Annotated in this window: 192 protein-coding genes, 2 tRNA genes, 1 other RNA gene, 2 pseudogenes and 1 other annotated feature (2 of these 198 only partly in view); of the genes and pseudogenes, 95 read left to right on the forward strand and 102 right to left on the reverse strand. The window is 56.9% G+C overall.

The window, feature by feature from the left end; all coding sequences use genetic code 11:
- From SANT_RS09945 to SANT_RS24080, 3 genes are all read right to left on the reverse strand, one after another.
- Positions 1-414, reverse strand: partial view of an insecticidal delta-endotoxin Cry8Ea1 family protein gene (locus SANT_RS09945; RefSeq protein ID WP_025422146.1) — the 5' end (the start) only. 936 nt of this gene lie to the left of the window's left edge; only the first 414 of its 1,350 coding nucleotides appear in the window; the start codon lies at positions 412-414; its stop codon lies off the left edge, out of view.
- Positions 415-806: 392 nt separating this feature from the next.
- The gene (locus SANT_RS09950) at positions 807-1,715 is read right to left on the reverse strand and encodes a chitinase (protein ID WP_025422147.1); all 909 of its coding nucleotides are present in this window, start codon (positions 1,713-1,715) and stop codon (positions 807-809) included.
- Between the two features lie 212 nt (positions 1,716-1,927).
- Positions 1,928-2,128: a hypothetical protein gene (locus SANT_RS24080; protein ID WP_148296266.1), complete on the reverse strand. Its 201-nt coding sequence runs from the start codon at positions 2,126-2,128 to the stop codon at positions 1,928-1,930.
- A gap of 93 nt (positions 2,129-2,221) precedes the next feature.
- Between SANT_RS24080 and SANT_RS09955 the strand changes: the two genes are divergently transcribed.
- Positions 2,222-2,572 carry a hypothetical protein gene (locus tag SANT_RS09955; protein ID WP_025422148.1) on the forward strand — a complete coding sequence of 117 codons (351 nt, stop codon included), beginning with the start codon at positions 2,222-2,224 and terminating at the stop codon, positions 2,570-2,572.
- Between the two features lie 263 nt (positions 2,573-2,835).
- Here the strand turns inward: SANT_RS09955 and SANT_RS09960 are convergent, their stop codons facing one another.
- Positions 2,836-3,474, reverse strand: coding sequence for an NAD(P)H-dependent oxidoreductase (locus SANT_RS09960; protein WP_025422149.1), 639 nt, complete (start codon positions 3,472-3,474; stop codon positions 2,836-2,838).
- Between the two features lie 111 nt (positions 3,475-3,585).
- Here SANT_RS09960 and SANT_RS09965 point away from each other — a divergent pair, with 111 nt between their 5' ends.
- The 3 genes from SANT_RS09965 to SANT_RS09970 all read left to right on the forward strand — a co-directional run bounded on the left by SANT_RS09965 (position 3,586) and on the right by SANT_RS09970 (position 7,535).
- Complete coding sequence (locus SANT_RS09965) at positions 3,586-3,978, forward strand: MerR family transcriptional regulator (protein WP_025422150.1); 393 nt, start codon at positions 3,586-3,588, stop codon at positions 3,976-3,978.
- A gap of 350 nt (positions 3,979-4,328) precedes the next feature.
- Complete coding sequence (locus tag SANT_RS24085) at positions 4,329-4,580, forward strand: hypothetical protein (RefSeq protein ID WP_148296267.1); 252 nt, start codon at positions 4,329-4,331, stop codon at positions 4,578-4,580.
- Positions 4,581-6,239: 1,659 nt separating this feature from the next.
- Positions 6,240-7,535, forward strand: a complete 1,296-nt coding sequence (locus SANT_RS09970) for a cytosine permease (RefSeq protein WP_081730447.1) — start codon at positions 6,240-6,242, stop codon at positions 7,533-7,535.
- 153 nt (positions 7,536-7,688) lie between these two features.
- Here the strand turns inward: SANT_RS09970 and SANT_RS09975 are convergent, their stop codons facing one another.
- Positions 7,689-8,792: an alpha/beta fold hydrolase gene (locus SANT_RS09975; RefSeq protein WP_025422152.1), complete on the reverse strand. Its 1,104-nt coding sequence runs from the start codon at positions 8,790-8,792 to the stop codon at positions 7,689-7,691.
- Between the two features lie 136 nt (positions 8,793-8,928).
- Between SANT_RS09975 and SANT_RS09980 the strand changes: the two genes are divergently transcribed.
- Complete coding sequence (locus SANT_RS09980; protein ID WP_025422153.1) at positions 8,929-9,552, forward strand: TetR/AcrR family transcriptional regulator; 624 nt, start codon at positions 8,929-8,931, stop codon at positions 9,550-9,552.
- Between the two features lie 65 nt (positions 9,553-9,617).
- Here the strand turns inward: SANT_RS09980 and SANT_RS09985 are convergent, their stop codons facing one another.
- Positions 9,618-10,547: an alpha/beta hydrolase gene (locus SANT_RS09985; RefSeq protein ID WP_200867285.1), complete on the reverse strand. Its 930-nt coding sequence runs from the start codon at positions 10,545-10,547 to the stop codon at positions 9,618-9,620.
- A gap of 214 nt (positions 10,548-10,761) precedes the next feature.
- The gene (locus SANT_RS09990; RefSeq protein WP_025422155.1) at positions 10,762-11,664 is read right to left on the reverse strand and encodes a DMT family transporter; all 903 of its coding nucleotides are present in this window, start codon (positions 11,662-11,664) and stop codon (positions 10,762-10,764) included.
- Positions 11,665-11,926: 262 nt separating this feature from the next.
- Between SANT_RS09990 and SANT_RS09995 the strand changes: the two genes are divergently transcribed.
- Positions 11,927-12,775, forward strand: a complete 849-nt coding sequence (locus tag SANT_RS09995) for a LysR family transcriptional regulator (protein WP_051440149.1) — start codon at positions 11,927-11,929, stop codon at positions 12,773-12,775.
- A 326-nt stretch (positions 12,776-13,101) separates the two neighbouring features.
- Positions 13,102-14,304, forward strand: coding sequence for a hypothetical protein (locus SANT_RS24090; protein WP_148296268.1), 1,203 nt, complete (start codon positions 13,102-13,104; stop codon positions 14,302-14,304).
- 1,392 nt (positions 14,305-15,696) lie between these two features.
- On the opposite strand, the gene SANT_RS10010 is transcribed toward SANT_RS24090, so the two are convergent.
- Positions 15,697-16,608, reverse strand: coding sequence for an AraC family transcriptional regulator (locus SANT_RS10010; protein ID WP_025422158.1), 912 nt, complete (start codon positions 16,606-16,608; stop codon positions 15,697-15,699).
- Positions 16,609-16,770: 162 nt separating this feature from the next.
- On the opposite strand from SANT_RS10010, the gene SANT_RS10015 reads away from it, so the two are divergent.
- Positions 16,771-17,604 carry an oxidoreductase gene (locus SANT_RS10015; protein ID WP_025422159.1) on the forward strand — a complete coding sequence of 278 codons (834 nt, stop codon included), beginning with the start codon at positions 16,771-16,773 and terminating at the stop codon, positions 17,602-17,604.
- A 71-nt stretch (positions 17,605-17,675) separates the two neighbouring features.
- Here SANT_RS10015 and SANT_RS10020 read toward each other — a convergent pair whose 3' ends face one another.
- Together SANT_RS10020 and SANT_RS10025 are read right to left on the reverse strand one after the other, a co-directional pair.
- Positions 17,676-19,460: a hypothetical protein gene (locus SANT_RS10020; RefSeq protein ID WP_025422160.1), complete on the reverse strand. Its 1,785-nt coding sequence runs from the start codon at positions 19,458-19,460 to the stop codon at positions 17,676-17,678.
- Positions 19,457-19,912, reverse strand: coding sequence for a type III secretion system chaperone (locus SANT_RS10025; RefSeq protein ID WP_071882014.1), 456 nt, complete (start codon positions 19,910-19,912; stop codon positions 19,457-19,459). Before SANT_RS10025 ends, SANT_RS10020 begins: the two co-directional genes overlap by 4 nt.
- Positions 19,913-20,641: 729 nt before the next feature.
- Here SANT_RS10025 and SANT_RS10030 point away from each other — a divergent pair.
- From SANT_RS10030 to SANT_RS10055, 6 genes are all read left to right on the forward strand, one after another.
- Positions 20,642-21,982 carry an MFS transporter gene (locus SANT_RS10030; RefSeq protein WP_051440230.1) on the forward strand — a complete coding sequence of 447 codons (1,341 nt, stop codon included), beginning with the start codon at positions 20,642-20,644 and terminating at the stop codon, positions 21,980-21,982.
- Positions 21,963-22,475: an MOSC domain-containing protein gene (locus SANT_RS10035; protein WP_025422163.1), complete on the forward strand. Its 513-nt coding sequence runs from the start codon at positions 21,963-21,965 to the stop codon at positions 22,473-22,475. Before SANT_RS10030 ends, SANT_RS10035 begins: the two co-directional genes overlap by 20 nt.
- Positions 22,476-23,426, forward strand: a complete 951-nt coding sequence (locus tag SANT_RS10040; RefSeq protein WP_025422164.1) for a PDR/VanB family oxidoreductase — start codon at positions 22,476-22,478, stop codon at positions 23,424-23,426.
- A 103-nt stretch (positions 23,427-23,529) separates the two neighbouring features.
- On the forward strand, positions 23,530-24,108 hold the full coding sequence (locus SANT_RS10045) for a helix-turn-helix domain-containing protein (protein ID WP_025422165.1): 579 nt from the start codon (positions 23,530-23,532) through the stop codon (positions 24,106-24,108).
- A 338-nt stretch (positions 24,109-24,446) separates the two neighbouring features.
- On the forward strand, positions 24,447-25,127 hold the full coding sequence (locus SANT_RS10050; RefSeq protein ID WP_148296269.1) for a hypothetical protein: 681 nt from the start codon (positions 24,447-24,449) through the stop codon (positions 25,125-25,127).
- Positions 25,128-25,624: 497 nt separating this feature from the next.
- The gene (locus tag SANT_RS10055) at positions 25,625-27,754 is read left to right on the forward strand and encodes a glycosyl hydrolase family 18 protein (RefSeq protein WP_025422167.1); all 2,130 of its coding nucleotides are present in this window, start codon (positions 25,625-25,627) and stop codon (positions 27,752-27,754) included.
- Positions 27,755-27,954: 200 nt separating this feature from the next.
- Here the strand turns inward: SANT_RS10055 and SANT_RS10060 are convergent, their stop codons facing one another.
- The 3 genes from SANT_RS10060 to SANT_RS10070 form a co-directional block, all read right to left on the reverse strand.
- On the reverse strand, positions 27,955-28,500 hold the full coding sequence (locus SANT_RS10060) for a cysteine hydrolase family protein (protein WP_025422168.1): 546 nt from the start codon (positions 28,498-28,500) through the stop codon (positions 27,955-27,957).
- A gap of 151 nt (positions 28,501-28,651) precedes the next feature.
- Positions 28,652-29,107, reverse strand: coding sequence for a hypothetical protein (locus tag SANT_RS10065; protein WP_025422169.1), 456 nt, complete (start codon positions 29,105-29,107; stop codon positions 28,652-28,654).
- A 208-nt stretch (positions 29,108-29,315) separates the two neighbouring features.
- Positions 29,316-29,930 carry a TetR/AcrR family transcriptional regulator gene (locus SANT_RS10070; RefSeq protein WP_237234671.1) on the reverse strand — a complete coding sequence of 205 codons (615 nt, stop codon included), beginning with the start codon at positions 29,928-29,930 and terminating at the stop codon, positions 29,316-29,318.
- 164 nt (positions 29,931-30,094) lie between these two features.
- On the opposite strand from SANT_RS10070, the gene SANT_RS10075 reads away from it, so the two are divergent.
- A complete protein-coding gene (locus tag SANT_RS10075; RefSeq protein ID WP_025422171.1) occupies positions 30,095-31,273 on the forward strand; it encodes an MFS transporter in 1,179 nt (392 codons plus the stop codon).
- 14 nt (positions 31,274-31,287) lie between these two features.
- On the opposite strand, the gene SANT_RS10080 is transcribed toward SANT_RS10075, so the two are convergent.
- The gene (locus SANT_RS10080; RefSeq protein WP_051440151.1) at positions 31,288-31,950 is read right to left on the reverse strand and encodes a hypothetical protein; all 663 of its coding nucleotides are present in this window, start codon (positions 31,948-31,950) and stop codon (positions 31,288-31,290) included.
- Positions 31,951-32,044: 94 nt separating this feature from the next.
- On the opposite strand from SANT_RS10080, the gene SANT_RS10085 reads away from it, so the two are divergent.
- Positions 32,045-32,317, forward strand: a complete 273-nt coding sequence (locus tag SANT_RS10085) for a DUF3811 domain-containing protein (protein ID WP_025422173.1) — start codon at positions 32,045-32,047, stop codon at positions 32,315-32,317.
- A gap of 5 nt (positions 32,318-32,322) precedes the next feature.
- On the opposite strand, the gene dcp is transcribed toward SANT_RS10085, so the two are convergent.
- A complete protein-coding gene (gene dcp, locus SANT_RS10090; RefSeq protein ID WP_025422174.1) occupies positions 32,323-34,386 on the reverse strand; it encodes a peptidyl-dipeptidase Dcp in 2,064 nt (687 codons plus the stop codon).
- A 1,158-nt stretch (positions 34,387-35,544) separates the two neighbouring features.
- On the opposite strand from dcp, the gene SANT_RS10095 reads away from it, so the two are divergent.
- Positions 35,545-38,265 (forward strand): autotransporter outer membrane beta-barrel domain-containing protein, encoded by a 2,721-nt coding sequence (locus SANT_RS10095; RefSeq protein WP_158500156.1) that lies wholly within the window; start codon positions 35,545-35,547, stop codon positions 38,263-38,265.
- Positions 38,266-38,389: 124 nt separating this feature from the next.
- Positions 38,390-39,037, forward strand: a complete 648-nt coding sequence (locus tag SANT_RS10100; protein WP_025422176.1) for a hypothetical protein — start codon at positions 38,390-38,392, stop codon at positions 39,035-39,037.
- A 463-nt stretch (positions 39,038-39,500) separates the two neighbouring features.
- Here SANT_RS10100 and guaD read toward each other — a convergent pair whose 3' ends face one another.
- Positions 39,501-40,814 (reverse strand): guanine deaminase, encoded by a 1,314-nt coding sequence (gene guaD / locus SANT_RS10105; protein ID WP_025422177.1) that lies wholly within the window; start codon positions 40,812-40,814, stop codon positions 39,501-39,503.
- A gap of 611 nt (positions 40,815-41,425) precedes the next feature.
- Here guaD and SANT_RS10115 point away from each other — a divergent pair.
- The gene (locus SANT_RS10115; RefSeq protein ID WP_025422179.1) at positions 41,426-42,484 is read left to right on the forward strand and encodes an aldo/keto reductase; all 1,059 of its coding nucleotides are present in this window, start codon (positions 41,426-41,428) and stop codon (positions 42,482-42,484) included.
- A gap of 59 nt (positions 42,485-42,543) precedes the next feature.
- Positions 42,544-43,293, forward strand: a complete 750-nt coding sequence (gene ydfG / locus SANT_RS10120; RefSeq protein ID WP_025422180.1) for a bifunctional NADP-dependent 3-hydroxy acid dehydrogenase/3-hydroxypropionate dehydrogenase YdfG — start codon at positions 42,544-42,546, stop codon at positions 43,291-43,293.
- Between the two features lie 305 nt (positions 43,294-43,598).
- On the opposite strand, the gene SANT_RS10125 is transcribed toward ydfG, so the two are convergent.
- Positions 43,599-43,931, reverse strand: a complete 333-nt coding sequence (locus SANT_RS10125; protein ID WP_025422181.1) for a YnfA family protein — start codon at positions 43,929-43,931, stop codon at positions 43,599-43,601.
- Positions 43,932-44,057: 126 nt separating this feature from the next.
- Here SANT_RS10125 and SANT_RS10130 point away from each other — a divergent pair, with 126 nt between their 5' ends.
- A complete protein-coding gene (locus SANT_RS10130) occupies positions 44,058-44,408 on the forward strand; it encodes a DUF1283 family protein (RefSeq protein ID WP_025422182.1) in 351 nt (116 codons plus the stop codon).
- A 76-nt stretch (positions 44,409-44,484) separates the two neighbouring features.
- A complete protein-coding gene (locus SANT_RS10135) occupies positions 44,485-44,739 on the forward strand; it encodes a DUF1161 domain-containing protein (RefSeq protein ID WP_025422183.1) in 255 nt (84 codons plus the stop codon).
- Positions 44,740-44,839: 100 nt separating this feature from the next.
- On the opposite strand, the gene SANT_RS10140 is transcribed toward SANT_RS10135, so the two are convergent.
- The 4 genes from SANT_RS10140 to SANT_RS10155 form a co-directional block, all read right to left on the reverse strand.
- Positions 44,840-46,306 (reverse strand): MDR family MFS transporter, encoded by a 1,467-nt coding sequence (locus SANT_RS10140; RefSeq protein WP_025422184.1) that lies wholly within the window; start codon positions 46,304-46,306, stop codon positions 44,840-44,842.
- A gap of 107 nt (positions 46,307-46,413) precedes the next feature.
- Entirely contained in the window at positions 46,414-47,100 is a 687-nt protein-coding gene (gene bioD / locus SANT_RS10145; protein WP_025422185.1) for a dethiobiotin synthase, read from the reverse strand.
- 117 nt (positions 47,101-47,217) lie between these two features.
- A complete protein-coding gene (mlc, locus tag SANT_RS10150) occupies positions 47,218-48,435 on the reverse strand; it encodes an ROK family transcriptional regulator (protein ID WP_025422186.1) in 1,218 nt (405 codons plus the stop codon).
- Between the two features lie 167 nt (positions 48,436-48,602).
- Positions 48,603-49,499 (reverse strand): LysR family transcriptional regulator, encoded by an 897-nt coding sequence (locus SANT_RS10155; protein ID WP_025422187.1) that lies wholly within the window; start codon positions 49,497-49,499, stop codon positions 48,603-48,605.
- Between the two features lie 139 nt (positions 49,500-49,638).
- Here SANT_RS10155 and SANT_RS10160 point away from each other — a divergent pair, with 139 nt between their 5' ends.
- Both SANT_RS10160 and tus read left to right on the forward strand, forming a co-directional pair.
- On the forward strand, positions 49,639-50,916 hold the full coding sequence (locus tag SANT_RS10160; RefSeq protein ID WP_025422188.1) for an MFS transporter: 1,278 nt from the start codon (positions 49,639-49,641) through the stop codon (positions 50,914-50,916).
- Positions 50,917-51,263: 347 nt separating this feature from the next.
- A complete protein-coding gene (gene tus / locus SANT_RS10165; RefSeq protein ID WP_025422189.1) occupies positions 51,264-52,193 on the forward strand; it encodes a DNA replication terminus site-binding protein in 930 nt (309 codons plus the stop codon).
- A 52-nt stretch (positions 52,194-52,245) separates the two neighbouring features.
- Here the strand turns inward: tus and fumC are convergent, their stop codons facing one another.
- On the reverse strand, positions 52,246-53,643 hold the full coding sequence (fumC, locus tag SANT_RS10170; protein WP_025422190.1) for a class II fumarate hydratase: 1,398 nt from the start codon (positions 53,641-53,643) through the stop codon (positions 52,246-52,248).
- Between the two features lie 161 nt (positions 53,644-53,804).
- On the opposite strand from fumC, the gene manA reads away from it, so the two are divergent.
- From manA to add, 3 genes are all read left to right on the forward strand, one after another.
- The gene (manA, locus tag SANT_RS10175) at positions 53,805-54,983 is read left to right on the forward strand and encodes a mannose-6-phosphate isomerase (RefSeq protein WP_025422191.1); all 1,179 of its coding nucleotides are present in this window, start codon (positions 53,805-53,807) and stop codon (positions 54,981-54,983) included.
- Between the two features lie 142 nt (positions 54,984-55,125).
- Positions 55,126-56,655 carry a YdgA family protein gene (locus SANT_RS10180; protein WP_025422192.1) on the forward strand — a complete coding sequence of 510 codons (1,530 nt, stop codon included), beginning with the start codon at positions 55,126-55,128 and terminating at the stop codon, positions 56,653-56,655.
- A gap of 128 nt (positions 56,656-56,783) precedes the next feature.
- Complete coding sequence (gene add / locus SANT_RS10185; protein ID WP_025422193.1) at positions 56,784-57,791, forward strand: adenosine deaminase; 1,008 nt, start codon at positions 56,784-56,786, stop codon at positions 57,789-57,791.
- A gap of 68 nt (positions 57,792-57,859) precedes the next feature.
- On the opposite strand, the gene SANT_RS22935 is transcribed toward add, so the two are convergent.
- The 4 genes from SANT_RS22935 to SANT_RS10205 form a co-directional block, all read right to left on the reverse strand.
- Complete coding sequence (locus SANT_RS22935; RefSeq protein WP_051440152.1) at positions 57,860-60,826, reverse strand: hypothetical protein; 2,967 nt, start codon at positions 60,824-60,826, stop codon at positions 57,860-57,862.
- Positions 60,827-61,088: 262 nt separating this feature from the next.
- On the reverse strand, positions 61,089-62,516 hold the full coding sequence (locus SANT_RS10195) for a TolC family protein (protein WP_051440153.1): 1,428 nt from the start codon (positions 62,514-62,516) through the stop codon (positions 61,089-61,091).
- On the reverse strand, positions 62,509-64,470 hold the full coding sequence (locus SANT_RS10200) for a MacB family efflux pump subunit (protein WP_025422196.1): 1,962 nt from the start codon (positions 64,468-64,470) through the stop codon (positions 62,509-62,511). The genes SANT_RS10195 and SANT_RS10200 overlap by 8 nt, the downstream gene beginning before the upstream one ends.
- Positions 64,470-65,633 (reverse strand): efflux RND transporter periplasmic adaptor subunit, encoded by a 1,164-nt coding sequence (locus SANT_RS10205; protein ID WP_025422197.1) that lies wholly within the window; start codon positions 65,631-65,633, stop codon positions 64,470-64,472. Before SANT_RS10205 ends, SANT_RS10200 begins: the two co-directional genes overlap by 1 nt.
- A 910-nt stretch (positions 65,634-66,543) precedes the next feature.
- Here SANT_RS10205 and SANT_RS10210 point away from each other — a divergent pair.
- On the forward strand, positions 66,544-67,359 hold the full coding sequence (locus SANT_RS10210; RefSeq protein ID WP_025422198.1) for a CPBP family intramembrane glutamic endopeptidase: 816 nt from the start codon (positions 66,544-66,546) through the stop codon (positions 67,357-67,359).
- 184 nt (positions 67,360-67,543) lie between these two features.
- Here SANT_RS10210 and SANT_RS10215 read toward each other — a convergent pair whose 3' ends face one another.
- The 6 genes from SANT_RS10215 to SANT_RS10240 form a co-directional block, all read right to left on the reverse strand.
- Entirely contained in the window at positions 67,544-68,563 is a 1,020-nt protein-coding gene (locus SANT_RS10215) for a bile acid:sodium symporter family protein (RefSeq protein WP_025422199.1), read from the reverse strand.
- Between the two features lie 69 nt (positions 68,564-68,632).
- Entirely contained in the window at positions 68,633-69,679 is a 1,047-nt protein-coding gene (locus SANT_RS10220; RefSeq protein ID WP_025422200.1) for an oxidoreductase, read from the reverse strand.
- A gap of 83 nt (positions 69,680-69,762) precedes the next feature.
- On the reverse strand, positions 69,763-70,701 hold the full coding sequence (araC, locus tag SANT_RS10225) for an arabinose operon transcriptional regulator AraC (protein ID WP_025422201.1): 939 nt from the start codon (positions 70,699-70,701) through the stop codon (positions 69,763-69,765).
- 28 nt (positions 70,702-70,729) lie between these two features.
- The gene (araH, locus tag SANT_RS10230; protein ID WP_025422202.1) at positions 70,730-71,713 is read right to left on the reverse strand and encodes an L-arabinose ABC transporter permease AraH; all 984 of its coding nucleotides are present in this window, start codon (positions 71,711-71,713) and stop codon (positions 70,730-70,732) included.
- Positions 71,714-71,730: 17 nt separating this feature from the next.
- On the reverse strand, positions 71,731-73,260 hold the full coding sequence (araG, locus tag SANT_RS10235) for an L-arabinose ABC transporter ATP-binding protein AraG (RefSeq protein ID WP_025422203.1): 1,530 nt from the start codon (positions 73,258-73,260) through the stop codon (positions 71,731-71,733).
- Between the two features lie 114 nt (positions 73,261-73,374).
- Positions 73,375-74,355 (reverse strand): arabinose ABC transporter substrate-binding protein, encoded by a 981-nt coding sequence (locus SANT_RS10240; RefSeq protein ID WP_025422204.1) that lies wholly within the window; start codon positions 74,353-74,355, stop codon positions 73,375-73,377.
- Between the two features lie 374 nt (positions 74,356-74,729).
- On the opposite strand from SANT_RS10240, the gene SANT_RS10245 reads away from it, so the two are divergent.
- The 12 genes from SANT_RS10245 (at position 74,730) to dtpA (ending at position 87,884) form a co-directional block, all read left to right on the forward strand.
- Positions 74,730-76,415: a ribulokinase gene (locus tag SANT_RS10245; RefSeq protein WP_025422205.1), complete on the forward strand. Its 1,686-nt coding sequence runs from the start codon at positions 74,730-74,732 to the stop codon at positions 76,413-76,415.
- Between the two features lie 65 nt (positions 76,416-76,480).
- On the forward strand, positions 76,481-77,986 hold the full coding sequence (gene araA / locus SANT_RS10250; RefSeq protein ID WP_025422206.1) for an L-arabinose isomerase: 1,506 nt from the start codon (positions 76,481-76,483) through the stop codon (positions 77,984-77,986).
- Positions 77,987-78,236: 250 nt separating this feature from the next.
- Entirely contained in the window at positions 78,237-78,452 is a 216-nt protein-coding gene (gene ydgT / locus SANT_RS10255) for a transcription modulator YdgT (RefSeq protein ID WP_011411276.1), read from the forward strand.
- A gap of 2 nt (positions 78,453-78,454) precedes the next feature.
- Entirely contained in the window at positions 78,455-78,874 is a 420-nt protein-coding gene (locus SANT_RS10260; protein WP_025422207.1) for a DUF2569 family protein, read from the forward strand.
- Between the two features lie 204 nt (positions 78,875-79,078).
- Positions 79,079-79,660 carry an electron transport complex subunit RsxA gene (gene rsxA / locus SANT_RS10265; RefSeq protein WP_025422208.1) on the forward strand — a complete coding sequence of 194 codons (582 nt, stop codon included), beginning with the start codon at positions 79,079-79,081 and terminating at the stop codon, positions 79,658-79,660.
- Positions 79,660-80,232: an electron transport complex subunit RsxB gene (rsxB, locus tag SANT_RS10270; RefSeq protein WP_025422209.1), complete on the forward strand. Its 573-nt coding sequence runs from the start codon at positions 79,660-79,662 to the stop codon at positions 80,230-80,232. Before rsxA ends, rsxB begins: the two co-directional genes overlap by 1 nt.
- On the forward strand, positions 80,225-82,735 hold the full coding sequence (gene rsxC / locus SANT_RS10275) for an electron transport complex subunit RsxC (RefSeq protein WP_025422210.1): 2,511 nt from the start codon (positions 80,225-80,227) through the stop codon (positions 82,733-82,735). The genes rsxB and rsxC overlap by 8 nt, the downstream gene beginning before the upstream one ends.
- Positions 82,736-83,776 (forward strand): electron transport complex subunit RsxD, encoded by a 1,041-nt coding sequence (rsxD, locus tag SANT_RS10280; RefSeq protein WP_025422211.1) that lies wholly within the window; start codon positions 82,736-82,738, stop codon positions 83,774-83,776.
- A 10-nt stretch (positions 83,777-83,786) separates the two neighbouring features.
- Positions 83,787-84,422 (forward strand): electron transport complex subunit RsxG, encoded by a 636-nt coding sequence (gene rsxG, locus SANT_RS10285; RefSeq protein WP_025422212.1) that lies wholly within the window; start codon positions 83,787-83,789, stop codon positions 84,420-84,422.
- A complete protein-coding gene (locus tag SANT_RS10290) occupies positions 84,415-85,113 on the forward strand; it encodes an electron transport complex subunit E (RefSeq protein WP_025422213.1) in 699 nt (232 codons plus the stop codon). The genes rsxG and SANT_RS10290 overlap by 8 nt, the downstream gene beginning before the upstream one ends.
- Complete coding sequence (gene nth / locus SANT_RS10295) at positions 85,106-85,744, forward strand: endonuclease III (protein WP_025422214.1); 639 nt, start codon at positions 85,106-85,108, stop codon at positions 85,742-85,744. The genes SANT_RS10290 and nth overlap by 8 nt, the downstream gene beginning before the upstream one ends.
- Before the next feature lie 616 nt (positions 85,745-86,360).
- Entirely contained in the window at positions 86,361-87,884 is a 1,524-nt protein-coding gene (gene dtpA, locus SANT_RS10300; RefSeq protein ID WP_025422215.1) for a dipeptide/tripeptide permease DtpA, read from the forward strand.
- 141 nt (positions 87,885-88,025) lie between these two features.
- Here the strand turns inward: dtpA and pdxY are convergent, their stop codons facing one another.
- From pdxY to anmK, 5 genes are all read right to left on the reverse strand, one after another.
- Positions 88,026-88,889, reverse strand: a complete 864-nt coding sequence (gene pdxY, locus SANT_RS10305; protein WP_025422216.1) for a pyridoxal kinase PdxY — start codon at positions 88,887-88,889, stop codon at positions 88,026-88,028.
- Between the two features lie 81 nt (positions 88,890-88,970).
- Positions 88,971-90,245 (reverse strand): tyrosine--tRNA ligase, encoded by a 1,275-nt coding sequence (gene tyrS / locus SANT_RS10310; protein ID WP_025422217.1) that lies wholly within the window; start codon positions 90,243-90,245, stop codon positions 88,971-88,973.
- A 159-nt stretch (positions 90,246-90,404) separates the two neighbouring features.
- Positions 90,405-91,055 carry a pyridoxamine 5'-phosphate oxidase gene (gene pdxH / locus SANT_RS10315; protein ID WP_025422218.1) on the reverse strand — a complete coding sequence of 217 codons (651 nt, stop codon included), beginning with the start codon at positions 91,053-91,055 and terminating at the stop codon, positions 90,405-90,407.
- Positions 91,056-91,116: 61 nt separating this feature from the next.
- Entirely contained in the window at positions 91,117-91,443 is a 327-nt protein-coding gene (locus tag SANT_RS10320; protein WP_025422219.1) for an MliC family protein, read from the reverse strand.
- Positions 91,444-91,519: 76 nt separating this feature from the next.
- Complete coding sequence (gene anmK / locus SANT_RS10325) at positions 91,520-92,644, reverse strand: anhydro-N-acetylmuramic acid kinase (protein WP_025422220.1); 1,125 nt, start codon at positions 92,642-92,644, stop codon at positions 91,520-91,522.
- A gap of 326 nt (positions 92,645-92,970) precedes the next feature.
- Here anmK and slyB point away from each other — a divergent pair, with 326 nt between their 5' ends.
- Positions 92,971-93,438, forward strand: a complete 468-nt coding sequence (gene slyB, locus SANT_RS10330) for an outer membrane lipoprotein SlyB (RefSeq protein ID WP_025422221.1) — start codon at positions 92,971-92,973, stop codon at positions 93,436-93,438.
- 77 nt (positions 93,439-93,515) lie between these two features.
- On the opposite strand, the gene slyA is transcribed toward slyB, so the two are convergent.
- Together slyA and SANT_RS10340 are read right to left on the reverse strand one after the other, a co-directional pair.
- Entirely contained in the window at positions 93,516-93,950 is a 435-nt protein-coding gene (gene slyA, locus SANT_RS10335; RefSeq protein WP_025245623.1) for a transcriptional regulator SlyA, read from the reverse strand.
- Between the two features lie 944 nt (positions 93,951-94,894).
- Complete coding sequence (locus tag SANT_RS10340) at positions 94,895-95,143, reverse strand: DUF1289 domain-containing protein (protein ID WP_025422222.1); 249 nt, start codon at positions 95,141-95,143, stop codon at positions 94,895-94,897.
- Positions 95,144-95,323: 180 nt separating this feature from the next.
- On the opposite strand from SANT_RS10340, the gene gloA reads away from it, so the two are divergent.
- Both gloA and rnt read left to right on the forward strand, forming a co-directional pair.
- Positions 95,324-95,731 (forward strand): lactoylglutathione lyase, encoded by a 408-nt coding sequence (gene gloA / locus SANT_RS10345; protein WP_025422223.1) that lies wholly within the window; start codon positions 95,324-95,326, stop codon positions 95,729-95,731.
- Between the two features lie 130 nt (positions 95,732-95,861).
- Complete coding sequence (gene rnt, locus SANT_RS10350; protein ID WP_025422224.1) at positions 95,862-96,566, forward strand: ribonuclease T; 705 nt, start codon at positions 95,862-95,864, stop codon at positions 96,564-96,566.
- A 323-nt stretch (positions 96,567-96,889) separates the two neighbouring features.
- Here the strand turns inward: rnt and SANT_RS10355 are convergent, their stop codons facing one another.
- Positions 96,890-97,237: a Grx4 family monothiol glutaredoxin gene (locus SANT_RS10355; protein WP_025422225.1), complete on the reverse strand. Its 348-nt coding sequence runs from the start codon at positions 97,235-97,237 to the stop codon at positions 96,890-96,892.
- Between the two features lie 391 nt (positions 97,238-97,628).
- Between SANT_RS10355 and SANT_RS10360 the strand changes: the two genes are divergently transcribed.
- A complete protein-coding gene (locus SANT_RS10360; protein ID WP_025422226.1) occupies positions 97,629-98,591 on the forward strand; it encodes a C40 family peptidase in 963 nt (320 codons plus the stop codon).
- A 210-nt stretch (positions 98,592-98,801) separates the two neighbouring features.
- On the opposite strand, the gene SANT_RS24095 is transcribed toward SANT_RS10360, so the two are convergent.
- Positions 98,802-98,891, reverse strand: coding sequence for a YnhF family membrane protein (locus SANT_RS24095; protein WP_148296270.1), 90 nt, complete (start codon positions 98,889-98,891; stop codon positions 98,802-98,804).
- 220 nt (positions 98,892-99,111) lie between these two features.
- On the opposite strand from SANT_RS24095, the gene purR reads away from it, so the two are divergent.
- Positions 99,112-100,131: an HTH-type transcriptional repressor PurR gene (gene purR, locus SANT_RS10365; RefSeq protein ID WP_025422227.1), complete on the forward strand. Its 1,020-nt coding sequence runs from the start codon at positions 99,112-99,114 to the stop codon at positions 100,129-100,131.
- 473 nt (positions 100,132-100,604) lie between these two features.
- Positions 100,605-101,756, forward strand: a complete 1,152-nt coding sequence (gene cfa / locus SANT_RS10370) for a cyclopropane fatty acyl phospholipid synthase (RefSeq protein ID WP_025422228.1) — start codon at positions 100,605-100,607, stop codon at positions 101,754-101,756.
- A 70-nt stretch (positions 101,757-101,826) separates the two neighbouring features.
- Here the strand turns inward: cfa and SANT_RS10375 are convergent, their stop codons facing one another.
- A complete protein-coding gene (locus SANT_RS10375) occupies positions 101,827-102,444 on the reverse strand; it encodes a riboflavin synthase (protein ID WP_025422229.1) in 618 nt (205 codons plus the stop codon).
- A gap of 235 nt (positions 102,445-102,679) precedes the next feature.
- Here SANT_RS10375 and SANT_RS10380 point away from each other — a divergent pair, with 235 nt between their 5' ends.
- The 5 genes from SANT_RS10380 (at position 102,680) to SANT_RS10400 (ending at position 107,119) form a co-directional block, all read left to right on the forward strand.
- Positions 102,680-104,053, forward strand: coding sequence for an MATE family efflux transporter (locus SANT_RS10380; RefSeq protein ID WP_025422230.1), 1,374 nt, complete (start codon positions 102,680-102,682; stop codon positions 104,051-104,053).
- 159 nt (positions 104,054-104,212) lie between these two features.
- Positions 104,213-104,289 (forward strand) — tRNA-Val (locus SANT_RS10385).
- Between the two features lie 8 nt (positions 104,290-104,297).
- Positions 104,298-104,374: transfer RNA gene (locus SANT_RS10390), tRNA-Val, on the forward strand.
- 538 nt (positions 104,375-104,912) lie between these two features.
- Complete coding sequence (gene pykF, locus SANT_RS10395) at positions 104,913-106,325, forward strand: pyruvate kinase PykF (RefSeq protein ID WP_025422231.1); 1,413 nt, start codon at positions 104,913-104,915, stop codon at positions 106,323-106,325.
- Between the two features lie 557 nt (positions 106,326-106,882).
- Positions 106,883-107,119, forward strand: a complete 237-nt coding sequence (locus SANT_RS10400; protein ID WP_025422232.1) for a major outer membrane lipoprotein — start codon at positions 106,883-106,885, stop codon at positions 107,117-107,119.
- 666 nt (positions 107,120-107,785) lie between these two features.
- Here SANT_RS10400 and SANT_RS10405 read toward each other — a convergent pair.
- The 7 genes from SANT_RS10405 to sufA form a co-directional block, all read right to left on the reverse strand.
- Entirely contained in the window at positions 107,786-108,793 is a 1,008-nt protein-coding gene (locus tag SANT_RS10405) for a L,D-transpeptidase family protein (RefSeq protein WP_025422233.1), read from the reverse strand.
- A gap of 447 nt (positions 108,794-109,240) precedes the next feature.
- Positions 109,241-109,657 carry a cysteine desulfuration protein SufE gene (sufE, locus tag SANT_RS10410; RefSeq protein ID WP_025422234.1) on the reverse strand — a complete coding sequence of 139 codons (417 nt, stop codon included), beginning with the start codon at positions 109,655-109,657 and terminating at the stop codon, positions 109,241-109,243.
- A gap of 24 nt (positions 109,658-109,681) precedes the next feature.
- Positions 109,682-110,905: a cysteine desulfurase SufS gene (gene sufS / locus SANT_RS10415; RefSeq protein ID WP_025422235.1), complete on the reverse strand. Its 1,224-nt coding sequence runs from the start codon at positions 110,903-110,905 to the stop codon at positions 109,682-109,684.
- Positions 110,902-112,188 carry a Fe-S cluster assembly protein SufD gene (gene sufD, locus SANT_RS10420; RefSeq protein ID WP_025422236.1) on the reverse strand — a complete coding sequence of 429 codons (1,287 nt, stop codon included), beginning with the start codon at positions 112,186-112,188 and terminating at the stop codon, positions 110,902-110,904. The genes sufS and sufD overlap by 4 nt, the downstream gene beginning before the upstream one ends.
- Positions 112,163-112,909 carry a Fe-S cluster assembly ATPase SufC gene (gene sufC / locus SANT_RS10425; RefSeq protein WP_025422237.1) on the reverse strand — a complete coding sequence of 249 codons (747 nt, stop codon included), beginning with the start codon at positions 112,907-112,909 and terminating at the stop codon, positions 112,163-112,165. Before sufC ends, sufD begins: the two co-directional genes overlap by 26 nt.
- Before the next feature lie 62 nt (positions 112,910-112,971).
- A complete protein-coding gene (gene sufB / locus SANT_RS10430) occupies positions 112,972-114,477 on the reverse strand; it encodes a Fe-S cluster assembly protein SufB (protein WP_025422238.1) in 1,506 nt (501 codons plus the stop codon).
- 13 nt (positions 114,478-114,490) lie between these two features.
- Positions 114,491-114,865, reverse strand: coding sequence for a Fe-S cluster assembly scaffold SufA (gene sufA, locus SANT_RS10435; protein WP_025422239.1), 375 nt, complete (start codon positions 114,863-114,865; stop codon positions 114,491-114,493).
- 837 nt (positions 114,866-115,702) lie between these two features.
- On the opposite strand from sufA, the gene SANT_RS10440 reads away from it, so the two are divergent.
- On the forward strand, positions 115,703-116,899 hold the full coding sequence (locus SANT_RS10440; protein WP_038668468.1) for an MFS transporter: 1,197 nt from the start codon (positions 115,703-115,705) through the stop codon (positions 116,897-116,899).
- Positions 116,900-116,918: 19 nt separating this feature from the next.
- Here the strand turns inward: SANT_RS10440 and SANT_RS10445 are convergent, their stop codons facing one another.
- A complete protein-coding gene (locus tag SANT_RS10445) occupies positions 116,919-117,344 on the reverse strand; it encodes a hotdog fold thioesterase (RefSeq protein WP_025422240.1) in 426 nt (141 codons plus the stop codon).
- Positions 117,341-120,421 carry an FAD-binding and (Fe-S)-binding domain-containing protein gene (locus SANT_RS10450; protein WP_025422241.1) on the reverse strand — a complete coding sequence of 1,027 codons (3,081 nt, stop codon included), beginning with the start codon at positions 120,419-120,421 and terminating at the stop codon, positions 117,341-117,343. The genes SANT_RS10445 and SANT_RS10450 overlap by 4 nt, the downstream gene beginning before the upstream one ends.
- A 274-nt stretch (positions 120,422-120,695) precedes the next feature.
- Here SANT_RS10450 and ydiK point away from each other — a divergent pair, with 274 nt between their 5' ends.
- Both ydiK and rprA read left to right on the forward strand, forming a co-directional pair.
- A complete protein-coding gene (ydiK, locus tag SANT_RS10455) occupies positions 120,696-121,796 on the forward strand; it encodes an AI-2E family transporter YdiK (RefSeq protein WP_025422242.1) in 1,101 nt (366 codons plus the stop codon).
- A 186-nt stretch (positions 121,797-121,982) separates the two neighbouring features.
- An RNA gene (gene rprA / locus SANT_RS23335) (antisense sRNA RprA) lies at positions 121,983-122,087 on the forward strand.
- A 108-nt stretch (positions 122,088-122,195) separates the two neighbouring features.
- On the opposite strand, the gene ppsA is transcribed toward rprA, so the two are convergent.
- Positions 122,196-124,571 carry a phosphoenolpyruvate synthase gene (ppsA, locus tag SANT_RS10460; protein WP_025422243.1) on the reverse strand — a complete coding sequence of 792 codons (2,376 nt, stop codon included), beginning with the start codon at positions 124,569-124,571 and terminating at the stop codon, positions 122,196-122,198.
- Between the two features lie 183 nt (positions 124,572-124,754).
- On the opposite strand from ppsA, the gene ppsR reads away from it, so the two are divergent.
- The 3 genes from ppsR (at position 124,755) to SANT_RS10480 (ending at position 128,187) form a co-directional block, all read left to right on the forward strand.
- The gene (ppsR, locus tag SANT_RS10465) at positions 124,755-125,576 is read left to right on the forward strand and encodes a pyruvate, water dikinase regulatory protein (RefSeq protein WP_025422244.1); all 822 of its coding nucleotides are present in this window, start codon (positions 124,755-124,757) and stop codon (positions 125,574-125,576) included.
- Between the two features lie 104 nt (positions 125,577-125,680).
- Positions 125,681-126,727: a 3-deoxy-7-phosphoheptulonate synthase gene (locus SANT_RS10470; protein WP_025422245.1), complete on the forward strand. Its 1,047-nt coding sequence runs from the start codon at positions 125,681-125,683 to the stop codon at positions 126,725-126,727.
- Between the two features lie 347 nt (positions 126,728-127,074).
- Positions 127,075-128,187, forward strand: coding sequence for a hypothetical protein (locus SANT_RS10480; protein ID WP_148296271.1), 1,113 nt, complete (start codon positions 127,075-127,077; stop codon positions 128,185-128,187).
- A 72-nt stretch (positions 128,188-128,259) separates the two neighbouring features.
- On the opposite strand, the gene SANT_RS10485 is transcribed toward SANT_RS10480, so the two are convergent.
- The 15 genes from SANT_RS10485 to thrS form a co-directional block, all read right to left on the reverse strand.
- Positions 128,260-129,711 (reverse strand): protein adenylyltransferase SelO, encoded by a 1,452-nt coding sequence (locus SANT_RS10485; protein ID WP_025422248.1) that lies wholly within the window; start codon positions 129,709-129,711, stop codon positions 128,260-128,262.
- A 96-nt stretch (positions 129,712-129,807) separates the two neighbouring features.
- A complete protein-coding gene (locus tag SANT_RS10490; RefSeq protein ID WP_025422249.1) occupies positions 129,808-130,824 on the reverse strand; it encodes a lipoate--protein ligase in 1,017 nt (338 codons plus the stop codon).
- 21 nt (positions 130,825-130,845) lie between these two features.
- On the reverse strand, positions 130,846-131,313 hold the full coding sequence (locus SANT_RS10495; RefSeq protein ID WP_257720064.1) for a C40 family peptidase: 468 nt from the start codon (positions 131,311-131,313) through the stop codon (positions 130,846-130,848).
- A gap of 7 nt (positions 131,314-131,320) precedes the next feature.
- On the reverse strand, positions 131,321-132,106 hold the full coding sequence (btuD, locus tag SANT_RS10500; RefSeq protein ID WP_038668471.1) for a vitamin B12 ABC transporter ATP-binding protein BtuD: 786 nt from the start codon (positions 132,104-132,106) through the stop codon (positions 131,321-131,323).
- Between the two features lie 3 nt (positions 132,107-132,109).
- Complete coding sequence (locus SANT_RS10505) at positions 132,110-132,661, reverse strand: glutathione peroxidase (protein WP_025422252.1); 552 nt, start codon at positions 132,659-132,661, stop codon at positions 132,110-132,112.
- A gap of 45 nt (positions 132,662-132,706) precedes the next feature.
- The gene (gene btuC, locus SANT_RS10510) at positions 132,707-133,711 is read right to left on the reverse strand and encodes a vitamin B12 ABC transporter permease BtuC (protein ID WP_025422253.1); all 1,005 of its coding nucleotides are present in this window, start codon (positions 133,709-133,711) and stop codon (positions 132,707-132,709) included.
- A 264-nt stretch (positions 133,712-133,975) separates the two neighbouring features.
- A complete protein-coding gene (locus SANT_RS10515) occupies positions 133,976-134,437 on the reverse strand; it encodes a DUF2502 domain-containing protein (RefSeq protein ID WP_025422254.1) in 462 nt (153 codons plus the stop codon).
- A gap of 666 nt (positions 134,438-135,103) precedes the next feature.
- Positions 135,104-135,400 (reverse strand): integration host factor subunit alpha, encoded by a 297-nt coding sequence (gene ihfA / locus SANT_RS10525; RefSeq protein WP_011411244.1) that lies wholly within the window; start codon positions 135,398-135,400, stop codon positions 135,104-135,106.
- Between the two features lie 4 nt (positions 135,401-135,404).
- Positions 135,405-137,792 carry a phenylalanine--tRNA ligase subunit beta gene (gene pheT, locus SANT_RS10530; RefSeq protein WP_025422256.1) on the reverse strand — a complete coding sequence of 796 codons (2,388 nt, stop codon included), beginning with the start codon at positions 137,790-137,792 and terminating at the stop codon, positions 135,405-135,407.
- Between the two features lie 15 nt (positions 137,793-137,807).
- Positions 137,808-138,791, reverse strand: a complete 984-nt coding sequence (pheS, locus tag SANT_RS10535) for a phenylalanine--tRNA ligase subunit alpha (protein WP_025422257.1) — start codon at positions 138,789-138,791, stop codon at positions 137,808-137,810.
- A 95-nt stretch (positions 138,792-138,886) separates the two neighbouring features.
- Positions 138,887-139,010, reverse strand: a sequence feature (Phe leader region).
- Complete coding sequence (gene pheM / locus SANT_RS24100; protein WP_148296353.1) at positions 138,940-139,005, reverse strand: pheST operon leader peptide PheM; 66 nt, start codon at positions 139,003-139,005, stop codon at positions 138,940-138,942. It overlaps the preceding feature by 66 nt.
- Positions 139,011-139,102: 92 nt before the next feature.
- The gene (gene rplT / locus SANT_RS10540; protein ID WP_025422258.1) at positions 139,103-139,459 is read right to left on the reverse strand and encodes a 50S ribosomal protein L20; all 357 of its coding nucleotides are present in this window, start codon (positions 139,457-139,459) and stop codon (positions 139,103-139,105) included.
- A 43-nt stretch (positions 139,460-139,502) separates the two neighbouring features.
- Positions 139,503-139,700: a 50S ribosomal protein L35 gene (gene rpmI / locus SANT_RS10545; protein WP_011411240.1), complete on the reverse strand. Its 198-nt coding sequence runs from the start codon at positions 139,698-139,700 to the stop codon at positions 139,503-139,505.
- An 82-nt stretch (positions 139,701-139,782) separates the two neighbouring features.
- Positions 139,783-140,325, reverse strand: a complete 543-nt coding sequence (gene infC, locus SANT_RS23340) for a translation initiation factor IF-3 (RefSeq protein WP_071882016.1) — start codon at positions 140,323-140,325, stop codon at positions 139,783-139,785.
- A gap of 3 nt (positions 140,326-140,328) precedes the next feature.
- Complete coding sequence (gene thrS, locus SANT_RS10555; protein ID WP_025422259.1) at positions 140,329-142,257, reverse strand: threonine--tRNA ligase; 1,929 nt, start codon at positions 142,255-142,257, stop codon at positions 140,329-140,331.
- 599 nt (positions 142,258-142,856) lie between these two features.
- Here thrS and SANT_RS10560 point away from each other — a divergent pair.
- Positions 142,857-143,651: an OBAP family protein gene (locus SANT_RS10560; RefSeq protein ID WP_025422260.1), complete on the forward strand. Its 795-nt coding sequence runs from the start codon at positions 142,857-142,859 to the stop codon at positions 143,649-143,651.
- A 220-nt stretch (positions 143,652-143,871) separates the two neighbouring features.
- Here SANT_RS10560 and SANT_RS10565 read toward each other — a convergent pair whose 3' ends face one another.
- Positions 143,872-144,750 (reverse strand): SDR family oxidoreductase, encoded by an 879-nt coding sequence (locus SANT_RS10565; protein ID WP_025422261.1) that lies wholly within the window; start codon positions 144,748-144,750, stop codon positions 143,872-143,874.
- 103 nt (positions 144,751-144,853) lie between these two features.
- On the opposite strand from SANT_RS10565, the gene SANT_RS10570 reads away from it, so the two are divergent.
- Entirely contained in the window at positions 144,854-145,693 is an 840-nt protein-coding gene (locus SANT_RS10570; RefSeq protein ID WP_025422262.1) for a helix-turn-helix transcriptional regulator, read from the forward strand.
- 34 nt (positions 145,694-145,727) lie between these two features.
- Here the strand turns inward: SANT_RS10570 and SANT_RS10575 are convergent, their stop codons facing one another.
- Both SANT_RS10575 and SANT_RS10580 read right to left on the reverse strand, forming a co-directional pair.
- On the reverse strand, positions 145,728-149,294 hold the full coding sequence (locus tag SANT_RS10575; protein WP_025422263.1) for a filamentous hemagglutinin N-terminal domain-containing protein: 3,567 nt from the start codon (positions 149,292-149,294) through the stop codon (positions 145,728-145,730).
- Positions 149,295-149,343: 49 nt separating this feature from the next.
- On the reverse strand, positions 149,344-151,074 hold the full coding sequence (locus SANT_RS10580) for a ShlB/FhaC/HecB family hemolysin secretion/activation protein (RefSeq protein WP_071882017.1): 1,731 nt from the start codon (positions 151,072-151,074) through the stop codon (positions 149,344-149,346).
- 1,376 nt (positions 151,075-152,450) lie between these two features.
- On the opposite strand from SANT_RS10580, the gene SANT_RS10590 reads away from it, so the two are divergent.
- A complete protein-coding gene (locus SANT_RS10590) occupies positions 152,451-153,323 on the forward strand; it encodes a fructosamine kinase family protein (RefSeq protein ID WP_025422266.1) in 873 nt (290 codons plus the stop codon).
- Here SANT_RS10590 and SANT_RS10595 read toward each other — a convergent pair.
- Entirely contained in the window at positions 153,320-153,868 is a 549-nt protein-coding gene (locus SANT_RS10595; protein WP_025422267.1) for a YniB family protein, read from the reverse strand. The genes SANT_RS10590 and SANT_RS10595 overlap by 4 nt on opposite strands.
- Positions 153,869-154,032: 164 nt before the next feature.
- Here SANT_RS10595 and hxpB point away from each other — a divergent pair, with 164 nt between their 5' ends.
- Entirely contained in the window at positions 154,033-154,698 is a 666-nt protein-coding gene (hxpB, locus tag SANT_RS10600; protein WP_025422268.1) for a hexitol phosphatase HxpB, read from the forward strand.
- A 1-nt stretch (position 154,699) separates the two neighbouring features.
- On the opposite strand, the gene SANT_RS10605 is transcribed toward hxpB, so the two are convergent.
- A complete protein-coding gene (locus tag SANT_RS10605; RefSeq protein WP_025422269.1) occupies positions 154,700-155,041 on the reverse strand; it encodes a cupin domain-containing protein in 342 nt (113 codons plus the stop codon).
- 275 nt (positions 155,042-155,316) lie between these two features.
- Here SANT_RS10605 and kduI point away from each other — a divergent pair, with 275 nt between their 5' ends.
- The 5 genes from kduI (at position 155,317) to SANT_RS10630 (ending at position 161,057) form a co-directional block, all read left to right on the forward strand.
- On the forward strand, positions 155,317-156,153 hold the full coding sequence (gene kduI, locus SANT_RS10610) for a 5-dehydro-4-deoxy-D-glucuronate isomerase (protein ID WP_025422270.1): 837 nt from the start codon (positions 155,317-155,319) through the stop codon (positions 156,151-156,153).
- Positions 156,154-156,229: 76 nt separating this feature from the next.
- Entirely contained in the window at positions 156,230-156,991 is a 762-nt protein-coding gene (gene kduD, locus SANT_RS10615; RefSeq protein WP_025422271.1) for a 2-dehydro-3-deoxy-D-gluconate 5-dehydrogenase KduD, read from the forward strand.
- Positions 156,992-157,084: 93 nt separating this feature from the next.
- Complete coding sequence (locus tag SANT_RS10620; RefSeq protein ID WP_025422272.1) at positions 157,085-157,675, forward strand: metal-dependent hydrolase; 591 nt, start codon at positions 157,085-157,087, stop codon at positions 157,673-157,675.
- Between the two features lie 337 nt (positions 157,676-158,012).
- A complete protein-coding gene (katE, locus tag SANT_RS10625) occupies positions 158,013-160,289 on the forward strand; it encodes a catalase HPII (protein ID WP_025422273.1) in 2,277 nt (758 codons plus the stop codon).
- A gap of 204 nt (positions 160,290-160,493) precedes the next feature.
- Entirely contained in the window at positions 160,494-161,057 is a 564-nt protein-coding gene (locus SANT_RS10630; protein WP_051440154.1) for a TetR/AcrR family transcriptional regulator, read from the forward strand.
- A 107-nt stretch (positions 161,058-161,164) separates the two neighbouring features.
- Here the strand turns inward: SANT_RS10630 and SANT_RS10635 are convergent, their stop codons facing one another.
- From SANT_RS10635 to osmE, 5 genes are all read right to left on the reverse strand, one after another.
- Positions 161,165-161,746: a TetR/AcrR family transcriptional regulator gene (locus tag SANT_RS10635; protein WP_025422275.1), complete on the reverse strand. Its 582-nt coding sequence runs from the start codon at positions 161,744-161,746 to the stop codon at positions 161,165-161,167.
- 533 nt (positions 161,747-162,279) lie between these two features.
- On the reverse strand, positions 162,280-163,707 hold the full coding sequence (locus SANT_RS10640) for an efflux transporter outer membrane subunit (protein WP_025422276.1): 1,428 nt from the start codon (positions 163,705-163,707) through the stop codon (positions 162,280-162,282).
- A 2-nt stretch (positions 163,708-163,709) separates the two neighbouring features.
- On the reverse strand, positions 163,710-166,871 hold the full coding sequence (locus SANT_RS10645; protein WP_025422277.1) for an efflux RND transporter permease subunit: 3,162 nt from the start codon (positions 166,869-166,871) through the stop codon (positions 163,710-163,712).
- Between the two features lies 1 nt (position 166,872).
- The gene (locus SANT_RS10650) at positions 166,873-168,030 is read right to left on the reverse strand and encodes an efflux RND transporter periplasmic adaptor subunit (RefSeq protein WP_025422278.1); all 1,158 of its coding nucleotides are present in this window, start codon (positions 168,028-168,030) and stop codon (positions 166,873-166,875) included.
- A gap of 599 nt (positions 168,031-168,629) precedes the next feature.
- On the reverse strand, positions 168,630-168,968 hold the full coding sequence (gene osmE / locus SANT_RS10655; RefSeq protein WP_025422279.1) for an osmotically-inducible lipoprotein OsmE: 339 nt from the start codon (positions 168,966-168,968) through the stop codon (positions 168,630-168,632).
- Between the two features lie 234 nt (positions 168,969-169,202).
- On the opposite strand from osmE, the gene nadE reads away from it, so the two are divergent.
- Positions 169,203-170,027: an ammonia-dependent NAD(+) synthetase gene (gene nadE / locus SANT_RS10660; protein WP_025422280.1), complete on the forward strand. Its 825-nt coding sequence runs from the start codon at positions 169,203-169,205 to the stop codon at positions 170,025-170,027.
- Between the two features lie 218 nt (positions 170,028-170,245).
- Here nadE and SANT_RS10665 read toward each other — a convergent pair whose 3' ends face one another.
- The 3 genes from SANT_RS10665 to SANT_RS10675 all read right to left on the reverse strand — a co-directional run bounded on the left by SANT_RS10665 (position 170,246) and on the right by SANT_RS10675 (position 173,689).
- Entirely contained in the window at positions 170,246-171,139 is an 894-nt protein-coding gene (locus tag SANT_RS10665; protein ID WP_025422281.1) for a LysR family transcriptional regulator, read from the reverse strand.
- Between the two features lie 201 nt (positions 171,140-171,340).
- Entirely contained in the window at positions 171,341-171,808 is a 468-nt protein-coding gene (gene spy, locus SANT_RS10670) for an ATP-independent periplasmic protein-refolding chaperone Spy (protein WP_025422282.1), read from the reverse strand.
- A 420-nt stretch (positions 171,809-172,228) separates the two neighbouring features.
- Complete coding sequence (locus SANT_RS10675; protein WP_025422283.1) at positions 172,229-173,689, reverse strand: YchO/YchP family invasin; 1,461 nt, start codon at positions 173,687-173,689, stop codon at positions 172,229-172,231.
- A 226-nt stretch (positions 173,690-173,915) separates the two neighbouring features.
- Between SANT_RS10675 and SANT_RS10680 the strand changes: the two genes are divergently transcribed.
- Positions 173,916-175,211: an acyltransferase family protein gene (locus SANT_RS10680; protein ID WP_025422284.1), complete on the forward strand. Its 1,296-nt coding sequence runs from the start codon at positions 173,916-173,918 to the stop codon at positions 175,209-175,211.
- 247 nt (positions 175,212-175,458) lie between these two features.
- Here SANT_RS10680 and SANT_RS10685 read toward each other — a convergent pair whose 3' ends face one another.
- Both SANT_RS10685 and chaB read right to left on the reverse strand, forming a co-directional pair.
- Positions 175,459-176,166 (reverse strand): gamma-glutamylcyclotransferase, encoded by a 708-nt coding sequence (locus SANT_RS10685; RefSeq protein WP_025422285.1) that lies wholly within the window; start codon positions 176,164-176,166, stop codon positions 175,459-175,461.
- An 841-nt stretch (positions 176,167-177,007) separates the two neighbouring features.
- Complete coding sequence (gene chaB, locus SANT_RS10690) at positions 177,008-177,238, reverse strand: putative cation transport regulator ChaB (protein WP_025422286.1); 231 nt, start codon at positions 177,236-177,238, stop codon at positions 177,008-177,010.
- A 474-nt stretch (positions 177,239-177,712) separates the two neighbouring features.
- On the opposite strand from chaB, the gene chaA reads away from it, so the two are divergent.
- On the forward strand, positions 177,713-178,807 hold the full coding sequence (gene chaA, locus SANT_RS10695; protein WP_025422287.1) for a sodium-potassium/proton antiporter ChaA: 1,095 nt from the start codon (positions 177,713-177,715) through the stop codon (positions 178,805-178,807).
- A 162-nt stretch (positions 178,808-178,969) separates the two neighbouring features.
- A complete protein-coding gene (dauA, locus tag SANT_RS10700; RefSeq protein ID WP_025422288.1) occupies positions 178,970-180,700 on the forward strand; it encodes a C4-dicarboxylic acid transporter DauA in 1,731 nt (576 codons plus the stop codon).
- Positions 180,701-180,907: 207 nt separating this feature from the next.
- On the opposite strand, the gene kdsA is transcribed toward dauA, so the two are convergent.
- From kdsA to hemA, 5 genes are all read right to left on the reverse strand, one after another.
- Positions 180,908-181,762, reverse strand: coding sequence for a 3-deoxy-8-phosphooctulonate synthase (gene kdsA, locus SANT_RS10705; RefSeq protein ID WP_025422289.1), 855 nt, complete (start codon positions 181,760-181,762; stop codon positions 180,908-180,910).
- A gap of 42 nt (positions 181,763-181,804) precedes the next feature.
- Positions 181,805-182,614, reverse strand: a complete 810-nt coding sequence (gene sirB1 / locus SANT_RS10710; protein WP_025422290.1) for an invasion regulator SirB1 — start codon at positions 182,612-182,614, stop codon at positions 181,805-181,807.
- Positions 182,615-182,817: 203 nt separating this feature from the next.
- On the reverse strand, positions 182,818-183,666 hold the full coding sequence (prmC, locus tag SANT_RS10715) for a peptide chain release factor N(5)-glutamine methyltransferase (RefSeq protein WP_025422291.1): 849 nt from the start codon (positions 183,664-183,666) through the stop codon (positions 182,818-182,820).
- A complete protein-coding gene (gene prfA / locus SANT_RS10720; protein WP_025422292.1) occupies positions 183,666-184,748 on the reverse strand; it encodes a peptide chain release factor 1 in 1,083 nt (360 codons plus the stop codon). The genes prmC and prfA overlap by 1 nt, the downstream gene beginning before the upstream one ends.
- A 25-nt stretch (positions 184,749-184,773) precedes the next feature.
- Entirely contained in the window at positions 184,774-186,036 is a 1,263-nt protein-coding gene (gene hemA, locus SANT_RS10725) for a glutamyl-tRNA reductase (RefSeq protein ID WP_025422293.1), read from the reverse strand.
- A gap of 223 nt (positions 186,037-186,259) precedes the next feature.
- On the opposite strand from hemA, the gene lolB reads away from it, so the two are divergent.
- The 3 genes from lolB to prs all read left to right on the forward strand — a co-directional run bounded on the left by lolB (position 186,260) and on the right by prs (position 188,804).
- On the forward strand, positions 186,260-186,880 hold the full coding sequence (gene lolB / locus SANT_RS10730; RefSeq protein ID WP_025422294.1) for a lipoprotein insertase outer membrane protein LolB: 621 nt from the start codon (positions 186,260-186,262) through the stop codon (positions 186,878-186,880).
- Positions 186,880-187,737: a 4-(cytidine 5'-diphospho)-2-C-methyl-D-erythritol kinase gene (ispE, locus tag SANT_RS10735; protein ID WP_025422295.1), complete on the forward strand. Its 858-nt coding sequence runs from the start codon at positions 186,880-186,882 to the stop codon at positions 187,735-187,737. The genes lolB and ispE overlap by 1 nt, the downstream gene beginning before the upstream one ends.
- 119 nt (positions 187,738-187,856) lie before the next feature.
- Positions 187,857-188,804, forward strand: coding sequence for a ribose-phosphate diphosphokinase (gene prs / locus SANT_RS10740; protein ID WP_148296354.1), 948 nt, complete (start codon positions 187,857-187,859; stop codon positions 188,802-188,804).
- A 334-nt stretch (positions 188,805-189,138) separates the two neighbouring features.
- Here the strand turns inward: prs and ychH are convergent, their stop codons facing one another.
- On the reverse strand, positions 189,139-189,417 hold the full coding sequence (gene ychH / locus SANT_RS10745) for a stress-induced protein YchH (RefSeq protein ID WP_025422297.1): 279 nt from the start codon (positions 189,415-189,417) through the stop codon (positions 189,139-189,141).
- Between the two features lie 240 nt (positions 189,418-189,657).
- On the opposite strand from ychH, the gene pth reads away from it, so the two are divergent.
- From pth to SANT_RS10830, 17 genes are all read left to right on the forward strand, one after another.
- Complete coding sequence (pth, locus tag SANT_RS10750) at positions 189,658-190,242, forward strand: aminoacyl-tRNA hydrolase (protein WP_025422298.1); 585 nt, start codon at positions 189,658-189,660, stop codon at positions 190,240-190,242.
- A 114-nt stretch (positions 190,243-190,356) separates the two neighbouring features.
- Positions 190,357-191,448, forward strand: coding sequence for a redox-regulated ATPase YchF (gene ychF, locus SANT_RS10755; RefSeq protein ID WP_025422299.1), 1,092 nt, complete (start codon positions 190,357-190,359; stop codon positions 191,446-191,448).
- A gap of 819 nt (positions 191,449-192,267) precedes the next feature.
- Positions 192,268-193,383: a 1-propanol dehydrogenase PduQ gene (locus SANT_RS10760; RefSeq protein WP_025422300.1), complete on the forward strand. Its 1,116-nt coding sequence runs from the start codon at positions 192,268-192,270 to the stop codon at positions 193,381-193,383.
- A 125-nt stretch (positions 193,384-193,508) separates the two neighbouring features.
- Positions 193,509-194,201, forward strand: coding sequence for a phosphate propanoyltransferase (locus SANT_RS10765; protein WP_025422301.1), 693 nt, complete (start codon positions 193,509-193,511; stop codon positions 194,199-194,201).
- Complete coding sequence (gene eutJ, locus SANT_RS10770; protein WP_025422302.1) at positions 194,194-195,012, forward strand: ethanolamine utilization protein EutJ; 819 nt, start codon at positions 194,194-194,196, stop codon at positions 195,010-195,012. The genes SANT_RS10765 and eutJ overlap by 8 nt, the downstream gene beginning before the upstream one ends.
- A gap of 11 nt (positions 195,013-195,023) precedes the next feature.
- Entirely contained in the window at positions 195,024-195,752 is a 729-nt protein-coding gene (locus SANT_RS10775; protein ID WP_038668478.1) for a hypothetical protein, read from the forward strand.
- Positions 195,753-195,760: 8 nt separating this feature from the next.
- Positions 195,761-196,033, forward strand: coding sequence for a EutN/CcmL family microcompartment protein (locus SANT_RS10780; protein WP_011411828.1), 273 nt, complete (start codon positions 195,761-195,763; stop codon positions 196,031-196,033).
- A gap of 20 nt (positions 196,034-196,053) precedes the next feature.
- Positions 196,054-196,569, forward strand: a complete 516-nt coding sequence (locus tag SANT_RS10785; protein WP_025422303.1) for a GlcG/HbpS family heme-binding protein — start codon at positions 196,054-196,056, stop codon at positions 196,567-196,569.
- Positions 196,570-196,591: 22 nt separating this feature from the next.
- Positions 196,592-197,803 carry a propionate kinase gene (tdcD, locus tag SANT_RS10790; protein WP_025422304.1) on the forward strand — a complete coding sequence of 404 codons (1,212 nt, stop codon included), beginning with the start codon at positions 196,592-196,594 and terminating at the stop codon, positions 197,801-197,803.
- A 202-nt stretch (positions 197,804-198,005) separates the two neighbouring features.
- Complete coding sequence (gene grpH, locus SANT_RS10795; RefSeq protein ID WP_004863596.1) at positions 198,006-198,287, forward strand: propanediol utilization system shell hexameric protein GrpH; 282 nt, start codon at positions 198,006-198,008, stop codon at positions 198,285-198,287.
- A 21-nt stretch (positions 198,288-198,308) separates the two neighbouring features.
- Complete coding sequence (pduB, locus tag SANT_RS10800; protein ID WP_025422305.1) at positions 198,309-199,094, forward strand: propanediol utilization microcompartment protein PduB; 786 nt, start codon at positions 198,309-198,311, stop codon at positions 199,092-199,094.
- A gap of 44 nt (positions 199,095-199,138) precedes the next feature.
- A complete protein-coding gene (locus tag SANT_RS10805; RefSeq protein ID WP_025422306.1) occupies positions 199,139-200,647 on the forward strand; it encodes an aldehyde dehydrogenase family protein in 1,509 nt (502 codons plus the stop codon).
- Between the two features lie 25 nt (positions 200,648-200,672).
- Positions 200,673-200,972 (forward strand): BMC domain-containing protein, encoded by a 300-nt coding sequence (locus tag SANT_RS10810; protein ID WP_038668485.1) that lies wholly within the window; start codon positions 200,673-200,675, stop codon positions 200,970-200,972.
- A 10-nt stretch (positions 200,973-200,982) separates the two neighbouring features.
- Positions 200,983-201,558 carry a DJ-1/PfpI family protein gene (locus SANT_RS10815; protein WP_025422308.1) on the forward strand — a complete coding sequence of 192 codons (576 nt, stop codon included), beginning with the start codon at positions 200,983-200,985 and terminating at the stop codon, positions 201,556-201,558.
- Between the two features lie 79 nt (positions 201,559-201,637).
- Positions 201,638-204,181: a glycyl radical diol dehydratase GrpM gene (gene grpM / locus SANT_RS10820; RefSeq protein WP_025422309.1), complete on the forward strand. Its 2,544-nt coding sequence runs from the start codon at positions 201,638-201,640 to the stop codon at positions 204,179-204,181.
- 109 nt (positions 204,182-204,290) lie between these two features.
- Positions 204,291-205,208: a glycyl-radical enzyme activating protein gene (locus tag SANT_RS10825; RefSeq protein WP_025422310.1), complete on the forward strand. Its 918-nt coding sequence runs from the start codon at positions 204,291-204,293 to the stop codon at positions 205,206-205,208.
- 90 nt (positions 205,209-205,298) lie between these two features.
- On the forward strand, positions 205,299-206,123 hold the full coding sequence (locus SANT_RS10830; RefSeq protein WP_025422311.1) for an MIP/aquaporin family protein: 825 nt from the start codon (positions 205,299-205,301) through the stop codon (positions 206,121-206,123).
- A gap of 450 nt (positions 206,124-206,573) precedes the next feature.
- Here the strand turns inward: SANT_RS10830 and SANT_RS24880 are convergent.
- From SANT_RS24880 to SANT_RS10850, 4 genes and pseudogenes are all read right to left on the reverse strand, one after another.
- Positions 206,574-206,849: pseudogene (locus tag SANT_RS24880) on the reverse strand (BMC domain-containing protein); the annotation flags it as partial.
- Positions 206,850-206,861: 12 nt separating this feature from the next.
- Positions 206,862-208,052: a methionine adenosyltransferase gene (gene metK, locus SANT_RS10840; RefSeq protein ID WP_025422313.1), complete on the reverse strand. Its 1,191-nt coding sequence runs from the start codon at positions 208,050-208,052 to the stop codon at positions 206,862-206,864.
- A 131-nt stretch (positions 208,053-208,183) separates the two neighbouring features.
- Positions 208,184-209,236 (reverse strand): response regulator transcription factor, encoded by a 1,053-nt coding sequence (locus SANT_RS10845; RefSeq protein ID WP_025422314.1) that lies wholly within the window; start codon positions 209,234-209,236, stop codon positions 208,184-208,186.
- 15 nt (positions 209,237-209,251) lie between these two features.
- Positions 209,252-210,481, reverse strand: a complete 1,230-nt coding sequence (locus tag SANT_RS10850) for a PocR ligand-binding domain-containing protein (protein WP_025422315.1) — start codon at positions 210,479-210,481, stop codon at positions 209,252-209,254.
- A gap of 538 nt (positions 210,482-211,019) precedes the next feature.
- Between SANT_RS10850 and SANT_RS24705 the strand changes: the two are divergent.
- From SANT_RS24705 to SANT_RS10865, 3 genes and pseudogenes are all read left to right on the forward strand, one after another.
- A pseudogene (locus tag SANT_RS24705) lies at positions 211,020-211,758 on the forward strand (transposase); the annotation flags it as partial.
- Positions 211,759-212,572: 814 nt separating this feature from the next.
- Entirely contained in the window at positions 212,573-213,385 is an 813-nt protein-coding gene (locus SANT_RS10860) for a hypothetical protein (protein WP_025422317.1), read from the forward strand.
- Positions 213,386-213,497: 112 nt separating this feature from the next.
- Positions 213,498-215,501: a hypothetical protein gene (locus SANT_RS10865; protein ID WP_148296275.1), complete on the forward strand. Its 2,004-nt coding sequence runs from the start codon at positions 213,498-213,500 to the stop codon at positions 215,499-215,501.
- A 138-nt stretch (positions 215,502-215,639) separates the two neighbouring features.
- Here the strand turns inward: SANT_RS10865 and SANT_RS10870 are convergent, their stop codons facing one another.
- The 3 genes from SANT_RS10870 to SANT_RS10880 all read right to left on the reverse strand — a co-directional run bounded on the left by SANT_RS10870 (position 215,640) and on the right by SANT_RS10880 (position 220,472).
- Positions 215,640-216,413 (reverse strand): DUF3750 domain-containing protein, encoded by a 774-nt coding sequence (locus tag SANT_RS10870; RefSeq protein WP_025422319.1) that lies wholly within the window; start codon positions 216,411-216,413, stop codon positions 215,640-215,642.
- A gap of 1,473 nt (positions 216,414-217,886) precedes the next feature.
- On the reverse strand, positions 217,887-219,203 hold the full coding sequence (locus SANT_RS10875) for an MFS transporter (RefSeq protein ID WP_025422320.1): 1,317 nt from the start codon (positions 219,201-219,203) through the stop codon (positions 217,887-217,889).
- A 117-nt stretch (positions 219,204-219,320) separates the two neighbouring features.
- Complete coding sequence (locus SANT_RS10880) at positions 219,321-220,472, reverse strand: L-talarate/galactarate dehydratase (protein WP_038669580.1); 1,152 nt, start codon at positions 220,470-220,472, stop codon at positions 219,321-219,323.
- Positions 220,473-220,578: 106 nt separating this feature from the next.
- Here SANT_RS10880 and SANT_RS10885 point away from each other — a divergent pair, with 106 nt between their 5' ends.
- The gene (locus tag SANT_RS10885; protein WP_025422322.1) at positions 220,579-221,502 is read left to right on the forward strand and encodes a LysR substrate-binding domain-containing protein; all 924 of its coding nucleotides are present in this window, start codon (positions 220,579-220,581) and stop codon (positions 221,500-221,502) included.
- A gap of 14 nt (positions 221,503-221,516) precedes the next feature.
- Here the strand turns inward: SANT_RS10885 and SANT_RS10890 are convergent, their stop codons facing one another.
- Genes SANT_RS10890 through SANT_RS10915 form a run of 6 tightly spaced genes read right to left on the reverse strand, consistent with a single transcriptional unit; the run spans position 221,517 to position 227,246 of the window.
- Positions 221,517-222,266 carry an SDR family NAD(P)-dependent oxidoreductase gene (locus SANT_RS10890; protein ID WP_025422323.1) on the reverse strand — a complete coding sequence of 250 codons (750 nt, stop codon included), beginning with the start codon at positions 222,264-222,266 and terminating at the stop codon, positions 221,517-221,519.
- 9 nt (positions 222,267-222,275) lie between these two features.
- Entirely contained in the window at positions 222,276-223,586 is a 1,311-nt protein-coding gene (locus tag SANT_RS10895) for an MFS transporter (RefSeq protein WP_025422324.1), read from the reverse strand.
- A 26-nt stretch (positions 223,587-223,612) separates the two neighbouring features.
- Positions 223,613-224,362 (reverse strand): SDR family NAD(P)-dependent oxidoreductase, encoded by a 750-nt coding sequence (locus SANT_RS10900; protein WP_025422325.1) that lies wholly within the window; start codon positions 224,360-224,362, stop codon positions 223,613-223,615.
- 13 nt (positions 224,363-224,375) lie between these two features.
- Positions 224,376-225,140, reverse strand: coding sequence for an acetoacetate decarboxylase family protein (locus SANT_RS10905; RefSeq protein ID WP_025422326.1), 765 nt, complete (start codon positions 225,138-225,140; stop codon positions 224,376-224,378).
- A gap of 28 nt (positions 225,141-225,168) precedes the next feature.
- Positions 225,169-226,395, reverse strand: a complete 1,227-nt coding sequence (locus SANT_RS10910) for an alpha-hydroxy acid oxidase (RefSeq protein ID WP_025422327.1) — start codon at positions 226,393-226,395, stop codon at positions 225,169-225,171.
- Positions 226,392-227,246 carry a fumarylacetoacetate hydrolase family protein gene (locus SANT_RS10915; protein ID WP_420480358.1) on the reverse strand — a complete coding sequence of 285 codons (855 nt, stop codon included), beginning with the start codon at positions 227,244-227,246 and terminating at the stop codon, positions 226,392-226,394. The genes SANT_RS10910 and SANT_RS10915 overlap by 4 nt, the downstream gene beginning before the upstream one ends.
- A 149-nt stretch (positions 227,247-227,395) precedes the next feature.
- On the opposite strand from SANT_RS10915, the gene SANT_RS10920 reads away from it, so the two are divergent.
- The gene (locus tag SANT_RS10920; protein ID WP_200867243.1) at positions 227,396-228,490 is read left to right on the forward strand and encodes a GntR family transcriptional regulator; all 1,095 of its coding nucleotides are present in this window, start codon (positions 227,396-227,398) and stop codon (positions 228,488-228,490) included.
- Positions 228,491-228,525: 35 nt separating this feature from the next.
- On the opposite strand, the gene SANT_RS22945 is transcribed toward SANT_RS10920, so the two are convergent.
- A protein-coding gene (locus SANT_RS22945) for a hypothetical protein (protein ID WP_025422330.1) crosses the window boundary here: on the reverse strand, positions 228,526-230,686 show its 3' portion. The gene runs 1,874 nt beyond the window's last position; only the last 2,161 of its 4,035 coding nucleotides appear in the window; its start codon lies beyond the right edge, outside the window; it ends in the stop codon at positions 228,526-228,528.

Genomic DNA, 230,686 nt, shown 5'->3' on the forward strand with positions numbered 1-230,686 from the left:
AGTATAGCCTAAAGTCTGACCTTGAATTTTAAACCTTTCATCTATACCGATAAAATAAACTGTTAATGTACTGTAGACGATTTTGGCGGACTCATAGTTTCCCGCCGAAAGGGCTTGTGAAAATTCAGAAACTTTGTCTTCAAACTCATCAACCAAATCTTTCAGGACGTTCCATTCTTCATTATCAATTTCCTCATTGACTAAAGCTTTCACTTTTTCTTTTATTTGAGTCCAGGCATCTTCTTGGCTTTTGGGCCAGAGTAAAGCGATGACGGTTGATATTATTCCGCCTACGTAAGGAATGAAATCAGCGGCAAATTGCAGTATGATTCCCGTTGCGACTAAAGGATTTTCGATTGCCGGATGATACGTTACGGCGGAGGATGCGGCGGTAGAGTCAAATTTATCATTCATAGGAACACTCTTCAGATTAGTTTGTGTTTTAATATCTAATTTGCTTACTAATGATAAGAGGATCATATGTTTGGCTATAGATCATTTCTGTGAGATGAATCGATATTATGAAAGTCATTGCGGATATGACGGGTGCTCGATATATCCAGCTGACGTTTAAACCTTAAGCGATGAGGTATAATATCGCGCGTATAATAATCACCCTGGTAATAGTGGTTAAAGACGCAGTAGTTATTTTTGCTAATAAAAAAGGGCGCCGCTCTAATGAGGGTAGGGATGATGTTCTTTGTTAAACGGGGTTCCTCTCTCAGACGTCAACGCGAAAAGTCGGGGGTGAGAGGTGTTTTTTGGTGGAGAAACGGCCCTTCCTTGAGCCCTGAATTAACAATCAATTACGAACGCGCATGTGATACCAAGCACATGCTGTACTGGCCAGAATGTGTTTGTTCTGGGTTGCTACTGGTGGTTAGATCGACATAACCATAGGAAGAGGGGTTATCGCGGTTAAAATCCCACATGCCAATAAAGGCAACGTCATTCATTTTTGCAAACGCCGCGACGGTGTTGGCGTCGTCAAGAGTAAAGATGGAGAGATCATCATTGAGGCCGATCATCGGGGTCACGGCAACACATTGGTATCCCCCTTTAACTCCCAACGAAGCAAGCTGGTTATTAATACTGGTTGCCGCCTCAGTAGCGGCTCTGCCCATGTGGTCTTTATAGTTGGGATCGTAGTAATCCATTGCCATTCCGTTGATAACAAACCTGAGATTTGCTGCAATGGCCTGTTGAACAATATTGAGTCCTGTTCCGGTTAGCCCTGAGGGTAACGTTGGAAGAGTGAATGAGAGGCTGATGTCAGGATTACGTTGTTGTATAACCTTAAGCGCTTCACAAATGCTTTTGATATTATACAGGCCGTTTTCTAAATCAAAATCTAAACCAGACGCATGATAGCGGTCAATTGTCTCTTGATAAGTAGCGATAAGCTCCTCTACGCTCAGCGCCATTGAGATATCATTGTTAGATGCACCGCCAAACGACACGATAACTTTCCGACCGGCTGAATAGAGATCATTTGCCAGCGGCAACGCCCAATCCAGCGGCATGGCGTCTTGCGCGGCCCAACATGGCTTTTTAGAAGGGGATAGGGTGATAAAGGCCAGAATTAGGCCATCAACATTCCAGTCAATCGCCTCTTGAGAATAAAGCGGGTTTGGGCGTCCCTGTGGATAATTTTGCCAATCAGACCATAAGGCATTAATCGTCACGTCAATGTAAGGCGTTATCAATGTTTTCATGTTAGTGTTTCCATATAGTAAATAAAAATTAGCGCTTACTCATGCTTGAGCTCTCGGATTATAACTGGCTTGGTAAATAAGTGTGTTGAAAGGCGGCGTCATTATGTTCGGTCAGTCTTAGCCGAACAAATCAATAATAGCCAGACCGACGGAGACTCTGGGACTCGGTACATAAAGTGCGTTGTGTGTGCTCTGTCACTCTTTACTTGCGTTCAGACGGCGGCTTTTAAGCGCTTCACTTTTGCGAACCTGTCGCGGCGGGAAGAGGGAAGTGATGCGTGTTTGGGATGGATTAACCCCGGCTCTCGCGTTGCCCCATAGTTAAAAATAACTTTGATGAAATATATATTTGCATGCCTTGACTTTGAATTTTTATCTTGTCCATTAAGTTTAATTGGCGCGATTGCAGCCATTTCACCTCATATTGAAGAGGGCATGAGCTAATTTAGCAATTTCAACTTAGATGAATTTGCTATGTTATATTCCGCAGAATTTAAGAGGGAATTATGGGAACGATTTATTATCTTCCGACACTCTTTCAGGAATGGAATGCAAACTATCCTTATCTGCTTTTTTGTCGTATAGCGGTAAAGCGAACAGCAATAATAAAGTTGACAAATGATCTTGATTTAGTGGGCAACTCCGAAGTTCAACTGGCTTCAATTGCTGATAGAAAAGTGGCACTGAAAGGGACAAAGGAATCTGTTGGCCTTAGAAGGGCTGTGCTTATCAAAAACCAGCTAATAGATATGGACAACATGCATCAAGTGTTAAAGGACGAAATAACGCAAACCAGAGAGGTGAAAAATCCTATTTGGCAGCTTGGCTCATGTTTTGGCCTCAGAAACAAACTGTAAATATCAGGCGCATCAAACCCGATTGATGCGCCTTCGGTGGGGCTGCCCAAGAGGAGGCATTGTCTAGGCCACCTCCCTATGGCGTCGTTACCGGGTTAGAACTGCGATAGGATGTCATGAGCCCGATCACTCCATCCTCAACCTTAGTGTTATCCTTAAGACGAGTCATGCGTGAGTTGGATTTGTACCGTATGCGACGCTTGCTTCTCTCATTGATGACGGGGGTAGGGATCCCTACTGCACGGCCAGCTGGCAATTGTCGCTCATGATAACTCGGTGATGAAGTTGTTACGTGAACGGCGTACCTTTTTAAGGTTGACAAGCCAGTCGCCTTCTTTCGAGCGATAACCCAAGGGCAAGAGGATCACGCTGCGCAAATGCTTTGCCGGTAAGCCGAGAATGTCATCAACCGCGGCGGGGGAAAAACCTTCCATGGGGGTGGCGTCCACTTTTTCCAGCGCGGCAGCAATTAGGGCAGAACCCAGGCCGATATAGGCCTGACGCGCAGCCGCCTGAAAATTACCCTCCCGGCCGCGTTCATTCACGATGGTGAGGAGACTTTGGCGATAACTTTCCCACCCAGGATTAATAAATCCCCGCTCCTCGTTGGTTAGGTCAAACATCATGTTGACACGCTCGGGCGTCATATCGTCCCAGGCGGCAAACACTAATAGGTGGGAGCAGTAGGTGATTTGAGGCTGGTCCCAACTTACCTGCCGAATCTCTTTCTTCAATTCCTCACGGGTGACCACTATAAGCTCAAAGGGCTGCAGCCCGCTTGTCGTTGCCGTCAGGCGTACCGCTTCGAGTATGCGTTCGAGCTTTTCATCAGCAACCTTTTTAAGCGGATCGTATTTTTTGGTTGCATAACGCCACTTTAGGGCTTCAATTAATGAACTCATTGCCTCTTCCTCATCATTCTTCAATAAACACATTAGGCACGCTGCGATCCTCATCGGGATTGTGCCGGGTGTAGAATAAGGTTTAAAGCTAACTTCAAGGTCAAGCGAAAAATGAGAATAGGCAAGGTAGCCAGGCGTACCGGCATTCCGGCTTCGGCCATCCGCTATTATGAAACGGAGGGGATTATTGCGCGCCCCGAGCGTGACAGTAACGGCTACCGGCGCTATGACGAGGCAACGGTGGCAAAACTACTGCTGATCAAAGATGCCCAGCGGCTAGGATTTTCTCTTGAGACCATTAGCGGCCTTTTCCTACAGGATGGCAGCTGCTCATTGTCCCTAACGGTTGCGCAAATCAATGAACGCCTGAAGCAGCTGGGGCAAATCGAAGCTGATCTCCAGCGCCAGCGCAGTGAGTTGCTCATCTTGCGCGATACGCTTGAAGATAGTCTCAGAACCGGCATTAAACCTTTTTCTGGCAGGGGCTACCGGATCGGTACTTAACCCTGTACCACCAATTTTGATTAGCCTCCTGGCTCATCGTTGCTGGATAATCACGCAATACCGCAATACCGCAATACCGCAATACCGCAATACCGCAATACCGCAATACCGTTAAAGTTACGCGTTACCTGAACGCGGAGATGTCAAAGCCGATGGTAACCCTCAGGCATTCCTTGGCGCAACGGTCCTTACCCTCTTTCATCTTGTTCTTGGCGGGATTGTCACCCTCGCGCTTGGCACAGGCCCCTCATAGCCTCATATATAACGGCTATCTGCCGCTGAAAAGAGCTAATTTTAATTGTTTTCATTAGCTGAAATGATTTAATTTTCCACTTTTCAGGAGAAGGGCAATGCCAGATCATGGTGATATGATAGCAATTAATCTTCGACAGATTCATTTCGATCTTGCAGCAAATGAAATTGAACACTCTGGTTGCGTCACAACAACGGCTTTAGCACGGATTTTGAGAGAAACACGCCAGACACAAATCACCTTTATAGATGGTTCCTCTGCGAAATTAGTGCATCATCGTCGATTTATCGTTTACAGAGATACCAAAGGCTACGTTATAAACATTGAACATTACCATTGTTATGGCTAAGCAACGAATGATAAATCCGCGCCATAAAAGTGCGTATAATTATGCTTCACGATATAAGGTTGGTCGTGTTATCAATTGTCTACATCAGTCACGCGCGCACGTCGTGCATAGCGCATAGCGCGCAGAGTCACGGTATTGCCCGAAACGCGTGGAACATAATCGTCTGCACATGCATTACCTATTGCCATGTCGAGACGCATTGTGATTGTAAAGTTCATGGTCAACGTTACTGAATGGTTCGCCTTATGAAGATGGCGAACCAGTGTTTTGATGATCACTTATTAATTTGTAAGGTCAAAATGAATTTTCGACGTTAGCAAGCCCTATCTGGATGATATAATTTACTTAATAGTCTCTCCTGGCGTCATGGCCATTACTCGTTCATCAAATGGCCAGTGACGGCTTTTACCGCTCATTAACGTGATATGAAGCCCGCATTGGCGTGACATTCTTATGGACAAAGTGGCTAGCTTGGGGTTAAGTAGTTCTGGGTGGGCAAAAACAGCTTATTTTGGCTAACCCAATGATCCCAGCGGTGGCTGGGTAGATCTTGGGATAGCCTATGGGATGAAGCTTTAATTTCACCATGCCCACGTCTACACCGTGCATACTATGTGTTTCATAATCCCTGCATTGCTTGTAAAAAGCTTCCGATGCGCATGGATCGGGTGGGCAAGGGCAATGATAATTATACGTAATGGCTTGAACAGTATGAGTGTAATTGATGATGGGTATTTCCCTGCCTAATAGTGTATTATGTGAAAATTCATAATAGGGGCGACAGCTCTCTAAATAACTGGTGTTACTGCAATTAGAATAATGGGAAGGGCATTGGCATGTGGTATTATTTACAGAAATAAGCTTTTCTGCTAAATTATTTTTTGCGCAAAAGGCTGTGAATTTTTTAGTATAAAAAACATCCTGTCTATATTGATTCATTCTATGTTGCACATAACTAATCGGCATTGTGTAGAGTCTCCATTATTGCCGAGCCGTGAAATGTATCGCGGCCCTAAAGTGAATTATGCGCATTAAAAAAAAGATATATATCTAGAAACGATTCTTAATTAACCAAAGTGTGAACTAACACGATGAAATAGGCTTACTCTCTCTCCGCTAGCGCGAGGTTGTCTATACAGAAAACCCATGTCAAAGCTAATCATTACGACAATCTTACATAAGGCTAACGTTATCAATGTGCAAATCTTTCTCTCACCGTGCCATTTTTCATTATCGCGCCCGGATGATTTTAGTTCTGTGCATGCCGACCGCACCTCCTCTGGCACCTAATCTCTCTATTCTCTCTATTCTCTCTATTGCGCCGTGCGTGGCGCTTAATTGTTGTTCAAGTTCAATCCATCCTGCGGTGTTAGACAAATTCGGTCGTTATGCCAGGCCGTTAATCAAGCGCCAATAATGTCATCTTGCTGTTCATTCAGATTTCCTAATGTTGTAATTATTAGGGCTGTCGTATCAGCCGTTAAGAATAATAATGGAAATCAAATGCGAACAGAGTGAATATTGGCGGCGTCCTGGCATCGTGCATCAAGGTGAGGTATATTGCGATTTCAATTAGCCAGTTCGGTGTTTATTTGAGTAATTGCTACTTAATCATTGCCACTGCCATGGGATCTCTTTTTTAAAAAGGAAATGTATATTATGGATGATAATAATTACACCATGAGTCGCGTCCCGCTATCCGCCAGAGTTGATTTGTTAACTGCCACCTTAGTAAGAACAGGTATGACGACAGCCTTGGCTCAGTTTATGTTGGGCGCTACGCTTGGGCATTCCATGACGTTTTCACAAGCGATGCTAGCAACCCTGTTGGGGAGTCTAATATTACAAATAGTGAGTATGGGTGTCGGTTTTGCCGGCGCCAAAGAAGGGTTATCGACCAGCCTATTGGCGCGATGGTGTGGTTTTGGACGTTATGGCTCATCCTTGATTGGCGCCGCTATTGTTATCAGTTGCCTTGGCTGGTTTGGCGTACAGAATTCTATCTTGGCCGAGGGGGTGGTTTTTAGCTCTAAGGGAAAAATCAGTTTCGAGTTAGCGGCTGCGCTATCGGGAGGCACCCTGACTTTATTAGTCGTATTAGGCTTTATGGGACTTAGCTGGACGGCAAAACTGGCCTTGCCCGTCTTTGCAATCGTCGTCGGCTGGATATTTTGGGATCTATTGACGGGTAGCCGTTTACTCGATCTTTTCGTCTCTGTACCTAGTGGTCCGGCAATGACGTTAGGGGCTGGCGCGACAATGGTGGCGGGCGGGGCCATCGTGGGCGCATTAATCACTCCGGATATTACTCGCTTTTGTAAAAATGGGAGACACGTGTTCTGGATGATAACCTTCTCTTACATTGTCGGGGAATTTTTAGTTAATGGCGTCGCTATTTTGGTCGCGCATGCGCTTAATACCTCGGACGTTGTCCTCATCATGACTCAAAGTGCCGGTTGGCTTGGGCTTATTTCAGTCATTCTTTCCGCCATCAAAGTGAATGATACGGCGCTTTATTCATCTGCGCTAGCGGTGGCGAGCGGCGTCGAAGCATTATCCAAACGCAAGTTTTCCTATAAAATGATAACATTGGCACTGGGGGCAGCAGGAACAGCCCTATCAGTGCTTGGGATAATGACGAAGTTTGTCGGTTTTCTTATGCTACTCGGCGTCCTATTTCCTCCCATTGCCGGCGTCATGATGATCGACTACTATCTGCTGCGCACTCATCGCGATCTGCTGCATTTCACCCGTGTTCACGGGGTATTGCCCGATGTTGCGACAACGCCAAAAATAGGGTGGCCCGCGATATCCTCCTGGATTATAGGCAGCGCCATCGGTTTTGTCGTTGACTGGGGTATTCCGTCGCTTAATTCATTCGTTACCGCCAGTGCGCTATATTGGCTACTGTGCACCAGCTTAAAAAAATCAGCGCAGAGGCAGCCGTCTTGCTGATACTCTGATCATTTCCGTGTCTTGTTGCTTAATAGTGCTTCCCTTTGACGTCAGGACACGCCAGCAAAAACATCGCTACGGTTGTTGGCTCACGGCATGAGTTAGTGTCATTGTCGCCTCAGCTTATTCTAGGATAGATGTGTCAAATGCCACTTACCCTTTCTCTAGTAGGAATTTTTTAATTGCACGAATAAATTCGTCGGGTTTATCGATATTGACAACATGTGTGGCATTGATACGAAGATAGGTTCCCTTTCGCAGTAGAGACATCGCTCTCATGGCCTCTTCTTTACTCATCGCCCCGTCCAGAGTGCCATCTTTGAGCACAGAATAATTTGCTTGAATAAGCATTACAGGGCACCGTATACGGGCTAGCGCCTCAGCGTGACTGAAACCCCTGTTCCAGCTCCCATCATAAAATGCAGCGCCAAATCTGGGGTCATACTGATCCAGGCCGCGTATGAGCATTCTAACGGTGTCATTAGATAGGATATCCAGTGTTACCGGCGTGCCGGGATTTCTCCAACGATAGGCACGCACCGCCTGTGTCAGCAGGAAAGGCGTCCCCGGTCCAATGTTTTTACGGAAAAACTGCGCATTATGGTGGATCCAGTATAAAAGGAAGTCTACCGGGTGATCCTGCGTCACCGCCGTAAAGCTGGTTTCAAATGCCCTGTAAGCGATAGTCTGTTTTATCCGTGGATATTCAGAGGAAAATAACGGCGGATCTTCAAGTATTGCAGACATTATCTGCTGTGGCCGGTTTGCCGCCAACCACACGGCAAGAAGGCCACCTGACGAATTTCCGGATATATAAACCGGTTCTTTTATTGTCTGCTGGATAAACTCGCTAAGGTCAGATCCAATCTGCAGGGCCGTCATGGGATAATCCGGCGGGGTCACCGTCTGCCCATGGCCGGGATAATCGATATCATACACGTGGAAGAACTTTGACAACTCAGGAAGCACAGGGTAATAACTGAACCAGTCAAGTAACTGTGCGTGGAGTAAAACCAGAGGAGGGCCATTGTCCGGGCCTTCCGCATAACTCAGCGTTAGAGTATTGACCCTTTTTTTCTTTAATGTATATCCCGCTTGTTTCACGCGTTGGTAAGGGGAGATATTATTCTGGTCAGGTGAGTTTATCCTGTCGGCAGCATGAGTTTCTGAGTGCATAAATCCGCTTAGGATAAAAAGTAACATCGTGGATTTATGCCGCAGTCGAAAAATACGGTCTGTGACTACAGAATATCCCATCAGCGACCCTCCGTTGGATTATTCTCACATTGACGATTGTGCTTATACCTTAAGGTTAAAATAATAATACTGAGTTATACTCACTTTTAATACTCGCTTTTCGTTAACAAGGACACTAGCAGAGGTGTTCCTATAAATGAATGATATAAATAGGAAAAAACCAAAACAGGCGCGTTCAATAAGCACCGTGCAGACCATACTGAAAGTCACAGCTCAGATTCTTGCCGAAGAGGGCAGCCAAAAACTGACGACAAACTATCTTGCCAGCAGGACTGGGCTATCTATTGGAACCATCTACCAGTATTTTCCTAACAAAGTAGCGATCATCCTAGCGCTGTCGGAAAAGCAACGGGAAGAGACCAGCCGACAGATTGATGCGCTTCTGAGGGCTGAAGACGAGCTGGGTACCGAAGATAAAATCCGGTTGATTGTCCATACTCTTCACAATGCCTTCAGCCTACACCGTCTGCCAGAACAGAAACTGGTGCGTGCTCTTATTCTGGCCGCGGCCGAACACGGTCTCCCTTCACCTTCAGGGCATATCGCGCGAACTATCATCAATGTCTGTATGGCGTCGGACGAGGGAGCGAGTTTGCTGAACTCGAGCGAAATGTTCGTTCTGACGCATATGCTGACAGAAATCATGAGGCAGGCGGCCCTGAGAGCCACACCGCTGCTGGGAAGTGAAGAGTTTGAAGCGGCAGTGCTCAGGATGGTTATGGGATTTCTGCATGAAAAGAGAACGGCGATAAAACCGTAAACCCCTGGCATGCCAGCGTCGGGCGCCCGTCAGCCTAAAGGACAGCAGTACTAGGGTGCGTTGCCTTAACCGAGTTTTTGACTCCGGAGCCAGTGGCGGATTGTCGCAATGTGTTCCTGCTTACGCTCTAAAGGCAGCCAGTGTCCGGCCGGCAGACTGGCAACGGTTAGGTCTAAACAACCGGCGCGCATGGGCTCGCCCTGGCGGTTGCCGTTAATGTTGCAAATCTGATCCCAATCGCCGTTGATAAACAGAACGGGCTGGGAGAGACGCCCCCCGTCGGGTGCTTGGCGAGCGTAGGCCAGGTTGGCACCGTCGTTGAGATACCAAGAACAGGCAGGACGGAAACCCTTAACGCTGAATGAAGCAATCAGCACAGCAAAATCGGCCGGTGGCCATAGCGCCGGATCGGGGCTAACCGACGGGGCACGATGCGCTGCCCCAAAACGGCCTCCGTTGCGGGTGACTAGCGCATTGGGCGAAATTTTGCCGGCGAAGTCAGGGGAGCCGGCGCGGTAAATTGATGCCAGGGTGGCGGTTTTATCGGCATCAAGATCGGCAACCGCGGAGTCGAAATGTGTCGTGTAGTAACGGTAGTAGTCCCACTGACCATCCGGATAGGCGTCAGCGGGATAAATATCTCTGTCGATCAGCGGCACAAGCGTGGGAAGCGCGTTAGCGTCGGGGAAATAGGCCAGTGAAGTCAAAACAACGCCGCATGCGCGCCGGGGGTGGTGCGCCGCCAGTTGACCTGCCACTACGCTGCCCCAATCGTGGCCAACCCAAACGGCAGGTTTGCCGCCCAGATGGTCATGCAGCGCGGCCATATCCGCGACAATGTGCTCAATGGCATAAGCTCCACTGGCATCAGGTGCGGCGGAGCTGCCATAGCCACGCAGGTCCGGGGCGATGCAGTGCCAACCGTCTTCGGACAGTGCCTCCATCTGCGCGCGCCACATCAGAGCGATTGACGGCCAGCCGTGCAAAAACATCATAAGCGGCCCGTCGGCCGGTCCGCACTCAATATAGTGTGTCGCGTTAAAAAAACGGGAGTTTAATCGAGGCTGAAGAGGGGTTGACATGGTGACAGGCGCCTTCGATAAACAGAGGGTTAAGCATTAATTTTTCGGACTTTTTGTGACGGTGACGATAGCAATAGTGGGTAAACCGGCGTCATCGGTGCAATGCCGGCAGCGGATTTTTTGTCACTCAGAGTCTATTCGCGCTGACGATAAGTATGACACCGCACAGCGAAATAGCGGCGGCAACCATTTTCATCCCGGTAAGTGGCTCGTCAAAGACCGCGGCGCCCGCAATCATTGCCACGACGGGTGCGACGTAGAAAAAGCTGTTTGCTACCGCGGGGGAGGTACGCAAGCTGAGCCAAATAAATACGCCGTATCCGCAGACGCTGCTTATCAGTACCAAATAGCACAGCGACCACCAGGCGCCGGCGCTGACTTTGGCTAACGAAAACCCCTTTAGCTCGCCGGATAATGCAGCCGCCGCCCACAGGACGACGCTGGCCGAAAAGAATTGAATAAACAGACCGCGAATGCCCTTGGCTGACCTGACATTACGTGTAAGGACAACCGCGCCGAACGCCCATGAGGCAGTAGAGATCAGTATGGCGGCTATGCCCGCCACATTACGCTGACCGTCCTGCTGATTACTGTAGGTAAGCAGCGCTATCCCGACACAACCCACGGCCACGCCCGTTAACTGGCGCCCGGAGGGGAGAACTTTATCCACTCCCCAGGAGATGAGTACGATGAACAGAGGGGCAGAAGACGCAAAAAGGGCTGATGTGCCGGCAGGAAGAAGATGCACCCCCCACAAAACCAAGGCCTGGCTAAACACCAGCATAATGATGCCGCTGATGGCAGAGAACATAATCTGCCGCCTGGGCGGCCAGCCAAGACGGGCGATCGCGGCCAGCGCCGGGGGGAATACGACGACCGCGGCCAGGCTGAAACGCATCGCGCTCAGCAGAAAAGGGGAGACATCGCCCGCACCGATTTTAAAAGCGACATAGTTCAGACCGTTGTACAGCCACTGGAAAAGTAGCGCGGAAAGAATCAAAAGGGACGTTGAAGAGGCGCGAAAAGCCATGTTAGTACGCCTGCCCTGAACCCAGAGTCACGATAAACGGCGGTTTAAGCTGTCCGACGCTGCAAGAAAACACCAGCGCCTCAGCTTTATTCAGAACAAGTGGCACGGTCATCATGGTCCGTAAAATGAGTGGCGTAGACGTGAGGGCCATACGGCTGTTAGACCGTTGACCCGCCCCTATAAATCACTTTAAACGCATCGTTACTTTAGATATATTGCCAAGAATGTGCCACAGCGCTAAAAATATAACGGCTATAATCATATGAATATATCTGACAACTTGGATCCCGTATTGTTACGGGTTTTCATTACCGTCTGTCAGTACGGCAGTATGAGCCGGGCTGCGACAGAGTTAGGCAGAACTCAGTCAGCGCTGAGCATACAAATTATTCGTCTTGAAGAGTTGCTCGGCGTGCGTCTACTTCATCGTACAGGGCGCGGCGTCAGGCCCACGCCTGAGGGAGAAATGTTCCTGTCGTATGCCCGCCGCCTGCTCACGCTCGCAGACGAGGCAGTGAATCAGTTGCAGGGATGGTCAGACACCACAGCGATAAGCATCGGCATTCCGGAAAATCATGCGGCCACGGTTTTTCCTGAGGTTCTCAATCGGTTACGCCGGCTGTCGCCGGGTATGCATGTCCGCGTAGCCGTGGATTATGATGAGAGAGTGGCGCGGGGCTGGGAGAACGGCAATTTTGATATCGCCATTGGTGCAACGCAGTTTTTCAGTGCTCAGCCGGAGAAAAGCTGGTTGTCACAGCTCCATTGGGTATGCTCGCCGGACTTTATACCCGACCTCAACCAGCCTCTTGCGCTTGTCGTTTACGGTGAAACCTGTTTTATGCGAAAAATAATGCTACAAGCGCTCACCGGTGCGGATATTGAATACAAAATTGTGGTTACGAGTTCCAATATGGGTGTTATAACAGCCGCGGTCGAAAGCGGGATGGGAATCGCGCTTGTGGCACCGGATATATTTCGGCAAAGCACAATGAAGAAAGTGAATCTGCCGGTACCTGACCTGACGATCAGCTATGGCATGTACGTGGCACCGCACCGTACTACAGCTTTCAGAAGGATTCTGGAGATCCTCGACAGTTTCTTTTACTAATGGCTCATTTCAGCGCTGACACCCTGCTGCACGATATCCTTTCGCCGCGGCGACCGAGTGCACTCTAATGATTACGAGGCTAAACGTGAGAGATAAACATTATCTATCCCTGAAAATGCAATGCGCTGTGGGTAAAAGATATTAATAGGATCGAGGGACTTGCTTTTGCGCTGCATTGTTAAATAACATGGCGTATTCAACTACCCGTCTCGTCAATGAATTAGGGCTTTATGAATGGCTATAAAGCATAGTAATGGGTTCAGGGATTGTCTCTAGGGTAGAGAAAGCTAATATCGCCTGAGTATTATGGAAAAAGGAACTTTGCTATGAGGATTTATAAAAACATTTACTCAAGCCTGCAATCAGAAAATTCACGGGGGTGCATCGAAAAATGTCTATCGTCAGAAACGGCGCGGGGATTGGGAATAAACGAATGCATAAGGAGAATTTACAACTCTTCGTATTGTCAACATCATTTGATAGCAGATAACCGCCGAATACAGAATCGGACCGGAGGCTTCTCACCCACGGTAATTTTGCAGCAACAACATGGGATTGAACCTGTAGGCACCTTAGCTGATGGTTTTTTGATTAGTCATATGGCGGAAGCGGTTTATTCAGATAATAGTCCTCAAGGATCACCGTGTTTATGGACGAATACAGAAGTCACTGAAAATCGGTGGGAGGTGAGAGCTTGGCGAACCCTATATCATAGCCGTGATAGGGCAGCAGTATCGGGAAAGCTAGGGCAGAAGACCTCCCGGCAAGTGCTTTGGAACCGTCAAAAGGTTCCAGACCCGGATAAAGCGGGTAAAATGATTTCTCGCTGTGCGCTCTATATGCGAAAAAAGGTGGCCGACCCGGAGAATTCAGGGAAGTTGATTTCTCGGGGGGCGCTTTATATGCGAAAGAAGGTGGCCGACCCGGAAAATCCGGGTAAGATGATCACCCGGAGTAATCTGAATAATCGAAAAAAGGTGGAAGACCCGAATAATCCAGGGAAATTAATTACTAAAAGTGCATTGATCATGCGTCAAAAGGTAGCCGACCCAGAGCATCCTGGACAAATGATTTCCCGGAGTATGTTCTATAACCGTCAAAAGGTCGCCGACCCGGATAATCCAGGTAAGATGGTTTCACGCAGTACGCTAAATATGCGTAAGAAGGTAGAAGATCCAGAAAATCCGGGGAGATGGATTTCCAAAAGTGCATTATTCATGCGTAAGAAGGTCGCCGACCCGGATAATCCGGGTTACATGATTTCACGAAGTGCGCTAAATATGCGCAAGAAGATTCAAGATCCCGAAAATCCAGGAAGGATGATCACCATGAGTAAGTTGTATAGCCGTAAAAGGGTAGTGGGCCCGAATAATCCGGGGAAGATGATTTCTCGGACAACACTGTATACGCGAATGAAAGTGATTGATCCTGATAATTCGTCAAAGATGATTTCTAAAAGTGCGCTCTATAAGAGGATAAACTCGGCAAAACTGAAAAACACGGATGAGTCTGCGAATTTGTTCGGCTGACGCAGGTAGAGAGATCGCCTGAGTGGCTGGTTCAGAGGGATATTATGCGATTGCGATAACGGTCGGTGTTTCGTTAAATTTCGATTTATCTAAAGCGGATGCGGCAGCCTCTGGCTTTGTCGCGGTGGTATAGTGCCGCAGGTAAACCGTGCTTTGCCAGTTGGCTGCTGTGTGGTCTCAACGTAGATGCATGTTGTTCCCAATTTCGCCGTTAGCCCAGGCAGTCACGATGATAAGGGTTATTGAATTTGTGCGCCGAGGCAGTCGCGGCGATGTCGCGACTGATAAACCCCGGGGTGGCAGCATACACTCGGGTTACAAAGTCCGTTAGCGGTCATCCAGCATCGCAGCGTCTCACTGGGATCTTAATCCGATGACGCGCGAGATGCTTTTCTGCGGCTTATGGGGGCCGAAAGCCACGCAATTTTCACGTAGCGGCGTCAGTATGGGATAACGCGAACCGCATCAATACGCTGAGTGCTAGGCTTGGAGGCTTGCCGCGTCGTGCGTCAGCGAGATTCGGCCCTCATCTTTAGTACGCATAATACATATTATGTTAAATTAACGTCGGCAATGCCAACGCCAATGCCTCTAGACCATAACCTATTGCCTTGCCCTGTGCTGCTATAAGAGTAACGCCTCAATAACCTTACCAAGCTACCTGGAAATTTACCCATCACGCTGAGAAAATTAGAAGCACAAAACAATAAACTCATTACTTTACCCGCGCAGTTACCTTCCTTGCTAAAAAAATTAAGCCTGGACGATAATTCATTGTCTTCGCTGCCGGCAAACTTACCCTCTGGCTTACTGACATTTAGCGTTGAGAATAATAAACTAACAGAATTGCCTCAGAATCACCCCTCAACTTACTGAGTTTAAATCTCAAAGGCAATCATCTTTCCGCACTACCCGAACCATTGCCCCCTCTTCTGGAAGAGCTTAACGTCCAGGGCAATAGGCTGAAGACACTGCCTGACAATCTCCCTCTATTGCTCAAAACATTAAATCTAGCTGATAATGGTCTGGCCGAATTGCCAGAGAATTTGCCCCGCTCGTTGAAAGCATTGTATCTTAATAGCAATCGACTGAAGCAGCTACCGCACCAGTTCCCTTCAACGCTGAAAACCCTCAATATCGCTAATAATCCATTAGAAATGTTGCCCCTCTTTCTGCAGCAGAGGCCTTTAAGCCTCTCACTCGACGGGAACCAATTTTTACTAATGTGCCATTTTTCAGCAGAAGTTCATGCGATTCATCGTCGCACGGTACTCTTTGTTTCGGACAATCTTATTTCATCCGAAACCAAGACATTCGTTGTAAGCATATGCGACTCCCCGAGTTACCAGGGGCCAGAGGCAAGGTTATGGGAAATTGATTGATGCAAACAGCTCAATGGGAAGAGATGTAGTCCGACGCCGCTTGGGCGGGCGGTAGTGCGAAGCTTTTTTGCATGCGCCTGATTTCTTCCGCCGGCGGCAGGCCGAACAGCCGTTTGAATTCGCGATTAAATTGCGACGGGCTTTCATAACCTACCCCATGGCTGGCCGCAGCGGCAGTCATATCCTGCCGGACCATAAGCATCCGCGCCTGGTGCAACCGCACCGATTTCACGTACTGCATGGGTGACAAATGGGTGATCGCTTTGAAATGACTATGAAAAGTCGGTACGCTCATGCCCGCTTCTGACGCCAGCTGGGTCAGGTTTAACGGCTGGGCATAGGTGGCATGGATGCGCCGCAACGCCTTGCCAATTTTACCGAATTGCCCCTGCATAGCCAGGGCGGCGCGCATGGCGTCGCCTTGAGCGCCGGTCAAAACGCGGTAATAAAGTTCTCTTACCCGCGCCGGACCGAGAATGGCGGCATCAGCCGGTTGGCTTAACGCCTGCAGCAAGCGCAGAACCGACGCTTTTACGTTATCGTCCATCGGACTTGACATCATGCTTTGCGGCGCGGCGCCGAGGACGGTGTATCCGAGATGATCGATCTGGATCATGAGTTCAGCGGCCACCTGAAAATCCAGATGCAGATAAATGGCCAACAATGGCCGTTCTGGCGAGGCATCGGTTTCCATGATGAAAGGCACCGGGACCGAGACAGCCAGATAATGTTGCGCATCATAGAGGTAGAGTTGATGGCCCAGATAGCCTCGCTTACAGCCCTGGCACACGATGACGATACCGGGATCATACAGAACGGGAGTACGGGATAGCGGCCTGTCGGCGCGCAAAATGCGCACATCCGCCAGCGCGGTTAAATTATAGCCTTCCTGGGGCGCCAGGACGTTAAGCAGACTCAGCATGCGCTGCTCTGAGAGCTCTTGACCCGCTGGCGAGGGGGCCGTTACGTTTGTACTCATTCCATTAATCATAAGAATAGGCAATGAAAAGAGAATATAGGGCCTAAAAGTCCCTCCGGCAAGCGCATAACATGCATTTTCAGCCATTTATTGGGAGTGATTGGTATGTTATTAGCAAAAACCCTGTTAATCACCGGCGTTAGCAGCGGCTTCGGTCGCGCCCTCGCCCAAGAAGCGCTCAGCGCGGGTCATCGCGTCATCGGCACGGTGCGCAGCGCCGAAGCGAAACGGGATTTCGAGGCGCTAAATCCCACCAGCGCTTTCGGGCGCATCCTGGACGTGACGGATTTTTCGGCGATAGCGGGCATGATAGCCAGCGTTGAAACGGAAATCGGGCCGGTGGAGGTTCTGGTGAATAATGCCGGTTACGGCCATGAGGGCGTGATGGAAGAGTCACCCATTGCGGAAATGCGTCGTCAATTCGAGGTGAACGTCTTTGGCGCGGTGGCCATGATGAAGGCCGTCCTGCCTTCAATGCGCCAACGCCGTCGCGGCCATATTCTCAATGTGACCTCGATGGGGGGTTATATCACGATGCCCGGTATCAGTTATTACTGCGGCAGTAAATTTGCGCTGGAGGGCATTTCCGACGCGTTGGGCAAAGAGGTTAAATCCTTCGGCCTCTTTGTTACCGCAGTGGCGCCCGGTTCGTTTAGAACGGAGTGGGCAGGCCGCTCCATGATACGAACGCCGCGTTCCCTTCCGGATTATGATGCCTTGTTTGATCCTATTCGCGCCGCCCGTGAGGAGAAGAGCGGTAAACAGCTTGGCGACCCGGTGAAGGCCGCGCGCGCCATGTTAGCGATTATCGATAGCGATTCGCCGCCGGCGCACCTGCTTTTGGGAAGCGATGCTCTCGCGCTGGTGCGTGACAAGCTGGCGGCGCAGGCCGGCGAAATCGATACCTGGGAGACGTTAACCCGTTCCACGGATGGCTAGCGCCCTGCTCGCCTGTAGCGCACTTTTCCGCACCTAAGTTACCGGTGCCGATGTTAAAGAGGCTCGTTGCCTTAACAGGTGGATGCTACCTCGCACAATTTCTTCAGCGTGGATTGATTCAATAATGGCGAGGAAGCATTCACGTCTTTTGCAGAGGGCGAACCGAAGACAAGTCTATCCTGCAACAAAAGATGGGTATCGGAAAGGGTCATCCTTTCTTTTTCGACGCCATGTTTATTAAACAGTATATTGACGTTAACCGTGGAGGAGAGATGACTTTGCTGCGCGAGCGAGGGAGATAAGGTTTCGACGGCATCGCCAAATTCCGCTACAGGCCATTTTAAGCCAACAGCAATATCCACACCCTGACGTTTGCTTACCTCAAAATTGACTTCGGGCTTCCCGACCCTCATCCACATATTATCCACGCAGATCAGATTGGGCGGTTGGTGCTCAAACTGGTTAAATACTTGCTCTTGAACGCGGGCGCTGATGCTTTCAGGGATCAAATAGCGGCTCAATGCCAGCAGGCTCATCGGGTTGTTGTCCACCATTTGTGATAATTGCTCTAATTGTCGCTGTTTCAAAGGCGACAAACCTGTCTGACCCATCCAGCTGTTCTTTGCCTGGGCGATGAATTGACTACCCATATCGGAAAGCCAGCGGCCATAGCTTAGGTGGCTATTATCAATTTTAAGATTGATGCCTTTGTCCAACGATTTAATAAACTCACCGTCCGCCACTAAGGCATTGACCTCTTGGGGGTGGTGTACCGGCACCCGAAATTGCGTTTCGATAAAGGTTTGCATTTGCGCCGATGGCGGATGCGCGCTGGTATGCTGAACCGACACCGCCTCGATGTCTCCGGACCAGTTCTGCGCCACTTTAATTTCCGGCGTGGGCAGTCGGGTTAATAAGGTTCTGATAGTTGCGGCTTCCTGGTGTAACGTCTGGCGAATGTCCTTGGGTAATGCATCGATGTTTTGGTTGACGATAGCTGACTGGCCTGTGGCGTGGCCCATCATAACGACCCTGGCAAAATTTTTGGTGGAAATGTCTACCGGCACCGCCAAATCACTCGGCCAACATTCGGTAAAGACCGTGGACAGTTCTTGTTCGTTATAAGGTAATTGTAAATATTGCTGAATAGTGTCAAGGTGCTGGCAAACCGAGGTTACCATGCTGGGAACCTGGGTCGCTAGATATTCAATGGTCCGTAATCCCGTTGGCGGCGGCGGTAATTGACTTGGGTCGGGCGCTAAGGCTTCGTACAATTTCCAGGCGGCCATATCATGCAGCCGGGTGCCTTCACGGTATTCAGGCCGATCCACTATCGCGCGTTTTAACGCTGACATAAACGTGGCGGAGATCATTTTGCCACCGAAGCATCCGGAGAATACATTTTCCAGCGCTAATCGCAGGACATTTTCCCCACCCTCATATTTCGTTAATGCGCCAAGCACGCGTTCAACGCCATGATCTTGGATTAAGGCGGGCCCAATATATTGCGTAATACCCGCTGCGATTTTACGCGCCAATTCACCCTGCCCCTTCGATTGCAAAATCACATCGACCAAGGGGGCCAAACCTTTTTCAACCTGTGCGCGGGTATTATCAAAAAGCGCTGACCTTCCCTGATTGACTATCTCAGCGCTACGTTTGCCCAAACTTTGATTGGTGACGACGTAATGCTGCGCCAGTGAGACCGTATCGGAAATTATGCGCTTAGCCAGCTTGTCGCGCGTGATTGCTCCCTGGCTGATGTGTTTGGCCAGTGCATTAAATTTATTATTACTGTCTATACATTTGTAGGTTAAGACTCGGAGTCCGAATTTAGCAATGGCGGCATTATTCATGGGGTCAAGGTCCGTTTGAAACGTTGACCTGCGGTAGCGTCTAGTGACGTTGCCTGCGTAGCCTGACCGATATGAGGTAAATTTTCTTTCCAGTACTGCACTTGGTCAATCAGGATTTCGATGCGCCCTAGGGCAGCATCGGCTGATAATGTCGTTAAGTCTATCAAGCAAAACAGAATGACGCGCTGGCCTCCTGCGTCGTAGCCAAACCAGCAGCGATTAGTGGCGATACCAAATAAATGGATTTGCATGAGTGAGGCAAAAAAGTCATCAGTCAGCGTCTGCGTCGTCTGCATCACCGGAGAAAAGAGGTATACATGACTCTCATGATTTTCCAGGGTGATGTCGATATGATCATCATAACGGATGGTGCAACCGCCGCTCTCTATAGCGGCATTAATATCCAAATGCGCATCAGCATTCAGTGATTGTAGGAGTTCAGCAAAAGTCATTGGTTTGTCTCTGGTTAGTCCGTGCGCTTCCCCCGTAAAAATGTAGTTTCAGCCGAGGGAAATTTATCATTTGATTAGCTATATATATAAGTAGTTAGCCGGATAATGATATCAAATTTCGACTTTGAATCGTTTGCCAGCATGAGGGCGCGCGCAACCTCAACCATGACCGCGTCGACAGCGGGATGGGTCCAGGACGATCTTAGCCCAGTCTGGCGATGACCTGCTCGCGATAGGCCTGTTTACCGTGATAGGTACCGGCCACCGGTGATGTTCCCATTGCGCTGGTTGGGCAGTTCGCGACGTTCACCTTCACGATCAAGCTGGAGTGTCAACAGAGAGGACGTGACTGCCGTGCTATCCTCGACAAGGCAAATCAGCGGCAGTCCTGTGCATGCGCCAACCCACCCTGAATCGCCTTCTCGTGCTCAGGCTTTAACGTAAAGGCGGCAATCGTATCCACACTGTTTACCCCGTCGAGATCGGGGCCGCGATCTTTGCCCTTCACGTCCATCTCGGTTGCGCTTTGATAAGGCAGGCCCAATGCCTTTCTGGTGCAACAAGAGAAACAACTTTTCCTCTTACGCATCGCCTAAGCGCGGCTTGTTTTCCAAAAAAAATAGTAATATCAGTCAGTTAAGCGTCATTTCCGCATAAAGGTAAAATTTGGCACAGCTTTAGCTTTGCATATAGAGGAAATAATTCCTTCATATGCAAATCGAGGCGAATATGGAAAACATAGTGGCGTCCACCGGCGAAGATGGGTTATTCAGCCGACAAATGAAACGCGTGCTTTACGCCAGCGTGATCGGCTCGGTGATTGAATGGTATGACTTTGTTATTTACGGCACGGCGGCGGCGCTGGTCTTTAACCACCTGTTTTTCCCGGCGGTGGATCCCGCCATCGGTGTCATATTGTCTCTAGGGACCTATGCGGTGGGCTATTTTTCGCGGCCGCTCGGCGGCGTGCTTTTTGGGCATTTTGGCGACAAGCTCGGTCGTAAGGCCATGCTGACCCTCACGCTTGTCATAATGGGGTTGGGGACCTTTCTTATCGGTTGTTTGCCGACTTATCAGCAAATTGGTATTTGGGCTCCCTTGATGCTGATCGTCTTGCGTTTTGTGCAGGGGCTAGGTATCGGCGGCGAATGGGGAGGATCGGTTGCACTGGCGGTGGAGCATGCGCCGACCGGCAGCCGTGGTTTTATCGGCAGTCTCATTCAATTGGGTTATCCGCTGGGCGTATTGCTTTCCACCGGGGCTTTTGCCTGGGTATCGCTGCTGCCGCAGGAAAGCTTTATGACCTGGGGTTGGCGAGTGCCTTTTCTCATTAGCATCGTGCTGGTGGTGGTAGGCGTGTTGATTCGGTTTTATGTGCAGGAAAGTCCGTTGTTCCAACTGGCGCAACAGGCCGAGAAACCCCCTTCCATTCCCTTTATGAGCGTCCTGAAGCACCATAGAAAGACCTTTTTTACCGCAATAGGCCTAAAGCTATCCGAAATCGCCTGGGTGGTAACCATCACGGTATTCGGCGTCAGCTACGTCACGCAGCATCTCGACCTACCCAAATCCGTCATACTTAACGGCCTGCTTTGGGCCGCTGCGCTGGAGTTATTGACCCTTCCTCTGGCGGGTTATCTTTCCGATCGCTATGGCCGCAGACCGCTGTTTTTCACCGGTTGCGCGTTTACCCTGCTGGCGGCCTTTCCGCTTTTCATGTTGCTTGAAACGCGGGATCCCACCCTTATCGCCTTCACCGTCGCCATCGCCATCAGTTTGGGACAAGGCATTATGTTCGGCCCAGAGGCCGCATGGATGTGTGAACTGTTTCCCACGCATCTGCGCTATACCGGGGCGTCGATGGGGATGCAAATCGGTGGCGCCCTCGGGGGCGGCGTGGTGCCGGTTGCCGCGGCTTCGCTTCTGGTGTGGGCGGATGGCTCGACCTGGGCGGTGTCGGTTATGTTAATGGTCATTGCCCTGGTGACAATGTGGGCGACCTATCACGCCAAAGAAACGGCAATGTGCGATCTCAGTCAGGAGAATAAAGATGTCCATCGTGACCACTAAGCGCGTAAGCGCGCCGCTGGATTTCACCGGCAAAGTCGAATTCTTGCATCTGTGTCCGCGCGCTTTTTTGCCGATGCGCTCGGTGGCGTCACTGACGCTTTTGCCGGGACAAGGTATCGACGGCGATCGTTACTGCCTGAGCGGTGGATTTTATTCCCACAAACCCGAAGAGGGGCGCCAGGTCACGCTGTTTGAGATTGAAACGCTGGAAGCGTTAAAGCGCGATCACCAGATTGATCTTGGTCCAGAAGAACATCGTCGGAACATTACCGTCCGAGGCGTCCCGTTGAACCATTTGGTCGGCCGCCGCTTTTGGGTGGGCGATACCCTGTTGGAGGCGACGCGGCTATCAACCCCGTGTAAACATCTGGAAGAGATCACGGGTAAACCGGTGTTCGACCCGTTGATAAACCGCTCCGGATTGAATTGCAAAATCGTCCGGGGCGGAAAAGTTTATGTGAACGACCTTATTCGTCCCTATCAGGCTGATTGAATGAAAGCGATTACTACTGTCACAACCGTGATTACCCGGCTGGAGACGGCTGGAGACGAGGTGTTGCTCATTACGCTTGCCGATCCGGACCGCTGGGAGCTGCCTTTTTTTGCAGCGGGCGCGCATATCGATTTGTATCTTGAAAATGGCCTACGCCGGGCGTATTCCCTGTGCGGCGATCCCCACGATCGCTATCAATATCAGGTCGCGGTAAAGCTGGCGAAAGAAGGCCGTGGCGGGTCGAGGTGGATTCACACCCATTTCCAACCGGGAAAATCTGTCGGGGTATCGTTACCGCGCGCGACCATGACGCTGCAACAAGGCATGGCAAAACATGTGCTGATCGCCGGCGGTATCGGCATTACGCCGATGCTTTCATTAGTTTACGTCCTGGAAAAACAGCGGCAGGATTACGAGCTGCACTACTTCTATCGCGGCGCGGCGCCCTTATTAAAACAGGTAAAACAGGCGATACGCGGCGGCAGTCTCTACCTGTACCCCGGCGATAGCGTAGCGCAGAAGAAAAAGCGACTGGCGGATATTGTGCCGCCCTGGCGGGCGGACTATTGCCTGTACTGTTGTGGGCCAGAACCGATGATGGCGGCCTTCAATTCCTTGGCGCCGACGTGGCAACCCCATCAACGCCAGCAGGAGCATTTTACCGGGCTGGCCGTCGATGAGGCTCTCTTACCGCCCTATACGATTGAGCTGCGCCGCTCGGGCAAAACCATCCCCGTGCGAAGCGGCCAAACGCCGTTACAGGCCTTACTGGAAGCCGACGTTTATGTTGATCACGCTTGCGAGGGCGGTATTTGCGGCGCATGCAGCGTACCCTGGTGTGACGGCGAGCCGATACATCGCGATAAGGTGCTCAGTCCGGATGAGCGCAAACGGCGCGTGATTCTGTGCGTGGCGGGCTGTAGGAGTGAAAAACTTGTGCTCGATCTCTAACCCGCTCGGTATTTCCTTCGCCTGCCGTGCGCGTTCCGGCTATAATCGCTGGTCTTACACACTTGACGAGCTTGGAAAAGCTCAGACTTCGTGCAGAGATGTTATGACCAGCGGTTCCGAAGAGATCACCCGAAAAACACTTTCTCGCCAGCTTAAAGCGCGGCGCAAAGAACTTAATTACTCCCTTCAAACCTTAGCGGAACTTTCCGGCGTCAGCGTTTCCATGATATCCCGCACCGAACGGGGCGAAGTCACCCCCTCCACTTCTGTGCTTTCCCGCCTGGTCAACGCGCTGGATCTTAGTTTCGCTGGACTGATGAGCTCTCAGATGTCCGATGATATCGTCGTCATCCGATCGGGAACGCAGCCCGTGCTCGAAGACAAGCACAATCGCTTCACCCGTACCTGCCTCTCTCCTATTCTACCGGGGCGCGGCATTGATGTGGTCAAGGTAAATCTGGGCGCGTTCTCGGGATCCGGTGAGCTGGTAGGGCATACTCAGCCGGTCAAAGAGTACATCTATATTCTGGCGGGCTGCGTAGATGTCACCGTGGGCGAAGCCGTAAGCAGGCTGAATGCAGGCGATTCCATGTTTTATACCGCTAAAGTGCGTCACGGTTTTTATAATCCGGCGCAGGACGACTGTGAGTTTTTGCTGGTGATTGACGGCAAGCAAAACTAAACCCCCGTGCCTCCTGGCGGCGCTGCCGTGCAGGGGCGACGCCCTGTGCCCGCTAAAGCCGTAATGATCTAAAATTGCGTGCTGCCGCTTAAATCAACGGTGACGGTGTAAGTATTGCGACTTTTCATTCCGGTACCGGTTAACTCTGTCTGATCTGTGTCGTTAAAGCTCTATTTTAAATAAAACTTAAGCATTAATAATTGAAGTATTCAAATGTTATATTATTGGCGGGACTTTAGTGGGTGGCATCGTTTCATCTTGATCAACGCGTTATGTTGCATACCTTCTCTTCATTATCTATTATGCGCCTTCTTAGAAAAGTTCTGGGAGGGATTATTATGACATTATACTCCACTCATCACGTTCTGTGCTGTGCCTTTGCTGCGCCAATAAGGCAAACACCCCCTTTGCCTGACAAAATTAAAGCGCAAATTGACACGCTTACCCGTAATAAACATGTTCTGGTGTTCTGCGGTTTTTCCGGCCTGGGCTATAATGATGAGGTCGCATTAATTGAAACGATCCATACGACATTGACCGCTGCGATTAATTGTCATGGCAGCGAGAATATCTGCGTCGCCGCCGGTGCGACCCATGAAGGTATTGGCATAGTCTATGAGCTCGCTAAAGAAAAAGGTATCAAAACGATTGGCCTGGTCTCGGAGCAGGCGCGAGGAAGCGCGTTACTCTCAGCAGCGTGTGATGAATGCCTGTTCATTCCTGACCCGACGGCATCCTGGGACGTGCGAGACCCTGAAGGTAACTCCTATATGGTCTATTTGGCTACCGATAACAAAGGCATAAACAAAACCGGCGAATTTTTGGTTTTTGGCGGCGGTTATATTACGCTTAATGAGCTTAAAGAGGCGGAAGGCTTAGGCCTCAACATCACCGTTTATGCTGAATTTGAACCTTGTTCTCAACGTGCTGCGGCGCGATTGCAGGGCAACCCGCAACTGGATATCTCGCCCGTTCGCACCGCCTGGAAAGGCAAAAACGCCCCTAGTCCAATTTCATGACCCTATACAGCCCGCCAGGGTTTTCGCCTTGCCAGGAATACACTGTCCCCCCTTTTGCCTGGCAGGGCCAATGCTGGTTGTTACCGGCATCCATTGGCGCCGCCCTTCCCAGTCAACATGCACCGCTTGCCGCCGGCATGTCGCTGGCGGCGTCTTAACGCCTGCATCCATTGGGTAATGACGGGCCAGTCGAATGGCCCTGGCGTCTCGCGCCACGCTGACACCTAAAGTCTGAAACACCCCATTCGGTACGCACAATTAGCTTCACAGCGCGGGACTACCCCATTCCCCCCCCCTTTTTTGAGTCAGGTTTATTAATTTACAACACAACACCAGTGCATGGATAAAGCTTAGGTTTTGAATAAAATACCTTTCACGTCAAATTAAGGTAAATTCTATTCATAACGGGGAAGGTGCTATGTTCAAAAGATAATCGCAGTGCATTGGGTAAAAGTGAGTGTCTCTTGATTCATTATAATTTTTGTAAGGTAACTACTATGAGCAGCAAGTTAATTCAGACCGATCAACTCAGTGACGAGTCATATCAGTATGATAATTTTGATCCTGCCACAAATGATTCCGGGTATAGCTATACCTCCGCGCGAGTGATGAAGCGGGTCTATAATAGATACAACACCGAGAATAAACCAAAAGTGTTCGGTTATTATACCGACTGGGCACAGTATGATGAGCGGTCGGCAATTAATCCGCCTAGTGGCAAAATTGACCCATCAAGACGTGGCCGCGGCGTGGATTTCACACAATTATCCCCCACCGCCTATGATAAAATCATTCTCGGCTTTACCGGCATTGTCGGCGACAAAGGTGCCAATCAGAACAAAATCGAGGATGGGGCGGCCTGGACCGGGAAAAAACAGTATGAAATGACCTTCCTGGACCCTTGGGGGGATTGCCAGACTTACACCAACACCGGTTTTCCAGGTTATCTCCCTTTTAGTTTTGGTCCCGGCGGTACCTATAACATGGATACGCAGGAAGATTGCTTTAAAGAAGGTCACCCCTATTTGCAAGGGATGCTGGGCGCCCTGCTGGCCCTGAAAAAAGAAGCGAAGCAGAAGGGGCACGAGCTCGTGCTGTCTCTCAGCGTCGGCGGCTGGACGATGAGCGAAATCTTTCATGACATGGTGAAAAGCGATCAGGCGATTAAGACCTTTGTCGACAGCGTCGTTGATTTGTTTACCCGCTTCCCCAGCTTTTCAGAAATCGATATTGACTGGGAATATCCGAATGCCGCGGGTGCCGGCAACCCCTATGGCCCTGAAGATGGAGCAAATTACCAAAAATTGATTAGCGCGCTGCGTAAGGCGTTTGATAGCAAAAACCGGAGCGACATTAAAATCAGTATTGCCTCTTCCGCCAACGTTGAGGTCCTACAGCATTCCAATATTAAAGGGCTGTTGGAAGCGGGGTTATACGGTATCAACGTCATGACCTATGACTTCTTCGGTACGCCGTGGCACGAGGGTTTGGCTAATCACACCAACCTGTATAAAACGGAGCATTCCAGTTATAGCCTGGAAGAGGCGGTGACCTACCTGCTTGAACAGGGTGTGGATCCCGAAGCCATCAATGTGGGCTACGCGGGTTACTCCCGTAGCGCCAAGGGTGCGAATATCACCTCTTATTCGCCGCTGAAAGGCACTTATGTGGGTGACGGCACCACCGTGGGGACGTTCGAGTCAGGCTGCGTAGAGTGGTACGACACCCTTTACAACTACCTTGATTTGGAAAACAAGTCGGGCCGCAATGGCTATCAGGTCTATACCGATGATGTCGCCTGCGCCGATTATTTGTACAATAAGACGTCGAAAGTTTTCCACTCCATTGATACGCCGCGCAGCGTCAGGGAAAAAGCCCGTTATGTGATTGAAAAAGGCCTGGGCGGTATTTTTACCTGGACTATCGATAACGACAATGGCTTGTTGGTCAATGCGGCGCGTGAAGGGTTGGGATGTTCTATTGTTGACCCGGTTATCGATATGAGCCCCTTCTACTTCAAGGGGATTAACATTACCGATGATGATGAGCCCAACCAGCCGGATGAACCGGAAACCCCGGATGAGCCGGAAAACCCGGATGAGCCGGCGGCGCCCGTAGCCAAAGTCGAGATGAAAGCGTTTTCTGGCAGTAAACTGCTGTTCTGTGGGGCAAAGTCCACTAACGCGGTGAGCTATGCATGGTCCGCCACGCAGGGCGCCGTTGTTACCGCGCCGAGCGCAGAACACACCACGGTGGTGCTGCCTAACGTGAGCGTGGATACGTTAGTCTCCGTGACGCTTACCGTCTTGAACGACAACGGCGAGCGGGCCATCGACGCCTGCACGGTAACGGTTGCTCCTTTGAACGATGCGGATGATGAGCCGGAAACGCCGGATGAACCTGAGACCCCGGACGAGCCGGAAAACCCGGATGAACCTGAGACTCCGGACGAGCCCGAAACGCCGTCGGAATATCCGCTGTGGGATGCCACAAAAGCGTATTTCGAGGGGGATCGTGTTACTCATAAAGGCGTTAATTATGTGGCGCATTACTGGAGCCAAAACAGCGAACCGGGTCTGGAAAGTACCACGGGGCCGTATTTGATGTGGTGGGTGCTTAACGACTAACGCCATCCCCCTGTTGAAGCAGGCGAACGCCGTAGCCGGCATTTACCTGTGACAGGTGTTGCCACCCGCCGCTCACCACGGCGGGTTTTTTGCATGAACCGCCGCCACAGGCTCACGCGGCGCCCGTTGAGGAAGCGTCGGCTTAAGGTCTGATGTTTGCCTGGTGTGCCGGGTTCGCGTCAGGAAGGGGCTGGCCTCGCTTAGGATAAGGCGACGCTCAGGACGATGTCCCTGGTTGGAACCGCCCGCAGGCTAACGCCAAAGCTGGCCAGTTCAGGTAAGGTGGCATTTTCGTGTTTGATAATGTCAGCCGCGCTGGCATGAGGCTTATCATGGGTTGTGTGGGCATCGCTGACCAGCGTAACGTCATACCCCAACGCGGCAGCGGCCCTGACGGTGGTATCCACACAAAACTCCGACGCATACCCCGTAATCAGCAGATGCTTGACCCCGGCCGCCAGCAACACGTCTCGAAGCGAGGTATTAAGGAAAGCGTTGGCGGTGGTTTTGGCCAATAGGCGATCCGAGCCCGTTATTGCGAGCGCATCAATAATTTGCCACCCTGTGGTCCCCTTTTCCAGGGGCGTGCCTGGTGCCTCGTGCTGGATGACAATGACGGGATAACCCTTTTGCGCGGCTGAGTGTTTCAGTAGCGTAATATTGGCCACCGTGTTTTCAATATCAAAGGGAAAAGGCGCCTGTTTACACAGTGCGTTTTGCATATCGATGATGAGTAATGCTTTCATTCCACCCCCGCCTTAAGCTATCAAACAGCATGATAACACTCTTTGTCGCCCGGCTTATGACTTTACCGCCGACGGGGGCGATCGTTATGACGCGGCGGGGGCATTCGTGCCCAGAGAACGGCGGGCAACGCATGCGCCAGCGTGGCACCGACTAACTTAACACTGTGGGGCCGCTACTATGCTCCCGGCTGGCAGAGAACCTCAGCATTTGGTAGAAAACCACCAACAATAAGCCCATCCCAAGCAACATCATATTACGGTAAAAACGATCGGGATGTCTTTGCACGGTGCGGCGCAATTCTCTTTCCTGCTCAAGCAAGGCCGTTTCATTCAGATGGGGCATCCATCCGGTAGGGACTTCCCTCTCCTCCGCCTTGATCTTTATCAGAACGGCATTTTTAACAAGGGTAGCGGCCATGGTCGGCGGATAATCAGTCTTATTGACAATACGTTTTTTGTCGGGGAGCGCGAGCGTTGCCGGGTTGGGGAGTGCGGCGCGCATGTTATTAAGCAGAGGCTTATGAACCGCGGTCAAATTTGGCGGTTTTTCCGGAACAGAGGACGGATTATTCATCATACTGATTAATTGAATAGAGGGTCTGACCATGATAAACATCCTTTTTATCAATAAGCGCTGAATAGTCGCCGGTCACTATAACGGTAATGATAGGCGCCGTATTGCAAAAATAGCCACTGGGATCCTATGCCGGTGCGAGCGTCCCACGCCGCGGCCCCCCTGCTCCGCCGGCAAGCGAGCAGCGCGCTAACGCCCGTTTGCTGCCCGCGGCGGCAATTGCCGCTCTGGCCTGATAAAATCACCTCGTCGGCGCCTCACCTGGATGGGCGGTATCCGTCAGCGCGCTTTCCAATAATGCGCTCGCATAGGCAAAATCCGGCGTTTGGGCGGCGAATAAAATGCGATAAATGATCGGCGCGATAACCCTATCGATAAGCCGCTCGCTGTCCACCGGTTTTTCCCCTCTGTCGAACGCGCGCTGACGCATGATATCGAGCTGCGCAATGGTAAACCCCGCGCAGCGTTTGGCGTTGGCGGGCAACGGCGCGGACATGACATCGCGCATCATGGCGAGCCCCGGTTCCGATGACATCTCGTCGATAAATTGCTCCAGCCAGGTTTGTACATCCTGACGAAATGAGCCCATATCGCGCGGCTCGTTATCCGGGCGCAGGTTTTCCACCGCAACATCGGACAACAGCTGCGGCAGATCGCCCCAGCGGCGGTAAATGGTTGAAGGTGTCACCCCTGCCCGGGCGGCAATAGCCGGCACGGTTAACGCTGAACGTCCCTGTTCGTGTTCCAGTTCCCGCACCGCCCGGTGTATTGCCGCCTGTACCCGTGCGCTGCGCCCACCCGGCCGCACACCCGCGTGGGTCAGCGTCGCTTTATTGTGATCGGTTGCCGTCGCCAAGAGCTGTCCTCATGCCGTCTATTAGCCCACAAAAGCTAAAAATTTGCTTTAAAGCTTGCATTATCATAGCATGCTTAAATATAAAAAATTGCGTTTACCTTGGGATCCTCATGCGCCGACCCTTTTTCGTTACTCAACGTCACAGGACAAGTGTACCGCGTCGGTTGGCCGCCGTCGTCCATACTTTTTCGCTGGTCATGCTATTCGCGGCCTCCAGCGCCCCCACGCCGCTCTACCGGATCTATCAGGCCTCCTGGGGCTTTTCGCCGGTAATGCTCACGGTGGTCTTTGGCGCCTATGCGTTAGCGTTGCTTGCGGCGCTGCTCACCGCCGGGTCCTTGTCGGATTTTCTCGGCCGCCGCCCGGTGATTATGCTGGCGCTGCTGCTGGCCGCGGCGTCCATGGGACTATTTCTGCTGGCGGTGGGCCCCCACTGGCTTATTGCGGCGCGTTTGGTGCAGGGGTTGGCCACCGGTATCGCCACGACCGCTCTCAGCGCCGCCCTGTTGGACTTGAATCATCAGCGGGGAGCGTTAATTAACAGTATTGCGCCAATGGCCGGGATGGCGATAGGTGCGATGGGCAGCAGCGCTTTGCTGATTTTGGCGCCGGCGCCATTACATCTGGTTTTCGTCATTCTCTTAGTCGCGTTTGCCAGTTGCCTGGCGATGACCTGGTGGACGCCCGAAAGCGGCGGCGGCCGGCCGGGCGCGCTGGCCTCATTACGTCCAAGTATATCGATTCCGCCGCAGGCGCGCATTGCTTTGCTGGCGATTTCGCCGGTCAATATCGCGGTGTGGATGCTGGGGGGGTTTTATTTGTCGCTCATGCCGTCGCTTATCGCGCGCGTCACGGCGGCGCAATCGCCCTGGTTGAGCGGTGAGGTGGTCGCGGCCTTAACCCTCAGCGGCGCGCTGGCCATCGCCTGCGTTCGCCGCTGGAAAGCCCTTACTGCCCTGATGAGCGGCTCCGTCATGTTGCTGTGCGGCGTCGCCGCCATTCTAGCGGGCGCAAACGCGGGTTCCGGTGCGCTGCTGATCACCGGCTCGCTGATAGCCGGCCTCGGTTTCGGCGGCGGGTTTCTCGGCGCGCTACGCACCCTGATTCCTTTGGTGTCGCCGGGGGAGCGAGCGGCATTGATGGCCGCGTTTTATGTGGAATGTTATCTCGCCAACAGCCTACCGGCGATCGCCGCCGGTTTCGGCGTCCAGCGCTGGGGCCTGCTGACCACCGTCAATCTGTATGCGTTGGCGATTATGGCGCTGACGGTCATCGCGCTGCTGGCGTCTTGGTTAACGCGCGGGCGATTGGCTGCGCTTTGTGCCAGCCGCGGCACGCTATGAGCCCGGCCGCGCCATTAGTCGCCACGCAACAAACGTACCCGCGCCAGCCCTTGGCGCAGACTGGCGGCCGGACTGCTCAATACCGGCGGCGCGGAGGCGTTAATCAGCGCTACGGCAGGGCTCATGGAGGCTTGGGTCAATGCAATACAATCATACCGCCCGCTGTCAGCGCCCCGTTCCGCGGCATCGGCGATAGCGCGCAGATAACCGTCGATGTCGCCTGACCGGTAACGTCCCCAGGCGCCCTCAACCTGGCGCACCTCCACGCGCGCGCCGGTGGCCGCCGCGGCTTCGGTAAAAAGGATAGCGGTCGGCGCCAGCGTGGTGGGCGCGGCGCATAACGCCAGGATATGCCTTCCCTGCGCCGCCGCCTGGCGTGCCAGCGCCTGATCCACGCGCAATACCGGGACCGTGCCGGCATGCAAAGTCTCCGCCGCCTGACCCAGTGACGAACAGGTGATAATGATCCCATCGACCTGCGGCATCATGCCGGCAATAATCGCCTGCGTGGCCTTGGCGATGTCCGCCGTCATGCCGCCCGCTTGTTCAGCGCGCTGTAGGAGATGGCGATGTACCTGATGCGTAAGCCTATAACCGTCATCCCTTTGCTGTTCCCGCGCCGCTTCAAAGATGGCGATGTTGCTTTGCGCGGTATGCAGGCAGCCCAGAGTTATCATATTACTGTCCTTTAAACGCTTAACACGGTTAACTACTGTAACCTGACCGCCTTTGCTTTACACTGGTTATCCCACCCGCTTATGGAGTTAACGGATGCCGAAGGCTAAATTGACGCAAAAAGAGATGACGGACAGCGAACAGCGCGAGCTGAAAACCCTGCTTGACCGGACGAGAAAAGCCCATGGCCGCCCCCTGACCAACGGGGAAAGTAACCGCATCAAGGACGAATTTATCGCCCGGCTTACGGCTGAGCGTGAAGCGGCCGCTAAACAGGCTCGGGCCGCCAAAAAAAAGCTGGCCCTGAAACCCGATATTTCGGCCACCTATCAATGGTCAGCCCAGATGCATAGCCGCGGGAAGCGCTAACGCGGTCAGTCTTCTGCCAGGCCGCGATGCTTTAACATGGCGCTAATAGCGGGGTCTTTACCGCGCCAGTCGCGATACAGCTGCTGCAAATCCTGACTGTTGCCGCGCGATAAAATCATGGCGCGAAAACGCCGGCCGTTGGCGGCGGTCAGCCCGCCCTGTTCCTCAAAAGCGGCGTAGGCATCGTCAGCCAGCATTTGTGTCCACAAATAGGCGTAATAGCCGGCGGCGTAACCGCCACCCCAGATATGCTGAAAATAGCTTGAGCGGTAACGGGGCGGGACATAGGGCAACGCAATGTTCGCCTGCGCCAGCGCGGCGGTTTCAAACGCGGCCACGTCCGACACGGGATCCTCCCCCTGGCGCTGATGCCAGGCCATATCCAACAAAGCCGCGGCCAGCAGCTCGGTCATGTCATACCCTTTATTGAAACGGGCTGCCTGATTGATTTTAGCCACCTCCGTTGCCGGCATTGCCGCACCGGTTTGGTAATGACGGGCATAATGGGCGAACACGTGAGGCTCGCTCGCCCAATGCTCGTTAAATTGTGACGGGAATTCGACGAAATCGCGCGGCGTGGCGGTGCCAGAAATACTGGCGTAGCGCTGGCTGGCGAATAGACCATGCAGCGCATGGCCGAATTCGTGAAACAGCGTAATAACGTCGTCCCATGACAACAGCGCCGGTTGCCCTGCGGCGGGCCGGGCAAAGTTGGCGACATTGTAAATAACCGGCCGCGTCCCTTCCAGGGTCGACTGTTCGACGAAATTACCCATCCACGCCCCGCCGCTCTTATTATCGCGGGCGAAAAGATCGGTATAAAACAGCGCTAGCGGCGTGCGGTCTTCATCGAAAATTTCATATACGTTCACATCCGGATGATAGACCGGAATATCGTGCCGCGGCTGGAAGGTGATGCCATAAAGCTGTGTGGCGGCATAAAACACGCCGTTGTGCAAAACGTTGTCCAATGCAAAATAGGGGCGGACGTTTGCATCGTCCAGATCGTAACGTTGTTTACGCACTTGTTCGGCATAAAACTGCCAATCCCAGGCCGCGAGGGTGAAATTGTCGCGCTGGGCATCGATGAGCGCCTGGATATCCGCAGCCTCCCGCCGTGCGCGGGCGACCGCCGCGGGAACAATGTCTTGCATAAAGCGCACCGCGGCCTGTGGGGTTTTGGCCATTTGATCCGCGATAGCCCAAGAGGCGTAATCGGCGAAGCCCAGTAATTGCGCCTGTTGAGCCCGTAACGATGCCAGCCGCGTTATCAGCGCGCGGGTGTCGTTGTCATCGCCCTGCTCCGCGCGCGCTATTGAGGCGTGAAACAGCGCCTGCCGGGTATCACGCTGCGCCAAATGCTGTAGCTGCGGCTGTTGGGTGGTGTTGTGCAGCATGAGCCGCCAACCGTTTTCCTGACCGTGGGCAAGCGCCGCTTCACGCGCGGCCGCCAGCGCCGGCTCGGAAAGGCCCGCCAGCGCTTCGCGGTCCGTTATGGTCAGCGCCCCGCCGGTCGTCGCCGCCAGCAGACGATGGCTGAAACGCGTGCTGAGCGTGGCGGCTTCCTGATTGATCGCCATCAACCGCTGCTTATCGTCTGCGGATAAATTCGCGCCCGCAAGCTCGAACCGTCGATAGGTGAGCAACATGACTCGCTCCTGCTCCGACGTCAATTCGAGCCGCTCACGCTGTTGATAAAGGGTTTTTAGCCGAGCGAACAGCCGGGCGTTCAAATGAATGGCATCGTTCAACGCGGACAGCTTCGGCGATTGCGCTTCCTCAATCTGCTGCAACAGGTCGCTGCTGTTGGCCGATATCATGGCGCCAAAAGTACTAAGCACCCTTTTTAGCAATTTGCCCGACTGTTCCAGCGCCTGATAGGTATTGGCAAACGTCGGCGGCGCGGGATCATCAGCAATACGCGCCACATCCAGCAGGCTCAGACGAATACCCTCATCAATGGCCGGCGCATAATCGCTTTCTCGAATGATATCGAACGGCGGCGCCTGATAATCCAAGATACTGGGTTGGTTAAAGGGGTTATCCGATGCGAAACGATGCTCTGCCATAATGCTTTCCTGTCCTCTGATACGCCAGCGCTGGTCAAGCCCTGGACGCGAAAGTTGCCCGTGGCGCAGCAGGTCATACCTGCGCAGCGGGTCATGGTGCAAGGGTAGCAAAAAAGGGCCGCGGGATCTCGCGCACCCAGAATAAACTCCCCTTGTGCGCGATGTTAAAAAATGCCAGCGCGCGCTTGCACTACCGCTGCCTGCTGACGCGACAATCCTGCCTGGCGAACCACAGGGTTATTATTGGTATGAATAATACTTAACTTGAATGGTTGGGATTGAAATACAATAAGAGAAAATGAATAATACCCGCTTAAGACCGCTCGGTCTTAAAATAATCACTCATCGATAAAGTTGGCAATTATAAATCAGAGCACTTCAGATGGTTTATAGCAGGTTGCGCCTGACGCACTGCGTCGTGTAGCGGCCATTGAAAACACCCTTAAATGAGAAATGTAATTTAAACAAAATGGCGGTTTGTGATGTTTTTTATTTTGGTCTGGATAGAATGGATCGGGTTAACTCTATGCGCACAGGATATAGGTCTATATCTGAAATCAATAATATTTTCTTTCACGCTTTTCATTTCAGGAAGAGATGCGATCTATTATGAAAAAATTACATAAACTATCCTGCGGCGTAATCGCCATTTTAATGGCAATGCATCAGGTGCAGGCTGAGTCTGATTTTGATCCTATAAAACGGCTTAGGCCGGAAACTTTCAGTGATTTTGATGAAGAACGCTGGCTATATTATGGCAAAGACCATCGGATTTTTAACGCCGCGGGTACTCAAATTAAATTAAAAAAAATTAAGAAAAAAACAGGCGATATCGCCCCTACGGCGCTTTTATTGCTAAGTCCAGACAAAATCCCGACGCAGGCGTCGACCGGTAATAATAAGCGGCAATTGCTGTCCGCCGTTGATTCCCATGATCTGAACTATGCGGAATATCGCAATTTTGCAGCTGACTTTAAGTTAAATGCATTCGAGGATAAATATAAAGATAAACTAGGCCTGGATCATATTGTTATTGACGGCCGGGGTATTTGGACTTTGAATAAAAACTTGGTCAAAAATCCAGGTAGATTTACATTTAGTTCGCTGGATGTGAACGAGGGTGCGCTTATCTTAACAGATAAATCCCGGCTGCATGTTGTGGATACTTATATTCATGAAAAGGGCGTATTGGGTGGTGACGGCATCTTGCATGGCAATGTTAACAACCGCGCCGGTTTACTTTTCGTGGGCAATAGCCTGTTTTTCAAAAACTGGGGTAATGACACCAATAATATCCCGCAGACCAAAACAAAGAATATGCTGGAAATTATGGGTGGCTATGACGCTGAGGGTGACAGCAAAATTTTAATTCATATCGATGCAAAAAAATCAGCAAAATCACCCTATTTGAAAATCAGCGGGTCGGTAACGGGCAGAAGTGCGCTGGAGATCACCAACCTTGAAGACCCGAAAGTTTTAAAGAGATTAACTAAAGACCAGGGATTATACCTTATCCACGTTGAGGGCGCAGCCGAACTCGGCGCATTTCATATGCCGCCGTCGGAGATAGGCCCGCATTATTATTTTTTACAGCCCATATCCCAAGACAGCTACCGAGTTTGGGCTCTGAGCGGCCAGCCAGGAACGGCCACGGCATCGCTCGTTCCGTCGGACGCCTTAACGGCCGTCGCCACGGTTCGGTTGCCCGAGAGAACGTCGATCTCTCAGGCGTCGCCGCCCGCAAAGCCGCCCCGCATGCTGGAATACATTGAGCTTGTTTCTCCCCTTACCCCCGTTGAAGAAAGCGTTATCGAGGGTCATGAGTACAGCGAACCGCAGTTTCCGGCCGAAATGTTGCGCCCGTCCCCCTCTTCTGCGCTGACGCCCGCTGGCGAAAGCCAGAGTTTTCCCATGTTTGACGATAACACCGAGAGGGAAAAACCCCCCTTACCGGCGCGTAACGGCATGCCAAAGGGGGCCGATAGGGAGAGCCTCGCTGACCAGGATGATGGCCGGTCTGCTGAACCGACGCCATCCCGGCGAGATAGCCGCTCTGGATCCTTCGCTAGTGCCAATCATTACACGCCGATTGTTGACCGGCCCGCAGAGCCGACGTCAGCCCGCCGGGACAGCGCGGCAAAGTCTAACGTCAGCGTCACGCCTACGGTGAACCGCCAGAGAGATGATGCCGTTGAGCTCGATGCGGCCCCGATCACGGTGGTGCCGCCGGAAGTCATGGCAAAGTCCGTCGCGACCCCTTCTTACCCGGACAAAACGAAGGTCGTGTTAACGGGTAAGGATAATGGCGATACGCCAAGCCACAGCGGCGATAAAAACGATAGCGGTGATTTACGTCCAGCCGGCAACGGCATCAATCACCCGCCCTTAACCCATGACAATGGCGGCAACGATAACGATCATGCAGGTCAGGCCGACAATGAAAGCGATAACGTCAGCCATGCCGAGGGTAGAAACGCAAGCGGTAACGACAGTCAGGTCGAGGATAGAAACGCAAGCGGTAACGTCAGTCAGGTCGAGGATAGAAACGCAAGCGATAACGTCAGTCAGGTCGAGGATAGAAACGCAAGCGGTAACGACAGTCAGGCCGAGGATAGAAACGCAAGCGGTAACGACAGTCAGGCCGAGGGTAGAAACGCAAGCGGTTACGTCAGTCAGGCCGAGGATGGAAATGCAAGCGGTAACGTCGGTCAGCCCGAGGAGGGAAACGATAGCGGTCACAGCTATCAGGCCAGTGGCGAAGATGATAACGGTTCCCTCCCTTCAGCCGACGGCGAGAATGAGAGCGTGACCGCCCACGCTGGCGGTCACGTTATGGGCGATGAGCTTGACGAGGAGGACGGCCGCGAGGATGGCTCCCTGATGGGCGCCCCGCCGTTTGCGCCGCCGACGGTCATCGTCCCTGCGGTGGGGGTTTACGCCGCTAACCATGCCGTGGCCAACACCTTATTTATCAGCCGTGGTGCAGAGCGCAACGTGACAGCAGGTATGACGGGATTTAGCGTGATGATGAACGGGGAACCTCGCCCGACGTTGTGGTTACGTATCCTCGGGGGTGAGACGCACGCGAATGTAGGCAACGGCAGCTTACGAACCAAGACCACACGTCAGGTAGTGCAAGGCGGCGGTGCCATCTGGCAGTACAGCCATACTGGGCGGGACAGCGGGCAATTGGGCATCATGTTTGGCGCCGGCAAAAGCGCCACCGTTAGTCACTCCACTCAGGTGTTAAGCCGCGCCAGCGGTGGACTTCAGGGCTATTCGGTAGGCCTGTATGCCGGCTGGCAACAGCGGCCCGCACGGGAGGGCGGTTATCTTGACGCCCAGCTAAGCTACAGCTGGTTTAACAATCACGTTCAACGGGCTGAGGCGCCGGTGGAGTCTTATCGCAGCGCGGGATTTGGCGCAACGCTTGAAAGCGGTTATCGCTGGCGGCTGTTTGCGGGCGCAGGATTTGACGCGTTTATCGAACCGCAAGGGCAATTGAGCTGGATGGGGGTCAAAGCGAACCGCCTCAGCGCGCGCGCGGCCTACCGCGACGTCGTCCTGACGCCCGCGGCCTGGCAAACCCGCCTTGGGACCCGCCTCTCGCTGTGCGGTGGCGCCGACCAGCCGGGCTCGTCACCCGCTTTCCAGCCTTATCTGGAGGTCAATTGGATAACCACGTCCCAGCCCTTCGGCGTGCAAACAGGCCCCATGCGCTATGTCCAGGACGGCCGCCGCCAACTGACGGAAGTTAAAGTCGGCCACGAGGGGCAATTGAGCCCGAGGGTAGGCGTCTGGGGCCATCTCGCCCATCAGCGTGGCGCGGGGGGATTCAGCGATATCGCCGGGTCACTGGGGGTAAAGGTGAATTTCTAATGCCAACGTCGGGAGTGGCGTGTGCAGCTCTCGTGCAGTTCATTCCCGTCATTGCCACTTCGCAGAGCGCCACCTTCCTTGGGCACTCTGTCATTTCCCATTCCTTAACCGAAGTTATTACCTCATGATGACTCAAAAAAAAACGTTGCTTGGTCTGATCTTTGTTATTGTCGCCACCGTCGCGTTATCCGTGGCGGTATGCCCTGTCCTCCGCCCTCATTTCCTTTTTAGCGAAAAAACCGGCATCGCGTTGCCGATGCCCGATGCGCCGCAACCGCCGCCCATAGACGGCCCGCCTGATGACCGGCGGCTGTCGTCCGCCACGAGCGGTGGTCCTCATGATGCACCGTTGCCGCCACTCACCGGCAACGCCCCGCTTAATCCGCGGTTATCGCCTCTTCCCGGCGACGCTCCGCATGATTTGCGGTTATCACCGCCTACCGACGACGGCCTATCCGGCCGACGGTTGCTATCGCCCAGCGAAAACGATCCTCTTGGCCGGCGCTGGCTCACGCCTTTGGCGCCGCAAGGGCGCGGACGGTTACCCGGTTGGCCGCAACAGGCGTTAGTGACGGAGGCATTCGTTTCCTCGCGCCGGCACATAGCGATGTCGCCCGTCATTCAGGCGCCGTTACCCATCGCGGCCAGTCATTACGCTTTGGATCAACGTGACGATGAGTGCCGCCGCGCGGGGGGAGGAAACGAACTGCGTCACAGCCGGCCGGAGAGCTTTTTTTTTTCAGCCCTTACGCATGACCAAGCGGCTGCTTAAAACGCTTAAGAAAGCGCCACAGTAGCCATCTTCGCTTACCGCGGCGATGCCCGCTGCGCGTGGGAGACGGTCTGGACCATGCCCCTTCGACCGCGCTAAGGCGTTGACTTGCCTGACGCCTTACACCCACGTTTCACATCGCAACACGCGATACCGCCCACTTTGCCGGCAGTGTGCCTACGCCTGTCGGCGTCAGGGCTTTACCCCCGCCGGGCTGTCCCTCCTGCATCTGGCCGTTATCTTTCATAAGGGTTTGCAGGCAGTGACGACAACTGACGCATTTCTCTGTGACGTTGTCACCCTAAAGGGGCTGCGTGGGTAATTACTTTGGGCGCCGGCGTTTATGTTACCGATCTTTTAAGTGACGTTGTCACCTTAATCTGTCTGATGGGTACTCATTTTAGGGCGCGTTTGTTAGCGTAGCCGCTTCCGGCGGCGATAAGAAGGCGTCATGGCACGCCCGCTACCCAGGCTGGCGCTGCCAGGCGACCTCCCCCTGGATCAGCGTCTGATAAATATTGCGGTCATCCCCGAGCATCATTAGGGCAAACAGCCTTTCGTGGATGTCTTTACCGTTTTGCTGGCGTAACCGTTGCAGCGGCGTTGCCGCCGGATCCAAAATCACCATATCCGCCTCTTTGCCAACGGCGAAATTGCCGATAACATCATCTAACGCCAGCGCCTGCGCGGCGCCAAGCGTGGCGTGATAAAAGGCTTCGTACACCGACAGACGATAGTGCTGCAATTGCGCCACTTTATACGCTTCAGCCAGGGTTTCCAGCGCATTAAACGTGGTTCCCGCGCCGACGTCGCTACCCATACCCACCGCGACGCCGGCGTCCCAGCTTTTTTGCAGATTAAACAACCCGCTGCCCAAAAACAGGTTAGAGGTGGGACAAAACGCGATAGCCGAACGGGTGGCCGCCAGACACTGCCACTCCGCGTCCTCCAGATGAAGGCAGTGAGCAAAGACGCTTTTATGGCCGGTCAGGCCGTAATGATGATACACATCCAGATAGCCCGCCCTTTCAGGGTACAGCTGCTTGACCCAGGCCACCTCCTGCGGGTTTTCGCTGAGGTGGGTTTGCAGCCAGACATCGGGATACTCCCGCCTCAGCGCCCCCACCACCGACAGCAATTGCGGCGACGAGGTCGGCGCAAAGCGCGGCGTTAACGCATAGCCCAATCGACCTGTGTTATGCCAGCGCTCAATCAGCCGTCGGGTATCCCGTTCGCTTTGCGCCGGCGTTTCCAGCAGCGCTGCCGGGGCATGTTGGTCCATCATGACTTTTCCCGCGATGACGCGCATGTTCCGCTGCAACGCTGCGGTAAATAGCGCCTCTACCGATGCCGCGTGCACCGTGGCGAAAACCAAGGCGCTCGTTGTGCCGTTGCGTAACAGCTCTTGGAGAAAAAAGTCCGACATCGCGGCGGCATGGTCGGCGCAGTGATACTGGCTTTCTGTCGGGAAAGTATAGTGATTTAACCAGTCCAAAAGTTGGCTGCCCCAGGCGCCAATCATCTCGGTTTGCGGGTAATGGACATGGCAATCGATAAAACCCGGCACGATGAGCTTGCCCGGAAAGTGGCTGAGGGGAACTGACGGCGGCACGTGATGGCGCCCCGCTTCCCAAGTGTGTAAGGCGCGGATTTTGCCCGCTTCGATGATCATCACCCCATCGTCAATAAAGCGGGCCGCCTGTTCTAGCGCATCGGGATGACGCACGAGATGGGCAATATCAAAAAAGCTGCCGCGAACGGCTTTGATCGAATGCATTGTTTACGCCTGTCATCATGACCGCCGGGCCGGTGGCGCGCGAGTCTCGCCATCCTCAATGCCGCGGTAGTGGGCCGCGCTGCCGCGCCCGGTAAAAAATCACTTTTCATTGCGGTTCTCGCCAGCGCGCTGGTCGGCGGTAAGCAAACCAGCGCTGACCGCCTCTGCGCTGAAACGAAAGCGGCGGGGTCTCGCCGCGCCGAAACGTCGAGCCTAAGAGTATCGCAACAGACGGGTCACGTTGGCAAAAACAAATGGACACGCATTGTCATTATTTATCAATTGGATAAAAATCCCTATTCCGTTAAGGTGGTAACATTCATGCTCTCACCGTGATGCAATGGGAAAAGCAACCGTTTGCGGACTTTGCCCTTCTCATTATGGTGCTATTTTTGTAACGGGCATAAGCAAATTAAACGGCTCTATAATAGGGGCAGAAATGACGGCGCAATGGCGTTTTTGTCCCCCAGAACCCCAGACAGGCCTTCTCCTAAGGCAAGCTAAGCGGGGCCCTACCCTAAGTTTATACGGGTGAGCGGCTTGCACGCGCAAGGCGCACCGCCACGGCGGTGCGCCTTACCTCACGTAAAATCCATAACGGAGGCATTACGATGGAATATCGTCAACTTGGTCATTCGGGATTGCGGGTTTCCGTGCTGAGTCTCGGCACCATGACATTCGGCGGTAAAGGAAAATTCGCCAAAGTCGGCAATAGCGACGTGGCCGAAGCCCGACGCCATGTGGATATTTGCCTGGAAGCGGGCGTCAATTTTATCGACACCGCCGATGTGTATTCCGCCGGTGGCGCGGAAACGATTGTCGGCGAGGTGCTGGAGCATCGCCGACAGGATGTCCTGCTGGCCACCAAGGCGCGTTTTCCGATGGGGGACGGCCCCAATGATCGTGGTCTGTCGCGCCATCATCTGATTCGCGCCTGCGAAGCCAGTTTGCGGCGGTTGAAAACCGATTACATCGATCTCTATCAGTTGCATGAATGGGACGGTCTGACGCCCCTCGAGGAGACGCTTGCCGCGCTGGAGCATTTGGTTAACGCCGGTAAGGTGCGCTATGTGGGTCTGTCCAATTTTTCCGGCTGGCATATTATGAAAACGCTGGGCGTAAGCGAGCGTATGGCGTCGGTGCGTCCGGTCAGTCAGCAAATCCATTACACCCTGCAGGCGCGCGAGGCGGAATATGAACTTCTGCCGATAGCGCAGGATCAGGGGCTAGGCGTGCTGATATGGAGTCCGCTGGCCGGCGGTCTGCTGTCGGGTAAATATCGTCGCGATCGCAAACCCGAAGGCACGACCCGCCAACTGGCACAGTGGAACGAACCGCCGGTGCGTGACGAGGAAGCCCTCTACCGCATCGTTGACGAGTTGGTGGCGATCGCCGACGATCGCGGCGCGTCGGCGGCGCAGGTAGCGATCGCCTGGCTCATCAGCTCTCGCCTGGTCTCATCGGTTATCATCGGGGCGCGCAATGAGGCGCAGCTGCGCGACAATTTGCAGGCGGCCGATTTAGTGCTGGGCAGCGCCGAATTGCAGCGCCTGGCGCAGGTCAGCCGGCCTCCGCTGATTTATCCCTATTGGCATCAGGCTCAAACCGCCGCCGATCGCCTGTCGCCGGCGGATTTGTCGTTGATTGCGCCCTATCTGCGCCATCCCTGAGCAGAGAGATCTATACTGGGGTATTCGTGGGTCCGCAATAACCGAAAAGGAACGCAATAATGATTATTTTTGTTACCGGCGCCACCGCCGGCTTTGGCGAAGCCATTACCCGCCTGTTTATCAAGCAGGGACACAAGGTTATCGGTACCGGTCGCCGCCAGGCGCGGCTTGAGGAATTGCACCAGGCGCTGGGGGCGGCTTTCTTCCCGCTGCGCCTGGACGTGCGCGACCGGACCGCCGTCGCCGACCAGGTGGCCGGTCTGCCTGCCGAGTGGCGCGAAGTGGACGTGCTGGTGAATAACGCCGGTCTGGCGCTGGGTATGGAGCCGGCGCAAAACGCCAATCTGGACGATTGGGAAACCATGATCGACACCAATAACAAGGGCCTGGTGTATATGACCCGAGCGCTGCTGCCGGGTATGGTCGAGCGACGGCGTGGACATGTTATCAATCTCGGTTCTACCGCCGGCCGCTGGCCCTACGCCGGCGGCAATGTTTACGGCGCCACCAAGGCCTTTACCCGGCAGTTCAGCCTGAACCTGCGCACCGATCTGGTCGGCACCCGCGTCAGGGTGACGGACATTGAACCGGGACTGGTGGGGGGGACGGAGTTTTCGTCGGTGCGGTTTAAAGGGGATGAAGGAAAGGTGGAAAACACCTATAAAAACGCCGACCCGCTCATGCCGGACGACATCGCCGGGGCCGTGTTCTGGGTGGCGACCCTGCCCGCCCATGTCAATATCAATGTGCTGGAAATGATGCCGGTTAGCCAGTCTTTCGCGGGACTCAGCGTGCATCGCGAGGGTTAAATGACAAAGGCGGTCCCTGCTGAGGCCGCCCGCTAAAGCACCGTGGCGCGATGCCTACTGGCGCTGCCTGTCCGCTAAAACATTGCGGCGTGATTCCTACTGGCGCTGCCTACCCGCTAAAGCACCGCGGCGCGATGCCTACTGGCGCTGCCTGTCCGCTAAAGCATTGCGACGTGATTCCCGCTGAGGCTATCCGCTAGAGTACCGTGGGGCGGGCGTTGCAGGGGTTAAACTGCACCAGGCGGCGGCGCTCGTAAGGGGGCAGGCCGCCGGCGGCTCAGAGCGTTCCCCCTCTCACCCTTTCGTCAGCCCGCGCCGTTGCGCCAGCCGCTAATCATGATAATCACGCCGCACAAAATCACCGCTGCGCCCAGCCAATCCTGGGGCGATAATTTTATCCCGTCGATGAACCTCAGCCACAGGAGCGCTGTCAATATATACACTCCGCCGTAAGCGGCATAGACGCGGCCGCTGGCGGCGGGATGCAGCATCAGTAACCCAACGAACGCCACCAGGCTCAGCGCGGCGGGGATGAGCAGCAGCGCGCTACCGCCCCGCTTGACGTAGCAATAAGGCAGATAGCAGCCGACGATTTCAGCGACGGCGGTGGCTAAATACAGCAACAGGGTTTTTGTCATTCACGCTCCGTTTGTATCAACATCAAGCCGGTTGTTGATGGTTCAGAAAGGGGTTGTGATGATATTATTGATTATCGCATACATTTTCAGCGCGTTATGCCGCGCACAGCTTAGAAGGAACATGGCATGAATACAATCCCGACTCAACGTTTGCTCGGCGGCCTGCTGGCACTGGGCCTGATGGCCTACGCCGGCGCGGGCATCGCCGCCAGCAATACCACCCAACATATCGTTATCGATTCCGGCGATACCGCCCGGTCGCGGGAAGCGGCCCGGCAGAGTCAGGAACAATGGAATGCCACCCATATGCTGCGTAACAAAGTGAATACGCGTGTTGAAAAAGATTTTGATCGCTACGATCAGGCGGTGGATTTGCAGGAGAAATGCAACAGCAGCCAGAACGTCAATGCCTATTGGGAGCCCAATACCTCCCGATGTCTGGACCGCCGCACGGGGCGTTCGCTGCTGGCGCCCTAAGTCCATGCGAATTTCCTAACGGGCGCTTCGCTGCTACGCTTATAACGCCACTTCATTATCACATAAGGATGACAGGATGAAGAAGTCAATGTTGTTAACCGCCACGTTGGCCCTGCTCGTGCCTCTCGGCGCGCAGGCCGCGTGCGAAAACGTAAAAGCGGACATCGCCCGGAAGATCGTTGCCAACGGCGTACCCGAATCCGGTTTCACGCTGGAAATTGTACCGAACGATCAGGCGGATAGCGCCGGCGGTCAGGTGGTGGGGCACTGCGAAAACGACACGCAGAAAATCGTCTACACCCGCCACGGGGATGACGCGCCCAGTCCCTGATGCTTACCGGGGGCGGGCGCTGGACGTGTTCCTACCCACCCCCGTCCCCCTGCGCGGGCGTTTGGCGTGTCCCTCCCGCCCGCGCCCCCTTTCGCGCGTGCTACTCTTCCTGTCGCGGGCGCAACCCGCGCGGTACCAGGCCAGCGGCAATGAGCGCGCAAAAAGCGATAAGCGACGAGACCCAGTAAACCCCATGCATTGATAGCGCCACCTGCTGCGCCATGTGCGCCAGCCCCGGGCCGCTATGACTATGATGAGCGATGAGATGCTGCACGGGGTCGTCTATCCCGGGCAGCCGCCGCTGCAAATTCATATTCAGCGTGGCGCCCAATACCGCCGTGCCCAGCGCCGATCCTACCATACGGGTAAAGACGGTTGAGGCGGTAGCGATGCCGCGAATCGCAAACGGCGCCTCGTTTTGTACCGAAACCAGAAAAGTGGTATTGCTCATCCCCATGCCCAGACCGATGACAAACGACGCCAGCCGGGCGGCGGCAATACTGCTCTGGGCGTCCAGCCGCAGCAGCAACAGACTGCCGGCCACAAGCAAAACCGCGCCGCACAGCGCCATCAGACGGTAAGAGGTATGTATCATCAACCTGCCGCACAGCGTGCTTGCCAGCGGCCAGCCCAAAGACATTACCGCCAGCGTCCAGCCCGCCTCAAGGGTGCTCCCACCCAGCACCGCCTGAATATAGGTGGGTAAGAACGCGGCGATACCCATCATCGCCGCGCCGATAATCAGTCCGCCGACGTTGCCGGCAATGATAACTTTGCTTTGCCACAGCGCCAGCGGGAACAGTGGCACGGCGCTGCGCCGCTGCTCCCGCACCAATAGCACGGCGCTGATAACAGACAGCACCAGCAGTCCCGCGCGCCAGCGGCCCAGCTCATCGCCTTGCAACAGCGCGATAAGCAGGCAACCGACCGCCAGCGTCATATAGGCGATACCGGCCACATCCAGCGATGGCGCGTCATGCCGGTGCGGCGCTGCCGGGAGATAGCGCGCCAGTAAACCCGTCGAGATAATGCCCAGCGGAACATTGACCCAAAACACCCCTGACCAATGATAGTGGCGGACGATAAACGCGCCCATTAGCGGGCCGATAATGGCCGATACCGCCCAGACGCTGGAAAGATAGCCTTGCAGGCGCGCGCGCTCTTGCTGGTTGTAGACATCGGCGATGATCGTAGTGGCGAGCGGCACGATAGCGCCTGCCCCCAGTCCTTGCAGCGCGCGAAACAAAATGAGTGCCGACATATGGCTTGCAAAACCGCACAGTATGGAGCCGCTGAGAAACAGCCCGGTGCCGACAAAAAACACCGGCTTGCGGCCAAACATGTCCGCCAGGCGACCGTATATCGGTATGGAGATGGCCTGCAACAGCAGATAGATGGAGAACACCCAGCTCAGCAGCGGGAAGCCCCCGAGGCTTGCGATAATATCCGGCATGGCGGTGGCGACGATGGTGACTTCCACCGCCGCCATAAACATGGCCAGCATACAGGCAATAAGTATCCAACCGCGCCGCAAGGGCGCAGCGGTTGACGCCGGCGTCTGGTGCATAGGTCCCTGATTGAGCGATTTTTTTGTCCGCTGATTATAGCAGCTGACTCCTTGAGCAAACAGTCGGGTATTGACCGGCACGGGGAGTGTCGGTGTCTGTTGGCCGTTTACGCGGAGTGTTGCGCCCCGACCGCCAGCGGCGACAAATCAATAAATTTGGCCAGGTCCCGCTGCTCCGCCCGCGGCAAATAAGGCAATTCACCCAACTGCGGTGCCGGCATAATGCGGTTGAGTACGCTCAATACTTCGGCGTAGTGCGCCAGTCCCGGATTAATACGGTTGGCAACCCAGCCCAATAACGGTAAGCCGTCGTTGAGGATGGCGCCGGCGGTCAGCATCGCATGGCTGATACAGCCCAGTTTAATGCCGATGACCAGCACCACCGGCAACCGTTCGCGGACAACCCACTCGGAATAGGGCCGATAGTCGTTCATAATCGCACGCCAGCCGCAATTACCGTCCACTACCACCGTATCGGCCAGCGTGGAAAGATGCCGCAGCCCGCGGCTCATGGTGTCATAATCTACCGCCTCACCGGTGAAACAACCGGCGGCGGTCTCAGGGATCAGCAGCGGATTGATATCGCTGTAGGGCCGCGCCAGCGAGGACGACGTCTGCAATATCAGGGCATCGTGATTACGCAGTCCCTCGGCGGTCATCAGATTGCTATCGGCGATAGGTTTATAGCCTATCGTCGTATAATGGCTCGCCGCTAAATGCTGCAATAGCGCGCGCGCGACAACAGTCTTACCGACGGCGGTATCCGTACCGGTGACAAACATATGTTTCAACATGGCAACTCCAGACTGTCGTAATCCATTAGAGTTAATAAAATTTCGCGGGAGGATCAGGAAGAAATGTACGTCATTGCGGCGAGGGGTGGCTTGCGTTAGCGCAATATTTTTGCGGTTTTATCCCTGCATCAGCTTAAGCAAAAGTGAACCATCGTAGAGGGCATCTTTTACCAACGCCGCGCCGGGCATGGTGCCATGATGGCTAAAACGGGTGGCCTGGATTTGAATCCGGCGGCTATAATCCGGCAGCGATTGCTGTTGAATACAGCGTTGCATGACCGGATACAGAATCGACGCCGCGCCGTTGAGCGGCGATCCCACCAAAATTTTCTCCGGATTGAACAGGTTCACCATCATCGCCAGAATGCGCCCGACGTTCAGTCCGACGCCGGTGATGATCTCTTGTGCCACGCGGTCGCCGGCCAGCGCCGCGCTGCATAAGCGTTCCACGCTTAACGGAACGTCGTTGAGCACCGAGTCCGGCTGGCGCTTCAGGCGCTGGCGCGTATGCGCCAGTATACTCTCCATGCCGGCAACGGTTTCGAGACAGCCGCGATTGCCGCAGTAACATCGCCTACCGTCGGGGTCGATTTGCGTATGGCCGATCTCCACCAGGGAGCGGCTGCCGCGGTGCAGCAGCCGACCGCCGGTGATGACCCCGGCGCCGACATTATGATCAATGACAATCTGTACCACGTCGTTACACCCACGTGCTGCCCCGTACAGCGCTTCAGCCATGGTCCAGGCGCAAATATCATGCTGCAGGTAGACCGGCACGCCGATATGGCTGCTGAGGACCTCCCCCAGCGGCATATAGCAAACATCGTACCACGGCATGCGGTGTATGATACCGGCCTGCGCGTCGATAATGCCGGGCACCGTGACCGCGATAGCCGTAAGTCGCTCCAACTGACGCTGATGGCGGGTAAAAAATGCATCCACCTCGGCAATGAGGCGCGTGAGCAGCGGTAAGGAAGCCTGCGACGGCAAGGAGACGGTATCTTCCACCACCAGTTTGCTGGACAGTTCGCGCAGCGACAGCGAGAGACTGCCGTGACTGATGTGCAGCGAGAGAAAATGCCAGGCCTGCGTCTCCACCACCACGCCAACGGCCGGCCGGCCGCGTAATCCGTTTTCCTGATACTCCGTCTCGCCTACCAGATGCGCTTCCATCAATTCGCGCACGATTTTGGTGATACTGGCGGGGGCCAAATGGGCATATTTGGACAGCGCGATACGGGAAACGGGACCATACGTGTCAATCAGACGATACACCGCACCTACATTCGCCTGCTTAATTTGATCAATATGCCCGGGTTGACCAATGCCAATCACTGACCCGCTCCCGCTATTTTTCACGCTATAAAATAATAAGATTGGGGGTATGGTGAAACTTTTACGTTTAGCCGTCAACTATTTGATTGGAAATGTGATTTACCGCACATATTTGTTGCGGGCACCGGCGCAGCTCTCGCCGGTAAGGGCGCTGCGGTCGGCCATCATTACTGCCCCTGTAGCATTAAATGTATCATGCGCTGCGCCGAGGCCGACAGGGCGCGCTGGCGGTTGGTGACCAGCCAGACTTCGGTTTTGGCGTCCGGCTCCCGCAGCGCCAGATAGCGCACGCTGTCGATTTTGATGCGCAGAAATGACGCCGGCAGTATCGATACGCCGAGGCCTGCCGCCACCAGACCGACGATGGTCATCGCCTCGCCGACCTCCTGGGTAATATAGGGGTCGATATCATAACGTTTGAGCAGCAGCAGGATCTCGTCATACAGCGCGGTACCGACCTTGCGATCAAAAAAGACGAACGGCTCGTCCGCCAGCTGGCGCACCGTGATGCTTTCGCCCGCCACGCTGGCAAGCGGGTGATCTTGATGCACCACGGCGATGAGGGGTTCGCGCAGCAGTAATTGATAGTCCAACGCATCCGGCAGCGGCGTGTTGCGCATGATACCGATATCCAGTTTGCCGGTCAGTAACGGTTCAATCTGCTGCTTGGTATTGGTATCCACCATTTGGATATGCACATCGGGGTGCTGTTGACGAAACGCCAACAGGCTGGCGGAAATGGATTTGATAAAAGGCGCGGAAGCGGTAAAGCCGATGGTAACCTCGCCGAGTTCCCCGCGATGTACCCGCGCTGCCCGGTCCGCCGCCTGATTGACCTGGGCGATGATTTGCCACGCCTGTTCCAAAAATTGTCGTCCGGCCGGCGTCAGCCTGACGTTGCGGTTATTGCGCTCCAAAAGCAGCGCCCCCACCTGCTGCTCCAGGATCTGGATCTGCTGGCTTAACGGCGGCTGGGAGATGTGGAGCTTCTCCGCGGCGCGGCCAAAATGCAGCGTCTCGGCCACCGCGATAAAATAGCGTAAATGCCTAAGCTCAATATTCATATTTTAAATATATCAATTATGATTATTAATATATTAGACAAAAAAATTGCCGTTTTCTATCCTTATTAAACGATTCAGCTACTCAGCGGCGGCCGTCGCTGAGGTTAACCCTGCATGATGTTGGCATTAAGGATTTATCGTGAACACCCTTTCGCGCACGACGGCTTCATCGCCGGACGCGCCGGCGACGCGTATCGCCCAGCCCGTAACTGCTCCGTCCCGTTCGTTGTATATCAAACGCGGCACGCCACAATTTATACAGCTTACCCTGGCGCTGTTTTCCGCCGGTCTGGCTACCTTTGCCCTGCTCTATTGCGTCCAGCCTATCTTGCCGGTGCTGTCGGCGGATTTCGGCGTCTCTCCCGCCGCCAGTAGCCTTTCCCTCTCGGTATCCACCGGCACGATGGCGCTGGGGTTGCTGTTTACCGGTCCCTTGTCGGACGCGGTAGGCCGTAAATCGGTTATGGTGGTGTCGTTAATACTGGCCGCCAGTTTTACCCTACTCAGCGCGTTTATGACCAGCTGGCAGGCTATTCTCCTGACGCGGGCCTGTATCGGACTGTCGCTCAGCGGCGTCGCCGCGGTGGCGATGACCTATCTCAGCGAAGAGATCCATCCCAGCGTGGTGGCCTTCTCCATGGGGCTGTATATCAGCGGCAACTCCATCGGCGGCATGAGCGGCCGGCTGCTGAGCGGCGTTATGACCGATTTATTCTCCTGGCGGATTGCGGTGGGCTGCATTGGTTTGATGGCGCTGCTGGCCGCGCTGATGTTCTGGCGCATATTGCCCGCGTCGCGCCATTTCCGCCCGACGTCGTTGAAACCCCGCAATTTGGCCATCAATTTCCGCCTGCATTGGCGTGATAAGGGTCTGCCGCTGCTGTTCATCGAAGGGTTTTTGCTCATGGGCTCGTTCGTCACGCTGTTTAACTATATCGGCTATCGGTTGCTCTCGCCGCCGTGGTTGCTCAGCCAGGCGGTGGTGGGCTTACTGTCGGTCGTCTATCTGACCGGCTCCTGGAGTTCACCCAAAGCCGGCGCGCTTACCGCACGCTACGGCCGCGGTCCGGTTATGATGGTGGCCATTTTAATCATGGTGGCCGGCTTGCTGCTGACGTTGCTGGCGCAGTTGGTAGCCATCTTCATCGGCATGATGTTGTTCGCCGGCGGTTTTTTTGCCGCGCATTCCGTCGCCAGCGGTTGGATTGGCCGCCGCGCGCGTCGCGCCAAAGGACAGGCCTCCTCGCTGTATTTGTTCTGTTACTACCTCGGCTCCAGTACCGCCGGTACTCTGGGCGGGTTCTTTTGGCACGGCTACGGCTGGGCGGGCGTCGTGGCCTTTATTACCGTGCTCCTGCTGGTTGGCCTTTACGTCGCCCAACGCCTGCGCCGGTTGCCGGAACTGCGCGCGGTATAGCGCTGAGCGGCTAAAGCCGCTTGGTGGCGCAAAGGCGGCAGACGCAGACGCCGACGGCGCAGGGTTCCTCTGTTTTCGTCGCGCGGCCTGCCTTGCATTTTTGCCGTTAGCGTCCTGGTGGGCGATGTCGGCGCCAGAGCCGCGGCGAGGCGCGAAGGCGTGCGCTGGCCCTGGTCTTCCCTCCCTTCGTTATGCGCTTTCGCCCGTGTTGCGACTCCTGGACGTGAACGGCTGAGTTGATTTCCTGACGAGGTTTCTGGACGTGACGGCCTCTCTTTCGTTAAGGTAATAACCGTAGTATAGTCTTAAAGCGTATAGTATGTTGTAACTAATAGCGAGATGGAACTATGCCCTCTTTGGATTTGACACAGCGTCTTAACGCCTGCTTCAACACCCTGCAGCTGCGCCTGGAGGCCCTAGGACCGCTGCTTGGCGGTTTTCGTCTGCTGGCCGCCCGCGTCTTTACTCTCCCAGAAGTGGAAAAAGGTCAGGAGCAGGCCGAAATCACCACGCTCGAGGTACAACAGCAGGTGGGAAAAACCGCGCTGGCGACCGGCCTGGCGCATTATCAGCGCCTGTTTATTTATCATCAGAAGTCTGACAGCAGCAGCAAAGCGGCGATTCGCCTACCGGGCGCCTTATGCTTCGCCGTGGATGATGATCAGTATGCGTCCGCCCTCGCCTTGGTGGGCGAAATCAACGACCTTAAAGCGCAACTGGCCCAGTTGATTACCGTCGAGTCGCAGCTCCCGCCGGAGCAACGTTTTGACTTTGTACATCGCCATTTGCGCGGTCTGAAAACCCTGAGCGCCTATCGTGGCCTGCAGGTGATTACCGATCCAGACTCTGTGCGTTTTGGCTGGGCAAATAAACAGGTTATCAAAAATCTAACGCGCCAGGAGGTGCTGACGATGCTGCAAAAAAGCCTGCAAGGCGGCCGCGCGGTCCCTCCTTACACCCGGGAGCAGTGGCGGGAGCGGGTGCGCGATGAGATTAACCAGGTGTCAAAACTGCCGCCGGACACCCCGCTGAAAATCAAACGGCCGGTAAAAGTACAGCCGATCGCGCGGGTGTGGTACCAAACGCGGCAAAAGCAGGTGCAATACGCCTGCCCTTCTCCGCTTATCGTGCTCTGCCGCACGCAGCAGGGAGCCACGGTGCCGGCGCTGGGGGAATTGCTGAATTATGACCGCCGCACCATCCGCCCGAAACACGTACCGGCCGCGCTGCCCGCCCATTTACTGATTGAACGACTGCATCTCTATGTCGCCACCTAAGGCGAGCCTCTGCCTATGGCCCGCCTTGCGCCGGTTATTAGACCGTAAACGGTCAGCTTTTCATGCTGCCGACCATGTCTTCCGGTCGGACCCATTCATCGAACTGCTGCTCCGTCACATACCCCAACTTCAGCGCTGAAGCCTTAAGCGTCAGCCCCTCTTTATGGGCTTTCTTGGCGATTTCCGCCGCCTTGTCGTAGCCGATATGGGTATTGAGCGCCGTCACCAGCATCAGTGATTCATTGAGCAACTGATCGATACGATCGCGGTTAGGTTCGATGCCAACCGCGCAGTGATGATTGAAACTGTCGATACCGTCCGCCAGCAGGCGCACCGATTGCAGGAAATTATGGATAACCATGGGGCGGTAAACGTTTAACTCGAAATTACCGGAGGCGCCGCCAATATTCACCGCCGCGTCGTTTCCCATCACCTGGCAACACAGCATGGTCATCGCTTCGCACTGGGTCGGGTTGACTTTGCCCGGCATGATGGAGCTGCCCGGCTCGTTTTCCGGAATACTCAGCTCGCCGATTCCGCAGCGTGGACCGGACGCCAGCCAGCGCACATCGTTGGCGATTTTCATCATCGACGCCGCCAGCCCTTTCAGGGCGCCATGGCCGTGCACCAGGGCATCACAGGTGGCCAGGGATTCAAACTTGTTAGGCGCGGTGACAAACGGCTGTCCAGTCAGTTCCGCCAGCGCTTTCGCCACGCGAACCGCATATTCTGGATGGGTGTTGAGACCGGTGCCCACCGCGGTACCGCCCAGCGCCAGTTCGCACAGATGCGGAATACTTTGCTCAATATGCTTTGTGCTGTGCTCAAGCATCGCCACCCAGCCGGATATTTCCTGCCCCAGCGTCAGCGGCGTGGCGTCCTGGAGATGGGTTCGGCCGATTTTCACAATATCGTTAAAGGCGGCGGCCTTGGCGGCCAAGGTTTTCTTTAATATCGCTATCTGCGGCAGCAGATGTTCACGCACGGCAATAACCGCAGCGACGTGCATCGCCGTGGGAAAGACGTCATTGGAACTTTGGCTTTTATTAACATCGTCATTGGGATGCACCAAACGCCCGTCGCCGCGCTCGCCGCCCAGCAATTCACTGGCGCGGTTGGCCAGCACTTCGTTCATGTTCATGTTGCTTTGCGTGCCGGAGCCGGTCTGCCATATGGCCAGCGGGAATTCGGCGGGGTGTTTGCCGGCCAAAACTTCATCCGCCGCGCTGATAATGGCTTGCGCACGCTTGGCCTCAAGCAGGCCGAGATCCTGATTCACCTCGGCCGCGGCGCGTTTGGTTTGCGCCAGCGCGCTAATCAATTCCGGGGGCATTTTTTCGCTGGAAATCCGAAAATGTTCCAGCGAGCGTTGCGTTTGCGCGCCCCAAAGGTGGTCCGCGGGGACGTCAATCGGCCCCATTGAATCTTTTTCTACACGAGTGACTGCCATCATAACCTCCTGGTATTCATCCTAAAGATCGCTAACCCGCCCCTAGATGCTTACTTCTATGCCCAGGGCATTGGTAGTATAGTCGCACACAAACGCCTACCATTATGCGAGCGGTGAGCGCTATTACAATACGAATCAATAAATTATTAACGGGAACGATCATGGAAAAGATGATAAATACCCTCCAGCATTACGCCTGGGGCAGTAAAGACGCCCTAACCCGACTTTACGGCATTACCGATCCCAATGACCGGCCGATGGCGGAATTGTGGATGGGCGCGCACCCCAAAAGCAGTTCGCGCGTTCTGGACCCCCAGGGCAACGAAATCGCGTTGCGCACGCTCATTACCCGCGATCCGCAGGGCATGCTGGGCCGGGCGGTGGCGGAACGTTTTGGGGAATTGCCGTTTTTGTTTAAGGTGCTGTGCGCCGACGAGCCGCTGTCTATCCAAGTTCATCCCAGTCTGAGCGCGGCGCGCGCGGGGTTTGCCAAAGAAAACCAGGCGGGCATCGCCCTGGACGCGCCCAACCGCAATTACAAGGACGCCAACCATAAGCCAGAACTGGTGTTTGCTTTAACGCCGTTTCAGGCCATGAATGGCTTTCGCACGCTGTCGTCTATCGTCTCGCTATTACAGCCCGTCGCGGGAGCCCACCCCACCATTGCCGCCTTCCTCGCCCATCCTGACGAGCAGCATTTAGCGCAACTGTTCGGCGATTTGCTGACGATGACCGGCGAGCAAAAATCCCTGGCGCTGGATATTCTCACCGCCGCGCTGGACCATCAGCATGGCGAACCCTGGGACACCGTGCGGATGATTGCCGAGGTTTATCCCGACGATAGCGGCCTGTTCTCGCCGCTGCTGCTAAATGTGATCACCCTGCAGCCCGGCCAGGCGATGTTTTTGTTCGCGCAAACCCCCCATGCCTATCTCAAGGGCGTGGCGCTGGAAGTCATGGCCAACTCCGACAATGTGCTGCGCGCGGGCCTGACGCCAAAGTATATCGACGTGCCCGAGCTGATGGCCAACGTCCAATTCGTTGCCAAACCGGAAGACACGCTGTTGACCGTCCCCGAGCAGCACGATGGCGCGCTGGTGTTCCCCATCCCGGTGGACGATTTCGCCTTTTCGCTGCACGCGCTCACGCCGGCGCCGCGCACGCTGGCCCAGGACAGCGCCGCCGTTTTATTCTGCGTCGACGGCCAGGCCACCGTGGACGGCGGCGGTCGACAATGCACCCTCCAGCCGGGGGAGTCGGTCTTTATCGCAGCAAAAGATTTCCCGATTACCGTCAGCGGCAGTGGCCGTTTAGCTCGGGTTTATAATCAAAGCGAATGACCGCCGGACGAAATGCTTGTCAATTGCTACTATATTAGTTGCATGGCATGAGCCTCGTTCCCGGCCGTGTCTGTTTTTTGTTGCCTTTGGCGTTGCTGGGCGGACAAGTGGGATAGCAATAAATTATAAGGATGCATAACCTATGAAAAAAACCCTCGTAGCGGTCAGCGTGATCGTCATTCTCGGCGCCGCCTGGACCGGCGGCGCTTGGTACACCGGCAAACAATTCCAGCGCCGTTTACCTGATTTGGTTAACGACGCCAATGCCCGGTTGCAAAGCGCGTTTCCACAGTCGGGGCTGCGTTTTGCCGCGGAAAACTACCGGCGCGGCGTTTTCACCAGTCATGTTGATGTCGTTGTGCAGTCGGACGGCAGTACCGGCGACAATAAATTGCTCAAGCCGGGCGAAGAGGTGCGCTTTAATGAGAAAGTCGATCACGGTCCTTTCCCGTTTGCCCAACTGAAAAAAGGCGTGCTCATCCCCAGCATGGCGTCGGTACATAGCGAGCTGGCGAAAACGGCCAAAACCCAGCCGCTGTTTGACGCCGCGAAGGCCAATGTGCCGCTGGTGGCGGAAACCCGCTTTGGCTACGGCGGCAACACGGTTTCCAAAATCACCCTGGCGGCGATGGATTTTCAGAATAACCAAACTCTCATTCGCGCCAGCGGCGGGACGTTCGATGTCGACGCGGATGGCGATGGCGACAAGCTGAAGGTCTCCGGCGGCATCGACAGTCTGGTGCTGGGCGGGCTTAATCAGTGGCAGCAGCGCGAACAGTTGACGGTGCATGATTTCACCGTGGATAACGATACCCATAACGGCAAGCAAGGTTACAGCATCGGCGACAATACGCTGAAAGCGCGCACGCTGGTGTACAATCTGGACGGCAAGGATATTCTAAGTATCGACGCGCTCTCCCAGGTCACCCACGCGCAAGAAGACGGCGATAAGTTATCCGTTCAGGTCGCCTATGCCCTGGACGCGCTGCATATTCAGGGGCAGAACTTCGGCGCCGGCAAGCTGAACATCACCTTATCCAATCTGGACGGCAAAGCGATTGAAGCTTTCAGCGATCAGTATCACCAGCAGGTCGCGCAAATCATGCAGCAGACGGGGGCGGTGGATCCGCAGCAGCAGCAGGCGCAAATCACTCAAGCCTTCTTGCAACAGCTGCCCACCGCGCTGAAAGGCAGCCCGTACCTGACTGTCGCCCCGTTGAGCTGGAAGAACGGCAAGGGGGAAAGCACCTTCACGCTGACGCTAAATCTTAACGATCCGGCGGCGGCACAGCAGGCCGCGCAAGATCCGGCGCTGACGCCGGATCAACAATGGGCCAGGTTCGTCAAAAAACTCGACGCCAAGCTGACCGTGCCGCTGGATATGGCCACCGAGACCACCGCGCAGTTCGCCCGCTTGCAGGGTTACAATGAGAAAGACGCCGACCAGCTTGCCAAACAGCAGGTCCAGGGGCTGGCGGCCATGGGGCAAATGTTTAAATTGACCACGGTGGCGGATAATACGCTGACCAGCAGCTTTCAATATGCCGACAACCAAATCAACCTGAACGGCCAGAAAATGTCGATTCAGAACTTCCTCGGTCTGTTCGGCGTACTCGGGCTGCCCGAAGGCGCCCCGCCGCCCGCCGCGCCGCCGGCGGTGCCGCAGCCGTAAATCCCCGCGTTACTATCACCCGCGCTCCCGGCGTCAACCGGGAGCGTTTTCTCAACCGGGCGAATATCGCCCCGGCCGCGAACTGTTATAATGAGTCCTATTAATGTCACCTGAAAGAGTTATCACCCATGATTGATACGTCCCTGCCGCTGACGGATTTGCACCGTCATCTCGACGGCAATATCCGCCCGCAAACGATCCTCGATCTCGGCCGCGAATTTGGCGTCGCCCTGCCCGCCAACACGCTGGACGCCTTGCGTCCCCATGTGCAGGTCACCGCTACCGAGCCGGATTTGGTCAGTTTTCTGCAGAAATTGGATTTGGGCGTGTCGGTGCTGGGGTCGCTGGAAGCCTGTCAGCGCGTGGCGCGGGAAAACGTCGCCGATGCGGTGGCGGCCGGTCTGGATTACGCCGAGCTGCGTTTTTCACCCTATTACATGGCGATGACCCATCGCCTGCCGCTGCAAGGGGTCGTGGAAGCGGTCATCGATGGCGTGCAAAGCGCCAGCCGCGAAAGCGGATTGCCGGTGCGTCTTATCGGTATTATGAGCCGCACCTTCGGCGAAGACGCCTGCTGGCAGGAGCTAGAGGCGATCCTCGCCTGCCGCGACGGCATTACCGCCGTGGATCTGGCCGGCGATGAGCTGGGCTATCCCGGCAGCGAGTTTCTCAGTCATTTTACCCGCGCCCGGGACGCCGGCCTGCGTATTACCGTGCACGCCGGTGAGGCCGCGGGGCCGGAAAGTATTTGGCAGGCTATCCAGGAGCTCGGCGCTGAACGCATCGGCCACGGCGTGAAGGCCATAGACGATCCCAAGCTTATGGATTTTCTCGCCGCCCACGCCATCGGTATCGAAAGCTGTTTGACCTCTAATATTCAGACCAGTACCGTGCGCGATTTAGCGCACCATCCCTTGAAACGCTTTCTCGATAGCGGCATCTTGGCGACATTGAACTCCGACGATCCGGCGGTCCAGGGAATCGACATCGGTCATGAGTATCGTCAGGCGGCGCCGGCGGCAGGCCTAAACGCGCAGGATATCGCCCGCGCTCAACAAAATGGCCTAACCATTGCTTTTCTTAACAAGGCGGAGAAAGAGGCGCTGCGCGCGCGGGTACTCGCCCGCAAACGCTAGCCGCCGCCCGCGGCGCGGCCGTTATCGAGCCAGTATTGACGCCGGTGGCGAGCCCGGCGCGGCGTCTCTCAACGCGGTGACGTCTGCGTGACCATCGCCTCCCCGGGCCGGTGGCGCACCGCCGCGTGCTGCCACAGGGCGCGGGTGGCAAACAGCGCCAGCACTTCGGCATTCACCCGTTTCGCCGGCGTTGTCGCCCGCTTCTCCCTCGTTAAGACTCTATCCGCCAATTCCATAATAATTTGGCTGAACGAATCGGCATTTTGCATTAAAAACCGCCCTCTCACCTGGGGAGACTGATTAAACAGTTGGCGGGCGAGCGTCTTCTCTTTTAGCGGCGACAATGGCACCTTTAGCGCTTTCGCCGTCTCAATAATGCCCCTGGCTTCCTTTTTTGACATATCGCCAATATACAGTCTGGCCAGTTCGTCATTAAGCGGCCGGTGGCCCTCTTTGCTGTCGAGATAAAAAAAATCCCGAGTGTTGATGGCGGTGTGAGAGGCTTCATGCAGGATCGTCGCCACGTCATCATTTAGTTTGTAGCGGGTGCAGAGAAAATGGCATTTGACGTTATAGCGTTTGTAATGTTGGTAGGCGCCGCTTCTTTTAAGATTGATAAAAATGCGCTTAAGCGGATCGTTGCGATAAACTTCACCGACCACATGCTGATTAACGTGGTCTATCAGCCAAATGCGGCTGAAGTTATCGCTAATATGGCGCGAAATCTCGTTCCCCGTGTCCTCAATATTGCGCAGCAAGGTGACCATAAGGGCCTCGGCCTCGGCGGACTCGGGCTCGACCGCGAAAATTTCATGAAAACGCTGCAATACCGGATGTTCTACATCGCCAAGCATCAGCGCTTGCTTGACCTGATGAATATGCTGATACGCGGTGACTACGCCCTCTCTTAATTCCCACGCAGCGTCGGCATACTTACCCGCCAGTGCCAGCTCGCCGTCGTCCAGTCCGTAAAGGAGGATCCCTCTAACGTTATCGCGCAGGTCATCATCCACCTGCAACACCCCGCGATACTCTTCAAAATCATCCGTGCGGAACCCCTCCCGATAGCGAATTTTTTGACTCTGCTGGGCGAAGCTTTTCTTCAGCCGGAGCTGCGCTTCCCTCACCGCCTTGACGTAGTCGATTTCAGCGCCGGCGGCGCCCACAAAGCCCTTTTCATCTGGAACCAGCACAAAGCGCTGTGACCGGCGATCAAAGCGGCAGAGGATCTTATCCGCCGCCTCCGGTCCCAGCATAAAGACATGCGGCAGTAACGGATGCTTATCGATTTTTACCACCTGCTCTCCTAACAGCAGATACCGCGTGCCCTGGCGCGAACGCACGATCCCTTGACTAGAGGGCGGCGAGAGCGCGTCGACATCGACGCGGGGGTCCAGTAAAGTCTCCGTTATGGCCTGGCGCAAACGCGACGACACAAAGCGATACGCATGCGGGCCTGAACCGCTTCGCTGTTGCTGTGCTTTCACTTTAAAACCCAACCGCCATCGATTCTTCGCGTCGAGATAGACCGGATAACCGGATTTGCCCGGTTTAGCGATATCATAAACTTCGTAATAAGGCGGGTTGTCGTGTTGTCTCACCGGCAAAAATTGATCCGCAATTTGAATACACGTTTGCGTGCTCTTATCGTTCGCCAGGGTCACCTCAAACAGGCCGCCATCCTGCTCGTGCCCGAGAGATCTGGCCGCCTGTACCCTGAGCGCAAGCTGATTGATGATGCGCTCCTGACCATGAAGGTATGAGCTTTGTCCGGGCACCGCCCAGGCTGGCGCGGGATCCGTTTTCTCCACCCACCGTCCCCTTTTTACGTCGTACTGCACTTCTCGCTCGACGCCACGACGCCGGGCGTAAAACCGCCCCTGTCGGTGCGTTATTCTCCACACTTCGCCCTCTAACCGGGTAGCCAGGGACTGACCGGACACGAAGGTGTTTTTGGGTAATGTCAGCGTACGGTCAATGGGTACGCCGCGGTTATCTTTCGGCGAGGCTGCTATGATCGATTTCGCCAGAAGCAGAATCTGATTATTGACCTCGTTTGCCTCATTAACATCCACGGGTAGGCCGTCAATTTCGTCGGCCAGCATTTTAAGCAGCGGACCGCCTATGTTTTGCGCGATGACCAGCGGTTGCGAACCGGGCAATAACGCCACCACCGCGGAAACCACCGCATCCACTTTATGGGTAATGTTGCTGAGCTTTTCCACTTCGTCTTCGCTGGGGCAGCGGCCCACGTTCTGATAGAAGTAGATCACCTGCGACTCTTCCGCCAGGGCCGATACCGGATTTTTCAAAGTCTTGCCAATTTGGCGCAATATACCGGCGGCCGTCAGGGTTTGCCGTTGCTCAAAACATGAAAAATCCAGCTTGACCTTTTTGACCTCATCCGGCGTCGGGGCAAGCGTGGTCGTGGGCGGAGGATCCGCCACATAGGCGGCGGCGTGGGGAGGCGCCAGTGCAGCGCTTGCCGCGGGGGAATGGGGAGAATAGGGCCCGCCAGCCGCGGTGGGTGGATAGAGGAAATAGGTCCCATCGACCGCGGCGGCGTCGGGATGGCGCACGTAACCAAGGGTATCCCGCCAAGTCTCGTCGTTATCATGGCCCGCCGAAGACCATGGCCCGCGATAAGCACGCCAGAGACCCGCGCTAACCGCGCTGGCCAGCAGCAGACCGCCGAGCAACAACGCTTTTTTGGTGCTCAGTCGCCAGCGGCACGGGGGCGCCCCCAGCCCCGTTTCGCGCTGATGCCGGGCCCGATCCATCAACGTTTCACCGCGAAGCATCACCTGTTGCAGCAGCGCGTCGTCTTCCCAAGGAAGGCTCGCGCAGGCGGCTGATTGACGCTCGGCGCGCGCGCCACGCGCCAGGAGGGCCCCCGGCGAGGTTGGCAACAGCGTCGTACGTTCAGATGTATTGGCGATAGACTGCAGGTGACGGATCCCAGTGCTGCCGCCGGCGGATGGCGCGGGGGCGAGGGAATGTCTGCGCGGCGGCCCTACCGCGGCGGCGTTATTCAATGACTTTACGGGCATGACTTAATGGGATGAGGGATAACAGAGTCCCAAAAGGGTAGCAGCAGATTATTTCTCTGCGCGCGCGGGCCGTTTTTTTCCCAACAAAGACTGTTTTACCAAAGGCTTCAGGGCCAGCAGCGCATCAGTGACGGCGGCGAGGCGCGGCGAAAAATTATTGGCTTACGCATGGCGATAGCGCGGGCGAGGCGTCAAGATATCGCCGCGGCGTACTGCAGCGGCCCTTTCAGCGCAGCCAGTCGCGGCGTCAAGACTGCTCTACCGCCCGCGCGGCGGCGCTGTTGTCCAGCGGTTGATCGCCGCCGGTGAGCCGCCAGAGGTCGGCCAGATTTAAATAAGTCTCCAAGCGATTTTGCGCCAGATCCCGCTCCGCCTGCCGTTCCTGCGCCTGGGCTTCGAGCCAGATTTGCAACGCTATCTCCCCCTCGCGGTAGCGGATACCGTTCAAACGTGCGGCTAACCGCGCCTGCGCCAGCGACGCGTTCAATTGCTCCCGCTGCAATTGCAGCTCTAAACGTCGGTTCAATGCGTTATCTACCGCCGCCAGCGCCTTATACAGCGTCTGCTGGAAATCAAGCACGCTCTGTTGGTAATCGTTATAGGCGATGTCCCGGCTTACGCCTAACTGGCGCCACTGCACAAACGGCAGGGTGAGCTGAGCTACGGCGCTGGTAATGGGATTGTGCAAAAATTGCACCAGCGCGTCGCTGCTACCGCCCAGGCTATCGGTCAGCGTCAATGTCGGATACAGCGCCAAGCGGGCCGTATCCGCCTTGGCCAACGTCGCACGCAGACGGTCTTCCGCCGCCCGCAAATCAGGCCGGCGCGCCAGTACTTCTGCCGGCAGGTCCGCACGTACCGGTGGGAGAGGCGCCGCGGGCAACGCCTCAGGCTCCACCGCGATACTGCCCGGCGGCAGGCCCAATAATACCGACTGGGCGTTGAGCAGTTCGCGGCGCTGCTGCTCGAGTGCGCGGAGCTGGCCAAGTTGACCCAGGCGCTGCTGGCGGGCTTGCGCCAGTTCGATGCGCGACACCGCGCCGGCCGTGTAGCGCGCGGCCACCAGCGCTTCGGTGCGCTCCGCATCCGCCAACTGCTGCCGACTGAGCGCCAGGCGCGCATTCATCTCGCCGGTGCGCCAGTAAAGGCCGCTGGCCTCGGCAATCAGCTCCAGCCGGGTCTGCGCCAGATCTTCAGCGCTGGCGCTGGCGCGCCAGTGCGCCTCATCCCGCTGGCTGGCCAATTTACCCCACAAATCGGCTTGATAGGTTACCGACGCTGTCGGGATACCCCGGTCGCGCCACGCCTCGCGCCCGGCACCGCCGGCGCCAGCAATGTCCAGCGACGCGGCAAGCTGGGGTTGCTGACTGCGTCGCGTCAGTTCCGTTTGCAAACGCGCCTGATACAGGCGCAGGCCGGCGCGCGCCAGATCGTGATTGTGCGTTAAGGCTTGCTCAATGAAGCGCGCTAACGCCGGGTCGTTAAACCCGTGCGGCCACGGCTGCGCCGTCGTCAGCGCGCTGCCCGCGGCCGGCAGCGAAACGGTCCAATGGCCAGGCGTGGCTACCGACTGGGGGTGCCAGGGCGTACGCAGCCCCGCCCCGCAGCCGCTCAGCAGCGCGATTAGCAGTAACCCCGACAGCCGCGCGCAGATCCTCCCTGACCGTCTATTCACTGCTGAGCGCCTCTACCGGATCCAAGCGCGCCGCATTACGCGCGGGCCAATAGCCGAAGACCATGCCGATCGCACAGGCGCACAGGAACGCGCCGAATACCGCCGGCCAGGACGTCACCATCGGAAACAGCTCTCCCGCCAGCGCGCTGAACAGCGCGCCGCCGGCCAGCGCCAACAGGACACCCAGCACCCCTCCGGTCATGCAGACCAGCACCGCCTCGATGAGAAATTGCTGCATAATGTCGCCGCGCCGAGCGCCCACCGCCATTCTTACGCCGATCTCATGGGTGCGCTCGGTGACCGATACCAGCATAATATTCATGACGCCCAGGCTGCCGATAAATAAAGCGATTATCGCCACCATCGCAATCAGCACGCTGAAGGTCATCGACGTTTTCATCACCGAACGGCGAATTTTATCGTCATTGATGAGCATAAAATCTTTGACGCCATGGCGCTGAAGCATAAGCCGCGCAATGGCGCGCTCTGCCGCCGCATTGTCAACGTTGGCGCCGATGCGCACCACGATACCGTTGACGTACTGCTGCCCCATGAGCCGATGCATTATCGTGGTATAGGGCAGCCAGATGTGGATGCGGTTAGAGGCATACCCCGTGACGTTGGTGTCGGCAGCGGCCACGCCGACCACCCGCACCGCCATGGTATTAAGCAGGATAATCTGGCCCAGCGGCGATTGGCCTGTGGCGGCAAACAGGGTACGTCTGGCGTTATCGTCAATGATGGCATCCGTCGTGGCCTGCGCCACCTGCTGTGCGGTAAACGACCGACCTTGGGCTAAAACGATGCCGCTTACGCGGAAATAGCTCTCCCCCACGCCGATGACGTCAACATTGGCGGACTTATCGCGATAGCGCAGAGGTGCGGAGCCGCGCAATTCCGGGGATACGCTGTCGACATAGCTCTGCCCGGCCAGCGCCGCGGCGTCTGCCGGCACCAGCGTACGGATGGCGCCGGCATTTTCATCAAAAAAATCCTTGCCGGGATACAGGCTTATCACGTTGGTGCCGAGAAAGTTGATGCGGCGCAGCGTTTGCTGGCGCGCGCCTTCCCCCAACCCCACGACGGTCACCACGGCGGCGATGCCGAACACGATGCCGGTCATGGTCAGCAGTGTGCGCATGCGATGGGCATTCATCGCCTTTAACGCCATATGCAGCGACTCGCGCACCCTATCGACCAGCTGCGCCCAGCGCCCGCGCTGCGCATGCGCCGCACCGGGGCGCCGCGGGGGCGCCTGCGGCGCTGGATCGGCGCAGGTATCCGCGACGATGCGACCGTCGCGGATCTCGATAATGCGGCGGGCATGTTTGGCCACCGCCATATCATGAGTGACGATAACCAGCGTATGTCCTTGCCGGTTAAGTTCCGTGAGGATCGCCAACACCTCCTTGCCGGAGACGGAATCCAGCGCCCCCGTCGGTTCGTCCGCGAGAATCATTTCGCCGCCGTTCATCAGCGCGCGGGCGATACTGACCCGCTGCTGCTGGCCGCCAGACAACTGCGCCGGACGATGATGTTGCTTATCCGCAAGGCCCAGACTTTCCAGCAATTCAGCCGCCCGCTGACGCCGTTCCTGGCGGGGTCGATTGGCGTATACCGCCGGGATTTCAACATTGCCCAGCGCACTGAGCTCCGGCATGAGATGGTAGCGCTGGAAGATAAAACCAATATGTTCACGGCGCAGCGCCGCCAGCGCATCGGGGCTGAGCCGGGCGGTATCACGCCCGCGGATCCGATACTCGCCGCTGCTGGGCCTGTCGAGGCAGCCCAAAATGTTCATCAAGGTTGATTTGCCCGACCCCGAGGCGCCGATAATCGCCACCATTTCCCCGGGCTCAATGCGCAGATTTACCTCCTTTAGCACGGTTATCATCCCGTCGCCCTGACGATAGCTGCGGCTGACCCCCTCAAGTGCAATCATTGGCGTCGTCATCACATCTCCGTGGCCGGCGGTTCATCCTGGGCCAATATGACCTGCTCGCCCGCCTGTAGGCCCGACAGCACTTGCGCATCGACAAAATTGTTTAAACCGATACTGACTTTGCGCTCGACCGCCTTGCCTTTCACCGCGACCCGCAGCGTATAGCTTCCCTTGCCGCCGGCCTGGGTTAGCGCCGCCGCGGGGATAAGCAGGGTATCTTTCACCTCGTGCAGGATAAGCGACACCTGGGCGGTCATATTGATGCGCAGCCGATGGTCGGGATTGGGGACATCAAACAGCGCGTTATAGTAGACGGCGGCATTGCTAGCGCTGTCGGTATGGCTGGTGTCATCCTCTTTATTGATACTCTCGGGCGCCTGCTCGATGGCGCGCAGGCGGGCGTAGTAGCGATGATCGGGCTCGGAGAAAATGGTGAAAAACAGCCGCTGATCCGGGGCGATTCGGGTGATATCGGCTTCGGAAATCTGCGTTTTGACCGTCATGGTATCCAGTTGGGCCAGTTTCACGATAATCGGCGCGCTTTGCGCCGCGTTTACCGTCTGCCCCGCGCGGGCAATCACCGCAACCACCGTCCCTGATACCGGCGCGGTCACGCGGGTATAGCTCAGGTTCACCTTTTCTTTATCCACTTTGATGTTGGCCTGCACGATTTGAGCATCCAGCTCGTCGATGCCGGCGCGAACCTCCGCCAGATCGGCTTCCGCTTCTTCATACGCCTTACGCGAGCTGGCATCCTCGCGCAACAGGCGCTGCTGGCGCTGATAAGTCAGCGTGGCTTTTTTCAGACTGGCGACCTTGGCCGCGCGCTGCGCCTCGAAGACCCGCAACGCCGCCTGGGCGATCCGGAGTTCATTGATCTGGTTGGAGTCGTCAATTTCCGCAATCAGCTGCCCCTTCTCCACCCGATCGCCATTGGCAACGTGCAGCGCGGTGATCTGACCGGACACCTGCGCGCCGACGCTGACGCTTTCCGAGGCTTCCAGTTTTCCCGTAGCCTGCACCAGCACCTGCAAATCGCCGCGGCGTACCGGCGCGGTAAGATAATCTGCGGGCGGCGTGCGCAGCATCAGCCACGCTGCCGCCGTCACCGCCAGCAGCACCGTGCCGGCAATCAGGAAACGTAGCGGCCAAGGGACCTTGCGCCATACCGGCATTAGCGCGTCCCCGCTGTCATGGTCGCGGCTAACCCGACGCGCCCCGCCCCGGTGAGCGGAATAGACGTTAATGTGCCATTGCGCGTCGCCGGCCAGACGGACATTTCCGACGGGGGGCTAACACGCTGCGATCGTAAAGCGATAAGCCCGGCCGCAGCGTTTAACGAAATTCGCCCCCAATGGAGACCGGGAAAATAACCTGTCATAACCGACCCGTAGTAAAAAGCCAAATATCCCCCGTAGCCCTCGCGCCGAAATCGGGCGCGCCGCGCACGATAGCGAAGGGCAAATACGGGCAATAAGCTGAAGGGTAAAACTAACGATACGGCATTTTGCCATAATTGGCTCACGGCAGATTAAACGTAGGTTGAACAAAGGGTGCGATGCTAAATTGCCCCGTTAATTGAATAAAGACAAAAGGGAGATGCGGGAAGACTATTTTTGTGAAGTCCAATAGTATGTTGTAACTAATGTCATTTCCGTAGATCACGCCGATGCCATGATCATCACTCTGGCACGGGTTGGCCGAATGACGCGGCGTTTGCCGTCACCGCCTGCCTCTACGGCCGGCAAACACAGGGCTTTGATGGTAGGGTGATCTTTATCCCCGCCAGGCTTAACGTGTCCGAGGACGTTATTTTCTCACTCCCCCAGCGCTAATAGACAACGTATTACTTTATTCACCGGCGTGATTACTTCCCCCCGCCACCCTATTCCCTTAAAGTTAACGTTTGCGGGAGAGAAAAAATAGCCTCACCCTACTGCTTTCTCATTGTTGTCTACCTATTATCGGTAATGTCGTTTGACAAAACGCCGGGTAACTCTTTTAATCAAACAGCTTTGGTCTTCCCCGCTCTTTTTCTTCGTAAAAAGAGCTACCTGAACAAATAATAATAGACAGGAGTGTCCCTTGGAATATTTATTACCTTTATCACTTGCCGCCATCGTTTTTAATTACCGCGCGGCGCTGCTGCTGCTGGCGCTGGCGTTGGCAACGGGCGTTTGGCAGGGCTATGTCGGGATACCGGCACTGTCTTTCCTGGGGCTGGCGGGGCTGATTGCCCTGCTTCGCTTCCGTTATCAGTCGCATAAAGGTGTCGCCATCGTCTGTGAGGTACTGCTGGTTATCGGCGGCGTGATGCTGTTTAAGCATTGGGCACCGGGGTTTAGTTTGCCGAAAATTCTCGATGCGGTGCAGGCCGGGCCACACAGCCAGCCTTTTACTCTTTATTACGGCCTGGATAAAGCGCTTATCCCGTTCTTGTTGCTGGGTTGCCTACCGTCGCTTTTCGCCACCTCGGCACAGCCCAACGTCGCTCCGTGGCGATGGGTGCTGTTGCTGCTCTGTGTGCCCGGTCTGCTGTTATTAGCGATGGCGCTGGGCGGTCTGGCGCCGGAGCTGCATGCGCCGGTGTGGCTGGGTAATTTTATGCTGGCGAATCTGTTTTTTGTCTCGCTGGCGGAAGAGGCCCTATTTCGCGGCTATATCCAGCGCCGGCTGGGACAGCTCACCGGTGGCCTGCCCGCCCTATTCATCACCGCGCTGTTGTTTGGATTAGCCCATTTGCAGTCCGGCCTGTTAATGGTGATTTTCGCTGCCCTGGCAGGCCTGGTATACGGTCTGGCCTGGAAATGGAGCGGCAGATTGTGGGTGGCGGTGGCGGTACATTTTGCCCTGAATATGCTTCATCTGCTGTTTTTCACCTACCCTGCCTGGCGGCGCTGATCGACCGTTGAGCACTGGCTGCATGCCCTGCTCGCCCGCTCCATGAACGGCGCGCTATCGCCCCGGGCGTCAGCAGCGCCGCGACCCTAGCCTGGGCATTAACCCATAACCTCGGCGTAAGCGCATAAGCCGAGGCGTACGGACGCGCAGGCTAGCAACACCCTGCGCGATTGCCGCCACCGCGTCAGTGAGGATTGCCCGCGTTCGGCGTCGCGGCGGCCACCGCCGCCTGTTTACGCGCATAGCGTTGGGCCAGTACCGCGCATACCATCAATTGCACCTGATGAAAAATCATCAGCGGCAGTACCAATGTTCCCACCATGGCGGCGGGAAACAGCACATTGGCCATAGGTATGCCGTTGGCCAGACTTTTCTTCGAGCCGCAAAAGACGATAGTGATCTCATCCGGCGTGTCAAAGCCTAACCAGCGGGCGGCATAGGTATTGGCGATAAGCACCAACGCCAGCAGCACCAGCGAAAACGCCAGAATAGCCACGAGTGTCCAGCCGGTAATCTGCTGCCAGATGCCCTCGACCACCGCCGCGCTAAAGGCAACGTACACCACCAGTAAAATGGATGACCGGTCAGTCATATTCACCAGTTTTTTATGGCGCGCCACCCAGCCGCCAATGAGAGGCCGTGCGAGATGGCCGATGACAAACGGCACCATCAACTGCAAAATAATCGCACCGATGGCGTGCAGGGTATCATGCCCCCCCGCCGCCGCGCCCTCTTGGGTTTGCATCAGCAGTCCCACCAGCACCGGCGACAAAAAAACGCCGAGAATACTGGAGGCCGACGCGCTGCAAATCGCGGCGGCAACATTCCCTCCCGCAACCGAAGTGAAGGCAATCGCCGACTGCACCGTAGCCGGCAGCGCGCACAAATAGAGAAACCCCATATACACGTTGCTGGACAGCAGGCTCGGCACAAAGACTTTCATCGCCAGACCCAGCAGCGGGAACACCGCAAAGGTGCTGAGAAACACCACCACATGCAGTTTCCAGTGGCTTATGCCGCCCAGGATGGCTTCCCGTGACAATTTGGCGCCGTGCATAAAAAACAACAGCGCAATAGCGGCGGTGGTCAGATTTTCAAAGATCACGCGAGCGATACCGCGACAGGGAAAAAATGACGCCAGCGCCACCACGCAAATCAGCACCACCAAAAATTTATCAATACGCAAACGTTGCAACCAAGACATAGCGACGGCCTTTCCCTCAATTAACATGACAATGCAAATCGATAATTCCTCACCTCGCCCGCGTGCGGGTCAGCCGTTCTTGACCGGCAACGTTTTGCGTTGTTCGGCGCTCTCGACACCAAGCTCAAGCAACTCCATTACCCGAATCGCCTCCTCGGCCGGCACGGGGTTGGGCGCCGCGCCGCGAACCGCCGCGAGGATCCCCTGATAATAGGCGGGATAATTCCCCGGCAGCGTGGGGTGCGATGTCACCCGGCCGCCGCTGTCCTCGATAAGCGTGAGTACGCCATCCTGCTTATCGGTGCCCCAGCCGGGGCCACCGGGCCGCTCGCCCGCCTTCAAACTGTCTTCCTGGCTATCGAGACCGTATTTGATGTAGCTGCCGCGTGTGCCGTGCACAACAAAGCGCGGCGTCGGCGCCGCGGCCAGCAAGGTACCGTGCAGAACAACCCGGCGCTGCGGATAAATCAACACCGCGTGAAAATAGTCGGTAGTGCGTGCGCCGGGACGTAGCTGCGCCAGATCGGCGTTGACCGCAACCGGCATGCCGAACAGCGTCAGCATCTGATCGATCAGGTGCGCGCCCAGATCAAACCAGATGCCGCTACCGGCGCCGGGGCGTTCGCGCCAGCGATCTCTCACCTCCAGGCGGAAACGATCATAATGTGACGCCAGATAACCGATCTCCCCCAGCGTACCGGCCTTGACCAACTGCTGTAGCGTGAGGAAATCGCTGTCCCAGCGGCGATTATGGAACACCGACAATAGCCGTCCGCGCGCTTGCGCGAGCTGGTTTAATTCGTGCGCCTGGGATAACGTCACGGTAAACGGCTTATCCACCACCACATGCTTCCCGGCCAGCAACGCCTCGCGTGCCAGCGGGAAATGGGTGTCGTTAGGCGTGGGAATGACAATCGCATCGACATCGTCACGATGGATAAGCTGCTGCGGATCATCGACAACCGTGATCTCTGGCCAGTCGGCGTGCACTTTGCCGGCATCGCTGGAGGACACCGCCGCCAGGGTTAGGCCCGGCGTCGCGTTGATCAAGGGGGCGTGGAAAGTTTTAGTGGCGAAACCATAGCCAATGATTCCGATACGAAGCGTGTCAGCCATAGGTTGTCCTCGATTGACGTTGACGCCGTCGGCGGCGATGCCCCCGGCGGCGTTAAGTTTACCGGACAAACAATATCAATAAATTAGCCGCTCACGATAGCCTTTTCGTTACGGGAAGACCAATTGACCGTCTGCGGCAGATCTTTCACCGGATAGTTGATTTCACTGCTCTTGCGGCGAAAGTCGCTCGGGCTGACGCCCACCCGCTTGCGAAACACGCGGGAGAAATACAGCTGATCGTCATAGCCCACCACCCGGCCGATGGTGGCAATGGACTCCTGCGTCGTTTGCAGCAGCAGCTTGGCGCGGATCACGCGCTGATCCTCACGCCAGCGCAGAATATTGATACCCACCTGCTGACGGAACAGATGCGCCAGCCGCGACGGCGACAGGCAGACATGGCGGGCTACCTCATCGATGCGCAGCTCGCCCGACAAATGCGCCGTGATAAACTGGCACGCCTCAATGATGCGCGGATCCATGATTTTGTTCGGACTTTGCGGATCTTCTTCCATTGCCCGCAGCAGCAGCCGCTCCAGCAGATTCATGCCCAGCTCTTCGGCGAACCGCCGTCCGGAGCGCTGGGTTTGCTCGATATTGGCGAGCAGGCGATCAAATTCCGTCACCAGCGCCTCGCTGCCCAACCGCAGCCGGCCGATATCGTGCATTTTGCTGTGCCATTCCAACCAGTCTGCCCAATAAGCCCGCGGCCGGAAATAGACCCAGCGGTGATACCAACAATCCGCGTCGGGCGAGCGGCCGTAATAGTGGGCGGACTTCGGCGGGAATAACAGCAAATCGCCGGGAGTACATATAAAAGCCTGATCCCCCTCGAATATCCGCCCCTGGCCTTTGACGGTCAGATTGAGAATATAGCCTTTCATGCCCTCGGGTCGGTCAATATAAAAGTCCAGCGGGCCGTTGGCGATAATCGGCGTCAGACCGGCGACCAGATAGGCGTTGAAAGCATAGCCCGGCAGCAGAGGGTTCGACTGCGTTTCATGATTGATACGATGATACATCTTTCCTCCCGACGCGCGAAACCGTCCGCTACAGCGTGCGTTTGGCTTTTTGTTTATAGCGGTCGAAAATCACCGCCGCCAACAAAATAACCCCGCGCACCACATATTGCGAAAACGGCGAGATATTCAGCAAATTCATGGCGTTTTCCACCGTGCCGAGGATCAGCACCCCGGCCACGACGTAGGAGATTTTGCCGATGCCCCCCTTAAGGGAAACGCCCCCCAGCACGCACGCTGAGATGACGATAAGCTCATATCCGAGGGACGTCATCGGCTGGCCGCTGGTCATCCTTGACGCCAGAATGATCCCCGCCACCGCCGACACCAGCCCCGACAGCACAAAAATAATGATCTTGGTGCGCACCACCGGCACGCCCGCCAGCCGGGCGGCCTCCTCATTACCGCCGATAGAGAGCGTATTGCGGCCGAAGGTGGTTTTGTTCAGCAAAAAGCCGAACACAATCATGCACAACACCGTTATCCAAATAGGCGCCGGCAGCCCCAGCCAGTTGGCATAGCCCAACACAAAAAAACGCTCGTCCTCAATACCGACCGCTTTACCGTCGGAAATGATGTAAGCCAGACCGCGCACGATCTGCATTGTCGCAAGCGTGGTAATCAGCGCATTGATTTTCAACCAGGCGATAACGATGCCGTTCACCAGACCGGAAATCACGCCCAGCAGCAGCCCGGCGGCTACGCCGATCCAAAGGCTTTCGGTGACATTGATAACCACCGCGGCGGTCACCCCGGAGCAGGCAATAACCGATGCTACCGACAGGTCGAAATCACCGGAGGCCAGACAAAACAGCATACCGCAGGCGACAATGCCGGACATTGAAATGGCCAGACCTAGCCCTTTCATGTTGATAAAACTGGCGAAATTGGGCACGAAAAGCGCGCAGGCGACAAACAACGCCGCGAAGACCACCAGCATGCCGTAATTGTCCCAGATGCGGCTGATGCTCCGGGATTTAGGGGCTTTTGCAGGGGTAGAGGTAACGGTAGACATGGTAGACTCCTTCCCGGTCAGAGCAGCGCATCGGCGGCGCGGGTGTCAGGGGTGGTTAACATGGCCAGACTCAGCGCTTTTTGCTCGGTGGCCTCCTCATGGCGTAATTCGCCGGAGATGGCCCCTTCGCGCATCACGACGATACGATCGGCAATCCCAAGCACCTCCGGCAGATCGCTTGAGGCAAACAGCACGGCGATGCCGCGCCGCGCCAGGGCATAAATCACCGCGTAAATTTCATGTTTAGCGCCCACATCAATGCCGCGGGTCGGCTCGTCGAGCATGATGACTTTCATGTCCTCAGACAGCCAGCGGCCGAGAATCGCCTTTTGCTGATTCCCCCCGGAGAGATTCATAATCAGTTGCGTGGCGGCCGGCGTCTTGATATTGAGCGCCGCGATATGGTGACGGGCGTTTTCCGTCTCCCATGGCGCATTAATCAGACACCCGGCGCGCAGAAATTTGCGCCGGGCGCTGATATTGATATTGTCCTGTACGGAATGAACGGGAATGATGCCGTCGGCTTTGCGATCCTCGGGGCAAAGCATCAGCCCGTGGCGGATGGCGTCGGCTGGGCTGTCAAAGGCGAGCGGCTGGCCGTCGAGCAGCAACTGCCCGCCAAGCAGGCGCGTACCGCCGAATACCCCCTTCATCAATTCGCTGCGACCGGCCCCCACCAGGCCGAACAGACCGACGATTTCGCCGGCGCGAACGCTGAGCGACACCGGCGATTTCACCCCTTGCGCCCGCACGGCGTTGAGCGCAAGGCGCACCTCGCCATGGGGCCTAGGCTGATAGCCGTAAATATCCCCCAGACTGCGGCCCACCATCGCCTGCACCAGTTGGTCGTGGGATACCGCGGCGGTATCGGTAAACGTCTGCACATAGCGGCCATCTTTAAACACGGTAATGGCATCGCTCAGGGCAAATATCTCCTCCATGCGGTGCGACACATACAAAATCACCCGCCCTTCGGCGCGCAGTTCACGGATGACGCGAAACAGCTGTTCTATCTCCCGCGCCGATAGCGAGCTGGTCGGTTCATCGAAGGCGATAATTTTCGCGTTGCGCGCCAGCGCCTTGGCGATTTCCACCATTTGCCACTGGCCGATGGACAGGTATTTCAGCGGCGTATCCGGCGCGATATCGAGCCCCAAATGCGCCAGTTGCAGTTGGGCTTCATAATGCAGTATTCGGCGGCGCACCAGGCCCCCCCGCGCGGGCAATTGGCCTAAATAAATGTTTTCCGCCACCGTCATCTCGGGCACTAAATGCAGCTCCTGATAGATAATGGCGACGCCGGCGTTCAGCGCATCCTGGGTGGTGGCAAACCGCACCGGCTGGCCTTTAATCACTATTTCGCCCTGCGACGGCGTATAGCTGCCGCTGAGGATTTTCAGAAGCGTCGACTTGCCGGCGCCATTTTCGCCCATCAGGGCATGGATCTGGCCGGGATAACAATCAAAACTGATGGCGTCCAACGCCTTGACGCCGGGAAACACTTTGCCAATGCCGCGAAACGACAGGTAAGGCGGTGTCGTGGTCATGAATACATCCTCGAATAGCCGCGCCTGTTACCCCGGCGGCCGGAGCCGCGGCGAGGGAATGACGTCATCATGAGACGGGCCGCCACGCGGCGGCCCGTCAACCGACAGGACCGATCACAGTCCTTTTTTGTCCAGCTCCTGCTTGAAATTGTCGCGGGTGATGAGTACCACATCGGTCACTTCGGTGAATTTAGGCGGCTCCACGCCTTTGGTCACCCACTGATCCAGCATTTGAATGCTCTTATAGCCATGTACGTCCGGGCTCGGCAGCAGCGAACCGTAGAAACCGGTAGCGTTGGCTTTGGACAACTCGCTTACCGCGTCAACGCCGTTGATGCCGATGCCAATGACATTTTCTGCCTTGAAGCCCTGCCCTTCAGACGCACGCACGCCGCCCAGCACCGTATTGTCGTTCATACCGATAATCAGCCAGTTCTTCACCGCCGGATGCTGGACCAATAGCGAGTTGGCCGCGTCAAAGGCGCCCGGAATGTCGTTAGATTTGGTGGGGACCTGATAGATCTGCTTTTCCGGGAAACCCGCGGCCTTCAGCGCGTCCATAGAGCCCGTGGTCCGACGGCGGGCGGTGTCCAGTTCATTGGCGGTGATGGCCATTACGCCGGTGTCCTGCACCTTCCAGCCGCGTTTGTTCATCTCTTTCCACAGCTCTTGCCCCTGACGTTCGCCGATTTTAGTGGCGGCCATCATGACCAGCGGCACGCTATCCATCGGCTTGCCTTTGGCGGTGACGAACTGATCGTCCACGGCAATGACCTTCAGATCATAGCTGCGCGCCTTGGCAACGATCGCCGAACCGAGTTTGGGATCCGGCGTGCATATCACGAACCCTTTCGCACCGCTGGCGGCCAGGCTGTCGATGGCGTTGAGGGTTTTCTCGCCGTCCGGCACGGCGATCTTTATCACCTCGAAACCCAAATCCTTGCCGGCTTTGTCGGCGAAGCGCCATTCGGTCTGGAACCAGGGTTCCTCGGGCTGTTTCACTAAAAAACCGAGTTTTAAATTGTCAGCCATAGCCGAATGAGACATAACCGCGGCCAGTCCGATAGCCGCTAACGCCTGAGTGAATTTATGCATGTGATTCTCCGATTTTAGTTATCATCGTGCTCCGTTGCCGGCGAGCGTGTAAACGTTCTCATAGAATCTTCGGGTTATCTCCACCGGGCAATAATGCACATTGATACCGCATAATGCCGCCCGCCAGGGGACAGACCGGGGTAGTTTTAGCCTGTAAATGTCAGCCAGAGGTAGAGCGTTATCACATTTCCCAAGAACAGCAGATAACTCCATAAATTCAGCCAATTTAACCTGCTATTAACCTTTGAAGTCGCTCACAAAATGACCATAAGCGGCAGATTTGTGCATACATCCAGCTAACCCCTCCTCACCGCCCGCGCCGAGAATCCTTATGGTTATCCTCATCGTTAGCGCAACGGGCAAGGGAGAATGAAATGAAGAATGCGGCCATCAGTCTGGGACTGGATTTCGGCAGTGACTCGGTTCGCGCCTTGGCGGTATCCTGCGACACCGGTCAGGAGCTGGCGACCGATGTGGTTTGGTACCCACGCTGGCGCGCCGGCCAGTTCACCCGCCCCGCCATCAATCAGTTTCGTCACCATCCGGCGGATTACCTGGAATCCATGGAACAGGCCCTAAAGGCCGTCATCGAACGGCTTTCCCCCGCACAGCGCCAGCAGATCGTCGGTATCGGTGTTGATACGACCGGGTCGACGCCGGCGCCGGTGGATGACGAAGGCCGCGTGCTGGCGCTACGCCCCGACTTCGCCGACAACCCCAATGCCATGTTCGTCCTGTGGAAAGACCATACCGCCATCGATGAAGCCGAGGCCATTACCCGTTTGTGCCACCAGCCCGGCCAGGAGGACTACACCCGCTATATCGGCGGCGTGTACTCCTCGGAGTGGTTCTGGGCCAAAATCCTGCACATCACCCGCCAGGACGAGGCCGTGCGCCGCCATGCGGCTTCCTGGGTCGAACTGTGCGACTGGATCCCGGCGGTATTATCGGGCACCACCCAACCGGCGGCGCTGCGCCGAGGCCGCTGCGCCGCCGGCCATAAATCCCTTTGGCATCCCGACTGGGGCGGCCTGCCCCCCGCCGGGTTTTTCAACGCATTGGACCCGCTATTGACGCGGCACCTGACCTGGCCGCTGTTCAGCGAGACCCAAACCGCGGAACAACCGGTGGGCCGGCTGTGCAGCGACTGGGCGACCAGGCTCGGCCTGTCGCAAGAGATTGCCATCGCCGGCGGCGCCTTCGACTGCCATATCGGCGCGGTGGGCGCGGGCGCACAGCCTTACACGCTGGTGAAAGTCATTGGCACCTCCACCTGCGACATTCTTATCGCCGACGCTGACCGCGTCGGTCAACGCTCCATCGCCGGGATCTGCGGCCAGGTCGACGGCAGCGTCGTACCGGGCTTTATTGGGCTGGAGGCGGGCCAGTCGGCGTTTGGCGATATCTATGCCTGGTTCGCCCGCCTGGTGGACTGGCCGCTACAGCAGGCCGTTGAAGCTGATCCTTCACTCGCCGCCACGATTGCGCCGGTACGGGAGGCCCTGTTGTCCAGGCTGGCGGAAAGCTGGGCGCAGGATCCGCAGCTGGATCATCTGCCCGTCGTGCTCGACTGGTTCAACGGCCGACGCACCCCTTACGCCAACCAGCGTTTGCAAGGGGTGGTGACCGGTCTGACGCTGGCCACCGACGCGCCCGCGCTGTTTGGCGGCCTTATAGCCGCGACCGCCTTTGGCGCCCGCGCCATTATGGAATGCTTCGAGCAGCAGGACATTCCGGTGGAAAACCTGCTGGTCATGGGCGGCATCGCCCGCAAATCCCCGGTGATCATGCAGGTGTGCGCCGACGTCATGAACCGGCCGCTGCAACAGGTGGCCTCGGATCAGTGCTGCGCCCTCGGCGCCGCCATTTTCGGCGCCGTGGCGGCGGGCGCGTATGCGGATATCGCCAGCGCCCAGCGGGTCATGGCCAGCCCGATTGAACGCACGCTGCAGCCCGATATTGAGCGGGCACAGCGTTTCGAGGCGCTGTATCAGCGCTATCGCCGGTGGGCGACGCAGGCGGAGCCGCTGTTCGCCGCGCCGGCGGACGATGCCGGCTGAACGGCCGCGCGCAGGACCGACGTGTTGCCCCGTTCCTTATACGATGGAAACTTTCAGGAGTCATGATGGAAATCTGCCAAAATTATGAAGTATGGTTCGTCATCGGCAGCCAGCATCTTTACGGCGAAGAGACCCTGCGCCAGGTGCAGCGCCACGCCGAAACGGTGGTTGCCGGCTTGAATGATGATGCCGGCCTGCCGCTGAAATTGGTGCTCAAGCCGCTGGTGGCGTCGCCGGATCACATTCTCGCGCTCTGCCGTGACGCCAATTATCAGCCCCGCTGCCTGGGCCTGATAACCTGGCTGCATACGTTTTCTCCGGCCAAAATGTGGATAGGCGGACTGAGTATCTTGCATAAGCCTTTACTGCAATTTCACACCCAATTTAACGATGAGGTTCCCTGGCAGACCATGGATATGGACTTCATGAACCTCAACCAAACCGCGCACGGCGGGCGGGAATTCGGCTTTATCGGCGCGCGCATGCAACTGGCGCATCAGGTGGTGGTCGGCCACTGGCGCGATCCCCGCACCTACGCGGAGATCGGCGACTGGATGCGCGCGGCGCTTGGCCGCCGGGAAAGTCAGCAGTTGGTCGTTGCCCGTTTCGGCGACAACATGCGCGAGGTGGCGGTGACCGAGGGCAACAAGGTCAGCGCGCAAATCCAATTCGGCTACTCGGTTACCGCCTACGGGCTGGGCGATCTGGTGTCGGTGGTGGACGCGGTCAGCGCCGGCGATGTGGATGCGCTTATCGACGAATACGAATCGCGTTATATCCTGACCCCGGCGGTGCAGACCGGAGGCGACCGGCGCGATAATTTGCTGGATGCGGCACGTATTGAGCTTGGACTGAAGCGATTTTTGCAGCAGGCCGGCTGTCACGCCTTTACCACCAATTTTGAAAATCTTTACGGATTAAAGCAGTTGCCGGGACTGGCGGTACAGCGGCTTATGGAGCAGGGCTATGGCTTCGGCGGCGAGGGCGACTGGAAGACCGCCGCCCTGCTGCGCATTTGCAAAGTCATGGCGGCGGGACTGCCGGGAGGCACCTCGTTTATGGAGGATTATACTTATCATTTTGAGCCCGGTAACGACCTGGTGGTGGGCTCGCACATGCTGGAAGTCTGCCCGAGCATCGCCCTTGAAGAAAAACCGCTGCTTGATGCGCAGTACCTCGGCATCGGCGGCAAAGCCGATCCGGCGCGGCTGCTGTTTTCGACACCCGCCGGACCGGCGGTAGTGGCTTCCGTTATCGATTTGGGCTCCCGCTTTCGCCTGCTGGTCAATGTGGTCGACACCATCGAACAACCGCAGCCGCTGCCCAAACTGCCGGTGGCGCGCGCCATCTGGCGTGCCCAGCCGTCGCTGGCGGTCGCGGCGCAAGCCTGGATCACCGCGGGCGGTGCTCATCATACCGTGTTTAGCCAGGCGCTCACGCTCGCGCCGCTGCGTCTGTATGCGGAAATGAATAATATTGAATTAATGGTGATTGATAATGAAACGCGGCTAGCCGATTTTAAACAGGCGCTACGCTGGAATGAACTTTATTATAAACTCGCGGCAAGTTAATGCGCTGAATAACAATATCTATTAATCGACGGTGCGCGCCGCAGCGTTATCCATTGCGCTTGCGGCGCCTTTATTTTGGTTCAGTCGCGCCCGCGCCAGGCTTTCCGCCGTTGCGCGACCTTATTTTGGCCGAATCGATGTCAACGCGGGTATTTTTCCGCGTTTTTGCGTTTTTTGACAGGAATTTCTGGACAGGCCGGCCGCACGGAATATACTACGATGCTTATATTCTCTTCCCTGAAAGCGCAACATGACTGCCCACGATTATTTGCTGAAGTTTCGTAAGGTAAACACATCTGAAAGTCTGGAAAAACTGTTTGATCATTTAAATTATTCCCTGACCGATGATGCTGAAATTATCAACATGTATCGTGCAGCGGATCATCGCCGCGCTGAATTAGCCGCCGGCGGACGTTTGTTTGATCTCGGACAGGTACCGAAAGCGGTTTGGCGGTATGTGGTGTGACGATGCCTGTCGCTGAACTCGCGCCGCGTCCAATTGGCGGCTGGCTATGGGCGGTTGTCGCCTGGCTTGGAATGACGCTATTGAGCGCCACTGCGATGCTGCTGGTGTATCTCTGGTTTTTGCTGCAGCACGCCGGCGCCTTGACGCCGGCCGCCCTCGCCAGTCTGCTCACCTCCGGGGCAATGTGGCTTTTCACCTTCTGGCTGCTGCGGCTTCTATTTCGCCGCTCGCGGCGCTTCCCCCGCCTGCTTATCCTGTGGCTGTTGGTCGGGGTATTGCTCGGCATCAAAACCTTCGCCTTTGCCCCGGTCAGTGATAATCTGGCGCTGCGGGTGCTGTTTCCGCCCGTTCTGGCCGCGGCGGTGCTGGTGCCCTATATCAAGCGCTCGCAACGCGTGCGTCAGACGTTTATCCTGCCCTGAGCCGGGCCGGATTCGCGCCGATAGGGCTGTATGGTGTGCCGTCGCTGGTCGCACCGATCAAACCCGCCCCCGGCGCGCGGTGAAAGAGGCGCTGGTAGCCGCTCAGCGGAACAGCCCTCTTCTTCTTTTTCGCGCGCGTGAAGTGGGTTGTCGAACGCCCGTCAATCCCGGATAATGCCCGCTGTTTCTTATTTAGGTATGGCAATGAATGGTTACCTGATGCTGTTCGTCGGCACCGTGCTGGTGAACAACTTTGTGCTGGTCAAATTCCTCGGGCTGTGCCCCTTTATGGGAGTTTCCAAAAAAGTGGAGACCGCCCTGGGCATGGGTATGGCGACGACGTTCGTCATGACGCTGGCGTCGATTTGCGCCTGGCTTATCAATGATTTTATCCTGCTGCCGCTAAATATTCCCTATCTGCGGACGCTGGCGTTCATTTTTATTATCGCGGTGGTGGTGCAGTTTACCGAACTGGTGGTGCGTAAAACCAGTCCGGCCCTTTACCGGCTGCTCGGCATCTTCCTGCCGCTTATCACCACCAACTGCGCCGTCCTGGGCGTTGCGCTTCTCAACGTCAATGAAAACCACAATTTCCTGCAATCCGCCCTCTACGGTTTTAGCGCCGCCGCCGGTTTCTCGCTGGTGATGGTCCTGTTCGCCGCGATCCGTGAACGGCTGGCGGTGGCGGATGTCCCGGCGCCGTTCAAAGGCTCCTCTATCGCCCTGATTACCGCCGGGCTGATGTCCCTGGCCTTTATGGGCTTTACCGGACTGGTGAAGGTCTGATGTTGACGTTCTGGCTGGCCGTCGCCGCACTCAGCGTTCTGGCATTGGTGGCCGGCGCGCTGCTGGGCTTTGCCGCCCGTCGTTTTCATGTCGACGCCGATCCGGTGGCCGAGCGCATTGATGCCCTGTTGCCGCAAAGCCAATGCGCCCAATGCGGCTATCCCGGCTGTCGTCCCTATGCCGAAGCGGTGGCCGGCGGCGCCCCGATTAATAAATGTGTGCCGGGCGGCGAGGCGGTGATGCTGAAAATCGCCGCGCAGCTTAGCGTCGATCCCCAGCCAATGGCAGAAGATGGCCCCGCGCGGCCCGAATCGCGGGTAGCCTGGATAGACGAAGGCAACTGTATCGGCTGCACCAAATGTATTCAGGCCTGCCCGGTGGATGCGATTGTCGGCGCCACCCGCGCCGTGCATACCGTGGTGAGCGACTTATGCACGGGCTGCGATCTTTGCGTCGCGCCCTGTCCCACCAACTGCATCGAAATGCGGCCGCTTGCCGTCACGCCCGAAAGTTGGAAATGGGATTTGCGCACCATCCCTATTACGGTCATTCAGCAGGAGCAACATGTTTAATTTATTGTCCGCCCTGCGCAAACAGCGGCTCTGGGATTTCCCGGGCGGCATCCATCCCCCCGAGATGAAAAGCCAGTCCAGCGGCGTGGCGCTCAAATCGCTGCCGCTGCCCGACAAGCTGATTATCCCCCTGAAACAGCATTTGGGCCCGGAGGGAGAGTTGCGGGTGACGGTCGGCGATCACGTCCTGCGGGGTCAGCCTTTGACCGCCGGTAGCGGCCGAACCTTGCCGGTACACGCCCCTACCTCCGGCACCATCGCGGCGATTACGGCGCACCGCACCGCGCATCCGTCGGGGTTAGCGGAGTTAAGCGTTATTTTATTGCCCGACGGCGACGACCGCTGGGTAACGCGTCAGCCCCTGACGGATTTCCGTCAATGTCCGCCGGCGCAGCTGCTCGAACGTATCCACCAGAGCGGCATCGCGGGTCTGGGCGGCGCGGGCTTTCCCACCGCGGCCAAACTCAGCGGCGGCATGTCAGGGGTTGAGACCCTTATTATCAACGGCGCCGAATGCGAGCCCTATATCACCGCCGACGATCGGCTGATGCAGGAACATGCCGGTGACATTGTCACCGGTATGGCTGTCTTGCGCCATCTGCTGCAACCGCAGCGCCTGCTGCTGGGCGTCGAGGACAACAAACCCGACGCAATTACCGCCCTCAAAGCCGCGCTTCGCGGCAGCCCGGTCGGGGAACTACGGGTCATCCCCACCAAATACCCTTCCGGTGGCGCCAAACAATTAACCAAAATTCTGACCGGCAAAGAGGTGCCCGTTGGGCAACATTCCGCCGCTATCGGCGTGGCAATGTTGAATGTGGGTACCGTCTATGCCATCAAGCGGGCGATCATAGATGGCGAAGCACTGACCGAGCGCGTGGTGACCCTGACCGGCGAAGCGCTGGCGCGGCCGGGCAATGTCTGGGCACGCCTGGGTACGCCGGTAAGCCACCTGCTCACCCACGCCGGCTTTTCGCCCGCCGCACAACCGATCGTTATTATGGGTGGGCCGTTAATGGGCTTCACCTTACCGGCGCTGGACGTGCCGGTGGTCAAAATCAGTAACTGCCTGCTGGCACCGTCCGAGCGTGAACTGGCGCCAACCGAGCCGGAACAAAGCTGTATCCGCTGCAGCCGGTGCGCGGATGCCTGTCCAGCCAGCCTGCTGCCGCAGCAACTCTATTGGTTCAGCCGCGGACAAGAGCACGATAAGGCTCGCCAGCACCACTTGTTTGATTGTATTGAATGCGGCGCCTGTGCCTATGTCTGCCCCAGCAATATTCCGCTGGTACAGTATTACCGTCAGCAGAAAGCCGAAATCCGCGCGCTGGACGATGACGCGCGGCGCGCGGCGCAGGCCAAAGCACGCTATGAAGCGAAGCTGGCACGGCGCGAGCGCGAGAAGCAGCAACGGCTCGTCCGTCATCAGCAGGCGGCGGTGAAACTCGACGCCGCCACCGCCGCGCTGAACGGCACGCAGCCCGTCAACGCCGTCACGGCGGACGGATCGCCGCAAGATGCCGTTGCCGCCGCCATCGCCCGGGTAAAAGCCCGGCGGCAGGCGGTACCAAACGGCCAGAGCCTCCCCACGCCCTCCGCAGCGCCGGCTGACCCGGCCGCCGAGCGGGAGGTGAGTAGCGCCGATCCGCGTAAGGAGGCCGTTGCCGCCGCTATCGCCCGGGTAAAAGCCCGGCGGCAGGCGGTACCAGACGGCCAGAGCCACCCCACGCCATCCGCACCGCCGGCTGACCCGGCCGCCGCGCGGGAGGTGAGTAGCGCCGATCCGCGTAAGGAGGCCGTCGCCGCCGCTATCGCCCGGGTAAAAGCCCGGCGGCAGGCGGCACCAGACGGCCAGAGCCACCCTACGCCCTCCGCAGCGCCGGCTGATCCGGCCGCCGCGCGGGAGGGAAGTAGCGCCGATCCGCGTAAGGAGGCCGTCGCCGCCGCTATCGCCCGAGTTAAAGCCCGGCGGCTAGAGGCGCAATCCGGCGCCGCGCGGCGGCCGCAGGACAACGCCCCACGCCGCCCTGCCGGAGAGATCAGCTCAAGTGACAACGTCACCCATATCGACACGGCAACGACACCCGCCAACGGGTCAACCCGGTCGCCAACGCGCGATAACCGCGAGGCGACGCAAACCGTTTCCCCGGCGGCGGGCGCTGCCCCCACTCATCATGCCGCCTCGCCTGAGGTGATGAATGCCGATCCGCGCAAAGAGGCCGTTGCCGCCGCCATCGCCCGGGTCAAAGCCCGGCGGCAAGCGGCCCAGGAAACCGCGGCGCTAGCGCGGCGCGAAACCACCCGGCCGTCAACCGACGACGACTGCGCCAAAAGTGACACCGTCATGAAACCGATGATTGCCGCTGCCCCCCCTGCGGGCGAAAGCCACACGGCCGGCGCGGCGTCACATCCTCCGCTCGCCGCCGGCGCGGCCATCCCCGCCCGACAGAAAGCGGAGCATAATGTTGCCGCCGCGACCACAGTTTCGTCTGAAGAGGACTAGATGGCGTTTAGAATTGCAAGCTCCCCCTTTACCCATAACCGGCAAACCACCCGGCAAATCATGATTCAGGTCATGCTTGCCTGCCTGCCGGGGCTGGCGGCTTTGGCGTACTTTTTCGGCAGCGGCGTGGTTATTCAACTGGCGTTAGCCTGCGCCACCGCGCTGATTGCCGAGGGCGTGGTGCTTAAACTGCGCCGTCAGCCGCTGGCGGACCGTCTGAGCGATGGATCCGCCCTGCTTACCGCCCTTTTGCTGGCGCTGAGTTTGCCGCCGCTGGGCCCGTGGTGGATGATAGTCCTGGCGACGGCGTTCGCGATTATTATCGCCAAACAGCTCTACGGCGGGCTCGGCCATAACCCGTTCAACCCGGCCATGGTGGGCTATGTGGTGCTCTTGATCTCCTTCCCGGTGCAGATGACCAGTTGGTCGCCGCAGCAAAGCCTGCTGCTGCATCCGGCCTCCCTGACCGACAGCATGGCGCTTATCTTTACCGGCGCCACGCCGGACGGTCTGACGCTCGCCCAACTGCGCGCCACCGTCGATGGCGTCACCCAGGCGACCCCGCTCGACGGGTTCAAAACCGGCCTGCGTACCGGCGCGCTCACCGCGCTAAACGCCCGCTGGGACTGGCAGGCGAGCGCCGGATGGACCTGGGCCAATATTGGCTTTTTACTGGGTGGGCTATATCTGATCTGGCGGCGGGTAATTAGCTGGCATATTCCGCTTAGCGTCCTTGCCGCCATGCTGATTTGCGCCGGCCTCGGCCATTGGCTGGCGCCAGCGGTCAGCGCGCCGCCTTTACTGCACCTGTTTTCCGGCGCTACGATGCTGGGTGCGTTTTTTATTGCCACCGACCCGGTCACCGCGGCGACCACCGTCAAAGGGCGGCTTCTCTTTGGCGCGTTAACGGGTCTGTTGGTATGGCTTATCCGTACCTGGGGAGGTTACCCTGATGGCGTGGCCTTCGCCGTACTGCTGGCCAATATCTGCGTGCCGCTGATAGATCACTACACTCAGCCGCGCGCATATGGCCATCGCTAAGGAAGGTAGGATGTTAGAGACAATGAGGAAGCACGGCACGACCCTTGCCGTATTCGCCGCCCTTGCCACCGGGCTGACGGCGCTGGTCAACAGCCTGACCACCAGCACCATTGAACGGCAGGCGGCCAGACAGCAGATGCAATTGCTTGATCAGGTGTTGCCGCCGAATCTCTATAATAACCAGCTGCTGGACGAGTGTTATCTGGTGACCGACCCGGCGCTCGGTAGCAGCGCCCCGCACCGGCTTTATTTGGCGCGCATGGATGGCACGCCGGTCGCGGCGGCGGTGGAGTCCACCGCGCCGGACGGCTATTCCGGCGCCATTGAGTTGCTGATTGGCGCGGATTTCGCTGGCAATGTCTTGGGCGCCCGGGTGACGCGCCATCATGAGACGCCGGGGCTGGGCGACAAAATCGAGCTGCGCATCTCGGATTGGATCACCCACTTTAGCGGCAAAACCGTGCGCTCGGATAACGACAAAAGTTGGGCGGTAAAGAAAGACGGTGGTATGTTCGATCAGTTCACCGGCGCCACCATTACTCCGCGAGCAGTGGTGAATGGCGTAAAACGCACCGCCGGCTTTTTGAAAAAGAACCTTAACGCGCTGGAGCAGATGCCCCATTGTGGAGAAACGCCGCATGAATGAAGCGAAACGGATCATCATCGAAGGCCTGTGGCGCAATAACTCGTCGCTGGTGCAGTTATTGGGGCTGTGTCCGCTGCTGGCGGTATCGAACACCGCCACCAACGCGCTCGGATTGGGGCTTGCCACCACGCTGGTGCTGGTTTGCACCAATACCGCGGTATCGGCCCTGCGCCGCTGGATCCCCGGCGAAATCCGCATTCCTATCTATGTGATGATTATCGCCTCGGTGGTCTCAACGGTACAGATGCTTATTAACGCCTACGCGTTTGGCCTTTATCAATCTCTCGGCATTTTCATTCCCCTCATCGTCACCAATTGCATCGTCATCGGCCGGGCGGAAGCCTATGCCTCGCAGCGGCCGCCGTCGCTGGCGGCGCTGGACGGTTTCGCCATCGGATTGGGCTCGACCTGCGCGCTGCTTCTGCTCGGCGCCCTGCGTGAGCTGCTCGGTAACGGCACGCTGTTCGATGGTGCCGATCAACTGCTGGGCGGTTGGGCGCGCGTGCTGCGCATCGAGGTGTTTCACACCGACACGCCGTTTTTGCTGGCGATGCTGCCGCCCGGCGCGTTTATCGGCCTGGGGTTTATGCTGGCGGGAAAATACCTTATCGATCAACGCATAAAAGCCAGGCAACCGAAGCCGATCCGACCGGTAGTGCTGCAACAGGGACAACCGTTAGCCGATGAATAAAACCAAGCGTTATGACATGCTTTGCCGCCTGCAGGCCAATAATCCTCACCCCACCACGGAGTTGGAGTACCGTTCGCCTTTCGAGCTGTTAATCGCGGTACTGCTCTCGGCACAGGCCACCGATGTCAGCGTCAATAAGGCCACCCGCCTGTTATTTCCGGTGGCCAATACGCCGCAGGCCATGCTGGCGCTGGGGGTGGAGGGCGTCAAAAGCTATATCAAATCGATAGGACTCTTCAACAGCAAGGCGGAAAATATCATTAAAACTTGTCGACTGCTGCTAGAGCGGCACCAGGGCGTGGTACCCGAGGACCGCGCCGCGCTGGAGGCGCTGCCGGGGGTCGGGCGCAAAACCGCCAATGTCGTGCTGAATACCGCTTTCGGCTGGCCGACGATCGCCGTGGATACCCATATTTTCCGCGTCGCCAACCGTACCCGTTTTGCGGTTGGCAAAGACGTGGCAGCGGTGGAGCAAAAGCTGTTGGCCGTCGTGCCGAAAGCGTTTCAGGTCGATTGCCACCATTGGTTTATTCTCCACGGCCGCTATACTTGCATCGCCCGCAAGCCGCGCTGCGGCTCCTGCCTGATTGAAGATCTGTGTGAGTACGATCAAAAACATTATCCGCAATAACCCGTCCTCGGCGGCCTGCCCCTTCAGGACGTCGCGCCATCTGCGGCCTGGCCGTTCAAGGCGTCGCGCCATCTGCGGCCTGACCCTACAGGGCGTCGCGCCGGCAGTAGCCCTGACGCGGCCGTTGCCGGGCGCGCCAGGCAGACGGCCATTGACGCCGATCGCCGCCCCCATGCCCGTTGAAGGCGCCGTTGCGGAAAGCCGCTTAAGGCTGTGGGCAGAACGCGACCCCGTCGTTGTCTCTGCACCCTTGACGATAAGCGGCATGTGCATAGTCACGCACGATGTGTCCCGTCTGTCTGGTTAAAGGCACAGCAATTCACCTTGTTCATCGCTTTTTTCTCTCATAGGTAAGTGACTAATTTTCATGTTGAAAATTAGTTTCGTTTGATAATTATTAACCTAGCAGCATAAAAAACCGATTGTCTTGGGACTGCATTATATTTTATGCTTCGCCGGAACTGCATTATGCAACAGCGTTAAAATCTTCCGAACGACCGAGAACGGATGTTTAACCGTTCGCCCCTTTTGAAAACGATACGTGTGGAATGATGCCGCCATCATTACCCACGACAATTTCTGCACGCCAAAAAGCAGAATGAAAAACGAGGTCCTTGTGTCAACTGCAAACCAACCAACCACGGAACCCCGCGTGACCATCAACGCGTTCAAGCAACCGAAATCGTTTTATCTCATTTTTTCCATCGAACTATGGGAGCGATTCGGCTACTACGGCCTACAGGGGATCCTGGCCGTTTACCTGGTAAAAATGCTGGGCCTATCGGAATCCGCCTCCATTACCTTGTTTTCGTCCTTCAGCGCGCTAGTGTATGGCTTTGTCGCCATCGGCGGCTGGCTGGGCGACAAAGTGCTCGGCACCAAACGCGTCATCATTCTCGGCACCCTGGTGCTCACCGCCGGTTACAGCATGGTGGCCTGGTCCGGGCATGAGGTCTTCTGGGTTTATCTCGGTATGGCCACCATTGCCGTCGGCAGCGGTCTGTTCAAAGCCAACCCGTCCTCCCTGCTGTCCACCTGTTATGAAAAAGGCGATCCGCGCCTGGACGGCGCCTTTACCATGTATTACATGGCCATCAACATCGGCTCGTTCCTGTCGATGCTGGCGACGCCCTGGCTGGCGGCGCATTACGGCTGGAGCGTGGCGTTTTCGTTAAGCGTCGTCGGGATGCTTATCACGCTGGTAAACTTTGTGTTGTGCCGCGGCTACGTGAAAGATTACGGTTCAGCGCCAGATTTTGAGGCGCTCAACGGAGCGCGTCTGCTGGCGGTGATTGCCGGCATTCTGGTGCTTATCCCCGTCGCCACCTGGTTGTTGCATCATCAGGACATCGCGCGTATGGCCCTCGGCGCGGTGACGCTCGGCATTTTACTGGTTTTCGCCTATGAAACCCTGCGTCTTGACGGCGCGGCGCGTCGCCGGATGTTGGTCGCGTTCATCATGATGCTGGAAGCGGTGGTCTTCTTCGTGCTCTATAGCCAGATGCCGACCTCCCTTAACTTTTTCGCTATTCATAATGTTGAAACCTCGCTGCTGGGACTGAATTTTGAACCTGAGCAGTTTCAAGCGCTGAATCCTTTCTGGATCATGCTTGCCAGCCCATTACTGGCGGCGGGATATAATCGCCTGGGGGATCGCCTGCCGATGCCGTTCAAGTTTGCCATTGGTATGGTGCTGTGTTCGCTGGCCTTCCTGGTGCTGCCGCTGGGTGCGCATTTCGCCAGCGCGGCCGGCATGGTGTCGATTTACTGGCTCATTCTGAGCTATGCGCTGCAAAGCATTGGCGAGTTGATGATCTCCGGACTCGGTCTGGCGATGGTGGCGCAGCTGGTTCCGCAGCGTTTGATGGGGTTCATCATGGGCGCCTGGTTCTTAACCACCGCCGCGGCGGCGATTATCGCCGGCTTCGTCGCCAACTTATCCGCGGTACCGTCCGACGTGAGCGATGCGCACCACTCTTTGCAGGTCTATAGCCATGTGTTTATGCAGATAGGCATCTGCACCGGCGTCATCGCCGTGCTAATGCTGGCGTTCGCGCCGAAGCTTAACCGTCTGGCGCGGGCGGACGGTGCGGCGCAACCGGCGCAAAAGGGCATGATGCCGGCGACGCAGGGCGAATAATCGCCGCGCCGCGGGTCCCGACCTACCCACCGAGGGGAGAGGCCAGAGTGAAAAAAAGCCGGCCCGTAACGGGCCGGCTGGGCAACAAAAGCGCTCAACGGCGCACCTGCTATCAACGCCGCCGCGAGTATTGTCCGGTGTTTACACCACCGGCGACGCCGGGAAATGATGCTGCGGCAGCGCGATTTGGTCTTGCGCCGCTACCACCTGCAATTCATATTCCGCGCTCTCTTTGGTCTGTTTCATCACCTCATACACCGCCGCGGTGACGTGCTCCAACGCTTTCTGCGGGCTCAATCCCTTTAGTAGATTCACCAACAGCAGGCCGCTGGTGAGATCCCCCACCCCCACCGGCTTACGGGCGCCAAAATCCACCAGCGGTCGACGGGTATGCCAGGCTTGGTCGGCGGTAACCAGCACCATTTCAAAACTTTGGGGATCATAACCGGCGTAACTGAGATGTTTTACCAGCACCATGCGCGGTCCGCGCTGAATCAGCTCGCGGGCGGTAGCCACCGCCTCATCCACCGAAGTTACGCGATGTCCGCTAAGCTGCTCCAGTTCTAGCAAATTCGGCGCGATAATATCGGCGGCCAGCAGCCCGGCTTTGCAGTGGAATTCCGCCACGCCCGGCGCAACGATACATCCCTTGTCCGGGTCGCCCATCACCGGATCCAGCAGGTACAGAGCGGCGGGGTTTGCCTTTTTCACCTGCTGCACAATAGTCAAGATATGCTCTCCCTGCTCCGGCGCGCCAATATAGCCGCTCAGCACCGCATCACAGCGCTTGAGACCATCAATTGCCGCTATCCCTTTCACAATCTCCGTCAGGTGCGTCGCGGGCATCACGCAGCCGGTCCACTGACCATACTGGGTGTGGTTAGAAAACTGCACGGTATTGAGCGGCCACACATTAACGCCCATCCGGCGCATGGGAAATACCGCGGAGCTATTGCCCGCATGACCGTAAACCACGTGAGACTGGATAGAGAGAACATTCTTCATCAAAAAAATCGCCTTACACACCTTCGGCCTGCGGCCGTCACACAGAAGAAAGGGGCCCGAAGCCCCCTACCGGAAATCCCGCTATTGCCAGTTGAGCAGACAGTAGTGTTTTTTACCCCGGCGCAGCAGGGTATAACGACCATACAGCCTATCGGCGTCGTTAAACACATACTCCGGCGATGCCTGTTTTTCGCCGTTTACCGCCACCGCGTTGGAACTTATCATGGTACGGGCCTGGCCGCGCGACGGCACCAGTTCAGCCGCCACCAGCGCCTGCTGTAAATCCGCGCCGCGCTCAAGGGCGATCGTCGGCATGCCGTCCTGCGCCAATTGGGCGAAATCCTCCTCGGTCAGGTCCGCCAGCGCACCGGTGAACAGGCTAGCGGTAATACGCTTCGCCGCCGCCAACCCTTGCTCGCCGTGAACCATGCGGGTGACCTCTTCCGCCAGCACATATTGGGCGCGAGGGGCTTTGTCGCTGGCGCGATCTTCTTGTTCCAGCGCCTCAATAGCGGAAAGCGACAGGAAGGTGAAGAATTTCAAGAAGCGATACACGTCGCTGTCGGCGGTATTGATCCAAAACTGATAAAACTTATAGGGGCTGGTCTTGCTGGGATCCAGCCACACCGCGCCGCCCTCGGTCTTGCCGAATTTGGTGCCGTCCGCTTTGGTGATAAGCGGCACCGTCAGGCCATACACCGTGTTTTGGTGCAGCCTGCGCGTCAAATCGATGCCGGAGGTAATGTTCCCCCACTGATCCGAGCCACCAATCTGTAGCGCCACACCATATTGCTTATTCAGGCAGGCGAAATCGTAGCCCTGCAACAAATTATAAGAGAACTCGGTAAAGGAAATGCCGCTGTCATCGCGGTTCAACCGCTGCTTCACCGCTTCTTTATTGATCATCTGATTGACGGAAAAGTGCTTACCGATATCGCGCAGAAAGGTCAGCACGTTCATCGAGCCAAACCAATCATAATTGTTGGCGGCGATGGCGCTATTTTCGCCACAATCAAAATCGAGGAACGGCGATACCTGGCGTTTGATTTTTTCTACCCATTCCTGGACGGTTTCCGCGGTATTGAGCTTGCGCTCGGTCGCTTTGAAGCTGGGATCGCCGATGAGCCCGGTAGCCCCCCCCACCAGCGCCACCGGACGGTGGCCGGCCAGTTGAAAGCGTTTGAGGCACAGCAAGGGCACCAGATGTCCCAAATGCAAGCTGTCGGCGGTGGGATCGAAGCCGCAATATAGCGCGATCGGCCCAGCCGCCAACCGCTCGGCCAGCGCCGTCTCGTCCGTGACCTGGGCAATCAGGCCCCGCTCTTGCAATTGTTGTATTAGGTTACTGCTTGCCATCAAAAACTCCATTATCAAGAAAGAGAAAAAAAGGACACCGCGGCCCGCGCCGGTTTTCACCAGCGCGCCAGACCCTGTCCTTAAAATACGTTATCGTGGCACCGGCGCCGCGGGCAGGTGCAATGCCCGGCGCTTCGGTGACGGCGCCAACCGTTTCGGCTAGGGCGCCAGCCGATCAATGTGCCAACCGCCCTCTTCACGCCGATAGAGAAATCTGTCGTGCAAGCGATGTTCACCGCCCTGCCAGAATTCCATCGCATCGATAGTGACCCGATAACCGCCCCAGAAGCTGGGCAGCGGCACCGCGCCCTGAGCAAATTTCTGTTTCAGCTCCAGGAACTTACTTTCCAACACGCCGCGGGCGGAGATCCGGCTGGATTGCCGCGAAACCCAGGCGCCTATCTGGCTGTCGCGCGGGCGGCTGTGAAAGTACTTCATCACCTCGATAACCGAGAGCCGCTCCGCGCGGCCCAGCACCAGAACCTGCCGCTCCAGCGCGTGCCAGGGAAAGTGCAGGCTGATGCGGGGGTTATGCGCTAAATGCGTCGCTTTGCGGCTGCCGAGATTGGTGTAGAACACCATACCCTGGCTGTCGAAATGTTTAAGCAATACCAGCCGCTGGTACGGCTGACCGTCCGCGTCCACGGTACCCACGCTCATGGCGGTGGCATCGGGAAGCTGCGCGGCGCAGGCTTGCTTGAGCCACTGCTCGAACAAAGCCATCGGCTCCGCCGTTAAATCGGCGCGACGCAGCCCGCCCCGGGTATATTCCCTGCGCAGGGCGGCAATATCGATTGAATGTTCAGTCATAATTTGCTGAAAAGGCGGCAATGAAAGCCGTTATTGTGCGCCGTGACGCTGAAAATCTCAATCATTTACCCGCCGCGCTCTGGATGACACAATCATCGACGATGATTTTGTCTTGTCGCTCGATAAACGCCCGCTCGCCCTTCGACCAGAAGCTGTATTGGCCATCGCTATAGCGGGCGCCGGAAGCGGTGGCAACCTGCGGCAAACTCAACTGCTGGCCGTCAAGGATAAAGTTCACCCGCTCGTGAACGTTATCCAACGTCACGGTCAGCGGCAGCGTGCCGCACTGATAATGCAAGGTTTCCGTTTGCGCGGACCGACCGCCGGGATAGCTACAGGCCGAAGCGGCCAGCGCCAGGGAGAGGATCACCATCGGGTTTCGCATCATCTTGATCTCCTTTTTATGATTTATACAGGGCCGTCAGAGGCCGGTGAACGCCCGGCGTACCCCGCGCCGGCCAAGGTTATTTCTCCCCCGCCGGGGCCGTGACCGGGTAGATGGCCCCCAGCAGCGTTTCCTCCCGCGCGCCCGTGACGGAGGGAAGATTGCCCGGCAACCCGGACAAAGTCCGAAACGCCAGCCAGGCGAAGGCCAGCGCTTCCATATCATCGCCGCTCACGCCGAATTTATCGGTAGAGCTGACCTCAATGCCCGGCAGCAGCGCCGACAGACGATGCATAACCAGCGGATTGCGCGCGCCGCCGCCGCAGACCAGCAAATGTTCACAGCCGCCGCACAACAACACCTGCTGCGCGATGGTCTGCGCGGTCAGCTCCGCCAGCGTCGCCTGCACATCCTGGGCGGGAATCGGGCCGAAACGCGCCAGATGGCGCTCCAACCAGCCGAGATTGAAATACTCCCTGCCGGTACTTTTCGGTGCCGGGCGCAGAAAATACCCGTCGGCCAAAAGATGCTGCAACAGCCCCTGATGAACTTGCCCGCTGCTCCCCCATCGGCCGTCCTGGTCATAAGGCGCTTTACGGTGCCGCCAGGTCCAGGCGTCTAGCAGCATATTGCCAGGGCCGGTGTCATAGCCGCGGATCGGCTGGCCCGGCAGCAGCAACGACAGATTGGCGATACCGCCGATGTTCAATACCATGCGCCGTTCCTGGGGATGCGCCAGCAGCGCGTGATGAAACGCCGGCACCAGCGGCGCCCCCTGGCCGCCCAGCGCCATATCGCGCCGGCGAAAATCACCTACGGTAGTGATACCGGTCATGGCGGCAATGCGGTTATTATCCCCGATTTGCAGGGTACAGGGGGCGGCGCCGTCCGGCTCATGCCAAACGGTTTGGCCGTGACACGCGATAGCCGTCACCTCGCGCGGCGCCACGCCGGTCTGCCGCAATAAACTTAGCGCCGCCTCGGCGAACAAAATGCCAAGCCGGGTGTCCAATTGTCCGAACTGCGAAAGGGTTACCGCCTGGCCCTGGCACATCGCCAGGATCTGCTGTTTGATGGGCAACGGGATCGGATGGCAATAGCGGGCCTGCTGCGCCACGGTATGCTCATCGATCGCTGCCAGCACCACATCGATACCGTCCAGGCTAGTGCCGGACATAATGCCTATATATCGGCCGGTTCTCATTTCACTCCCTCTCCCTTGTGCGGGAATGTGACAGATAAAGGGTAAGTTACCCAGCTTTACGGCAGGAGGCCATGAAAATTCACGCAAAACGCCAGGTTTATACTGATTAAGGAATTATATGACATGCACTTAGTGTCATAACAATTCAATTAACTAACTATCTTAGTTCGTTTATTCGCAGTTTATCTTTTTTTCGATATAATTGTCTGTAGTCTCTGCGCGTTACAGGGCAGTTCGATCCCCTACACCGGCGCATGAAGTTTTAATCGATTATCCGCTTCTGTCCGGGGTTGCCTCGCAGAACGGCATGTTAACTGGAGTTTTTTATGATGAAACGTTTGATCGTGGTGGCCCTGGCCGGTATGACGCTGGCGGGTTGCGCCAATAACAGCACGCTGTCCGGCGATGTTTATTCCGCCTCTGAGGCCAAACAGGTTCAAAGCGTGACGTACGGTACCCTGGTTGGGGTACGGCCGGTGCAGATTCAGGGCGGTGAAGACTCCAATGTCATAGGCGCTATCGGCGGCGCGGTACTGGGCGGGTTCTTAGGGAATACCGTCGGGGGCGGCAGCGGCCGCAGCCTGGCCACCGCGGCGGGCGCCGTCGCCGGCGGCGTAGCCGGTTCAAGCGTCGAAGGCGCGGTAAACCGGACCCAGGGCGTGGAGCTTGAAGTGCGTAAAGATGACGGCAACACCATTATGGTGGTGCAGAAACAGGGCAATACCCGCTTCAGCGTGGGACAACGCGTGGCGCTGGCCAGCAACGGCCGCACCATCACCGTTTCACCGCGTTAATCCCCCGCTTGCGCTCAACAAAAAACCGGCCCTAGGGCCGGTTTTTTTGCTCACGTCAGTGCCGTGGACGTAACGCATCAAGACTTGTTATATAGCTCCAGAATATTTTTTTCCAGTTTGGCAATCATATTGCTCAGCAACTGAATCTCCTCCTGGCTAATGCCATTGAGAATTTCATCTCGAGTGCTGTCGATAACATTGTTCACTTCTTTGATAATAGGGTCAGCAGATTCGGTCAGTTTGATCCGCTTCGCCCGGCGGTCATTGGCGCAGGTGTGCCGAGTGATAAGCCCTTTTTCTTCGAGCTGATCCAGCGTCCGCACCAACGATGGCTGTTCGATGCCGATAGCCTTCGCCAGTTGAATCTGAGACTGCTCAGGGGGTAACTGGCAAATATTATGTAAAGTGATCCAATGCGTCTGTGTGAGTTCTAAAGGCTTTAAGCGGTGGTCAATTAAAGCGCGCCATACTCGAACAAGTCGCGCCAAATCTGATCCTAATGGCGATTCCAATTCTCTCTCCTTATAATTAAGCTGATTAAGCTTGCTCCCTGGATTCCCCTCCATCCTAATGGGTGGATGAGCAAATTACAAATATATATACCCATAACCTAAGCATTATGTAGAGATCGATGTAAGCGGCATATTCTTCCTTAATAAAAATTGGACGTCACACACACGCGCCGTTTGCGACGTACTTTCCCGATCGGGTCGGGAAACGCGGCGTTCTGCCCCCACTGATTCCCTTGTGGTTTAAACGCGCTGGCAGACAGTCAGGGTCTCCCCGCAGAAGCCAGCGCAGCCGGCTTTCACGCTGACGGGCCGGACGGTTTATTCATAACTGTAACACTATTATTGCCACATACGTAGTTTATTGTTAATTTAAGTTAAATGAAGATATAACAAATATCAATATCCCATGTATTCAGTAGCATATTGTAATTTAAATATATAAATAACTATTTAATACATTAGAAATTATTATGGAGAAAAAAACCACAGCTTCATGGCTATTTTTTAACTAATTATCACCAAAATCTGATGTTATTTCCCCTGCGTTAAATTGTTTTCTCCTTTCAGGAAATACGCCTTCCGCTTGGCTATTGTCGCCCGACAACAAAGGATTATCCATACCGCATCGGACCGAAAACCATTTATTATCTCTTCGCGTTAGGTTTTATTTCGGATAGCGATTTTCGCGGGTTATCCCCTTAAATTGTGCGGACATCGCCGGCGGCCGTTTTGCCGCGACCAGACCCTCGCCCCCGCGCCAGACAACCTACGCGGCCTGGCGCTGGCGCCCGGCCCCCCGCCGGACAAACATAATGCGCTATGCTACACCCGATAGCGACGGCATACTTAACCGCGAGCTCAAGACCGCTAATCCAGACAGGCGCATCGAGCCGGCGGGCTTAAGGCACCGGTGCGCCTAGCGCTGGGATTCGGCACCGCGGCGGTTAAAACAAGGAGGGTTGTTCCGGCGCGTCCGGCGGCGGTTCGTGCCCAGCGGCCGCGGCGCGGCGCAGGCGCAGATAGCGCTGGTGGCAAAGCCGCAGCACCTCGCGTTTTTGATTGTCGCTCATCCCGCCCCACTGAAAACGCTCGTCCCGGCTGCGCAGGCAGCCGAGGCAATAGCCGCGGGCATCCGATTGGCACACGCCGCGGCAGGGATTGGGCAGGCTGAAAAATTCAAGTTGTTCCGCCACACGTCCTCCTCTCGCCTATAAATTGAAGACGGCATTGTCTTCGCTGGCAAGTTATTTTTTACCGAGCGTACCGGCAATCTGTGCTAACGGGCGGCATTGAACCGGTTTCACCCCGCAGGCTATACTGAAGTCTCTTCACTTAACACGGCCGCACCGACCGTGATGGCTCAAGAGGACATTATGCGTTTATTACATACCATGCTGCGGGTAGGCGATTTACAACGCTCCATCGATTTTTACACCAAAACCCTTGAAATGCGATTGCTGCGCACCAGCGAAAATCCGGAATACAAATATACGTTGGCGTTTGTAGGGTATACCGACGAGAGCGAAGGCGCGGTCATCGAGCTGACCTATAACTGGGGCGTGGAGAGTTACGATTTGGGCAGCGCCTATGGCCATATCGCCTTGGGCGTGGACAATGCGGCGGCCGCCTGCGAACGCATTCGCCAGGCCGGTGGCAAAGTAACCCGCGAAGCCGGGCCGGTGAAAGGCGGAACGACCGTTATCGCCTTTATTGAAGATCCGGACGGTTATAAAATCGAATTGATTGAAAACAAACACGCCGGTCAAGGCGTCGGCAATTAAGCAGCGTACGCGCGGCCGGGACCTGGGGGTTCACGGCCGGTATTCCGCGCCGCGCGGGCATAACTCGCCATGCAAGCCGCGCCAAAATTTGCCATAATGGCGGCTGAATTCGCTGAACATAAGAACTGGCATGGCTGAAATAGACGATCTGAACACCCTCCGCGCCCGCTTTCGCGGCTTTTATCCCGTTGTCATTGATGTGGAAACCGCGGGATTCAACGCCGGGACCGATGCCCTGCTAGAAATCGCCGCCGTCACCCTGAAAATGGATAATGACGGCTGGCTGCACGCCGACAACACCCTGCATTTCCACGTCGACCCTTTCCCCGGCGCGCTGCTGCAGCCGGAAGCGCTGGCCTTTAACGGTATCGATCCGCACAACCCCCTGCGCGGCGCGGTAACCGAATATGAAGCCTTGCATGAAATCTTCAAACTGGTACGTAAAGGAATTAAAGATCAGGACTGCAACCGCGCCATTATAGTCGCCCACAATGCGGCTTTTGATCACAGCTTTCTCATGGCCGCCGCCGGTCGCGCCGGCCTGAAACGCAACCCTTTCCATCCCTTCGCCACCTTTGATACGGCGGCGCTCAGCGGGCTGGTGCTCGGCCAGACCGTACTGGCGAAAGCCTGTAGCGCCGCCGGCATTGCCTTTGACAGCGGTGAAGCGCATTCGGCGCTCTATGATACCGAACGTACCGCGACCCTGTTTTGTGAATTGGTCAATCGCTGGAAACGTCTGGGCGGCTGGCCGGTCGCACTACCCGCCACGGGTGACGCCGAAGAGGAGGCTTGCGCCGCGCAGGATCGCGCCAACCCCGCTATCGATCTGTAAACGCTGCCACGCCGCGGGCCGTCCGCGCGGACAATGACAGGGCTTTGGCGCTTGCAGGGCACACCACCTGCCCGTCCCCGGGGCGTCATGGGGATGGTACGGCGCCTTGGCGCTTGAGAGGTTGCCTAGCGAACGCCGCAGGGCATGCCGGGCGGCGATGACGCCCGCACTGCCCCGCGCCCGGCACGCTGAGAGGCAAAAAAAACCACCCGCTGTGCCTTGGGTGGTTTTGGGTGCGATAGCGCCGAGGCGGTCTCTCGGCCGTGGCGCATTAGCGCCGGACGGCATCGGGACGGCGCGCTATAGTGCGCACATTCCACCCGTTACTGCGCGTTATCCGCTTGCGAATTGTATTTTACCGCCGTTTCTTTAATCAGCGGCTGCAGCTCGCCGCGCTGGTACATTTCAATGACGATGTCGCAGCCGCCGATAAGCTCGCCGTCCACCCACAGCTGCGGGAAGGTCGGCCAGTTGGCGAATTTTGGCAGTTCAGCGCGGATATCCGGATTGGTCAGCACATCGACATAGGCAAAACGCTCACCGCAGGCGGACAGCGCCTGTACCGCCTGGGCGGAAAAACCGCAGCCCGGTAATTTAGGCGAGCCCTTCATGTACAGAAGAATCGGATTCTCGGCGATCTGTTGCTGAATTTTTTCGATAGTCGTGGTCATTGTCTCGCTTCCTTAAGCCAGTGGCTGGCTTTTATTTATCATGCATCGGGTCTGACGTAATTCACTATTCTAACGATTCCGGGGGGAACATTTAAATGCTTTTTTCACGTTAGCCCCGCAGGCGGGCTTCAGCCGCCCCGGCCGTGATACAACGGGCACGAACGCCGGGTCTGCCCTTGCGGCGGCGCAGATTTGCGACTAGGGCGTTTAACGGGCTGTAAAACCGTTGCTTTTTACGGCTGCCCGCGCGCAAAAATGCCGCATCGCGCATGTTATTCACGTTTATTCACAATCTGTAGGAAAATACGGATGCATTAGAACCGCAAATAGCTTAAATTCAGCTGAGCCGTCATTTTCCCCCGACCTTGGGCCACAGAGGATAGCGTTTATCATGCGTTTATGCTTTACGCTTTTTGTGCTGCTGTTTACCCAGCTCTTTCTCAATCTCGCGCACGCCGCGCCGAATGCGGGAGTCAATGCCGATCAACGTAAATCGCAGGCCAGCGCGGCGAAAACCGATGACCGACGCAAGCGCAAGCCCGTTAAGCTGCAAAAAAAGACCCGCAGCACCGAGAGCGAGCATTTGGGTAATCCCAAGTTAAAATCCGCCGTGGTGAAACCCCGCAAGGCCGTCGCCACCAAAACGCCCCCCGCCGACACAGCGCCAACCGCCGGCAAAACCACCGCCGCAAAAACGCACGCCGCCGGGCAGCGGGCGAAAACGAAAAGCGTCACCAGCGATAAAACCGCCGCCGTGAAGGTGGGTAAAAGCCCCATTACGTCTTCCCGCCGCCAACGTGAAAATACGCGTCTGGCGCATAACCAGGCCGCCGGCAAAGGGCTGAAGAAAGCCTATGGACGCCATCGCGGCGGCGCGCAAGCCCGGACGACGGCCATGGCGGCAGACGCGCAGCCATTGCGCATGAGCGAAAGCCACAAGGTTCGCTACCAGCACGCCAAATTAACGGCGATGGCCAAACTGATGTCGCAGGTGGGCAAGCCCTATCGTTGGGGCGGTAAATCGCCGACCACCGGATTCGATTGCAGCGGGTTGATTTACTACGCCTATAAAGACTTAATCCGCGTGCCGCTGCCCCGTACCGCGAACGAAATGTACCACCTGCGGGATGCAGCGCCGGTGAAAAAGAGCGAGTTGGAAAGCGGCGATCTGGTCTTTTTCCGCATCCGCAACCGCGGCACGGCGGATCATGTCGGGGTTTATCTGGGCAATGGCCGTTTCATTCAGTCACCCCGCACCGGGCGTGACATCCGTATCAGCTACCTGAGCGAAGATTATTGGCAGGATCATTATGTCGGCGCCCGCCGCGTGATGACGCCCACCACCATTCGCTGACGGCCACGCGCGACAGCCTCTCCCCCTTGCCGTCGCAGCGTAGGTCCTAAGGGCCTTTTGACGTCCGCGCCAGTTCACCGTGCCGATCCGCGCGCCGTTCCTGGGCCGCAATTCGATCCAGCTCCCTAGAAGTGGTTTAAAGATGACAAAAAAAAGGGCCTGGAGCCCTTTTTACCGTCTGGGTGAAGTTTGGCGCGGCGCCAAACGCGATCAATTCAATACGGCGGTAAAGCTGAAGATAATAATGACCAACAGCGAAAAGACGGTAGTCGTTAACGACCAAGCAAAATCGCGGCTCATGATATTTCCTTTTAACGCTTCTGCGTCAGGTGGCTAAGTTAGTCGGTATTCGTTCTCTATCTTGCCATAACCGTGGCCAAAAAGCATGTCCCGCCGGCGGCTCAACGCATATAACGCTTTCACTTTCTCGACAAATCGAGGAAAATTGCCTTTTGTTGGCAGGCAAACGATTCACATAGCATTATCCCCTGCTGCCGAGGGATCCAGGAGTAGTTTAGAGATGGCAACCATAAAAGATGTAGCCAAACACGCGGGGGTATCAACGACTACGGTTTCCCATGTGATTAATAAAACCCGCTTCGTGGCGCCGGAGACCAAACGCGCCGTATGGGACGCCATCAAACAGCTCAGCTATTCCCCCAGCGCGGTGGCGCGCAGCCTGAAGGTCAACCGCACCAAATCCATCGGTCTGTTGGCCAGCACCAGCGAAGCCCCCTATTTCGCCGAGATAATTGAATCCATAGAGCATCACTGTTTTGCCAAAGGCTACACCCTTATCCTGTGCAATTCCCACAACGAAACATCGAAACAGCAGGCCTATTTGCAAATGCTGGCGCAAAAGCGGGTCGATGGGCTGTTGGTGATGTGCGCCGAATACCCCGAAGCCCTGTTGCGGCTATTGGAAGAATATCGCCATATTCCCATGGTGGTGATGGATTGGGGTGAGGTGCGCGGCGATTTTACCGATACTATCGTCGATAATGCCTTTGCCGGCGGTTATATGGCCACCCGCTATTTACTCGATCGCGGCCACCGGGATATTGGCGCCATTCCCGGCCAGCTGGCGCGCAATACCGGCGGCGGGCGCCACCGCGGTTATCTTCATGCGTTAAAAGAGGCCGATATTCTGCCCAACCAGGCCTGGATTGTTCAAGGTGATTTCGAGCCGGCTTCCGGTTATCGCGCCATGCAACATATTCTGGCCCAGTCCCACCGTCCCAGCGCGATATTTTGCGGCGGCGACGAGATGGCGATGGGCGCATTGTGCGCCATCCACGAGCATGGGCTGCGCGTACCGCAAGACATTTCACTGATAGGCTACGATAATGTCAGCCACTCGCGGTATTTCACCCCCGCGCTTACCACGGTGGATCAGCCCAAGGCCGTATTAGGGGAATCCGCGCTGACCATGCTGCTTGATAGGATCATCAGCAAGCGGGAAGCCGCGCAGACGATCGAGGTTCATCCCACCCTGGTGGAGCGCTGTTCGGTGGCCGATGGCCCCTACCGTAACCGCTAATCCAGTGCCGTCGATGGCTGAGGCCCCGTGTTTGCGGCGGCATTGGCCATTATGCACGGCGTTTTACGCGCTACCTGGCCGCGTCAATTTCCCCGCGACGCGGAAATGAATAATAACTCTTTAGGCGCACTAACTCTTTGAGGAGTGTAACTGTTTCCCAAAGTTATCATTAACTTAGGCTATTATTCCTATTGCTGTTTTTGGAGTTGTCTAAAGCCGGATGCAGGCTTATACTCAATTACGTTAACAATTATAACGAGTTGTTTATTCATTTTGCTTTAGGGACCTGATGTTTACTCATGCATGCTTTTTTCGTGCAAAGCAGCCGGTTTAACAACCATTCTGAGTTTCTATTCCTCTGTTAATTTGTCGTATCAGACACCACGGCTTACCGTGGATTCTTATAAAAGCTCGCAGGCAGCGCCTGGCTCTTCCTGACGAGGTATTTTTAGAAGAAAGGTGATGGAGAAGCTATGAGTTCCTCGTGTGTTGAAGACCTGAGCTTTCAGGATAACGCTTGGTATCGCATCGTCCATGAATTACTCGCTGAAGCCGACATTGAAATCAATGGATCCCGTCCATTCGATATTCGCGTCAACAACCCGGATTTTTTTAAGCGCGTACTACAGGACGGTTCACTGGGTTTAGGTGAAAGTTACATGGATGGCTGGTGGGATTGCGAACGGCTGGATATGTTTTTTCAGCGTGCGTTGCGCAGCGGACTGGAAAATAAGCTCCCCCATCATTTAAAAGATACCCTACGCGTCGCCGCGGCGCGCCTGACTAATCTCCAATCGCGCAAAAGGGCCTGGATCGTCGGTAAAGAACATTACGATTTAGGCAATGACCTCTTTTCGCTGATGCTCGATCCGTATATGCAATATTCCTGCGGTTATTGGCCTCATGCCGCCAGCCTTGAGCAGGCCCAGCAAAATAAACTGGAGATGATTTGCCAGAAACTGCAATTGCAGCCGGGGATGTCGCTATTGGATGTCGGTTGCGGCTGGGGCGGTCTGGCGAATTATGCGGCACAACATTATGGCGTTAAAGTCCACGGCGTCACTATCTCGGCCGAGCAGCAAAAGCTGGCGCAAACGCGCTGCGCAGGGCAAGATGTCACGATTTTGTTGCAGGATTATCGCGATTTAAATTTGCAATTCGATCGCATTGTCTCGGTAGGGATGTTCGAGCACGTGGGGCCGAAAAACTACCCAACCTATTTCGATGTGGTGGCCCGTAATCTGAAACCCGACGGTCTGTTTTTGCTGCACACCATCGGCGCGAACCGGACCGATATGAATGTGGATCCGTGGATTAACAGATATATCTTCCCGAACGGCTGCCTGCCGTCCGTACGGCATATTGCCGATGCCAGCGAGCCCCATTTCGTCATGGAAGACTGGCATAATTTCGGCGCGGATTATGATCGCACGCTCATGGCCTGGCATGAACGCTTCATCGCCGCCTGGCCGACGTTGCAGGGCAATTATTCCGAACGTTTTTACCGCATGTTTGTTTACTACTTACAGGCCTGCGCCGGCGCGTTCCGCGCCCGCAATATCCAGCTATGGCAGGTTCTGTTCAGCCCTCGGGGCGTCGAAGGCGGTCTGCGCGTCGCGCGGTAAACAACGTTGCGCCGTCATGGCTGCCGGCGCATATGACGGCGCTGTCAGACCGCGCCGCCGCCCATCTGGGTCAGGCGCGCTCGCGCGCCGCCAAAACCCGCTCTACGGTGTCGACAATCGCCTGCGTCTGCGGGTCAATTTCGATATTGACGCTATCGCCGAGTCGTTTCTTACCGAGCGTGGTGCGCAGCAACGTTTCAGGAATTAAATGTACGCAAAAACGGTTGCCCGCGACTTCGCCTACCGTCAGGCTAATACCGTCAACGCCGATATAACCCTTATGCAGGATGTATTTCATCAGCGCCCTGTCCGGCAAGGAAAACCAAATTTGCCGATTGTTCTCCGAGGTCACGATTTTGGTCAACTCGGCGGTGCAGATAATATGCCCTGACATCAGATGACCGCCAATCTCCGCCTGCAGGGTCGCAGCCCGTTCCAGGTTGATCTCATCGCCGACCTTAAGCGTGCCTAAGTTGGTCAGCCGGAGCGTTTCTTTCATCAGATCGAAGCTGACCACGTCGCCCGCGATGCCGGTCACCGTCAGGCAACAGCCGTTATGGGCCACCGACGCGCCGATGGTCAAACCCGGCAACAGCGCCGCCGGCAGGCGGACGTGATGGGTACGAAAATGGTCTTTTTCCTCAATCGCGGTAATGGGCGCGGTGGCCTGAACAATCCCCGTAAACATGCGTTTTCCTCATCTGGCTACACCGAATAACTCGGCGCTCAGTTTGCCCCATAATATGACGAATTCCAAATACTGACAGGATACCATAGAGGCTATGCCCCTTATATCGCGTCATTTTCCTGCTATCTTCGTCGACAAAATGCATTACACTATGCCGCTAAAAGGATCCAGCCATGTCAACGCGTGCGGGTTCCATTAATAAATTCGGTTCGTCACTCGCAACAAAGGTGTCCGCGTGCAAAATTATGTTAAGGAAGCGCGTATCTTACTGGCTTTGGCCATCCCGGTAATTTTCGCCCAAGTATCGCAAACGGCGATGGGGGTCGTGGATACCATTATGTCCGGCTCGGTAAGCGCCACCGATATGGCCGCGGTAGCGGTGGGCACCTCCATTTGGCTGCCGGTCATTTTGTTCGGTCACGGCCTGCTGCTGGCGCTAACGCCGGTTATCGCGCAGCTCAACGGCTCCGGACGGCGAGACCGGATTGCCCATCAGATACGTCAGGGCTTCTGGCTGGCGCTGGGCGTGGCGCTGGTCATCATGGTGCTGCTGTATAATAGCCATCTTGTCATCGAGCATATGCACAGCGTCGAGCCGGCGCTGGCGGAGAAGGCCGTCGCCTTCTTGCGCTGTCTGCTGTGGGGCGCGCCGGGCTATCTGTTCTTTCAGGTACTGCGCTGCCAGTGCGAAGGTCTCTCCCGCACCAAACCGGGCATGGTGATAGGCTTCATCGGTTTGATGAGCAATATTCCCATCAACTATGTTTTCATTCACGGCAAACTCGGCATGCCGGCGCTGGGCGGCGTCGGCTGCGGCGTCGCGACCGCGTCGGTTTACTGGATAATGTTTTTGCTCTTGCGCGCCTATATGCGCCGGACCAGCTCATTTCGCGATTTGCGCTTAACCGGCGGGCTGCAAAAACCCGATCCAATAGCGCTAAAGCGACTGTTCACGTTGGGATTGCCGGTGGCGCTCTCGCTGTTTTTCGAGGTCACCTTGTTTGCGCTGGTGGCGCTACTGGTCGCGCCGCTGGGCATCATCGCGGTGGCCGGCCATCAGATCGCCTTGAATTTCAGCTCGCTCATGTTTGTGCTGCCGCTATCGATCGGCGTGGCGGCCACCATCCGCATCGGCTTTCGCCTGGGGGAAGGCGATGTTGAGCAGGCGCGAGTCAGCGCCAGGGCCAGCCTGATGATAGGCGTCACGCTGGCCTGCTGCACCGCCCTGTTTACCAGTCTGCTGCGTGAGCGGATTGCGCTCTTGTATAACGATACGCCGGCGGTCGTGGCCATGGCCTCGCATTTAATGCTGCTAGCGGCCCTCTATCAGATTTCTGATTCCATCCAGGTTATCGGCAACGGCGTGCTGCGCGGCTATAAGGATACCCGGTCGATCTTCTTTATCACCTTTACCGCCTATTGGCTGCTCGGCCTGCCGTGCGGGTACGTGCTGGCGCTGACGGATTGGCTGCGACCCGCCATGGGTCCCAGCGGTTTCTGGATTGGGTTTATTGTCGGTCTGACCTCAGCCGCCGTTTTGATGATGTGCCGGATGCGCTGGCTACAGCGCCAAACCCCCGCGCGCATTTTGCGTCGGGCGGCGCGCTAAGGGGCATGACGCCTCTTGATCGGTGAAAAAGCCGGCTTAATGCACATTCCCTCGACAATCAATCGGCGTTCGGGGGAAAAAACGCGTTTTCCCCTTGCAAGGCGTGATAGAGCCCGTTAATATTCGTCCCGCTGCCGCGCAGGCAGCAGGCAACAAAATGCGTTCTTAGCTCAGTTGGTTAGAGCACCACCTTGACATGGTGGGGGTCGATGGTTCGAGTCCATTAGAACGCACCATTCTTTGTGCGTCCGTAGCTCAGCTGGTTAGAGCACCACCTTGACATGGTGGGGGTCGGTGGTTCGAGTCCACTCGGACGCACCAAATCTTACCGTTCCCTTTTCCCTCGACTCCTTTTTTAATCGCTACTGTTTGTGCAGCGATGATGTTGCGCTATGTTTCCCACGGCCTCTCTTCAGCCAGCGTCCTCTGCGCCAGCTTCGGCGCCGGGTATTTTCATGAGGCTAAACAATGTGCACCCGCGCGTGACAAAACGGGTTTTGCCGATGGCGACGATCTGCGGCAAAAATGACACAATCACGCTTTTTTTTGTGCTAACGCATTAATTGTCCAGTTTTTACTTTGTTTCCCGCCTGCCAATAACTATAATGCAAAACGTTATTTCAATTGAAGGGTTAGCGCCGATTGATTTGCCCCCAACGTCTAAAAACAGCATTGACCTCCGGCGCATACCGGCCCTGCCGGGCTGAGCCGTTCTATTTTTTTTCCTTACGTTCCGAGCGTTGTCACCTATCCTTAAATATGGACCGCAGGTTTAGCAAGCGGCTTTTTTTTTCATCGCGGGCCTGGTCCGGCGATGCACCAGATTCATCATCCATCACAACTTATAGAAATCAACGTTATGAAAAAGACTAAAATTGTTTGTACCATCGGCCCGAAAACCGAATCCGAAGAGGTACTGTCCAGCCTGCTCGACGCAGGGATGAACGTGATGCGTCTTAACTTCTCCCACGGCGACTATGAAGAGCACGGCCAGCGCATCAAAAATCTGCGCGCGGTTCTGAAGAGAACCGGTCAACAGGCCGCCATCCTGCTGGATACCAAAGGCCCCGAAATCCGCACCATGAAGCTTGAAAACGGTGCCGACGTTTCACTGCGCGCGGGCCAAACCTTTACCTTTACTACCGATCAGAGCGTGGTTGGCAACAGCGAGCGCGTGGCGGTCACCTACCCCGGCTTCACCCAGGATCTGGCCGTAGGCAATACCGTGCTGGTGGATGACGGCCTGTTGGGCATGACCGTCACCAGCGTCGCCCAGGATGAGGTGGTGTGCAAGGTGCTGAACAATGGCGATCTCGGCGAAAATAAAGGGGTCAATCTGCCTGGCGTGTCCATTGCCCTACCGGCGCTGGCGGAAAAAGACAAACGCGATCTGATTTTCGGCTGCGAGCAAGGGGTGGATTTTATCGCCGCCTCGTTTATCCGCAAGCGCTCCGACGTACTGGAAATTCGTGAACATTTGCAGCAGCACGGCGGCGAACATATCCAGATCATCTCTAAAATCGAAAACCAGGAAGGCCTGAACAATTTCGACGAAATTCTGGAAGCGTCCGACGGCATCATGGTGGCGAGAGGCGATCTCGGCGTCGAAATTCCGGTGGAAGAAGTCATCTTCGCCCAGAAAATGATGATCGAGAAGTGTAACCGGGCGCGCAAGGTCGTCATTACCGCCACCCAGATGCTCGACTCGATGATCAAAAATCCTCGCCCAACGCGCGCGGAAGCCGGCGATGTGGCCAACGCCATTCTTGACGGCACCGATGCGGTGATGCTGTCCGGCGAGAGCGCCAAAGGAAAATATCCGCTGGAAGCGGTTACTATTATGGCCACCATTTGCCAGCGCACCGATCGTATGCTACCGAGCCGTATTGACGGTCAGCACGACAGCCGCAAGTTGCGCATTACCGAAGCCGTTTGCCGCGGCGCGGTGGAAACCGCGGAAAAACTGGAATCGCCTTTGATCGTGGTCGCGACAGAAGGCGGGAAATCCGCCAAGTCGGTACGCAAATATTTCCCGAAAGCGGAAATCCTGGCGTTGACCACCAATCCGCTGACCGCCCGCCAGTTGCTGCTGAGCAAAGGGGTTGCCTGCCAGTTAGTGGAAGAGATCGCGTCGACCGATGATTTTTACCGCATCGGTAAAGCCATGGCGTTAGAAACCGGCTTGGCGGCTAAAGGCGATATTATCGTCATGGTGTCCGGCGCGCTGGTGCCGAGCGGCACGACCAACACCGCCTCGGTGCATATGCTGTAAGCATCGGCAGCGGGTGCGCCCGCTGAGACCTTCTTGGCTGTCGCGGCGACGCGATGGCCTTTATAGCTCATACGCGGCGTTCCCGGCGGCCGTCGACTGCATCCCAGGCTCCTGTCCATACAGGGGCCTTTTTTGTTGTTGGTCGCCGGTATTATTTAAAAAGTGTAATACTTATTAATTAACGGGCAGCTATGCAATACCGCATTTGGTACCAGAATGGTATAAAGAAACTTTATCTTTGGCCCTATTTCACCTCCACCACCCCGTCGCCGTCGCCGCTAATTGGGCGAGCCGACAAAAGAATCACGCCAAAGAAATAAAATAGGTAGCGCGGCCAATTTCGATAGCACGTTTTGCCGCCGCCTTAATCGGAGAAATCTTATGGCCGCAAGGCTTCTAAGGCGTTTTTTTTTAACCACTCTGTAAAATAAGATGTTTCTTTGAGCGGTCGATCGAATTTAATCGTTTTATTCGCAAAATTTATTCTCATTCGAAAATAGTTTGTGTAATACTTGTAATGCTACATGGAGATTAACTCAATCTAGAGGGTATTAATAATGAATCGTACTAAACTGGTACTGGGCGCGGTAATTCTGGGTTCCACTCTGCTGGCTGGCTGCTCGAGCAACGCTAAAATCGATCAGCTGTCCTCCGACGTTCAGACTCTGAACGCCAAAGTTGACCAGATCAGCAACGACGTGAACGCTCTGCGCTCCGACGTACAGGCTGCTAAAGACGACGCTGCCCGTGCTAACCAACGTCTGGACAACCAAGCCACCTCTTACCGTAAGTAAGAGTTCCGGTCTTGATTGGGAATGGCGCACCTTGTGCGCCATTTTTTTTTGCCTTACCGGCAGGCCCGAGGGCCCACACCTGTCCCAGGCGCGCGATGCGCTATCTCCCCTTTCCTGGCACCGCAGGCGCGGCACTGTAGCCCTGACGAAGCATAAGTCCGCAGGCGCGGCATTGTAGCCCTGACGAATGATTATCCGCAGGCGCGGCACTGTAGCCCTGACGAAGCATAAGTCCGCAGACGCGGCACATAGCCCTAACGAATCATTATCCGCGGGCGCTGCGCTGTAGCCCTGACGAAGCATAAGTCCGCAGGCGCTGCGCTATAGTTTATGGGGATGAATGCCCGCAGGGGCCCCAGGCGGCGCGTTATGACCTCTGATAGTCTTTAGCCCGAGAGTACGCGCATCGGCGATAGCGCTATGCCCGCAGCGGGGCTGGGAGTGCGCGCCAGCAGACGCTATGGTCTGTCGCAGGCCATCGGGCGTGCCCTTAGCCTCGATGGCGGCTTGCCCGCCGGCCTGCCCTGCGCTCGGCATGTCCCTTTATTTCTCTGCGTTACTCAAAACAACAACGGACGCGCCGCCGACCGAGGCGCTGCGTCCGTTGTTACGGGTAGCGATACTCTTCGCGCAGCCCGAGGGGCCGGCCGTTCGCCACGCGGCGGGTTATGCTCCCGGGGCTGGGTCGCTGGCCGAGCCTTGCGCCGCTTGCGCCTCGGCTGCGGAAGACGCAGGCGTGACCGGTTCGCCGTTATTGATCAATACCGGCATTCCCGAACGGCGCGCCACCGCCTGTTTCACCATGACGCGATCCGTGGCGGGCTGCGCGACAAATTTTGCCGTCCGCGCATTAAAGCGAATCGGTGAGGTCTGCGGATCGTCTTTCTCCGAGCGGGAGAGCGGCTGATGCACTTCCACATACCGCTTGCCGTCAGGCTCTACCGCCACTTTCACCGGTTCATTAATCACCTGTACGCGAGTGCCCACCGGCACGCTATTGAACAACGCTTCGATATCGTCGGGGCGTAAGCGGATACAGCCAGAGCTGACCCGCATACCGATGCCGAAATTGGCGTTAGTGCCGTGAATAAGATAGGTGCCGCTACCGGCCGCCAACCGTAGCGCATACAGCCCCATCGGGTTTTTCGGCCCCGCCGGCACCACCGCGGGCAGCGTAATACCCTGCTCTTTGAGATAAATTTTGCGGATGTTGGCGGTTGGCGTCCAGGTCGGATTGGGAATTTTTTGGCTGATTGACGTCACCATAACCGGCGTGTTGCGCCCCAGTTGACCGATACCGATGGGGTAAACAATCACCGTGTTTTCCCCTTTCGGGTAGTAATATAGCCGTAATTCGGCGAGGTTGATAACGATGCCCTTGCGCGGCGTGTCGGGCAACAGCATTTGGCTGGGAATGGTCAACACCGTTCCCGGCCGCGGCAGCCAGGGGTCGGTGCCCGGATTGGCCTCCAGCATCGCCAGCAGGCCGATCTTATATTTGTCGGCAATCGCCTCCAGCGAACCGCCATCCTGCATCACGGTGTGGGTGGTATTTTCGCCGATGAGGCGGCTATTGTTCGGCGGCAGCGGATAAACGGTGGCGTCGGCCGCGTTAATCGCGCTGGCCAGCACGGCGACCAGCGTCCACGCCAGCCTGTTAGTGAGATTTAGCATAAGCGATCCTGGGTCAGTAACCTGCGAAGCGGCGCCACGGTGTGCCGGAATGAAACACGGCCGATGGGCGCCAGGCCTCAGTGTAACAAATGAACGGCCTGCGCCGCGATGCAGCGAAGTCCGAAAGCGCGGCGGCACAGGTCGCTGCCGCGCATAAAAACGGGCGCGAGCCTCCCGTCGCGAGAACAACGACTTATGAGAGGGGCGAAGGACTTGAGCTGAACTGAGAGGAGCCCGGCGTGAGAAGAGATGGAATAGAGGGCCGATAAAGCAAGTCGCTTGCCAGAACGGGCGACACAATTCAGGTTGCCCCCAGGGGATAGGAAAATAGCACGTCGCCCGCCGCGCCCGCTACGCCGTAACAGGCGCATCGGGCCGAGCGGGTACCACCAAGTGACACCAAGGCACCTTGCGGCCGCGCCGTCTCGGCAGGGACGGCGCAAGCGGTTAGGGCTGCGCGGCGGCTTGGGCGCGAATACCCCGCACCATGGCCTCCAGCCCCTGCGACCGGGACGGCGTCAGGTGCTGAGTGAGCGCCAGGCTGTCGAAAAAAGGCCGCACGTCGTAGGTAACGATTTCCGCCGGCGTCATGCCCTGATAGAGAATAAACACCATCGCGATGAGGCCTTTAACAATCGCGGCATCGCTGTCGCCATACAGCTGGACGCGGCCATTATCATCAGCCGCCATAACGATCCACACCTGGCTTTGGCAGCCGGCGATAAGATGATCCGCGGTGCGCATGCCCGCCGGCAGGGGCGGTAAATGGCCGCCCAGCTCGATAATATACAGGTACTTCTCTTCCCAATTGCCGCAGCGGGAAAAATTGCGCAGCAATTTATCTTTATCAGGCAGATTCGCCATCGTTACTCGCTCCCTGTTTGGCAATCAGCCCAGCAAACGCTGCACCCGCACGAGACCGGCCACCAGCCGGTCAATATCGTCGCGGTCAGTGTACATCGCAAGGGACGCACGGCACATACTGGCCACCCGGAAATACGCCATCAGCGGCATGGCGCAATGGTGGCCGGTGCGGATGGCGATGCCGTACTGGTCAAGAAAACTGCCAACATCATAAGCATGATGCTGCCCCAAATTAAAAGCGATGACGCCGGTGCGATCGTCGGGCCCGTACAGCGTCAGGTCCGGCACCTGCTGTAGCGCTTCGAGGGTATAGCGCATCAGCTCATGCTCGTAGGCCTGAATAGCGTCAAGCCCCACCTGCTCAACGTAGTCGATGGCGGCACCCAGCCCCATCATCCCGGCGGTATGGGGCGAACCCGCCTCGAAACGCCAGGGCGCATCATTAAAGGTAGTGCCCTCGGTCAAGCTGACGGTGCGGATCATGGAGCCACCGCCTTCCCAGGGCGGCATGGCGTCCAGCAGCGCTTTTTTAGCGTAAAGAATACCAATGCCCGAGGGGCCGTAGAGCTTGTGCCCAGAGAACACATAAAAATCGCAGTCCAGCGCCTGCACGTCCACCTTCTGATGCATGATGCCCTGCGCGCCGTCGACCAACACCAGCGCGTCGCTCGCCGCGCGCACCTGGGCGATAAGTTCCGGCAGCGGATTGCGGGTGCCGAGCACATTGGATACCTGGGTGACGGCGAACAGGCGGGTACGTTCGTCAATCAATGCCGGCAGTCGGGCAATGTCGAGGGTACCGTCGGGCAGCAGCGGCAGGTAGCGCAGCGACAGCTGCTTTTCCTCGGCGAGCATTTGCCAGGGAACAATATTGGCGTGATGCTCCATCTCGGTGATGACAATATTGTCGCCGGGCCGCAGATTGTGTCGCCCCCAGCTGTTGGCCACCAGATTGATGCCCTCGGTGGTGCCTTTGACGAAAACAATTTCGTCCGCCAGCGCGGCGTTAATAAAGCGCGCCACCTGTTGCCGCACGTTCTCCATGCGGGTCGTGGCTTCACTGCTTAGTGTATGAATACCGCGGTGTACCGCGGCGTATCCCTGGCGATAGTAGTCGCTTTCACAATCGATGACGGCGTTAGGCTTTTGCGCACTCGCCGCGCTGTCGAGATAGGTCAGCGGCCGGTCGTTAACCTGCCGCGCCAGAATAGGAAAATCAGACCGGATTCGCGCAATGGGATAGGTCATGCCGCCACCCCCTGTAAAGCATCGGCGATACGCGCCAGCACCGTGTCGCGCACCCCATCGTGGCCAATCGCTTCCGTCACTTCCGCGGCGAAAGCATAGATTATCATCTGCTGGGCGTCCTCGTGAGTGATACCGCGCGAACGCAGATAGAACATCTGCTCCTCGTCGATCCGGCCGACGGTGGCGCCATGGCTGCATTTCACATCATCGGCGTAAATTTCCAACTGAGGTTTGGTATCCACCTCGGCCAGACGGTCGAGCAACAGGTTGTTATTGGTCATCTGACCGTCGGTCTTGAGCGCATGCTTCGCCACCTTAATCAGGCCGTTGAAGACGCCTTTCCCGCGGTCGCGGGCGATCACCTTATGCAACTGGCGGCTCAGGCAATAGCCTTTATTGTGTTCAAGGTAGGTGCGGGTATCGCTGACATCCTGCCCCGACGGCAGCAGCAAACTGTTGATCGCCAAATCGGACCCTTCGCCATTCAGCTGCGCGCTGGTCTGATGCCGGGTCAAGCCGGCGCCGAGAATAAACGTACTGCTGCGCACCACCGCATCGCGGCCCACGCTGATGTCGTTATGGCCGAAGTGGTAGCTGGCGCGGCTTTCAAAGGCCAGTTTGATATGGCTCAGGTGCGCGTTGTCGCCCACTACCATGGAGGTGCGCGCGCCGCTGAAATGCCCTTGGGCGTTCATGCTGACGAAATGTTCAATCACCTGGCCCTGCGCGCCGGCCCCGATATCGAGATGGTGGCGATAGTGCAGCGTATTCAGCGTTTCCTGATCCTCGCTGCCTTGGCTGATGTGCAGCAAATACAACGGGCGCGCCGCCGCTTTGCCCGCCGGCAGGCGAATGCGGGTGGTTTCCTGGCTCAGACTTTCGGTCAGATGCAAGAACACCTCCGGCTGGATCGGCGCGGGCAGCGACCGCCTGGCGGCGCCCTGCTCCACCTCGATATGCCATAGGCCGGTGTCGCTGTCGCTCAGCGCCGGGGCGAAACGGCCATCGACAAACACCAGACGGCAGGCGTCCAGGCCCAGGCTCAGCGCATCGCGGTCAGCGGCGGAAACCGCGCGGGCGGCGGCGGGAGCAAAACGATGCGCCAACAGCCCGTCGAGCGGGGTGTATTTCCAATGCTCGTGTTGGCGGGTGGGCAGCCCCAGGCGTTCAACGTCCTGCCAATGGGCATAGGCCTCGGCGGAGCGCGCCGCGCTCTGGCCGGCAAACAATTGGTGCCACTGTGTCAGCGCGCGGGCATTACTGTTGTTCGGTAAGCCAGCCATAGCCTTGCTCCTCAAGCTGTTTCACCAGGGAAAAATCACCGGATTTCACAATGCGGCCCTGATACAGCACATGAACGTGGTCGGGTTGGATGTAGTCCAGAATACGCTGATAATGCGTGACGATAATAAAAGACCGTTTGCCGTCGCGCAGGGTATTGACGCCGTGGGCGACGATTTTCAGCGCATCAATATCCAGACCGGAGTCGGTTTCGTCCAGGATGCACAAATCCGGCTCCAGGGCCGCCATTTGCAAGATATCGTTACGTTTTTTCTCACCGCCGGAGAAGCCCACATTAACCGACCGGGTCAGCAGGTCGGCCGGCATTTTCAGCAGTTCAATCTTGGCTTCGATGAAATCGGCGAAATCGAAGCGGTCCAGCGGCGGCTGCTCGCGGTATTTACGCACGGCATTCACCGCCGTTTGCAGGAAAAACTGGTTGCTGACCCCGGGGATTTCCACCGGGTATTGAAACGCCATGAATACGCCTTCCCCGGCGCGCTCTTCCGGCTCCAGCGCCAGCAAATCGCGGCCCTTGAACAAGACCTCGCCGGCGGTGACGTCATAGTCTTCGCGCCCGGCAAGCGTCGCTGACAGGGTACTTTTCCCAGAGCCGTTCGGGCCCATGATGGCATGAACCTCACCGGGTTTTACTTCCAGGCTCAGTCCCTTGAGGATGGCGTTGTCTTCCACGCTGACGTTCAAATCTTTAATCGATAACATGTTTCATTTTTCCTTTACCCGGCCTGTTGCGACGTCCGGGCAGCAAACGCGGTAGCGCGGCCTCAGCCCACGCTGTGTTCAAGGCTGATAGCCAGTAATTTTTGTGCTTCCACGGCAAACTCCAGCGGCAGCTCGGAGAACACGTCTTTGCAAAAGCCATTAACGATCATCGAAATCGCATCATCTTCGCTAATGCCGCGCTGGCGGCAATAAAACAGCTGATCCTCGCCGATACGCGACGTGGTGGCCTCGTGCTCCAACTGGGCGGTGTTGTTGCGCGCTTCCACATAAGGGAACGTGTGGGCGCCACATTCGCTGCCGATAAGCATGGAGTCACACTGGGTGAAGTTACGCGCGTTAGTGGCGGTCGGCATGATCTTCACCAGCCCGCGATAGGTGTTTTCACTCTGACCGGCCGAAATCCCCTTTGAGATAATCGTGGAGCGGGTATTCTTGCCGATGTGGATCATCTTGGTGCCGGTATCCGCCTGCTGACGCCCGTTGGTCAGCGCCACCGAAAAGAATTCCCCCACCGAATTGTCGCCGCGCAGAATCACGCTCGGGTACTTCCAGGTAATGGCCGAGCCGGTTTCGGATTGCGTCCAGGACATTTTGGCGTTTTCGCCCGCGCACAGCGCGCGCTTGGTGACGAAGTTGAGGATCCCGCCCTCGGCCTCGCTGCCGGCAAACCAGTTTTGCACCGTGGAATACTTCACTTCCGCATCTTTCAACACGATAACTTCCACTACGGCCGCATGCAGCTGGTAGCTGTCGCGTACCGGCGCCGAGCAGCCTTCGATGTAGCTGACATAGCTGCCTTCATCGGCGATAAGAATGGTACGTTCAAACTGACCGGTTTTGGCGGCGTTGATGCGGAAATAGGTCGACAGCTCCATTGGACAGCGCACGCCTTTCGGCACATAAACGAAGGTGCCGTCGGAGGCGACCGCCGAATTGAGCGCGGCGAAGAAGTTGTCGTTGGCCGGCACCACGCTGCCCAGATATTGGCGCACCAGTTCCGGGTGTTCATGAATCGCTTCGCCAAAGGAGCAGAAAATAATGCCCTGCTCCGCCAGCTTATGGCGATAGGTGGTGGAAACCGACACCGAATCGAAAATGGCATCCACCGCGACCTCGCTGCCCTCGCGCACCGGCACGCCCAACTGGTTGAACGCCTGTTCCACTTCATCGGTGAGATAGTTCTTCGCTCCTTCCGCCCCGGATTGCTGCGTGGCGCCGGGCTGCGACCCGCAGGTATCGTCGCAGGCGCCGCAGGACGGCGCGGAATAGTAGCTGTAATCGTTATAGTCAAGCGGCTTGTAGTAGGCTTTCAGCCAGTGCGGCTCGTCCATTTCCAGCCAGGCGCGATAGGCATTAAGACGAAACTCCAGCATCCACTCCGGTTCATCGCGTTTCGCCGAGATGGCGCGCACCACGTCTTCGCTGATGCCGTGCGCCAGTTCTTCGGTTGCCAGTTGGGTAAAGAAGCCTTCTTTATATCGCTCGCTTTTCACCCAGGGTTGAGTCGCGTCAATCGCCTCAGGGGTGTCAGTATTGCTTCGTGCCATAATGATTCATCGCTCAAAGGCCAAAACTTTCGCCGCACCCGCAGGCGTGCTGAGCTTTGGGATTGTTAAATTTAAACACGTGGTTCAGGCCTTCCTGAACGTAGTCCAGTTCCGTGCCGTCGATGAAAGGCATCGCTTTCAGCGGCACATATAATCTGGCGCCGTCATGCTCGTAAACCCGGTCGCTGTCCTCAGACTGCGTGGCCTTTTCCACCACATAGCCGAAACCCGCGCAGCCGGACTGTTTCACGCTTAGCCGCAACCCCAGCATGGCGGGGTCGTTTTCCACCAGGCGCCGGATCTGATGGGCGGCGGAATCGGTTATCGTCAGGCCGCGCCAGATATTCTCCTCAAGGGAGAACGTCTCAACCTTATTGTCTACTTGCATCAGGTTTACCTCATGACGTTACTTGGTGATACTCGGAAAACCCGCCTATGTTAAAGAGTTGTATTTTCTCTTCAACCTTGACCTTTATAGGGGAATAGGCCGTTTTTACAGGAAAGGGAGGCAACTACCGCCGGCAAATGCCGTTTTCATCCGCTATTCCCCTAATTTATATAGGGCCATTTCACCGCTAATACCCTGATTTTCCGTATGTATGAAAAGAAAGGACCGTTTTTTTAATACTAAAACTTTCTGCCCCGTGACTAAAGCGAATATTCATAGAAATAAACTATTTTTATAACAGGCGAAAAAATAATTCGTCATTTTCGCTCAGCAAATAGCCAATGGGGAAATAACCCTAAAATGCGACGGAAATAAGCGCAGCGGCGCCGTTGTCTTTATTTGATAATAATTATCATTAACGTAACTGGGCGTTGGTGACGCCCTATTAATTACCGCCGCCTGCGTCGCGTTTGCTTTGCGTCGCGCGTATTGATAACAATTATATCACAAAAGCGTCGCCGGCGGCAGGCTCTTCTGTGCCTCGCCGGCGCGCGCATTCATCGTTGCGGCGCGGGCGACCACGCCTTCTGCGCCGCAGCGAATACGATGACCGCCCCTTGGAACGCCCTCCCCGGCGCCAGGATCACCCGGCCGGCGTTAGCGCAGGCGCAGGCCGCCCGTGGCATTGGCGGCGGTGAAATTGCTGCGCAACGTGACCCCCGCCGGCGTTAGCGTGGGCGCAGGTCCCTCGACACCGGCGCGCAGACATTTTTGTTTCCCCTGACGCGGGCGATAGCGCTATGCTGTAGCCCTGGTTTTTTCCCGCTGGATCCTGCTATGCCCACGTCCGACCGCCCCGCCGCGTCCCTGACGGCACCGGAGTTGAATAAGCGCATTATCCCCATCGTTTTTTTCACCTTTATTTGCTATTTAACCATTGGCATCCCGCTGGCCATTTTGCCGGGGTTCACCCACACAACCCTAGGGTTCAGTCCGCTGATAGCCGGTATTGCCATCAGCGTGCAGTATTTCAGCACGCTGGCCAGCCGCCCCTATGCCGGCCGCTGCGCCGACCTGCTGGGGGCGAAGAAAATTGTTCTTATTGGCCTGCTGTGCTGCGCCCTGAGCGGCGCCTGCTATCTGTTGGCCCGCGCCACCAGCGTCGATCCGGCGCTAAGCCTCGGCTGTCTTTTTGCCGGCCGGCTGCTGCTGGGCGTGGGCGAAAGCTTCGCCAGCACCGGGTCCATGCTGTGGGGGATTGGCGCGGTGGGCCAGCGACATACCGGCCGGGTTATCTCCTGGAACGGCGTGGCCACCTACGGCGCCATCGCGATTGGCGCACCGCTGGGCGTGTTTCTCAATAGCCTTGGCGGCCTGGCGCTGGCGGGCGGTTTTATCCTGTTGGCCGGCGTCTGCGCCTGGGGGGTCGCGTTGCGCCGCCCCGCGGTGAGCGTGAGTACCGGCAAGCGCATTCCGTTTACCGCCGTGGTGGGCAAAGTCTGGCTGTTTGGGCTGGTGCTGGGGCTTGGCACGCTCGGATTTGGCGTCATCGTCAGCTTCATCACCCTTTACTACGCGGACCGCGGCTGGCAGGGGGCCGCCTTCGCCCTGACGCTGATGAGCTGCGCCTTTGTCGGTGTACGGCTGGTGTTAGGCAATGTCATTAGCCGTTTCGGCGGTCGTCGGGTGGCGCTGCTGTCCTTCGTGGTTGAAAGCGCGGGGCTGGTGCTGCTGTGGGCGGCGCCGACGGCCGCCATCGCCGGTCTCGGCGCGCTATTGACCGGCGCCGGCTTTTCGCTGGTGTTTCCGGCCCTGGGGGTGGAAGCCATGAAACAGGTGCCGGCACAGAACCAGGGCACCGCGCTCGGTACCTATTGTGCGTTTCTCGACCTGGCGCTGGGCGTGGCCGGGCCGGCCGCCGGGCTGGTGATGTCACATCTGGGCATGTCGTGGATCTATCTTGCCGCCGCGCTGATGGCGGTGCTGGCGGCGCTATTAACGCGGCGCCTGAAGCAGGCGGCGCAGATACCGTAATCCCGGCGCCGGCGCGGCATCAGCCGCTTAGCCCGTCCAGCACGGCGGTAGTCAGCCGGGAGACGCAGGTTAAGCGCGCCGTCTCGTCATAGATGTGAATATCCCAAACCTGACGCGTGCGGCCGAGATGAAACGGGCGGCACACCGCGCGCACCCAGCCGTCATGCACGCTATGCAAATGGTTGGCGTTGATATCAAGGCCGACGATCCGCTGATCTCCCCGGGTGCAAAGATAGCCGGCGGCGGATCCCACCGTTTCCGCCAGCACCACCGAGGCGCCGCCGTGGAGTATGCCGAACGGCTGGCGCGTGCGTTCATCCACCGGCATGACCGCCTCCAGCTCGTCGTCCTCCAGCCGAGTGTAGCGAATGCCCAGATAGCCTATCATGCAACCCTGCGCCACCTGGTTGAGTCTTTCCAGCGACGGCGTACGCGTCCAAATCATGCGATAATCTCCAAAAGCGCCTGCAGCGGATGGCGAATACCTTCACCCTCGATACGCTTGACCTGACTGCGACAGGAATAACCGGTCGCCAAGCAGCGGCCGCGCGGCAGCTGTGCAAGTTGCTGTTGCCATGATAGCGCATAAATACCCCGCGAATGGGCGTAATTCGCGCTCTCGTGTCCATAGGTGCCCGCCATGCCGCAGCAGCCAACGCTGACCGGCTCCAGCCGTGCGCCGTAACGGGCGAAAATATCGCGCCATTGCCGGGCGCTTGCCGGCAGCTGCGTGGCCTCGGTACAGTGACCGAACAGATACCATGGCGCCTGCGCCGCCGGAGCGGCGGCCTCGGCCGCAGGGGATGCCGTTTGTCCGCGGGTCGGCAGGTCGGCAAGCCATTCATGCACCAATTGAACCTGGAAATCCCCGCGCGCGGCGCCGAGCACCTCACGGTACTCATCGCGATAACACAGCACCAACGCCGGATCGACCCCCACCATCGGCAGCTCCAGCCGCGCGATGCGATTGAGGAAATCGGCGGTGCGTTGGGCGGTCCGCGCGAAACGGCGCAAAAAACCTTTAATATGCTGCGCTTTCCCGTTGGGGGAAAACGGCAACAAGACCGGTATGCGGCCCAGTTTAACCACCAGGCGGACAAAATCCGCCACCACGCGCGCGTCATAATAGCTGGTAAACGGATCCTGAACGATAAGCACGTGCGCCTGGCGCTGGTCAACGCTCATGCGCTCCAACTGCTCAAGCGTCGGGGCCGTGGCGAGCACGTCCGCCGCCTGTCGGCGCAACGAGGGCTGCGACAGCAGCGGCACATCCACCATCCCCACGGCCCGTTCGCCAAGGGTGCGCAGCAACTGCCAGCGCAGAAAGAAATTGAACGTCGCCGGCGCGCGGGCCATGACCGGGGCGTACCCCTCCACGCCGGCCACCAGGTAATCGCGCACCGGGCGCAGATACCGGCTATGGTAAAGCTGCAGGAAGCGGGCGCGAAAGCCCGGCACATCGATTTTAATGGGACACTGGCTTGAGCACGCTTTACAGGCCAGGCAGCCGGACATTGCCGTTTTCACCTCGTGGGAAAAATCGTACTCGCCGCGCCGCGCCCGCCAGCTGTTGCCTACCCGCGCGGCGACATCGCGCAGCGTGGCGATACCGCGCGGCAATGCCTGCTCCAACTGCAGCGGATCAACGCCCTGCTGCGCCAGCAGCCGCAGCCATTCGCGCACCAGCGTCGCCCGCCCCTTCGGCGAATGGATGCGGTTGGCGGTGATTTTCATCGAAGGACACATGGGGCTCAGGGTGTCGAAGTTAAAGCATAACCCGTTGCCGTTGCACTCCATTGCGCCGCGCCAGGCGCCGCGCACCGCCACCGGGATCTGCCGATCGAAGGTGCCGCGTTTGACGGCATCCACCGTCAGCATCGGCGCATCGGTTGCCAGCGGCGGGCAGATTTTACCGGGATTCAGCCGGTTGTCGGGATCGAACGCCGTTTTAATGTGGCGCAGCTCACGGTAGAGCTCGTCGCCAAAAAACGCCGGGCTGTACTCGGCGCGAAATCCCTTGCCGTGCTCCCCCCACAGCAGGCCGCCATATTTGGCGGTCAGCGCCACAATGCGATCGGAAAGCTGTTTCATGAGCACTTCTTGCGCCGGATCGCACATATCCAGCGCCGGGCGCACATGCAGCACGCCGGCGTCCACATGGCCGAACATGCCGTAACTGAGCTGATGGCTATCGAGCAATGCCCGGAATTCAGCGATATAATCCGCCAGATGTCGGGGCGGTACGCAGGTATCTTCGGCAAACGGGATAGGTTTTGCGGCGCCTTTGCTATTGCCGAGCAACCCCACCGCTTTCTTGCGCATGGCGTAGATACGCTCGATTTCCACGGGCTGGCCGCACAGCTGGTAACCTATTACGCCGGCCTCGCCGGCGGCCATGAGACTCTCCAGCCCTGCGCACAGCGTCGCCAGTTGCCGGTCTATCAGAGCGCGATCGTCACCGGCGAACTCGACGATATTGAGCCCCTGCATCGTGTGGCCGGGCACATCCTCGATGAGCTCGCGCACCGAGTCCCAGACAATATCCTCCCGGGCCAGATTAAGCACCTTGGAATCGACGGTTTCCACCGACAGCGCGTGCGCTTCCAGCATAAACGGGGCGTTGCGCAGCGCGGAATCGAAAGAATCGTATTTGACGTTCACCAAGCGGCGCACCTGCGGCAGGGGCGTGATATCAAGCGTCGCCTCGGTGATGAACGCTAACGTGCCCTCGGAGCCGGTAAGAATACGCGTGAGATCAAAAGTTTGTAAATCGTCGCTGAACACATGGCGTAAATCGTAGCCGGTCAAAAAGCGGTTAAGATCCGGAAACTTTTCGACGATCAGGCCACGCTTTTGCCGGCAGCGCTCGAATACCGTGCGATAAATGTCGCCAAGGCGGCCGGGCTCGGCCGTCAGCGCCTGCGCCGCCGCGGACGGCATCGCGCGGGTATCGAGCTGTTCACCGCCCAACAACACCGCCCGCAGTCCCAGCACATGATCAGAGGTTTTGCCGTACACCAGCGATCCCTGTCCCGAGGCGTCGGTGTTGATCATCCCGCCGAGGGTGGCGCGGTTGCTGGTGGACAGTTCGGGCGAGAAGAAATAACCCAGCGGTTTAAGATAGTGATTCAACTGATCCTTCACCACCCCTGCTTCTACCCGCACCCAGCCTTGCTCGACGTTGACCTCCAAAATGCGGTTCATGTAGCGCGACATATCCACGATAATGCCGCGGTTGAGGGATTGCCCGTTAGTCCCGGTGCCGCCGCCGCGCGGGGTAAACGTGAGACCGCGGTAGGCCGGCCATTCCGCCAATCGGCCAATCAGCGCCACATCGTCGGTCGAGCGGGGAAAAATCACCGCATCGGGCAACAGCTGATAGATGCTGTTATCGGTAGCCATGGTCAGACGGTCGGCATAGGCGGTCGCGCTATCGCCGGTAAATCCTTGGCGCGTTAACTGGGCAAGAAATTCGGTCACCACCGGGTCGACGCCCGGGGCCTGGGAAATCTTTGGAAGCATGGACGATAAACCTATTGTGTTAAAGCCTCATCAGGGCGATGACGACCCCGCCGGCTGCTGCCGAACTTGACTGTTTTATCATATTTTTTTTATCCATGCCCTGCCGACAATAAAAATCCCTCGCCCAGGCATGACCCGCGGCGTTACGCGGTGAAAGTTTTCATCCGCCTCTGTCAAAAAATGCCGATATACCCCATCATTATGCTACTAGCCCAGATTCGGCCCGCTTCCGGCCGCTCGCAACCCGTCGCTCGTATGAGGAGAAAGGTGTTTCATGGATTTCCCGCGCCCGCTACACGATTTGCCCAGAATGTTATTCAGCGTCACCTTTATCGCGCTGATGACCCTCGGCTGCTTTTGGGTGGTTCAGCCCTTTATTCTCGGCTTTTCCTGGGCATCGATGGTGGTAATAGCGACCTGGCCGCTGCTCATAAAAGTACAGCATTTGCTCTGGGGGCGGCGCTCCTTGGCGGTGGTGGTCATGACGCTGCTGCTGTTGCTGCTGTTTGTACTGCCGGTCTCGATTCTGGTGAGCAGCATCGTTGATAACAGCGCCCCGCTGGTGGCCTGGGCGTCGCAGCCGGACCGGCTGAACTTGCCCACTCTCGCCTGGCTCCAGGATGTCCCGATGGTGGGACGCAAACTCTACAGCGCCTGGCAATCGCTGATTTCCGGCGGCAGCGCCCCGTTGATGACCAAGATCCAGCCCTACATCGGCAAGGCTGCCAGCTGGCTGCTGGGTCAGGTGGCTAATTTGGGTAGCCTGCTGCTGCATTGCGGCTTAATGATTTTGTTCAGCGTATTGCTGTATTTGCGCGGCGAGCGCGTGGGGATGGCGGTACGGCATTTCGCCATTCGCCTGGGGGCGGAACGCGGCGATGCCTCGGTTTTGCTGGCCGCGCAGGCCATTCGCGCGGTCGCGCTCGGCGTAGTGCTGACCGCCATCGTTCAGGCCGTGCTGGGGGGGATCGGCCTGGCTATCACCGGCATCCCGCTGGCGACCGTACTCACCGTCACCATGTTCGTGTTGTGTATCGCCCAATTGGGCCCCCTACCGGTGCTGATCCCGGCCATGATTTGGCTTTATTGGAGCGGCGACACTACCTGGGGAACCGTACTGCTGGTGTGGAGCTGCGTGGTGGCGACCCTAGACAATATTCTACGGCCTATTTTCATCCACATGGGCGCCGATTTGCCGATGCTGCTGGTGTTGTGCGGCGTATTGGGCGGTTTACTGGCCTTCGGCATGATAGGCCTGTTTATCGGCCCGGTAGTATTGGCGGTATCCTGGCGTTTGGTGTTCGCCTGGATGCAAGAAGCGCCGCCGCCGGAGAAAATCGACAATCCGGAGAAACAGCTCAGGGAATTACATTAATCCCGCGTCGTCCCGGCGTGCGCCGGGACAATAATGTCCAGCCCGTGCCAACAATTATTTTATCACCGATATTTACCGCCGCCATTATTTACCGTTACCGTTATTTTCCCGCGCCGGACCGCTGTCGTTGCACGCCGCTTATATAGGATGAATCTGAGTGACGTGCCGCCGGTTTATCCCTACTATGCGTGTTATTAGCTCTATGATTTAGTGATGATTTTAATGCTCCCCGGCATGACAGAATTGCTGTGTGTAGTCTTTGCCCATCTCTCATGATGGGCTTTTTTTTAATTAATTTTGTATCCCATAAAATAATGGCGCCGGTAGTAATAGACCGGCGCCGGTTATTTCGCTGCGCGTTTTTCGACGGGACGCTAAATTCGCGCCCCGGGGGCGCCATTATTTCTTAGCCAGACTTAGCCAGGTGCTAACCACGGTATCGGGGTTGAGCGACAGACTGTCTATACCTTCCTCCATCAGCCAGGCGGCGAAGTCTTCGTGATCGGACGGCCCCTGCCCGCAGATGCCGACATATTTGCCCTGTTTTTTTGCGGCGCGGATAGCCAGAGACAACAGCGTCTTGACCGCGTCATCACGCTCATCGAACAGCGCCGACACCAAACCGGAATCCCGGTCAAGCCCCAGGGCCAGCTGTGTCATATCGTTCGAGCCGATGGAGAAGCCGTCGAAGTGGGCAAGAAATTGCTCCGCCAACAGCGCGTTGGAGGGGATCTCGCACATCATGATCACCTTCAGCCCGTTTTCGCCCCGCTTCAAGCCCTGCCGCGCCAGCTCTTCGACCACCGCCTGCGCCTGTGCCACGGTACGCACAAAGGGGATCATGATTTCAACATTGGTCAACCCCATCTCGTTGCGCACCCGCTTGACGGCCTCGCACTCCAGCGCAAAACAGTCGCGGAAGCTGTCGGAAACGTAGCGGCCGGCGCCGCGAAAGCCCAGCATCGGGTTCTCCTCGTCCGGCTCATAGGCCTCGCCGCCCACCAGATTCGCGTATTCATTCGACTTGAAGTCAGACAGGCGCACGATAACGCGTTTCGGCGCGAACGCCGCGCCCAGCGTGGCGATCCCTTCCGTCAGGCGGGCAATGTAGTACTCCTTCGGACTGTCGTAGCCGTGGATCATGTCGGTGATTTCGCGCTGCAGGGCCGGCGTCTGTTGGTCGAATTCCAGCAGCGCGCGCGGATGCACGCCTATCATGCGATTGATGATGAACTCCAGCCGCGCCAGCCCCACGCCGTCATTGGGCAGGCAGGCGAAATCAAAGGCGCGATCGGGGTTTCCCACGTTCATCATGATTTTCAGCGGCAGCGCGGGCATTTCATCAATATCCGAGCGGGCGACCTCAAAAGGCAGTATCTCCTGGTAGACGTAGCCGGTGTCCCCTTCGGCGCAGGACACCGTAACCGATTGCCCGTCGCCGATGCGCTCGGTGGCGTCGCCGCAGCCGACCACCGCGGGAATACCCAGCTCGCGGGCGATGATGGCCGCATGGCACGTCCGCCCGCCGCGGTTGGTGACGATGGCAGCGGCCTTTTTCATAATCGGCTCCCAATCCGGATCGGTCATATCGGTCACCAGCACATCGCCCGCCTCAATCCGGTGCATCTCGCCGATATCGTGGATAATCTTAACCGGACCCGCGCCAATGCGATGGCCAATGGCGCGGCCTTCGATGATCACCTCGCCGCGGCGCTCGAGCCGGTAACGCTCCATCACCTGCCCGCGCGATCGCACGGTTTCCGGCCGCGCCTGTACAATGTAAAGCTTGCCGGTATGGCCGTCCTTGGCCCATTCGATATCCATCGGCCGCTGGTAGTGCTTCTCAATCAGCATCGCCTGACGCGCCAGATCCTGCACTTCGTCATCCGTCAGGGCAAAACGCTGGCGTAGCGCATCAGGGACCGGTTCGGTACGCACCTGTTCGCCGTGGGCCGCGCTGTCGGCATAGACCATGCGGATCTTCTTGGAGCCGAGATTGCGGCGCACCACCGCGGGGCGGCCGGTGGCCAGCGTGGGTTTGTGCACGTAGAATTCATCGGGATTGACCGCGCCCTGCACCACCATCTCACCGAGCCCATAGGCGGCGGTAATGAACACCACCTGGTCGAAGCCCGACTCGGTGTCGATGGTGAACATAACGCCGGAGGCGGCCAGGTCGGCGCGCACCATGCGTTGTACCCCCGCCGACAACGCCACGCCGCGGTGATCGTAACCCTGATGCACCCGGTAGGAGATGGCCCGGTCGTTGAACAGCGAGGCATACACGTGTTTAATGGCGGTCATCACCGCGTCAATGCCCTGCACGTTGAGAAAGGTTTCCTGCTGACCGGCAAAGGACGCATCGGGCATATCTTCCGCGGTGGCCGAGGACCGCACGGCAAACGAGGCATCGACGTCATCGGCCGACAACTGCTGATAGCAGGCGGTAATATCGGCTTCCAGACCCGGCTGAAACGGGGTGTCGATAATCCATTGCCGAATTTGGCTGCCGGCCTTGCTCAGCGCGGCGACATCATCGATATCGGTCTGGTCCAGCAGTTGATAAATCCGTTGGTTGATACCGCTTTGAGTGAGGAAATCGTTAAATGCCTGGGCGGTGGTAGCGAATCCATTGGGCACCGCTACGCCCACGGCGGACAAATGGGTAATCATCTCCCCGAGCGAGGCGTTTTTCCCGCCTACCCGGTCGACATCGTGCATACCAAGCTGGTCATACCACAGCACATTTTCGGAAACATTGTCATTTTGCGGCATCTGGGTCATCCTTTTTAACTATGGGCACGGACATCGTGTAGGTGCACGAGCATCGTGTCGCTATCGTGACGACAGGCGGAAAGCCTACTTTGAGGTTAGCATAATCCGCCGTGCGCTCGCCCAATATGAATCGTGCCAGCGCCCAAATTAAGACTAAGCCGCATTCCGGTAAGGGAGCCGTCCATGGAAAGAAGCGTATTTTTTATTTCTGATGGGACCGCCATCACCGCCGAAGTGGTGGGGCACTCGGTTTTGTCGCAATTCCCCCTGACGACCACGCTCTACACCCTGCCGTTCGTCGAGAGCGAAACCCGCGCCCGCGCGGTGCGCGAGCAGATTAACGCGCTGCATCAGCAAAGCGGCGTCCGTCCGCTGGTGTTCTATTCCATCGTGACCCCGGCGGTACGGCACATTATCGAGGAGAGCGCCGGCTTTTGTCAGGATGTGGTGCAGGCGTTGGTCGGGCCGCTGCAGCAGGAATTGGGCATCGCGCCGGATCCGGTGGCGCACCGCACCCATGGCCTGACCGCCACCAATTTAAGCAAATACGATGCCCGTATCGCCGCCATCGATTATACCCTGGCCCATGATGACGGTATTTCGCTGCGCAATCTGGATCAGGCGCAAATTATTTTGCTCGGGGTATCGCGCTGCGGCAAAACGCCCACCAGTCTGTATTTGGCGATGCAATACGGCATTCGCGCCGCCAATTACCCGTTTATCGCCGACGATATGGATAATCTCTCGCTGCCTGCGGCGTTAAAGGCGCATCACGCCAAACTGTTCGGCCTGACGATTGATCCCGAGCGGCTGGCGGCCATTCGCGATGAACGCCTGAGCGACAGCCGCTACGCTTCGCTGCGGCAGTGCCGTATGGAAATTAATGAAGTGGAGTCGTTGTTTCGCAATAATAATATCCGTTATCTCAACTCCACCAACCATTCCGTGGAGGAGATTGCGGCAAAGATAATGGATGTGCTGGGGATGAGTCGGCGAATGTATTAGCAAATTTTGCCGGGCAAGGTTGAATTCAGCGCCGGTTGGGGTATCGTGAGCATCATCGCTTCCCGGTAACGCCACCGCGGTAAGTCCCCATTTTAGAGATAAGCATGCAAAAGACAGATGAATTGCGCACGCGGCGCATCGATCGATTGGTTGCCCCCGCCGCGCTGGCCGCCGCCTTGCCGGTAAGTGCAGTGATGGCCGACAATGTGCTGCGGGTACGTCAGCGTATTGAACGTATTCTCCACGGCGAGGATCCTCGCCTGCTGGTCATTATCGGCCCCTGCTCTATTCACGATACCGATGCGGCGCTGGAGTATGCGCGCCGGCTGAATCCGCTGCGCGTCAAATATCAGGACCGCCTGGAAATCGTCATGCGCACCTATTTTGAAAAACCGCGCACCGTCGTCGGCTGGAAAGGGTTAATCGCCGATCCCGGTTTGGACGGCAGCTTTCGGGTAAATGACGGCTTGGAGGTCGCGCGGCGGCTGTTGCTGGCGGTCAACGAATTGGGCCTGCCGACGGCGACCGAGTTCCTGGATATGGTCACCGGCCAGTATATTGCCGATCTGATAAGTTGGGGGGCGATTGGCGCGCGCACCACCGAAAGCCAGATTCATCGCGAGATGGCGTCGGCGCTCTCGTGCCCGGTCGGGTTCAAAAACGGCACAGACGGCAATATTCAGATCGCCATCGACGCCATTCGTGCCGCCCGCGCGTCGCATTTATTTCTGTCGCCGGACAAGCAGGGCCAGATGACCATTTATCAAACCGGCGGTAACCCGTATGGGCACATTATTATGCGCGGCGGCAAAGTGCCGAACTATCAGCCGCAGGCGATCGACGATGCCTGCGCGCAGCTGGCGTCGTTCGGGCTGCCGGCGCATTTGCTGGTGGATTTCAGCCACGGTAATAGCCAAAAGCAGTATTTACGCCAGTTGGACGTCGCGCGCGCTGTCTGCCAACCGTTGCGCGACGGCAGCCGTCAGGTGGTGGGCATCATGGCCGAAAGCAATCTGGTGGCGGGCAATCAGAGCCTGGGGGACGGTACCCCTCTCGTCTATGGCCAGTCCATTACCGATGCCTGCCTGGGCTGGGAGGACAGCGAGCGCCTGCTGGCAATGTTAAGCGACGCGGTGGATTGCCGTTTCTAGCCGTTCAATCAGCCGCGCGGGCCGGTCATAAACACCCGCCGCACGACGCAGCGGTTTCAGCCGTCAGCCGCGTCGCTCGGCCGGCGGCGCGCTAATGGTGCCGCCATTGCAGGCCCGGCGCTCCGTTCGATTTAGTCTTACCCTTATCGGCTGACGCGTCTCTTCCCTGCCTCGCCACGCTCTCTCCTTTGCCGTCGGCAAACGACTATCACGCCCTCATTTCAGCAAGAATAACCCCTTTTTTTTTGAGGGGAAACGCGCGTAAACTTAATGTCGTCACCATCCGCAGGCTTTCCCACCGGCGTTCCCCGGACAAGCGTTATCGCTTTAATGCCACGAGGTTTTTCATGCCAACCAGCCTTTCCTATGGCGCCACGCTGAGCGCGCTGACCGTTCCCCATCGGGTGCCGCCTCCCCCGGCCACCACGGCGCTGGCGCAGCGGCTAGCAGGCGTGCAGGCGCTGCCGCCAAGCCTGATGCCGCTGCGGGCGCTGCCGTCAAGTCGGACGCCGTTACGAGCGCTGCCGCCGCTGCGAGCGCTGTCGTCAAGACGGACACCGTTACGGGCGCTGCCGCCAAGCGTGACGCCGCCACCAAGACGGACGCCGGCGTCGGCCGCGACGCCGAGATTGACATCGCTCCAGGCGATACCGCAACTGACGTCAGTGCAGGCGCAAACGGTAGAGGCAATGCCGCTGACGCTGCCTCCCGTGGCCTGCCGCGGTTTGATTTCCCCCGCCACGGGGAAACATATCAAGACCGTCACGCTCGGCATTACCGGTATCCCAAGCCGCGATTTGCGCCATTTCCGCGTGGACATTCAGCACCAAAGCTACCCGCCCGGCGACTGTATGAGCCACTGCCTTTATCAACTTAAGCAGCGGCGATTGTTGTTTTATACGCACATGACCAATGACCGGGAGTCGGCCAACCTGCTGTGCCTTTTCGCCAACAACGACGGCGGATCTCACGCTATCTTAGCTGCCAAGAAAAGCTATCCGCCGCAAATTCATTCGACTTATCGGCTGGATGGCGCGCTTTCCTTTCGCGGTGACGTGACTTTTTTTGCCGTGATGCAAAAAATGGACGACGGCAGCCGGCAGCCGGTGTTTACCCTCACCCGCACCGCCGACAACGCTCTGGTGGCCCAAACGGCGGCACACCCCTCCTCGGCGTCGGCCATCGCGCACCGGGTGAGCCTGTCGCAGTTGGGTTTCCAGAAACATCAATTTCTGCGCTTAAAGATCACGCTGGTGCGCGACACCCTGCACACGGCGATTTCCGTGCAGTGGGAGGAGGCGCAGCGGCGCCGGGATCTGTTCTGCCTGACGCTGATGCCGGCGCTGAACGGTTCCCGCTACGAATCCCGATTCGGTATCATGGCGATGAACGGCGCGGAGGGAGGGGATGCCTGGATGCTTATTCGTCATTATAGCGAAAAACATCGCCGGCTGACATGAGCGGCGCAAGCCAGCGGACCTTCGCCGCCCCCTGAAAGGCGCCCGCCGAGACGGGTCTTTGCCCTCGCGCCGTTAGCTGGAGCAGGAGATGGCCAGATGACGCCCCCAGTCGGGGGGCGGCGCCGCCAAATCATCCTGGTCGGGATCGTCGCGGTAGGGATCGCGCAAAGCCTGATGCAGCCGCGCCAGTTCGCGAACGTCCCCCTTTTCCGCGCCCATAATCGCCTGTTGAGCCAGATAGTTGCGCAGCACAATGCGCGGGTTGACCGCCAGCATGGCCTGCCGCCGCGCGGCGTCATCACGCGTTTCGTCCGCCAGCCGCCGCCGGTAACGGGCAAACCAGTCGTCAAACGCCGCCCGGTCGATAAAATCATCGCGCAACGGCGTGTGCGGGTCCCGCCGTTCGGTCAGGCTGAGCGCACGAAAGGTTCGGCTATAATCGGCCCCCTCACGCGCCATCAGCCCCAATAAATCCGTCAGCAGTGCATTATCCTGTTCGTCCGCCCGCGTTAACCCCAATTTGGCGCGCATCCGCTCGCCATATGCCGCCATCAGCGCCGGCTCGTAACCTGAAAGCGCAGCCTGCAAATCCGCTACCGGCATCAGGCCGGCCAGGGACTGCGCCAGGCGGTTGAGGTTCCATAGCGCCACCGCCGGCTGGTTATCGAACGCATAGCGACCCTGATAGTCGGAATGGTTACAGATAAAATCCGGTTGCCAGGCATCGAGAAAACCGTAGGGGCCATAATCGATCGTCAGGCCAAGTATCGACATATTGTCGGTATTCATCACGCCGTGGGCAAAGCCGCTGGCCTGCCAGTGGGCAATCATCCGCGCGGTGCGCGCGACCACATCGGACAACCACAGCCGATAGCGGCCCTCGACGCCCACCAGCGACGGCCAGTGTCGTTCAATGACGTAATCCGCCAACCGTGTCACTTTGTCCTGCTGGCGCAGATAATAGAAATGTTCAAAATGGCCAAAGCGCACATGGCTGTCGGCGATACGCATCATCATCGCCCCCGGCTCCGGCTGCTCGCGCCATACCGGCTCTTCGCTGGTCACGATCGTCAGCGCGCGGGTGGTGGCGATACCGAGATGATGCAGCGCTTCAGAGGCGAGAAATTCACGCACGACCGAACGCAACACCGCTCGCCCATCCCCCATGCGCGAATACGGCGTCAGACCCGCGCCTTTTAGATGCCAGTCAACGCTTTTGCCCTCCGCTAACTGCTGCTCGCCGAGTAGTATGCCGCGGCCATCCCCAAGTCGGCCGGCCCAGACGCCGAACTGATGCCCGCTGTACACCTGCGCCAGCGGCTGCATCCCGGGCAGCAGACGCTCGCCGGACCACACGCCGGTCTCCTCCCCGGTAAACAGCGCCGAATCGAGCGCCAGGTCGCGCGCCAGCGCGTCATTATGGTAAAGCAGGCGCGCGTCCTTGAGCGGCGTCGGCGTCAGTTCGCTGTAATAGCCGGGCAGACAGCGATGGTAACTGTTGGTAAAAACCGGATAGTGTGGCATACGCCCTCCTGCCCTCAGTATAGCCGGCGCTATCCGCGCGTCCGACTTTTTGCCGCCGGCGCGGTGACGGCGCGCCGGCGGTGAAAGACGTGCACGTTAACGCAGGCTGGCCGCGAGCCAATCCGCCACCGCCGTCAGCGACGCGCGCTCCTCTGGCCACCACGCTTGCAACTGCCGACAACATGCCGCCACCGCCTCCGCCCGGTAGGGTACGCCCGGCAGCCGCTCCGCCAGGGCTTCCAGCGGCGCGGGGTTCAGGCTATCGGTGAAGATACGACAGCGGCTTATTGCGCCATGTTCAATGTCAAAATGCAACTCCACGCCCCCCCAGACAAAACGGGTGTCGAGCAGGTGGCTGAAGGCCGGCGCGGCGCCAAAATTCCACTCCCAACTGCTTTGTCGACGAAACTGGTCGTCGAACCCCGGCAGGTCGGGGGTGTTTTGCGGCGAAATGCGCTCCGGCGCCACCGACTCGCCGTAGTAGTCAAAGAACGCCTGCTGCACGCTTTGACATAGCTTGGCATGATCGAGCCCGGGCACCCGTTCAGCCACGTTCGCCACGCGCGAGCGCACCGAAGTTATCCCCTTGGCCTGTAACTTTTTAACATCGGGATTCAGATAGTGTGCCAGACGACTTAAATCGGCGTGCAGCAATACCGTGCCGTGATGAAACCCGCGATCGGCGGTCTGACGGTAGGCGGAACCGCTGATTTTGCGTTCGCCGTCGGGCGTATCCATGACCAGATCGTTGCGTCCCGAGGCGCGGGCCTCGACCCCCAGCCGCCGCAGGCCGTCCAGCATGATGGCGGTGGAGAGACTTTTATCATACTCCGGTTTGCCGGCCATAAAGGTAAAGCAGGTGTTGCCCAGGTCATGAAACACCGCCCCGCCGCCGCTGCTGCGGCGGGCCAGACGTATACCGTCGCGTGCCATACGGCGGGTGTTGCACTCCTTCCAGGGATTTTGCGCGCGGCCGATAACCACGGTCTGCGCGTTGCGCCATAAAAATAACACCCGCTGACTGGCCGGCATCTGGCGGAAAATGCACTCCTCCACCGCCAGATTAAACCAGGGGTCGTGCGAGTCAGATAAAAGTAAACGTAATGATGACATGGATTCTCCCGGCGCCGCGCCTTATATGCGCCGCGCCTGCCAGTAGGCTTTGCGCCAATAGCTATTGTCCAACGACGAGCGGATGACACCGCGGCTGGTGGAGGCGTGAATAAAAGTGTTGTCGGTATCATAAATGCCGACGTGCAGGCCATAGCGACCGCTGCCGGTTTTGAAAAACACCAAATCCCCGGGCAGCAATTCATCGCGATCGACTTTACTGCCGATATCGGTCTGCGCTTCGGTGGTCCGCGGCAGCAGGATGTCGAAACGATCGCGGAAGGTCAGGTAAACGAAACCGGAACAGTCCAGCCCGCTCGGGCTCATACCGCCATAGCGGTAGGGGGTGCCGTACCATTGATTAAGCTGGTCATTAAGCTTGGCAATAACCATGATCGAATCGGACAGGCGCGGATCCGGCGGCGGCGCATGGTGGCTACAGCCGGCTAACAACAGTAACAGCCCCAACAGTAAGACGGGCATCCTTTTCATTATCCCTTCACTCCCCACAGGGCATTAGCCAGCGACGGCCGCCGGCCGACACCTGGCTGAACGAGACGGTGAACACTTTCGCCAACACGTCAGGGGTCATCACCTCGGCGGCGGTACCTGCCGCCACCAGCTCGCCTTGCGCCATCAGCCAAACCTCATCGGCGTGCTGTAAGGTATGATTGATATCATGCGCGCACATCAGCACGCTTAAGCCCGCGGCGGTTAACAGGGCAATTAATTGGTCGAGCGCCACCTGCTGGGCGATATCCAAACCGGCGGCGGGTTCGTCCAGCAACAGCAGGCGGGCATCGGCATTGAGCGTCGGCCAGACTTGCAGCATGACCGCCGCCAGCCGCGCCCGCTGCCATTCCCCGCCGGAAAGCGCGTTAAGCGGCCGCGCCAGCATCGGCGTCAGCGCCAGTCGCCCGGCAATCGTCGCCACCGCCCGTCCCACCGCCCGCTCGTCGACCGTCGCCGGCTGATGCAGGTGCAAATAGTGAAACACCGGCTGCGAGCCGCCGCTGCGGGTTAACTGCGGCAGATAACCGCGCCGCCGGGCAAGTTCACCGGGCGTCCAGGCGGTGAGCGCTTTGCCCAGCATCTGCACATCGCCGCGAAAAGACTGCAAACCGGCCAGGCACCCCAGCAGCGTGCTTTTGCCGGCGCCATTGGGGCCGATGATGTGAATACGCCTGCCGGCGGCGACGGCGCGCGACAGCGGCCGCAAACGGCCCGGCACCTGGATGTCATGGGCCCGCAGCAGCCAGGATAGCAAGGGTGCCGTTAATGCCATCGTTTATTGCGCCAGCGCCCGCTGGAGCGCGTCAAGGATAAGCGCGTCTTCCGGCGTCACGTCCGGCGCGAAACGCGCCAGCACGCAGCCGTCGCGGCCGACGAGAAATTTCTCGAAGTTCCACTGAATGTCCTGTTTGTGCGCCGGGGTTAGCCCTTTGGCGGCCAACCGCGCAGACAGCGTCCCCTGCGGCGCCGGGATCGCCTCGGGGCAGGCGGCGATCAGCTCGCGATACAACGGGTGGCGATGCTCGCCGTTCACTGTAATTTTACTGAACATGGGGAACTGCACGCCAAATGTCCCGCGGCAGAACGCCAGGATCTCCTCATCGCTGCCCGGCTCCTGGCCGGCGAATTCGTTGGACGGGAAACCCAGCACTTCAAATCCCTGATGGCGCCAGGTTTGATAAAGACGCTCCAGCCCCGCGTACTGGTCGGTAAGGCCGCATTTGGAGGCGACATTGACGACCAGCAGCACCGAACCGCGATAGGGTTCGAGGGTGGTGATATCGCCCTGTAGAGACTTCAGCGGCAACGTGTAAAGTGTTTCATGCATCCTACCCTCCTTGCTGTTGCGTTCGCGACCCTATGCCGAGCCAGGCTAGCCGCGCACGCGGATCAAAAGCCAGATAAACACCGGGGCGCCGAGCGTGGCGGTAACCACGCCCACCGGAATTTCCGCCGCCCGGAGACTCACGCGCGCCACGACATCCGCCAGCAGCAACAAACCGCCGCCGGCCAGCGCGCATCCGGGTAACAGCGCGCGGTGATCGTTTAGCCCCCACAACCTGAGTATGTGTGGCACCACCAAACCAATAAAGCTGATGGCGCCGGCCAGCGCGACGCTGATACCCACCATCCAGCCGAACGCCAGCACGAAGCTGGTGCGCCAGAAATAGACCGGCAATCCCAATTGCTGCGCGGACGCTTCCCCCAGCGCCAGCAGATTCAGTACCCGACCGCAGCTGCCAAGCCAGATCAGAAACGGTAACAGCGAAAGCATCAGCCATTTATCGCGCCAGTCCACGCCGCTGAATCCGCCCATCAGCCAATAAAGCAATTGGCGCAGATCCAGGCTGCTGCTGAAATAGATCAGCCAGGTCATCACGGCGCCACACAAGATCCCCAGCGCCACGCCGGTCAATAGCAGCCGTGCGTTAGACGCCTGGCGACGCGCAAATGTCAGCAGGGCCAGCGTCATCAGCAGCGCGCCGGCCACCGCGCTCAGCCCCAATACCCACACCGGCAGCCGGCCGCCGCCCAACAGGACCGCCAGGGTCAACGTCATACCGGCGCCGTTGGCGACGCCGAGCAGGCCCGGCTCCGCCAACGGATTGTCGAAGATGCCCTGCATCACCGCCCCCGCCATCCCCAGCGACGCGCCCACCAATACCACCGCCAGCGTGCGCGGCAAGCGCAATTGCCAGATAAACAGCCGTGCATCCTCGCTCAGCCAGCGCGTCGGCCACAGCCAGATTTCACCGGCGCTGAGGCTGAAAATCAGCGCCGCCAGCAACAGTAACCCGAGCAGGACCAGCCGTCGCCGGTCGTATCGCTGTTGCCTTTTCAGCAAACGGGCGTAGCCCGGATCGCCCGAGGCGGTCATTTTGCCATCACTCCCTGCCTTCCCACTCACGCCGGCGCGCTATGCCGCCGGCCCATAATGCCTCTATCCTAACGTTATCCTATTGAAAGTGATAGCGCCGTAAGCGCGCTGGCGGGCCGCGCCGCTGCCTGACGCACAGAAGGCGAAAAAAAACCGGTCAACGCGGCGCTTTCGTGACGCCTACCGCCCTGCGTAAGGCAAAAAAAACCCGGGCGATGCAGCCCGGGCCTCAATGATATTGGCAGGAATAACGTTAACGCCTGTTTAAGGCGCTGGCGGTTTCCGGTAGCGATCGCCACCGCCGTGGTCGTGGGGGGCGGGTTTAGCGTGATGCCCCTGGCCGTGCGGCCCGCCGTGATGGGGCGCGCCCGCCGGCGGCCGAGGCGGGTGCGCAGGCACACGGGGAGGGTGAACGGGCGGCGGGCGGTAAAAGTGCGGCGGCGGAGGCGGCGGCGGGTGATGGCGCCGCGGCGGCAATGTCGTTACCCAACGCCAACCATTCCAGTAGTAACCATGTCGATTGCGCTCTCCCCAATAGCGGCCGCGATGTTCGTGCCACCACTGGGGCGGACGCCAATCATACCCGTCCCAATAATAGCCGCGGCGATCCCGATCGCCTAGGTGCAACACCACCCCAGGGGTGACGATCTCCACCGCCACTCCCGCCAGCGCGTTCCCCACCGGCAACAACAACGCCACCGACAATACCCATGCTTTTCCATTCATAAGAGGACCTTATCGCGGACGACCTAAGCGGCGTTTATAGCAATGCCGCCCCGCGGCCACTATCAGACAACGTCTGATTTGCACAGCGCTTACCGTTTCCTTACCGAATCCTGACAATGATTGCGGCGCGTCGGTGGCCGGGCGTAGGGCCATCTCATGGGCCAATGCGCCGCTCGCCCGGCCGCCGGCGCGCGCAAAGCCATCGGGCGCGGGCGTTTTCATCGGCAAACGCGGCGCTGGTCATGGGCAAGTGACAATTGCGGGACGGGGGATGGAGAAGGCGTTTATTTGTGAGCCCTCTGTGCTGGCGGATGCGCAGACAATACCGCGATGGCGGCAAGTGCCGTTTTATCGCCGACCACGGCGGGCTGGGATCATGATGAGCGCCCTCGTCAAGGCGTTTACAGGCTGCATCGGCGCTACCCCGCGGCGAACGGATGGGTCAGCTGTCGGTCCGACGGGAGGGTGGCTAATTAGCGGGTCAGGCGTGGGTTTGTTTGAGGTACGGCAACAGGCCGGCCAGCAGCGGGCCGCCTGTCGACCTGACCGTCGGCCAGCCCACAAAAGAAGCAAAGTCCCGGCCCTAAGGCCAGGACTCTGTCAGCCGCTGCAAGCCAAAGCGGTGAAGCGAAAAGCTGACGCGTAAGCGCCCGAGTGGCGTGCGTCTCACTCTTTCGGTGAGGCATTCTCGACACGACTTTTCAATTTCTGCCCCGGGCGGAAAGTCACTACCCGACGGGCGGTGATGGGAATATCTTCGCCCGTTTTTGGGTTGCGTCCTGGCCGCTGATTTTTGTCGCGCAAATCAAAATTACCGAAGCCTGATAATTTTACCTGCTCGCCATTTTCCAACGCCCGGCGCACTTCCTCAAAAAACAGTTCCACTATTTCTTTGGCATCCCGTTTGCTCAGCCCGAGCTTTTCAAACAGGTATTCTGACATTTCAGCTTTAGTAAGCGCCATAAGTTCAATCCCTCAAGGATGCTTGGAATCGCTGCTTCAGTGCCGCCACGCATCTCGCAACGGTCGCGGCAATCTCCTCTTCTTCCAGTGTACGAGCGGTATCCTGTAAGATCAGGCTGATAGCCAGACTCTTAAAACCTTCCGCTACGCCCCTGCCCCGGTACACGTCAAACAAGTTTACGCCAACTAACTGATTTGCGCCAACTTTCTTACACTCCGCGATAATATCTGCTGCGGCGACGTCATCAGCCACCACCACGGCAATGTCGCGGCGGTTAGCAGGGAAGCGGGAAATGTCATTCGCTTCAGGCACTTTACGCTCGGCAACCTTCTCCCAGAGTAGTTCAAACACTAGCGTACGGCCATTTAAATTCAGTTTCGCCTCAAGCTCGGGATGAATAACGCCAATTAATCCAATGGCTTCATTGTTAAGATAAATTGCGGCGCTCTGCCCCGGATGAAGCGCGGGATGCCGTTGTGCCCTGAACTCAATATCGTCTAATTTACCGGTAAGCTCAAGTATTGCCTCAAGATCGCCCTTGGCATCGTAAAAATCCACCGGCTGGCGCGCCTGATCCCAATGTTCATCAAAGCGCGGACCGGCAATAACCCCGGCCAGCATAAGATCCTGACGAATTCCCAGGTCGGCTGCGTTATCAGGAACAAAGCGCAATCCGCTCTCAAACAGGCGGATCCGCTGCTGCTGACGATTCTGATTATAGACCACCGCGCCAAGAAGGCCGGTCCATAACGACAAACGCATGGCGGACATATCCTGGGAAATCGGACTTGGCAGTACCAGCGGCGCCGGCTGCGGATGGAGCAGCGCCTGGGTTTTAGGGTCGACAAAGCTATAGGTGATGGCTTCTTGGTAACCGCGATCCACCAGCAGCATTTTCACGCGCGACAGCGGCAGCGCCGCCTCACGATGAAGCGGCATCACCAGTTCGGCGCGCACCGGCACATTCGGAATGGCGTCGTAACCGTATACGCGCGCGACTTCCTCAATCAAATCTTCTTCGATAGCCATATCGAAACGCCAGCTCGGCGCCAGGGCCTGCCAGCCGGCTTCGGTGCGGCTGACCTGACAGCCGAGACGGCTGAGGATATCGCTCACGTCCTGGTCCGGGATAACATGGCCAATCAGCCGGTCCAGCGTTTTCCGGCGCAGGGTGATGGTGGCCGGTGGCGCCAGCGCAGCCGCGGAAGTCACCTCGATAACCGGCCCCGGCTGACCGCCGCAGATGGCGACCAACAGCGCCGTGGCCCGCTCCATGGCGCGCGGCTGCAGCGCCGGATCCACGCCGCGCTCATAGCGATGCGACGCATCGGTGTGCAGCCCGTAACGGCGGGCGCGGCCGGTAATGGCCAGCGGTTGGAAAAAGGCGCATTCCAGCACCACGTCGCGGGTCGTCGGGCTGATACCGGAGGCGGCGCCGCCAAAGATCCCCGCCATCGCCAGCGCTTTGCCGTGGTCGGCAATCACTAGCGTATCGGGCGAGAGCGTGACGTCGCTGCCGTCGAGCAAGGTCAGCGCCTCATCCTGCCCGGCATAACGCACCACAATCCCGCCCTCAATGCGATCGCGGTCAAAGGCATGCATCGGCTGTCCCAGTTCCAGCAGCACGAAGTTGGTGATATCCACCACCGCGTCCACCGAGCGCAGGCCGCAGCGGCGCAATTTTTCTTTCATCCACAGCGGCGTGGGGGCGCTGACGTCGATATTTTTCACTACCCGGCCCAAATAGCGTGGACAGGCGTCGGCCGCGTCAACGCGAATCGGCAGCGTATCGCCGATAACCGGCGCCACCGTCTCGATAACCGGCTGCACGAGCGGCATGCGATTACGCACCGCGACATCGCGGGCAATGCCCAGCAACCCGAGGCAATCGGCCCGGTTCGGCGTAACGCTGATGTCGATGGTATTGTCTTCCAGCTGAAGATAGTCGCGGATATCCTGGCCGATAGGCGCATCGGCGGGCAGTTCGATAATACCGTCATGGTCGCCGGCAATGCCTAATTCGGCAAACGAGCACAGCATGCCCTCCGACGGCTCGCCGCGGAGTTTAGCGGCTTTGATTTTGAAATCCCCCGGCAGCAGGGCGCCGATGGTGGCCACCGCGACCCGCAGACCGGCGCGACAGTTAGGGGCGCCGCAGACGATATCCAGCCATCGCTCGCCGCCAATATCGACCTTGGTGACCCGCAATTTATCGGCGTTGGGATGCGGCCGGCACTCCACGACCTGGCCCACCACCACGCCGGTAAAACGGCCGGCGACCGGCTCCACGCCGTCCACTTCCAGTCCGGCCATGGTAATTTGCTCCGCCAGCGCGGCGCTGTCGATGGCCGGATCCACCCATTCACGCAGCCAAAGTTCACTGAATTTCATGTGTTTATCCCGCCTTTATTTGAATTGTTTGAGGAAACGCAGATCGTTTTCGAAGAATGCGCGCAAATCCGTGACACCGTAACGTAACATCGTCAACCGCTCCATGCCCATGCCGAAGGCGAAGCCGGAGTAAATTTCCGGGTCAATACCGACGTTGCGCAGCACATTCGGGTGGACCATGCCGCAGCCCAGCACTTCCAGCCAGCGGCCGTTTTTTCCCATGACATCCACCTCGGCGGAGGGTTCGGTAAACGGAAAATAAGACGGGCGAAAGCGCACCTGCAAATCTTCTTCAAAGAAATTACGCAGGAAATCATGCAATGTCCCCTTCAAGTTGGTGAAACTGATATCGGTGTCGATAATCAGCCCCTCCATCTGATGAAACATCGGCGTGTGGGTCTGGTCGTAATCGTTACGGTACACCCGCCCCGGCGCGATAATGCGGATCGGCGGCTGCTGCGCTTTCATGGTGCGGATCTGCACGCCGGAGGTCTGGGTACGCAATAACCGGGTGGCGTCGAACCAGAACGTATCGTGATCGGCGCGCGCGGGATGGTGCGCCGGAATATTCAAGGCGTCGAAATTATGGTAGTCATCTTCGATTTCCGGGCCGGTGGCCACCGAAAAGCCCAGCTCACCGAAAAAATGCTCAATGCGCGCGATGGTGCGCGAGACCGGATGCAGCCCGCCGTTTTCCATGCGCCGCCCCGGCAGCGAAACGTCTATTGTCTCGGCCGCCAGCCGCGTCTCCAGCGCCGACCGTTCCAGCGTAATCTTGCGCTCGGCCAGCGCCTGCTGCACGTCCTGCTTGGCCTGGTTTATGACCGCACCCGCCGCAGGCCGCGCGTCCGGCGCCAGATCCCGCAGCGCCTGCATTTGTTGGGTAAAATGCCCTTTTTTGCCTAAATATTCGACGCGCACCAACTCTAATGCGTCCATATCCTGGGACTGTTCGATGGCGGCTTTGGCCTGCACAACCAACTCTGCGAGATGTGGCATTGCTTTCCTCTTCTTCCTGCCGTAGATGGCTTAACCGTAAAAATGAGCGAGGTCGCCGTCTGGCCCTGCAGCGCGCCCGGCGCCGCTGGCCAGCAATAAAAAAAGCCTCCACTTCGGGAGGCTCTAGCGCTATTTTTCGTTTCTTGACTTACGCGCAAGCCCCCGGGAAACAGGTGCTAAAGTAAAAAAAGAAACGGAAAATAGCAGCATTCATGCTTGCATTACCTTGTTAACGTGAAGATATCCATTCTGCTACCGTTCGCCCTGCGGCGAAAAAAAGAGGGAGACCGGCTCCCTCTTCTTCAACCGGCTTACGCCAGGGCGCCTTTCGCTTTCTCGGCCAGAGCGGTGAAAGCCGCTTTGTCGAACACGGCGATATCCGCCAGGATTTTACGGTCGATCTCAATGGACGCTTTTTTCAGGCCATTGATAAACCGGCTGTAAGAGATACCGTTCTGACGGGCCGCGGCGTTGATACGCGCGATCCACAGCTGACGGAACTGACGTTTCTTCTGACGACGGTCACGGTAAGCGTACTGACCTGCTTTGATAACCGCCTGGAAGGCGACGCGGTAAACGCGCGAACGGGCACCGTAGTAACCTTTCGCTTGTTTCAAGATTTTTTTGTGACGTGCACGTGCTACCACACCACGTTTTACGCGAGCCATATGCTCTCTCCTAAAGTCTTATTCGAACCAGTTAAAATGACGCTTACGCGTACGGCAGGCAACGCACGACCAAACCCAGATCTCCTTTGGAAACCATGGATTTCGGGCGCAGGTGACGCTTACGCTTAGTGGATTTTTTGGTCAGAATATGACGCAGGTTAGCATGCTTGCGCTTGAAACCGCCCGAAGCCGTTTTCTTAAAGCGCTTTGCGGCACCGCGTACTGTCTTGATTTTTGGCATGAGTTTATCTCTACTCCGCATTGTTAATAATATGAATCAGCGAGGCGAAGGCGACGCGTGGCGACGCCTTACTTGTCAGGCCTTACTGTTTCTTCTTGGGTGCGAGCACCATGATCATCTGGCGGCCTTCAATTTTGGAGGGGAAAGATTCCACTACCGCCAGTTCACTCAGATCGTCACGAACGCGGTTAAGCACTTCGATGCCGATCTGCTGGTGCGCCATTTCACGTCCGCGGAACCGCAGGGTGATTTTGGCTTTATCGCCGTCTTCCAGAAAGCGAACCAGGTTGCGTAGTTTTACCTGATAGTCGCCTTCATCGGTACCAGGCCGGAATTTGATTTCCTTAACCTGAATAACTTTCTGTTTCTTCTTCTGTTCTTTGGTGGATTTGCTCTTCTCATAGAGGAACTTGCCGTAATCCATGATGCGGCAAACCGGCGGCTCGGCATTGGGGCTGATTTCGACTAAATCAACGCCCGCTTCCTCAGCTTTTTCAAGCGCTTCATTCAGGCTGACAATACCAATCTGCTCGCCGTCGATACCCGTCAGACGAACCTCTGCGGCGCGGATTTCTCGGTTAATACGATTGGGACGCGCCGGTTGAACTCGTTTTCCGCCTTTAATACTTTATTCCTCCAGTTGATGAAGATTACGGCTGCGGATTTCGTGCTGCAGCTTTGCAATAATCTCGTTAACGTCGATGCTGCCCAGGTCTTTACCGCGGCGTGTACGCACGGCGACCTTGCCTGCTTCCATCTCTTTATCTCCGCAGACCAGCATGTAAGGGACTCGACGCAAAGTATGTTCGCGGATTTTAAAGCCTATTTTTTCATTTCTCAAGTCTGCTTTCACCCGAATACCTGCCGCCGACAGTTTTTCCGTCAGTTTTGCGACATATTCCGACTGATTATCGGTAATGTTCATCATGACGACCTGCGTTGGCGCCAGCCAGGTCGGGTAGAAACCCGCATACTCTTCCGTCAGGATGCCAATGAACCGTTCCATTGACCCCAGAATAGCGCGGTGAATCATGACCGGCACCACCCGTTCGTTATTTTCCCCCACATAGGAGGCGTTCAAACGACCGGGCAGCGAAAAGTCCAACTGCACCGTACCACATTGCCAGGCACGATCCAGGCAATCGAGAAGCGTAAATTCAATTTTAGGACCATAAAAAGCCCCCTCGCCCGGCTGGTATTCAAAGGCAATACCATTTTCCGTAAGCGCGGCGGCCAAATCCTGCTCCGCCCGGTCCCAGACATCATCGCTGCCGATGCGCTTTTCCGGACGGGTAGACAGTTTGACCAGGATTTTCTCAAAGCCAAACGTCGCGTACACATCATACACCATTTTGATGCAATTGTTTACTTCATCACGTACCTGGTCTTCGGTACAGAAGATATGGGCATCGTCTTGGGTAAAGCCGCGCACGCGCATCAGACCGTGCAGCGAACCGGAGGGCTCATTGCGGTGGCAGCTGCCGAACTCCGCCATGCGCAGCGGCAGATCGCGGTAAGACTTCAGCCCCTGATTGAAAATCTGCACGTGCCCTGGGCAGTTCATCGGTTTGATGCAGTATTCCCGGTTTTCCGACGAGGTGGTAAACATATGCTCGGCGTAATTGTCCCAGTGGCCGGTCTTTTCCCACAGCACGCGGTCCATCATGAACGGCCCTTTCACTTCCTGATACTGATAGGCTTTCAGCTTCATCCGGACGAAAGCTTCCAGCTCGCGGAAAAGGGTCCAGCCATCGTTGTGCCAGAACACCATACCCGGCGCTTCTTCCTGCATATGATAGAGGTCAAGCTGCTTGCCGATCTTACGGTGATCGCGTTTCGCCGCCTCTTCCAGATGCTGCAAATAGGTATTGAGCTGTTTTTTATCGCCCCAGGCAGTACCGTAAATGCGCTGCAGCATTTTGTTTTTGCTGTCGCCGCGCCAGTAAGCCCCGGAGGTTTTTTGCAGGGTAAAGTGGTGGCAAAAACGCATATTGGGCACGTGCGGACCGCGGCACATGTCCACATATTCTTCATGATGATACAGCCCGGGACGATCGTCGCGGCTGATATTTTCGTCGAGGATAGCCACTTTATAATCCTCGCCCCGCGCGACAAACGCATCGCGCGCCTGCTGCCAGCTGACTTTTTCCTTGATAACGTCGTAATCTTTTTCGGCCAGTTCGTGCATGCGCTTTTCCAACCGGTCGAGGTCGTCCTGGGTCAGGGTATGATCGAGATCGACATCATAATAAAAGCCTTTATCGATGACCGGGCCGATAGCCATTTTAGTATTCGGCCACAGTTGCTTGATGGCGTGCCCCAATAAATGCGCGCAGGAGTGGCGGATTATTTCCAGCCCCGCCTCATCTTTGGCGGTAATGATGGCAAGCTGGGCATCGTGCTCAATGACGTCGACCGCATCCACCAGCTCCCCGTTAACGCGGCCGGCAATGCAGGCTTTGGCCAAGCCGGGACCGATATCGCGCGCAACATCAAGGGGAGAAACGGGATGTGCAAACTGACGCTGACTACCATCAGGAAGAGTTATAACGGGCATGCGGGTTTCCTTAATTTGCAGTGGTGATCCATACGCAAGATCACTTACAAACAGAACAAATATTAAATTTTAAAGGGTTTAACATGCTATTTCGCTACACATTGCGAAATATGTACACGAGGAGGAACACAAACCGCTTGGCACTCCTGCATTACATGTCAACCGGCAGGATTTTAACACCCTCGCAGGAAAAAATCCTCTTTATTCAGCGCATCCGACGCGGGGATTCCCCTTTTTTGTCATCCTGCGCATCATTGCACCGGCGGGATAATCAGCAGACGCGTGGGAAGATGCAGAGCATAAAGGGGAGGTCTCCTATGGGGGACCGGTTTGGGTCTCCCAGCGCGGTAGGACATTACCCTCTGAAGGCAAACCGCCCGCGCGTCGTCTAACGTTATGTTAGCGCGCTGCCCAACCCCGCCGCCGCGCATCACGCTGAGGGCGGCGCGGACGGGCGGGTTTAGCCGCAAGATCCATAACGCGCATAGCTAAGAGTAGGCAAGCTCAGGCAAAAGCGGGCCGCGCATAACGCATCAGACGCTGTCCGGGATGATAACCCACCGCCGATCCCCGTTCGCTGTGTATCTAGGAAATCGACAATGGAACGTTACTTTTTCTCATTATGCTTGATCTCACTTCTCATGGGCTGCGGCGCCAATAACACGCCGCCCCAGGTCGCTTCGCCCGGTAAACCGCTGTCCCCCGGGCTGAAGTTTCTCAATTCAGGCGCCGCGCTATTACAATCGCGTCCCCCCGTCGATGCCATGAGCGCCTATCTGGATGGTTTTCACTTTTACAATGGCGACAAGAATGGGCAAATGGAAGCGCACCATTACGTCACCGTCTTGAATGAGGAAGTGATGCAGGCCGTCATTTATGATGGCAATACCCGCGATGCCAGACTGATGGGCGTGGAATACATCATCAGCGAAAGACTTTTTCAGCCATTGCCCCTGGAAGAGAAAAAACTTTGGCATAGCCACCAGTACGAAATAAAGTCCGGCACGCTTATTGCGCCAGGCTTCCCCGCCCCGGCAGAGCGCGCGTTAATGGCGAAAATAGTCAACACCTATGGCAAAACGTGGCATACCTGGCATACCGATCGGAATAACACGCTGCCGCTGGGTATTCCGGCCCTTATGATGGGCTTCACCGCCGACGGTCAATTGGATCCTCAGTTGCTGGCAGACCGCGATCGTCGTTTTGGCGTCGACACGAAAAAAATCCGCCAGCAACGCCGCGCTATCACCGCTCACCCCGTACAGGCGGGGGCGAACGCCTGGGAAAGCGGGCAGACCATCCAGTTGCAACGGGTCAACGGCGGGGGGGAAGCGGTGCGAGGAACGAGCGACTTTTCGGCGTCGGAACAGACCCGCGACGGAAAATTGCGTTAACATGTCGAGCGCCTGGTAAGCCGCCGGGGTGTAACGTGTCCTGCCCCAAGACAGAACGCCTATTCAGCCGGGGGGCGCCAACGGCATTCATCAGCCGCAGGCTGCTCACTGAGGGGGCGGCAGGCCATCGCCCCCTGATTCTGGCGGCGCCGGCATCGAAAATACGCGCCGCGCAATACCGGATACCCGAGGGCGATCCCCCGGCGGTTGCGCCGCGATGTTAGCGGGCGAAATAGTCGCCTTGGCGCAGATCCGTTAACAGATCCGGCCCGCAGGGCGTCCAACCTAGCCTTGCCCGCGTATGCACACTGGACGCCGGCATATCCGCGCCGAGGAAATTGGCTAGCCAACCAAAATGCTCACGCTCCCGTGACTCGACCGGCAGGCCCAACTGCTCGCCAATCACGCCGGCAATGTCCTTGCAACTAATGCTTTCATCGGCAACCGCGTGATAAATAGCCTCAGGGTGCGCCTGCTCCAACGCCAACCGATACAGGCGCGCGGCATCCGAACGGTGTACGCTGGCCCAGCGGTTATGCCCGTCCCCCAAATAGGCGGACACGCCTTTTTCGCGCGCCAGAGCAATCATGGCGGCAATAAAACCGTGATCGCCGCGGCCATGAACCGAGGCGGCCAACCGCACGATGCAGGCCCGCACGCCCTGCGCCGTCAAGGCGTTCGCGGCGGCCTCGGATTGACGCGGATAGCCGAGCTCCGCAGGGGCAACGTCCTGTTCCGTAGCAACCCGTCCCGGCGCGATATGGGCTAATCCCGCGGTCACCAGTAGCGGGCGCGAGGTCCCTTTCAGCGCGCTGCCGAGGGTCTCAATCGCAAGGCGGTCCTGCTGCGCACTTTGGGCAAAACGGGAAAAATCGTGATTAAATGCGGTATGGACGACCGCATCGGCCTCTGACGCGGCGCGGCGCAGCAGGTCAAGATCGTCAAGCGTGCCGTGCAGCGCCGCGGCACCGCTGGCCACCAGCGCCGCCGCTTTATCGCTGGATCGCACCAGCCCTGTCACCTGATGCCCAGAATGGATCAATTCTGCCACGACCGCCGAGCCGACCCAGCCGGTGGCGCCTGTCACAAATACTTTCATGGGGTATCTCTCGCTTTCACTGTCGAACAGGCATTGTAGCCAGCCGCGATATCCTGTTAAAGTAGTGTCTTTATACGGGTATAATTACTAACAGGGAGCGACCATGCCCCAGGGCAATGTGCTTGGCGCCTATCTACGCCAACGGCGCACCAAACTCGATCCCGGCGCTTTCGGTTATGACGGCGGCCGGCGGCGGACCCAAGGATTGCGGCGCGAAGAAGTCGCCCAGCTCGCCCATATCAGCGCCACCTGGTACACCTGGCTGGAGCAAGGGCGCGGCGGAAAACCGTCCGCGGCGGTGTTGGACCGCTTAGCACAAGCGCTGATGTTGACGGAAGCCGAGCGCGAGCATCTGTTTTTACTCGGCCTCGGCCGCCTGCCCGAGGTGCGCTACCGCGCCTGCGATACCATCACGCCGCGTTTGCAGCGCGTACTGGATGTCTTTACCGATACCCCGGCCATCGTGCGCACCGCCACCTGGGACGTTATCGCCTGGAATCGCGCCGCCGCCGCGGTGTTCACCGATTACGGCCAGCTTGCGCCCGCCGAGCGCAATGTTCTGCGTTTGATGTTTTGCGAGCCGCGTATGCGCGCGGTACAGGGGGATTGGCAATCCGTGGCCCGGCTGGTCGTGGCCTCGTTTCGTCACGACGCGGCCCGAGCCGGCGCGGACGCCGAGGTAGAGCGGCTGGTGACGGAGCTGAGTCAGGCCAGTCCTGAGTTCGCCGCGATGTGGCGCGATGAGGACGTGCAGACCGACGGTAACGGCATTAAACACTTGCGCCATCCGCAATTGGGGGCCATTACCCTGGAATTTTCGTCCTTTGCCGTGGACGCCAGGCCGGACCTGAGCTTGGTTGTCTTTAATCCCGTGTCGGAAACCGACCGGCAGCGCATCGCGGCCTTTATTGCCGACGCACCACATGCCGCCCTGCCGGCGTAACGGCGGCCGAAAAACGCGCAATGCGCTATCGCCATTATCCCCCAACACCGCGCGCCGATTTCGCCGCTTCGTTCGCCGTGGCGGCGTCTGGCCGCGTTTGCGGCGTTTGCGACCTTTGCGGCGGATGATCCCCCTCCTCCTGCGGCGCATCGCCGTGATGACGAGTGAGAATAGGCGGGCGATCGGCGGCAAAGATGATGCCCAGGGTCGCCCCGCCCAGCCTGCCGCCCAAATTGGCAAGCGATGAGGTCGGCAGGACCAGCGTCGGGTCGGAGATAAACCTGCCGTCAGTGTTGGTAAGCGCAGCGCTGCTGACGCAGGTCTGGCCGGCGGCGGCCATGATGCCGGAGGTATTGTCTATCTCCCCCGCGTTCAGCCAGAGATTACCGCCGCTGAGAATGCCGGTATTCACGCTGTGAATGTTAATCAAGCGCTGTCCCTGGGTATCGATATGGAGATCGTTATTGGCCTGTAATTGGCCCCCGGCGTTATCGATTGCGCGGCTTTGGATGCGTCCTTCCGCGGTGGCGGTAATGCGGCCGGCGGTATTGGTGATCTCGCCGGCGTAAATTAGCAGGTTGCCGCCGCTCAAAATGCCCGCGTTGCGGCTGTAGGCGTTATTCAATTGCTGGCCGTGGGTATCCAGTTGCAGGTGATCGCCGGATTGCAGACGGCCGCCCGCGTTCAACAGTGCGCCGCTGTTAACGCGGCATTCGCCCACGGCGCTGATAAGTCCCGCCTCATTGTCAATATCGCCGGCGGTAAGCGTAAGGCGCCCGCCACACAGAATGCCGGCGTGGCTGCTGTGGGTGTTGCTCAGCCGCTGGCCCTGGGTATCAATGTTCAAATCGCTTCCTGCCTGCAGACATCCCCCGCTATTATCAAACTCCCGGCTTTTGATACGGGCCTCTCCGGCGGTGACGATGCGGCCGGCGCTATTATCCAGCGCGCCGGTAGTGATAGAGAGCAGCGTACCGGCCTGCAGACTTCCCCCCTGGTTTTCCAGCGAGCGGGTCATCAGCTTCATGCTTTGCGCCGTCGTCAGCTTGCCCTCGCTATTTTTTAAAGCGCCGCCATCGATTTGGGTTGTGCCTGCGGCGCTTATCATGCCCGCCATATTGTCGACCTCGCCGGCGTCGAGGTATAAATCCGCGCCGCATCGTATCCCGGTATTGCCGGTGTAGCGATTCTGCAGCGGTTGGCCCCGGGTATCGATGCGCAGGTTGCCGCCGGCCTGCAAACGCCCGCCGTTATTTTCCAATAGGCCGCAGGATATCTGCATCGCCGCCTGCGCCAGCACGCTACCGCCGGTATTGCCGAGCGGTTTGCGCCGGGTGTCGATCGTCACCTCCTCCCCCGCCAGGATGCCATTGGCGTTCATCAAATGCTGACTGCGCTGGGTTAATCGATTTTTCGCCTCTATCCGTCCCCCCGTGTTGATGAGAACCTGTTGCGTCTCCAGTTGCGCTTCGCCGCCAAGCGCCAGCAATCGACCGCCCTGGTTGTCGAGTTTATTGGCTTTGATTGTCAGATTGCGGCTGCCCTGCAAGTAGCCGTAGGCATTATTTATTCCGCGTTCGGCCTGCAAGATAAGGCTGCCGTCATCGGCCGCGATGAGCGTGCCGACAGCGTTATTCAAATAACCGGACAGCAACCGCAGAACGCCGCCGCTCTCGATCCAGCCGCCGCGATTGTCCGCCTCGCCGCTGACGAACACCTTCATTTCTCCCGCATCAGGTTGCCACATGATCCCCTTTTGGTGCCGCAGCCGGGTGGCCGTCAGCGACAGCGATTGCGCTCGGGTAACGCTTTGCGACAGATCGACCCATTCCCCTTGCAGCGTCATAGCGCCGGCAGACCATAAGAGGCCCTGATAACCGTTTAACCGCTCGACGGTCAGGGACATCTTGCCCGTGCCCATTAACTTTATCGAGCCGTCCTGATTGTCGAGGGTCTTGGTCTGTAGCGACAGGTTATGGCCGTTGACAATAATTCTCCCGGCGCGGTTTTCAAGCCAATCCGTTTGCACGGTGGTGTCGCCGCTGTTGATAAGTAGCCCCTGCTGATTGTTTAGCCGATGCGTTTTCACCTGCAGCAGTTGTTCCCCCCGTTGCTGCAAGGTGCCGAGCCGGTTGGAAATATCCTGGGCCGTCAGCGTTAACGCATCGGCGGTTAGCCGACCGTTATTGTTGGTCAATGACGTTGCGGCGCGCGCGGTGATTTTGCCGCCATTGATGTGGGCGTTGTTGCTACTGATAACGCCCTGACTAGCCGATAGCACAATGTTATCTCCGGCGATACGGCTGCCGGCCAGATCCACCTCGGTCCCCCACATCATCACGGCGCCGGTGGCCTGATGGGTGCCCTGGGCGATTAAGGGGCCTTGGCTGGTCATAATCAGATTGCCCGGCTGGGTCAGTTGGCCCTGCGCATCGCTGCCGGCCACCAGCAAGCTGTCGCAGGTATTGTCGATGCGTCTGGCGGTAAAGGTAACATTGCCCCCCGCACGGACGGCGCCGCCGTTATAGATGGTGCCGGTGGCGGAGAATATGGCGTTGCTCTGCGTGGCCAGACGTCCGGCGTTGACCACATCCCCCTGCGTCGCCAGCGCCAGCGTATCCTGACTCTGCATGCTGCCTCGGTTTTCCAAACGGCCGGCGACGCTGATGCTCAGTTCACCCACGCCGGCGCCCATTTCCCCGGCGTTACGTACCCCCACGCCTTTTTCGGTACCCAACATGACGATTTTCTGGGCATACATCCCCCCCAGCGCCGCTACGTCCAGCGCATAGGGCGGTTGTTCGCTCCCCACTTCGGCGAAAATGCCCGTCACGCCGCCGCGGGTGTCCACCCGATTACGTCCTGTCACCAGGGTGAGCGACGAGCCGTGCAGTTGGGCGTTGACCGCCACCGCACGCGCAATAAGCTGCGTGTAGTCGGTATTGGTGGTATTCATTCCTCGACCGGTGACCTCAATCTGGCCGTCGTCAACCTGATAGCCTTTCAACTGACCCTCCTCGCTAATGGGTCGGCCGGTGGTCAGCGTGCTTACGCGGGCATTAATAAAGCCGCAGCCGTTGCAACTGATACCCGCAGGATTGGCGAGGATCACGTCGGCAGGCTGGCCCGCGACTTCAATGTACCCATTCAGTCGGCTGGGGTGCGGCTGGGTGACCTCGTTGATAATCAGCGTCGCTTCCCGCGTCAATAACGGGTTAGCCGCCACGCCGCCGGCCAGTTCGGTTTGGCTTGCCGTCGTCGCGTTGTTAAGAATGACGCCAGGCGCCGCGACATCAAACTGCTGATAGTGATTGTATGAAATCCCGTTACCGTTAGGTGGCCGGATATTGACCACCGGTAACCCATTGGCCATGGTAAGCACCTCGGGACGATGATCCTCGGGGGCGCCGACGTCGGCGATGATGCCGCCGTGAAGCGGCGGCCCTATTAGCAGACAGGCCAGGCCGAAAAGTCGGCCGAGCAGAAACCGACCGGGTGCGGGTCGGCCGATGCGCGGCGCCGTCTTATCGCGCTCCACCACCACCCGACCGCGCCGGGCGCGGGTTCTGGGTTCCTTGAAAAGCTCAGTACGTTTTTGCATAGCAGATGGAGTCCCGGTTAAACGCCCCGTCCACGGGGCGACAGATCGCTTAATAGTGCCAGGTCAGGCTAAAGCCCAGGGAGACGGGCGCTGCGCCTGTGGTCGATGTCGCCAGCGGCAGTTCGGCGGAAACGTCGTAGCTCAGCTTGGCCCGGGACAGATGGCCACGGACCCCCAAGGCCGCACCGGCGAGGCGCCGCCAGCGCGCTTTGCCCCTGCCACCGCCTCCGTCGCGTACCTCGCCGTAACCCGCGGACAGATAGACCTCTTGTTGCGGTATCGCGGTGCGCCAGGCCAGCGTGGGGTGCAGCATCCATCCGCGGCTGGCGGTAAGAGGCATACCGGCGTCAACGCCGCGCAGCGCCCAACGACCGTCGACGGCGAACGCGTCCTGAACGGCCTGCGGCGCCGCGCTGGCCTGATAGCGGTAGCGGGCGGAGAAGGTAAATGTCTGACGGGCTAGGGTAAACGCGCGTTGCACCCAGGCGTCCAGCGTCAGCGTATCCCCTCCGGCGGCAAATTCGGTCTCTTCGCCGCCGGGGCGGGCCGTCGCCTGGCCGGCGCGGCGTGTCATTTCCTGGCCGGTGGCGCGCGCGCCGAACCAACGGGTGCCCCGCCGATAATTAACGGCGACCTCCACCGCGGCGGGGTGAAAGTAACGGCGATGGGATATCCCCAGCCGCCAGGTGCCGGTACGGCGCGTTTGCGGGTGCAGGGTCACCTGATTGAGTCGATGGCGGCTTTGACTGAGAAGTCCACCGCCTGATACGGTCGTTTTGGCGGTGCGGTTGCGGTGCAGCACCCAGGCTAATTGCAAATCCAAGTTGCGCTGATGGCCGGCATAACAATAATGCCGGCGTTGGCAGGTGACCCTTTGCTGGAAGCGGCTGTCGCTGGCGCCCATCCCCAGGAGCCAATAGCCTATTGGAACCGAGTAGTGCACGGTGATATTGCCTACCTGCCGCCGGCCCCCGCTGCCGAGGGTGCGGCTGACGGCAAGGGACAGGCGATCGCTCAGCGCGGCGGGGTTGTCCAGCGCCAGCATAAGCCCGGTGCGATAGCGGCCGTCGTGGTGGGCGGCGCCATTATCAAGCCAGCCGACCAGTTGGCAAAAACGGTTTTGGCGGCGGGCGATAACAATATCGCTCTCTCCCTGCGCCGGGCCCGGACGCAGCGCTACGCTGGCCGTAACCGAGCGCAAGCGCTGCAAATTATCTAAAGCCTGTTCAATCGCGCGCAGATCGAGCACGTTTCCGCGTCCCCCCGGCAGCGCCGTATTCAGGTTCACGCCATAGGTGTTACCCGGCGCCGCTACCACCTCCCTTACCCGACCGGGCACAATGCGTAACCTCAACTCGCCCTGGCGCAGATCCTGCGGCGGTGCCACGATCCGCGTGGTCACCCAGCCATGTTCGATAAGCCTGTTTTGCAACAGCGTCATTAACCGCGCGATGCGCCGCGCGTCCAGACAGTGGCCGAGCGCCTGATTCGCCAGGCGCTGCAACGGCACCCAAGACGGCAGAGCCTCGCGCCCGTCCAGCGTCACGCGCCGCAAAACAACACAGGGGACATCGGGCATCGTCGGGCGATCGACGACGGGGCCCGCCTGCGTTTGCCGGCGGGTCGGCGACGAGAGAAACGGTTGATGCTGCGCCTGTGGTGCCAGTGAAGAATCCAACGAGGGTCGAGCGAGGGGTGAAGCCTGGATATCGTACGAGGTCATGGCGGCCAATTTTACCAGCCAGTGCAGCGGCATGACCCTTTTCTGCTTTCCTTGCATAGAAGATCTCCCTTTCGTTCACGCGCCATAAAGGCGGCACGGACGCGTGGCGTCGCCTGGCGAGACGACTCACGACAGGTCCAGCCGTCCCACGGGCCTGAGCAGGCTGAAGAGGAGAGCACCATATCATCCTGCACGTCACGCACTGGTAATACCTGTTATCTTGTCACGTGGAGCAGCGGCGTCAGGGATGTGATTAAGGCGTTACCGGCACTGCGACGCCCAGACGGTCTCGCCACCGTGCGCGCCGACACGCCTTTGCGCCAATGCCGGGCTGGACGGGGCTTTTAGCGCTGCACAACGTCGGGTCTAGGCTTCGAGCAAGGCCTCAGCGAAAGGTTAAATAAGAGGGTTTGAAATTAATATGCATGTCAAGTAAAAATATTTTGTCGTATGCCTAAAACAACAAACCCGCCGAAGCGGGTTTGCATGAAATTGGTTACTGCCGGCGAGGGAATCAGAGCATTGCGCTGATGACCGCAACCCAAAATGCCATACTAATCAGTATGATACTTGGCAGCGTCCATTTGTAGAAGTCTTCCATAATTACCTCACATTAGGTTTGCATCTTTAAGAATAATCTTACACCTATTTCACTTCAAAGAATAGGGTCTAGATCCCCATTTGCGTCTTATTTCGATGTTAATTTCTAACTTGCATCACATTTTTGGTGTCGGAAACGGCTGATGTCATCTTTTCTTCACCAAAACAAGCTGCATTTTACCGAGGCGCACCGTTTTCAATCGTTAAAATAAGACTAGAACACCTTGCTATTTCATGATTTGACCTGGCTCATGCTTTTGAGCCTTGATTGTGCTGATGATTTTATTTCTGCCGTCAAAAAGTAAAAAAAATGTCACTTGCACCAGTTTTGCACAACTTTGGGGCAGATTCGGGGCGGATGCACAACGGCATACCGGGGGACGACGGCGGCGCACGCGAACGGTAATCCGCTGGGTTAAAGCGATGCCGCCCTTCCCCTGCCCGCCGACGCTGGACGACCGCGGCCTGCCCTTCTGCTGCATCGATGACGGCCCGCGCCCGCCGCCCGAGTGGAGCGCGGCCACCCGAGCGCGTTAAAGCGCAGCAAGCGCCTGCCGGTCATCGGGGCGCGCGCGCGTGCCGCAGAACAATAAACAGTTGACATTGAACAATTTTACAACAACACTCATTCCTACGTTCCGCTTAAGGCCGGCGGCACGCCGGGCGACGCCCGCCCGCATCATTTCTGCTTTTCCAGATTGCGTCCGCGCTAACCCACCTGCGCAGGCATTATCTATACGGCATACGGCGCCAATCTGAGCACGGCAGTCAGACAGTTGTCATCACAGCGCTCCAAACCTTAAACGGCACCATGACTTTAGGGGGAAATGACAATGTGGCACGCCATAAGCACCCTGCTGGCAGAAACCCTGGACGAAAATGAAATTTCGCAACGGCGGGTATTACCCGGCGGCGAGCTGCATACCGCCTGGTATCTCCGATACGGCCCTCATCACATTTTTGTCAAAAGCGACGGCCATGAACTGCTGCAAAAGTTTGCCGATGAAGCGGACCAGCTCGCCTTATTGGCGCGCAGCAAGACCGTGCGCGTGCCACAGGTCTACGGCGTCGGCAGCGCGCGGGAGAGTAGCTTTTTGCTGTTGGAGTACCTGCCGCCACGCCCTTTTGACGCCCACGGCGCCTGGCGCTTCGGGCAACAGCTGGCCCGTTTGCATCAATGGAGCGAGCAGCCGCAATTCGGCTTAGATTTTGACAACGATCTTTCCACCTTGCCGCAGCCGAACGCCTGGCAGCGCCGCTGGTCGCGCTTTTTCGCCGAGCAGCGCATCGGCTGGCAATTACAGTTGGCGGCGGAAAAAGGGCTGGTGTTTGGCGATATTGATACGCTTATTGATAGGGTCGAACAGCGGCTGCACGACCACCAGCCGCAACCGTCTCTTTTGCACGGCGACCTTTGGCCGGATAATTGCGCCAACAGCGACCAGGGCGGGTTTCTTTTCGATCCCGCCAGTTACTGGGGCGATCGGGAATGTGATTTGGCCACATTGCCGTTGTTTAGCCAAATGCCGCCGCAAATTTATGACGGCTACCAGAGCGTCTGGCCGCTGGACAAAGATTTCGTGCGCCGTCAGCCGGTCTATCAGCTTTATTACCGGCTGAAAGACGCCATTTTATTTGGGGGAGAGCACGTTCCGGCGGCGGCCGCCGCGCTCGACAGCGTGCTCGCCGCCGGTGCCGGCGATTAAAGCATCCCCAAAAGTTTGAAGGCGAAATACCCCGCCACCACAATAATCACCGGCAGGATGTACAGCGGGAAAAATTGCAGCAAAATGGTATGGCGCGGCATGACGATACGCTGTTCCAGCTGGGCGCGGCTAATGCCGCTGTCGCCGCGCGCCTGTTCCAGCACCATTTGATCCTCTACGCCTTCGCGCACGTGCTTCACCTGCCGCGACATGCGCGCGCCCGACGCCTGCAGCGCCAATCCGACAAACACCAAAATATAAATAAACCAAAACAGCGTGTTCGGGCTGGCAAAAAGACCGCGGCTAAAATCCGGTTGCGGGGAATTATGCCAAAAGGCGTTCAGAAAAGGGGTATTGAAGCGCATCATATCGATAATGACATGAAAAAAGTCGCTTACCACCGCATTAATGCCTTGATTCGGACCGCTATGTTGCTCGATAAACTTCAATACCGAAATAAAGGTCGAAATCACTGCCGGTATAAAGATAACCCATCCGGCAATCCGCTTAACAACCGCCAGGCGGCCGGCTTGCTGATACGTCATGTGCTCCCCTTGAATAAACGACGCAGGTCCGATTGGCTTAAGTTTATCTATAATTTACTTTTTTTGCTTTACTGTTTTTTTAAAAAGCCCTTTATGCTGTCGCTATTGCCCGCGCCGTGATTCCGGCGCGCGCGCCGCCCGTTCACTACAGGAAAGGTTTCGTTATGGCAACCCCCCCCAAGCAACAAGCGGTTATCTTTGACATGGATGGCCTGATTATTGACTCCGAACCGCTGTGGCACCAAGCGGAGCTTGCGGTATTCGCCGAATTGGGCAAAGCGAGTTCCCTCGCCGCTACCCTGCCCGACACGCTGGGATTACGGATTAATGAGGTGGTGGATCTCTGGTATCAAGCTTCGCCCTGGCAAGGACCGTCGCGGCGCGAGGTTAGCGGGCGCATTATTGAACGTGCTCTGGGCCTGATCGAGCAGCAGCGGCCGTTGCTGCCTGGCGTACGGCAGGCTCTGACGCTGGCGACGAATTGCGGGTTGAAAATCGGTCTGGCGTCGGCCTCGCCGCTGTTTATGCTGGAACGCGTGTTGGACCTGTTTGCGCTGCGCCACTATTTCCATTTCATCGCGTCTGCGGAGCAGTTGCCCTACAGTAAGCCGCACCCGGAAGTGTATCTGCGCGCCGCCGCCGGCCTGGACGTCGAGCCAATGCGCTGTTCCACCCTGGAAGACTCCTTTAACGGTATGATTGCCACCCGGGCGGCGCGCATGCGCTCGATTGTCGTGCCGGATGCCGGGCTGCGCGACGACCCGCGCTGGTGTCTGGCACAGGTGCGGCTGCCGTCGCTGCTGGCCCTGGAAGCGGCACATCTCCTCTGATTCACCGCGCGGGCAGGAAATCGTCGCGCCTCGGGCTAAACGTGTCGATAAGCACGCTGTTGTCGTCCAGAGCGACCACGCCGTGCACCTGTCCTTTCACCGCGCGATAGGCGTCACCGGCGACGAGAACGCGCGCTTCGCCATCAATGGTGACCTCAAAGCGCCCCGCCGCCACATAAGCAATCTGATCGTGGATTTGGTGCTTGTGCGGCGTCCCCACCGCGCCTTGGGCGAAATGCACGCAGACCATCATCAATTCATCACTCCAGGTCATCACCTTGCGCTTAATGCCCTCGCCCAGCGTTTCCCAAGGGGTTTCCTCATCCAGATAGAAAGTTTTCATAGCACGCCTCATCGTTGTTTTGCGCCGCGGGCGCAAAGGGTATGGCGGCAAGGGTAACCCGAACCCGCCGCGTTCCCCTAACCGATCCGCAAAAATGCTTCGCCGCTCTCAAAAAATAAAACATTATTTCAATATTATTGAATTGTCTTCCCGACAGTTTTATGATGAAAACACAATCGCGGCACAGAGATACTACGCAGCGACCGCCGTTTGCGCTTTCTGCCACCGCGCTTACCGGGCCTATGCCCGCAGATTGCCACGAGAGAGGCTTCACCATGCAGGTTCGTCAAAGCATTCATAGCGACCACGCCAAACATCTGGATACCGAGGGGCTGCGCCGCGAGTTCCTTATCGAGAATATGTTTGTCGCCGACCAGTACACCATGACCTATAGCCATAGTGATCGCATTATCGTCGGCGGCATCCAGCCGGTGACGCAGGCGGTGACCATCGGCGATGAGGTTGGTAAACAGTTAGGCGTCAGTTATTTCCTGGAGCGTCGGGAATTGGGGGTTATCAATATTGGCGGCCCGGGGAGGGTGGCGGTCGACGGTACCCGTTATGAAATCGAGCATGAAGAAGCGCTGTATGTCGGCCAAGGCGCGCGAAATATCCGCTTTGAGAGCATTAACGCGGGGCAACCGGCGCTGTTCTATTACAATAGCGCGCCGGCGCATACCACCTATCCCAGCCGCAAAATCACCCTGGCCGAGGCCACGCCGCAAACTATTGGTGACAACGTCACTAGCAACCGTCGCACAATCCATAAATTCATCGTGCCGGATGTGCTACCAACCTGTCAGCTTACGATGGGGTTAACCAAACTGGCGGAGGGCAATTTGTGGAATACCATGCCCTGCCACACCCATGAGCGACGGATGGAAGTGTATTTCTATTTCAATATGGACCCCGAGACGGCGGTGTTTCACATGATGGGCCAGCCGCAGGAGACCCGCCATGTGATCGTGCGCAACCAGCAGGCGGTGATTTCACCCAGTTGGTCTATCCACGCCGGCGTCGGCACCAAAAATTATACCTTTATTTGGGGAATGGTCGGCGAAAACCAGGTGTTTGACGATATGGATCACCTCTTGGTCAGCGAATTGCGCTAATTCCCCCTGCGGCCGACCCGGCTGCAGATGGGTTAATACCGGCGGCCTGCTCGGCCGCGTACACTAAGGTGGCATTATGATCTTGGAACGTTTTGCATTACAGGGAAAAGTCGCGGTCATTACCGGTTGTGATACCGGACTGGGCCAGGGTATGGCCATCGGGTTGGCGGAGGCCGGCTGTGATATCGTCGGCGTCAATATCGTTGAGCCTGACGAGACGCTACGACAGGTGGAGACACGCGGCCGTCGCTTTCTTTCCATCAAAGCCGATCTGAGCGATACCGCGGTCATCCCGAGGGTTATCGCTCAGGCGGTGGCAGCCTTTGGCCATATCGATATTCTGGTCAACAATGCCGGCATTATTCGCCGCCAGGATGCCATCGAATTCAGCGAAAAAAATTGGGATGATGTGATGAATCTCAATATCAAGTCGCTGTTTTTTATTGCCCAGGCGGCGGCCCGACAATTTATTCAGCAGGGCCGCGGTGGCAAAATCATCAATATCGCCTCGATGCTCTCCTATCAAGGCGGCATACGCGTTCCCTCCTATACGGCGTCAAAAAGCGCCGTGATGGGGATTACCCGCCTTCTGGCCAATGAATGGGCGCAACACGGCATTAATGTCAACGCGCTGGCGCCAGGGTATATGGCCACCAATAATACCCAGCAACTGCGTGAGGATGAAGCCAGAAGCCAAGCGATTCTAGAGCGCATCCCCGCTGGTCGCTGGGGATTGCCCGACGACTTGATGGGGCCGGCGGTATTCCTGGCGTCGGCGGCGTCGGATTATGTTAACGGCTTCACCCTGGCGGTCGACGGCGGCTGGCTCGCGCGCTAACCGGCAAGGAAAAGTTACAAGGTAACCTATTCCCGGCGGCTTCGGATTGTTCTATACTGGACAAATGACCAGCCATTTCGCGCCGTGCCGCCTATGACCGCCGAAGGACATTTTATTTTTGCCTTGGCCAGCACCATTTTAGCCAAGAAAATGGCGCTGACGCCTGCCTTGGCCCAAGGCGATTGGTGGCACATCATCGCCGGTGGCTTGCTGACCTGCCTACTGCCGGATATCGACCACCCCAAATCGGTGCTGGGACAGCGATTGACCTGGCTGTCCGCGCCTATCGCGCGACTGTGCGGTCATCGCGGCTTCACCCATAGCCTGCTGGCGATCATCGCCGGTATCCTGTTATTTACCCTGCGCCTGCCGCCGCAAAGCGTCATTCCCCTGGATGCATTTCACGCCATGATTATCGGCTATTTAAGCCATATCGCGGCGGACATGCTGACCCCGGCCGGCGTGCCGCTACTGTGGCCCTGCCGCTGGCGGTTTCGCCTGCCTATCTTGAGTCCCGCCAAAGGCAACCAGCTCGAGCGATTGGTCTGTATCGCGGCGCTGATTTTCGCCCTACAGCACCCGGAGGGCGCGCCGCTGGTGCGGCATCCGGCGGTTCCCGAGTCCGTGCAGGCGCTCTGGCAGCGGGTGCGCGCCAGCCTGTTGCCCACCCCCCTGAGAAAATAGCGCCGAGCGCGCCGCCGACGGCGCAGGCTATCGTAACGATAGAGAAAGATTTTCCAGATGTTGCGACCCAGGCGGCGCGCGGGTTGGCGCGGTCATTCCCTCGCATTCATACTGTTATTTGCTGCCAAAACGGGCTTATTTTTCGCCCGGCGTGATCAACGATATTCCCATAACCGATTGTTTTAGAGAGCAAATAGGGCGCAGCGCCAACATCATTGCGTGCTATTGCCCTAAAAACGGTAGGGGAAATCTGTTCTATAGTTGATCCAACCGATCCCAAAAGGCGGTGGTAAATCGCTACTTAACCGGTTGTAAACAGTGAGAGGAGCACAAAGCCATGTCGACACCCAAGGATCCTTCTGAGGCTCAACAACGCCTGTCCCATCCCGCCCCGGCCCCGGATGGCCGGTCTTCTACCCCCGGCCTGGGCAGTCTGGCCCCCGATGACGGCAGCCACATGCCGCAGCCTGGCCCTTCCGAGCCGGGGAAACAGCCCACCGCGTCCGGTTCGGCCAAGTTTCCCAACACCACCAACGCTAAACTCGACTTGCTGGAGCCTCACCGCAAAAACGGTGAAAACCAGCCCCTGACCACCGATCAGGGAACCAAAATTTCCGATGACCAGAATTCGCTGCGCGCCGGCAAGCGTGGACCCACGCTGCTGGAAGATTTCATTATGCGTGAGAAGATCACCCATTTTGATCATGAACGCATACCGGAACGTATCGTGCATGCCCGCGGATCCGCCGCGCACGGCGTTTTTGAGGTCTACCGCCCGCTGACCGAGATCACCAAAGCGGGCTTTCTGCGCGACCCGTCGGTCAAAACGCCGGTGTATGTGCGGTTTTCCACCGTGCAGGGGTCGCGTGGCTCCGCCGATACGGTACGCGATATCCGCGGTTTTGCGGTGAAGTTTTATACCCAGGAAGGCAATTTCGATCTGGTCGGCAACAATACGCCGGTGTTTTTCATTCAGGATGCCCATAAATTTCCCGATTTCGTCCATGCGGTGAAACCTGAACCCCACAACGAGATGCCGCAGGGCGGCACCGCCCACGACAGTTTCTGGGATTATGTTTCGTTACAGCCGGAAACGCTGCATAACGTCTTCTGGGCGATGTCGGACCGCGGGATACCGCGCAGCCTGCGCACCATGGAAGGCTTTGGCATCCATACGTTCCGCCTGGTGAACGCCGAAGGTCAAAGCACCTTCGTCCGTTTCCATTGGAAACCGGTTGCCGGAAAAGCGTCGCTGGTATGGGATGAAGCGCAAAAAATTGCCGGTAAAGATCCCGATTTCCACCGCCGCGATCTGTGGGAAGCGATTGAAGCCGGCGACTACCCGGAATGGGAACTGGGCTTGCAGCTAATCCCCGAGGAAGATGAACATAAGTTCGACTTCGACTTGCTTGATCCGACCAAGTTGATCCCCGAAGCGCTGGTACCGGTGGAAATCGTAGGCAAGTTGACCCTTAACCGCAATCCGGATAACTTTTTCGCCGAAACGGAGCAGGTCGCGTTCCATCCCGGTCATGTCGTGCCCGGCATTGATTTCAGTAACGATCCTCTGTTACAGGGACGGTTATTTTCCTATACCGACACCCAAATCAGCCGACTCGGCGGCCCCAACTTCCATGAAATTCCCATCAACCGCCCCGTGTGTCCTTATCATAATTTCCAACGCGACGGCATGCACCGCCAGGATATCGACACCAATCCGGCGGCCTACGAGCCCAACTCGTTAAACGATAACTGGCCGCGCGAAACCGCGCCGGCGGCGGAAAACGGCGGCTTTGAGAGCTACCATGAGCGCATCGACGGCGAGAAAATTCGTCAGCGCAGCGACTCGTTCAACGAATACTTCGCCCACCCGCGTTTATTCTGGCTTAGCCAAACGCCCGCCGAGCAACAGCACATTATCGACGCATTCAGTTTCGAGTTGGGCAAAGTCGCCCGGCCCTATATCCGCGAACGGGTGATCGATCTGCTTACCCGGGTGGATGTCGACCTGGCAAGCCAGGTCGCCGCCCGCCTCGGCTACCGTCTGTCCGACGAGGCGAAAAACATTGCGCCGCCGCCCGCGGTCAACGGCATCACCCGCGATCCCACCCTCAGCCTGTATGCGACCGGCGCCGGCGCGCTCAAGGGACGACAGGTGGCGCTTCTGGTCAGCGACGGGGTGGACGCCGCCGATGTGCTGGCCGCGATGCAGGCCCTGAAGGCGGAAGGCGTTCACGCCAAGCTGCTGGCGTCGCATATGGGTAATCTGCTGGCGAGCGACGGCTCCACGCTGCCCATAGACGGTACCATCGAGGGCAATCCGTCGATTACGGTGGATGGCGTTGTGGTGCCGAACGGCAATCTCGACGCGCTGTTGCTGGACGGCGCGGCGCGCCATTACATCCTGGAAGCCTATAAGCACCTGAAACCCATCGCCCTTAGTGGCGACGCCCGGCGGTTTAAACCTCAGTTGGGGCTGAAGGACGGCGATAATGAAGCAGGCATCAGCGAGGACGGGTCGATTAGCGACCCGCTGATGCAGGCGTTCCTGGCGAGTCTGCGTGAGCATCGCGTTTGGTCTCGGCTGGCTAAAGCGGCCGCGGTGCCCGCCTGACAAGACGGCAGTAGCAAGGTCTTGCAGGGTAAGCGCCTGGCGCGCTTACCCTTTTTTTTGACCGCAGGCGATGATGTTGCTCGCCGCCATCCCCTCTGGCGGCGGGCGGCGCGCCGCGAATCACTAGGTCTGCTCGCCCCCCCATGTTAAGCTATGCGCACGGGCCGACATTCGGCGATAGAGTCAGGTGGAGGGCAATCAACGATGAAGATGAATCGTGCCGATCAAATACTCTCTGCCGCAGAAACGTGCGTGAAGCAAAAAGGGTTTCACAATACGACCGTGCAGGAAATCGCCGTGATGGCGGGTATCAGCACCGGGCTGATTTACCGCTATTTTAAAGGGAAAAGTGACATCATTGAGGCGCTGGTGAACCAGGTAGTTGAGCGGTTACAGCAAAAAATGAAAGCCGACTCTGTTCTGGAGGGCGATAGCGCCCGGCTCACGCTCTTCGCGGGCGATACCGTTAACGTCGACACGCGGGACAGTATCGCGCTGATGCTGGCCATCTCGGCGGAAGCCAGCAGAAATGCCCACGTTCAGCACATCATCCACCGCGCGCATTTGACTTTGCAGGAATATGCCTTTAGCCATTTCAGAGCGCTGCACGCCAACGCCAAAGATAGTGAAATCCGCACGCGTTTGTATATTTTTTCCTTGATTATTGATGGCGTGATCATGCGTAAAAACGTGAATATCGCCCAGCATAACGCGGCCTTCTGGCCGCTGGTCGACGATTTGATCCGCCAAATGAATTCAGGCGCTTAGCGCAAGTCCTTAAGCCAGGCCGTTTGCCCAGCGGTTCGCTGTTTGCCGGGCGATCGCCCCGGCAACCTAGCGCCACGTCGGCCAAGCCCCCGCCCCGGACGGTGGCGCTAGGCGCGCACCGCCGCTGACAAAAACCGCGTTACCGCCGCGGTGATAGCGCTATCGATATCTTCTTCATGAAACGTCCGGCAAACCGCACCGTTGATAAGGGTTAACAGCAGTTCAATGGCCGCGCGGCGTCGGCTTTCGTCCTGTAACGACGTCGGTGGAGCGTCATGATTGACCAGTGCGTCGATCAGATCCTGTTCTTCCTGACGTAAAATCGATTGAAGAGTAGCGCTGCGCGAGGCTTCGGAGAACGTTTCAAGCAGTAAAACCCGTTCTCTCGCCGGCCAGTCAGACCAAAAAGGCGATTGAGGGAATAAAATCGCCGCGTAATCGGTCAAAGCGCGTAATTTCTCCGCCAGCAGGCGATACCATTGCCCGGCGACCTGGCGCACCACCGCATCTATCAGCGCGTCCTTACTGTCAAAATAGCGATAGAGCTGCCCCGCGCTGAGGCCAGATTGTTGACTCAGCTCGGCCATGGTCGCGCCGTGGAATCCGGATTGAGCAAAACTTTCTTTTGCGGCCTCAATGATTTGCGCACGACGTTGCCTGTGAAAGTCCTCACCCGCCCCTTTTCTCACCGCTTTCCCCTTCTAAGCAATAACACCTTGATGTGCAAGGGGGCTATGTTACCTTGCTCCGTGCATAAGAAGAACCTTCCGGCGCAAGAAATGGCCCTCGTACTCCTGTACGCCCGCGGCCAGCACCCCCGGCCGCATACGCTTTTCCAAGGGGCAACCGGGCGCGCGCGCTGGCGCGCTGGGTAAAACCCCTTTCGTCCCCCATCCTATCACGGCGCCAAACTGAACCCGCAGCCGCCCTCGGCGACCTGTGAACGCCGCACGGCACGGTGCGGTGCGGCACGGCACGGCACGGCACGGCACGGCAGCACGATGCATCACAACAGGGCTACGTGGCAACAGGGCAACATGTCACCATGGCTACATAACAGCACGTCTACATAGCAGTACGGCAACATAACTGCACGGCTACAGGGCAACAGGGCTACATGTCACCATGATTACATAGCCGTACGGCTACAGGGCAGCATGGCCACATCGCAGCACGGCAATATGCCACCGTGGCAGGACGTGGCGCGCCCCGCGCCGTTGCGTTAAAGCGCTAATTTTGATTCCGCCAGCGCCGTCCCGCCCCCCATCACTTTATACAGCGTGATCAGATTTTGATAATACGCCAGTTGGGTACTGACTAATTCGGTTCTGGCGCTGTAGAGTTCCCGCTGGGCATCGAGCGCGTTCAAATAGGTGTCGACGCCGTTTTGATAACGCAAATCGGCCAGATGATAATAGCGCCCGGCCGCGGCGACATAGTCCGTATGGCCCGTTAGCTGCGCGTGAATCGTGCCGCGGCGCGCCAGCGCGTCAGCCACTTCCTGGAACGCGGTCTGTACCGCTTTTTCATAGGTCGCAACGTAAAGCTCTTTTTGCGCGCGGGTGTAATTCAGCTGCGCGGTATTGTAGCCGCCGGTGAATAACGGCAGCGAGACGCTAGGTGAAAAGGACCAGATGCCCGCACCGTGTTTGAACAATGAAGACAGCGCATTGCTGCCCACCCCGGCTGACGTCGTCAGGGAAATAGATGGGAAGAAATTGGCCCGCGCCGCGCCGATACTGGCGTTTGCCGCCTTCAAATTGTGCTCCGCTTCCAGGACATCCGGCCGGTTTAGCAATACCTGCGATGAAATGTCGGCGGGCATTTCACTTAGCGCGCCAGACAGCTGCTCAATGCCGTTCGGCAGCCACGCGTCCGGCACGCGCTGGCCCACCACCAGGTCCAGCGCGTTCTTATCCTGCGCCACGCTGGTTTGATAGCTGGCGATATCGGCCATAGCGGATTGATAGGTGGTTTCAGCCGACGCCACATCGACCCCGGAGACGATGCCGTGCTGCAATTTTTTTTGCGTGACCTCAAGGGATTGGCGCGCGCTTTGCGCCGTTTGCTGCGCAATCGCCAGGTTGCTTTGATCGGCGGCGAGCGCCAGCCAGTAATACACCGTATTGTACAGCACGGTTAAGCGGGTACTGCGCGCACCCGCCAGCGTGCCGAGGTAGGTTTCATACTGTTCCCGCGTCAAGCTCTGGTTTTTGCCGAACAAATCCAGCTCAAAGGAGCTGATGCTCCCCTCCGCCTGGGTGCTTTGGCTTATCGCCGTCTGGTTGCCCTCGCCGGTGAGCGCGCGGGAGCGGGTCCCTGACAGCTCCGCATCAACGGTGGGGAACAGATTTGATCGTTCTTCACCATATTGCGCTTTAGCCGCTTTAACATCGGCTACGGCTTCGCGCAAATCGCGGCTGCTGTTCAACGCCATAGCGACGGTCTGACGCAACCGGTCATCCAGAATGTAGTCCCGCCAGGCGATGTCGCGATAATTGCTGCCTGGCGCGTGGCCGAGCGAAGCATAAGCGCCGCCGGTTGGCAACCTGTCCGGCACCGGCGCCGCCGGGCGCGTATAGTGGGGATCCAGCGATAAACAGCCGCTCAGCAGCAGGGGCGCCACCATGATAATTCGTCTTGCTAACATGTTCATGCCCCCGTGTCCTGGTGGGTGGATTTGACGGGGTGTTCCCCCTCGGGAATGCCAGGGAAAATCCGCCTGACGATGACAAAAAACAGCGGCACCAGGAATATCGCCAGCAGCGTGGCGGTAATGATGCCGCCAATAATACCGGTACCAATCGCGATACGGCTATTGGCCCCCGCCCCCGTCGACACCGCCAGCGGCAATACCCCGGCGGCAAACGCCAGCGACGTCATCAGAATCGGCCGCAGCCGCATGGCGGCCGCATGCACCGCCGCGGCTATCAGGGTCTGGCCCTGGCGATAGCGTTCCTCGGCGAATTCCACAATCAAGATGGCATTTTTCGACGAAAGCCCAATGATGGTTAACAATGCGACCTGGAAATAGACATCATTTTCCAAACCGCGCATTGTGATGGCCAGTAGCGACCCCACAACGCCAAGCGGGACTACCATCATGACCGAAAAGGGAACCGACCAGCTTTCATACAGCGCCGCCAGACACAAGAACACTACCACCAGCGAAATGGCGTACAGCGACATCGCCTGATTGCCCGACAATCGTTCTTGATAAGATAACGCTGACCAGGCATGGGAGCTGCCCGCGGGTAATTGCCCCGCCAACGTCTCCATTTGGTTCATTGCGTTCCCCGAACTGCTGCCGGAAGCCGCCTCGCCCTGGATTTCATAGGACGCCAGCCCGTTGTAGCGGGACAAGGTATCCGCACCGTAGATCCAGTGAGAGGTGGCGAAGGACGAAAACGGTACCATGGTGTCATTACCGTCGCTGTCCGTGCCTTTCACGAACCAGCGATTAATGTCCTCGGGTTTACTGCGAAAATCGGCGTCGCCTTGGATATACACTTTTTTTACCCGTCCGCGATCGGTAAAGTCGTTGACATAGGTTCCCCCCAGGGCGCTACCGAGCGTGTCGTTAATGTCGCTGACCGAGGTGCCGAGCGTCTCGGCTTTGTCATCATCGATATCGACCTGCAACTGCGGTAAATCCGGCAGCGTATTGGCGCGCACGCTCGCGAGCGTGGCGTCCTTGGCCGCGTTGGCAATAAGCTGATCGCGCAGTTTCAGCAGTTGGCTGCGATCGGTACCGGGGCGGGCCTGAAGTTCAAAGGTGAACCCGTTGGATTGCCCCAGGCCGGAAATGGCGGGCGGCGTTAAGACATACACCTGCGCATCGCGCATGCCGGCAAAATGTTTCATCGCCCGCAGCGCAATAGCGTCCGCCTCGTTTTCGGTGCCTTTACGGTCGCTCCAGTTTTTCAGCGCGATAAATCCGACCCCGGCGTTTTGCCCGCTACCGGCGAAACTGAAACCGTTAACCAGCATGCCGACGTTGATATTGTCTTTTTCTTGGTTCAGAAAGTACTGCTGGATCTCACTGCGCACGTTGCGGGTGCGGCTCTCCGTGGCCCCCGGCGGCAGTTGGTACTGCACCATGATATAACCCTGATCTTCCGTCGGCAGGAAGCCGGTAGGCAAACGTACATACATCACGGCGCAGGCCAGCAGCAAAACCGCATAGAGCAACAAATAGCGCAGGGGACCGTGAATGACGCGGCCGACGCGATTCTCATAACGCGTTTGCAGCGCGTCATAGTGACGGTTGAACCAGCCGAAAAAGCCTTTCTCGCTATGCTCATCGTCATGAGGTTGCAAAAAGCTGGCGCACAGCGCCGGCGTGAGGGTCAGCGCCACCACCACCGACAGGATCATGGAAGAAACAATGGTAATGGAGAACTGACGGTAAATGACGCCGGTTGAACCGCTGAAAAACGACATGGGCAGGAACACCGCCGACAGTACCAAGGCGATACCGATAAGCGCGCTGGTAATTTCCTTCATGGATTTCGCCGTCGCGTCCCGCGGCGACAGTTTTTCCTCGCGCATCACGCGTTCGACGTTTTCCACCACCACGATGGCGTCGTCCACCAATAGACCAATCGCCAGGACCATGCCGAACATGGTCAGCGTATTGATAGAATAGTCAAACAGCGACAGTACGCCGAAGGTGCCCAATAACACTACCGGCACCGCGATGGCGGGGATCAAGGTCGTGCGCCAGTTTTGCAAAAACACGAACATGACCACCACCACCAGGAGAATCGCCTCCCCCAATGTCTTCACCACTTCTTCGATGGAGACTTTGATGAACTCGGTGCTATCGAGCGGATAGGCCACGGTATAGCTCGCCGGCATACCGCTTTGCAGCTCGCTAATGGTGCTCTTCACTTTTTCCGCCGTGGACAGCGCATTGGCGCCCGGCGCCAGTTTAATGGCCATACCGGCGGCGGGATGACCGTTGGCCAGCACGTTGGTGCTGTAATCCTCATCGCCCATCTCCACCCGGGCCACATCGGCCAAACGCACGATGGAGCCTCCGCTGTTGGTTTTCAACACAATATTGCGGAACTGCTCCGGGGTTTGCAGGCGTGAACGGGAACGTACCGTCGCCACCAGTTGCTGGTCTTTACCGGCGGGCTGGGCGCCGATTTGCCCGGAGGATACTTGGGTATTTTGATTCTCCAGCGCCGTTTCCACATCGGACGGCATCAAGGAATAGGCCGCAAGCTTGGCCGGGTCAAGCCAGATGCGCATCGCATATTCGGAGCCGAACACCTGCACATCCCCCACCCCCTGCACGCGCGCCAGGGTGTCTTGCATATTGCTTATCAGGTAATCGGCCACGTCCGACGAGGTGCTTTTGTCCGCCTTGTCATAAAGCGTCATGATAAGCAAAAAGTCGGACTGCGCTTTCGCCACCGTCACGCCCTGCGACGTGACGGAATCCGGCAGCCGGCTTTCCGCCTGCTGCACTTTATTTTGCACCTGGACCTGCGCGATATCCGGATCGGTCCCCTGCTGAAAGGTGACCGTAATTTTTGACTGACCGGTGGAGGCGGTGCTGGTTGACGAAAAATAAAGCAACCCATCCAGTCCGGTAAGCTGCTGTTCGATCACCTGCGTGACGCTGCTTTCGAGCGTTTCCGCCGAGGCGCCGGTGTAGGTAGCCTCAATGGTGATCTGCGGCGGCGCCACGTCGGGGTACTGGGCTACCGGCAGAGTGTTGATACTCAACACGCCAAACAGCACGATGATAATCGCTATCACCCAGGCAAAAACCGGGCGACGGATGAAAAAACCAGCCAGCATGTTACTCTCCTCCGCTACCGTCGGTCGTTTGCGCGGCGTCGGATGGGGTAGTCGCTTCTACCGCCTTCACCGTCATTCCGGTTTGCACTTTGCTGGTCCCTTCCACGATCACCCTATCGCCCGCTTTCAATCCTTCGTTAACCAGCCAATCGCTGCCAATGACGCGATCGACGGTGACCTGGCGGCTTTCCACTTTGTTATCCTGCCCCACCACCAGCGCGGTGGCGTTGCCTTTCGCATCGCGGGTAATGCCCTGCTGGGGCGCCAGAATCGCATTAGCCTTCACGCCATTGCTTACGCTGGCGCGGACATACATTCCCGGCAACAGCTCGTGCTGCGGATTGGGTAAAATGGCGCGCAGCGTGACGGTGCCCGTGCTTTCATCCACCGCCACCTCGGTCAGCTCAAGCTTGCCGGTGTGCGCGTAACGCGTGCCGTCCTCCAACGTGACCGTCACCGGTACCGTGTCACCCTCCTGCTTTAGCGTCCCCTGTTGGCGACGCAGCTGCAGCAGCTGGCTGCTGGACTGCGTCAGGTCGACATAGATAGGATCCAGCGCGCGGATGGTGGCCAGCGCGTCGGATTGATTGGCTTCGACCAGCGCGCCGGGGGTAACCGAAGAGATGCCGATACGGCCAGAGATGGGGGCCTTAATCACGGTGCGTTGCAGATCAATACGCGCGCTCTGTACCGCGGCGCGGTATTGGTCCACCGAGGCAACGTTTTGTTGCCAGGTGGCTACGGCCTCATCGGCATCCTGGCGGGAGACGCCGTTTTCCTTCACCAACGCCGTATAGCGCTGTGCCTTCAGTTTGCTGCTGTTAACCACCGCCACGGCATTTTTCAACTGCCCCACGGCCTCATCATAGGTGGCCTGATAGCTGGCTGGGTCGATTTGATACAGCGCCTGCCCTTCCTTGACTTCATCTCCTTCGGTAAAAAGCCGCTTCTGAATGATACCGTCCACCTGGGGGCGAACATCGGAAACCAACGACCCTTTTACGCGACCGGTTAAATCGCTGGTTAAGGTGACCGACTGGGGCTGTAACGTTTTCACCCCCACCTCGGTTGCCGCGCCAGCGGGATTCGTATCCGGCTGCCGATCGCAGGCCACGACGAGGAATATCAGTCCTACCGCCAAAAATCTTGAGAGAAACATCACGCCCAATCCTATAATGAATATTCATTCTCATTATACCCGCAGACGCCAGAGGGCCGATGGCCTACTTTGGTAAAAAAAACGAAAATACATGTTACCTAAATAGGTTTTTATCACGCCATGCGGTCTGTGACGCGGGCGTGCCGGGCAACGCGCGCGCGTCGCCCTCGACAGCAGGCAGTCATAACCGACAGCACCAGGTCAGGGAAAGGGAAAGTGACTGCGGGGCAGCCAATTTGAAGATTTCCCTAGGCTTGAGTGAGGCAACAGGGGCGAAAACATTCACCGAAGATGCGCGACGCGGCAAACAGTTTGGGGGCCATTGCGTTAGCGGTGGCAAGCGCCTAGAGGACCATCGTGCAGCGGCGGCAAACCTTTGAGGGCCATCGCGCTAGCGGTGGCAAACGCCATAAAGGAGTAATTTCGGCGAACGCCTTAAGGGAAAATAGGGTCGCGTCGACTGACGCTGGAAAGCCGTTATAGCAGAACTGGGATTCGCGCCGCCCTGCCGGCAGCGGGCCACAGCCGGTCGCCGGGCTGCGCCCGCCGGCCCATCAGAGCCGGCGGTGGCCCGGCGCCCAAGCGGACGCTAGGAACGCTTATTGGCCCTGCTGAGGATTGGTGTCGTATTCTTGGCAGCTCTGGAACCCTTTGTTCAATACCTTGCCGGTTTCGTCGTAGCTGACGAAATAATTAATCGGTTTACCGTCACGGTTACCCAGGACATAGGAATCACACGTGCCGCGCGCATTAATCATGGTCGAGGAGGTCGCCGGCACGCCGCCGATAGCGCGCGCCTGCTCTTTGGTCATGCCTTTTTTCACATCGCTTACGACGGGTTTGTTCAAATAACTGTCGGCACGATCATAGGCGGTACAGCCAGAAAGGAAAGAAATCGCCGCGGCGGCGGAAATAGCCAGAACCATTTTATTATTCATCGAGGTCACCTCATTCATTGTGTGTATCAATAAGCCTAGATGCCAAAACACATTTTTTCAAATAGGCCGTTCATTTTGGTGCTTATTTTTGTTCCAGGCCGGCCGCCGAAATCGATATTGGCATCGCCGGCGGGTAACGCTTTCTCTTCTAAGCGTTAGGCTTTACACTTTTGTGATTACCCTCATCATGACGTTTGCGATACCCGCAGCTTGACGTTTCAGGAGACAAAGCGAATGGCACTACAGCAAGAAATCATAGCGGCGCTGGGCGTAAAACCCACGATTGACCCGGCGGCCGAATTTCGGGTGAGCGTGGATTTTCTCAAAGCCTACCTGAAAAAGTATACTTTCGTGCGCACGCTGGTGCTTGGCATCAGCGGCGGCCAGGATTCCACCCTGACGGGCAAAGTGTGCCAGCAGGCCATCAGCGAGCTCCGTCAGGAAACCGGCGTGGCCGACTACCGCTTTATCGCCGTGCGCTTGCCCCACGGCGAGCAGAAAGATGAAGCGGACTGCCGGGATGCAATCGCCTTCATCCAGCCTGACCAGGTGATCACCGTCAATATTAAAAGCGCGATTCAGGCCAGCGAGGCGACCTTGCGCGAGGCGGGCATCGCGTTAAGCGATTACGTTAAAGGCAATGAAAAGGCGCGCGAACGCATGAAAGCCCAGTACAGCATCGCCGGCATGACTTCGGGATTGGTGGTGGGTACCGATCACGCTGCGGAAGCGGTAACCGGTTTCTTCACCAAGTACGGCGACGGCGGTACCGATATCAACCCCCTCTTCCGCCTGAATAAACGCCAGGGCCGCGCCATATTGCAGCACCTCGGCTGCCCCGAGCATCTCTATCTCAAAGCGCCGACCGCCGACCTAGAAGAAGATCGCCCCGCGTTACCTGACGAAACCGCGCTCGGGGTCACTTACGAAATGGTCGATGATTACTTGGAAGGCAAAACCATCGATGCCGCCGCGGCGCGCGTGATTGAAAACTGGTATCAACGCACCGAGCATAAACGCCATCCGCCGGTGACGGTGTTTGACGACTTTTGGCAATAATCCCCCCGCCGGCCGCGGTCAGCCGCGCGCCGGCACGTCCGCATAACGTTTAGGCCCGCGCGGTTGCCCCCTTTTCCCACCACCGGCGGATAATGTAGCGTGACGCATTGGCGAAACGCTGGCTTCGCGCCGCCTGGATATCACTCCCGTGTGGCCGCCGCCGGCGGGTGAAGTGGAGGCGGCGCCATCGCCCCTTGGCCGCCCGCGCAGCGTCGGCTTTACGCCGCCTGCGCGTCGACCCACTGTTCCAGCCGTCGGCGGATAATGCTGCGCATCAGCAGCACCGCCGGATCGGCGGCGTGAGACGCGGTCATCAGCAGTTGCACCTCAAACGGCAGCGCCCCCTGGATTTTCACGACCTGTAACTGTTGGGCATAACGTCTGGCGGTGAAAGTGTCGACGATCCCCACGCCACCGCCGGCCAGCACCATATCGGCAATAACGGAATAGGTCTTGATCTGCAACGTGCCGCAAGAACGCAGCCCCTGGGCGCGCAACGTCTGGTGCAGTACCCGCCCCAGCGGATCCTGCGGCTGCATCATCAGCAGATGATGCTCACATAGCCAGGCCAGGCTGACCGGCGCCGCGACCGTCACAGACGGCGGGACGAGCGCCACCATATCGGCCTGATAAAGCACTTCCGCCGTCAACCGCGGCGCTAGGGATTGACCAAAGGTCAACGCCAGATCCAGCCGGTCAGCCAACAGATCCTGGCAAAGCGTGTCATGATGACCGGTCACCAGTTCGACATCCGCCGGCAGCGGCTCCGCCTGTCGGCGGTAGTCCAACAGCACCTGCGCCATTAAAGATTGGCCAATCGCATGAGCGGCGCCAATGCGTAACTGCTCAGGGGCGCGTAAACGTTGGGCGAGCTGGTCGATTCGTTGTAACTGGAGATAAAGCTGGTCGATTTCCGGCATCATCCGTTGTGCCCGCGACGTCGGCTGTAGCCCGGAGGGCCGGCGATCGAATAAGGCAAATCCCAGCTGCTGTTCGGCATGGGCCAGCACGCGGCTGATATTGGGTTGCGAGACATTAAGCCGGCGCGCCGCGCCGCTGATACTGCCGGACGCCATAATGGCATGAATGATTTCGATATGACGTAAACGCATGATGGGCGCTCCGGGCCGACGGCCTCAGAGGCTGGTCGGTATCGACGATATAGCCCGCATAGTAAGAGAATTTGCGGCGGTTGAACAGCGCGCCCGCACTCATGCCGCTTGAGATAACGCCCGATAGACCCGACCGGCTGTCCACAGGCAAAAAAAATCGCAGCCGTAGGCTGCGATGGAATAAAGGCGTGTTAACGGAATTTAGTTATTTCCCTGTTCCGCCATTTTAGCCTGACGCGCTTCAAATTTCTTATTGAATTCCTGCTTCTGCGCCGGGGTCAGGACATTATACATTTTATTCTGCATTTCGAGACGAGCCAGCATTCTTTCATTTTGCGCTTGTGACATGCTGGTGACCAGCGCCTGCGCTTTGCTGCTGTCAAAATTATCGGCGGCAATGACATCATGGAGCTGTTTATGCTCGTCAGCCGACGGCTTCTTCATATTTTTCATCGAATCGCGTGCAATATCGCGCATCTGCTCACGCTGGGCGGTGGTCAAATTCAAATCCTTGAACATCTGCTCCATCATGGGGCCGTGCTTCGGATGATGATGCATTTTCGCGCTCTCCGGCGCGGCCGGCGCCGCGGCGGTATCGGCGGCGGAAGCCAGCTGGACGGTACCTAACATCAATGATGTGGCCAGAGCGAAAGCGGTTGATTTACGCATGATATTTCCTCATTATTTTTACCTGTATGCCGCGGCGCGAAATAAACACCGAAGCGTGCATTACAAGAATAACTTTACGCGAGTTAACTTCAAGTAGTGCGAGCCTGAGTAAATATGTTAAAGCCTATCACTCAATTTCTGCGCAATAATGAAGAAAAAAAGGAGAATAAGGAGGGAAACCGTAGTGAAATTTAATGAAGCGCTTCGCATTGTGCCTTGGGTCAAAATTGCGCCCTGGGTTAAAATAGCGCGATTCCCCTCGCCTCGCCAACACTATTCGCGGCCCCTACCGTTTCGCTTATCGTATTTTGCCGCACGCTGAGAGAATATTATAGGGCAATAACCCTTTTCTCCCTGGCCGAGTTTTTTTTTCTCGGCCGAGGGAAACGCGACAATGTCGCCCGCACGCCGCCCATCGGCTTAAGCCCCGTCGCGGGTTGTAAACGTCAGCGGCTCTTCGCCGTCAGCGGCCGCCTGCAACGGTGCGTTAAGTTTTAACACAATCCAATTGGAGGTCACGCGCTGCTGCTTTTCATCCTCCACCGTTACCGATAGGCGATATTGATTACGGGCGCCCGGGGCATCATCCCAGGGCGGCAGGATGATGGACCAGCCATCGGGCTGGCCGCTGTCGGCCGGCGGAGTCAGGCTTAGCGCCTGGGTATCGCCCTGCCAGCTCACTGCGGTCAGGGGATAGCGCGCCGACACCTGCACTTTGAGCGCCAGCGAGGTGCCCGGCTGTAGCGACCAGGGCGGCGTCGCCAGGAACACCGACAGGCTTTTGCGCTGTTTAAACGCCAGAACCGGCACGGCATTGCGCTGCACCTGATCATAGCGGCTGCCGCGCAGCGAGTGCGCCTCGGCCACGTAATCCGCCGACAACTGCCTGTATATCGGCACGCCCAGGCGATAATTGAGGGTGAGCTGATACTGCTCAGCGCTTTCGCCGCCGTCCCCCAGCTTATGGCTAGCGGACAACGTCATGAGCGGCACGGGGGTATAGCTGACGCCGAGCTCGACCGCCGCCGGATTGGCGCGATAATTACCGCTATCGAAAACATCCACCCGTTGCCCAAAGTACTGTTCATATTTAACCGAGGCGCCCAGCTGGCGATAAAACGGGAGATAACCCTGGGTAGTAATATCGTAGCCGCTGGCCATGCGCACCCGTTGGTCATCATCATCATTAAGGGCGTGCATGGCCGACAGCGGGTAATAGTAGTTGGACGAGAGCGACAGGTAATCGCTGCGCGCTTCAGCGCCAACGCTGCCCCGGCGCAAGCTGTTATGTTGCAGGTATTGATCGTAAAACACGTTCAAGCCCAGCAACCATCGGCCGGCGTTCCAGCGCTGGCCCAGGCCCATGTTACCGACGATGTCGTCATCCACGCCCTGTAGGCCCAGTTGGCCATAGGTCAGACCGCGCGTCTTTTGATCGTCCAGCGGCAACAGCATCTGGCCGGAACTGCCGCTAAAGCGGCCGCTTTCGTCGACATTGAGCTGCACTTGGGTATAGCCGAGGGGAGATAACATCGCTTCGCTTTTTTGCTGCAGCCGGTTAAGGACGCGATCTTTCGCCTCCCCCAGCAGATAGCTGCGCCAGGTTTGATCGTTATTTTCATCCTGGTTGACTTCCGCCATTTGTCTGGCGATCGTCGCCAACTTCTTTTCCGAACCGCTTTCGTTTACACTTGCGCTCCCGAGGCTGGGCAACGATTGTTGTTGGCTTAGCAGGGCATTGTCATTGTCCTGCGGGGTGACCCGCGCCACGGCGGGGAACGGACAGAAGAAAGGGCCAGCGGTAGCGGCGCCTAAGATAAATCCCATAATGACGTAGGACATGACGGCGCAAAGCCGCCGATTTGGTATAAAGACGTTCATGGCCCTCTCTGTTCGCCGCTGCGCCGCTGCGGCCGTTGCTTTGATGACCGGCGATGTCGCCGGACTGCTCATAAAGTAACCCGAGAACCCTTACTCTATCACATTCGGGATGGGCTTAGACAGTGAGATGACTTACCATTCTAAACTACAATAAATACATTGCTAAATATCTGATGTTTGACCTGCCCGCTATCGTGTTTGACGCTTACAGTCCGGAGAAGGAAAAATGACGCAACTGGAAAAGGAACGGTTTATCGGCCTGGAGTGGCTGCGCTTCCTGCTTGGCTGTTACGTAATGATTTATCATACCGCTCACCACTATCCGCAATTCAACGCAGTGTTTGGTCTGAGCGAGCTGACCAGTATGGGCTTTTTCGCCACCAGCGCCTTTTTTGTTCTGTCCGGGTTTTTACTCGCCCATGTCTATGTTCGCGGCCGCGGATTACGCGAGCCGGCCAGCCATTTTTGGCGTAAGCGGTTGTTTAATCTCTATCCCATTCATATCGTGGCGCTGGTGTCGTCCATGCTGGTGGTTACGTTCATGCAATGGTTGGCGATACCGCCCGAAGGTCCCGGCGCGACAATCCGGTTTGTGGTGTACGACACCAATGAAATTCTGGGCCAGACGCATCCGGAACTGTTCCGTCATTACATGGATAACGTGCAGCTGGCGTTCAACAGCGTCTTACAGCTCTTTATGCTACAGGCGTGGAACCCCTATTTCCTGACGTTCAATGCACCGCTCTGGTCGCTGTCGGCGCTGTTTTTCTTTTATCTGTTGTTCCCTTGGGCGGCGCCGCGTCTGATGAATGCGCGCAACCCCTGGCTGTGGCTTGGGATCTGCATGCTGGTCTATTTGTTGCCGCCGCTATGGGTAATTTGGCAGCATCAATATGGCGTGCCTTATACCGGGCTATTGCAGCGTCTGCCGCTGTTTCGCGTACCGGAATTCTTCGGCGGTATCCTGGCGTATGCATTATTCAAACGCGCCCATCTGTCGGGGGTCGTGCTATCGGCCGCCGCGCGCCGCATGATGGTGCTGTTTATCGTGGGCTGTTTCTTGCTAGCCACCGTGCTGTTTACCCACGGCCCCAAATATTGGTATTTCTTGTTGCATAATGGCCTGCTGCTGCCTTCGCAACTGATGCTTATCACGCTGTGCGCGCTGGCGCGCAATCCAGACAGCGCCTGGCTGCGCCATTGGTCGCCCCGCCTGGGCGCGGCGTCGTTATCCATGTTCGCCCTGCATGTCCCGCTGTTCAATCTGTTCATGACGCTGGAGCAGCTGGTGCGGGGCGCACCCGGGCAATGTTTGAACCAATGGAGCGAGTGCGTGGCGGCCGCAGCCAACGTCAAGCTGTCATTAACCGGCTATGCCCTGTTCCTGGTGCTGACCGTGACGGTATGCGTGCTGTTTCAGGAGCGTTTTGTCGTGCGGGTCAGAAAATGGCTGGTGGCCCGCTTTATCGGTCACCCTGCCAAACCTGTCGGCGAAACGGGTGTAAAAACCAGCGGGTCATGATGAGGTCTAACGCTGCGGCGTCGCCGAAGAGCGGCGCGCACTCGGGCCGAGGGCCGGCGCGCAGGGGCAAAAACCGCGCGACACGCGGCCCAGGCGTTAAAGGGGGGCTGAATGATCGATCGCTGCGCGCCATCCCCCTGCGCAACGGCGCCGGCTGAACAGCGCGTTATCCTGCGGCCACCGGCCTGGCCTGAAGAGCGCCATCCCGCCTTGCGCCGTCTCACGGTGGTCACCCGCGCGGCGCCGATTAAATCGCCAGCGGCGGCTCATCCCGCGGCGTTTGGTTCACCGCCGCCCGCCCCTGGATCAGTTGGCGAACCTGCTTGACCAATTCCACCATACAGTCATCCTGCATGCCGTAATTGTTCAGCTCTTGCTCCAGGGCAAAGAGATACTGGGCGTTGGTGCCAAGCGGGCCGCTGGCGCAGGCGATAAGCGGTGCGATAACCTGCGACCGGGTATCCGCCTCGAAAAAAGGGTGGCAGGGATCCATGACAAAGGCCAATGCCGTGACGCTGTCACCATTATCCAACGTCAGTTCGCTCCATATGGGGATGTAGCATCCGGTCAGCATCTCCCGCTTCCACAGCAATTCCAGCTCCTCGTGCAGGCGATCTTCAGGCAGGCGAAACGCCAGGCCCGTGGTCTGGCCGCCCTCTTTTAACGCCAACATGCGCCCCGGCTGCGACGAGGTACCGCGTCCGGAGATAAGCCGCAGACAGAAGGCGCGATGCCAGCCGAAGAGCGTGGCCGGACGCACCTCTTCCGCCTCAAAGATGGGATTCCACATCAGCGAGCCGTAACCGAAAATCCACACCGGGCTATTGTCCGGTCGACGACTCAGCGTGCACGCCAGCGATGCCCGCCGCTGTTCGGGCGTTAACAGCAGCGATTCGTCAATAATACCAAAGGCCGTTTTACAATCCGCTTTCTGCAAAAAGTCTCGCGTTAACACTCGCTTGCTTTCTCCTGGCCATCACGTTCAACTGCGGTGGCGCACCTGCGCCGCCTGCGCGTGAAGATAATTTCTGTTTTTATTGCTCATAATTGAATCACCAACAATATGACCATATGCGTTTCCGCCGCCGCAATCAAGTTTGAAGCGAGTCACAATTATGACAAAAAGCTATCCCGGCGCGCGTCCCCGGCGCCGCGACCCTAGCCGCAGCGAATAGCGCTGACGCGGCCGGGGATCACCGCGTCTCGGCGTCAGGCCCTGCCCAGCTCGCAAACCCTGACGGTGGCGCTTCCCGTGACGGTAGAGGGCAACGACGGACCCCATGCGCGCACACACCAAAAGGAAGCCCGTCTCGGCAGGGCAAAATTGCGGCGGCGGATGGGTTAAGACCTTAAGCTCAGCAGGCCGGTTGTAAAGCTTAGGGCGAGTAGCCGCAGGGTGGCGCTATCGGGGCGGCAAGATGCGGGCGCTGCACGGGCAATCGGGGTAACTACGCGCAAGGGGACGGCGCCGGCACGTCCAATCGGGCAAAGCCGCGCACGGGGACGGCGCCGGCACGTCTAATCGGGGCAAAGCCGCGCACGGGGACGGCGCCAACGCGTCCAATCGGGGCAAAGCTGCGCACGGGGATGGCGCCGACACGTCCAATCGGGCAAAGCCGCGCACGGGGACGGCGCTGGTACGTTTAATCGGGGCAAAGCCGCGCACGGGGACGGCGCCGGCACGTCCAATCGGGCAAAGCCGCGCACGGGGACGGCGCTGGTACGTCCAATCGGGGCAAAGCCGCACAGGGGGACGGCGCTGCCCGCCGCCCGCGCCCCCTGCACTGCGTCAGCCCTTACTTTTTCGGGTGCCAGCGGTCGTCTTCGCCCTTATGGTATTTATGTTTTACCGCCGCCCAGGCGACCTTATGGGCGGTCTCCTCACGCGATTCATGGCCGCGGCGCTCGGAAGCCTCTTTGTATTGATCCCAAGCGCTATTAAAGGCTTCGCGGTAAATATCCTGCGCATGCTTGGGCAAAACCCCGGTGACGCTGTCCGGTAAGGATGAATTGGATTGATAGGGCATACAGCCTCCTTTTAGGGTCCTTATCCTATTTCAGTATAGGTCCTGTGGCGTTTTTCGTCGGCAGACGCGACGCGCGCCGCCGCCCGTCGTGACGCCCGACGCTGACCGCAGGCCTATCAACAGTTTTTTCACCCCGTTAATAGCCGCTTTTTCCTCAAGACCGAATTTATTGCATTATCAGCGTGCGTTTTAGCCTCTATTTTGGCATAAATGAGAGAAGACAAACGGGCATTAAGGCGACAAAATAAGAAAACAACGCCTTTCATCAAAGACCTAGTTATCGCAGCGCGCAAAGAGAGGTATTTATGCCACTCTAAGGGCATTAACGCCGTTAAACGTCAATTTATGCAAATGACCCCGCGCAAACAATCCCTTTATGTTAAACTTATCGCTGCCGTTAATGGTAATCGGTAAGCGCCCGTGGCGGAGTCGCGGGTAGGACATTCAGCGTTCAATTCAGGAGAGAGCGACAGCATGACGTCCGCCACCCCTGCGGTTAAGACCCGCCATAAAGAATATAGCCTGATTTTTCCTCTGGCCGCGCTTGGCGTGCTCAGCCTCTGGGGGGCCGCTACCGCAATAGGCGTGCTTGTGGCGATCAATCTGCTGGCGTTGCTCGGCATTTTGGTCAGCGCCTTTAGCGTGGTGCGCCACGCCGACGTGCTGGCCCACCGGCTCGGCGAGCCTCTCGGGTCGCTCATTTTGACCCTGTCCGTGGTGATTCTCGAAGTCAGCCTCATCTCGGCGCTGATGGCGACCGGCAATGCTGCGCCCGCCTTGATGCGCGACACGCTGTATTCGGTCATCATGATCGTCACCACCGGCCTGGTCGGCTTCTCATTGCTGCTGGGCGGCAGCAAATTCGCCACTCAGTCGCTTAATCTGGCGGGCATCAAGCAGTATTTGATGGCGATTATGCCGCTGTCGGTCATCGTGCTGGTCTTCCCCTCATCGCTGCCGGGAGGGAATTTCACCGTCGCGCAAATGTTGATTGTCGGCGCCGTTTCCGCGGCCATGTACGGGGTATTTTTACTGATCCAAACCCGCACCCACCAGAAGTGGTTTATCTATGAGCATGAGGACGAGGATGATGACGACCCGCACGGCAAGCCTTCCGCGCACGGATCGCTCTGGCACGGCGCGTGGCTGATTATTCACCTTATCGCCGTGGTGGTGGTGACCAAAGTGAACGCCGAGCCGCTCGATCATTTGCTGACCGCCATCGATGCGCCGAAGCAGGTGACCGGCTTCCTGGTGGCGCTGCTGATCCTCTCCCCTGAAGGCCTTGGCGCCATCCGCGCCGTGCTCGCCAATGAGGTTCAGCGGGCGATGAACCTGTTTTTTGGCTCAATCCTGGCGACCATCTCGCTGACGGTGCCGACCGTGACGCTTATCGCCATTTTCACCGGCAATCAGCTGACGTTCGGTCTGTCGCTGCCGCAAACCGTGGTCATGTTAACCGCGCTGATCGTGTGCCAGGTTTCTCTCTCTACCGGGCGCACCAATGTGTTAAACGGCGCGGCACATCTGGCGCTGTTTGTCGCCTATCTGATGACCATCATGCTCTAGTGGGCCGTTTGCCCCTTTTGCCCCGCCGCCGCAACGCGGCGGCGGTTCACTTTTTTCCCCCTGCCTTGATTTGGCGCTGGTTTTTTTGCTGCCGCTCGGCGTATGGTAGGAGTTCTTTCTGACGGCCGGCCGCCGTTGTTCCTCATTTGGTTTACTGAGTTAATGAAGACGCATTATTTCTCCGGCATACGCCTTTTCAGCGCGCTGATCGATGCCTGCTGGAAGGAACGCTATACCTCACAACGCTTGCTCAAAGATACTGTTGCCGGCATTACCGTCGGTATCATTGCCATTCCGCTGGCGATGGCCCTGGCGATTGCCAGCGGGGTGGCGCCGCAGTACGGGCTATATACCTCCGCCGTCGCGGGCATTGCGATCGCCCTGTGCGGGGGCTCGCGTTTTAGCGTATCGGGCCCGACGGCCGCTTTCGTGGTGATCCTCTATCCGGTATCACAACAATTCGGCCTGGCGGGGCTGTTGATTGCCACTCTCATGTCGGGGCTGCTGCTGATTATCATGGGGTTGGCGCGCCTTGGCCGCTTAATCGAATTCATTCCGCTGCCGGTCACGCTGGGCTTCACGTCGGGGATCGCCATCACGATTGGCACCATGCAGGTCAAAGATTTCTTTGGTCTCCATACCGCCACGCTCCCGGAGCACTATCTGGGCAAGGTGGCGGGGTTGCTCTCCGCCCTGCCCACCTTTACCTTCGCCGATACCTTAGTGGGGATCGTGACGCTGGGCGTGTTGATTTATTGGCCTCGGCTGGGTATACGCCTGCCGCCGCATTTGCCGGCGCTGCTGGCCGGCGTAGCGGTCATGGGCGTGCTGTGGGTGCTTGGTATGCCGGCAGCCACCATCGGCAGCCGTTTTAGCTATTTGCTCGCGGACGGCACCCACGGCCAAGGGATCCCGGCCATCCTGCCCCATTGGCTGCTGCCCTGGCAACTGCCGGGCGCCGACGGCACGCCGGTCGCGTTGACCGCAAACACCCTTTCAGCCTTGCTGCCGGCGGCGTTTTCCATGGCGATGCTGGGCGCGATTGAATCGCTGCTGTGTGCCGTGGTGCTGGACGGCATGACCGGTAAAAAGCATCAATCCGACAATGAACTTATCGGTCAAGGTATCGGCAATGTGCTGGCGCCGTTTTTCTGCGGCATTACCGCCACCGCGGCCATCGCGCGCTCCGCCGCCAATGTGCGCGCTGGCGCCACCTCCCCCGTCTCGGCGCTGGTGCATGCGCTACTGGTGCTCCTGGCGCTACTGGTGCTGGCGCCGGCGCTCTCCTGGCTGCCGCTGTCCGCCATGGCGGCCCTGCTGCTGCTGGTCGCCTGGAACATGAGCGAAGCGCATAAGGTCATCTATCTGCTGCGTCGGGCGCCAAAAGACGACATTATCGTCATGTTGCTATGCATGTCGCTGACCGTCTTGTTCGATATGGTCATTGCCATAACCGTTGGGATCGTACTGGCGTCGCTGCTGTTCATGCGCCGCATCGCCCGCATGACCCGTTTGACCGAGCTACCGTGCAACCTGCCGATGACGCGGGTGATACGCATCAACGGCCCGCTATTCTTCGCCGCCGCGGAGCGTATTTTTGCCGAGCTCAGCGCGCTGACCCCCAAAGATAAATACCTTATTTTGCAATGGGATGCCGTCCCTGTGCTGGATGCCGGCGGCCTGCAGGCCTTTATGCAGTTTTGCAACAAACTGCCCGCGGGCCAGCATGTGCTGGTGACCGATATTCCTTTCCAGCCGCTGAAAACGCTGGCGCGGGCCAATGTCATGCCGATTGCCGATCGGCTGTCATTTTGCAGCACTCTGCCGCAGGCGCTGGAATACCTTTCCGCGCCTCCTGCCGCCGACGCGCTGGCGGTAGGCCAGAACCGTTAGCGCTGGCGGTAGGCCAGGGCCGTTAGCGCTGGCGGTAGGCCAGAGCCGTTAGCGCTGGCGGTAGGCCAGAGCCGTTAGCGCTGGCGGTAGGCCAGGGCCGTTAGCGCTGGCGGTAGGCCAGAGCCGTTAGCGCTGACGGTAGGCCAGGGCCGTTAGCGGCACAGCGCGCCGTTAGGGCAGCCGCCCAGCCGGCGCGTACTGGCGGCGTTAGTGCCCGGTGTCGAGCTCTGGGAAGGATTTGACCAGTTCATCAATCGCCTTCATCTGGCGCAGGAACGGCTCCAGTTTGGCCAGCGGCAAGGCCGAGGGGCCATCGCATTTCGCATTCGCCGGGTCCGGATGCGCTTCGATGAACAGACCGGCAATGCCGACCGCCATACCGGCGCGGGCAAGCTCGCTTACCTGCGCCCGCCGCCCGCCGGAGGCCGCGCCGAACGGATCGCGGGTTTGCAGGGCGTGGGTAACGTCGAAAATCACCGGGCAACCGCCGGAGACCTGTTTCATCACGTTAAAGCCCAGCATGTCCACGACCAGGTTGTCATAGCCGAAATTGCTGCCGCGATCGCATAGGATCACCTGGTGATTGCCGGCTTCACGAAACTTGTCGACGATATTACCGACCTGCCCGGGGCTGATAAACTGCGGCTTTTTCACGTTGATCACCGCGCCGGTACGGGCCATGGCCTCCACCAGATCGGTCTGGCGCGCCAAAAACGCCGGTAGCTGGATAACATCGACCACATCCGCTACGCTTTGCGCCTGGCCGGCTTCGTGCACATCGGTAATGACCTTCACGCCAAACTGCGCTTTCAGCTCGGCAAAAATCTTCATGCCCTCTTCCAGACCCGGTCCCCGATAGGAATGAATGGAGGATCGGTTGGCTTTATCAAACGACGCCTTAAACACGTAGGGAATGCCCAGTTTTTCCGTCACGGTGACGTAGTGTTCGCAGATGCGCATCGCCAGATCGCGCGACTCCAGCACGTTCATGCCGCCGAACAGCACGAAGGGCAAATCATTCGCTACCTGAATGTCGCCAATATTGACCACCAACTGTTTCATGCTTCACCTTTTTAATTGAAATTAACCGGCAACCGCCGCCGGTCAATGTAGGGTAACCGATTTTTGCTCGATGGAGTGGATTTGGACCTTAATCATCTCGCTGACCGGATCTTCCGGGCACTGCTCGACGAAGTAATTTAAATCGTTGAGCGCCACGTGGTCGCACTCCAGCTCGACATAAATCAGACCGCGGTCGCGGATTTCGTAGGGATCCGCCGGGTCAAACTCCAGCATAGCCTCGCTGGCGCGTAGCGCTAGCTCCATTTGTTTTTCGTCCATCAGCGCGCCTTTCAGGGTATCCAACAATTTGCGCACCACGGTATTATTATCCGCCTCTTCCAGATCCTCTTCATCAAGCTGCACCCCTTCACCCAGATTGCCACGCAGCCAGATATCGAGCGTATGCGCGTCCAGCGGGTCGCCATTAATGGGGTTTATCAGCCACATTTCACCGTCGAGCCAGTCGGCGCGCAGGATCATCTGGGTCGGAAAAATTACCGGCAACAACGGGATTTCCAGCGCCTGGGCGATATGCAGCAGGATAATCCCCAGCGAAGCGGGCAAACCCTGGCGGCGGGCCAGGACGTTATCCAGCCACAAGGCGTCGGACAAACGGTAAACGCCGCCGACGCCGCCGAAGCCCCAAGTGCGGTAAAACAGCTCGAGGAGCTGGGCCAGTTGGTCATCCTGTGCCAGGTCGGCGGGTATCTGACGCCGCGCTTCCTCCGTCAGGCTTTGCAATTGGGCGCGGACGTTATCAATGGCAAAATCGGGCCGAATGGCCTGGGTAACGCGCAGCATCCCCTCGCTGAGAGGATGCTGGTTATATTCAAAATCGGCAATCGTACTCATATTGGTCCTGTTAACAGGGTGAGCCTGGTTAGCGCCGACAAGGCAGCAACGGTGACGAACAACAGGCACCCGGGGGCAGACGGCGGCAAACGACGCCCGGACGGGCGGAACGCGGGGGAAACTGCTGGCGGGTGTGACCCATTCTGGTCATCGGTCATCCCGTTGTCGCTCGTAAAGCACGCCTGTCCATTCCCTTATTAAAATCACTTTCCCTCTGGCAATCGCTGTCCCTGGCTCACGCGCTCATTGTCGCCGTAATCGCGCAGGGTAGCCGTGTGGTCAAAGCCCGCCTCGGCGAGCAGGGCGCGCACCGCCGGCCCCTGACGCCAGCCGTGCTCCAGCAGCAGCCAGCCGCCGGGCAGCAAATGCGGCCCCGCCTCGCGGCAAATCGCCGCCAAATCCTTAAGGCCATCCTCCCCCGCCACCAAAGCGCTACGCGGCTCGAAGCGCACGTCGCCCTGAGCAAGATGGGGATCGTCCGCCTCAATATAGGGTGGATTACTCACAATAAGACTATAGCGTTGCGCCTGCAATGCTTTAAACCAGTCACTTTCATGGAACTGCACATTCGTCAGTCCCAGACGGGCGGCGTTATCACGGGCGAGCGCCACGGCGCCCGGCGAGCGATCGACGCCGGTTATCCGCCACGCAGGCCGTTCCGAGGCCAGCGCCAGCGCGATGGCGCCGCTGCCGGTGCCCAAATCCAGCACCTCGGCGCGGGCGGGCGGCAATAGCGCCAGCGAGCGCTGGACTAAACATTCCGTATCGGGACGTGGAATTAAGGTATCGGGCGATACGCGCAGCCGCAGGGACCAAAATTCGCGTTCGCCGATAAGATAGGCCACGGGCTCGCCCCGTTCGCGGCGCGCAAGAAGCGTCTCAAGGGTCGCGCATTGGGCGTCCGTCAGCGGGGTTTCGCCGAAGGCCAGCAGCCGGGTGCGCGTCGCCCCGGTCACCTGCGCCAGCAAGATTTCGGCATCGCGCTTGGCGCTGGGGCTCAACGAGTCACGCAGCCGGGCCGCGGCCTGCGTCAGCCATTGCTGCCAGGTCATCAGGGCGTCTCGGACAACGCGGCGAGCTGATCGGCCTGATACTCCTGCATGATGGGTTGGATCAGCATATCCAGCTTGCCTTCGATCACTTCCTCCAGCCGGTACAGCGTCAGGCCGATGCGGTGATCGGTCACCCGCCCCTGTGGGAAATTGTAGGTACGGATACGATCGGAGCGATCGCCGCTGCCCAGCAGGTTGCGCCGCGTGGAGGACTCCTCCTGCTGCCGGCGCTGGACTTCTGCGGCGCGCAGACGCGCCCCCAGCACCGCCAGGGCTTTCGCTTTATTCTTGTGCTGGGAGCGTTCATCCTGGCACTCCACCACCAGCCCGGTGGGCAGATGGGTAATGCGGATTGCCGAGTCGGTGGTATTGACGTGCTGACCGCCCGCGCCGGAGGAGCGGAAGGTATCGATGCGCAGATCGCCGGCGTTGATTTCCGGCAGTTCCGCCTCCGGGATTTCCGGCATCACCGCCACGGTGCAGGCCGAGGTGTGGATGCGCCCCTGGGATTCCGTTTCCGGCACCCGCTGCACGCGATGGCCGCCGGATTCAAATTTTAACAGGCCGTAAGCCCCTTCATGGGACACTTTGGCGATGACCTCTTTAAAGCCGCCGTGCTCGCCGTCGCTGGCGCTGACGATCTCCACCTTCCAGCGGCGGGTCTCGGCGAAACGGCTGTACATACGAAACAGATCGCCCGCGAACAGCGCCGCCTCATCGCCGCCGGTACCGGCACGCACTTCCAGGAAACAGCCGCGTTCATCGTCGGGATCCTTCGGCAGCAGCAGCACCTGAAGCTGCTGCTCCAGCCGTTCCCGGCTGGCGCGCGAGGCCAGCAGCTCCTCTTGCGCCATATCGCGCATTTCCGGGTCCTGCAGCAGGTGCTCCGCGGTGTGGATATCCTCTTGCACCTGGCGCCAGCGCTGAAAACAATTTGTCACATCAGACAGCTGCGCGTACTCCTTCGACAGGACGCGAAAACGCGCCTGATCGGCAATGACGCCGGGATCGCCGAGCAGGACTTCCACTTCTTCACGGCGCTCTTGCAACGCCTCCAATTTGGCGACTATCGAGGGCTTCATGCGTGGTGTATTTACCTTATGTGTTTCAGTGCGTGTCCAGTCCGAGACCGTCACGCAAAATGTGTAGTCGCTCGGCGTCGCCTTCGCGGGCGGCCTGCTGCAGCGATTTGGTCGGCGCGTGAATGAGACGGTTGGTCAGCTTGTGCGCCATCTCTTTCACCACCTGCTCCGGGTCGGCGCCGAGGCGCAACGCCGCCAGCGCGCGGGCTTCAAACTCCGCCCGCAGGCTATCCGCCTGGGTGCGGTAATCGCGTATCGCCTCCACCGCCGACTGGCTGCGCAGCCAACCCATGAAATCCAGACTTTCCTGCGCGACGATGGTTTCCGCCAATACCGCGGCATGTTTACGCTGCGCCAGGTTCTTTTCGATAATGGCCTGCAGATCGTCCACCGTATACAGATAGGCGTCGGCCAGCTTCGCCACTTCCGGTTCAATATCGCGCGGTACAGCGATATCCACCAGCAGCATGGGCTGATAACGGCGTTGTTTCAGCGCTCGCTCCACCATTCCTTTACCGATAATCGGCAGGGTGCTGGCGGTAGAAGTGATAATAATGTCGGCCTCACCCAATTGGCTATCAATTTCCGCCAGGCTGATGACGTCAGCGCCGACCTCTTCCGCCAGCCGCTGCGCCCGATCACGGGTACGGTTGGCGATGAGCAGCCGCTTCACTTTGTGCTCGCGCAGGTGACGCGCCACCAGTTCAATCGTTTCGCCGGCGCCCACCAGCAGCACCGTTACCTCGGCCAGGGATTCAAATATCTGCCGCGCCAGGGTGCAGGCGGCAAACGCCACCGAAACCGCGTGTGAGCCGATTTCGGTTTCGGTGCGCACCCGCTTGGCAACGGAGAACGATTTCTGAAACAATCGCTCCAAATCCACCGACAGGCCGTGCCCGCGGCGGGATTCGGCGAACGCCTTTTTAACCTGACCCAGGATTTGCGGCTCGCCGAGCACCAGCGAGTCCAGGCCGCTGGCGACGCGCATCAGATGGCTGACGGCTTCATCGCCGAGATACCAGTAAAGACTCTGGCGCACCTGGTCCGGCTCCAGCTGGTGATAATCGCACAGCCAGCGTACCAGCGCCTCTTGCAAATCAGCCTGTTGTTCAACGCTCAGGTACAGCTCGGTGCGGTTGCAGGTAGACAGCACGACACCGCCCTGCACCAGCGGTTGTGCAAGCAAGCTGCCCAACGCCTGGTCGAGGGTATCGGGTGAGAACGCCACCCGTTCGCGCAAAGCGACCGGCGCTGTTTTATGATTGATACCGAGTGCGAGCAATGTCATGGGTTCAGGTTACAGAGTAGTACAAGCGTTAGTATGGTTATCGTCTGCGCGCATTCTACTTGATGCACAGGTGCAAGAAAAGCCGCACCGCACTTTCCTCCCCTTATGGTGTATAACTTGTAAGGGTATAAAATCAAACTATTAAAGCCATTGACGCTAACGATGCCCTCCGTTAGCGTGAAAGAAAGTCATTCATCTCGCGATATTTAAGGACCTTGAAGTCATGCCAGAGCGTAATTACGCCGTTTTCCGTTTGCTGCCGCTCGCCAGTCTGCTGCTGGCCGCCTGTAGTGTTCACACGCCTTCCGGCCCGGCCAAAAGCCAAACCTCGCCCGAATGGCGCAGCCACCAGCAGTCGGTTTCCACGCTCACCCGTTACCAGACGCGCGGCGCCTTCGCCTATCTTTCCAAGGAGCAAAAAGTTTACGCGCGCTTTAACTGGCAGCAAACCAGCGCCGATCGCTACCGCTTGATTCTGACCAACCCGCTCGGCAGCACCGAGATGGATCTCAATGTACAGCCGGGGGTAGCCCAGCTCGTCAACAATCAAGGCAAACGCTACGTCAGCGACGACCCCGAGGTGATGATTCAAAAGCTAGCCGGCATGTCTATCCCTCTCAACGACCTGCGCCAATGGATGCTCGGCCTGCCCGGCGATGCCACCGATTTCACCCTCGATGCCCGCGGCTATCTGCATCAGGTGAATTATAGCCACAACGGACAGCGCTGGACCGTGACCTACCAGGGCTATCACGACGATACCGTGCCGGCGCTACCGTCGAATCTGGAATTGCGCCAGGGCGATAACCGCATCAAATTGAAAATGGATAGCTGGAGCCTGTAATGACACGCCAGTGGCCGGCCCCGGCCAAGCTTAATCTGTTTTTGTATGTTACCGGCCGCCGCGCCGACGGTTACCATCTGTTGCAAACGCTGTTTCAGTTTCTTGATTATGGCGACACGCTCAGCATTACCCCGACCGTCGACGGCCGCATCCGCCTGCTGAACCCGGTCGCGGGCGTGGCGGAGGAGGATAACCTCATCGTTCGCGCCGCCCGGCTGTTGCAGCGCCATTGCTGGGCAACCGATGACCCCGCCGCGCCGGGGGCGGATATCCGCCTTGAAAAAGTGCTACCAATGGGCGGTGGGCTCGGGGGTGGGTCTTCCGATGCCGCCACCGTGCTGGTGGCGCTCAACGCCCAGTGGAATTGCGGCTTGACGCTGGCCACCCTGGCGCGGCTGGGGCTGACGCTCGGCGCCGATGTGCCGGTGTTCGTTCACGGCGAGGCGGCGTTCGCCGAAGGCATCGGCGAACGGCTTACGCCGGCTGCCCCGGCGGAGAAATGGTATCTGGTGGCGGTGCCGCCGGTGAGTATTGCCACGCCGCGCATTTTCGGCGATCCTGAGCTGCGAAGAGACGCGCCGCCGCGCTCGCTCGCCGCGCTTATGGCCGCCCCTTTTCAGAATGATTGTGAGCCGATCGCAAGAAAACATTTTTCCGCGGTTGAACAGCATCTTTCATGGCTGTTAGAATACGCGCCGTCGCGACTGACTGGCACAGGCGCTTGTGTATTTGCCGAATTCGATACCGAGGCCGCCGCCCGTCAGGTTTTATCGCAGGCCCCGGCATGGATGCGCGGTTTTGTAGCCCGAGGCGTTAACGTTTCCCCGCTGCACCGCGCGTTGTCAGGGGCGCAATGAGCCGCCCGACGGCGGTCTGATGCATTACCCGTATGGCATTGTCCCGCATGGCGCCGCCGCCTTCCCCGGCGTCAGGCTGGCGCAATACCTTCTCTGGACGCAAGCCTGAGGTTCTTCTCGTGCCCGATATGAAGCTTTTTGCTGGAAACGCCACCCCGGAACTGGCGCAACGTATTGCCAACCGTTTATATACCAGTCTTGGCAATGCCGCCGTTGGCCGTTTCAGCGACGGCGAAGTCAGTGTGCAAATCAATGAAAACGTCCGCGGTGGCGATATTTTCATCATCCAGTCCACCTGCGCGCCCACCAATGACAACTTGATGGAGCTGGTGGTGATGGTGGATGCGCTGCGCCGGGCCTCTGCCGGTCGTATCACCGCCGTCATCCCCTACTTCGGCTATGCGCGTCAAGATCGGCGCGTCCGTTCCGCCCGCGTACCGATTACCGCCAAAGTGGTCGCCGATTTTCTCTCAAGCGTTGGCGTTGACCGCGTGCTGACGGTCGATTTGCACGCAGAACAGATTCAGGGCTTTTTCGACGTGCCGGTGGATAACGTGTTCGGCAGCCCGATTTTGCTGGAAGATATGCTGCAGCAGGACTTGGAAAATCCGATTGTCGTTTCCCCCGATATCGGCGGCGTGGTGCGCGCACGCGCGATAGCCAAGCTACTTAACGACACCGACATGGCGATTATCGATAAGCGCCGGCCGCGCGCCAACGTGTCGCAGGTCATGCATATCATTGGCGACGTGGCGGGTCGCGACTGCGTGCTGGTGGACGATATGATCGATACCGGCGGCACCCTGTGCAAAGCCGCCGAAGCGTTGAAGGAGCGCGGCGCCAAGCGGGTATTCGCCTATGCCACGCACCCGATCTTCTCGGGCAACGCCTTTGACAATATCAAGAATTCGGTGATTGATGAAGTGATCGTCTGCGATACCATCCCGCTGGATCCGGCCATCAAGGCTTTGCCCAACGTGCGCACGTTAACGCTGTCGGGCATGCTGGCGGAAGCGATTCGCCGCATCAGCAACGAAGAATCTATCTCGGCGATGTTCGAGCATTAATCCCCCTGCCGCGCGCTGCCCGTTCCCGGGCGCGCGGCCGCGCGGCGCAGCATCGTTACCGCGCTTCGCTAAGCCTTCGCGGCTTGATTAAGCCAACGCGTTTCGTTGAACGATTACCAGTCGCTCAACCACTGCGCTTGCATGAAAAGCACAGACTGTTTATTGCCTACCGCAAGATTCGCCTAAGCTTCACCCATTGCCCGAACGCAGTACGGGTCGGCAAAATCTGGGATGATGGGCCGCAGAGAAGCCACTCGCTTGTTCAGGCAAGGTCGCGCGTTACGGTCGTCGTGCCGCAGCGTCAGGTCAGTCTGCCCTCCCGCGGCATTACGGGTTAATGGTAGCGGGCGTTATGGTTTTTTTGGCAGCGCGCATCAAAGCGGCGGTGCCACCAGTACCTGTCGGAGATTTCCTCGTGACCGCCCATGCGCGCGCCCGCGAGCCATAGCAGCGCGCCGACAAAGATGCCCATTATGCCGCCGCTGGCCATCAAATTGGGCATGTGGATTTGGGGCAATTGATTGAGCACCGATACGGCGATACTGGCAACCATAAGTATCATCCCCGCGCCCATGAGGCTATTGCCGACCAGCATTGCTGATTTACGTCTCATGTTACACCTCCTGATTGTCCGTACAGACGCCCTGCTCGGCGTCATTCCTTTCGCTAACTATTTCTTTCACTGATTAAAGTATAGCCAGAGTTGATCCCTCACCTTGTGGTGACGATCACAGACTATTGAATAAATCACACAAATCGGGGCGATCCGCGACATCGTCGGCGGGCCGTTGATTTGAAAAGCCTTGCCCCGGCGGAGTAAACTAGCGCGCAAACCGCCAGATGAGACCAAGACGTGACGATCAAATTAATTGTAGGCCTGGCCAATCCCGGCGCCGAGTACGCCGCAACCCGCCACAATGCCGGCGCCTGGTATGTCGAGTTACTGGCAGAGCGCTACCGGCAAACGTTAAAAGAGGAAAGCAAATTTTACGGCTACACCGGCCGTCTGACCCTCGGCGGCAACGATGTCCGCCTGCTGGTCCCAACGACCTTTATGAATCTCAGCGGCAAAGCGGTAGCGGCGATGGCCACCTTTTACCGCATCGCACCGGAAGAGATTCTGGTAGCGCACGATGAACTGGATCTGTTGCCCGGCAGCGCCCGGCTAAAGCTGGGGGGTGGGCATGGCGGCCATAATGGCCTGAAAGACATTATTAACCGCCTGGGCAACAATCCCCTATTCCACCGCCTGCGCATCGGCATTGGCCATCCCGGCGACAAAAATAAAGTGGTGGGCTTTGTGCTCGGCAAACCGCCCGCGGCGGAATTACAGCTGATTGATGGTGCTATCGATGAAGCGGTGCGCTGTACGGAGATTCTTATCACCCAGGATGCCGCGAAGGCCATGAATCGCCTGCATGCTTACCGGCCCGGTTAAACGCCAGGCGTCGAGTAATGCGCGGATTCTGTGTATAATGAACGTTTAGAGTGATCTTATGCCGGCATTGGCATTTAACCGGCTGATAATAGAGCTATTTAAGGTAAAATAACCATGGGTTTCAAATGCGGTATTGTCGGGTTGCCTAACGTGGGCAAATCCACCCTGTTTAATGCGCTGACCAAGGCGGGCATTGAAGCGGCGAACTTCCCGTTTTGTACCATCGAGCCTAATACCGGCGTGGTGCCGATGCCCGATCCGCGCATGGATCAGCTGGCGGAAATCGTCAAACCGCAGCGTATCGTGCCGACCACCATGGAGTTTGTCGATATCGCCGGTCTAGTGAAAGGCGCGTCCAAAGGGGAAGGATTGGGCAACCAGTTTTTGACCAATATCCGTGAAACCGAAGCGATCGGCCATGTTGTGCGCTGCTTTGAAAACGACAATATTATTCATGTGGCGGGGAAAGTCGATCCGGCAGAGGACATCGACGTCATTAACACCGAGCTGGCCCTGTCCGATTTGGAAGCGTGCGAACGCGCCATCCACCGGGTGCAAAAACGTGCCAAAGGTGGCGACAAGGATGCCAAGCTGGAGCTGTCGGCGCTGGAAAAATGTCTTCCTCATCTGAGCAATGCCGGCATGCTGCGCACGCTTGATCTGTCGAGCGATGAGAAAAGCGCTATCCGTTATCTCAGCTTTCTGACGCTTAAACCGACGATGTACATCGCCAATGTGAATGAAGACGGTTTTGACAATAATCCTTATTTGGATAAGGTGCGCGCTATCGCCGCGGCCGAGGGATCGGTGGTGGTCGCGGTTTGCGCCGCGGTGGAATCGGATATCGCCGAACTCGACGAAGAAGAGCGCGATGAATTCATGGCGGAATTGGGTCTTGACGAGCCGGGCTTGAACCGCGTCATTCGCGCCGGCTATGAACTGTTGAATCTGCAAACTTATTTCACCGCCGGTGTCAAAGAAGTGCGCGCCTGGACCATCCCGGTGGGCGCTACCGCGCCGCAGGCGGCCGGCAAAATTCACACCGATTTTGAAAAGGGCTTTATCCGCGCCCAGACCATTTCTTTTGCCGATTTCATTACCTATAAAGGAGAGCAAGGCGCCAAAGAGGCCGGCAAAATGCGCTCCGAAGGGAAAGAGTATGTGGTTAAAGACGGCGACGTGATGAATTTCCTGTTCAACGTCTAAATAAAATTCGTTGTCTCATGAGGTTGGATGCCGTCTCATGAAAACCATCAAAATCCACGCAATGACGTGGATTTTTTTGGTCCCCTGTGGCTAACGCATTAGGGATAATTACTCACTTATTCAATTACTCAATTACTCAATTACTCGATTACTCGATTACTCGATTTTTCAATTACTCAATTACTCGATTTTTCAATCAATTAATTACTCAATTGCTCGATTATTCAATCACTTCATTACTTAATCACTCAATTGCTCAATCACTCCATTGATCATTGATTTACTTACTCACTCAGCTATCTATTCATACACTTGTTCACTTATTCAACCCGCTGCCCCACGTCCCGTCATCGCCCGTGGCGGACTTATCCCTTTGAGCAATTTTTTGGCAGTCTGCGGCTAATGCTTGCCCTCTACGTTGTCGGCGCAAACAAGGCGCAACGGCGCATATCAAAGATATGGATGTCCATGCGTTTGGGTGCCCTGTACGTTGCCGGCGCAGCCACGGCGCAACAGCTCATATCAAAGGTATGGATGTCCATGCGTTTGGGTGCCCACAGCGCGGTGATTACACCGTGTCGATTATTCGACGCACGCCCCGAAAGCTAATACCTGCCTGGTCACCCGCGAGACTTTTTCTGCCCCTTTTCCCTCGCCCTGTATTTTTTTGTCAGTCACCTGTCACGACAACAACATAATCCTGCCTATGCACAACCACGGCTAGCGTCTTCATATCGCACCTGTGACACCATCCAATCTCTTTTCATGCCCGGCGTTTGCATGTCGGCACTCTGTAGCAAGGGATAAGGTAGTCGAGAAATGGCGAGCTATTTTTTTTCCATTCCAAAAGTATATTTTGGCGAAGATGCCATTAAAGCATTACGCCAGTTAGATCATAAAAAGGTAGGGATTGTCACCGACAGTTTTATGGCGACTTCGGGTAAAGCTCGCTATTTGATCGGTGAAATGCCGCAGGCCTCAGTGTCGATTTTCAGCGACGTAAAACCCGATCCCAGCGTTGAGATCCTGCAGGCAGGTGCGGCCCAATTTAAAGCCTTCAAACCGGACGCCATTATTGCGCTGGGAGGCGGTTCATCACTCGATGCCGCAAAAGGGATCAAAGCCACGCTGGAAGAATATTTCCCGGGCCATGCGATTGTCCTTATTGCCATCCCCACCACCAGCGGGTCCGGCTCAGAGGTCACCTCCTATGCCATTATTTCCGATCCGCAAAATGGCCGAAAATATCCCCTGATTGCCGAGGAACTGGTTCCCGATTACGCCATCCTGGATCCGCACCTGGTGTTATCGGTTCCCCGTCAGGTCGCGGTCGATACCGGCATGGATGTACTGACGCATGCGATTGAAGCGTTGGTCTCCTCCGGTGCAAATGACTTTAGCGATGCATTGGCGGAAAAAGCGATTGCGCTAACCTGGCAATACTTGCCCGCTATTTTCCAGGATGAGAAAGACATTCTGGCCCGCACGCATATGCACAATGCCTCCTGCATGGCCGGAATGGCGTTTAACTCTGCTGGACTGGGGCTGGTGCACGGCCTGGCACACGCCATCGGCGGTATGTTGCATATACCCCATGGCAAAATTAACGCCATGTTGCTTCCCTTCGTTATTGACTGGAATGCTCGCCATGCCCCGCATGCGCTACCGCGTTACCTAAAATGTGCCGCCATCATGGGTATTCAGACCGGCACACAAAAACCCACCCTGAATGCCCTGATAGACCGTATCAGAGAGATGAATCAACGTTTTGGCATTCCCGCTACGTTACGAGATCTGGGTAAAGATCTCGCTGATTTCGAGTCTTTGCGCCAGTCGCTAATCAGCGCCGCGTTAGCGGATGGCTGCACCGCGTCAAATCCTTGTCAGCCTACCGCCGCAGATGTGGATCTGCTACTGACACACATTGCCGGCTAGAACTGGACAGGTTTGTCCTTTGCTCACCGGGCGGTCAAAAAAGTCCTGTGTGACGGCAAAAAGCCCAGCGCGGGGCAATATATTCTGGATAGTGCTCCCTTTATCATTTTCAGGTCGTTGACGTTATGAATCACAACCAGCAGCAAGCCGAATGGATTACCCAACAGATTATTCAGGAACTCGCGACCCGCGACAGCCGGTTTAGTCGCCCGGAACCACCGAGAGCGCAGACACTGGAAATCCCCGTCGGTATTTCCAATCGCCATGTGCATTTGAGTCGGGAAGATATGGACGCCCTATTCGGCTACGGTTCCACCCTCACCCGCATGAAAGCGGTAAAACAGCCTGGCCAGTTTGCCGCCGAAGAGACCGTGACTCTGCGCGGCCCCAAGGGTGAATTAACCAAAGTGCGCGTGCTCGGTCCGCTGCGCAGCGCGACCCAAATCGAAATTTCTGTTTCCGATGGCTTTGTTCTGGGCGTGAAAGCGCCCGTCAGAATGTCAGGTGATCTGCAGGACTCACCAGGCATTGACCTCATCGGTCCCCGAGGACGGGTTACAACAACGGGTGGCGCAATCATCGCCTGGCGACATATCCATATAGCACCCGCCGAAGCGGAACAATACGGTCTGCGCGACGGGATGGAGATCGATGTTCGTATCGATGGCCATCGTGGCGGCATTTTGAGCCATGTTGTCGTGCGCGTGAGCGCCGATGCCGTTCTGGAAATGCATATCGACGTAGAAGAGGCCAATGGTTTTGGCCTACGCAATGGCGATTGCGTCAAGCGCGTTCTGACGGAGTGCTCTTATGGCTGACAGCCCAGAGATCCGCCGCTTACGGGACCTGGCAGAAAAGATCACAAGCGGCGACTGCCGGCCCTGCCAGGGCGCATTGAAAGTGGGAGTCGATCCGGGTACGGCAAATATCGCCTTAGTCGTGCTGGATGAAGAAGACAACCCGGTAGCCGGTATCAGCCATCCTTCCCGCGCAGTGAAAGATGGCGTAGTGGTGGACTTTCTCACGGCCAGCCGGGTGGTCAGCAGCCTGAAGGCGACGCTGGAGAAACGGCTAAACAGAACCCTCACCCATGCGGCAACCGCTATCCCGCCGGGTATCCTCCCTGGCAATACCAAAGTGATTATCAACATGGTGGAAGCTGCCGGATTTGAGGTGACCGAGATCGTAGATGAACCCGTGGCAGCAGCCCGAGCGCTAAACATACGCGACGGTGCGGTGGTTGATGTCGGGGGCGGCACCACCGGAATAAGTATTCTGCGTGAGGGTAACGTCATCTTCAGCGCTGACGAGCCGACCGGCGGCAACCTTATGACGTTGGTCCTCGCCGGGGCGCTGGGTATCTCCTTTGCCGACGCGGAAGAGATGAAGAGAGCGCCCGAACATGAAGAACAGGTCTTCGCCATAGTGCGCCCGGTGGCGGAAAAAATGGCCCATTTGGCGGCCGGATGGCTGGCGCATTATCCGGCGGAGGTGCTCTATCTGGTGGGCGGGGCAAGTAGCTTTTATCAGTTTGCGGATGTCTTTCGCCAAACGACTGGCAAGCGGGTGATTCAGGCGGCGCACCCGCTTTTCGTCACCCCTCTTGGCATTGCGCTGCACAGCCACTGAGAAGGAAAACGATGGACTCGCAACGACTCTCATACCTGCTCGACACCCTGATTGAAGACCTTCTGAAACAACGCAGATTGCGCTTGCAGACGCCAAATAAAATGATGCACGTGATATTAAGCGGGGAAGATCTTAGATCACTGCCGGCGACCCTGGCGTGTCTAAGCGCCCTGGACCGTTGTGGCTATTTGTTGGACATGGTGTTTTCCCACAGCGCCAGCCAATCATCATTGCGATCCGCCTGCCTAGAGGCACTGGCCCAACGTGGCATTAATGTGAAGTGCGGGAGTGAGCAGGAACCGCCGGTGGGTGAGCCCTGCGGTAACGTCTATTTTCCGGCGCTGTCTAGCAATAGCCTGAGCAAAATCGCTCTGGGTATCCGCGATAACCTGGTCTGTCGATGGGCATTTTATGCGCTCTGCATGAAAAAAACGGCCATCGTCACGCTCAATGCCGAATGCCAGCCCGAGCAAAACAGTGCGCTACCGCAGGCATTGCGGGCACGCCTTGCGCATTATGCCGCCACGCTTGTGGAATATGGCTTCACCGTGATAGGCCAGCACACGCCGGGTCCCGATCATACACCCTTAGTCCATGCCCATAAGCCGTTGGTCACCCTTTGCGACGTACGCCAGTATCAGAAAGGGCAGACACTCTATATCGCCACCGGCACGCTAATTACTCCCGCAGCCCGTGATGAAATTCGGGACCGCGGCCTCATCATTGTTCACGGTCACTAGGAGGACACATGTATCTGGCAAAGGTAACCGGTGCGTTAGTTTCAACCACCAAACACGCTTCGCTTAATGGCGCAAAATTGCTCATTGTCGCTCGCCTGGATGAACATTATCGCCCCACGGGCACCGCGCAAGTTGCCGTGGACTTTGTCGGTGCAGGTAATGGGGAAACGGTGATCGTGACGACCGGCAGTTCCGCGCGCATGAGTACCAGTAAAGAACATTCCGTCATTGATGCTGCTGTTGTCGGCATTGTCGATTCGCTCGATTTTAACGGTCAGTAGTGTCCGCGCGAGGAAACCCCATGCTCCCTGATCACAATGCTGAACTGGAACACCGTATTACTTTGGCCATTGCGCGTCAGTTATCCCCGCGCCACCGCGCCCTGAGTCTGGCGGACGCCGCGCTGCTGGCGAAATATGCCATCGACGCCGCAGATGAAGCTAACGTACCCATCGTTTTCAGTCTGGTGGATGCCTGTGGTCAGCAGCGTTACTTCTTTAGCATGGATAACGCCCTACTCATCAGCCATACGCTGGCGGGACAAAAAGCCTGGACGGCGGTGGCATTGAAAATGCCGACACACAAACTGGCAGCACAAGTGCAGCCTGGCGCCAGCCTGTATGGCCTACAAAACAACGCGGGGATTTGCTGCTTTGGCGGCGGATTGCCCTGCTGGTCAGGCGGCGAACTGCTCGGCGCTATCGGCATCAGCGGCGGTACGGTGGAAGAAGATATTGCTATCGCCAGTGCGGTGCTAACGCGTTTCAGTCTTGAGCAATTCTCCCTCACCCCTTTTAACGCATCGTTGTCAAAATGAAAAAAGACAGACAGAGGTCATTATGTCGTTAGCGTCACTGGTTTTGGTCATTAACTGTGGTTCATCTTCATTGAAATTTTCCGCTATCCCGCTCAATGATGACGCCCCTGTGCTCTCCGGTCTGGCGGAAAAACTCGGGCTGGCAGACGCCAGTATCACCATCAAAGATGCGGCGGGTAATAAAGCAACGGAGCGACTGACTGACGCCAGCCACAGTTGCGCGCTGAAAACGCTGTTCACACAACTCGAACATCTGGCGTTATTGTCGCGCGTCTGCGCGATTGGCCACCGCGTGGCCCATGGCGGTAGCCAGTTCAAACGCTCGGTATTGCTCACCGATGACGTCATTAGCCGCATACGTGAACTCTCCGTACTGGCCCCGTTGCATAACCCGGCGAACTTGATGGGTATCGACGCGGCAATGTCGTTATTACCGCATCTGCCGCAGGTTGCCGTGTTTGATACGGCGTTTCACCAGACCCTGCCACCGGCAGCCTATACCTACGCCATTCCTTTGGTCTATCAACAGCAACATCAGGTCAGACGATACGGTTTCCATGGCACGTCGCACAGGTTCATCGCCGCAGAAGCCGTGGCCCGATTAAACCTTGATCCCGCCGATCATGGCATTATTATCGCCCATCTTGGCAATGGGTCGTCGGTATGCGCGGTAAAAAACGGCCGAAGCGTGGATACCTCCATGGGCATGACGCCGCTGGAAGGATTGGTGATGGGAACGCGCTGTGGCGATTTGGATTTTGGTGCCGCTGCCTATATTGCCCGCTGCACCGGTCAGACCATCGAGTCGCTGTACAAAATGGTGAACCACGACTCAGGCTTACTGGGCTTATCCGGGCTTTCCAGCGATTGCCGCACATTACAGGAAGCACGCAGTAACGGCTGTCCAGGCGCCACACTTGCCATTGACGTGATGGTGCACCGCCTTGCCCGTCATCTTGGTGCGCACCTCACATCGCTGCATCGCTTTGATGCTTTGATTTTTACCGGCGGTATTGGAGAAAACTCGGCGCTGGTGCGTGAATTGACCGTTCAGCGGTTGGCCGTCTTCGGTGTACAGCTCGATACGGTGAAGAATGCGCAACCGTTCGCAGGCCATGAGGGGGTAATATCAGTACCCGGCTCGCCCATCGTGGCGGTAATTCCGACGAATGAAGAGAAGATGATCGCTCAAGATGCCGCCGCTCTCTGTTGCGCATTTGAGGGCGTCGCCTGAGTTATTCACCACCCTTTACCTCCAGGGAGGATTTTATTGTCCAGGGTAAAACCGAATAACAAGAAAATCTCTCTAACGGGCAAAACATTTTGCCCTTAGCACCCTAATATCATAGTGCATGAATTTTTGAAGTCTATGGACAACCCTTTGTGGGTTAATTCATTACTGACGTTTACTCTCACCTGGAAATATTGAGGTCTTTATGCAACAAGAAGCATTAGGTATGGTTGAAACAAAAGGTCTGGTATCCGCAATCGAAGCCGCAGATACCATGGTTAAATCTGCGAACGTTACGCTGGTAGGTTACGAGAAAATTGGTTCCGGATTGGTTACCGTCATGGTCCGCGGTGATGTTGGCGCAGTAAAAGCCGCAACGGATGCAGGGTCGGCAGCAGCAGGTAAAGTGGGTGAACTGGTCTCGGTACATGTTATTCCGCGCCCGCATATCGAAGTGGAAAAAATTCTGCCGAAAGCTGTTAGTTAATAAAGCCAGAGGATACTGACCATGAGAGATAATCTTGTTGAACAGATTATATCTGAAGTAATGAATAAACAGACCGACGTGAGCACCAACAACAAAACCACAGCCAGCTTTGCCGGCTGTGGGTTAACGGAGTTTGTCGGTACGGCCCTGGGACATACTATCGGGCTGGTTATTGCCAATGTCGATCATCAGTTACATGACGTCATGAATATCGACAAGAAATATCGCTCAATCGGTATTCTTGGCGCGCGCACGGGTGCCGGCCCGCATATTTTCGCCGCAGATGAAGCGATTAAAGCCACCAACAGTGAGATTCTTTCTATCGAACTGGCTCGCGATACCGAAGGTGGCGGCGGGCACGGTTGCTTGATCATTTTCGGGGCCTCCGATGTGTCCGATGTGCGCCGTGCGGTGGAAGTCGCCCTGTCTGAAATTGAGCGAACAATGGGTGATGTCTATGGCACACCGGCGGGTCATCTGGAATTCCAGTACACCGCACGTGCCAGCTATGCACTGCATAAAGCCCTGGGCGCACCGCTGGGTAAATCTTTCGGCATGACGTGCGCCTCGCCCGCGGCGATTGGCGTGGTGGTTGCCGATGCCGCGGCGAAAGCGGCGGTGATTGAACCGGTGGGCTACGCCAGCCCGGCGAAGGGCACCAGCTTTAGTAACGAAGTGATCTTCACTTTCGCCGGTGACTCGGGCGCGGTTCGTCAGGCAGTGATTGCGGCAAGAGATGTCGGGAAGCAACTGCTGGCCACCTTGGATCCGACGCCAATTAAATCGACCACAACACCGTACATTTGATGGCAAGCGGCAACCTGTGTGACGTGGAGTAAGGAAAGTAGAACATGAACGATCTTGAAATTACCCAGGCCGTCTCCCGCGTTCTGAGTAAATACACCAAATCAGCCCCGCAAGCGCAGGCACACACCCCCCCTGCTTTGTCGACTGCGCCCGACCGCGACAACATTGAAGCCATTGTCGCCAGCGTGCTGGCGAGCCGGGTGAGCGCTGAGCCCGCCGCCGCCCTTGCCGCTTGCGATGGCGCTTTTGCAACCATGGATGAAGCCATCACCGCAGTACAGCACGCGCAAATTCAGTATCGCCACTGCTCAATGCAGGATCGTGCCCGTTTTGTTGCCGGTATTCGCCAGCTTTTTCTACAGGAAGAGGTGTTGCAAGCCATTTCCAGAATGGCCGTAGAAGAGACGGGAATGGGTAATTATGCTGACAAAGTGATAAAAAACCGCGTTGCCGCGCAAAAAACGCCCGGCGTTGAGGATCTGGTCACCGGCGCAGTCAGTGGCGATAGCGGTCTGACGCTGACGGAATATTCTGCTTATGGGGTGATAGGCTCCATTACACCCACCACCAACCCGACCGAGACGATAATCAACAACGCTATCGGCATGCTGGCGGCAGGCAACACCGTTATCTTCAGTCCACATCCACGGTCACGTCATGTCTCGCTGCACTGCATCGCGCTTATCAATCAGGAACTGGCACGGCTCGGCGCCCCCGCCAATCTGGTGGTCACGGTCACCAAGCCCTCGATAGACAACACCAATGCATTAATCAACGATCCACGTATCAACATGCTGGTTGCGACCGGTGGGCCGGCGATTGTGAAAACGGTGATGTCATCAGGCAAAAAAGCGGTGGGTGCAGGCGCTGGCAACCCCCCCGTCGTGGTTGATGAAACAGCGAATATCGAGAAAGCCGCCCGCGATATCATTAATGGCTGCAGCTTTGACAACAACCTGCCCTGCGTTGCCGAGAAAGAAGTCATCGTGGTGAATGACGTCGCGGATTACCTGATTCATCGCATGAAAAAAAGCGGTGCCTGGTTGCTGTGCGATAAGCAGCATATCCAGCAGTTGCAATCGCTGGTACTGAATGAAAAAGGGACCGGTCCAAATACCGCGTTCGTGGGTAAAGATGCGCGCTACCTCCTACAGCAGATTGGCATTAGCGTGCCGGAAGAGATCAAAGTGGTGTTGATCGAAACCGAACGGGACCATCCCTTCGTCGTGCATGAGTTGATGATGCCCATTCTGCCGGTGGTACGGGTGGAAAATGTCGATGAAGCGATTGAGCTGGCCGTGAAAGTGGAACATGGAAATCGCCATACGGCGATGATGCACTCCACCAATGTAGAGAAACTCACCAAAATGGCGCGGTTGATTCAGACGACTATTTTTGTGAAAAACGGCCCATCCTACGCTGGTCTTGGTGTGGGCGGCGAAGGCCATACCACCTTTACTATCGCCGGGCCAACCGGGGAAGGACTGACCTCCGCTCGCACCTTTGCCAGACACCGCCGGTGCGTGATGGTCGAAGCCCTCAACATCCGTTGATATCAGCAGGACGGGCAACCCAGTGATGAAAAAACGTATTATCAACGCGCCGACGCCGGAAACGCTGGCCATGCTGAAACGGCGGATGCCTTCCGAGTCGCGCAACCGCCTGGAAAGGGTGCGTATCGATGCTATCGGGTTGATTATGCTGCCCGTGCCCGACTTGTACTTTTATGCCGACAAGGCCAGTAAAAGCGCACATGTTGCGGTAACGGAGATCTTTGGCAGTTGCCCGCAACATATCACGACGCTGGCCATATTCGGCGAGGTCGCCGCCGTGAATGAAGCCATGCGCAATATTGAGGATGATGCCAATACATTCTGAGGGTTCGCTTATGAAAAGAATTCTGATACTCGCAGGCGATTTCTCTGAAGACTATGAAGTCATGGTGCCATGGCAGGCATTAAGCATGTTAGGTTTCAGAGTAGATGTGGTATGCCCAGGGAAACGAGCCGGGGACTATATTAAGACCGCCATCCATGATTTTGAAGGCGATCAGACCTATACCGAAAAACCCGGTCATTTATTTCGATTAACCGCATCCTTTGATGAACTCAGGCTGCAAGAGTACGCTGGCGTCTATATTACCGGGGGTCGGTCCCCCGAGTATCTTCGCCTTAATGAATCGGTACTGAACATTATTCATTATGCAAATAACCATTCACTACCCATCGCTGCAATCTGCCATGGACCCCAAATTTTGGTTGCAGCTGGCGTGATAAAAGGAAAGAAACTGACGGGATATTTTACTCTAAAGCCAGAGGTTGACATGGCGGGTGGCCAATGGGTTATTGCCGCAGAGAATGAAGCCGTTCAGGACGGCAACCTGCTGACTACAGCCACCTGGATGGGGCACCCAGCGATATTACGTCAGTTTATTCGCTTAATAGACGCCAGCATTATTGATTAATGTACCCGGCACTGCCGTCAGGTTAAACAATTCAGGTGTGGTTGCTCGATCACGCTACTATCATTTCGGGAGTCATTGTATGTTAGAGAAAGGCTTTACTAATCCGACCGATCGTGTCGTAAGACTCAAAAATACGATTCTACATGCCAAACCTTACGTAGAATCAGAGCGCGCCGTGTTGGCAACCGAGGCTTATAGAGAGAACGAGCATCTTCCCGCTATTATGCGCCGGGCAAAGGTCATTGAGAAAATATTCAATGAATTACCCATCACGATTCGCCCGGATGAATTAATTGTTGGTGCAGTGACAATTAATCCTCGTTCGACCGAGATCTGCCCGGAATTCTCTTTCGAGTGGGTTGAAAAAGAGTTCGACACCATGGCACACCGGGTTGCAGATCCCTTTATCATCGAGAAAAAAACGGCGGCGGAACTGCATCAGGCGTTTCAATACTGGCCGGGCAAAACCACCAGTTCGCTGGCCGCCTCTTATATGTCGGAGGGGACCAAAGAGAGTATGGGAAATGGCGTGTTCACCGTCGGCAACTACTTTTTCGGTGGTGTAGGCCATGTGAGCGTTGACTACGGTAAAGTGCTGAAAATCGGTTTTCGTGGCATCATCAATGAAGTGACCCGCGCGCTGGAGAATCTCGATCGCAGCTCGTCGGATTACATTAAAAAAGAACAGTTTTATAACGCGATAATCATCAGTTACCAGGCGGCTATCAACTTCGCCCATCGCTATGCTCAGGAAGCCTCTCGCCTGGCGCGAGAAGAACGCGACCCGACTCGCCAGCGCGAACTGGAACATATCGCCCAGAACTGTACCCGCGTGCCGGAATCGGGCGCCACCACGTTCTGGGAAGCATGTCAGACATTCTGGTTTATCCAGAGCATGCTGCAAATTGAATCCAGCGGTCACTCGATCTCTCCGGGGCGCTTCGATCAGTATATGTACCCCTACCTAGCTGCAGACAACGCGATAAGCCATGACTTTGCCCAGGAGCTGGTCGATTGCTGCTGGATCAAGCTTAACGACATCAACAAAACCCGCGACGAAGTGTCCGCGCAAGCCTTTGCAGGTTATGCCGTGTTCCAGAACCTGTGCGTCGGTGGGCAAACGGAGGATGGCCGCGATGCCACCAACCCATTGACCTACATGTGTTTGGACGCGACCGCACATGTGCGCCTGCCGCAGCCCTCCTTCTCGATTCGCGTCTGGCAGGGCACGCCAGATGAATTCCTCTATCGTGCCTGTGAACTGGTGCGTCTGGGGCTGGGGGTACCGGCCATGTATAACGATGAGGTCATCATACCGGCGTTGCAAAACCGTGGCGTCTCGCTGCATGACGCACGGGACTATTGCATCATCGGTTGCGTAGAACCTCAGGCCCCCCATCGCACTGAGGGTTGGCATGATGCCGCGTTCTTTAATGTGGCAAAAGTGCTGGAAATTACCCTTAACAACGGCCGCTCAGGCAGCAAGCAGCTCGGCCCGGTCACGGGGGAATTGACCCAGTACACCAGCATAGATGACTTCTATACGGCCTTCAAAAAACAGATGGCGCATTTTGTGCACCAGTTGGTTGAAGCCTGTAACAGTGTGGATATTGCGCATGGCGAACGCTGCCCGCTGCCGTTCCTTTCTGCACTGGTGGATGATTGCATTGGCCGGGGTAAATCCCTGCAGGAAGGTGGCGCAATCTATAACTTTACCGGCCCACAGGCATTTGGCGTGGCGGATACCGGCGACTCGGTATATGCCATTCAGAAACAGGTGTTTGAAGACAAGCGGCTGACACTCCAGGAACTGAAAGGTGCCCTGGATGCCAACTTCGGTTACCCGGTGGGCGCGAATGCCCAGGGCTGCTCAGCAAAAACGTCTCTGGGCGAGCAAGACATCTATGACGTGGTAAAATGCATAATCGACCAGCACGGCTCCCTGAATCCGGCGGCGATCAAAAATGAAGTCTACCGCCAACTCTCCAGTACCACGGTGACGCCCGCGGCAGGCAACGCACGTTATGATGAGATCCGTCACATCCTGGAAAACACGCCCTGCTTTGGCAACGACATTGACGAAGTGGACCTTGTCGCCCGCAACTGCGCCTTAATCTACTGCCAGGAAGTAGAGAAATATACCAACCCGCGCGGCGGGCAGTTCCAGGCGGGTATTTACCCGGTATCGGCTAACGTTCTGTTTGGTAAAGACGTGAGCGCACTGCCGGATGGCCGCCTGGCGAAAGAACCGCTGGCGGACGGCGTATCGCCGCGTCAGGGAAAAGATACGCAAGGCCCAACCGCTGCAGCGAACTCGGTGGCGAAGCTGGATCACTTCATCGCATCGAACGGCACGCTCTATAACCAAAAATTCCTTCCCTCTTCTCTGGCAGGGGAGAAAGGCCTGCGTAACTTTGGCGGGCTGGTGCGTAACTACTTCGATAAGAAAGGGATGCACGTACAGTTCAACGTCATTGACCGCAATACCTTAGTGGAAGCGCAGAAAAACCCGCAGCAGCATCAGGATCTTGTGGTCCGTGTTGCGGGCTATAGCGCTCAATTCGTGGTGCTGGCCAAAGAAGTACAGGATGACATTATCAGCCGCACCGAGCAGCACTTCTGATTTTGACCTCCCTGTCAGGGCCATGCGTACCCGCATGGCCCGCTATCAGACCCGATGTTAGCGGCTGACTGGCTGTTGCCTGGTGGTCGCTTTTTTGACGAGTGATGTTATGAAGAGAGTCGAGTACGATACCGAGGGCGTTTTATTCAACATTCAACGCTATTCCCTACACGACGGCCCCGGCATCCGCACAATACCGTTTTTAAAAGGCTGCCCACTGTCTTGCAAGTGGTGTAGCAATCCGGAATCACAACGCCCGCAGCCTGAGCTCATTTATAAAAAAAGCGATTGTATCCGCTGCGGAAAATGCGTTGATGCCTGTAAGCAAAAGGCACTGTCTCCCGACAACCCTTTTTTTGTGGATCGTGAGCGCTGCATCCAGTGCGGTGACTGCACGCGCGTTTGCCCGACCCAGGCGCTGGAGATGAAGGGTAAACGGATGACGGTGAGTGAGGTGATACGAGAATTACAAAAAGAGGAAAATCTGTTTCGGCGCTCTGGCGGCGGCGTTACGCTATCGGGCGGGGAACCGCTTGCACAACCCGAATTCGCGCGTGAATTATTAAAAGCGTGCAAAGAAAAAGGGTGGCATACCGCCATAGAGACCACCGGCTTTACGACGAAAGAGGTCATTGACGATGTTTTCCCCTGGATTGACCTGGCATTAACCGATATTAAAGCCATTAATCCTACGGTGCATGAAGAGAACACGGGGGTAAATAACAGCAAAATTCTGGAGAACCTGATCCGAATTTCCTTTATCACGAAAGTCATTGTCCGCATTCCGGTTATTCCCGGCGTCAACGACCACCCGGATGAAATCCGTAGTATTGCCGAGTTCGCCCGATTGATGTCCGGCGTCGATACGATCCACCTGTTGCCTTACCACACCTTCGGGGAAAACAAATATAACCTGCTCGGTAGAATTTACCCGATGCGTGACGCTAAATCGCAGCCCGAAGACAACATGGAAAGTCTGAAAAGCGTTGTCGAATCAATGGGATTTCATTGCCATATTGGCGGTTAATCAGCAATAGAAATCATGTAGCGATTTTTCACGTCCTTTGCACTTTACCCCGTTAAGCGATAAAACCCGCGCTTAATACAGGAAACCATTATGAGTAAATCTTACGAATCGACAACCGGACTTTGCCTAGCAGAATTTATGGGTACCGGCTTATTTATTTTTTTCGGCACCAGCGTTCTGAGTGCGGCAAAAGTGGCGGGGGCCAGCTTTGGTCTTTGGGAAATTTGCGTGGTCTGGGGGCTCGGCATTGCGTTTGCGGTCTACCTGACGGCAGGACTCTCCGGCGCTCATCTTAATCCCGCGGTGACGATATCCTTGTGGATGTTTGCCCGTTTTGACCGCCGAAAAGTGGTACCCTACATTGCGGCGCAAATGGCCGGCGCGTTTTGCGGCGCGGCATTGACCTATCTGATTTACCACAATATGTTTGCCGAGTACGAGCATGCGCATCAGATGATACGAGGCAGCCAGGATAGCCTGTATCTGGCCAGTATATTTTCAACCTATCCGGCCGCCTCCATCAGCCTATGGCTGGCGGGATTAGTGGAAATCATCATCAGCTCAATTTTGCTAGGACTTATCATGGCGCTAACCGATGATGGTAACGGCGTTCCTAAAGGACCGCTTGCGCCCCTTCTGATCGGAATGCTGGTGGCCGTTATCGGCGCAGCAACGGCGCCTTTGACCGGTTTTGCCATGAACCCGGCACGCGACTTTGGCCCCAAATTCTTCGCCTTCCTTAATGGCTGGGGCTCGGTTGCGATGACGGGTGGCAGAGATATTCCCTACTTCCTGATACCGCTGATTGCGCCTGTTATCGGCGGAACCCTGGGGGCCGCGATTTATCGTTATGGTATCGGGCGTCATTTACCCGCAGCAAAAACAGAAAACGGGGTAAACCAAACCACCGCCTGACAGACATCACCTTGACGCACGCCGTCGTACTGACCGATACGCCGGCGTTTTGGTGTCTCTCCCCTTCCCCCTGATAGGCCGTCATCCCCCCTAACCTGCGCACGACGTGCACAAAAAAGCCACCCTCAGGTGGCTTTATTCAACATCGTCATTCTACCGTCGAGCGCCCTTGATTTTTGCCCGTTGCGCCTTTTTATCGTCCTGCGCGAATGTTTCTGTCCCCTTTTCCAGGCAGTGTTCAGCGTCGTCTTGGCATTGAGCGGGCACCCTTTCCGCCGGCGAAGACGCAGGAGCAGACGCATCCATTTTCACCTCTTCTCTCTGTGCCAGGCAATCTGACAGACTCGCGACAGGCTCAAGGTTGATAACCGCGATCCTTTCCTCATTGTGTGCCTCAGCCGCTGGTTTGTCGTGCGTAATGGGTGCCGCAGGATTGGCCCCCCCGGTTTCCCCGGAGGCAATCAGCGCGTCAATACCGGTCGCGGTACGCGCTATCACCTTCCAGGCGTAAACTTGCCCTATTCGGTTTGCGGCGGCAACGCCCGCGGCAACCGCCGCGTTCATCGCGCCAACGTCGCCGGTGAATTTCACCGTCACCAGACCACCGCCTTTCGTCAGCTCGTATCCGACCAGGTCGACATTCGCCGATTTCATTGCGGCATCGGCGGCTTCAACCGCCACCGTTAAGCCGACGGTTTCAATTAAGCCTAAGCTCTGCCCGGACATCACTTTCTCCTGTTATTTTGTCGCTAATGAGGTATAGGTGAGCGCACACGTCAGACCCACCGCATCATCACGAAGCAGCGCCGCCTTATCCGTGGACTCCCATGGAAAGATTTCACGACCAAAGTGGCCATAGCACGCCGTCTGGCGGTAGCGAGGTGCCAGCAAATCGAGCTTATGAATAATGCCGTAGACGCTCAGGTCAAAATGGTGTTCAACGAGGCGGGCCAGAGTGTCAGATGAAAGCCGCGAAGTGCCAAAGGTGTTAACTCGCACAGAAACCGGCCGGGATAAGCCTATGGCCCAGGCCAGTTGAATTTCACAGCGTTTTGCCAGACCGGCTGCAACGATATTTTTTGCCACATAGCGCGCAGCATAGGCGGCAGAACGATCGACCTTGGAAGGGTCCTTGCCTGAAAACGCGCCACCGCCGTGACAGGCTGCGCCGCCGTAGGTGTCGACGATGATTTTACGCCCTGTTAAACCGCAATCCGCAGCCGGTCCTCCGCTGACGAACGGGCCGGCGGGATTAATCAATAACCGTGTTTCTGGCGTCAACCACGCTGAGGGAATGACGGGCTTAACGATCTCTTCAATGATTGCGTCACGCAGAGAGGCGAGCGGAACATCAGCACGATGCTGTGTTGACACGACGATGGCGGCGGCATGGTGTATTTGCCCATCGCAATAGCGTAACGTGACCTGACTTTTGGCATCCGGCAATAAGCCCTCAAGCCGACACGTCTTACGCAGTAGCGCCTGTCGCTCCATCAATCTGTGTGCATACAGTAGAGCAGCGGGCATCAGTTGCGGTGTTTCATCGCATGCATAACCGAAGGTGATCCCCTGGTCACCCGCACCGAGAGAGGTCGGATCGCTGGCGCGGATACCCGTGGCGATATCCTCCGATTGCCGACCCAGCAGGCTCATAACCGCGCAAGTCGCGCCGTCAAACCCAATCTCTGAGTCATCGTAACCAATGGCTTTCACCGTACTGCGCACAATTTGTTCGACATCGATGTTTACAGCGGAGGATATTTCACCTGCCAGGATCACTGCGCCGGTTTTCACCAGGCATTCGCATGCCACTTTAACCCAGGGATCCCGTAACAGGTATGCATCAAGAATGGCGTCAGAGATCTGGTCCGCTATCTTATCCGGATGCCCTTCAGCAACCGATTCAGAGGTAAAAAGATATTCGTCCACGACGGCGCCACGTTCAAAGGAGAGAGGTCAATTTTAACGGTCACCGGTTTCCAGGGACGTAAACTATGTTGCGGGGATAGCGGACTTTTTTGCGCTCACGCTTACGGCAAGCGCAAAAAAACCCGGGGACATCAGCACGCCTCTGGCGAGACAAGGCGACGGTAATCTGATGGGGCAATGCTGGTCTCTTTTTTGAAGATGCGGCAGAAATAATTCGCATCCTGCCAAGAAAGTTCAAGCGCGATCGTGTTGACCTTTAAGTCACTAAATTGCAGAAGCGATTTTGCCATGCTGATTTTACGGCGGGTAATGTAACTTGAAAAACCCGTGCCCAAGGTCTTTTTAAACGCTCGGCTCAAATAGCAAGGACTGACAAAGGCTTTAGAGGCAATGTCATCCAAAGTAAAATTTTTGAAGATATTTTTCTCAATATGAAATAGAGCCCGGCTAACAAAATCCATATTACCATTGACATTTTTGAACACGTGCTCAAAAATATCATCACTAAGGCTTAATAAACTGGTCATTACGCGCCAATAATTGCTTGGGGGTAATCCCTGCTGTTGAATATTTATAATAATTGCGGCGACTTTATTTCGGCAGGAGACATATTTTTCCCCAAGCCCTGCAAGATATTGCTGTAGTAATTCAAGGACATCAGTCACCGTTGTCGATCGATCGCTGTTAAACGTCTGACCGGTGCATGCCGCATCAAGGATGCTGAATAAAAACCTATGCCAGCCAGGATAATCACAGCGGCTTATCAAATCGCTTATTTTTTGTCGCAACTCCCGGGTGACCGCGGCCCCTTCTTCATCAACGAACAACGTTTTACGAATAGTCTCACTCAAGGTACTGGGCTTTACAGGTTTTAAAAGATAGTCGTCAACTTTTAGACTGAGCATATGGCGGACGATTTCAAAGTCATCATTTGCCGTCGTCACGATGACTTTGGTCTCCGTATTTTTCTGCTTAAGATATTCAATAACCTGATGACCATTTGGCAGCGGGATATTAATATCAACGAACATCATGTCAATTTGACTTAGCTGATCAATCAACTGAATAGCCTTCCTGCCGGTGGGCGCCTCATGAATGACGGAATTTTCAACACAACGTGAGATGATGCGTTTTAGCGATTCAGACTCGATATACTCATCTTCAACAATGACAATATTATACATACACACGCTCCAGACTCAGGCAGGCACCAAAGGGAACCTTAACGTAATTGTAGTACCGAGCATTGGCTTATGGGGACTGGAGATTTGCAAGCTATAGCTTTCTCCAAATAACAATTGCAGGCGATTATTGATGTTATTAATACCTATTCCCCCTTTTTGTCGGTTCAGGTTTCCTGAAAGGATATAGGCAATATCTTCTGGCGAGATCCCATCCCCATTATCTGTGATTTCAACGATCACATCCTTGCGGTCGTCACTCGCACGCAGAATAATATGGCTTTTGGTTTCTCGTGGCTCAACGACATAATTGAAAAAATTCTCTACCAGGGGCTGAAGAATCAAAAATGGACACACAACATTTTTATATTCTCTCGGAATATCGCAAGCATAATCAAAGCGGTCATTCATTCTGACCTTCTGAATTGCCATGTAGCAATTTACATAATTCATTTCCTGGCCAAGCGTAATCAATCCATTATTATTCTTGCGTAAAAGGTAGCGCATCATATCTGAAAAATCGTGCACCATCGTTTCCGTGCGGCTGGCATCCTCAAGAAATGCAAGACGACCAATAGTATTCAGCACATTGAATAAAAAATGCGGATTTATCTGGTAAGAAAGCGCTTTAAATTCCGCTTCGTGCAACGAGCGTTCAATTTCAACACGCTTACGTAATTCACTGGTCAATTCCTGCTCTTTATGGCGTAACTCACGTTGAATGTTATTAGCATGTGCTTGTTCTACCAGATACGAGGCCACATGAAGGAGCGTATAGGCTGTGGATTCAAAACGTTCATATGGCATGCGCTGCGTAGTGTGATGCAAATTCACCAGCCAGGGGTTTTCTTGCCAAAGGAGATTATTATCAACAATATAAGGAATTCTTTTTTCTTTATCTTCTTCCACTTTCACCTGGCCGGAAATGAAGGCGCCAAGATAATGATTGTTAATCATTATGGGTACGGCAAATTCTACAAAGCCGCAGTAACAGCGATAAACTACCGGCTCCCCGGCACGCATTGCCGCTTCGCCGCCCGCGCTGTCGCTGTCGTAGCAATGCCGGGCCAGCGTCTCATTCATTCTGGAACGTGCACAAAAATCCGAAAAACCGCTCGGGCGAGTGACAGGAACCCCTTCCTGATCCACCACCACAAGAGCAATCATCATTGATTTACTGAAGTTGTCCTGGAGTGTTTGCAAACGATCGACATCAAGAAATTCGTGCAATTTATATTTTTTTTGCATGCCATCCACGGAATCAATTTTAATACAACGAAACTATAGCGCATCCCACGATTAAAAATAATGAAACGGCTCACAAACAAAAAATTAAATGTGTTATTTATGTTAAAATGACGTGCTTTATGTTTTTATTTGGTTACCACATTCAGTTTTTTTGTTTAACTTAAAAAAAAGAAAGCCAATATCTGATTTATTAAAAAAAAGACGACGAAATGTTCTTATTTGTGTCTACTCTTTTCAATTGTTGAATTTAAAAACTATTTTTACCGTCTTCATCAGACTGACGATAAATGCAGGCACTACCACTATCATAATTAGAAAACGCTATTTATAAGTTATGAACAACCATCATTAGATTCTGGAGACGGCTTGAGCCGTGAACTCAACAACACAAGACAGCGGCTCGGTAACCTGACAAAGTCGACAGGGCCGCGACCGCAGCTCTGTACCAAACGCTGATATCATAAACCTCTCGGTCTCAGAGCCTGTTCATAAAATTGTGTCATCGCCGGTTTTTGATATGTTTACCGCAACACCCTGAATAGGTGAATTTAGGGACGAGAAACAATTACAGGCTCTTGCCACCGAACTGGCGGAAAAACTCAAAACCCCTGATCACTTGAGTCAGCTTTCCCGCTTTTTGCAAAAGCTGACGGTCGAGACGGCACCCCATGCTGAGCTGCCCCCCCCTTTGGGCCACGAGAAGCAGCAGCCCAAATCCGGCTGCAACACCCATAACGGCTACTCCGCCAAGACGGTAGCTAGCGAAGAAGGCCCTGGATATCCGCACGCCCGTGACCGGGAAAAGCGCAGCTGGGCAGGTGGCTGGCGGGAATGAAGGCGCAACGTTCTGGCTGGGCGTGTGGGCGTGCTGACGGAGATGAACAACCGGGGCTTGCTCGATATCTTCGTCGCCGGTGTTGACGGCTTGAAAGACTTCCCCGACGCCATCAACGCCGTTTATCCACAGTTTCGCCTCCAGTAGTGCATTGTTCATATGGCGCGCAACAGCCTGAACTACGTGTCATGGCGCGATTACAAGGCCGTCACTGGCGGGCTGAAAGCAGTCTATCAAGCCCCGACAGAAGAAGCTGCTCTGACCGCCCTGGATGCGGTCGCCGACAAACGGGGATAAGCGCTACCCGCACATCAGCCGGAGCTGGCGGGCGAATTGGGCTAACCTGTCAACGCGGTTCGGGTATCCGTCTGATATCCGCAAGGCCCTTTTTACCACCCACGCTATTGAGTCGTTAAATAGCGTTATCCGGCATGCGTTCAAATAACCGGCTTAGGCTGTCTCGCCCCCCGGGTCAGCGAACATCCGCAGCCCGATGACTATCACAAAATCCACGCCAACGCGTGGATTTTACTCTTATTGATGCCCCGTCGATGGCGACCGTCGGATTCACGCCGACATGCGGTGTGGAATGACGGGTGCAGGATGATCGCTATCGGTAATTACCAAATAGCCCTACGCGCGTCCATCATAGCTAAAAATGCATGCCCCCTACTCTGCCGGCGTGGGAAAATGATAATCCCAATATGTCATGGCCAAGCTCGCGGCGGGAACCCTGTCTCGGCATACTCTTTCTTGTCAAATAATCCTGTCAACATCTTATTCAGATTAATTTATCCTTCAATTGTAGTTTAATTATCGCTGCATTGCGCAAGCGCTATTCGACACTCGCCATTACCACTTGGTGTTTTTAATGCCGAAATAGTCCTTTGATATCAACAATAGTAGGCGATGCGATAAATAAGAGAGTGCAAATAGGAAAGATTTTCATCTTGTCAGGCTTGCAATATGATGACGACAATTGTATATCTTATGAGAAAGACGTCAGCGTAAAAATTTTAACAGACATAATGCTTAGTAAACCCTATTATTATCAATAATCACGCCAACCCTAATGCCGGCATACTCGTCATTTTATCTTAAGCGATAACGGGATTAACCGGAAATCTTGCAAGTCTGGTAACTTGTCGCCGTGCTTAAAATAACCGTGATGGATTAAATCGTAATGCATGATCGACATCTAACGCTACTCGGTGTAGTGATAAGCATTAACATGAAATGTTTAGAAGGAGATACGTTTGTTAGCTCATAATGCATCCACATCTCGCGCCATTTTTATGACTAACCGTCATACGGAAACTAATATACTCGAGCATTGGAAAAAGTGGCGGGACAAAAAAAACTACGGTGAAGGAGAAAACAAAGACCTTGCCTTTAAGCTAATGACCGATTGTTTTTTCAGGCAAACGGAGAAGTTAAAACTAAGCAATCTAGGCCTCAAAACGCTGCCTGAATCTTTACCACCCGCTATAAAGGAACTGGATATTCAAGGTAATAAACTCACTCAATTACCTGACAATCTTCCCTTAAACCTGGAAAAATTAAATGTTAGCGGTAACCAACTGGTTGCATTGCAAAAGAATTTACCTGAAAGTATTACGTGCTTAATTTTAGCCAATAATGCATTCGAGGAAATACCCTGTCATCTACCCTCCAAACTCATAAATCTTGATTTGTCATCCAATAACATCACCGCGATACATCATCAGCTACCCACCGAAATGACGTGTTTGAACTGCGCAAATAATAAAATAACCTCCGTGCAAAACTTACCTGCTCATCTAGAATTACTTTTTCTCATGCATAATGAATTGGCTAGCTTTGAAGCAACGATTCCTGTAAGCATAAAAACAATCAATATACAACATAATAGATTGCGTACTCTTCCCTGTGAATTTCTCTCGATAAAAAGTGATGATGCCGCAATTTTTCTCGAAGGGAATCCGTTATCGACTGAAACGTTAGAGACGCTTGTTGAGTTGGAAACCAACCCCAATGGCGCAGCACCGCAATTTTATTTCAGCAACGGGGGTGAGAGGGAGAGTTGGTGATAGTTACAATCTGTAAGTGAAAGAGGAGAAACCGTTAATCTAATCGAAATAGTTGTGATATCTGATGAATTGTGCTCATGCAATTCTTTCTATTAATGACATGAGGTGATCTATGCCATTGACATCAATACCACGACACAATAAGGTGGTGGAGTTATTTAATCATAAACTTGAAACGCGTCTGAGCGCAAAAGAGTGTATTAACTCGCTGAAAACCCTATCACCCTCCCCCCCATTTTCCAGAGGGTGGCATAACGATAAAATAAGCAGTTTGAACAATCTCCAGAACGTGAGTTTTGCGAAAGATAATCTAAAAGATCATTTCTACCTTAATCTATTTTTGCGTGCACTTCTTCTATCTTCACTGGTAGGCGTTAGAGAAATCAGTGCGCTAGAAAACAAAAATACAGCGTTACGCCATGCATTACCTGGCACTGGCGCTTTAGGTCATGGCAATAGAATAATTCACGTTGCAGGCAATAATAACCTAACGATGGAGCCAATTAGAAATAAAAGGGGCAATCAGTGCGGTGAAATCGAGAGAGAGAAAATCAAAAGACAAAAAAAGGTGGCGAGAAAGCATGCGCGGGAAAACGCCAGAAACATCAGAAGAAACGCGAGAAAAGAAGTTAGAGAAACTATCAGGACGCATGAAAACATGGCGAGCAGTAATACTAACCTTTTAGAAGGTTTATCTCCCGTAGTCAATACAGGCCTCGGCGCGGGTAAAGGTGCTATCGCTGGCGGGGCAGCAGGCGCTGGAGCGATAGTAGGAGGTATAGGGGGTGCAATAACGGGAGGTTTACTGTCGCAAAATGGCAATTCCAATAGCGAGAAACAAAAACTCGAAGGAAATCATCCGCATGATAAAGATGAAGCGTCATTGGGCGATGATAATAAACAAAGCGTGCGCAAAACCCAAGATATCAATGACAATATACTCATTGGTCATCCGCTACAGAATGGCCAATTGATGGACGTCAACCAACCGGGTAATGAAAATATTCCTGCCATTCCCGTTGATGTTAGCCACATACCGATGCTAGCGCGTTTCATGCCACCGCTGAAATATTTTGATTTTCTCTATAATGGAAACAAAATCGATGCTATCGGCGATATAGAGGATGCAATAAGGCTTTTCTACCAGACAGAGCATTTTCATATGCACTCTTTTTACGATAAGATCGATACGATACCGGAAGAATACGAATTTTTACGTGAGATTGCGCCGCAACTAAAAATTCACGTTGAGGCCGCTAAGAACTATGTCAGATCGGCATTACATCGATTCAAGCAGGCTATAGAGGTTTACGAAGACGTTAACGATAGATCAAAGATCATACTGGTACATAAGACGCGTAATGGTTATATAGTGGATTATTTTAGTAGAATATTAAATACTCAGGATACTTCTATCATCAATCAAGCGTTGGAGCGATTTTATAATGCGCTGATCACTATGAGAAATTTTTTCAATAATAAAATGGGAAAATTCATTTTCGCCAGCGCTAAACGGAATGATGTTCGCAATCCTGTCCATAACGAAAATGGGCCAATGGGCTTCGTCATGTCCAACGACCAAGAACAGCGCGTTATTATCATGGCGGATCAATTTTCCCCTCAGTATCTTAAAACCACCAAACCACAAATCACCGCATTGCATGAAACATCTCATCATGCTGTAGCCACCCGAGATTTTGTTCTTTCTCCGACGACCACGGTAGCGGGTGATGCGCTAGATTTTGTCGAGGCTATGCAGGAAGCGCTTTTTGATGAAATTCAGGTTCAAGGCGAGAAAACCACAATCAATTTTGATCTCTTCTTTATGCAGGCCTATGGTAATGTCATTGGTGATATTCCCGTCACCGCACCGCAAATAAAAGAAATGGCCAAAAGAGATCCCATACTTAGAGCAAATATTATGATGGACAATGCTGATTTTTTAGCCAGAATGATATTCGACATTGGTCAAGGCATTGCCTATGATTCTGGCGTCTCCTTAAGAACAAAAAGAAACGCTCAATCAGATAGAGAGATTCAAAAAATGATGTTGAGCAAAACGGTATTCTTTTTATGTAACAGAATCAATGCCGATTATCGGCGCTCATTGCCCTAGTTAGCCAAATGTCGTTTGCTCGTTTTATTGGCACAATCAAGAGCTTAGATAATCGAGTCTCCCACGATGACGCTACGCAGCCGATACGCCAAACACCGAACTTCGCGTGTGACCCTCTGTGCATGGGGTTGGGTAGCATTATGAATTATTCTTCTGCAAATTGTCATTGCCCAGACCACCGATAAACGGCAGCCGTAAACGTAGCGGCGTGAAATCCAGACCAAGATTGAGCCCCAGTACATTGAGCTCGAATCCCTCCTCTGCACCAAGCGTCACACCTGCGAGACCCAGCAGCGAAATCTGTATTCCGCGCCCCGATGGCGGCAAGCCAACGGGATTGAGCAACGAACGAAAATCTTTGCCTACCGCGTTGGCGGGCATATCCAGTTTTAGCGCGGGCACTTGGCGCCCGATATGCGCGATAAACGTGTTGCTATTCGGGCCCGGCCAAGCGTGATAGGTATCAGGCCAGGGATATGTGGCGATAGCCGCTTCAATTTGCGGGATCATCGCTTCGGCCTCTGGACCACGGTGATCCACCAGCAGGCGGGGTTTCGCACCGAACCAGTAACCATCTGGCAAGTTGCGATTACGCCGCACTTTTTTACCTTCCCCCCAGCTAATCACTTCATAGCGATGATATTCCGTTTCACCGGCGCGTTTAAAAATGATCCACGGATGTACGGCCACCACCCCTTTCCAGCCCCAGGTGGGAGCGGCATAGACCTGCACCACTGCCAATCGGGCATTTTGTCTGGCATCAGGGGCTATTCCGGCGGTATCTCGCCGGGCTGACCACCAGCCGTTCTGTGTCGGCGCGTCACGCTGGTGCATCGCCTGTGCGAGACTGGCCGCAAGTGAGAGCAAGATGAGACTGAGAAAACATAAACAAACATATTTCATCGTTATCATGGCGGTCTGCAACAGGAAGTGAAAATCTAGAGTTACCAGATTACTGTAATTCTACATTATCGTGCCAGAAGTTATCCACCACCCGCTGCCAAGACATTTGGCCTGTGCCCATCAGCGCCTGGCGGTGTCAATATTGTGCCAACCTTTGTCATCCCTATTGCTGTCAGCAGCAGGCGACAGATTTCGTTTCTCGATGCGGATGCTGAGTATAGCCAGCGCACTATCAAAGCCGGGTCAAATAAGAATGCTGGCTCGGGACTTCACTAAACTGACATTGGCTAGTCAATTGTCAGATGATGATGATTATCGATTAAGGAGAGAGTTTAGCGGCACGACCGCGGCAGGTTATCCGTTGAGACGCAAATAGGGATATATCGCTGCCGACTCATACCCTGAAGATGGTGTGGAAGTAGGAGACGAAGCGCCGGATGTCGACTGATCGGCGCCACCGATTGTGTGGGAGCATAACCTGTTCTCCACGATGATTCCTTGGGTCAGGGGCCAATGCCGCCAAATATAAAAACCGGCCTAAGTTAAGGCCGGGACTCTTTAAGAGTGTCACTAGGCATGCGGGTTCGCCGCCCCTATGACACACATATTATACAGAATTTGATCGCCAACATCTGGCTGATTCCACACAGAACATTGTTCCTCACAATCATGGGTTGAAACCGCATGCGTTCCCATACAGGCATACGACGCGAAGCTGATTACCGACGATAACGCTAAGATGCAAAAAAGTAACTTTCTTTTCATTCTATAATCTCCTTAACGGGGTGATTTCCCATTACCACTATCGACAGTTATCATCGTCGTCTTATTATGAATTGTATCAAAATCCTAACGCACTATAATGACAAATAAATTAGTAGGCTAATGTTTATATAAAATAGCATAAATTACATAGCGTTAGCATAGCAAATGGATATCTCTATGTATCATTAACATTATCACTACTAAACCTTACTCGGAAACTATTATCGCCTCTGACGCTCCCATTGCAGTTTAATGGAATCCATGAAGAGAGGTCTATTTACCTTGTAAATTCATGATAACATCATTGCGTTTTCTACCATATAACTTTCCAATTTCGGTAAATTACGTCTCGTTCGTTTAAAGCGCGATATAAATAGCTTTCCAGGCATGGCGATGTCAGTGTCGCCGTGGTTTACTTTGCCAGGCATGGCGATGTGATAGCGACAGACTGCGTCGGCTATCCCGATATGCTATGTCAGTCTAGGCGTTTCTACCAAAGATAGGCGGGCGTTGCTTTGGCGGTTTATTACCGCTAGCTACGGGGTTTTCCCGTGAGCTACCTTTGGTTACGAATGGACTCACCCAAGCGCGTGTCCACTGTTGCTGCCCATAATTGCCTTGGCTTATCGTCACGCTCAAGGGGAATGAAATCCACGCTCGCGCGTGGATTTTTGCTATGACGCCCGCCAACGCGGGCTTAATCGGCCTAAAGCGGGATTAATCGGCCTGTAAACGCTGCAGCGGCCCGACAATCACCAAATAAGACGCTGCCCCAATTAATCCCATGGCGCCGACATAAATAATGGCAAAGTCGAATTTACCGGTCGACGCCAATATCCAGCCAATGCACAGCGGGGTGACGATACTGGCGATGTTGCCAAAAAAATTAAACAGCCCGCCGGCAATCCCCAAAACCTGTTTCGGAGAGGTATCGCTGAGGATACACCAGCCGAGATTGCCAAAGCCTTTGGCAAAAAAAGCGATGCTCATCACAATGACCACCAGCGTATCGGATTGCACCACGTTGGCCAGCATGATGACGCTTGAAAGCACCATACCGGCCATGATCGGGAGCTTGCGCGCCAAGGTCAGGCTGTAGCCTCTGCGCAGCAGAGCATCAGAGAATAATCCGCCCAAAATGCCGCCAATAAACCCCGCCAGGGCGGGAATGGCCGCCACCAGACCGACTTTCAGGATGGTCATACCGCGCGCTTGATAAAGATAAGTAGGAAACCATGTCAAAAAAAACCAGGTGATAGAGGTAAGACAAAATTGACCGATATACACCCCGATCATCATCCTATGGGTCAGCAACGCCTTGATTTGCGGCCATTGTTGACGAAGGGGCTTGGTTGCCGGGGTCAAATCAGGAATGCCACCGCCAAGGGCGATATAGTCTATTTCGGCCTTATTGACATGGCGATGATTAAGCGGGTCGCGCACGTACCACAACCATGCCAGACCCAGCACAACGCCGCAGACGCCAATGTAATAAAAAATATGGTGCCAGCTCCAGGTCTGGACGATATAGGTCATTATCGGCGTAAATAAAGCGAGGGAAACATATTGCGCCGTGGAATAAACCGAGGTGACGAAAGCCCGCTCCCGATTAGGAAACCACTGCACCGACAAGCGGCTGTTGGCGGGGAACGCCGGCGCTTCGATGCCCCCCATTAGAAACCGCAGCAGCAGCAAGACCACCAGCGGCGCGGAGAACAGCGTAATCCCCCCCTGCAACATCGTGACCAACGACCATAACACCAGTGATAGTCCGTAAACCAGACGAGCCCCCGCCTTATCGAGGATCCATCCTCCCGGGATCTGCATTAAGACATAGGCCCAGCCAAAGGCCGAGAACGCCCAACCCATCTGGTTGGCGTCAAAGCCCAACTCCTTGCTCATGAACGGCGCCGCCACCGACAGCGTGGCGCGATCGACATAATTAAACACCGTGGCGAAAAAGATAAAACATAAAATGATATAACGTATACGTGTAGGACGCTCGGCTTGCTGGACAGCGAGTTTATTATTCATGCTGCTTATCCTTTGACGTGCTTGACGCTCAAGTAGAGAGGTAGTGTTGTTATAAGTAGAGCTAACGTTGCACTCATTGGCCCCTGGCGCAGCGCGACGGGGCGCGGGGACCGAACATCACGCAGGCTGCGAAATGACCTTGCGCGCCACGGTCCAACGTTTGATGCGCTCATGCAGACTGAGGCCCAGCCCCGGGCGATCCGGTACCCACATCTTGCCGTCGCGCAGGGTCAGGCGCTCATTAAACACCGGCTCGAGCCATTCAAAATGCTCCACCCAGGTTTCGTGGGGATAGGCCGCCGCCAAGTGCAGATGAATTTCCATGACAAAGTGGGGCGCCATCATGAGCCCGCGGCTTTCCGCCAGGGCGGCCACTTTTAAGAAAGGGGTGATACCGCCAATACGCGGCGCGTCATGCATCACCAGATCGATGGCGCCGCGCTCGATATAACGCTCGACTTCACCCGCGCTGGTCAGCATTTCGCCGGTGCCGATGGGCGTGGTCAACGCTTGGGCCAGCGCGGCATGGCCTTCAATGTCATAGGCATCCAGCGGCTCTTCAATCCACCGGAGGTTAAATGACTCCAGCGCGGCCCCCATGCGCAGTGCGGTGGTGCGATCCCATTGCTGGTTGACATCGACCATGAGCGGCACCCCATCGCCTAAACGCGCGCGGATCGCCGCCACCCGCTGTAAATCGGTCGCGCGATCGGGATGGCCCACCTTTATTTTGATCCCGCCGATACCGCGGGCGAGGGCCTGGGCGGCGGAGTCCGCTATTTGATCCACCGAAGCCTGTAGATAACCGCCGGAGGTGTTGTAACAGGGTACGCCATCGCGATAGGCGCCCAACAGTTTCGCCAGCGGCAGACCCGCGCGGCGGGCTTTTAAATCCCACAGAGCGGTATCGATAGCGGCAATGGCCTGGGTGGAGACGCCGCTGCGCCCCACCGAGGCGGACGCCCAGACCAGCTTGCTCCAGAGACGGGCGATATCGTTGGGATCCTCACCGATCAATAACGGCGCCACTTCCTGCGCCAGCGCCATTTGCGCCGGGCCGCCGACGCGCAGCGTGTAGGTAAAACCGAGGCCGTATGCGCCCTGCTCCGTATCGATTTCCGCGATTAATAACGCTACGGCCGTCAGCGCTTTTTGTCTGCCTGTCAGCACTTTCGCGTCGCTCACCGCGACGGTCAGCGGCACGTCAATACTGGTGAGCGTCACCTGGCGGATACGATCTAAAAACGCATTCGGTTGATTTGTGGGCATGATCATAAATTCCTGACTGATTGAAAAATAGGCTGGACTATCTTGCTGACAGCTAGGAATACTGTCTATTACAAACAGTGAATGTATTGTTGCGGGAAAAGTATCAATGCTCGAATTGGGTCAATTAAATTGCTTTGTGGTCGTGGCAGAAGAGCTGAGCTTCCGGCGTGCCGCCGTTCGGTTACATATGACCCAGCCGCCTCTCAGCCGCCAGATTCAGCTGCTCGAACATCAAATGGGCGTGAAGTTATTCACGCGCTCTACGCGGTCCGTGACGCTGACCGCGGCGGGCAGAGCCTTTTTGGCGCAAGCGCGACAATTGCTCGATCTGGCGCAGCACGCGACCAGTAATGCGCGCCGAATCGCGGCGGGGGAACTCGGCCATCTGACCTTTAGTTTCGTCTCTTGCGCGATTTATCACTATTTGCCTACGCTGATTCATCAGATGCAGCAGGTCTATCCAGAAGTGGCGCTCCACCTCACCGAGATGCCGTCGCGGGTGCAGTTCAACGCCCTGCGCCTGCGCCAGGTGGACTTGGGGGTGGTGCGTGAAGCGCCGTTGCCGGCGGGTATTCACGGCCGGGCGCTGCTCAAAGAGCCCTTCGTCCTGGCGATCCCGGCGCATCATCCACTGGCCCATCAGACTACCGTGACGCTGTCGTGCCTGCACAAACAGCCGTTCATTAACTATGCCGCCAGCGGATGGCGACCTTTCCATGATTTGATCACCCTGACCCTTAGCCGCCACGGCATTGAGCCGCGCTATGTCCACTCAATCGGCTCGACCGTCGCCATTCTCTCGCTGGTCAATGGCGGGCTGGGGCTGGCGCTCGTCCCGGCGCGCAGCGCGGACATCCGCTTCGATAAGGTGGTTTTTCGGACGTTGCCGGAGTTGGACGATGTCACTAGCGAATTACTGCTGGTCTGGCATCAGGAGAATGACAACCCCGTCTTGCCACCGTTGCTGGATGCGCTCTATCGCGGCATGCAGGACGTGATGCAGGCCCCTCCGGCCGGCATAGTGGCGTAGCGCCGACGTGCCGCTTAGTGCTGTAAAATACCCGCGGCCGTGAAGCCGCCGTCCACATTGAGAATATGGCCATGAATATAGCTGGCCTCATCAGAGGCTAGAAACAGCGCCGCCTGTGCTATCTCGTCGGCGGCCGCGTAACGCGGCAAGGGGAGCGCCGCAAGCCACGCCGCGCGCACCCGCGGCGGATGGGCGCGTCTGACCAAGGGCGTTTCCACCGGCCCCGGAGCGATGGCATTGACGCGTACCCCTCTCCCCGCCAACTCGACCGCCATCACCATGGTCAACGATGCCACCCCGGCCTTTAGCGCACCATAGGCCGCCCTGCCCGCGTTTCCTCGTCCCCCCGAGACCGAGCCGATATTGATAATAACGTCAGGGCGCCCCTGCGCAAGCAACGCGCGGGCCACGCATTGCGCTAAAATAAACGTCCCGCGCAAATTGATCGCATACATCGCGTCGAGCAGGTTAACGTCGGTATCGACAAACGCGCAGGTGGCCGCGATCCCCGCGCTATTGATCAGAATGTCGACGGGCTGTTGCGCCAGCAGTGCCTCTACTCTGGCTCGCAGCGCGTCACCCTGCGCGACATCCGCGCAGATCCCCTCTGCATGGGGCAGTTGCCGCAGCGTCGCCTCTAGCGCGGCGCCGTCGTTATCGAGGATGATTACGCGGGCCCCGCGCCGGCTGAACGCGGTGGCGATAGCCAGACCGATACCGCTGGCGCCGCCGCTGACCAGTACGGTTTTATGCTTGAATCCCATTGTTTTCCCCTAATGCTGGCGCAGGCCGGTGCCCAGCGTTTCTCGGTAGGCCAGTGACGCCGCCAGGCTGGCCAGCGCCGCCGCCGTGACAAACCATGCGGGGGACTGGAGATCGCCGGTACGACTCACCAGCCAGGTGGCGATAAACGGCGCGGTACCGCCCAGCAACGTCACCGGAATATTCAGACTCACCGACAGGCAGGTGTAGCGCAAACGGGTAGGCATAATTTCCGCCATGGCGCACAGGGCGGTGGCCGAATGAGGCGCAAACGCCAGGCTCATCAGGCAGAGTCCCAACACCGTTTGCGTAAAGTCTTGCGGATTGAACAGATGAAACGCCGGATAGGTCACCAGCGCTATCGCCAGTGTACTTATCACCATTAGCGGACGGCGCCCGACCTTGTCGCTCAGCCAGGCGAAGAACGGCAGCAGGCAGCAGTAAAATATCAGGCTGTACAAATTGGCGCGCTGTGCGTCCGCCAGCGAGAAACCGCGCACCACGGAGAGGTAGGTCGGCGAATAAATATAGTAAATATAGATACAGGCGGAAGGCGCGGCAATCAGCCCCATGCCGATGACCACCGCGCGCCACTCCTGGCGTAATCCCGCCAACAGCGGGGCTTTGACGACCTCCGCCGTTTTTTTCACGTTGGCGAAATGCGGCGTTTCTTCCAATTTCAGCCGCAGATAAAGACCGACAAAACCCAGCGGCAGACCGGCCAGAAACGGCAACCGCCAGCCCCACGCGTGCAGCGCGTCCGGCGACAATAGCGCGGTCAGCAGCGAGGCGACGCCGCCGCCGACCAGCAACGCCAAACCAATGGTAAACGTCTGCCAGCCGGTATAGAGCCCGCGTCGATTGGCCGGCGCGTACTCCGAGATAAATGAGGTCGCGCCGCCGTATTCGCCGCCGACGGAAATCCCCTGCACCAGGCGCGCTAACGTCAAAATGATGGGCGCCGCCATGCCGATAGTGTCATAGGTCGGCATGAGCCCGATAAGCGTGGTGGAAGCGGCAATCAGCATAATCGCCATCGCCAGCGGGGTTTTACGCCCGTAGCGATCGCCTAAATGGCCGAAAATGATACCGCCAAGAGGACGCGACGCATAGCTGATGGCGAACACCGCGAACGTCAATAATAGACTGGCAGCCTGACTTTCGGCCGGGAAAAACAGCCGGGCAATGACCGAGGCAAAATACCCGTAAATCACAAAGTCAAAATATTCGATGAAATTACCGATGCAGGCCGCGACAAGCGCCCGTTTATGTTGCGCAGTAACCCGCGACGCCGGCTGCGCCGTCATGACTTTCGTGTTCATGGTGTTTCCTCTGCGTTGTAGGGGACTCAGGCCACGGTGCTACCCGCATCCGTCACCAGCGCGGCGCCGTTGATATGGCGGGCATCGCTTGATAGTAAAAAGGCCACGGTGTGGGCCACGTCTTCAGGCTTACCGTAAGGCGCAGTCACCGCGCGGCTGATTTCCCCTTGCGGCGATCGTGCGGCCGCCAGGCGGTTGATGTCCTCGATCATGGCGGTCTGCGTCGGCCCCGGCAGGACGGCGTTGACCCGTACGGCGCTGCCGAGACACTCCAGGGCGCTGCTGCGCACCAGGCCCAACACCGCATGTTTGCTCGCCACGTAGGCGGACATATTGGCCCGGCCGCGAATAGCCGAGGTAGACGCGATGGCAACAAAACTGCCGCCGGTCCGTCTTAGCAGCGGCAGCGCATATTTAAGGCACAAGAAGGTGCCTACCGTGTTTATCTCCAGCACCTGGCGAAAGATCGCGGCGGGATAATCGGCGATAGGCTCTACCACGCCGGCAATCCCGGCATTGCTGACAAATCCCTGACAGCCGCCGAATTCCACGTCCGCGACGGCCACCAGGCCCGCCACGTCCTGTTCTCGGCGCAGATCGCCCTGCACGCACCGCACCTCGGCACCCAGCGACGCGCACTGCTCTTGACACTCCACCAGCGCCTGGCGGCTGTTGTCGGCCAACACCAACCGCCATCCCTGACGCGCCAGCCGGCTGGCGATGGCGCCACCAATGCCGCCGCCGGCGCCGGTGATAATGGCTACGGATGAAGTCACGTGGCTACCCTCCTTAGGGGTGAAGACGCGTCAGCAAACGCCGGTCTTCCACGGCAAAACCGCCGCCGTAGACCTCCGACGTCATGAAGTGGGCGCCGAGCACCTCCGGCGCCAGCGCCGCGATGGGGTCGAATTCGCTGGCGTGCAGCGTCCAGTCGATACGGCCGGGCAGCGGCGCGGTATAACGCAGCGGCGTTCGGCGGTAAACCACATCGGCATAGGCGGTCGCCGGTTTTTCCGGATGGGGCAGACGGCGTACGTGGATCTCCCCGCCCGGCTGCGTTTGCTCATCGGTGAGCGGTATCCGCGGCGCCGACGCATCCGGGGTAAAGTGGAAATCCACCAGCGGCACGCCGCGCCGCCGCACCCAGCCGCGGATCTGGCCGTCGTCCGTTTCCTCAAAGGCATAATGGGTATCCTTTTTGGTATAGCCGAACAGCTCGCGGCCGGCGCAGATGCCCATGGGATCGCTGCAGTACATGAAGATATGCGTTTGGGTAAACAGCGATTGGTAGCGCACCGCGACGGTGACCATCAGATCAAACATTTCGCCGCTGTGCAGCGCCAGGGTATGGCCCGGCGATAGCATAAAGCGAAACGCCACCCGGTCGTTGACCCGCTCGAAGGGGGTATCCTTCAGCAACGCATCGATTTTGCCGGCGTCCACGCGGGTTACTACCTCCAGCGTGCGCAGCGGGCATTCCCACTCGACGGGATACGCCGGCGCATAGGGCGGATTAACGCCGCTGTCGGGATGCATTTTATAATCACCAAACATATCTTTCACTCCTTTAGCCATTGTAGGGTCACCGATGAGGCGCTTCAGCGATAGGCTGAAGCGCAGGGGGTTGAAAGCGCCGGGCCGCGGCGTGGCCCGCGGTGAGGGGCCAGGGATAATCGACGATATGCTGGGGACTCAGAGCGTCGATGCGGGTCACGCCGCACAGCGCCATGGTCGATTCCATCTCTTTTCGTAACAGGTCCAGACATAAGGTCACGCCCGCTTCGCCCAGGGCGCCCAGGCCGTAAAGGAAAGCGCGGCCAATCATTACGCTGTCCGCGCCCATCGCCAGCGCGCGCACGATGTCCTGCCCGCTGCGAATACCGCTGTCCATGATAATTTCACCGGCACCGCCGACGCTTTCGGTAATCGCCGGCAATACGCTGATGGTGGACGGCGCGCCATCCAGCTGGCGACCGCCGTGATTGGATACCACGATGGCGTCCGCGCCGGCGGCAAACGCCTGGCCGGCGTCCGCGCTGTCCATGATCCCTTTGATTACCAATTTGCCGCGCCAACGTTGTTTTACCCAGGCGATATCCTCCCAGCAGAAACTGCGGTCGAACTGACGGCTCACCCACTCCGCGAAACCCAGGGTGTCGGTGACGCCGTTGGCGTGGCCGACAATATTGCCGAAGGTGCGGCGCGGCGTTTGCAACATCCCCAGGCACCAACGCGGATGCATCAGCATCGACATCATCCCGCGCAGCGTCAGCGCCGGGGGCACCGATAGCCCGTTGCGGATATCTTTATGACGCTGCCCCTGAATCGGGAGATCGAGCGTCAGGACCAGGGCGGAGCAGCCCGCGGCGTCGGCGCGGGCGATCAAATCGGCGATGAAGCCCCGATCTTTCATCATGTATAATTGAAACCAAAACGGCTTGGCGCACTCGGCCGCCACCGCTTCGATACTGCTGATACTGACGGTGGAAAGCGTATAGGGTACGCCCGCCGCCGCCGCGGCCCGGGCGGCCAACAGCTCGCCGTCGGGATAGACCATGCCGGTAAGCCCGGTGGGCGCCAAAATCAGCGGCAGCGACACCGGTTGTCCCAGAATGGTGGTGCGGGTGGTGATATGTTCTACGTTGCAGCCCACGCGCTGGCGAAAGTGCAACCGCGCGAGATCCTCGCTGTTTTCGCGGTAGGTGGCCTGCGTCCACGAGCCGCTGTCAACATAGTCATAAAACAACCTCGGCACGCGTCGGCGCGCCAAACGCTGCAGGTCGTCGAGGCAGGTGATGGTCTGCCTCATACGCTTGTCCCGGTGGGGGGAGCGGCCACGGTAACGTTACATTGCTCGCCCAGACCGTCGATACCGAGGCGCAGCGTCTGACCCGGCCTGAGATAAACCGGCGGCGTAAACCCCATTCCCACCCCCGCCGGCGTGCCGGTGGCGATGATATCGCCCGGCTGTAAACTCATGAATTGACTGATATAGGCCACCAGTTGCGCCACGCCGAAAATCATTTCTCCGGTGTTGCTTTCCTGGCGCCGCACGCCATCCACCTCGAGCCACAGCGCCAGATTTTGCGCATCGATGATGTCATCACGCGTGACCAGATACGGCCCTAGCGGTGCGAAAGTATCGGCACATTTCCCCTTGTCCCACTGCCCGCCGCGCTCGATTTGCCAGGCGCGCTCCGAAATGTCGTTAAGCACGCAATAGCCGGCGACATAATCAAGCGCCTGCGCCTGGGTGAGATAGCGTGCATGCCGCCCGATAACCACGCCCAGTTCCACCTCCCAATCTACTTTGCTGGCGCCGGGCGGGATTTCTATCGGATCTTGAGGGCCGGTGATGGCGCTGGTGACTTTCAAAAATAAGATCGGCTCTTGCGGCAGCGCCATACCGGCCTCATGGGCATGATCGCGATAGTTCAACCCGACGCAGACAATTTTGCCAGGTCGCGCTACGCACGGACCCAGCCGCGTGCCCGGGCTGACCTGCGGTAAACCGGACCACGACAACGACCGCAGGCGCTGCAAGCTGTCGTCGGACAACCCCTGCCCGTGCCAGTCGTCAACGATGCCGCTCACATCGCGGATCTGCTGCTCTTCATCCAATACGCCCGGTTTCTCATGGCCTGGCTCTCCCCAGCGCACTAGCTTCATGGTACCTTTCCCCTTAATAAAACGTACTTTGCATTCAATGTACATTTAGTAAATGGAAGTTTGACCAAGCTGTCAAAAAAAAGTTAATAAAATGATAAATCCATCACTATTCTGTTTCTTTTTGCGAGGAGTATCACGCTGTGAAGGAAGAAACGCCGGCGGCATCGCGCGTAGCGCTGGACAGCGATAGCGCCGCTTACAATAATGAGAAACCCTGCTCTACTACCCCTATTGACGCCTCTTGGCGCCAACGAGCCCAAACTATGTCAGGATTGACGGATAAGCTTTCCCTGCAGGATCGCGCCTTTCATTTGCTAAAAACCATGATTGACGATGGCCGCCTGGCGCCGGGGGAAAAACTGTTGGAAGCCCATGTGTCAAAGGCTTTTGGTATCAGCCGCTCGCCGGCCCGCCATGCGCTGCGCCGGCTGTGCGAGCAAAAGCTTATCCAGGCGGGCCAAGGGCGGGGATATACGGTTGCGGGGCACGCTGATGCGCCGCGCGCGGCGCAGCATGCGACTCTGGCCACCATAAAAATTCCGCCGGTGGCGCGCTGGGAAAGCATGTACGATCAGCTTGAACAGGCTATTTGCACCAGCGCGCTTTTCAGCGCGGTGCGGATTATCGAAGACCGCGTGGCGACGCATTTTAACGTCAGCCGGACCGTGGTCCGCGAGGTGCTGGCACGAATGCACAGCGTTGGTCTAGTGAATAAAGACGCGTTGGGTCGCTGGATTGCCGCCCAGGTTACGCCGGAAAAAACCCATCACCTCTATGAAATTCGCTGGTTATTAGAACCTCAGGCATTGCTACAGGCGGCGCCGCGGGTTACGGAAAGCATCTTGCGCCAGGCGCGCGAGACGGTAGTGCAATCCCTGGACGGCTTCCCGCGCGAGGGTTTCGATACCGATGTTGTCGAAAACGACCTGCATGTACGCCTGCTCTCCTTCTGCCCTAATGTTGAAATTCTGCAGGTACTGGCGCGTACCCGCATTTTGTTTGTGCCGACCCGCTATTTGTTCGATCCGGTGCTGCACATCCCGCTATCGCTTATTGAAGACGCGCTCAAAGAACACCTGCATATTTACGATTTGCTGCTGCGCCGGCAAACGCCGGCGGCGGCGGAAGCCCTGCGCACCCATTTGCAGCGCGCCGATGATCGCTGGCTGCGGCGTTTTAACAGCGCCGAGCATTTGACCAACGGCGCGATCCCGCCTTATTTAATGCCGCTTTAGCGCCGGCGGCACGCGGGCCGTTACGCCTGGAGCGTCTATTCATCAAAGGTGAGCACCAGCTCATAGAGCAGACGCAGAAACGTCGGTGACGCCGCCGGCGGCGCCTGCCGCTCACCCGCTAATACGCGGCGCGGCCCGGTTTGCTGAAGGAGGTTATGACGCGCCTGCGCCAGGTCGGCAATGATGCGCGCGACGAACGACTTGTCGTCCATGATAAGATTCGCCCTGAGCATCCTGTCGCGTTTTATGCATTCAATAAATTGCTCCACGGTGATGCTCGCGTCACCTTGCATGTTGCGAAACACGTCAAGGTAGCGATGAGCCACCGGCTCCAGCCGTCGTTGAATATCCTGCATGGCCTCGTCCCCATCCTGGTCAGTCTTGCCGGTATTCTCCTTAAGCTCGTACGGCGATCCCGTTTCAGCCTCCGTGGCTTGCGTTAGGTCTGCGGGCCTGACCTCCGGTGCGCTATGCGGCGGCGCCCTAGTGACGTGGCGAAAATGATGTGTAATGAAATTGTCCACCATGATATAGCAGCGCCTTGCACGGTCGGCAGGATGGGCGAAACCCAGCGCGAGGTGGGCGTTGTCGGCAGAGGAAACGGCGGGGTAGCGGCTGGCAAAATGAATCGCGTGAGCGTACTGGTTCAAGTAATGATTAATTTTCGCCAGGTGCCAGCCCAGGCGGATGCCTGCCTGATGTAAGATGTGCCGATCGTTCGTGCGCAGCGCTTGTGCCAGATAGCGTTGTATGGGTCGACACGACGTCCCGTCGCCGCCGAGGCAAAGCGCCCTGCCGCTCGGGAATTCTTCAAGCAGATCATGGGCATAACGCCGGGCCAGTTGTACTTCATGGGTAAAATAGGGCAAGGTGGCCTTAAGCTGGTCATAGCCTGACGGTACCGATTTCCTCGATTGCGTCAAGCCATGCAGATAAAACTGCCGCGCGCCGGGGTAGTTAGCCACCATATTGCAGAAATTGAGGTAACGGGTGTCATAGCGCTGGTCGATAAATACCGGGGGCGGCATGAAGGACGTAAGCGGATGCGTTAAGGGTGGCAGAGTGCGGCCAGCCGCGCGCAAAGTGGCCTTTTCGAGCTGCAGCATCAGCGCTGTGACAGGCGGATGTAGACCTTCATAGAGGGTTCGCGAGGCGGCGAACCGGTCCGGCACGGGCTGTCGCTTCGTGGCGGGCGCCGGCGCAAAGACGCTCCCCTCGGCCTGGACGGGCGCCGCCGGTGCAAAGACGCTTCCCGCGGCCGGGACGGGCGGCGCCGGCGCCAAAGTGCTTCCCGCGGCCGGAATGGATGCCGCCGGCGCCAAAGCGCCTCCCGCGGCCGGAATGGACGCCGCCGGCGCCAAAGTGTCTCCCGCGGCCGGAATGGACGCCGCCGGCGCCAAAGCGCTTCCCGCGGCCGGAATGGATGCCGCCGGCGCCAAGGTGCTTCCCGCGGCCGGAATGGACGCCGCCGGTGCCAAGGTGCCTGCTGCGGCCGGAATCGGTGCCGCCGGCGCCAAGGTGCTTCCCGCGGCCGGAATGGACGCCGCCGGTGCCAAGGTGCCTGCTGCGGCCGGAATCGGTGCCGCCGGCCCGCTTGCTGCCGTCAGGGGAACCGGATGGTGGGCCACAATAGCGTATTGGCGGCCTACCCCTTTGCCGCTGACGGTATCCACCAGCGTTACCAGCAGATAATTTGGCTGTCTGTCAATGACCTTCAGCGGTAAGGTCACCTCGTAACTCGGCACTTCCCCTTTAAAATCATCATGCTTCGCGCCAACCGCGCTAAGCGTTTCGTCGGCGCGGACGGCCGGTGGGTTTTGATCGCCAAAGGCGGGTCGGGCAAACGTATTGAGCAGCGCGTTGGCTTGGGCAAAATTCGCGCAGCCTGCTGAAGTCAACACATTCAACACAGGATCGCGCAGCCGCAATAGGTTATGACCCAATCTGATGGTGAGATAACGAGGGGGCAATTCTTTGCCCGGCAACGGCGAAGCACTCGCCGCGCCCGGTAGATGTTCGCCGAGCGGGTTGGCGCTGGCCCGATGCGCTTTTAAGGCGGTCACGGCAGCCCAACCCGCTCTCAAGGCGTTCCGGCCGACGGCCGGGATCGCCGACGCACACGCCAGCATCGCGTCGATATTACCCTCCTTTTGCTCTGCCATCATTGCGTTGACACTCGCATATAACGGCAAAATC

The sequence above is a fragment of the Sodalis praecaptivus genome (genome assembly GCF_000517425.1).
GTDB classification, from domain to species: domain Bacteria; phylum Pseudomonadota; class Gammaproteobacteria; order Enterobacterales; family Enterobacteriaceae; genus Sodalis_A; species Sodalis_A praecaptivus.

Excerpts from the sequence above, each read along its gene's own strand:
- SANT_RS09950 (WP_025422147.1), bottom strand. The coding sequence starts at position 1,715 with ATGAAAACATTGATAACGCCTTACATTGACGTGACGATTAATGCCTTA.
- SANT_RS24080 (WP_148296266.1), bottom strand. The coding sequence starts at position 2,128 with ATGGCTGCAATCGCGCCAATTAAACTTAATGGACAAGATAAAAATTCA.
- SANT_RS09955 (WP_025422148.1), top strand. The coding sequence starts at position 2,222 with ATGGGAACGATTTATTATCTTCCGACACTCTTTCAGGAATGGAATGCA.
- SANT_RS09960 (WP_025422149.1), bottom strand. The coding sequence starts at position 3,474 with ATGAGTTCATTAATTGAAGCCCTAAAGTGGCGTTATGCAACCAAAAAA.
- SANT_RS09965 (WP_025422150.1), top strand. The coding sequence starts at position 3,586 with ATGAGAATAGGCAAGGTAGCCAGGCGTACCGGCATTCCGGCTTCGGCC.
- SANT_RS24085 (WP_148296267.1), top strand. The coding sequence starts at position 4,329 with ATGCCAGATCATGGTGATATGATAGCAATTAATCTTCGACAGATTCAT.
- SANT_RS09970 (WP_081730447.1), top strand. The coding sequence starts at position 6,240 with ATGGATGATAATAATTACACCATGAGTCGCGTCCCGCTATCCGCCAGA.
- SANT_RS09975 (WP_025422152.1), bottom strand. The coding sequence starts at position 8,792 with ATGGGATATTCTGTAGTCACAGACCGTATTTTTCGACTGCGGCATAAA.
- SANT_RS09980 (WP_025422153.1), top strand. The coding sequence starts at position 8,929 with ATGAATGATATAAATAGGAAAAAACCAAAACAGGCGCGTTCAATAAGC.
- SANT_RS09985 (WP_200867285.1), bottom strand. The coding sequence starts at position 10,547 with ATGATGTTTTTGCACGGCTGGCCGTCAATCGCTCTGATGTGGCGCGCG.
- SANT_RS09990 (WP_025422155.1), bottom strand. The coding sequence starts at position 11,664 with ATGGCTTTTCGCGCCTCTTCAACGTCCCTTTTGATTCTTTCCGCGCTA.
- SANT_RS09995 (WP_051440149.1), top strand. The coding sequence starts at position 11,927 with ATGAATATATCTGACAACTTGGATCCCGTATTGTTACGGGTTTTCATT.
- SANT_RS24090 (WP_148296268.1), top strand. The coding sequence starts at position 13,102 with ATGAGGATTTATAAAAACATTTACTCAAGCCTGCAATCAGAAAATTCA.
- SANT_RS10010 (WP_025422158.1), bottom strand. The coding sequence starts at position 16,608 with ATGCTGAGTCTGCTTAACGTCCTGGCGCCCCAGGAAGGCTATAATTTA.
- SANT_RS10015 (WP_025422159.1), top strand. The coding sequence starts at position 16,771 with ATGTTATTAGCAAAAACCCTGTTAATCACCGGCGTTAGCAGCGGCTTC.
- SANT_RS10020 (WP_025422160.1), bottom strand. The coding sequence starts at position 19,460 with ATGAATAATGCCGCCATTGCTAAATTCGGACTCCGAGTCTTAACCTAC.
- SANT_RS10025 (WP_071882014.1), bottom strand. The coding sequence starts at position 19,912 with ATGACTTTTGCTGAACTCCTACAATCACTGAATGCTGATGCGCATTTG.
- SANT_RS10030 (WP_051440230.1), top strand. The coding sequence starts at position 20,642 with ATGGAAAACATAGTGGCGTCCACCGGCGAAGATGGGTTATTCAGCCGA.
- SANT_RS10035 (WP_025422163.1), top strand. The coding sequence starts at position 21,963 with ATGTCCATCGTGACCACTAAGCGCGTAAGCGCGCCGCTGGATTTCACC.
- SANT_RS10040 (WP_025422164.1), top strand. The coding sequence starts at position 22,476 with ATGAAAGCGATTACTACTGTCACAACCGTGATTACCCGGCTGGAGACG.
- SANT_RS10045 (WP_025422165.1), top strand. The coding sequence starts at position 23,530 with ATGACCAGCGGTTCCGAAGAGATCACCCGAAAAACACTTTCTCGCCAG.
- SANT_RS10050 (WP_148296269.1), top strand. The coding sequence starts at position 24,447 with ATGACATTATACTCCACTCATCACGTTCTGTGCTGTGCCTTTGCTGCG.
- SANT_RS10055 (WP_025422167.1), top strand. The coding sequence starts at position 25,625 with ATGAGCAGCAAGTTAATTCAGACCGATCAACTCAGTGACGAGTCATAT.
- SANT_RS10060 (WP_025422168.1), bottom strand. The coding sequence starts at position 28,500 with ATGAAAGCATTACTCATCATCGATATGCAAAACGCACTGTGTAAACAG.
- SANT_RS10065 (WP_025422169.1), bottom strand. The coding sequence starts at position 29,107 with ATGGTCAGACCCTCTATTCAATTAATCAGTATGATGAATAATCCGTCC.
- SANT_RS10080 (WP_051440151.1), bottom strand. The coding sequence starts at position 31,950 with ATGATAACTCTGGGCTGCCTGCATACCGCGCAAAGCAACATCGCCATC.
- SANT_RS10085 (WP_025422173.1), top strand. The coding sequence starts at position 32,045 with ATGCCGAAGGCTAAATTGACGCAAAAAGAGATGACGGACAGCGAACAG.
- dcp (WP_025422174.1), bottom strand. The coding sequence starts at position 34,386 with ATGGCAGAGCATCGTTTCGCATCGGATAACCCCTTTAACCAACCCAGT.
- SANT_RS10100 (WP_025422176.1), top strand. The coding sequence starts at position 38,390 with ATGATGACTCAAAAAAAAACGTTGCTTGGTCTGATCTTTGTTATTGTC.
- guaD (WP_025422177.1), bottom strand. The coding sequence starts at position 40,814 with ATGCATTCGATCAAAGCCGTTCGCGGCAGCTTTTTTGATATTGCCCAT.
- SANT_RS10115 (WP_025422179.1), top strand. The coding sequence starts at position 41,426 with ATGGAATATCGTCAACTTGGTCATTCGGGATTGCGGGTTTCCGTGCTG.
- ydfG (WP_025422180.1), top strand. The coding sequence starts at position 42,544 with ATGATTATTTTTGTTACCGGCGCCACCGCCGGCTTTGGCGAAGCCATT.
- SANT_RS10125 (WP_025422181.1), bottom strand. The coding sequence starts at position 43,931 with ATGACAAAAACCCTGTTGCTGTATTTAGCCACCGCCGTCGCTGAAATC.
- SANT_RS10130 (WP_025422182.1), top strand. The coding sequence starts at position 44,058 with ATGAATACAATCCCGACTCAACGTTTGCTCGGCGGCCTGCTGGCACTG.
- SANT_RS10135 (WP_025422183.1), top strand. The coding sequence starts at position 44,485 with ATGAAGAAGTCAATGTTGTTAACCGCCACGTTGGCCCTGCTCGTGCCT.
- SANT_RS10140 (WP_025422184.1), bottom strand. The coding sequence starts at position 46,306 with ATGCACCAGACGCCGGCGTCAACCGCTGCGCCCTTGCGGCGCGGTTGG.
- bioD (WP_025422185.1), bottom strand. The coding sequence starts at position 47,100 with ATGTTGAAACATATGTTTGTCACCGGTACGGATACCGCCGTCGGTAAG.
- SANT_RS10155 (WP_025422187.1), bottom strand. The coding sequence starts at position 49,499 with ATGAATATTGAGCTTAGGCATTTACGCTATTTTATCGCGGTGGCCGAG.
- tus (WP_025422189.1), top strand. The coding sequence starts at position 51,264 with ATGCCCTCTTTGGATTTGACACAGCGTCTTAACGCCTGCTTCAACACC.
- fumC (WP_025422190.1), bottom strand. The coding sequence starts at position 53,643 with ATGGCAGTCACTCGTGTAGAAAAAGATTCAATGGGGCCGATTGACGTC.
- manA (WP_025422191.1), top strand. The coding sequence starts at position 53,805 with ATGGAAAAGATGATAAATACCCTCCAGCATTACGCCTGGGGCAGTAAA.
- SANT_RS10180 (WP_025422192.1), top strand. The coding sequence starts at position 55,126 with ATGAAAAAAACCCTCGTAGCGGTCAGCGTGATCGTCATTCTCGGCGCC.
- add (WP_025422193.1), top strand. The coding sequence starts at position 56,784 with ATGATTGATACGTCCCTGCCGCTGACGGATTTGCACCGTCATCTCGAC.
- SANT_RS10200 (WP_025422196.1), bottom strand. The coding sequence starts at position 64,470 with ATGACGACGCCAATGATTGCACTTGAGGGGGTCAGCCGCAGCTATCGT.
- SANT_RS10205 (WP_025422197.1), bottom strand. The coding sequence starts at position 65,633 with ATGCCGGTATGGCGCAAGGTCCCTTGGCCGCTACGTTTCCTGATTGCC.
- SANT_RS10215 (WP_025422199.1), bottom strand. The coding sequence starts at position 68,563 with ATGTCTTGGTTGCAACGTTTGCGTATTGATAAATTTTTGGTGGTGCTG.
- SANT_RS10220 (WP_025422200.1), bottom strand. The coding sequence starts at position 69,679 with ATGGCTGACACGCTTCGTATCGGAATCATTGGCTATGGTTTCGCCACT.
- araC (WP_025422201.1), bottom strand. The coding sequence starts at position 70,701 with ATGTATCATCGTATCAATCATGAAACGCAGTCGAACCCTCTGCTGCCG.
- araH (WP_025422202.1), bottom strand. The coding sequence starts at position 71,713 with ATGTCTACCGTTACCTCTACCCCTGCAAAAGCCCCTAAATCCCGGAGC.
- araG (WP_025422203.1), bottom strand. The coding sequence starts at position 73,260 with ATGACCACGACACCGCCTTACCTGTCGTTTCGCGGCATTGGCAAAGTG.
- SANT_RS10240 (WP_025422204.1), bottom strand. The coding sequence starts at position 74,355 with ATGCATAAATTCACTCAGGCGTTAGCGGCTATCGGACTGGCCGCGGTT.
- SANT_RS10245 (WP_025422205.1), top strand. The coding sequence starts at position 74,730 with ATGAAGAATGCGGCCATCAGTCTGGGACTGGATTTCGGCAGTGACTCG.
- araA (WP_025422206.1), top strand. The coding sequence starts at position 76,481 with ATGGAAATCTGCCAAAATTATGAAGTATGGTTCGTCATCGGCAGCCAG.
- ydgT (WP_011411276.1), top strand. The coding sequence starts at position 78,237 with ATGACTGCCCACGATTATTTGCTGAAGTTTCGTAAGGTAAACACATCT.
- SANT_RS10260 (WP_025422207.1), top strand. The coding sequence starts at position 78,455 with ATGCCTGTCGCTGAACTCGCGCCGCGTCCAATTGGCGGCTGGCTATGG.
- rsxA (WP_025422208.1), top strand. The coding sequence starts at position 79,079 with ATGAATGGTTACCTGATGCTGTTCGTCGGCACCGTGCTGGTGAACAAC.
- rsxB (WP_025422209.1), top strand. The coding sequence starts at position 79,660 with ATGTTGACGTTCTGGCTGGCCGTCGCCGCACTCAGCGTTCTGGCATTG.
- rsxC (WP_025422210.1), top strand. The coding sequence starts at position 80,225 with ATGTTTAATTTATTGTCCGCCCTGCGCAAACAGCGGCTCTGGGATTTC.
- rsxD (WP_025422211.1), top strand. The coding sequence starts at position 82,736 with ATGGCGTTTAGAATTGCAAGCTCCCCCTTTACCCATAACCGGCAAACC.
- rsxG (WP_025422212.1), top strand. The coding sequence starts at position 83,787 with ATGTTAGAGACAATGAGGAAGCACGGCACGACCCTTGCCGTATTCGCC.
- SANT_RS10290 (WP_025422213.1), top strand. The coding sequence starts at position 84,415 with ATGAATGAAGCGAAACGGATCATCATCGAAGGCCTGTGGCGCAATAAC.
- nth (WP_025422214.1), top strand. The coding sequence starts at position 85,106 with ATGAATAAAACCAAGCGTTATGACATGCTTTGCCGCCTGCAGGCCAAT.
- pdxY (WP_025422216.1), bottom strand. The coding sequence starts at position 88,889 with ATGAAGAATGTTCTCTCTATCCAGTCTCACGTGGTTTACGGTCATGCG.
- tyrS (WP_025422217.1), bottom strand. The coding sequence starts at position 90,245 with ATGGCAAGCAGTAACCTAATACAACAATTGCAAGAGCGGGGCCTGATT.
- pdxH (WP_025422218.1), bottom strand. The coding sequence starts at position 91,055 with ATGACTGAACATTCAATCGATATTGCCGCCCTGCGCAGGGAATATACC.
- SANT_RS10320 (WP_025422219.1), bottom strand. The coding sequence starts at position 91,443 with ATGATGCGAAACCCGATGGTGATCCTCTCCCTGGCGCTGGCCGCTTCG.
- anmK (WP_025422220.1), bottom strand. The coding sequence starts at position 92,644 with ATGAGAACCGGCCGATATATAGGCATTATGTCCGGCACTAGCCTGGAC.
- slyB (WP_025422221.1), top strand. The coding sequence starts at position 92,971 with ATGATGAAACGTTTGATCGTGGTGGCCCTGGCCGGTATGACGCTGGCG.
- gloA (WP_025422223.1), top strand. The coding sequence starts at position 95,324 with ATGCGTTTATTACATACCATGCTGCGGGTAGGCGATTTACAACGCTCC.
- rnt (WP_025422224.1), top strand. The coding sequence starts at position 95,862 with ATGGCTGAAATAGACGATCTGAACACCCTCCGCGCCCGCTTTCGCGGC.
- SANT_RS10355 (WP_025422225.1), bottom strand. The coding sequence starts at position 97,237 with ATGACCACGACTATCGAAAAAATTCAGCAACAGATCGCCGAGAATCCG.
- SANT_RS10360 (WP_025422226.1), top strand. The coding sequence starts at position 97,629 with ATGCGTTTATGCTTTACGCTTTTTGTGCTGCTGTTTACCCAGCTCTTT.
- SANT_RS24095 (WP_148296270.1), bottom strand. The coding sequence starts at position 98,891 with ATGAGCCGCGATTTTGCTTGGTCGTTAACGACTACCGTCTTTTCGCTG.
- purR (WP_025422227.1), top strand. The coding sequence starts at position 99,112 with ATGGCAACCATAAAAGATGTAGCCAAACACGCGGGGGTATCAACGACT.
- cfa (WP_025422228.1), top strand. The coding sequence starts at position 100,605 with ATGAGTTCCTCGTGTGTTGAAGACCTGAGCTTTCAGGATAACGCTTGG.
- SANT_RS10375 (WP_025422229.1), bottom strand. The coding sequence starts at position 102,444 with ATGTTTACGGGGATTGTTCAGGCCACCGCGCCCATTACCGCGATTGAG.
- pykF (WP_025422231.1), top strand. The coding sequence starts at position 104,913 with ATGAAAAAGACTAAAATTGTTTGTACCATCGGCCCGAAAACCGAATCC.
- SANT_RS10400 (WP_025422232.1), top strand. The coding sequence starts at position 106,883 with ATGAATCGTACTAAACTGGTACTGGGCGCGGTAATTCTGGGTTCCACT.
- SANT_RS10405 (WP_025422233.1), bottom strand. The coding sequence starts at position 108,793 with ATGCTAAATCTCACTAACAGGCTGGCGTGGACGCTGGTCGCCGTGCTG.
- sufE (WP_025422234.1), bottom strand. The coding sequence starts at position 109,657 with ATGGCGAATCTGCCTGATAAAGATAAATTGCTGCGCAATTTTTCCCGC.
- sufS (WP_025422235.1), bottom strand. The coding sequence starts at position 110,905 with ATGACCTATCCCATTGCGCGAATCCGGTCTGATTTTCCTATTCTGGCG.
- sufD (WP_025422236.1), bottom strand. The coding sequence starts at position 112,188 with ATGGCTGGCTTACCGAACAACAGTAATGCCCGCGCGCTGACACAGTGG.
- sufC (WP_025422237.1), bottom strand. The coding sequence starts at position 112,909 with ATGTTATCGATTAAAGATTTGAACGTCAGCGTGGAAGACAACGCCATC.
- sufB (WP_025422238.1), bottom strand. The coding sequence starts at position 114,477 with ATGGCACGAAGCAATACTGACACCCCTGAGGCGATTGACGCGACTCAA.
- sufA (WP_025422239.1), bottom strand. The coding sequence starts at position 114,865 with ATGCAAGTAGACAATAAGGTTGAGACGTTCTCCCTTGAGGAGAATATC.
- SANT_RS10440 (WP_038668468.1), top strand. The coding sequence starts at position 115,703 with ATGCCCACGTCCGACCGCCCCGCCGCGTCCCTGACGGCACCGGAGTTG.
- SANT_RS10445 (WP_025422240.1), bottom strand. The coding sequence starts at position 117,344 with ATGATTTGGACGCGTACGCCGTCGCTGGAAAGACTCAACCAGGTGGCG.
- SANT_RS10450 (WP_025422241.1), bottom strand. The coding sequence starts at position 120,421 with ATGCTTCCAAAGATTTCCCAGGCCCCGGGCGTCGACCCGGTGGTGACC.
- ydiK (WP_025422242.1), top strand. The coding sequence starts at position 120,696 with ATGGATTTCCCGCGCCCGCTACACGATTTGCCCAGAATGTTATTCAGC.
- ppsA (WP_025422243.1), bottom strand. The coding sequence starts at position 124,571 with ATGCCGCAAAATGACAATGTTTCCGAAAATGTGCTGTGGTATGACCAG.
- ppsR (WP_025422244.1), top strand. The coding sequence starts at position 124,755 with ATGGAAAGAAGCGTATTTTTTATTTCTGATGGGACCGCCATCACCGCC.
- SANT_RS10470 (WP_025422245.1), top strand. The coding sequence starts at position 125,681 with ATGCAAAAGACAGATGAATTGCGCACGCGGCGCATCGATCGATTGGTT.
- SANT_RS10480 (WP_148296271.1), top strand. The coding sequence starts at position 127,075 with ATGCCAACCAGCCTTTCCTATGGCGCCACGCTGAGCGCGCTGACCGTT.
- SANT_RS10485 (WP_025422248.1), bottom strand. The coding sequence starts at position 129,711 with ATGCCACACTATCCGGTTTTTACCAACAGTTACCATCGCTGTCTGCCC.
- SANT_RS10490 (WP_025422249.1), bottom strand. The coding sequence starts at position 130,824 with ATGTCATCATTACGTTTACTTTTATCTGACTCGCACGACCCCTGGTTT.
- SANT_RS10495 (WP_257720064.1), bottom strand. The coding sequence starts at position 131,313 with ATGAAAAGGATGCCCGTCTTACTGTTGGGGCTGTTACTGTTGTTAGCC.
- btuD (WP_038668471.1), bottom strand. The coding sequence starts at position 132,106 with ATGGCATTAACGGCACCCTTGCTATCCTGGCTGCTGCGGGCCCATGAC.
- SANT_RS10505 (WP_025422252.1), bottom strand. The coding sequence starts at position 132,661 with ATGCATGAAACACTTTACACGTTGCCGCTGAAGTCTCTACAGGGCGAT.
- btuC (WP_025422253.1), bottom strand. The coding sequence starts at position 133,711 with ATGACCGCCTCGGGCGATCCGGGCTACGCCCGTTTGCTGAAAAGGCAA.
- SANT_RS10515 (WP_025422254.1), bottom strand. The coding sequence starts at position 134,437 with ATGAATGGAAAAGCATGGGTATTGTCGGTGGCGTTGTTGTTGCCGGTG.
- ihfA (WP_011411244.1), bottom strand. The coding sequence starts at position 135,400 with ATGGCGCTTACTAAAGCTGAAATGTCAGAATACCTGTTTGAAAAGCTC.
- pheT (WP_025422256.1), bottom strand. The coding sequence starts at position 137,792 with ATGAAATTCAGTGAACTTTGGCTGCGTGAATGGGTGGATCCGGCCATC.
- pheS (WP_025422257.1), bottom strand. The coding sequence starts at position 138,791 with ATGCCACATCTCGCAGAGTTGGTTGTGCAGGCCAAAGCCGCCATCGAA.
- rplT (WP_025422258.1), bottom strand. The coding sequence starts at position 139,459 with ATGGCTCGCGTAAAACGTGGTGTGGTAGCACGTGCACGTCACAAAAAA.
- rpmI (WP_011411240.1), bottom strand. The coding sequence starts at position 139,700 with ATGCCAAAAATCAAGACAGTACGCGGTGCCGCAAAGCGCTTTAAGAAA.
- thrS (WP_025422259.1), bottom strand. The coding sequence starts at position 142,257 with ATGCCCGTTATAACTCTTCCTGATGGTAGTCAGCGTCAGTTTGCACAT.
- SANT_RS10560 (WP_025422260.1), top strand. The coding sequence starts at position 142,857 with ATGGAACGTTACTTTTTCTCATTATGCTTGATCTCACTTCTCATGGGC.
- SANT_RS10565 (WP_025422261.1), bottom strand. The coding sequence starts at position 144,750 with ATGAAAGTATTTGTGACAGGCGCCACCGGCTGGGTCGGCTCGGCGGTC.
- SANT_RS10570 (WP_025422262.1), top strand. The coding sequence starts at position 144,854 with ATGCCCCAGGGCAATGTGCTTGGCGCCTATCTACGCCAACGGCGCACC.
- SANT_RS10575 (WP_025422263.1), bottom strand. The coding sequence starts at position 149,294 with ATGCAAAAACGTACTGAGCTTTTCAAGGAACCCAGAACCCGCGCCCGG.
- SANT_RS10580 (WP_071882017.1), bottom strand. The coding sequence starts at position 151,074 with ATGCAAGGAAAGCAGAAAAGGGTCATGCCGCTGCACTGGCTGGTAAAA.
- SANT_RS10590 (WP_025422266.1), top strand. The coding sequence starts at position 152,451 with ATGTGGCACGCCATAAGCACCCTGCTGGCAGAAACCCTGGACGAAAAT.
- SANT_RS10595 (WP_025422267.1), bottom strand. The coding sequence starts at position 153,868 with ATGACGTATCAGCAAGCCGGCCGCCTGGCGGTTGTTAAGCGGATTGCC.
- hxpB (WP_025422268.1), top strand. The coding sequence starts at position 154,033 with ATGGCAACCCCCCCCAAGCAACAAGCGGTTATCTTTGACATGGATGGC.
- SANT_RS10605 (WP_025422269.1), bottom strand. The coding sequence starts at position 155,041 with ATGAAAACTTTCTATCTGGATGAGGAAACCCCTTGGGAAACGCTGGGC.
- kduI (WP_025422270.1), top strand. The coding sequence starts at position 155,317 with ATGCAGGTTCGTCAAAGCATTCATAGCGACCACGCCAAACATCTGGAT.
- kduD (WP_025422271.1), top strand. The coding sequence starts at position 156,230 with ATGATCTTGGAACGTTTTGCATTACAGGGAAAAGTCGCGGTCATTACC.
- SANT_RS10620 (WP_025422272.1), top strand. The coding sequence starts at position 157,085 with ATGACCGCCGAAGGACATTTTATTTTTGCCTTGGCCAGCACCATTTTA.
- katE (WP_025422273.1), top strand. The coding sequence starts at position 158,013 with ATGTCGACACCCAAGGATCCTTCTGAGGCTCAACAACGCCTGTCCCAT.
- SANT_RS10630 (WP_051440154.1), top strand. The coding sequence starts at position 160,494 with ATGAAGATGAATCGTGCCGATCAAATACTCTCTGCCGCAGAAACGTGC.
- SANT_RS10640 (WP_025422276.1), bottom strand. The coding sequence starts at position 163,707 with ATGTTAGCAAGACGAATTATCATGGTGGCGCCCCTGCTGCTGAGCGGC.
- SANT_RS10645 (WP_025422277.1), bottom strand. The coding sequence starts at position 166,871 with ATGCTGGCTGGTTTTTTCATCCGTCGCCCGGTTTTTGCCTGGGTGATA.
- SANT_RS10650 (WP_025422278.1), bottom strand. The coding sequence starts at position 168,030 with ATGTTTCTCTCAAGATTTTTGGCGGTAGGACTGATATTCCTCGTCGTG.
- osmE (WP_025422279.1), bottom strand. The coding sequence starts at position 168,968 with ATGAATAATAAAATGGTTCTGGCTATTTCCGCCGCCGCGGCGATTTCT.
- nadE (WP_025422280.1), top strand. The coding sequence starts at position 169,203 with ATGGCACTACAGCAAGAAATCATAGCGGCGCTGGGCGTAAAACCCACG.
- SANT_RS10665 (WP_025422281.1), bottom strand. The coding sequence starts at position 171,139 with ATGCGTTTACGTCATATCGAAATCATTCATGCCATTATGGCGTCCGGC.
- spy (WP_025422282.1), bottom strand. The coding sequence starts at position 171,808 with ATGCGTAAATCAACCGCTTTCGCTCTGGCCACATCATTGATGTTAGGT.
- SANT_RS10675 (WP_025422283.1), bottom strand. The coding sequence starts at position 173,689 with ATGAACGTCTTTATACCAAATCGGCGGCTTTGCGCCGTCATGTCCTAC.
- SANT_RS10680 (WP_025422284.1), top strand. The coding sequence starts at position 173,916 with ATGACGCAACTGGAAAAGGAACGGTTTATCGGCCTGGAGTGGCTGCGC.
- chaB (WP_025422286.1), bottom strand. The coding sequence starts at position 177,238 with ATGCCCTATCAATCCAATTCATCCTTACCGGACAGCGTCACCGGGGTT.
- chaA (WP_025422287.1), top strand. The coding sequence starts at position 177,713 with ATGACGTCCGCCACCCCTGCGGTTAAGACCCGCCATAAAGAATATAGC.
- dauA (WP_025422288.1), top strand. The coding sequence starts at position 178,970 with ATGAAGACGCATTATTTCTCCGGCATACGCCTTTTCAGCGCGCTGATC.
- kdsA (WP_025422289.1), bottom strand. The coding sequence starts at position 181,762 with ATGAAACAGTTGGTGGTCAATATTGGCGACATTCAGGTAGCGAATGAT.
- sirB1 (WP_025422290.1), bottom strand. The coding sequence starts at position 182,614 with ATGAGTACGATTGCCGATTTTGAATATAACCAGCATCCTCTCAGCGAG.
- prmC (WP_025422291.1), bottom strand. The coding sequence starts at position 183,666 with ATGACCTGGCAGCAATGGCTGACGCAGGCCGCGGCCCGGCTGCGTGAC.
- prfA (WP_025422292.1), bottom strand. The coding sequence starts at position 184,748 with ATGAAGCCCTCGATAGTCGCCAAATTGGAGGCGTTGCAAGAGCGCCGT.
- hemA (WP_025422293.1), bottom strand. The coding sequence starts at position 186,036 with ATGACATTGCTCGCACTCGGTATCAATCATAAAACAGCGCCGGTCGCT.
- lolB (WP_025422294.1), top strand. The coding sequence starts at position 186,260 with ATGCCAGAGCGTAATTACGCCGTTTTCCGTTTGCTGCCGCTCGCCAGT.
- ispE (WP_025422295.1), top strand. The coding sequence starts at position 186,880 with ATGACACGCCAGTGGCCGGCCCCGGCCAAGCTTAATCTGTTTTTGTAT.
- ychH (WP_025422297.1), bottom strand. The coding sequence starts at position 189,417 with ATGAGACGTAAATCAGCAATGCTGGTCGGCAATAGCCTCATGGGCGCG.
- ychF (WP_025422299.1), top strand. The coding sequence starts at position 190,357 with ATGGGTTTCAAATGCGGTATTGTCGGGTTGCCTAACGTGGGCAAATCC.
- SANT_RS10760 (WP_025422300.1), top strand. The coding sequence starts at position 192,268 with ATGGCGAGCTATTTTTTTTCCATTCCAAAAGTATATTTTGGCGAAGAT.
- SANT_RS10765 (WP_025422301.1), top strand. The coding sequence starts at position 193,509 with ATGAATCACAACCAGCAGCAAGCCGAATGGATTACCCAACAGATTATT.
- eutJ (WP_025422302.1), top strand. The coding sequence starts at position 194,194 with ATGGCTGACAGCCCAGAGATCCGCCGCTTACGGGACCTGGCAGAAAAG.
- SANT_RS10775 (WP_038668478.1), top strand. The coding sequence starts at position 195,024 with ATGGACTCGCAACGACTCTCATACCTGCTCGACACCCTGATTGAAGAC.
- SANT_RS10780 (WP_011411828.1), top strand. The coding sequence starts at position 195,761 with ATGTATCTGGCAAAGGTAACCGGTGCGTTAGTTTCAACCACCAAACAC.
- SANT_RS10785 (WP_025422303.1), top strand. The coding sequence starts at position 196,054 with ATGCTCCCTGATCACAATGCTGAACTGGAACACCGTATTACTTTGGCC.
- tdcD (WP_025422304.1), top strand. The coding sequence starts at position 196,592 with ATGTCGTTAGCGTCACTGGTTTTGGTCATTAACTGTGGTTCATCTTCA.
- grpH (WP_004863596.1), top strand. The coding sequence starts at position 198,006 with ATGCAACAAGAAGCATTAGGTATGGTTGAAACAAAAGGTCTGGTATCC.
- pduB (WP_025422305.1), top strand. The coding sequence starts at position 198,309 with ATGAGAGATAATCTTGTTGAACAGATTATATCTGAAGTAATGAATAAA.
- SANT_RS10805 (WP_025422306.1), top strand. The coding sequence starts at position 199,139 with ATGAACGATCTTGAAATTACCCAGGCCGTCTCCCGCGTTCTGAGTAAA.
- SANT_RS10810 (WP_038668485.1), top strand. The coding sequence starts at position 200,673 with ATGAAAAAACGTATTATCAACGCGCCGACGCCGGAAACGCTGGCCATG.
- SANT_RS10815 (WP_025422308.1), top strand. The coding sequence starts at position 200,983 with ATGAAAAGAATTCTGATACTCGCAGGCGATTTCTCTGAAGACTATGAA.
- grpM (WP_025422309.1), top strand. The coding sequence starts at position 201,638 with ATGTTAGAGAAAGGCTTTACTAATCCGACCGATCGTGTCGTAAGACTC.
- SANT_RS10825 (WP_025422310.1), top strand. The coding sequence starts at position 204,291 with ATGAAGAGAGTCGAGTACGATACCGAGGGCGTTTTATTCAACATTCAA.
- SANT_RS10830 (WP_025422311.1), top strand. The coding sequence starts at position 205,299 with ATGAGTAAATCTTACGAATCGACAACCGGACTTTGCCTAGCAGAATTT.
- SANT_RS10845 (WP_025422314.1), bottom strand. The coding sequence starts at position 209,236 with ATGTATAATATTGTCATTGTTGAAGATGAGTATATCGAGTCTGAATCG.
- SANT_RS10850 (WP_025422315.1), bottom strand. The coding sequence starts at position 210,481 with ATGCAAAAAAAATATAAATTGCACGAATTTCTTGATGTCGATCGTTTG.
- SANT_RS10865 (WP_148296275.1), top strand. The coding sequence starts at position 213,498 with ATGCCATTGACATCAATACCACGACACAATAAGGTGGTGGAGTTATTT.
- SANT_RS10870 (WP_025422319.1), bottom strand. The coding sequence starts at position 216,413 with ATGATAACGATGAAATATGTTTGTTTATGTTTTCTCAGTCTCATCTTG.
- SANT_RS10875 (WP_025422320.1), bottom strand. The coding sequence starts at position 219,203 with ATGAATAATAAACTCGCTGTCCAGCAAGCCGAGCGTCCTACACGTATA.
- SANT_RS10880 (WP_038669580.1), bottom strand. The coding sequence starts at position 220,472 with ATGCCCACAAATCAACCGAATGCGTTTTTAGATCGTATCCGCCAGGTG.
- SANT_RS10885 (WP_025422322.1), top strand. The coding sequence starts at position 220,579 with ATGCTCGAATTGGGTCAATTAAATTGCTTTGTGGTCGTGGCAGAAGAG.
- SANT_RS10890 (WP_025422323.1), bottom strand. The coding sequence starts at position 222,266 with ATGGGATTCAAGCATAAAACCGTACTGGTCAGCGGCGGCGCCAGCGGT.
- SANT_RS10895 (WP_025422324.1), bottom strand. The coding sequence starts at position 223,586 with ATGAACACGAAAGTCATGACGGCGCAGCCGGCGTCGCGGGTTACTGCG.
- SANT_RS10905 (WP_025422326.1), bottom strand. The coding sequence starts at position 225,140 with ATGTTTGGTGATTATAAAATGCATCCCGACAGCGGCGTTAATCCGCCC.
- SANT_RS10910 (WP_025422327.1), bottom strand. The coding sequence starts at position 226,395 with ATGAGGCAGACCATCACCTGCCTCGACGACCTGCAGCGTTTGGCGCGC.